Origin of the sequence: Yersinia alsatica (assembly GCF_902170305.1) — a bacterium.
GTDB lineage: Bacteria > Pseudomonadota > Gammaproteobacteria > Enterobacterales > Enterobacteriaceae > Yersinia > Yersinia alsatica.
Window position 1 is genome coordinate 115343 of the sequence record NZ_CABHWW010000033.1, and the last position, 230686, is coordinate 346028.

A 230686-nucleotide genomic window follows, 5' to 3' on the forward strand; every position below is an offset into this window, starting at 1 on the left:
ATTATTGGCATTGCAGTTCGGTAGCAGCCAATACGAAGGGGATAAATGTGAAAGTGACTTATCACTTTCCACACAACAAAGGAGTGCTGCTGTGATAAGAAAATGGCTAATTGGCGGAGGTATATTAATAGTTGCAGGTTATCTGGGTGTAGCTGGCTATATCTACATGACGGATAACGCGCGCAGTAAGGCATTAATCAGCGAGGAAAAACTAATAACCAACGATGCAATCCCCTCTGTGAACAACACCACACTAACCAACCAACAAGTCAGTAATTTGTTTTATCAAAAGGGCTGTGATTATTGCCATACAAGCAGTGCATCCCTGCCGTTTTATGCTGTTATTCCGGGCGTGAAGCAATTAATGGATTACGATATTCAACAAGGCAGTCAATATTTTTCATTGGAACCGACCTTATTGGCTATTAAAGAAAATAGAGCCTTACCAGAGGCTGATTTAGCTAAAATCGAATCGGCCATTGCCCGCGAACAAATGCCACCACAACGTTTTGAAGTTTTGCACTGGTCTTCTGGCATCAATGCCGAGGAACGTAATCAAATTCTGGATTGGGTAAAATCACACCGGGCAGAGCATTTCCCTTCAAACAGCAGCAGTGACATGAAGCACCTGACATTGCAGCCTCTGCCGGATGCCCTGCCAGTAGACAGTAAAAAAGTCGCACTAGGTTCGCGTCTCTTCCACGACCCAAGACTCTCCAGTGATAACACCGTCTCCTGCGCTAGTTGTCATTTGCTAACAAAAGGTGGGGTTGATAATCTGGCAACCTCGACTGGGGTTGGCGGTCAGAAAGGCGGAATTAATGCCCCAACAGTCTTCAATGCCGTATTTAATGTTAATCAATTCTGGGATGGCCGCGCCGTTGATTTACAACAGCAGGCTGGCGGGCCACCACTTAACCCGGTAGAAATGGCCTCAGCTTCATGGGATGAAATCATTAATAAGCTGCAACAAGATACTCAGTTGACTCAAGAATTTGTTCAGGTTTATCCGCAAGGTTATTCCGAACAAACAATTACTGATGCCATCGCTGAATTTGAGAAAACCTTAACCACACCAAATAGTCCTTTTGACCGCTATTTGCGAGGGGATACGAATGCCTTAACTGCCAGTCAGAAAAATGGCTTGGCGTTATTCCAGAAAAATAAATGCGATACCTGCCACGTCGGTAAAAATCTTGGCGGGCAGTCTTATGATCTGATGGGATTAGCGGGTAATTACTTCGCTGATCGACCAAGAGAGCTGACTGCTGATGACCATGGGCGTTTTAATGTCACCAAAGATCCCCGTGATATGCACCGCTTTAAAACACCGGGTCTGCGTAATATTGCACTGACAGCCCCTTATTTCCACGATGCTCAAGCCGAAGATCTAACTCAAGCGGTCGAGATGATGTTGAAATATCAGGTCGGTACTAATCTGCCACCACAGGATGTTCTAGATATCGTCGCGTTCCTCGAAAGTCTGACCGGGGAATATACGCCTTATAAAGAATAAGTATTAATATCAAAAGTATCCGCAGAGTGGTTTATCTGCGGATATCCTTCCAGTGACTCCATACCTTCCTCACACATATTCAGCATTAACTGCCAAAGTTAGTCTCAATCAATTTAGAATAGATAGGAATTTTCTTGTAAGTGACTGGTAAAAAATGAGTTTACGATAAAAGACGTTGCCTAAAAATAAGACCTCAGGCTATTCTCATCCTTACTTATAACAAAATGTAACAGAGATTACCCAAGGGAAATTAAGTATGGATCGCCGTACACTTTTAAAATCATCAGGTTTATTACTGGGTGGATTAACGTTAGGTAGCTTTATTCCTAGTGCTCAGGCAAAAAACACTAAAATAGCTTCACAAGTACTGATACCCAGCGAGCAGCAACCACTATTACTTAATTTTAATGAAAACTCGTTGGGAATGTCGCCTAAAGCACATCAGGCGATTATTGATGCTCTGCCCACCGCATTCCGCTATCCCGATGCAGCCCGCGAAAAATTGATTACCAACATCGCGACAGAATACCAACTTAAAGACGAAAACATCTCTCTGGGAAATGGCTCTTCAGAGACTATTCAGGCGGTAATTCAGGCAGTTATTCGTCAGGCTGAGCAAGATAATATACCGATTCAACTCGTGGTACCGGACCCAACGTTTAACTATGCCGAGCTCTACGCCAAACCTTTTGGTATCCCGATAGAGAAAGTGGTTTTAACCCAAGAAATGGCATTCGATCTACCGGCAATGCAAAAGAAAGTCGCTGATTTTAATGGCCGTTCGATTGTCTATCTGTGTAATCCTAATAATCCGACAGCCACTATCACCCCATCAAATCTTATTGACGACTGGGTTAAAAATGCCACACCGGAAACACTGTTTATTATTGATGAAGCTTATGCCGAATTTGTAAGTGATCCAGCGTTTCGCAGCGCCATTGCATTAGTTCAAGCAGGCCACAAGAATCTCTTGGTGACTCGAACATTCTCGAAAATATTCGCGCTGGCGGGCCTAAGGATTGGATATGGTATTGCACATCCGCAGCTGATCGCAGCAATAGAAAACTTTGTCTCACTGGATAACACCAATACCGCAGGGGCCGTTGCAGCGTTAGCCTCGTTGCAGGATAAACCTTTTGTGATACAAAGCCGCCAGTCAGCTGATCTAGCTCGCCGCATAGTGACTCAGGCACTTGACCAATTAAAATTGGCTTATTTACCCTCTCAGGCTAACTTTATCTTCCACCAAGTGCCCGGAGATGTAAAAACCTACCAAAAACGAATGAAACAATATCATGTCTTTGTTGGGCGTGAATTTCCCCCTGCAGTTGGTTGGAATCGCCTTACATTAGGGACACCAGAAGAAATGACGGCCTTTGTCTCCGTACTGAGAATGTTCCGGGCTAACGATTGGGTATAACCGCCATTATTTCGTGTTATTAATGGATAAAGGGGAGGCTATTTCCTCCTCAATCACCCTACAAATGCTTTTATAAAAATAACAGGAATAAAAATGAAGAAATTATCTCTGGGCATCATGATCGTGGCATTACTCAGCAGCCAACAAGTCTTGGCAAAAAGCTGGCAAGAAATAAAACAGAGCGGGGAATTGCGTATTGGTGTTCCCGGTGACTATGCCCCTCTGGCATTTCACGATAAGCAAGGGCAACTCGTTGGTTACGATATTGATATGGCAAACTCTTTGGGTGAGAGTCTAAAACTTAAAGTTAATTTTGTGCCAAGTAGCTGGCCAACACTGTCGGAGGATTTAGCGGCCGACAAATTTGATATTGCCATGGGCGGGGTGACAGAAACGCCTGGCCGTGCCGCGCAATTTGCATTATCCAGTCCGGTGGTCAAAAACGGCAAAATTGCCTTAGCCAACTGCCAACAAGCTAAAAAATTCCCCACACTCGATGCTATCGATAATGAAGCAGTGAAAGTCATTGTGAATCCCGGTGGCACTAACCAATCTTTTGTCGATGCTAATATCAAGAAAGCACAAATCATCCGCACCAAAGATAACGTCGCCAATTTGCAGGGTGTCCGAGATCAGAGCGCCGATATTATGTTCACTGATTTAATTGAAGGGGATTATTACCAGAGCAAAGAGCCGGGGATATTTTGTGTCGCCACACCGGAAATATTGCCCGGCACCGGCAGCTATAAAGTGTATATGATGGCAAAAGATAATCAGCCACTTCTTAGCGCAGTTAACCAGTGGTTGAGTGGCGAGACAAAATCCACCTTAGCCCACCAGTGGAATATTTCCGAATAGGCGGCCATTAATTACCCGCTATTTTTATCTTAAAATCATTGAAGCTACAGGTAGGCAGTCAGTAAATTCAACCCTGTAGCTTCAAGTAATTTGGGTTTAAGCCGTTAATCCGCCATCTAGCACTACTGCCTGCCCCGTCATATAACGGCTATCATTGCCTATCATAAAGGCACTGACTCGAGCGACTTCTTGTGCGTCACCTAAACGCCGCAATGGGATCTGCTTACGTAATCCTTTTAAGGCATCGGCAGGCATATTGCGCGTCATATCACTGTCGATTATCCCCGGCAGCAAGCAGTTTACCCGAATACCAAAGCGGCCCATCTCAAGTGCCAGTGAGCGGCCAAGGCCAATCATTGCCGCCTTACTGGCCCCATAAGCACTCTGTCCGATATTGCCTTTGATGGCGGTGACCGAAGACATCAGCAACACGGCACCCTCTCCCTGCATCATCATGGGCGGCAAGAGGTGCTTATTCCAGTAGAAAATGGCATTCAAATTGGTATCCATGACATTACGCCAGTTATCACCATTCTGCTGAATATGTAAGCTATCGCCAGTAATGCCAGCATTATGGATAACAGCACCGGGCGGGCCATATTTTTCTAACAATTGTGGGGCCAACGCATCAACATCGGCTTCATTGCTGCCGTCACAACGATAGCCAGTCACCCGACCGGGTAATCCTTCACAACTTTCGATGACATCGTGACTCTGCTGTTCACCCTGACGCCAGGTAAAAACAACATCCCACTCTTTGGCTAGCTCTTCAACCAATGCCCGGCCAATGCCACGGCTGCCGCCAGTAATTAACACCCATTGCCTGCTCATAATATTACTTCTTCTGCTCAGCCAGCTTCTGACAAAGCTCGCCTAAAGTCATGTCCGGGCTTTCCATAAACATTTCGGCATTCAGCGTGGCACCGAATTCGCGTTTTGCCAGCACCATCAATTCAACATAATCCAGACTGTCGAGTTTTAACTGATGCAGTGGCATTTCAGGTGACAGTGCCGACATTTCCAAGTCTTTGGCGTCACACAACATTTCACATACGGTGTCATAAACGTGTTGATACTTTTCCATGGTCTTATCCTTTTTTAATGCGCGGCTAATGGCCACGTTTTTAATGTTACAGCGGTGGTAATTAATGGCCCGATGTCGGTCCAGGCCTGAATAGCCGAGCGCAATATCCAGCCATCTTCAGTATTGCCGACCACCAGTGTCGGCTCGATGGCATAGTGCAGTGCGCTGCGGACAAATAAATTCGGCTGGTTGATGCGCAGTAGATCAGCACTGAAATGCACATCATGATGTGTCTGAATAACTGGCACATGCTTAAAAACATCAATCAAGGTTTCGGCCTGAATTCCAGGTAACACCTGTTTGGCCGTTGCCAGTGTTTGCGGAGCAGCAACCAACAATTTAAACAGCAGTGCATCGAAAAATGCCCAGCACTCAGCCGGTTGTGAGGTGTCACCGGGGAATTGCTGGCTGAGTTGATGAACCTCGTTCGCAGACAAAGAACTCCATTGCTCGCAGTCAGTCTGTACCAACGCAGGTGCACTGCGTAGCTTGCCGTTAAAGCAACTTTCGCCATTATCACTGTCGAACAAATTGCCACTCACTTGCCCCTGCGCCTGACTCAATTGCAACTGATACGGCGTATGACATAGCACCGGTTGGCGCAAGCGCGCGTTAAAACGCAGAAAATCCGTGTCGGGCAATGCGGTTAATAACGCAGCACTGAGCTGATATTTAATATCCAGCATGGCGCGCATTCCGTGGACGGTGAGTTGCTTCTGGCCTAACTGCTGCGCATGTTGCAGATCAAAGTGGATCGGGTTGTAGTCACCAGAAAACTCGGCCCAACGTTCGGCATCACTGAGGTTGTAGTTGTAATTAAACGACGAGTTAAAAGTCATGGTCATTCCAGCCCAATAACCAAGGCGGCATTCGCTCCGCCAAAACCAAAGCTCAGGTTCAGAGTGTTACGTAATACCGCGGAACGATGCCCTTCGCTGATGTAATCAAGGTCACATTGCGGGTCGGCATTTTTCAGGTTGCAGGTAGCAGGCATCATCTGATGTTGCAAAGCTTGCAAGCAGATAATGGATTCAAAGCTGCCTGCTGCTGCAATCAAATGACCCGAATAGGATTTGGTGCTGGATAACGGCGTGGTATAAGCCGCATCACCAAATGCTTGTTTGATGGCTTGAGTTTCATTCAGATCGTTAAGCTGAGTAGAGGTGCCATGCAGGTTAACGTAATCAATGTCATCGGCGCTCAACCCTGCCTGCTGCAAGGCATGCTGGATAGTTTTGACGCGAGCGACTTTATCTTCTGCCGGTGCGGTGAAATCAAAGGCATCGGAGTAGTTACCGTAACCTTTTATCTCGCCAAGGATATGAGCGCCACGGGCAATCGCCCCTTCCCGCTCTTCCAGACACAGCACCGCCGCCCCTTCAGACAGTACAAAACCATTACGATCTAAACTAAACGGGCAACTGGCTTTGCTGGCATCTTCCTGCTCGCGTGCCAGTGCGCCCAAGATATCGATATTCCAGACGGCGGCATCACTGCGCAGTGATTCCCCCGCCCCGGCTAGCATCATAGAAGCTCGTCCACTGCGGATGATTTCAAAAGCATCACCAATGGCAATAGTGCCGGTGGCGCAAGCGGCGATCGGTGAGTTTTGATAACCACGCAATCCCCAATACAAGCTACAAGCTGCTGTCCCGGCATTCGGCATCGACAGGAAACAGCCGAAAGGTGTGCCCAGCCCGGTTTCTAAATAACCTTCATAGTTATCATGGGTTTCATCCTGACCCGCCCAGCCACTGCCGATGATGGTGCCGCAATCGAGTAAATCGTAATACTCCGCCGGAGATTTCTCGGCAAATGCCATCGCCATGGCTTCTCGTGCAGCAGCCAGCGCTAATCGGGCATAGCGCGGCAGGCGGCGGCGTATCGCGGCAGGTACCGCTTTCAAATTAGGTTCCGCATCAAGCAGGCCAAAAAATCGCGATTTAATGCCCTGCTCGGATTTATCGTAATAACGGTAACCTAATTGGTAATCCATAATGGCCGCCCAACTCTGCTGCGCGGTCATGCCCATTGGGGTCACACTGCCATAACCGGTTACTACAACCCGGCGCTGCTTAACGGTATTTGTCATGATTTAATTCCTTTACTGTCCCTGCTGTTATCCACACCGCCGCCTAAGGCTAGCCATAATTTCATGGTGGCATTCAGGTAGTTATATTGAAATTCGAGCAAACTGGTTTCACTGGTCAGCAGAGCGTCCTGCGCATCCAATAAGGTCTGAAATGAGACGGCACCTGCCTGATATTGGCTGTTAGCCAAGCTCAGCCGACGTTGGCTGAGTTGCAGGTTCTGCCACTGATTCTGTTTTTGTTGCTGATAACTCAGCCGTTGGGTCATTGCGTCATCAACATCTTTCAGTGCGCTGTAGACCTTGCTGCGAAAATCGACTGCCGCCAATTGCACCTCCAGCTTTGACTGGTCAATGGTGAGCTGCACGGTATTCCACTGTAAGAAAGGCAGTGCGCTGTTAACACTCAGTGTCCGGCTTGGGTTGCTGAACCATTGTGAAAATACCGAGCTACCGGCATCCAGCGTGGCGCCCAATGAAAGTGTCGGGTAGAAATTCAGTTTGGCGACATCCGAACCGGCTAATGCCGCACGTAAACGCCACTCGGCCGCCTGTACATCGGGGCGCTGGGCAATCACCTGTAATGGCAGACTTGTGGCGATCGGCACCTGTTGTTGTAAATCCAATGACTGGCGCTCGGTCTGACGATAATCGGGCGCGCGGTTAAACAGCAATGCCATGGCATTGCGTGCGGCCTCCCGCTGCTGCTCAAGACTGTGATACTGATTTTGACGATCCAGTAATGTCTGTTGCGCCTGTAATAGCTCGATTTCACCAGCATCACCCGCCGCCATACGCGAGCTCACGATTTTGAGGGTATCTTGCGCAATAGCCACCGCCGCCTGCTGGTAGCCCAACTGTTGATTGAATTTAGCAATCTGCCAGTAGAGATCCGCCGTGGTGCCAATCAATGAAAGTGCCGTTTCCTGCCGATCTTGCTCGGTTGCATTGACTAGCCAAGCCGATTGCTCACGGGCACGGGCTAATTTACCCCACAGATCCAGCTCGTAGCTCAAGCCGAATGAGGTGCTGTAGTTTTCTCGCGGCTGAGTATTTTCATGCAATGACCGAGTATTGCTGCCAGTACCCGTCAATGTGACCTCGGGATGCAAATTAGTATTCGTCAGCCCCGCCGTTAGGCGCGCCTGCTGCAATTTCAGCCCCGCAGTCGCGAGGTCATTATTGCTGATCAACATGCGGCTGATGTTTTCTGACAGTTGCGGGTCATCGAAATTTTCCCACCAGTGCACACTGTGGTGTAGGTAGCCGCCGCCGCTATCTTTGACTCGCCACTCATCAGGCACTGACAACATTGGCCGCTGATAATCACTTTTCAGTAAAGAGCCGCAACCGGTCAGCAGCAGAGTGAGAATCCCGGCATTAATTAATTTCATCATTCTCGTGCCAGCGCCTCGGTTGGATGCAAACGAGCAGCATTGCGCGCCGGGAAAAAGCCAAATCCCAACCCGATAAGCGCGGAGAAACTACAGGCCAACACTAACGGCGGCCAAGTGAAAATTAGGGTAAAGGTCTGGGTAACCCAAGAGAAAATCACCCCAGCCAGTGCGGAACCAACAATGCCAATCAAGCCGCCGAGGGTGCAGATGACCACCGCCTCAATCAGGAACTGAAGCATGATGTCGCTCGGACGTGCGCCCACAGAGAGACGAATCCCAATTTCATGGGTGCGCTCAGTCACCGACACCAGCATGATATTCATCACGCCCACCCCGCCCACCAGCAGAGAAATAGCGGCAATAGAGGTGATCAGCAGTGTCATGGAGTCAGATGTTTTCTGAATCGCTTTGCTCATCTGGTCATTACTCAGAATGAAAAAGTCCCGCTGACCGTGGGCTTGCTCCAGCAGCTTCTCGACATCTTGTTGCACGTCATTCAGCGAATAGCCTTCACGAACCCGCACCGAGATTGACTCCAGCGGGATATCGCCCGAAATCCGCTCGGTCAGCGAGGTATAAGGCATCCAGGCAGCTAATAAGCCACCGAATGATGAACTGCTCCTCTTGGCAACACCTATAACGCGCAGTGGGATGCCATCTAACTGCACAATGGCGCCAATCGGATTTTCTCCGGCAGCAAACAGAGTATCGCTGAGCTCAGGTTGCAGAATGACCACCGGCTCACGGGCATTCACATGACTCTGGGTAAAACCCTCCCCGGCCATAAAATTCAGCCCTTTGACCTGAAAGAAGCCGTCACTGACGCCAGAGAGCGCCACCATCACTTGTTTTTCACCCCGCACCGCAGCCACCATTTTGCTCACTACCGGCGACAAGCTATCGACATAGGGTTGATGGCGAAGCAGCTCAACATCTGCTTGTGAAAGTGCGCGTTCAAAATCAGGGCGCGGTTTATCCCAGCCCAGCCCTGGGCGAACATCCAGATTACTGGTACCCAGTTGGCTGATTTCATTTAGGATTTCCTGACGAGCGCCTTCTCCCACCGCCATGGAGGACACCACGGAAGAGATGCCGATAATAATGCCGAGCATGGATAAAAAAGCCCGAATGCGGTGCCCAAGCAGGGAGCGCCAGGCCATTTTTATCGCCTCTCTGACACTCAACCACCAGTGGGGGCGGCCGGTGGCAACCGTGGTCGGCAGCGCCGCATTAACTATTGCAGCACCGGTTGCCTCATTATTGCGATCAGAGATAATTTCACCGTCACTGATCTCGATAATACGCTGCGCCTGATTAGCAATATTGCGGTCATGGGTCACGATGATAATGGTGTGGCCGGACTGATGCAGGCCGTGCAAAATCCCCATCAGTTCCTGCCCACTGGCGCGATCGAGCGCACCGGTCGGCTCATCGGCCAAAATAATACCGGCACCATTCATCAGAGCACGGGCGATACTCACCCGCTGCTGTTGCCCACCGGAGAGTTGCGCCGGTTTGTGCAACAAATGCTGACCCAGACCTAAACGACGCAGCAAATAAGTGGCACGTTCCTGACGCTCGGCGGTGCTCATCGCGGTGTAAAGTGCCGGGATAACCACATTCTCGGTCGCCGTTAAGTACGGCATTAAGTGGTAGCGCTGAAAAATAAAACCGATGTACTGGCTGCGTAATTGTGCCAGTTGCTCGCTGCTGGCCTGCCGCGTCGGGATGTTATGAATCGACATTTCACCCTGCGTCGGCTTATCCAGACAGCCGATAATGTTCATCAGTGTTGATTTACCGGAGCCAGAAGCACCAATAATCGCCACCATTTCGCCGCGATGAATCGACAATGAGATATTCTTGAGTACCGCAACCGACGCGCTACCTGACGAGAAATGGCGATAGATTCCATCGAGTTGGATCAACGGGGCACGGTTAGCGTCATCACGATGAACAGTATTAATGTCCATTATTCACTCCCGACGGCACACCGATCAGTGCAACCTGCTCACCCTGCTCTAGCCCCTCTTTTACTTCAGCATATTGACCATCACGCAGGCCAATAGCGACCCAGCGCTCGGCAGTCTGTTGGCCTTTGATGACTTGAACTCGATAGCGTTTGTCGGCTTTGGGGTCTAAAGCCGATTGCTGTTCACCTAAAGCAGACAGTGGCACGCGCAGCACATTTTTAGCCTGTGCAGTAATGATGAAGACCTGCGCCGTCATTGAGGTGCGCAATAGCCGCTCATGGTTGGCAATGCTAAAGAGGCCGTTGTAATAAACTGCGGAAGGCTGCTGGTTGTTCCCTTGCCCAGCACTCTCTTCACGCAAACTGTCTGCGGAAGCTTCCTGAATAGCATCCATCCGACTCTCGTAGCGGCGCTCAGGGTCGGCGACCACATAGAACCACAGCGGCTGCCCGACACTGACTTTGAGGATGTCGGTTTCTGAAATCCGCGTCTGCACGGTCATGGTATCGACATTCGCTAAAACCATAATGGTTGGCGCAGTCTGTGAGGAAACAATGGTTTGCCCCTCTTTGGTGACAATCCCCAGCACTTCGCCGTCGATAGGCGCCATGATGCGGGTAAAACCGAGATTGGCTTTTGCGGTCTCTAACGCCATTTGGCTCTGTACAATTTGTGCTTCATTAACATGCAATTGCGCTAACTGGCTGTCATATTGCGCCTGTGCTTGCTCCAGTGCACTTTGCACCCCAGAACCCTCTTTTGCCAACTTCTGCTGGCGGCGGAATTCGAGCAAATATTGACGCAACAAAGCTTGAGTCGCCTGCTTTTGTGCTTGCGCGCTTTGTAATTCAGCTTCTGATTTACGTAATTCGTTTTGCTGCAACGTCGGGTCAATTTCAGCCAATAACTGACCACGAGTGACGCGGTCGCCCTGTTTGACATAAAGTTTGGTTAGCTGCCCGTTGACCTGTGCCCCGACATTGACCTGCAATGAAGGTTTTAAACTGCCGGTGGCCATCACATTGCGTTCAATATCACCGCGATCGACAGTGACAGTTAGCTGTGGCGTATCTTGCTTGCTACCAGATAACAGCAGCGCCGTAGCACCGCCGATCAGCAGTAAAACAATCATCAGCAAGGCCAGTGCTAGTCGCTGTTTTTTGTTCAACCTATTGATACGCATCAGTTAACCGCCGCAGGAGTAAGATGAGCAGATGCCGCTGGTTGAATGCAGCGCACCAGTTGGCCGTCATTTAAGCGAAAAACTTTGTCAAACATCGGCAGCACACTTTCACTGTGAGTCACGGTGATCAGCGTTTTCTGATATTCGCGGCAATGGCTCAGTAAAGTCTGCATCACCTGCTGAGCGGTATCTTCGTCCAGATTGGCCGTTGGTTCGTCCAGCACCAACACCGGGCAATTGCTGTACATTGCACGCGCCAGTAATAGCCGTTGGCGCTGCCCTAAAGAGAGTGCTGCATGACTTTCGCGCACCAGCGCACTGAGGCCTCCGGGCAATTTATCGATAACATGAGTTAATTGCAGACCTTGCAGTGAGCGCTCAATACGCTGGCGTTTTTCGCCATCAAGATGCCCATCAAACAAGGTGATATTTTGTAATACCGAGGCATTAAACAGGATATCTTCCTGACTTTGCAGGAAGAACAGTGCATGGGCCTGTTGAAAATCAACCGGTTCACCATCCACGATAACTTGCCCTTGCTGTGGCGGCATTAACCCGGCCATCACTTTCAGCAAAGTACTTTTTCCGGCCCCGGATTCCCCGACAATCGCCACGCTTTGCCCGCGTGTCAGTGACAGCGATAAGTCACGCAATACCGGCTGGCTGGCATCGTAAGCAAAGCGGATATTCTGATAAACCAACTGATGGTTAAACACCGGCGGAGCTTTTGGCACTGCCGGGCTGTTTTCTGCGGATACCGGCTGCCCAGCCGGGAACAAGTCGCGCGCGCGGATATCAATGACGTGCAATTGGTTTTTCTGCAAAATGGCATAGAAGATTTTGGTGATATAGGAAGTGAAAATTTCGCGCACAAAACTGTAGGCGAAAAACTCCCCCAGACTCAATGTCCCTTGCTTTAACAATGGCAACGCCAGCAGCATAAAGAACACCATTTCCAAGCTACCAATCAGTTGATAAAGGCTATTTTTGACCTGATCGTAGATTTTCTTCTTCTGTAATGCGGTGAACAGTGACAGCACCAAACCGGCAAACACCCCTTGGCGTTGGCTGGATAAACCGGCAGATTTAATGGTAGAAAAGCCCTGAATGCTCTCCAGAATGAAGTCGCTTTGCTCGGCCCCTTTCACCTGTAACTGCTGGGTGTAATAGCGGTCACGATAGATAGCCCAAATGCTGATAAGCCCCATCAGCATCACACCGATAGCCGACACCATTGCCAACAGTGGGCTCATGTAGCACATCACCGCCAACGCAATAGCGCCGATTATCCAGTCGGTGCGCAGGCCATTATCCAGTTCAATTTTTTGCGTGGCTGCCATTTGCCAGTTCGAGAAGCGGCTGAAGATGTCACCCGGCGCTCGCTTATCAAAGAAGTTAAGCGAGTGACTGAGCAAGCGCGAGAAACCGGCCACACTGTTAAGCACCACAAAGTGTTTGATATAGCGCTCAGTGATATATCGCACAGCAAAAGCCAATGACGTCGCAACCACAAAGGCCAATAGAAAATAGAAATAAGGGAAATCTTTATCACCGGCAGAGGAAAATACGTCATTAATGGCGCTGCTGACCATGGTCGGCATAATAAACAGCGTCAGAGAAATCAAGAATGCCAGCGTCATTAGCCAGTAGATGCCACGAATACTCGCCGTCTCTTTTAAGCTCATGCAGTCGAGCGCACTGAGTCGTTTGCTGTGTTGAATTTTCTTCACGGCTTCTGGATCAGCCGGGGTTTCGGGATCCAGCACCAGCGCATAACCACTGATTTCTGCTTTTAAGGCATCCATGGGTAGCAACTGCTGCCCAATAGCCGGGTTCATTACACAGACGTAGTTACCTTGACGATAGGCGAGCAGCACATAATGGTTGGCACCATAATGCAGAATGGCCGGCAGCGGTAACGCTGACAGCTCTTGATGCTCAAATACCACCGGATAAGCCGGAATGGCCAGCTCAGACAAAATAGTACAAAGCGTGGCCAGTGATGTGCCATGCCCAGAGGCAGGATAACGCTCACGCAAGCTTTCCAGTGGTGCATCGATGCCTTGCGTCTGTGCCAGCATCGCAATACAGGCCAAACCGCATTCATTGGTTTCGCTTTGAAAAACTAGCGTTGGGATTATCTTTTCCATTTTCTACTATTCTTTGTGGGTAACATTATTCATTAATAAAAAACAACGAATGTGAGTGCCATAACAGCCAATCTTGTGGATGCTGCGTCATTGATGTTTCAATCAATTCAGGTAATTTATTTTTGACTTCCCGTGCATTAAGCGCAGGATAAACATGGATTTTTATGCCTTTGTCGTAATACAGGTAATAAAAAACCACTTGCGCTGACAGTGCTCTGGCAAGGCGGATAATTCCACTGTGCAAATTGGCCGGACGGTCGAACAGTTGGCAGGGAATCTTTGCGGTTTCCGTCGTCTGGTTATTAATGGTGTAATCCGGCGTAATATCAGGAAAAATCATAATATTTCGCTTATGCTCTGCCGCTTCCATAATGGCGTCCATCAGGTTGCCCGCAATGGCACGGCTATCAGCATGGATAGAGCAATAAGAGATATTCACTCCCCCCATTTGCCGGGCCTGCTCTTCATAAGCTTCTGCACTGGCTGACACCACGACCGTCGCCAGTCCTGGATAAGTACCCGCACCCACCATACCGGCAAGCACATCTGAGACCATATGCAGAGGGGCCAAAATCACCGGAGAACCCGCGTCGTGCAGCGCTTTGACTTGGCTATCCAACTGCTGAGTGCAAGCTGCCAACTGAGCTAAAACCTGCCGATTCTGCCCAAAGGTTGCCGCCAGCTCTAACACCTGACGGCGTTGCGCGGTACGGATAAAATTGCGTGCAGACGGGCTTTTCTGCCCCGTCAACAGACACTGACTGTTAGCGGCTGCCACCCGGGCCAGATTCTTCTGCCGCCGTGACGACAACCCGAAAGCCCGGCGCAAAGCACCGAGCAGCAGTAACCAGCGATAGTCACCATACCGTAATAACCCGACAGCCAGTTTGGCTTGCAAGTGGGTCAATGTTCGCCCGCTGAAAGCCAGCTTATCCAGCTGGTTTCTCCAGGCGAAATAACCCCATACGGCTAACAGTCTCATTATTTCTCCAGCGCCTTATCGTGCTCGAGTAATGACAACAGATGATCCGAGAACGCTGGGAATTCACGATCCTGTAGCGCTATCCATTTCTTGCCAACAATAAAGGTCGGAGTGGCATCAACTTTGTAATGCGCTGTCACTGCCGTCATATAGGCAACCAGCTCTTTAACTTCAGAGGATTGGCGGACTTGCTGGTATTTAGCGACATCAATGCCATTGGCTTTCAACCAAGCTTCGAGCTTGCTGTTATCACTAAAATCAATATTGTCTTCGAGTACCGCTTTGTAGGCACTCGCTCGATGCTGCGACTCAATACCCATTACGGATAATGTGGCAAACATCGGTGCGAAACGCCCTAACCCAGAGGTTTTATCGCTGCTGATGTGCAGGCGAATAAAACGGGTGCCTTCTGGCATACGACTTTCTAATTGGGCGACATTCTCTTCGTTGATGGCGCAGTAATGGCAGCCATAAGAGAAGATTTCGATAATACTTTTGTCATCTTTAATCGGGCTATTCTCAACATCGCTGCTGCTAACAGAGAACAGCGTTTCCTGCGTATCCTGATTGAGCACGAAATAATGGAAATAGGCGGTTGTTATCAATGAAGAAATAAGGATAACCAACAGTGTATAGCCTATAAAGAATCCCTTACTCCTAAACATATTTTTTTTGGTAGACATGGTCAGTTTTATTCACAATCAGGGTTCAGGTAAGACATAAATGGCGTAAAATGACCTTTATGTCCGCGAAAATAATATTTATAACATTCACTTAATGCGAAAATTCTTGAATTTCAGCATCAGTAGAGTATTAAAAAAATAAATCAGGCAAGCATGGTAATTACCCCATACTTACCTGGGGCATCGTCAAATATTAATAAAAATTAACGAATACTTAATTCACTATCTTAACGGCAATTAGCTACGCTAGTTGGTGCTGAAGAAGAGCTAACAACTTTACCGTGTTTGTCAGTACAAGTAGTAATAGCCATGCAAGTCAAAGTTGTGCTACCGGTCTTCCACTGGTAAGTATCTTTACAAGTAGTACCAGTACCGCCAACGATAGTATTTGCATCAGCCATGTTCATTTTTTTCATGATAAAGTCCTTAAAGAAAAAATAAAAAATTATAGCCTATTATTTAATAGCCCATTGAAGTATGCGTTTTAAATATTAGGTTCACCCCAACACTTAATTAATCCAACGCAGGAGATTTATACTATAACAACAATACCAATTACAACAAAAAATAACATTTATTTAATTTAAATTAATATATAAATAAATGCCGCAAGGGTTCGCTGCCATATTAAAATAACAGTAAACCATCTTGCCTCATGAATATAAAAACAACGAAATTAAAACGCTATTTTATATTCATAATAATAATGCACTCATAGACTGAATGCATATAACTCTTCTATTTAAAGATATGACATAATCACAACTCCACTACCGGAAAAGGTACCTGCATCAGGCAATGCCGTTGCATGAAGTGTCGACTCAATCAGGAAAGAGTTGTTGCCCACTCCGGGGGTTACTGTTACACCAGCAGACAAGTCTTGCCCCGCCACTTTCAATGTCGATGTTAGATTGCCATTCTGCCCAAGGTTGATACTTTTACCACCCACCAAGGTCAACTTCACTGATGTTCTGGCGGTACAGTTGATAATTAGCGGCTCGCTTTTTATTGCTCCATCAACACTTTGCTGATTAAGTGAGCCATAATTGATATACACATCACCGGTGATATCACAGGTTTCCGGGGTCGGAGGAACTGCACCACAATAGGAGCCGGGGATAGACTGACCAGTGAAGTTGATATCATCATCTCCCTGCCAATACATCACCCCAAAGCAAGTACCTGCTGCGCGTAATGGATTTAAGGTTGTTGTTGCCCAGCCACCAGAGACGCCGTTTTGTGCAATAAAGGCAGTGCGCATATCTTGAGCCGTTGCACCACGGGCAACCGTTACGCGAGTTGAAGCATAAGAGGGATTGGCGCACAATTCATCGATATCACTCGAGAAGTGGCATATTGCTACAGAACAATAAGTCTTGGCACAAAGTACGGCACCACTACTTTCCTCGCTCGGCCAAGAAAAAGTACCTTGATATTGAGAACCAACACGCGTTTGTGTCGAAACCCAGGCGCTGGCCTGACTATAAAGTGGCAATAAGAACAGCACGCAAGCTATTAACCAGCAATAACGATTACTTAGCTGTATATCAGGCTGTCTCACTCGTTTAAATTCCATGAATTCCATCCGCATATTAATAATATTGCAGGTTAAAAGTGGCTACTGCACTGAACTCACCGCGCTTAATTGTGCGTTGGGTTATTGCGTCTGGTTCACCGCGGACATAGGCTTTCAACGTAATAATATTATTACCCGTATCAAGCGGGATATCGTCACTGGATTGATTCAGTGGTAATGCTTTCCCTGCCATAGTTTCTAGACCAATAGCAATTCCTACATCATTGCCATCAACCGCTAATAACCCCGGTAAATTAACACTGTCATTACCAGTGAACATAATATTGGCAGTAGTACCTAAGCTGATATCACAATCAACTAGGTGGATTTGAAACTGTTTGCCTAAAGTGCGCTGATTCGAATAAAGATATTTATCGACAACGGTGCCAAAGTTCAAACTAATAGCCTCGTCACCAGGGCGGATAGTGCACGGCTCTGCTACTAATGCGCCATGAAAACGCATATTGTCAGCCGCAGATACCGACATAATGCCAAGAGTATTCAAAACCAGAACACTCAAAATAATTCGCCCGTGGCGCACCAGCAGATTTAAATTAGTCATCATTTGATCCTATTGGTAATCCACTAATAATGTAGCGGTAGCCTCAAAGGCCCCTTCACTTAATATCGCACCGGTTGCTTGAACAGGAACGGCCTGAAGTGTCGGCGGATTATTTTTGTCATAAGCAATACGCGTATTCAGTGTTAAAGGGACGCCATTTCTCAGTATACGAATGCCCAGATCAGGAATATTGGTTTGTATTGCAGAGAGATCAAACGTAGTAACAGACGCGCTTACTATTGTCAGGCCTAATTCCAAGCTGCTACTCACTGTTTCACACGCCACACTGTAAGGCACGGTCTGGATATAATTAATACCATCAATTTTCTTCACCCCCAGGTTTTCCCCAAAAGGCACATCAATGGTATTCCCACCGCTGATGACACAGGGTGCAGGATTAATTAACGAGCCGGTGAACAACATGTCATCCGCATACGTCAATGTGCTACTCAATGCCAAAACGACAGCAACAGAACAGCGTGATATCAGTGAGACTTTTTTCATTACTGATACTCCACAACCATGGTCGCTGTGCCGTAAAAGTACCCGGTGCTCAACGTCGCCCCTGCTTGTTTGACAGGAACTGCCTGTAATACCGGTATCGTCGGGTAGGAGAACGTAAATGTAGAGTTAAGTGTTAATGGCTGACTGTTGCGTACAAGTTTGATCCCCAGACTCGAATTACTCGTTTTCAAGACCGTCGTATCAAAACCCGCGCCATCACCCTTAATCGTCATTTTCAGTGCATTGGATACCGCCCCAGTACAGTTCAATGTATAGGTCACCGGCTTTATATATTGAGCACCATCAACTCGTGAAGTCAGGATGTCATCACCAAAATCGACAGTAATGGTGCCGCTGTTATTAATCACGCAAGGCGGCGGATTAATTAATGTGCCTGAAAACAGCATGTTGTCTGCATACGCTAACGAACTGCTGAGGGCCAAAACCACAGCAACGGAACAATACGATGTGAGTGAATTTATTTTCATTACTGGTACTCCACAACCAAGGTTGCTGTGCCGGAAAAATATCCCGTACTTAACGTCGCATTTGTTTGCTTAACCGGCACTGCCTGTAATACAGGGACCGTCGGATAGGTAAAATTAAATTCGCTATTAAGCGGCAGTACCAACCCACTTCGCATCAATTTGATCCCCAGACTCGTATTACTGGTTTTCAATAGGGTGGTATCAAAATTCGCACCATTACCTTTGATGCTCATTTTCAGCGCATTTTTAGCTGCCGCAGTACAGTTCAGGGTATAGGTCACCGGTTTCATGTAATTAACACCGTCAATATTCGACGTCAGCAGGTCATCACCAAAATTAACGTTGATGGTATTGTTGCTGTTGATCACGCAGGGCGGCGCTGCAAAAATACTGACCGAAACATTCACTGTTGCCGTCTTATTTAGTGCCCAAACAGGGCTGCTAAATAATGTCGTTGTTCCTACGATGGCCGTCATCCCAATCATGGCCTTCATGACCATCGGGGCCAGCCGGGTAACTAATCCCTTACAAACAACAGCCATCCCATATTCCTTATTGCTAAAATTATGGCCCCACGAAAACCACTGTTACTTGATGCTTTCAACCACGGAACAGGTACTGCCCGTACAGCCAAAGATCAGTTTTGGACGACCACCGAAATCATTGACATAGGTCAGCACTGGTTTGCTGCCTAATGCCGCAGCACTAACATCCAACATGCCCTGCGCTTTTGGGGCAATCATCAACGGCTTAAAACCCGCTGCAGTTTTGCCGGTTTTGCTCTCACTGGCATCCACCAGAGTGATGTAATACGGGGTCGGGTTATTAACCTGATAACGATCGCCCTGACGGGTCAGCTGTAACTTTTCCTGCCAAGGTGTCGACATGTCGGCCTTTTGGGGCACGATGCTGGTCGGGCGATAAAAAAGTTTGATGCGCGTTTGCAGAGCAATCTGCAAAGTATTAGGTTTGTCTGAACGCGGCGGAATTTCACGCAGGTTAAAATAGAACAGCGTTTCCCGGTCTTGCGCCAACTGGCTCACCGCCGGCAATGTCTGTACTTTTAACTGGCTGAGAGCACCTGGCTCAACACGCTGAACCGGTGGAACCACCGTCAGTGGGGTATTGATCTTGTTGCCCTGCTCATCTTCAATCCAGCCCTGCGCCAGATAAGGCAATTGCTTATTCTGGTTGCTGATATTCAAGCTGATCGATTTATCGCCGCCATTGATAATCGCCCGAGTTCTGTCCAGTGCGATTGCTGCTGTTGCTTGCTGAGCCATAAGTGCCGTCACCAAAATCGTGGTGATACGCAGTTTATTATTCAATTTCATTACCTTATTTCCTTCAATTATTCATGTCAGAACCTGATGGCGCCGGTCGTCTTCTATTATGTGAACGAGCGGCTATCTGCAGGTTCATTACTCAATCTGTTCTACTGTGCTACCGGGGGCTTATCCCCTGTCGCTATCGGCTGACAAGGCAACAGTAAATTTGCCAGCACTGCCGGAGAAAGCATCTTCGGTAGAGTGACGCTGCATTGCGCCTGCCCATTCCAGTGTACTGACATCGTTTCACCGGCCTTGATCCCACTGAGGTACGTAGAACCGTCGTCATTAACAATGCCGGTTTCTTGCTGATTTTCATTGACTACAGTGGCCCCGAATGGCGGCGATGTACCGTCTGCCAGGCGAATCATGGCCATCGCTTTTTCACCGGAAATCACATTAAAGCGACGATAACCGATGGCACCTTCAGTCAAGGTAACCTGTGCGACTGTTCCTCTCGCCTCGACATCATCTGCCAGGTTATCAATATCGATACTGGCGCGGTTGCGGTAATAACTGTTCACATCACCCACCACCGCTTTACCAAATTGGTTGGTGCGAATGGTTGAGCCGTACCCTTGCACCGGCACACCGGCGACCCCTTGGGTATCGAGCAGTAATCGGGTACCGCCGAGCGTATTAACCCGATGTAGCGCCCCGCCTTCAGCAGTGATAGTTGCGCCCCCCTGAATGCCGACACCAACAGAAGAGTATTGCCCTTCCTGATAACTGGCATTGGCGTTGATATCTGCACTGTTCCCCATGTGGGTATAGTTACCACTCACTAACGCGCCACTACGTGCCACACCAGTATTGATTTGGTAGTTGTTGTGAGCATCAATACGGTCGGCATACCCCACCCGCTGGCTGTTTTCACTGCCATTGACTGTCGCGCTGTAACTGATTGTTGCGCTGTTGCCAAATGGCATGGACATCGATAAATACATCCCGTCATCGTTATTTTCGTTATAACGGTTGCGATACGCGGATATTGTGACACTGACGTTCTTAAGCTTGCCCATATCAAAATAGCGCGCTAACGACAGGTTATAGCGGTCATTAGCCGAGCGATCCCAATACGTCTGATGGCTATAGTTCAGATACGCGCTCAACCCCAGATCACGGAACTGCTGGTTGAAACTGATGGTATACATCTCTTTATTGCCACCCACGTTATCGCCACGATAACGTGCATCAAGATATTGGCTCATGCTCATAAAGTTACGTTCAGAGAAGCGATAGCCCGCAAACGTCACCTGACTGCCAGTTTCCTGAAAGTTTTTTGAATAGTTGACTCGGTAAGAGCCACCACTCAAGGTGCCTTGATCCGGTAAGGTCGCCCAAGATTGGGTCATGTCCACCGACACCGCACCAAACTCCATTAAGTCACGACCAATCCCCATGGACGCCGCTTGATATTCGTTTTCACCACTGATCCCACCGCCGAACAGTGACCAGCCGTTATTGATCCCCCAAGAGAATTCCCCGGTACCAAATACCGGCCCTTCAGACCGATGACCAATATCAGAAGGCTTACCAGCAGCGATTCTGTAACGCACCATGCCAGGGCGGGTCAGGTAAGGAATACTTGCGGTATTCACTTGAAATTGTTGAACTTGTCCATCAAGTTCTTCGACCCGAACATCCAATGTCCCGGAGACAAAACTGTTAAGGTTCTGAATACGGAAAGGACCGGCGGCCACCAGTGTTTCACTCAATACACGCCCTTGCTGACTCACAACGACTCGCGCATTGGTCCGAGCCACACCGGTAATTTCCGGTGCATAACCGCGTAAATTCGGCGGCAACATATTGTCATCCGTCACCAAACTGGCACCGCTAAAGCGGAAACTGTCGAAAATAGCCGAGTTTAAAAAGTCCTCGCCTAACGTCAGCTTGGCACCCAAATTGGGTATCGCACGGTAGGCGTAATAACGACTCCAATCCCATTGACGTTCAGTTGGCGAACCAGAAACCTCATCAATACGGGTCTGCCAATCAGCGCGAAAGCGCCAGGCACCCAAGTTGGCTCCAGCCGTACCATTACCGCTCAAACTATTGTTGCTGGTATTGTTCGTCTGTTGGCGGTTCAGTTGCCCTAACAAGTTGTAATCGAAAAGTACCCCAGAAATCCCCTCCTCCCAACGTGAAGGTGGATCCCAGTCAGGTTCGCTGTATTCCAGCCAAGCTTGCGGCACACTCAAGTAAAGTGATGAAGTCGCCAAATCACCTTGCACGGTCAAACCGGGCAAGCTGCTGATATCCAAACACTCTCCGTCACGCCACCACGTCAGTTTTTTAAAGCTGTCTTCTTTCAATGCCAGTAATTCAACCAACTTGGGGGATAAACATGCCTCACTTTTTTTAGGATCTTTTTCAGCGGCATAGAATATTATCGGTTGCTCACCAATATCTTGTTTGTTCATATGAACCAACAAGTTATAACTCCCTGGCATGATAAAACCACGTTGGGAGAATTGGCTCAGATCGAAATTGGCCCGATCCTTGGTATCTAACACATCGGTATTAAACTGAATATCATCACTGGCTAACGCGCCATAAGCATTGCCACTTAACGCAACTGCAATCAAAATGCGTAATAAATCACGACGGGCAATACCGGTGGTGATGGAACGAGCGGATAGCATGGGATATGTCACCTTACTCATTGAAATCAGTAATAATCCAATGTGAAACGAACGCTAGAATGATAAGTTCCAGCACGCAGCATCTTGCCATTGCCCACTAAACGCAGGGCATAATTGAGTTTCATATCTGCAGGGATAATATTTATCTCCGGTGACGCTATCCCAGGAATAGAAGCAATGCCTTTATCATCAACGATTTGCATGGCAACCCCCTCGGCTTCACCGTAAACTGCGTAATTACTACCGTCCGCTGTACCGTCAAAAGTCACGGTAAAGTGCTGTTGGTTAGATTTGCTCGAATCAGCATGGGCAATGGTGCAATCATGCAAACGAATCTCGAATGGATGATCATTTCCCACACCGTTTTGAACTAACTGACCTATTGGCAAAATCGCCATATCAATGGTCTGTTCCAAACTTCCTGGATCTATCGCACAAGCAGTATCAGTAATACTTCCTTCCATACTCACGCGACCCCAATCTGTTTTCATGGGGGAGGCCATTACCGCGACACTCAGTAATGACGCCATCAGTAAGGAAGGAGGCACTATCAAAAAAAATGACTTGGACATAAATCACCTAGCTCATCCAACACGTATCTTTCTCAGGGGAAAAAGACATGCGGAAAAATCCGCATGCCGAATTAGAAAAGGGATACTTATTGGTAAGCCAGCGTGAAGTCTGCAACGCTAGAGAAGGTACCTGGTTTGATTGCGTCAGAAGCAGTGCTGCCCTGCAGGTAAGCAGAGAATGCCAGAGTGTTGTTGCCATTAACCAGAGTCTGTTCGCCAGTTGCAGTACCCAGAGTAATAACAGAACCTGAACCATCAACGATTGCGATACCAGCGCCTTCAGCAACACCAGTGATACCCAGCAGGCCAGGTACTGCAGCTGATTCCATACCGCCGAAAGTGGTGGTTACAGTTTTCAGGGTAGTGATGTCGCAGTTTTCCAACTTGATGTTGAAATCATGAGCAGATGATTTGCCGCCGTTCTGCAGAGCAACGTTAGAGATCTGGCCCATTTCAACAGTTTGTGAATCAGAACCCGCAGCGATTGAGCATGGCGCATCAATGATAGAACCATTGAAAGTTACAGTACCCTGACCTTGATCAGCAGCGTTAGCCATAGAAGCAAAACCTAATACCAGACCAGCAGCCAAGATAGTTTTATTCAGTTTCATTACGTGATTCCTTTATACACAATTAAAATTTTGCCCGCCGATTTACCTCAATAAAATCAAGGCAAATACCGCTTCGAAGTAGTTTGAAAATAAGTATTCATATGGTTTCTTATCGTTTAAATACGAGAAGTTTAACCAAGAACTAGATAGAGCCATAAAGTTGACGTGAAAGCATTGATGAATACCCACATCATTCAGAAAAAATTTAAATAACGTTAAAGCTCTTTTTGTTCGCCGCAGATAATACAAATATAGGAGGATAGTTGATAGCTATTTAATTCAAATAACCAAAATTCAGAGTCTTTAACTTAATTAACTAATTTAACACAATAATATCGATAACTTTGATCGATAAACATTGCACCTTCGACACATACCACTGCAAAAAAGAGCAAATCGACACATTAGATCGCTAAAAGTCGTTTTTCCAAAATTAATGATTGCTTATTCCATAAGTCAAATTATAATCGATATTAAATACTTGCGATTGTAACGCCAGAAGCAGAAAAAGCTTAACAATAATACAATTAAACCTTGCTAATTCTTTGATTCCCCATGAGATAAGCAAGGTTTTTTTATATCAAAATAAACGTAACTCACTGAAATTAAACACAAAATAATTTTAATTTTAGCTTATTTTTTAAACTATAAAAAAATATCTTTCATTTACTAATTGAATCAAAAATAGTATTTATTAATCATAAAACCCATGTCTAATTGTTAAATTTAACAAGCCGATGCTCATGGAGGGAATAAAGATCTAAGAAAAGAATAAAAATAAATAAGAAGTCATTTCATTTGTTGTATGAATTATCTTTTTATTTGTAGGAAACATCCTACCATAATGTGTGAAATACAAACCCAGCATTGAGAATATAAGAAATAAAACATTTTCAAAATATACATCGCATGAGGAATTAAATAATGAAACCTAAGGATAAACGGAAGGAAGAAGTTTTAGGTATTTTGGCAGAGCATTGTAATGTCCTAAAGGAGCAGTTTACTGAAACTCTGCCGCCTGTTACCAGTTGGCCAAAAACCAGAGAACTTGCTGATAAAGCACAGTTGGATATTTATACGGCAAGGCTGGTATTAATGAAACTGGTCGATGAGGACCGGGCCAAAATGTCCGAAACTAAAGTTATGAATTCATTGCGTTGGTTTATTGCTCATCCAACGGAAAAATAAACATAGCCACTATTACTAGTGGTTATAAATCAAATGCCAAATAGTTAGTTAACTAACTAGCATGCAATGCTTTGTTCGAATAAATAGTAACCATCTGAAAATTATGAAATTTCCATTTATAAAATATATTTTGCCCGGGCAAAGAATTAACCTTATTACCATGATGGTTATGGCCATAACATTTATCGCCATGATGCATTATGAAATCAATCGAGGTGGTTCAGGGCTTCATCTTCCCACCAATATCGTCATCTGGGCCATGATGGCACTGCTGACGATAGCCCTCTACTTGCCGCACAGTGAACAGAGTTATTCCGTAAATCCTTCGGGTAATCGGTGGTTACTGCTTGGGGCCATATTAGTGACACTTCCGGGGTTGTGGCCTGCCTCATTACAACACGTAGGTGCCTGGCTGCCTCGGATTCTCGGCTTGTGGGGGGGAATCATACTGCTGTTGGGGCTATTTCGCCTGAAGCTTAGTAGTGGTGCGCGGCAGGGCTGGTTGCTGCTGATACTGCTGTCGGCTTGGGGGCAAACAATACTGACCTTGTTGCAATGGTTTGTTGTTACCCCGGATAACTGGATGGAGTTCGATACTGCACAGCGCCCTTATGGGATCTTCCAGCAAACCAACGTGCTGGCCAGCTATCTGGCGACCGGCTACGCCATCGCAGCCTACCTATTTATGATCTCGGGCCGTCGGGCCATTCGTGGCATCAGTACCCTTACACTGCTGGTTTTCCCGGGCGTCTTACTGCTATTGCAATCGCGGATTGGCTGGCTCGGCGGAGTGACCACCTTAGTTTTGCTTTCTGTCTATTACTGGCGTCAGCAGCAAATCATCGGGTTATGGCTATGCAGCTTACTGAGCTTGTTGGCAGCTTCCTACCTGCTAGAGATAAAGGGCAATTTTCTGGTATCAAAGGAGAGCAGCAATGCCGACCGCTGGCTAATACTGGAATATACCTGGCACATGATACAGCAGCGCCCTTGGCTAGGCTGGGGGATGGGCAGTTTCGAATCCGCCTTTGCCCAGACCTTGGCGCAGGCTGGGCTGGTGCCCACTAACTATACTTACCCTTCTCACCCTCATAATGAAATTCTTTATGGTTGGGCAGAAGGCGGAGTCGTCGCACTGGTCGGCATGTTGCTATTGGCTATCGGGTATATAAGACCACTGCTGATTCAACCAAAGAATGTTTTCCCTCTCTGGGTGCTCAGTTTGCCAATGGCCTTGCACTTGATGACTGAGTGGCCTCTTTATCAATCAGCGGGTCACTGGTTGGTGTTGATTTTACTCGGTCGGCTGATGGTACCAGAAAGCATGTTGGTCGCAGTGCCATCTGCGCCAGGCTTATGGCGACGCTGGTTGCATGGCGCGATTGTGTTATCGGCATTATGCACCTTGCTATTTATGGTGACAGGTTTCAAAACTGGCCGGGTACTGACACTCAGCGAAAGAAGCGGTTTAGTCGATATGCAGCCATTAGATAGCCTGATAAATCCTTATATCCAATGGGAAAGATATCAATACATACGCCATATCAATCTGTTACTGCAATTTAATAAAAACCCAGATCCGGCATTTCTCACGCAGTTCAGAGCATGGGCAGAGCAATACATCCAGCTACACAACGATCCGAATGTTTATCAAAGCCTTATCATGATTACCCAGTATCAGAATGATGTCGCGCAAGCCAACCAGTTACGCCAGACGGCTCAAGCCCTCTTCCCCGGTAACCCAATCTTTAAATAACACTCGCTAGATCCAGCGTAAACATTGCCAGCCCCTTAATCGAGGGGCTTTTTTCGTGACCAATAGACCGCTTAGAATTTTTACCTATGTCAGTTTTCGGGCTGCTAAGCTAGTATATCGGCTGGAAAAAGGACTTGATGAGCGGTAGCAAGATTCTGGTGTTAACCGTAAAATCATGTGATGCCAACGATAATAATAAAAATCACAACTAACTTTAAATTCAATGGATTATAGATAACAGCCGCATGAATAATACCGATAAACTCGACTCCCACACGCCAATGATGCAGCAGTATCTACGGCTCAAAGCCCAGCATCCTGACATTCTCCTGTTTTACCGGATGGGGGATTTTTATGAACTGTTCTACAGTGATGCCAAGCGAGCTTCACAGCTGCTGGATATCTCACTGACCAAGCGGGGGGCGTCAGCCGGTGAACCCATTCCTATGGCGGGTGTTCCCTATCATTCGATAGAAAACTATCTGGCGAAACTGGTTCAATTGGGTGAATCCGCAGCTATCTGCGAACAAATCGGCGATCCAGCCACCAGCAAAGGTCCGGTTGAGCGCAAAGTTGTGCGCATCGTTACCCCCGGCACCGTGAGTGATGAAGCTTTGCTGCAAGAGCGGCAGGATAATTTACTGGCTGCTATCTGGCAGGATGCCCGTGGATTTGGTTACGCAACCTTGGATATCAGCTCTGGGCGCTTTAGAGTAGCAGAGCCCACCGACCTTGAAACCATGGCGGCCGAGCTACAACGAACCAACCCCGCAGAGTTACTTTACCCAGAAAACTTCGAACAAATGTCGTTGATCGAGCAGCGACATGGTCTACGCCGCCGCCCATTATGGGAGTTTGAGCTGGAAACAGCCAAACAGCAGCTTAATTTGCAATTTGGCACCCGTGATTTAATCGGTTTTGGGGTTGAACAAGCGCAGCAAGCATTACGTGCTGCGGGCTGTCTGCTGCAATATGTTAAAGATACTCAGCGCACGTCCTTGCCCCATATTCGTGGTTTGACGATGGAGCGCCAGCAAGATGGCATTATTATGGATGCCGCGACCCGCCGTAATCTCGAACTGACGCTGAATCTGTCCGGGGGAACTGAGAATACACTGGCCGCAATCCTTGATTGCAGTGTGACCGCGATGGGCAGCCGCATGCTCAAGCGCTGGCTGCATATGCCAATCCGTGACATCAACATCCTCACCAACCGCCAGCAAGCGATTGGTGGTCTGCAAGATATTACTGTCGAACTGCAAGCGCCATTGCGTCAAGTGGGTGATTTAGAACGTATTCTAGCGCGCTTGGCACTGCGTACAGCCCGTCCGCGAGATTTGGCTCGCATGCGTCATGCTTTCCAACAGCTGCCGGAGATTCATCGTCTATTACAACCGGTGAATGTTCCCCACGTGCAAAACTTACTCTCGCAAGTTGGTCAGTTTGATGAATTACAAGACCTACTGGAACGCGCTATCGTTGAAGCGCCGCCAGTATTGGTGCGTGATGGCGGCGTCATTGCCCCAGGATATAATGCTGAGTTAGACGAGTGGCGAGCACTGGCCGATGGCGCAACTGACTATCTGGATCGACTGGAAATTCGTGAACGCGAAAAACTGGGGCTGGATACACTAAAAGTGGGTTTTAACGGTGTTCATGGCTATTACATTCAGGTCAGCCGTGGTCAGAGCCATCTGGTTCCTATCCATTATGTTCGCCGACAGACCTTGAAAAACGCGGAACGCTACATCATTCCTGAGCTAAAAGAGTATGAAGACAAAGTTCTGACCTCCAAAGGCAAAGCGCTGGCCATTGAAAAAGGGCTATACGAAGAGATTTTTGATCTGCTATTGCCACATTTATCCGAATTGCAAACCAGCGCCAATGCTCTGGCTGAATTGGATGTGCTAGCGAATCTGGCTGAAAGAGCTGAAACACTTAACTACAACTGCCCTGTTCTGAGTGATAAACCGGGGATCAAAATTACCGGTGGCCGCCATCCAGTGGTCGAGCAAGTGCTCAGTGAACCCTTTATTTCCAATCCACTGACCTTATCACCTCAGCGGCGAATGCTGATTATTACTGGCCCGAATATGGGCGGTAAAAGTACCTATATGCGCCAAACTGCATTAATTGTTTTGCTGGCACATATGGGGAGCTATGTTCCTGCGGACCAAGCAACCATTGGCCCGGTCGATCGCATCTTCACCCGCGTCGGCGCGGCGGACGATCTAGCCTCTGGCCGCTCTACCTTTATGGTGGAAATGACAGAAACCGCCAATATTCTGCACAATGCCACCGAACAGAGTCTGGTGTTAATGGATGAGATTGGCCGCGGGACATCGACTTATGATGGTTTGTCACTGGCCTGGGCCTGCGCCGAAAATCTGGCTAGCCGGATCAAAGCCATGACCCTGTTTGCCACCCATTACTTTGAGCTGACCACCTTACCGGAAAAAATGGAAGGGGTGGTCAATGTGCATCTTGATGCCATGGAACATGGTGAAACCATCGCCTTTATGCACAGTGTGCAAGATGGCGCTGCCAGTAAAAGTTATGGATTGGCGGTGGCAGCACTGGCTGGTGTGCCACGAGATGTGATTAAGCGGGCGCGGCAAAAATTGAAAGAGCTGGAGTCACTGTCAAACAATGCCGCCGCAAGTAAAATTGATGGCTCGCAACTGACCTTGCTCAATGAAGAAGTACCGCCTGCGGTCGAAGCCTTAGAAGCTCTAGACCCAGATTCACTGTCGCCGCGTCAAGCGCTAGAGTGGATTTATCGCCTGAAGAATATGGTGTAGTACAGTCTAAAATAGCCAGTCGCCGGTCAAAAGGTCAGTAACTGGCATAAAAAAACGGTGAACATCAGTTCACCGTTTTTGTGTTTTATCAACGACTTTTATTCGCGGAACAACGCTTCGATGCTCAGGCCCTGTCCTTGCAGAATTTCCCGCAAGCGACGTAAACCTTCAACCTGAATCTGGCGGACACGTTCACGTGTCAAACCAATCTCACGGCCAACATCTTCCAGTGTTGCTGCTTCATACCCTAACAGACCAAAACGACGAGCCAGAACTTCGCGCTGTTTGGCATTCAATTCAAACAGCCATTTCACGATACTTTGTTTCATATCGTCATCTTGCGTGGTGTCTTCTGGACCATTTTCGTTTTCGTCAGACAGAATATCTAACAAGGCTTTCTCTGAGTCGCCGCCTAAAGGTGTATCAACAGAAGTGATACGCTCGTTGAGGCGTAACATACGGCTCACATCATCAACCGGTTTGTCGAGTTGCTCGGCAATCTCTTCAGCGCTCGGTTCATGATCCAATTTATGAGAAAGTTCTCGTGCGGTACGCAAATAAACGTTTAATTCTTTAACGATATGGATAGGCAAACGGATAGTACGGGTTTGGTTCATTATTGCCCGTTCAATTGTCTGACGTATCCACCAGGTAGCATAAGTGGAGAAACGGAAACCGCGTTCAGGGTCAAACTTTTCCACCGCCCGGATCAGGCCGAGGTTACCCTCTTCAATAAGATCCAGCAGCGCTAAGCCGCGATTACTATAACGGCGGGCAATCTTCACCACCAGCCGCAAGTTACTTTCAATCATACGTCGACGCGAGGGCACGTCTCCGCGTAATGCACGCCGGGCAAAATAAACCTCTTCTTCTGCGGTCAGCAGTGGCGAATAACCAATCTCACCAAGATAGAGCTGTGTCGCATCCAGCACTCGCTGAGTAACACCTTGCGCCAACAGCTCATCTTCTGCTAACTCACTTTCGGTAGGTTCATCTTCAACTAATGCTTTTTCGTCGAAAATTTCAGTTTCCGTACTGTTTTCGTCAAAATCAGCATCTTCCTGCAACTCGTTAACTTTCAGCGTATTTTGGCTCATATGCTGCTCCTACCCGTGAATCCGGCGAGCAGAATACAGCGTATTCTGCCCAATCTATCGCTGCGGAAGGTAACGCAGCGGGTTTACGGATTTCCCCTTGTAACGAATTTCAAAGTGCAATCTTACTGAACTGGTTCCGGTGCTACCCATGGTGGCTATTTTTTGACCCGCCTTCACTTCTTCTTGTTCCCGGACCAGCATTGTATCGTTGTGAGCGTAGGCGCTCAGGTAATCATCATTGTGTTTGATGATAATAAGATTACCGTAACCACGCAGTGCATTCCCGGCATACACAACTCGCCCATTTGCTGTAGCGAAAATTGGTTGACCACGAGAACCGGCGATATCAATCCCTTTATTGCCCCCTTCGGAAGCAGAGAAGCTATCGATCGTTTTGCCTTCAGTTGGCCATTTCCAGCTACTCACTGGACCACCATTGCTGGTAGGGTCACTGATGACACTGCTAGGTGCAGTAACAGGGGCGGTCGTTGCGGCAACTGCTCCTGCTGCTGGTAACATTTTACCAACATTCTGTTTACCCGAGTTTTCAGAATACGCGCTAGTTGATGGAGAATCAACCATTGTAGTTGTGTTCTGAATATTTGCTGGCGGTTTTGTCATTCCGCCTGATGTGGCATCAGTTGCAGCCAACATCCCACCGCTAGAACCATTACCAAGTTGAATGGATTGCCCCACATTCAGACTGTATGGCTCAGCAATATTGTTCTTTGCCGCGAGATCTCGGAAGTCATTTCCAGTTATCCAGGCAATATAAAACAGCGTGTCACCGCGTTTAACGGTATAGGTATTGCCGCTGTAACTTCCTTTGGGAATATTGTCGTAGCTACGGTTATAAACTATGCGCTCACCTGAACTATTGGTGTTAGAGCCGCCTAGCATGGTACCTGAACGATCACCACCGACACTGCTGATTGGTGCAGAGGTCGTATTATCATTGCTACAACCCACCAACCATAAACTCATAACCGTACATGCCGCTACTCGGCGTAATGTAATCATTGGGCTTCCCGTGCTCATGCTTCCCCCATGACAGCAATAATAAGCGATATAACCAAAATACCTTTTACACTGTAGTTATCAGTGGTCGATAGTTAAAGTGCTCAGCTGACGATAATCAACAACGTCAGTCTGATGGTCACTACGCCACTCATTTTTCGAGTCTTAAAAGGTTCCACAGTGTGAGCCACATCTATGCAAGCCCAAACTGAAGAGACAAAATGCACAAGCGCGCATGCTATCAATACCGCGCCTGCCACACCATAAAATTTATGTTACTGATTTTCGTCCGATATTTAGCACAAAAATTGTGCTAGGGACGTAGTAAAAGACTAAAGCTGAAATAAGAATATTTTATTTAAGCCAACTCCCCTTTTACCAAAGGAACAAAACGCACCGCTTCCACCGTCTCAATCTGGAATTCATTGTTACGACGCTGCACGCATTTTAATGTTTGAGCTTGCTCCCCCACCGGCAGGACTAATATCCCTCCCTCATCCAATTGCTCAAGTAATGCATTGGGTATTTCTGGCGGAGCGGCTGTCACAATGATCGCATCAAATGGCCCGCGTGATGCCCAACCTAGCCAGCCATCACCGTGGCGAGTTGAGACATTATGCAGATCAAGCTGTTTCAGGCGACGTTTTGCCTGCCACTGTAACCCTTTGATTCGTTCAACTGAACATACATGTTCGACTAAATGCGCCAAAATAGCGGTCTGATAACCCGAACCGGTACCGATCTCTAATACTCGCGAAGTGGGTGTCAATTGCAACAACTCCGTCATACGCGCCACCATATAAGGCTGAGAAATAGTTTGCCCTGAACCTATAGGAAGGGCTGTATTCTCATAGGCCTTATGGGATAACGCCTCATCAACAAAACGCTCGCGCGGCACGGCTTCGATCGCCTGTAACAAGCGCTCGTCTGCAATGCCCTGCTGACGTAACTGCATCAACAATGTTTGCATGCGTTTATTTACCATTCCCCGTCAACCTCGGTATTTACTAGCGTCATGTCGGTTAACCAATCTTCAACTACCGGTTGCGCCGCATAAGCGGTTAAATCAACCTGCAATGGCGTGATAGCAACATAACCTTGCTCAACTGCTGCAAAATCAGTGTCCTCCGCCACATCAAACTTTTCCCCCGGAGGTCCAATCCAATAGAGATCTTGCCCACGTGGGTCTTGTTGACAAAATACCTGCTCTGCCGGATGGCGGCTACCACAACGTGTTACCCGAATCCCTTTAATTTCAGATAAGGGTAAGTCAGGTACATTAATATTCAGTATTTTACCGGTACGCAACGGTTTATGTTGTAACGCGCGCAATATCCGGCAAGTGACAGCGGCCGCTGTCGCATAGTGCTGATGGCCATTGAGCGAGACCGCCAGTGCCGGGAACCCCAGATGCCGCCCTTCCATCGCCGCCGCCACCGTACCCGAGTAGATAACATCATCCCCCAGATTCGGGCCCGCATTGATGCCAGAAACCACAATATCAGGGCGGGGACGCATGAGCGCATTGACCCCAAGATAGACACAGTCAGTCGGCGTACCTTGCTGCACCGCAATGTCACCATTGGATAACGTCGTGATGCGCAAAGCGCTATCTAACGTCAAAGCATTAGAGGAACCGCTGCGATTACGGTCCGGAGCCACAATCTGTACGTGGGCAAATTCTCGCAATGCTGATGCCAGTGTTTGGATGCCTGGCGCAGTGATACCGTCGTCGTTACTCAGCAATATCCGCAGCATCGGCATTGTCCTGATTCATAATTTCGCGCACCACACTGGTGGCAAAACTGCCAGCGGGCAGCCAGAAGCTGAGTTCCAAAGTGACCTCATCCCACCAATTCCACGCCATATTCTGTGGTTTCAGCAAGATAGCCCGGCGAGCTCCTTCCACACGCTCGCGCTTAATTAATGCTAATAGTTCGGTTTGCTCCGCCAGGCATGCCTGCTCGAAAGCCAATGCTTCGCCCTGGGTACCCAGTTCGCCATCACCCGGCAATGGCGCAGTAACATTCAATTCACCCGCATCAACTCGTTGCTGTAAGGTGGTCAGTTCTTCAGCTTCAGCCACAAACCAACTGCCGCGCCCCGAGAGCTGCAATGCATCACCTGCCAGCACTGTTGTCGCCTGCTGCTGTGCCAAACGGCAACTGCTAATCAGGTTGAACATGGCACTGCGACTAGCAGACAAATAAAAGCTGCGTTTACTGCGCTCTTTTACGCGAATTTCATTATTGGCCCATAACCGAGCCTGCACCAGATTATTGCCGCCACGACCAAATCGCTGGCTACCAAAGTAGTTAGGCACACCCTGCGCGGCTATCTGCTGCAATCGCTGTTCTACATCCTGATTATCGGTAATATGGCGCAGTACCAAGGTGAAGGCATTCCCCTTCAATGAACCGATGCGCAGTTTTCTTTTCTGGCGCACTGATTCTAATACTTCACAACCTTCCAGCTCAAAAGTGGACAAATCTGGCGCTTCTTTGCCCGGTAAGTGCAAGCAGAACCATTGTTCAGTGACGGCATGGCGATCTTTCAAGCCCGCATAGCTCACCAAACGTGGGTGAATCTTGGCAAAACGCGCCAGATAATCAGCAACAAACTGGGTATTGCAGCCATTTTTGCGGATGCGCACCAATAAATGCTCGCCTTCACCGTCAGGTTCAAATCCCAGGTCTTCGACCACCACAAAGTCTTCCGGATTGGCTTTTAAAATGCCACTTGCTTTGGGTTTGCCGTGCAACCAGGTTAGATTTTCCATGTCCATCATTTATGCCTTAACCAATAACTATTTTTTAAGCGACTACTGGGCTTTAACCAACAGGGCTACCGCTTCACAGGCAATACCTTCACCACGCCCAGTAAAGCCAAGCTGTTCAGTGGTCGTGGCTTTGACGTTGATATCGTCCATATGACATTGTAGGTCTTCCGCCAAATGAACGCGCATTTGCGGGATATGAGGGGCCATTTTAGGGGCTTGGGCAATAATCGTAATATCCAGATTCCCCAGTTGGTAACCTTTCGCCAAGATACGGCGATAAGCTTCACGCAATAGCGCGCGGCTGTCTGCGCCTTTAAACGCCGGGTCAGTGTCGGGGAATAACTTTCCGATATCGCCCAAAGCAGCAGCACCCAGCAATGCATCGGTCGCGGCATGTAATGCGACATCACCATCAGAGTGTGCCAGCAGGCCCTTTTCATAAGGGATGCGCACGCCGCCTATAATTAGCGGGCCTTCGCCGCCAAACTTATGAACATCGAAACCATGGCCAATTCGCATTAATTGCACTCCAATTATTGGGGATTTTGTCGTTGAGTTAAATAAAACTCTGCCAGCGCCAGATCTTCCGGGCGCGTCACCTTGATATTATCCGAACGGCCCGAAACCAGTATCGGATGATAGCCGCAATGTTCTAATGCTGAAGCCTCATCGGTGACCACCGCCCCATCTTGCAGGGCGCGGGATAAGCACATTTTTAATAACTCAAGTGGAAAAAGTTGCGGTGTCAGGGCATGCCACAGTGCTTGGCGGTCCACAGTATGCGCGATAGCTTGAACCCCAGCTTCACTCCGCTTCATGGTGTCGCGAACCGGTGCCGCCAGAATTCCGCCGACTTTGCTGTGCTCGATAATCGACAACAATCTTTCAAGATCATCAGCATGCAAACAGGGACGCGCCGCATCATGCACCAATGCCCACTCGGCACGCCCGGCATATTGCAAACCCGCCATGACAGAATCGGCTCGCTGCTCACCACCGTGAACCACACTGATGCGCGGATCACGAGCAATAGATAATGTAGAGAATTGCTGATCCTGTGGATGAATCACCACGATAACCCGCTGGATCCTTGGGTGATTCAGTAAAGAGAAAATGGCATGTTCAATGATTGTCTTGCCGCCAGCAATTAAATACTGTTTTGGGCAATCAGCCTGCATGCGGCTACCAATACCCGCCGCCGGTAATATGGCGACGACTTCAGGAAGGGAAACTGCGAAATTACTCATTATTTATTGTTGTGCGTTATTTTGCGTCGAAGGGATACTCGCATTGCGTCCGGATTGGTCAGGAACCAGACGATAGAAACTTTCGCCGGGTTTAATCATACCCAGTTCGTTACGTGCGCGTTCTTCGATCGCCTCTTGACCACCGTTTAAATCATCAATTTCAGCGAATAGCTGGTCATTTCGGGCTTTAAGTTTGCCGTTATTGACCTCTTGAAGGGCAACGTCATCCTTAACCCGAACAAAATCATGAACACCATTCTTGCCCAGCCACAATGAATACTGTAGCCAGCCAAGTAAAATCAGCAATAGTAGTGTAAGTTTTCCCATGCCCGCCCCCTGAAAAACTGCCTAATCATCCCACAACTTTTCGTCGGACTCCACTCTGTGACGGAAATAGGCCACAAGGCTCAGATTAAGGACGATTTCCGGCAAAAATACCACGCAAATCTACAAAATGTCATTAAATGCTAATTTTCAGCACGGTTTCACCCCGCCATTCTCGGTGAATTAATCATGCAGCGATAAACACTGGTAAAGTTGGTTTTGCCGTTAGCTTATGCCTACCAACAAAAGAAATGTGAATATTTAATGTCGCCATAAATAAATAATCCCCATCACGGTTGAGTTTACATTTATAAAAGTTTATTTTTATGCACTCAAACTGCATAAATAAAAAATCGTACTTTCACTCGTCTTTGCCTTTTAACCGGGAGATTCACATGTTTAAACGTTTAATGCTGGTCGGGACATGCCTGGCAGCCCTGTTGTCTGCAAGCAGCGCGATGGCTGCTGAACCGACTTATGTGGTTGGTTCCGGTGGTACCTACCGCCCATTCGAGTATGAAAATAGCCAAAAACAGCTGGAAGGCTTTGATATCGATATCATTAAAGCTATCGGTAAAGCAGAAGGTTTCCAGGTCAAACTGGTGAATACACCGTGGGAAGGTATTTTTGCCACCTTGGGTTCAGGTGATCGTGACATCATTATTTCTGGCATCACTATTACCGACAAACGTAAGCAAATGGTTGATTTTTCTGACCCTTATTTCCCAGCAGAACAAACCATCGTGGTGCCTAAAGATTCTAAAGTGGACTCCATTGCCGCCTTGAAAAACCTGAATGTTGGCGTAGTGAACTCCAGCACCGGCGATATCGTGGTATCTGATGTTCTGGGCAAAAACAGCACCGCAATCAAACGCTTTGATAATACGCCGCTGATGCTGCAAGAGTTATATGAAGATGGCATCGCAGCAGCAGTCGGTGATGTGGGTGTGGCCAAGTTCTACCTGAAAACTCATCCCGAAAAAGCCTTCCAACTGGTTTCTGATGACAAGTTTGAGCGCCAATATTTTGGTATTGCGGTCGCGAAAGGTAATGAAGAATTACGTAATAAAATCAACAACGGTTTACAGAAAATCGTGGCTGACGGCACCTATGCCAAAATCTACGAAAAATGGTTTGATGCACAGGTACCTACTTTGCCTGCGGCAACTCAGCCAGCAAAATAATTTTTTATTACCCCTTTTTTAGAGCCAAAGTCGTTGGCGTTACCGTCCGCTGGTGAATAACCGCTGTAACGCCAATGATGAAGGTTTTTGGATTGTCTTATGTCAGGATTTCGTTGGGAAATCATCGAGGAATACGCGCCACTGTTTATGGACGGCGCCTGGATGACGATAAAGTGCACCATTATCTGCGTGATTCTGGGAACCACCTGGGGCTTAACTCTGGGGCTGGGGCGGTTGGCACAGGCACCTCATGGTATCTGGAAGCCAGTATTGTATTACTTTGTTCAATGGCCAGTGCGTATCTATATCAGTGCCATTCGGGGAACTCCGCTCTTTGTGCAGATTATGGTGGTGCATTTCGCGTTAGTGCCACTGTTTATCAATCCACGAGATGGCATTCTGGTCACCAATGGCATTATGTCCTCTGATTTTGCCCGAATGCTGCGCTCCGATTACGGCGCATTTTTATCTTGTATCGTGGCTATCACATTGAATGCCGGGGCATATGTCTCCGAGATTTTCCGTGCCGGTATCCAGTCCATTGATCGTGGTCAGATGGAAGCATCGCGCTCACTGGGCATGAGCTACGGCAAAACTATGCGTAAGGTTATCCTGCCGCAAGCTTTCCGCCGCATGTTGCCGCCATTGGGTAACAATGCCATTGCCATCGTGAAAGATTCATCACTGGCATCTGCCATTGGGCTGGCCGATTTAGCCTATGCCGCTCGCACCGTATCCGGTGCCTATGCGACTTATTGGGAACCCTACCTAGCCATTTCACTGGTTTATTGGGTTATTACGTTCTTGCTTTCGCTGTTAGTGCGGCATATGGAAAAGAGGTTCGGTAAAAGTGATTCACGTACATAACCTGCAAAAACAATTTGGCGAAACCCATGTGTTGCGCGGCATTTCCTGCGAAATTCAGCCGAAAGAAGTGGTTTGCATCATTGGTCCGTCAGGCTCGGGCAAAAGCACTTTTTTGCGCTGCATTAATGCACTGGAGACTTTGTCCGGGGGTGAGATAACGGTGAATGGTTTTGAGATTCATAATCCCAAAACAGATCTTAACCGTATGCGCGAAAGTGTCGGCATGGTATTCCAACGGTTTAATCTGTTCCCGCATATGACGGTGCTGGAAAACCTGATTATGGCACCGATGGACGTCAAAAAACTGCCGCGTGCGCAGGCCATAGAACGGGCTGAGTTATTGCTGCGTAAAGTCGGATTACTGGATAAGATTGATGCTTATCCTAGTAGCCTGTCCGGTGGACAACAGCAACGAGTCGCCATTGCCAGAGCCTTGGCGATGGAGCCGAAAATCATGCTGTTTGATGAGCCAACCTCGGCCCTTGACCCAGAGCTGGTGGGCGAAGTGCTAGCGGTAATGAAAGCATTGGCATTGGAAGGGATGACCATGGTGGTCGTCACCCATGAAATGGGCTTTGCCCGCGATGTTGCCGACCGGGTACTGTTTATTGATCAAGGGGTGATTCAGGAAGAGGGTCAACCGGAAGAGATTTTTACCGCGCCAAGCAACCCGCGCACTCAAGCCTTCCTCAGCAAAGTGCTTTCAGCACAAAGTTAACCCTCATCTTTCACGTTACAGGGTTGTTGGCTGCCATTATTACTCGGCCCATCCACGGGCCTCGCTTCTGCGAGGCCGCTGCAAGCAGCATTCAAATCTGTTGCTGCCTACCTGTATCTTGAGATCGATGAAGGTTGTTACAAATTGACCTTATTCAAAACTGAAACGGGCGGTTATCGGGCTAATCCCAGACCGCCCGCTAAACTCGCGCTCACCAGCCGGTGAGAAATGAAAACAGCATCCAGAATAAACACACCACCGCAATCCCAGTGCCACCGACGGTAACCAGCAGATTACCGCGCGATAGCATGCTCAGCGTGATACCTATTAGCACCGAGACCGGCATTAAAGCCAAAAAGAACGGCCAAGTATAGAGTAAGAAGAAAACGGTATTGGGGCCGTAGACAAAAAATGGGATCGCAAACGCCAGCCAATAGAAAACGAAACCCGTGACGCCACCGAGAAAGGAGTATGACGGCTCCTCCCTTTCCCGCTGTTCGTCGATAATAATCTGGGTAATATTCTGCATAGAAATCCCGTGGGCACAGTTTACCGGCACGCTCTGAGGTCGTTTTGCCGGGCAGGACATGTAGCCAAAAAGTACATTTAGAGTTTGATAATAGCTCTACCACGGAGTACGTCTAACAATTGTTCAATCAAATTTGTTACTAATTGTTCACCCTGCAAATGCGTATCGGGATGCTCAGGAAATTCATAAACAGAGTCGATACCGGTAAAGTTTTTCAGCTCACCGGCGCGGGCTTTCTTATAGAGTCCTTTCGGGTCGCGGGCTTCGCAAATCGCCAGCGGCGTATCCACGAATACCTCGATAAACTGGCCCGATGCCAGCATATCTCGCACCATTTGGCGCTCAGCCCGATGAGGAGAAATGAAGGCGGTCAGCACCACCAGACCGGCATCAACCATCAATTTAGCCACTTCGCCGACCCGACGGATATTCTCGCGCCGGTCAGCATCAGAAAAACCCAAGTCGCGACATAAACCATGGCGAACATTGTCACCATCGAGTAAGTAAGTACTGACACCGCGGGCAAACAGCGCCTGTTCCAGTGCGCCGGCCAAGGTCGATTTACCGGAGCCCGATAAACCGGTAAACCACAGCACGACGCCCTGATGCCCATGCTGTTGTTCACGGTCTTCTCGGGTCACGGCATGGGGATGCCAGACAATATTCTCATCCGCAGGCACGCTATTTCCCCCCTAACAAATCACGCGCACCCCAGTGTGGGAAGTGGCGGCGAACCAATGCATTCAGTTCGAGTTCAAATGAGCTGAATTCAGTTGTTTCTTGGTAAACCGACTCTAGCGTTTCACGGATCAAACCTGCACCGACGGTGACATTACTCAAGCGATCAATAAAGATCATGCCGCCGGTGTCCCGATTACGTTGATAGCTGTCCAGCAGCAGCGGCTCATCAAACGCCAGCTCAACCAAACCAATGCCGTTCAAGGGCAGGCTTTCAACCACCCGCTGAGTCAATGAGTTGATCTCAACTTGATATTGGATATTTTCAACTCGAGCGCGGGTCTTTTTCCCCGCGACTTTAATGTCATAACTTTGCCCCACCACCAATGGTTGTTCGGCCATCCATACCACATCCACCAGCGCATTTTGGGCGGCTTTGAGCGTCTCACTGGCATCAACCAGTAGGTCGCCACGGCTGATATCGACCTCATCGGTCAGCACCAGCGTAATCGCCTCGCCGGGAACGGCTTGGGTTAAATCGCCATCGAAAGTCACAATTCGCGCCACGGTTGATTCCACACCAGAGGGCAATACTTTGACTTTTTGTCCCACCCGGACAATACCGGCAGACAAGGTGCCAGCATAACCACGGAAATCCAGATTTGGCCGGTTAACATACTGCACCGGGAAACGCAGTGGCTGCTGACGACTGGCATTCACCACATCAACACTTTCCAATACTTCAAGCAGTGTCGGCCCGGGGTACCAATTCATTTTCTCACTTGGCGAGGCCACATTGTCGCCATCCAGCGCAGACAGCGGTACAAATTTAATATTGAGATCTGTCGGTAACTGCTCGGCAAAACTCAGGTAATCTTCTTTGAACTGCTCGAAGACATTTTCCTGATAATCCACCAAGTCCATCTTGTTCACTGCCACCACTAAGTGGCGAATACCCAGTAACGTGGCGATAAAACTGTGGCGACGAGTTTGGTCCAATACCCCTTTGCGGGCATCGATCAACAAAATAGCCAAGTCACAAGTAGAAGCACCGGTGGCCATATTGCGGGTGTATTGCTCATGCCCCGGAGTATCGGCGATGATAAATTTACGTTTTTCAGTCGAGAAATAACGATAGGCTACATCAATGGTAATGCCCTGTTCGCGTTCGGCCTGCAAGCCATCCACCAGCAATGCCAAGTCCAGTTTCTCACCCTGAGTCCCCATCCGCTTGCTGTCAGTGTGTAGCGTAGTCAACTGATCTTCGTAGATTTGCCGGGTATCGTGCAACAAACGGCCAATCAAGGTACTTTTACCATCATCCACACTGCCGCAGGTCAGAAAACGCAACATCGTTTTATGCTGCTGTGCGTGCAGGTAAGCTTCCACCCCGCCTTCATTAGCAATCTGCTGGGCAATAGACGTATTTTGTAAAATCATCGACCTGCTCTCTGAAGCTGACTGACGTTCTAAAGCAGATTGGTCTGGAAATTTTGTGCTCATCGGGCGCTCCTCAGAAATATCCCTGACGCTTTTTAAGCTCCATCGAGCCGGATTGATCGCGGTCGATCATTCGACCCTGACGTTCGCTGGTGGTCGAGATAAGCATCTCTTCGATAATGGCGGGCAAGGTTTCAGCCTCGGACTCAACCGCGCCGGTCAGCGGCCAGCAGCCGAGAGTACGGAAACGCACCATTTTCTGCGTAATCACTTCACCCGGCTGTAGATCGATTCGATCGTCATCGACCATCAGCAACATACCATCACGCTCGACCACCGGGCGCGGCTTCGCCAAATACAGCGGCACTATGTCGATTTTTTCCAGGAAGATATATTGCCAGATATCCAGCTCTGTCCAGTTGGACAGCGGGAAGACACGAATACTTTCGCCTTTGTTAATCTGGCCGTTGTAGTTATGCCACAGTTCCGGGCGCTGATTTTTTGGGTCCCAACGATGGAAGCGGTCGCGGAACGAATAAATACGTTCTTTGGCGCGGGATTTCTCCTCATCACGCCGCGCGCCACCAAAAGCCGCATCAAAACCATACTTATTCAGTGCTTGCTTGAGGCCTTCGGTTTTCATGATATCGGTATGTTTGGCACTGCCGTGAACAAAGGGATTAATCCCCATGGCAACGCCTTCCGGGTTACGGTGCACCAGCAATTCACAACCAAAAGCTTTTGCCGTGCGGTCACGGAATTCGTACATTTCACGGAATTTCCAGCCAGTATCCACATGCAATAATGGGAAAGGTAAATTACCGGGGAAAAATGCTTTGCGCGCCAAATGCAGCATCACAGAAGAGTCTTTGCCGATGGAATAGAGCATCACCGGGTTGCCGAATTCGGCGGCCACTTCACGGATGATATGGATACTCTCCGCCTCCAATTGCCGCAAATGAGTGAGTCGTTTTTCGTCCATAACAGATCCTTTATGCCAAATTCACGACTGATGGGCTAAGCGCCTGTTCAGTCTGCGGTTGTTGCCCAAACCAGGCAATTTGGTGATGTAAATCCACCACTTCACCGATCACCAGCAGTGCTGGAGTAGGTGCCTGATGTGCGAGTGACTCAAGCTGAGCCAGTGTGCCAGTCAGCACTTGCTGGTCAGCACGCGTGCCCCGGCCAATCACGGCGACTGGCGTGGTGCTGGCTCGGCCATGGGTTATCAATTGTCGGCTGATTTCAGCCGCTTTCACCGTGCCCATGTAGATAGCCAATGTCTGACGGCCACGGGCCAGTGCCTGCCAATCCAAATCATCGCCATCAGAGCGGCAATGCCCGGTAATAAATGTCACACTTTGCGCATGATCACGGTGAGTCAAAGGAATACCGGCATAGGCGGTCGCCCCCGCAGCCGCCGTCACCCCCGGCACCACCTGAAAAGGAATGCCCGCGCGCGCCACAACTTGTAACTCTTCACCGCCACGACCAAAGATAAAAGGATCGCCGCCTTTTAGCCGCACCACTCGTTTGCCACGCTGTGCTAATGTGACCAGCAATTGGTTAGTTTCTTCCTGAGCGACCGAGTGCGCACCAGCCCGTTTACCGACACAAATACGTTCGGCGTCGCGCCGCACCAGATCCAAAACTTCCGGGCTGACTAAATGGTCATACAGCACTACATCAGCTTGTTGAATAACTTGCAGGCCGCGTAAGGTCAGCAAACCCGGATCTCCCGGCCCCGCCCCCACTAACGCAACTTCGCCTTGAGTGCTGCCCTGCCCCTCCAGCGCTAATTGCAGTTCCTCTTCAGCCAGTGCTACCTGACCACGACTGATTAAGTTGGCAAACCGGCCACTGAAGGCATTTTCCCAAAAACGTCGGCGCGCCCCCATTGATGAAATCTGCTGTTTGACTCGCCTACGCCAGCGCCCGGCCACTGCCGCCATATCGCTCAGACTGCTGGGCAACAAAGCTTCCAGCTTCTCGCGCAGTAAACGTGCCAAAACCGGAGCCTGACCCGCAGAGGAAATCGCCACCACCAGTGGCGAACGATCAACAATCGACGGGAAGATAAACGAACAGCGCGGTTGGTCATCAACCACATTAGCTAAAATATGTCGTTCATCAGCCGCAGCGAAAACCGTAGCATTGAGTTCGGTGTCGTTAGTCGCAGCAATCACCAGAAATACCTTATCCAACTGTTCAGGCAAGAAATCCAATGCCAGCCAGTGAATGCGGCCATCTTGGTACTGCTGCTCAAGTTCAGATGAAAGAGTCTGTGCCACTACCCGCACCAGTGCGCCAGCGCGGTGGAGTAAGTCAATTTTTCGCGCAGCAACTTCACCGCCGCCAACGACCAATACTGGGCGTCGTTTCAAGTCGGCAAATAGAGGTAGATAGTCCACAACACCCTTCGATTACATAATAAAGCGTAGGGTGACTATAGGGGGGGGTTATGGCCTTATGAAATGACGAAAAGTAATTACAAGTTCCATAATGATATATAAGAGTGATAGTCAGGCTTGCGGCGATGTTAGCCAGCTATCACTGTGAGTTATTTTCTTATTTGCTCACATAAATATCTGCAGTTTAGGAGCCATACAGATTGTCTATTGGGCCTGACGCTTCCATACTAACTGCGTTATCCATACCAGCGACTTTAACAAGGATATTTCGGTATGTTTTCCCGCCGTTGCCTAAAGTGGGCACTATTTACTCTGAGTTTCAGTACCGTCCTGCCACTCCAGGCGGCGACCACACCCGCTACCGGTCAAATTGCTGAACAGCAAATTCGCCATATTAGCACTTACTTCCCCGGCCGTATGGCAGGTAGTCCAGCCGAACTGCTTGCTGCTGAATATATTAATCATCGTTTTCAGCAGATGGGCTACCAGAGTGATTTACGCGGTTTTAATACCCGTTATCTCTATACCAGTAAAAATGGTAAACAGAGCTGGCGAAATGTCAGTGCCACATCAGTGATTGCGGCTCGCAACGCCTCAATTGAGAAGCCTGATACCCAGCAGCAGATAATCATTATGGCGCATTTTGATACTTACACGCCGCAAAGTGATAAAGATTTAGATAAAAACCTTGGTGGACTGACACTGCAAGGCGTTGATGACAATGCCGCGGGTGTCGGTGTGATGCTAGAACTGGCGGAGCGCCTTAAAGCGGCACCACTGCGCTATGATTTGCGTTTTGTGGCACTCAGCGCCGAAGAAATTGGTGCGCAAGGTACCGAGAACTACCTGCAACGCATGAGCCAGGCTGAGAAAGCTAACACCTTGTTGGTGATTAATTTAGATAGCCTGATTACCGGCGATCGCCTCTATTTTAATGCCAGTAACCAGCCCGCAGCTATTGCAGCAAGGGACCAGGCTCTAGCATTGGCGCGGCGTTATGGCATCACTGCCAGCACGGTAAAAAATCAAGTAACCTCACTCTGTCAGGCAGAAAAAAATGTATTTGATACTGCGGGGATACCGCTGTTATCTGTCGAGGCCAGCAACACTAAATTGAGTAATAAAGAGAGCCTGGGTAATAACGATGGTTGCCAGCAACGGGCTATCAGTAAGCATTTTCCCCAGGGGATTACCCGCCACCAAAGCCAACTGGATAACTTAAATTATCTGGATAAGTTTTTGCCCGGCCGTATCACTAAACGTAGCCATGACAGTGTCAAAGTCTTGCTGCCGCTGATACAAGAATTGGCGGTCGCTAAAAAATAATGTTCACCTTGCGAGGCATTGCGCAAAGCGAATAAAAATTCAATAAATTCAATGAACTCGCCCGAGAGCGAATGGCTCGCTAATGGCTACAAAAAAGGGCGCTCTCTGCGCCCTGACGGTTTCTTTTGCTGTCACTCAGCCTTCATGCAAACCGCATTCACGTTTCAGGCCAAAGAAGCGCGTCTCTTCTTCGCTCATGCCCGGTTCCCATTTACGGGTGGTATGGGTATCCCCGACAGAGAGATAGCCCTGCTCCCACAACGGGTGATAACTCAGGTCATTTTGTTTCAAATACTGGTAAACCTGCCGGTTATCCCAATCAATGATGGGAAGAACCTTAAAAACACCGCGCGCAATAGCCAGAACAGGCAGTTGTGAACGGCTGCCCGATTGCTCACGGCGCAAGCCCGCGAACCATGTTTGGGCGCCTAACGTCTCCAGCGCTCGGTTCATCGGCTCAACTTTATTCAGGTCATTATAACGTTCAATGCCCTCAACACCCTGTTCCCATAACTTACCGTAACGGGCCTCCTGCCAGGCAGGGCTTTGCTGCGCGCGAAACACCTGCAAATTGAGCTTAAGCTTCTCGGTTAAATCATCAATAAACTGATAAGTTTCAGGGAACAGATAGCCGGTATCCGTCAAAATTACCGGAATATCAGGTTGTTGGCGGGTAACCAGATGCAAACAAACTGCTGCCTGAATACCAAAACTGGAAGAGAGCACGAACTCGCCGGGCAAGTTTTCCAGCGCCCAACTGACACGTTCTTGGGCGGTTAAATGCTCCAGTTGCCCGTTAACCACCGCCAATGCCGCTGCTTGTTCCGCCTTCGGCAAGGCTTTAAGTTCGCTCAAATTAAATTGGCTCACACCGCCTCCTGAACATCATAAAAGTCGCGGGCAGAATCAATCACTGGGGCAATAACACCAACACGAATCACAAAGTCGCCGAAACCTTCATCTGATAAGCGCTCTTTAGCCCAACGCCCGACCAATTGATCAGTGATCGCCAAAATTTCATCTTCGGTGATATTTTCACGATACATCCGCGGTATTCGTGTTCCTTCGCGGTTGCCCCCCAGATGCAGGTTATAGCGCCCGACAGCTTTACCCACCAGCCCGACTTCCGCCAGCAAAGCGCGGCCACAGCCATTCGGACAACCGGTCACCCGCAGGACGATATGCTCATCAGCAATACCGTGCTGCTGCAAAATCCCCTCGACGCGAGTCACAAACTCCGGCAGAAAACGTTCGGCTTCAGCCATTGCCAGTGGGCAGGTGGGGAATGAAACACATGCCATCGAATTTTCACGTTGTGGGCTGACACTGTCATCCATCAAACCATGCTCACGGGCCAGAGCCTCAATACGGGCTTTTTCTTTTTCCGGCACTCCCGCCACAATCAGGTTCTGATTAGCCGTCAAACGGAAATCGCCCTGATGAATTTTAGCAATGGCCGCCACGCCGCTTTTCAGGCTACGCCCCGGATAATCCAGCAGACGGCCATTTTCGATAAATAGGGTTAGATGCCATTTTTTATCAATCCCCTTCACCCAACCGATACGATCGCCACGGCCAGTAAATTGATAGGGTTTTATTGCAGCAAAACTTACGCCAGCGCGCCTTTCAACTTCAGCTTTAAAGGTATCAACGCCGACACGCTCCAGCGTATATTTGGTTTTGGCATTCTTACGGTCGGTACGATTGCCCCAATCACGTTGAGTCGTCACCACCGCCTCTGCGATAGCCAATGTATGTTGCAGTGGAATGTAACCGAATTCACTGGCTTTGCGTGGGTAAGTATTCTTATCACCATGGGCAATGGATAACCCGCCGCCTACCAGCACGTTAAACCCGACCAACTTGCCTTTCTCCGCAACAGCAACAAAGTTGAGGTCATTGGCATGAAGATCCACATCATTTTGCGGCGGAATGACCACCGTGGTTTTAAATTTGCGCGGTAAATAGGTGGCACCGAGAATGGGTTCTTCGTCGGTGGTTGCTACTTTCTCTGCATCCAGCCAGATTTCAGCATATGCACGGGTTCGTGGCAGCAAATGCTCAGAAATTTTCTTCGCCCACTCATAAGCTTCTTGATGCAGCACCGATTCCACCGGATTCGAGGTACATAGCACGTTACGGTTAACATCGTTTGCCGTTGCCAGTGCATCCAAACCTAATTGATTAAGCAGTTGGTGAGCCGGTTTCACATTCCCTTTCAGAATGCCGTGGAACTGGAATGTCTGGCGGTTGGTGATACGGATGCTGCCATACAAAGTATTATCCGCAGCAAACTTATCAATACCCAACCACTGCTGTGGGGTGATTATCCCGCCGGGCAAGCGGCAGCGCAGCATCATGGCATGGCGCGGTTCCAGCTTCTGCTCAGTACGTTCAGCGCGGATATCACGATCATCTTGCTGATACATGCCATGGAAACGAATCAACAGGAAATTATCGCCGTTGAAACCACCGGTCAGCCCATCATTTAAATCTTCAGCAATCGTCCCACGCAGGAAATTGCTTTGTGACTTCATGCGCTCGCCATCGGACAGTTTTCCTGTCACGACCAGTGGCCCTGGGTGTTTTTCATTCATCAGTACACATCCCGCTGATAACGGCGCGCCAGGCGCAGCTCACTTAAATATTCATCAGCCTGCTCGGCATCCATTGCACCGTGCAGAGCCACCACGTCCAGTAAAACCTGCTCGACATCTTTAGCCATGCGATTAGCATCGCCACAGACGTAAATATGGGCGCCTTGTTGGATCCAGCTCCACAGTTCTGCGCCTTGTTCACGCAGTTTGTCTTGTACGTATATTTTATCGGCTTGATCCCGTGACCAAGCCAGATCAATGCGGGTCAGCAAGCCATCTTTAACATAGCGTTGCCATTCAACCTGATAGAGAAAATCTTCGGTGAAATGCGGGTTACCAAAGAGTAGCCAATTTTTGCCGGTGGCTCCCTCGGCTTCACGCTGCTGCATAAAAGCGCGGAATGGCGCGATGCCCGTACCGGGGCCAATCATTATCACTGGCGTCTCTGGGTTAGCCGGTAAACGGAAGTTATCGTTATGTTCGATAAAGATGCGGATATCGCCATCCACTTCCAGCCGGTCAGCCAAATACCCGGAAGCACCACCAGTGCGTGGGCGGCCCTCAATGTCGTAACGCACCACACCGACGGTGATATGTACTTCATTTTCCGTCTCGGCTTGTGATGAGGCGATGGAGTAAAGCCGCGGGGTCAATGGCCGCAATAGCGCCACCAGTTGATCAGCATTCAGGTCAGAAGGAGCCTGACGGACCATATCGACAATCGGCGTATTTTTCGCATAGTGCTGTAGTGCCGCTCTATCTGCCAGCAATGCTATCAGTTTCTCATCACGGGAGAGCGCGGCATATTTATCGACAATCACCGTGGTATTTTGTGTTAGCTCAAGGTGGCTGTGCAGTGCTTGTGACAAGGGCATATTCTGCCCATCGATACTGACCAACTCGTCGCCTTTGAGCCACAATAACGCCAGCAGCTCATCCACCAGTGCCGGAGAGTTATCAAACCAGACTCCCAGCGCATCACCCGGTTGGTAGCGCAGCCCAGAGTCACCTAAATCAATTTCAATATGGCGCACATCTTTCTCTGAGTTACGGCCGGTGATTTTTTGCTGTACCGACAGCAGCGCAGTCAGCGGCGCGGCCTTGCTGTACGGGCTGGAGGTAATTTCATCAACCACACCATTTTGGGTGATGGCTGCTGCCGCTGTTGATTGGACTGGCGCTCTGGCTTGCAGCGCCGCAACTACCTGTTGCCGCCATTGCTGTGCTGACTCTTGATATTCCACATCCGCATCGACGCGATCCAATAGCCGCTCGGCCCCCAATTCAGCTAGCTTGTTGTCGAAATCTTTACCTGCCTGACAGAAATGCTCATATGAGGTATCCCCCAAACCAAATACCGCAAAGGCGGTCTCTGGCAATTTCGGGGCTTTTTTAGACAAAAGAAACTTATGCAGTGCCACGGCCTCTTCCGCAGGCTCGCCCTCCCCTTGGGTGGACGCGACGATGATTAATAAGCGCTCTTGTGCTATTTGTTTAAACTTATAATCACCGGCATTGACCAAATTGACATTAAGTTTGGCCGCCAGAAGGTCATCGCGTAGCTGTTCAGCCAAACGCCGCGCATTGCCGGTTTGGGAGGCGGAAATTAGGGTAATGGTGAGTGCCGCAGGAGCTGCCACCGCAGGAGCAACCACTGCGCCGGGCTGTTGGTTAACCATGCCCCAGAAGTAACCAGATAACCAGGCCATTTGAGTTGGGGAGAACTCGCCAACCGCAGCCTGTAAGCGGGCTAACTGCTCCGGCGATAGCGGGAGTATAGAAGTAGGAGGAGCCTGAGTCGTCATTGCGGTACGAATTCCCTATGCTTTCAGTGCGATAAATTGAAGGCGCGAATGATTAATGCCCAAAATCTATACCCAAAGTAATTGGAGTTGCAGGTAGGCAGCAAGAGAACGAATCCCGATGAGCTTACATAAGTAAGTGATTCGGGTGAGCGAACGTAGCTAACAACCCTGCAGCTTCAAGTACGAAGGGGATGATAGTTTGTAAGGTTAACCATCTCGATAATAACAATTAAAGAAGCGATAGAAATAATAAATAACCAAAACGACTAAGCGGTTTTTCAGGTAATAGATATGAGTTAAAGTGTTCAACTTATTAGAGAAATTCACTCTCGCTGATTTTACACTCTTAAGTTAGCTGTCTGTATAGATATCAGTAAGCTACGTGAAAGAGACTGGGGCGTGGTAGAGCGAGTAATCCACTCTATTGCGCGCATTCATAGCCAGCATCGCTGCTTTCCGGTACTATGCGGCGGTTTTTTGAGTCAATAAGGTCAGGACTATGAGCACCACCCTATTTAAAGATTTTCAGTTTGAAGCCGCTCACCGGCTGCCCCATGTTCCAGAAGGTCACAAATGCGGCCGCTTGCACGGCCATTCATTTATGATCCGTATTGAGGTCACTGGTGAAGTTGATGCTCACTCCGGTTGGGTGATGGATTTTGCTGATCTCAAAGCTGCATTTAAACCTATTTGGGAACGTTTAGATCACCATTATCTGAATGACATTCCCGGTTTGGAAAATCCAACCAGTGAAGTGCTGGCCAGTTGGATTTGGCAACAGCTTAAGCCACAATTACCAGAGCTGAGTGCGGTGATGGTGAAAGAAACCTGTTCAGCAGGCTGTGTCTATCGCGGGTAAGAACTCAGATGACCCCTGCGCCATTGGCGTTGCAGCAAGGCGGCAAGCGGACTTATCCCGATGAGCTTACATCAGTAAGTGATTCGGGTAAGGGAGTGCAGCCAACACCGCTGCGGCGTCAAGAACTCAGATGCCCCCTGCGCCATTGGCGTTGCAGCAAGGCGGCAAGTGGACTTATCCCGATGAGCTTACACAGGTAAGTGATTCGGGTAAGGGAGTGCAGCCAACACCGCTGCGGCGTCAAGGGCGCGGGGTCATCAGGCTATATTTAAATATTTATGCGTCTGCATCGACAACCGCCAATTCTTGGCAATACAAGTTTCAATACAGAGTTTAGTCGCGTCTTCTTTCTGACTAATAGGCTGTAAGGCAATAATTCGCTTTTTATCATCTTCTAGTGTTGCCAGTAGCGCCTCAAGAGCTTCGATATCCCGTAAACGCCCCACTGGATGCTTAATTTCATCCGCTCGCTGCAATGCTTGCGGCAAGACCTTCAAACCGCCACGCATATTCACTTTGGGCGAAACTGTTACCCAAGTGGTGGCTGAACACTGCACTTCATGAGTGCCACTGGTTTCAATTTGGCAACTGTAACCGGCTTGCTCCAGATGCGAAGTTAAAGGGAATAAATCGTAAATAGCAGGCTCACCGCCGGTTATTACTACATGACGAGCGGTATACCCCTGTTGAATAAAGATATCCAAGAGCTGCTGTTCCGTGGCGGTTCCCCAGGCATCGCTTTCTGCGGTTTTTACCATGATGCGCTGCATGTCAACTTCCCGATCAGCGTCTTTCTCCCAGGTATGTTTGGTATCGCACCAACTGCAACCCACTGGGCAGCCCTGCAAGCGCACAAATATCGCCGGAACACCGGTGAAGTAACCCTCGCCTTGCAAGGTCTGGAACATTTCATTAATCGGGTACTGCATCAGTATCTCTATCGTCATTCAAGCCAATGGGCGATTATCGCAGATTCCTGTGCAGCGACCAAACTGGCAACCCAATGACTGCCAGTTTGTTTGTATCAGACCGTTACTCAATGACGCCGCAGGCCATTCGCGCCCCACCACCACCCAATGTCATCGGATGGTCAGAATAGTTATCACCACCCGCATGAATCATTAGCGCATGCTGTTTCAACTCTGATAATGATTTCAGACGTGGGGCTAACACCTGATAAGTCGCGGTACCATCGGCATTGACCACCAACCCCGGCAAGTCACCCAAATGCCCTTTATCACTATAAGGCCCAAGGTGTTCCCCGGTTTTTTGCGGATCAAAATGCCCACCAGCCGCCAGTGCAGGAACAGCTTTGCCATCTTTCTGCCCCGGCGCACAGCTTGGATTTTCATGCAGATGGAAGCCGTGAATCCCCGCCACCAGCCCAGTCAGATTGGGGGTAAACAGCAAACCATAAGGAGTTTCTGTTACAGTAACAGTTCCCAACGCCTTGCCATTGCCAGTCGGTAACGCTTCATTCATGGTTACGACGACATCTGCCGCCAGTAGGCTGCCAGAGAAAAGCATTACTGGTAACAGTAAGTATTTCAGTTTCATCGGTTCTCTTCCTTTATCTATTATTATTGAATCATTCAGGTACTCATTAAGAATAACCGCAGATAAATTATCTGCACGCGAGCAGCGTTATAGATGAGAGCCAGAGATGTGTACCCCACGAGATTCAGATTAATCTCGCGGGGGAAAGGCAGGGGTAACAATAAATTACTCTGGAGAGGGTCAAACTAGACTATCTGATGAGAAAGTGTAACCAAAGGGGCCACCATTTGATCGGGCAGCATGGCATATTGGGCACTTACCAGCACCTTATCATGCGTCCCGGACATATACTCTGCTAACCTCAAAACATTAGAATCCAGCTCAATAACATCTTGGTTACGTATTGAGAGATATTGATATTCTGATGACTGGCTTATCAATTCAATATAATTGTTTTTAGTATTATTAGTTGTTATGCGATTTAAATACTGGGCTAACTCATTGAGTTTAGATGAATCCATATCGTTTATAGACTCGGGGTGAATCTTAATATATTCATTGATTAGGAACTCATCTTTTTTACTCAAGCCGTAGTTATCACTTATTATTTCCCGTTGTATTTCCATGATAAATAATCCTTAAGTTATTTTTTAAAAAACATTGATTGGCCACTGAACATTTATCAAACTAAGTCAGTGTATTTCCTGCAAGGACAATCATATAACGGCCACGCCTAATAACCACCTGAAAAGTCTTTTTAAATCATTTTTATTTATAATAAATAATTAGACTGAATGATAATATCATTAAAATAAAATTGTAATTTTTATTATTAAATCACATTGACACTAATTAATAATAGCAGCAGATAAATTACCGGCACTATGGTTGAGTGATAGACACAAGCCTTTCAATTGATATTTTAATTCCATTTTCATCAATATTATTATTGAAGAAAACAGACATACTCATAGTACTCTTCACTCTTGGTGGTCAGATACAGTTAAATATTCATTCAACAAGGATTGCTCTTCATGTAATTGATTATCTGTATGGCTCATAGAGTCGCTTATAGCTTAGTAAACTAATAAGATATTCAGCAAATTATTTTCGCTAAGTTATTTTACCTATAAACAATTACATGCCATCTCAAATTATCTTTATAACCATTATTACTTTTTATCTCGGATAATAGCCCCATAAAAAAACCCGCCGAAGCGGGTTTTTATCAATCAACTGTTACAGAAGATAGAGCACAGTAATTACTGGCCTTTAACTTCTTTCAGACCGTTGAATGGTGCGCGGTCGCCCAGCGCTTCTTCGATACGGATCAGTTGGTTGTATTTAGCAACACGGTCAGAACGGCTCATAGAACCCGTTTTGATTTGGCCTGCTGCAGTACCTACTGCCAGATCGGCAATGGTAGCATCTTCGGTTTCGCCTGAACGGTGAGAGATAACCGCAGTGTAACCAGCATCTTTCGCCATCTTGATAGCAGCCAGAGTTTCGGTCAAAGAACCGATCTGGTTGAATTTAATCAGGATAGAGTTAGCAACACCTTTCTCGATACCTTCTTTCAGGATCTTGGTGTTGGTTACGAACAGGTCATCACCAACCAGCTGGATTTTGTCACCCAGAACTTCGGTCTGGTATTTGAAGCCAGCCCAGTCAGATTCGTCCAAGCCGTCTTCGATAGATACGATTGGGTACTGTTTAGTCAGATCTTCCAGGAAGTGAGTGAACTCTTCGGAAGTGAAGGCTTTGTTGCCTTCGCCAGCCAGAACATATTTACCGTCTTTGTAGAATTCAGACGCTGCACAGTCCATAGCCAGAGTAACGTCTTTACCCAGCTCATAACCTGCTGCTTTTACCGCTTCAGCGATAACAGCCAGTGCTTCGGCGTTAGAACCCAGGTTTGGCGCGTAGCCACCTTCGTCACCAACAGCAGTGTTCAAGCCTTTAGCTTTCAGAACTTTAGCCAGGTGATGGAACACTTCAGAACCGATGCGAACAGCTTCTTTCAGAGTTTTAGCGCCAACTGGCTGAATCATAAACTCTTGAATATCAACGTTGTTATCTGCGTGCTCACCACCATTGATGATGTTCATCATAGGCAATGGCATAGAGAATTTGCCTGGGGTGCCATTCAGTTCAGCAATGTGCTCGTACAAAGGCATGCCTTTAGACGCTGCTGCTGCTTTAGCTGCTGCCAGAGAAACAGCCAGGATGGCGTTAGCACCAAACTGGGATTTGTTCTCAGTACCGTCCAGATCGATCATGATTTTATCGATGTTAGCCTGGTCTTTGGCATCTTTACCCAAAACTGCCTGAGCAATTGGACCATTTACTGCTGCAACGGCTTTCAGAACGCCTTTGCCCAGGAAACGGGATTTGTCACCGTCACGCAGTTCCAGTGCTTCACGGGAACCAGTAGAAGCACCTGATGGTGCCGCAGCCAAACCAACAAAACCGCCTTCCAGATGAACTTCGGCTTCTACAGTTGGATTACCACGGGAGTCGATGATTTCGCGACCGATGACTTTAACGATTTTGGACATTAGATTTTCCTCAGTACAAGTTAAACTAAAACTCCAGACAGAGGGGGCGACATCTCTGCCGCCCCTTCTACCAAATATTTTATTTCACCTGGCGCTTCTGATACTCACCAGCCGCTTTCACAAAGCCGGCAAACAACGGGTGACCATCACGTGGCGTCGAAGTAAATTCTGGATGGAACTGACAAGCCACAAACCATGGGTGGTTTGGCAACTCGATAATTTCCACCAGTTTGTTATCCGCAGAAAGCCCTGCTACACGTAACCCGGCGGCTTCAATCTGCTTCAACAACATGTTGTTTACTTCATAGCGATGACGATGGCGCTCAACGATGGTCGGCTCGCCATACATCTGACGAACCAGGCTACCTTCGACCAGGTGACATTGCTGCCCACCCACACGCATGGTACCGCCCAAATCGCTTTCTTCCGTACGGACTTCAACGTTGCCGTTTTCATCACGCCATTCGGTGATTAATGCAACCACCGGATACTTACAGTCTGGCACAAATTCTGTGGAGTTCGCGTTTTCCATCCCCGCAACATTGCGGGCGAACTCCATCAGTGCAACTTGCATACCCAGGCAAATGCCCAGATAAGGAATATTGTGTTCACGGGCATAACGTGCCGCCAGAACTTTACCTTCCACACCACGGTAGCCGAAACCACCCGGGATAAGGATAGCATCTAATCCTTTCAGCATCTCTTCGCCGCGTGTCTCAACATCCTGCGAATCGATAAGCTTGATGTTCACTGTCAGACGATTTTTCAGCCCACCGTGTTTCAGCGCTTCAATCACAGATTTGTAGGCATCCGGCAATTCTACGTATTTGCCAATCATCCCGATGGTCACTTCACCACCTGGATTCGACTCTTCGTATATTACCTGTTCCCACTCGGCAAGATTTGCTTCAGGACAAGTTAAGCTGAATCGTTTACAAATATAATCGTCAAGGCCCTGTGATTTCAAGAGGCCCGGGATTTTATAAATGGAATCAACATCTTTTAGTGAGATAACCGCTTTTTCTGGCACATTACAGAACAAAGCGATTTTGGCACGTTCATTAGCAGGAACTGCGCGATCAGAACGGCAAATCAGCACATCAGGCTGAATACCGATTGAAAGCAGTTCTTTTACCGAATGTTGCGTTGGCTTAGTTTTTACTTCACCGGCCGCAGCCAGGTAAGGAACCAACGTCAAGTGCATGTATAGAGTGTGCTCGCGGCCAACATCTACGGCCATCTGGCGAATAGCTTCCAGGAATGGCAAGGATTCGATGTCGCCGACGGTGCCGCCAATTTCAACCAATACGACATCGTGGCCTTCGCCACCTTCGATGATGCGCTCTTTGATTGCATTGGTGATGTGAGGAATAACCTGAATGGTCGCACCCAGATAGTCGCCACGGCGTTCTTTACGCAGAACTTCAGAATAGATACGGCCAGTGGTGAAGTTGTTACGACGGGTCATTTTGGTGCGAATGAAGCGCTCGTAATGCCCTAAATCCAGATCGGTTTCAGCACCATCTTCGGTGACGAAAACTTCCCCGTGCTGTGTCGGGCTCATGGTGCCCGGATCCACGTTGATATACGGGTCCAGTTTCATGATGGTAACGTTGAGGCCACGGGCTTCAAGTATAGCCGCCAGAGAGGCTGCGGCAATGCCTTTACCCAGAGAGGATACGACCCCGCCGGTCACAAAAATATAATTAGTTGTCATGCTGAACCTGAGAGTTTAGGTTTAAAGACGATGGAAGAACCAAGACGGGAAAGTAGTATACCCGAACCTTGGTTTCGCTACAAATGATCTCCGCGTCAGTGGCCGTTTTCACCGTTTTTATCGCGCAGAACATCGTCTTGCTATCCGTTATAATTCAATATATTAACGTAATTAAAATTCAACAACCATCCGTCGAATGAATTAAAACACCTTACATTTCAGTTTCTTGCTTTTTAACTTGCTGCCAGGCGAGTTCCATCTCATCAAGAGTTGCACTTTCCATACTCTTACCGGATGCCTTAACTATTTGTTCTACCTGACGAAAACGACGTTCAAACTTACGATTTGCGGCCTGTAAGGCATTTTCAGCTTTATGGCCTAAATGACGGGATAAGTTCACCGTGGCAAACAGTAAATCGCCAATTTCCTCGCCCAATTTCTCTTCATCCACCACCGCTTGCCGCGCTTCGAACATAACCTCATCGATCTCTTCGTAGACTTTGTCTAACACTGGCCCCAATGTGTCCCAGTCAAAACCGACAGATGCACAGCGCTTTTGGATTTTATGAGCTTTCATCAACGCCGGCAGTGCATCAGGAATATCATCCAAAGCCGAATATAGCGCTTTCTCCGCCCTCTCCTCGGCTTTACGCGACTCCCAGCCAGCAAGTGCTGCCTCACTACCAATCATCGCTTCTGCCGCGTTTTGCGGCGTATCTGGGAACACATGTGGGTGGCGGCGAACCAGTTTGTCGCTAATGGCATGGCAAACATCATCAAACGCAAACAACCCTTGCTCCTGCCCCATTTGGGCATAAAACACCACTTGGAACAGTAAATCGCCCAATTCATCACGAAGATCGTCGAAATCCTTGCGCTGAATCGCGTCAAGCACTTCGTAGGTTTCTTCCAATGTATAGGGCGCGATAGTGTCAAAAGTTTGCTTACGATCCCACGGACAGCCCAACTCCGGGTCACGCAACTGGCGCATAATATCCAGCAGCCGCTGCAAGGCTAACGCCGTCGAGTCAGAGTTATTTACTGTTTGAGTCATGGTTATTTATTCACTTTTTATTTTTTCGAGGCTCGAGGCATAGCGAGCGCAGGCAGATCGATTGCGGCCAGCGCGCAGCCCCCGGAATGTACACGTAGTACATGAGGAGGGCGAGCACTGCCCAATATCAATATGCCAAAGCGCAGTAGCCCAGTAGCCGCCCAGATCACAAATTAATTGCCGTGAAGCCTACGGGCATCGATCACATCCGGCAACTGATTCAGCTTCGCCAACACCCGCCCCAACACCTGCAAATTGTAGATTTCAATATCCATATCAATGGTGGCAACCATCTTCTTGGTATCGCTACGGCTAGCAACCCCCAGCACATTGACTTTTTCGTTCGCCAAAATGGTGGTGATATCACGTAATAACCCACTGCGGTCATTGGCCGTCACTCGCACTACCAGAGAATAACCGCTGGAGTAGCTTTCGCCCCAGACGGCATCGACAATCCGTTCAGGTGCATGAGACTGCAATTCAGCCAGTTGTTCGCAATCCGCGCGGTGAATGGATATCCCCCGCCCTTGGGTGATAAAACCAATAATCTCATCACCCGGAATTGGCTGGCAGCATCGAGCAATATGGTGCATCAGGTTGCCAACACCTTCGACAACAATGCGCCCGCTGTCTTTATTGGCATTACGCGGAGGTTGTTGGGTTTTATTGTTCAGATGGCGTAATGCTTCTAAATCTGCCTCTTCCGCCGTTGGCTTATTAAGCTTCCCTTGCAGGAAGTTCACCATCTGATTCAGCCGGATATCACCACCGCCAATCGCTGCCAACACTTCATCCATGGAGTTCATGTTGTAGCGTGGCACCAGCAGTTTCTCGGCCTCTTTCAGGCTGATATCCAAGTGCTCGAGTTCATCGTCCAGCATCTGCCGACCCGCAAGAATATTCTTGTCTCGGTCCTGTTTTCTGAACCAGTTGTGAATCTTAGAGCGCCCACGGCTGGTGGTGACATAACCGAGGTTTGGATTTAGCCAGTCGCGGCTTGGATTTGGCTGCTTCTGAGTGATAATCTCAATCTGATCACCCATCTGTAACTGATAGGTAAATGGCACTATCCGACCGCTGATTTTAGCACCGATGCAGCGGTGGCCCACATCACTGTGGATATGGTAAGCAAAGTCCAGTGGGGTAGAACCAGCTGGCAAATCAATAACATCGCCTTTCGGGGTAAACACATATACCCGGTCGTCAAATACCTGACTGCGCACTTCATCCAGCATTTCACCGGAATCGGCCATCTCTTCCTGCCAGGCAATCAGTTTACGTAACCAGGCAATCCGGCCTTCATAGCCAGAGCGGCCTGCGGCCACTGCACCTTCTTTGTATTTCCAGTGTGCCGCGACCCCCAGCTCAGCATCTTCATGCATCTGACGGGTACGAATTTGAATTTCCAGAGTTTTGCCACGCGGCCCCAGCACTACCGTATGGATCGACTGATAACCATTTGGTTTAGGGTTGGCAACGTAATCATCAAATTCATCAGGCAAATGGCGAAAATGGGTATGAACGATCCCCAGCGCGGCATAACAATCTTGCAGACGCTCCACCACCACCCGTACCGCGCGCACATCAAACAGTTCATCAAAGGCCAGCGACTTCTTCTGCATTTTGCGCCAGATACTGTAGATATGCTTGGGACGACCATAGATATCGGCTTTGATGCCTTCATCGGCCATAGCTTTACGCAGCGACGCAACAAAATCATCAATGAATTGCTCACGATCGATACGACGCTCGTGCAGCAACTTGGCGATTTGTTTGTATTCATCGGGGTGAAGATAGCGGAAACAGAAGTCTTCCAGCTCCCACTTAATCTGGCCGATACCTAGACGGTTAGCCAGCGGAGCATAAATATTGGAACACTCTTTGGCCGCCAGCACTCGCTCATCTTCTGGCGCGTCTTTGACTTCACGCAGATGAGCAATACGCTCTGCCAGCTTGATGACCACGCAGCGGAAATCCTCCACCATCGCCAATAGCATACGGCGCACGTTGTCCACTTGCTCGGAGCTCATGGAGTCGTTGGTAGTGGCTTTCAACTGGCGGATAGCATCCATATCGCGCACACCGTGCACCAGATAAGTAATGCTTTTGCCGAATTGCTCGGTCAATGTGGCTTCATCAATCACATTGGCATCCACCAGCGGGAACAGCAGCGCCGCGCGCATACTGTCGTTATCCATACTTAGGGTGGAAAGGATCTCAACCATTTCAAGACCGCGCCACAGCAATAACGAGGCATCGGAATGGTTTTGCGTCTGTTGCTCACAGTAACGCCAGGTTTCGGCTAATCGCTCACATGACTGCGGATTGGGAAGCCCCAAGCTGGCGATCCAATCGTCGAGAGCAAACTCGCCCGCCGGATTCAAATGTGCACTTCGTACCGCAACCATAACTTCTCCCTACTTTGCGACCCCTGGCCCCTGTATGAACAGCGCCATAGATTCAAGATGCCCGGTGTGGGGAAACATATCCAACATTCGCACCTGGGCAAGACGGTAACCGGCGGCTAATAACACCTGACTATCTCGTGCCAGCGTGGTGGGATTGCAAGAAACATACACCACCCGCTTTGGCGCCAGCTTGACTATATGTGACATGACCCCGGCCGCACCTGCGCGTGCGGGATCTAATAATACTTTATCGAACCCTTGTGTCGCCCACGGCTGACAGCTGATATCGGATTCAAGATTTTCATGAAAAAATGACGCATTGGGTAGCGTGTTATTGAGTGCATTATACTGCCCATTCGCTACCAGCGCCGCAACTCCTTCCACACCGACCACTTCTCGCGCCAGTTTTGCCAATGGCAAGGTGAAGTTGCCCATGCCGCAGAACAGATCCAGCACCCGCTCATCAGGCTGGATATCAAGCCAGGCAATAGCCTGAGCCACCATTTGCTGGTTAACGGCATCATTGACTTGAATAAAATCTCGCGGATGAAACGCTAAGCGTAGACCCTCTATCTGGTAATAGGGATCCTCACCGAAGAGTTTTTCCAACTGGTCACTGTCGGCGGCCAAATAGACCGCGACTTGCTCTTTTTTTGCAAACTCAATTAACGCCGCGCGATCTACCTCTTTAAGGGTATCAAGGTGACGTAAAACCAGCAACGGCCCATTGTCAGCCAACACCAGCTCCGCATGCCCTAAGCGGCGCACAGCTTGCAAGGCGGATAAGCATTGATAAAGTGGTTGTAGCAAGCGCTCAAGCTCAGGTCGCAGCACCGGACAACACTTCACACAGACTAAATCGTGGGATTCGGTTTGACGAAATCCCATCTGTAATTGTTGCCGCTTTGGGTGATACAACAACCCTAATCTCGCTCGCCGCCGATAACCATATTCTGGCCCACAAATGACCGGGGCTAACTCTGGGCAACCCCCCGTCTCGCGGATTATCAGACGTTGAAGAGAATCAGCTTTGCTTTGTTGCTGTAGCTGGCTGTTGGCATGTTGCTGCTGACAGCCTCCACAAATCCCAAAGTGAGGGCAAGGAGGAGTCACTCTTTCGCTACATTGGTTCAATAATCGTTTAAGTTTACCGCGGCCATACTGGCGCTTTTGCTCGATCAGCTCAATTTCAGCTTGCTCTCCCGGCAGGGCTCCGAGAATAAAGATAGCTTTACCTTGGTGGCGCGCAACTCCCTGCCCAAAAGGGTCAAGAGAGTTTACTGTCACAGTTATCGTTTGTTTGGTCGTCACACGCCGGTTTGCAGAGTAGAATTGCGCCATATTGATTGATCAAGCATCAGTTTCGTAAGCTGCTAATTCTCCCACATTGGAATACCATGACCAAATACAGTCTTCGCGCGCGCATGATGATTTTAATCTTGGCCCCCACGCTGCTTCTTGGGCTGTTACTCAGTACTTCCTTTATGGTCAACCGCTATAATGAACTGCAAAAACAATTGGTTAATGCAGGCACCAATATTATCGAACCGCTGGCTGTTGCCAGTGAGTATGGAATGACCTTTCGCAATCGCGATACCGTACGTCAGTTGATTAATCTACTTCACCGCAGACACTCGAATATTGTTCGGTCGATATCGGTTTTTGACGCCGATAATAATCTTTTTGTCACATCCAACTATAATTACAATTCCTCACAATTAAGGTTACCCAAAGACGACCCCATCCCCAGTTCGCTGATGCTTTCCTATCGTGGCGACTCCTTAATTATGCGAATGCCTATAGTTTCGGAATCCAATCTCTCCAGTGACCGAACGTCGGATTCAGATATCACCAACCGGCCATTAGGCTATATCGCCATGGATTTGGATTTACAATCGGTGCGCTTGCAGCAATATAAAGAGATCTTTATTTCAACGCTGTTGCTGCTGTTCTGCATGTGTGTGGCCATTTTGTTTGCTTATCGCCTGATGCGCGATGTCACCGGCCCTATCCGTAATATGGTCAATGCCGTTGACCGCATTCGCCGTGGGCAGTTAGACAGCCGAGTTGAAGGGCATATGCTCGGTGAGTTGAATATTCTGAAAAATGGCATCAATTCGATGGCTATGTCATTGGCGGCCTACCACGAAGAGATGCAGCAAAATATCGATCAGGCCACCTCAGATTTGCGTGAAACGCTAGAGCAGATGGAGATCCAAAACGTCGAATTGGGGCTGGCGAAAAAGCGGGCGCAGGAAGCGGCGCGAATTAAATCCGAATTCCTCGCCAATATGTCCCATGAGTTACGAACTCCGCTCAATGGGGTAATTGGCTTTACCCGCCAAACATTGAAAACCTCACTTACGCCGACTCAAACAGACTATTTACAAACTATTCAGCGCTCAGCCAATAATCTGTTATGCATCATTAATGATGTTTTGGACTTCTCCAAACTGGAGGCCGAAAAACTGGTTCTTGAACATATTCCGTTCCCATTACGAGGCGCGCTGGATGAAGTCATTATTTTGCTGGCACATACGGCCCATGAAAAAGGTCTGGAACTGACGCTGCATGTTAATAAGGATGTCCCGGAGCAAGTCATCGGAGATGCCATGCGTTTGCAGCAAATCATCACCAACTTGCTGGGTAATGCCATTAAATTCACCGAACAGGGCAATATTGACATTCTGGTGGCGGTACAGGCAAAAACAGTGCAGCAAGTGACCATTGTGGTAGAAATTCACGATACCGGTATTGGTATCTCGGAATCCCAGCAGAGTCAGTTGTTCCAGGCTTTTCGTCAAGCCGACGCCAGTATCTCGCGCCGTCACGGTGGTACTGGGCTGGGGCTGGTCATTACCGAAAGATTGGTCAAAGAGATGGGCGGCGACATCAGCTTCCACAGCCAGGTTGATCGCGGCTCTACTTTCAGATTCCACCTCACGTTGGATCTCAATGAAGCGGTTCACTATCGCCACCCGGATATGTCACATCTGGAAGGCAAGACTCTGGCTTATATTGAGCGCAATGCCGCAGCGGCAAGGGCGGCACTGGATATCCTCAGTATGACTCCTTTGCAGATAACCCACAGTCAGACGTTAGCCCAGCTACCGAAACAGCATTATGATTTCCTGCTGGTTGGGGTTCCCATTCCGTTCCGTAATAATATGGCTGTTCATCAGGATAAACTGATCGCCGCCATGAAGATTTCCGAGCAAGTCATTCTGGCTCTGCCTAGCCAATCACAGGTTGAGGCGGAACAACTTAAACAAATTGGTGCCAAGGCGTGCCTGATTAAACCTATATCATCCAATCGTCTCATTCCTTTATTATCTTATGAATCAGCAGATTGCGTCTTGCCAGTAATAGAGTTACCACGCAAATTACCAAAGCTTCCTTTCAAAGTGATGGCAGTTGACGACAACCCGGCTAACTTGAAATTAATTGGCACTCTGTTGGAGGAGTTAGTCGAAGAAACCGTGTTGTGTGACAGCGGAGCTAAAGCTATTGCCTATGCCCGTGAAAATACACTGGATATTATCTTAATGGATATCCAAATGCCGGAAATCGACGGGATCCGCGCCAGTGAAGTTATCCATCAGATGTCACATCATCAAGACACGCCCATTATCGCCGTCACTGCTCACGCCGTCAGAGGGCAGCAAGAACAGTTGCTAAAATTAGGAATGGCCGATTATCTGGCAAAACCTATTGATGAAGCCCGGCTGATACAGGCACTTTCACGCTATCAACCCGACAATCCTTCCCAACTCAAAGAGGAGACGGACATCCAACCTATTGCGCAATCAGAGTATGAAGGGTCAATAGACTGGATACTGGCCGTCAGACAAGCCGCAAATAAAGAGACGCTCGCTAAAGACCTCTTAACCATGCTGCTAGATTTTATGCCGCAGGTAACCAGTCGTGTACAGGCGATTCTGGCGGGTGCCCATGACGAAGATATTCTAAGTCTGATTCATAAATTCCATGGTAGTTGTGCCTGTAGCGGTGTGCCACGCTTGAAACAGCTGTGTATGATAATTGAGCAGCAGTTACGTAAACAGACAGATTTACAAGATCTGCAACCAGAGTGGCTTGAGTTGCTAGATGAAATGGACAATGTCCGCTATGCCGCCAGAAATTATTTGGGCGCAGCCTAACATCAGCGCGGCAACAGAAATGAAAAGGGCACAGCGATAATCGACTGTGCCCTTTTTATGGTCTTCATGCTGTTAGGGTATTCATACTGTTAATGTACAAATACCCGAGACTACATTAATAGCGATTACTGCATCAGTAAGTACAGTGTGGTATCACCACGCTGAATATTCAGCGCCAATACTGATGGTTTGGAATCAAGGATTTTACGCAGCTCACCCAGATTCTGAACCGGTTGCTGGTTAATACCCATGATGATATCGCCTTTTTTCAAGCCGATGCGTGCAGCAGCTGTGCCCGCTTTCACGCTATCTACTTTCACACCTTTCTTACCATTAACATCAGAATTGCTCAGTTCAGCACCTTCGATGCCGGTGTAGAGATTACCGGAATCAACCTGAGTCTGGCTGCTCTGCTCCAATGTCACTTCTACATTGACAGGTTTACCGTCACGCAGCAGGCCCAAGGTCATTTTAGTCCCTACAGGCAGAGTACCAATCTCAGCACGGAAGCCAGCGAAGCTGTTGATAGCTTTGCCATTCATGCTGACAATCACGTCACCCGCTTTGACACCTGCTTTAGCAGCAGCAGATTTTGGCAGGACCTGACTGATAAAGGCACCTTTCTGTGCATCTACGTTCATGGCTTTCGCCAGCTCAGAGTTCAGCTCTGTGCCCATGATCCCCAGCTCACCGCGTTTCACTTGACCAAACTCAACCATCTGAGAGGTCAGGTTTTTCACCATGTTACTTGGGATAGCAAAACCGATGCCGATGTTACCGCCGTCTGGTGCCAGGATCGCGGTGTTAATGCCGATCAATTCACCATTCAGATTGATCAATGCCCCACCTGAGTTACCACGGTTAATGGCCGCGTCAGTCTGGATAAAGTTTTCGTAGTTTTCTACATTCAAGCCACTACGGCCCAAAGCAGAGACAATACCGGACGTAACGGTTTCACCCAGACCATATGGGTTACCGATAGCCACGGTATAATCACCCACACGCAATTGATCAGAATCAGCAATCTTAATTGCTGTCAGGTTTTTAAAGTCTTTCAACTGCAACAGCGCAATATCAGTGCGCGGGTCTTTACCAATGACTTTCGCTTCATAGCTGCGGCCATCACTCAGTTTGACGTTGATTTTGGTCGCATTATCAACCACGTGGTTATTGGTAACGACATAACCCTTGGCGGCATCAATAATTACACCCGAGCCCAGCGCACGGAAATCCTGCTTACTTGGCGCGCCACCTTTGCTACCTGGCCCACCTTGACACATTGGTGAAGCCTGGAACGGTGAACCGTCTTGGCAGAACGGCGAATCATCGCCAAAGAACTGCTGGAATTGTGGTGGGATACCGTTAGCACCCGCATTGCTTACCTGGGTGCTCCCCTCCACATTGATACTCACAACCGAAGGCATTACCTTCTCTAGCATCGGCGCCAGGCTAGGGAGCTGCTGGCTGCTAGAAGAGGCTGTCTCTGCCGAAATGGCAGAAGAAACCGGCCCCATGGCTAAACCGATGCTCAATGCCAATGCACTTAACACTAAAGTTGTTTTTTTCATGTATTCAGGCTCTCGCTATACAAATAATAATGAATCAATAAATGGTATATAACAGACTTATCCCAAATGAATTGGCATTGCCGCTGGTATTGCATACAAATCCCGATTATCTAACTCATCTTAGTGATTCGGGTGAATGCAAACAGCAAGTTTCACAGCAACTTCAAGCAAGAAGGATATAGTCGTCTTGCATAGTAAGATTAAATATGGGGGATGAAGTTCAGATAACCAATAATTGGAAAAGTAAAAAATATTGTCCGTCTTTACAAATCTATATACCCACGTCAGTGATTCGCGAGAACGATTACTACCAGCGCCCCTGCAATTTTTAAGATGATAGCTATAGTTAATTAAACCGACAGCTCAATTTTCTTGCATACTATTCCGCAGCCATCAAACGCCGATATTCATCGTAAGCATAAAGGTCTGTCATGCCACTGATATAATCCTGAATTAAGCGAGCGCGATAATAATATTCATATATCTCATGTTGTTCTGGCGGTAATTTTCCTAGCCGCTCCGCTGATTCAGCATAAGCCAAGCGATGTTTAGTCGACAATTTATGGAACAACCGAGTCTCTATCGGATACTGACGATGACTATCTTCCGCCACCAATTGCGTAAATGCGGCTTGTGGCATAGCCAGTAGAGGGCTATAGATATCCAGTAGCCCACTAATTACCCTATATCCTTGTAATTCAAGCTGTTCCACTTCTGGGTAATTAAATACGTGTTTTACAGCTACCTTTTTAAAAATTTGCAGTAATTTACACGCCGGACTGGAATCTTCTAATAATGCCTGATTAAACGAACCTGAAAATACCTCAGGTAGGTTCTCAATAAACCGCTGCGCTGCATGAGGAACCAATTTCCCCACCGTATTGACGCGTAAATACATAAAGAACTGATCTTCTGAACTACGCCGACCTTGCCCTCGCCCTAATTGACGAAATGCACCGCCAACAACTTTATCAAACAAATCACCATGGGCAACATCGCCCCACTCTTGCATCATATGGTCATAAAGTTGTTCGACACTGAAAATATTTTTTTCAACCGCATCTTCCAAGTCTGCAATGCAATAAGAAATATCATCCGCAGCTTCCATAATATATGTCAGAGGAAAGCGATTAAACTCCCCCATATTGAGCTCGCGGCGTAAATCTTTAACATACTCTTCTTCTGCAAGATAAAAGCCCGGCTTCTTCATCAGATAGTGATGAGAGGCCGGAATATCACCTGACCAATAAGCTGGCTTAGTATATTTAAGAATACAACCGACCTGTGCATAGGTCAGATTCAATTTTAATAAACTATAAACTAGGCGAATGGCTTGGGCATTTCCTTCAAACTGGCTCAGGTCATGGCGGATTTTGCTGCGCAGGATATTGAGCCCGGTTTCCCCTTCTCGCAATTTTAACGTATTGACCTGACAAAGATCCTTGCCGCGTGGCTCAGCACCACCACCATTGGGATCCATCTGCTTGCTAAACCAATTATTAATGGCTGACTCACCAAAATGGCCGAAAGGTGGGTTACCGATGTCATGCATCAGGCACGCCATTTCTACAATACTTTCAAAAGGATCAAGCAGTTTATCTAACCCATAGGCGGTGATTTTTTTATCCTGCTTAAATCTATTTAATATTTCTTTGGCGATATAGCGGCCAACTTGCTGTACTTCCAATGAATGGGTTAACCGGCTGCGCACCGCAGCATTCCGCTCTAATGGGAATACTTGGGTTTTTTGCTGTAAACGCCGAATAGCGGCAGAATTTACAATCCGCCCACGGTCACTCTCAAATACCCGGGTAATATCATATTCATCTTCAGCCGAACTGGATTTACCAAATGGCCGCTGAAAACTGATTTTTTGCTTAAAGTCGATCCCAGACATCTTTCCCCCTGAGTATTTAAGTACATCCCCAAATCATTGGTGTTACGGCTAGTACGGAAGGGATAAATAGTGATACCCACTATCAGCGGAAGATGCAATTGATTACGTGCGAACTGCGGCGGATTACGCATTATCTTTGGCAAACTACCCGACAGTCTCACTTACCTGATAAACTGTTGAGTGCTAATGACAGATTAATCCACTCCTTAACTAGGCGGGTACCCACATGAAAGTAGGCATTATTGGTGCAATGGAAGAAGAAGTCACGTTACTGCGTGGCAAAATTGAAAATCGCCAAACCATCGCTCGGGCAGGTTGTGAGATTTACACCGGGCAACTCAATGGTGTGGACGTCGCTTTGCTGAAATCCGGTATTGGTAAAGTCTCTGCGGCCATGGGCACCACTCTGCTGCTTGAACACTGCCAACCAGATGTTGTTATCAATACCGGCTCTGCAGGTGGTTTAGCCTCTAACTTGAAAGTTGGCGATATCGTGATTTCTACTGAAGTTCGTTATCACGATGCCGATGTCACTGCTTTTGGCTATGAACCAGGTCAAATGGCTGGTTGCCCACCCGCTTTCGTTGCTGATGCTGACCTGATTGCCTTGGCAGAGACTTGCATCGGCCAGTTGAATTTAAATGCCGTACGCGGCCTGATTTGTAGCGGTGATGCCTTCATTAATGGTGCAGCTCCTTTGGCTCGCATCCGTGAAACTTTCCCGACAGTTGCCGCTGTTGAAATGGAAGCAGCAGCGATTGGCCATGTTTGCCATCTATTCAAAACTCCTTTCGTTGTCGTGCGCGCCATTTCAGATGTGGCTGACCAAGAGTCTCATCTCAGCTTTGAGGAGTTCTTGGTTGTCGCGGCTAAGCAGTCGACGCTGATGATCGAAGCAATGTTAACCCAGTTGGCGCAGCGCGGTTAATGGTGTGGCTTAGTTTTTTCTCCCAGCCACGAACAGCAATCATTAGGCCTCAAGCTGCAATAATATTGTCGCTTGGCCTATTGATGCTGAGTGCGTTTATGTCACGCGCTATGGCTGTGGAGCGGATTATCAGTTTATCACCCAGTACCACAGAATTAGCCTATGCCGCTGGGCTGGGCGATAAACTGATTGCAGTAAGCGCTTACTCAGACTACCCAGAAGCCGCTAAAAAGCTTGAACATGTGGCTTCCTGGCAAGGGGTAAATGTAGAACGAATTCTGGCATTAAAGCCTGATTTGATCCTCGCCTGGCGAGGTGGCAATCCGCAGCGCCCGCTGGAGCAACTGGCTTCTTTTGGAATTCCGATCTTCTATTCCGATCCGGTTAATATTGATCAGATTGCAGATGATCTGGATAAACTGGCCCAATACAGCTCTCACCCTGAGCAAGCACATCAGGCCGCAGAGCAATTGCGCCAACAGGTTGCAGAGTTACGTTCCCGTCATGCTCGCAGTCAGCCATTACGGATTTTCCTGCAATTTGGTACGCAACCACTGTTTACCAGTTCAGGTCATACGTTGCAGAGTGAGGTCATCTCGCTGTGCGGCGGTGAAAATATTTTTGCCAATAGCCGGGTTCCTTGGCCGCAGGTCAGCCGTGAACAAGTGATCATCCGCAAACCACAGGTTATTGTTGTCAGTGGCGATGAGTCTCAGACCGAGAACATTAACGCTTTCTGGCGGCCCCAACTTGCAGTCCCTGTGATAGCACTTAATGAGGACTGGTTTAATCGCGCCGGCCCACGTATTCTGCTCGCCGCGAAGCAGCTGTGCCAGCAAATGGCCAGCCTCCCATCTCCTGTGGCGGAGTCACATTAATGCTGGTCTATTGGCTGGATATTTTAGGTACTGCGGTATTTGCTATCTCCGGGGTGTTATTGGCGGGGAAGTTGCGTATGGACCCTTTTGGCGTGCTGGTTTTGGGTGTGGTGACAGCCGTCGGCGGGGGCACGATACGCGACATGGCCTTAGCCAATGGCCCCGTGTTTTGGGTGAAAGATCCCACTGATCTGGTTGTTGCGATGGTAACCTGTCTGGCAACGATTTTGCTGGTACGCCAACCACGACGAACACCTAAATGGATCCTGCCAGTGCTGGATGCCATTGGTCTGGCGGTATTCGTGGGGATCGGGGTCAATAAAGCCTTTGCCGCCGGAGCCAGCCCGCTGGTGGCTATCTGTATGGGGGTGATAACCGGTGTCGGCGGTGGGATTATCCGCGATGTTTTAGCTCGTGAGATCCCAATGATCCTGCGTACTGAAATTTACGCCACCGCCTGTATCATTGGTGGCATAGTCCATGCAACGGCATTTTATACTTTTGGGATGCCATTACAGCAAGCAATGATGCTGGGTATGGTAATAACCTTAGGTATTAGGCTGGCTGCGATTCGCTGGCGCTTAAAACTGCCGACGTTTGAGATAGAGCATTAAAGTACCGCAAGAAATTGAGCATTCTCTGAGTGGATTAATTTGCGTACAATTCATAAACCGTCGTGATACCCCGTGCCTACCGTTTCTATAACGAGAGGCACAGTAGTTAACTATTCACTACAATTAACGCAATAAATCTTCAATTTTTTAAAAATTTAGCCGATAAGTACAGCTAAGCAGCAAATGAATGACTCCCGATGAGCTTACTCAAGTTAGAGATTCAGGCAAGTGAGTGCAACTAACAACGATGTGGCGTCAAGTAAGCAGGATATTATCCAAATTAATTGACGTTACAGCTATGCAGCAAATAAATGAGTCCCGATGAGCTTACTCAAGTAAGTGATTCGGGCGAGTGAATGCAGCTAACAACGCTGTGGCGTCAAGTAAGCAGGATATCCCCATTTAGCTGACTAAGTGGGACACCGCTGTTATACATTTTATTGATAATTATGAAATATTTAATGTTTTATTTTTGGCTGGCATTGTTTGCCTGTCCGTCGCTGGCTCAGGGGCTAAGCGGCACAATAGATTTAAACCTGACTATCGTGCCAGCTTGTCAGGTGCAATCTCCGAATCAAAATGAATACCTGGATAATGACTCGAAAAGAGATTATCCACAAATACAATGTAATAGAGGGAATGGATTGATTACAGAACCTAGAGTCAGCCATTCCTTTATTGCCTCTGATGGTTCGTTACTTGGCAAAACCAGTGCCAATCCAAGGGTGCAATTGATTACTGTAGAATGGTAAAAATTAGATGTAAAAAAACCGCAGCTTTGAGAGTTGCGGTTTTTTTTATCGAATACTTGGCAGAAAATTCGCTCCGAACTCATTGATATAAGAGCACGGCTAAACCTGTTAGTGACTCGGGTCAGTAGGCGCAGCTAACACCGTTATTGCGCCAAGGACGAAGGGTAAATTAGATACTGAAAGAAGAACCGCACCCACAGGTACTCTTCGCATTCGGATTCGTCACGATAAAACGCGAACCTTCTAATCCTTCAGTGTAATCTACGGCGCCGCCGACCAGATATTGTAGGCTCATTGGGTCAACGACCAGTTCAACACCTTGTTTTTCAATGGTCATATCACCATCGTTGATTTGATCATCAAAGGTAAAGCCGTATTGGAACCCGCTGCATCCGCCACCGGTAATGTAAACCCGCAGCTTCAGATTTGGATTTTCCTCATCAGAAATCAGCAGTTTAACTTTTTTTGCCGCCGCCTCGGTAAACTGCAGGGGCAGTACTGTTTCGTCGCTCATACTCATTACTCCCAACCGGTGTTCGAGTTGCAGGTTACTACAATGGCAGCCTGATCTGTACCCAATAAACTTGAAAAAGATAACGGGCCTGTATATCAATTATCTAATACCTGAGTATTTCATTCAAGTATTGCTGGCCAATGTTATATATTATCTACCTGTTTGAGGGGGACTTTCAACCACGGCTTGTTGTGCCGCTGTCTCTGCTGCTGCCTGCTCTTGTCTTTGTAATGTGCGGGCTAAAATAGCTGAATACAAGGGCTGGCCGCCCATAAACTGCGCTAACAGTGTTGCTCCCAGACAGGTCACAATCATCGGTAAAATAAGCTGATAATTATCAGTCATCTCCAGCACCAGCACGATTCCTGTTAGAGGGGCACGTACCGAAGCGGCAAATAATGCCCCCATTCCGGCAATGGCGAAAGTGCCAGCATCAATATGGTATTCTGGGAAAAAATGCGCGCAGGATAAACCAAACGCGGTACCCAGAATGGTACCTAGAGCCAGCATCGGGGCAAATATCCCCCCCGGCGCACCAGAGCCAAAGCACAGTAAAGTCGTTATCACCCTGGCAATAAAAATGAACAGCAGCATGCCAATACCAAAATTACCCGCCACCGCAATTGGGATTAATGCAAAACCACCGCCTACAGCATCACCATGAATCAGTGCCAATAAACCACACATTCCCCCCAACAGGCCGCCGATCAATACCAGCTTGCGCCAATCACCACCGTGAAAACGCATAAACATATCTTGTGTGCGAAAGATCAGCGCATTGAATATCACGCCAACAGCACCGAAAATAATACCCAGCAACAAATAGAGCCATAGGGTATTCAGCGGGACATCACTGAGCTTACCCACATCAATAACCGCACGTTCACCATTAAAATAACGATAAACAATGGTCGAGGTAATAACCCCGACAAATACCGCTTTGATAGATACCAGGCTGTAGCGGAACTGCGATCGCATCTCTTCAATGACGAACAATATTCCGGCTAGCGGAGCATTAAAAGCGGCGGACAGACCGGCAGCGGCACCCGTTGCCAACAATGAGTGACGCGCTTCGGGGCTGCGTAAACGGAAAATATCGACAATCATTCGCCCGCTGTTACCCCCCATTTGCACCATCGGTCCTTCGCGGCCTAACACCATGCCAGCCCCTAACGTACCCAGCCCGCCAATAAACTTAACCGGAATCACCCGCCACCAGCGAACCGGGCGCATCTCTTCCATTGCCCCCTCAATTTCCGGTATCCCCGAGCCACCGGCTTCTGGAGCAAAACGGCGTACCAAAAAATATCCGACCATTGCCAGCAGCGCCGACATAATAAAAGCCAGTGGCCAAACAAAAATGGCAACATCCGCCACCTTAGCCAGTGTTGCCAGCCTTTGTTGCGTAATCCAATCCACTCCGCGATCAAATCCAACGCCTAGCAAGCCCGTCACTACGCCGACGAGAGCCGCCATGATAAGAATCACTAAGGGTGTTTTGTCACGGTTTACCAATGCATTAATAAAGCGGCCACGTTTAAGTTCAGGAATGTTTTGAGAGGATATATTTTGCTTTGAATCAGTCATAGTTTATATGCTTACCAGTTAAACAATAAGTAATACAAATGAGCGATGGACTGATTCTAGCTTACACGTCCACATTGTGCCCGCTTAAACGTCGACAAAACGATCTGTCGCTGCAAACGACCATAACTCCGATTTGCGGCACGCCGCGCAAGCTTGCAGTTAAATACACCCAATCATTTGATAACCGCCGCCAGTTCTTTAGAATAAGCCGCATTGTTTATTACTCAGTAAAAATGTTATGGCTGAGTAAAGTGTTTATTGCCAAGGCTGATGTTACCAACACGAATGTCGCCAAGCCCAATTCAGGAGCCCGTTTATGAGTAAATCCGAAAGTCTGTATGCCCAGGCAAAACAGTTGATCCCAGGTGGGGTTAACTCTCCGGTGCGTGCATTCACCGGTGTTGGTGGCGTCCCATTATTTATTGAACGTGCTGATGGCGCTTATCTGTTTGATGTGGATGGTAAAGCCTATATTGATTATGTTGGCTCTTGGGGGCCAATGGTCTTAGGCCACAATCACCCGGCAATTCGTCAGGCGGTAATTGAAGCTGTCGAGCGCGGCCTAAGCTTTGGCGCACCAACCGAAATGGAAGTCAAAATGGCTGAGTTGGTCACGAATTTAGTGCCAACCATGGATATGGTGCGGATGGTTAACTCCGGTACCGAGGCGACCATGAGCGCTATTCGTCTGGCTCGCGGTTTCACTGGTCGCGATAAAATTATCAAGTTTGAAGGCTGCTATCATGGCCATGCAGATTGTCTGCTGGTTAAAGCCGGTTCCGGTGCCCTAACCCTCGGTCAACCAAACTCACCAGGGGTGCCAGCCGATTTTGCCAAACACACATTGACCTGCACCTATAACGACCTTGCCTCGGTACGCGAAGCCTTTGAGCAATATCCACAAGAAGTCGCCTGTATTATTGTCGAACCTGTCGCTGGCAACATGAATTGCGTCCCCCCATTGCCGGAGTTCCTGCCAGGCCTGCGTGCACTGTGTGATGAATTTGGTGCACTGCTGATCATTGATGAGGTCATGACCGGTTTCCGGGTAGCATTAGCCGGGGCGCAAGATTATTACGATGTTGTCCCTGACCTAACCTGTCTGGGTAAAATCATCGGTGGCGGTATGCCAGTCGGCGCGTTCGGTGGCCGTCGTGATGTGATGGATGCATTAGCACCAACAGGCCCGGTTTATCAGGCGGGAACATTGTCTGGTAACCCAATCGCAATGGCTGCGGGTTTTGCCTGTCTGACTGAGGTGGCTCAGGTCGGCATCCATGAGACCCTAACAGAGTTGACCGACTCACTGGCTACTGGTCTGCTACATGCCGCAAAAGCCGAGAACATTCCGCTGGTGGTTAATCATGTTGGTGGGATGTTTGGCATATTCTTTACTGATGCCGAGACGGTGACCTGCTATCAGGATGTAATGAATTGCGATGTTGAACGTTTCAAGCGCTTCTTCCACCTGATGCTGAAAGAAGGTGTTTATCTAGCTCCTTCTGCTTTTGAAGCCGGTTTTATGTCAGTTGCACACAGCAAAGAAGATATTCAGAAGACGGTAGATGCCGCTCGTCGGTGCTTCGCTCAACTGTAATATCAATCAATATGTTAACCATCTCCTCAATCAGGGAGATGGTTAAAAATAAAATCATGTTTTCTAAAATAGTACCGATTAGATTTACTATCGATTAATCTTATTAAGTAATTCAGGTATATCAATATATTGTGACGAATTACTATCACTACCATTCCAACCTGGCCCTAGCGGAATAGTTGGAATTTCCACTTCAATTGGGCAATAATTTATTATGCTATTAATTACCGGTTGAATAACATTTGAAAACATAGCTAAAGAGTCAGTTAATATATCAGCCTTAAGTAATATACTAAGGATTAAAAGTAATAAGCTATAGATTAATACAGCTTTAACAATACCTTTTCTATCAACATGATGAATTCTATGATTATGTCCTTCATAATTTATTTCAGTCATATTATATCCCTCTAATATAATAATCATTAACTAATTGGCAGGTTATTTTAAAATAAGGTATATAAAACAGATGGATAAGCCACAACACTAAGTAGATAACAGCCAGATTAAGTTAGATTATAATTAACGTCAGAAACAATCAACAGAGACTCTGCTGGTTGTTTTTACATTATCATATAGGAGTGGGCATACAATACACTTTATTAAAGTGGCACTAAGTTTAATAAATAAAAACCTATAATTAGACATTTAATATTTTAAATATCATAATTTTATATGTGTCTATTTAAATAGTTATAATAAAAAACCAAACACCTGCCCCACAGGAACAGGTGTTTGTCAGTAATACGCGGTTATCGCCCCTGTTTACGCAATAAATAAACAAAATAGGGTGCGCCAATGAAGGTGGCTAACAACCCGGCAGGGATCTGATTCGGGAATAGCAGCATCCGGCCACACCAATCGGCGAAGACCATGAGCAAACCACCTAAAATAGCGGCGATAAACAGTTGCGGGATGGCGCGGCGGAAACCCAGCATACGAGCCATATGTGGAGCCATCAATCCGACAAAGCTTAACGGCCCCACCGTCAACGTAGCTGCTGCGGTCATTGTGGCGGCCAACAGCAAGATAGCCAACCGGCTGGGGGCCAGTGCCACACCTAATGCCCTCGCTGTCACACTGCCCAACGGTAAAATCATTAGCCAGCGGCGGCACAGTGGCGCCAGTGCCATCAGCACCAAGGCGATGACTCCGGTACTCAATGCCTGTGGGCCATCAACGCCATAGGTAGAACCTGAAATCCATGCCAGCAGGCCGCGCATCCGAGGATCGCCACTGGCCAGCAACATGGTAATGACAGTGGTAAAGGCGGTGCTCAGCGCGATCCCCGCCAATAACATTCTGCCAGGAGAGAACCCGCCCCGTCCGGCAACCACCAAAATTAGGAGTAAGGTCGCCGCGGCCCCTAGGCTCCCGGCGGGCAACAACCATACCAGCGCATTGCCGGGCACGATAAACATCATGATCACGACACCGAAAGAAGCCCCGGAGCTGATACCCAGCACTTCAGGGCTAGCCATTGGGTTGCCCGTCAGTTTTTGGATTAATGTCCCTGCCACCGCCAGCATCATACCGGCTGCTAATGCTGCCAATACCCGCGGCCAGCGCCAATGTAATAGTGCCTGAACATCATCACCAGAAATCCAGCTCCAGCCTTGGCTGTCGCGACCAAACATCAGCGCCAGCGTTAACCCGGCCAGCAGTAACAGCAGACCGCCACTCACCCACCATGCCAAATGATGCCGCTCAGCCGGGACATTGTCGCCAAAATCCATGCTCGGTGCGGTCGCGCTATGTAAGCGCGGCAATAGCCATAGCAATAGCGGTGCACCAATCAGTGCTGTTGCCGCGCCAGTCGGGATCTCTTGCCAAACTTGTGCCAGCCAGAGGATGCTTTGATCCGTAACCCATAGCAGCAACGCGCCCAAGAGTGGGGCCAAAATCAAGCGCTGCGATAGCCGTCTGGCACCTAAAATTTTCGCCAATAGCGGAGCGAACAGACCAATAAAGCCAATCACACCCACAGCATTAACCAACATGGCGCTGAAGATAATAGCCAGCCCCAAAGCACTCAATCGTGCCAATGACAGCCCTAATCCCAGATTGCGGGCAACACCATCATCCAGCCCCAACAAAGTGAGTGGGCGAATCAATAATGCCGCCAAAACGCCAGTTATCAGTAACCGAGGCAACAAAAACTGCACCGTACTCCAATCCTGCTGATTCAGTGCACCACTGCTCCACAGGAACAGCCCTTGCAGTTGGTCATAATTAAATAGCGCTAGCAGATTACTGACCGCACTACAGTAAAGCCCGAGCACCAGCCCCGCCAAAATCAGCGTGACTGGCGACATGCGTTTGCCCCAAGCCACACCAAATACCAGCACGCCAATAGTAATGCCGCCAGCCATAGCGGCCAGTTGGCGGGTTAGTTCACCGCCGGGCAACATCCACAACGTGGCAACAGTCAGGCCAAGCTGAGCCCCAGCAGCCACACCCAGAGTCGCCGGTTCGGCCAGTGGGTTACGTAATACTTGCTGGAACAAAACGCCCACCAGCCCTAATCCCGCACCGGTAAGCAGTGCTACTACCAAGCGGGGAAGTTGGCTGTAATGAAATAGCATTTGGTGCACATCGTCGCTGTCGGGTTGCCATAAAGCTATGCCCCAAAGCGCGGCTGGCAATACCTGATTCAAATTATGCAGTGTCAGCGCCACGGCAATAATCAACAGTAAGACAAGTAAGCTGGCAGGCATACACCAGCTTTTACGTAAGTTCATGGCCATCATGAAGTTTTACCCCAAACCGACTCCAAGAGGCGTACAAATCGCATGGCCGATAATGTCGCGCCATAGAACCAGGCCGCGGGCAGTATCTGTAATTGGTTTTGGCGAACAAACGACATAGATTGCCACAATGGCGTATTGCTAACCTGCTGTAACATTTCACTATTACCATGAACAAAGCAAATTGCTCTAGTCGGTTTTATAGTCGCTAAACGTTCAATACCCACCACGGTGCTGCCCCAAAGATTGGTTTCACCTTGCCAGGCATTTTTGATATTCAATTCGTTTAATACATCTTGGAACAAGCTACCTTGACCAATAATCAAGGCATGGCGAGTATCCAATAGAGAAAACATCAACAATGATGTTTTTCCATCATCAAACAGGCGCTGCCGAGCGGCTTGCATAAAGTGGTTAAAATCGCTGATATGCTGTTCTGCCGTGGCTTCTAACCCCAGTCGCTGCCCCAATGCACGCAATGATTCTTTGCCTGTCGCCAGCGGTGAACTGCCCGCTTTATTGAAGGAAAAACTCATTGAAGGTGCGATAGGCGCGAGTTTTTCTGGCGAGGGGCCGAAACCTTCGGACATCAGGATCAAGGACGGTGCCATTTGCTGGAGCAATTCTAAATTGGGTTCGGTGCGCAACCCAACATCAATGACACTAGCCGGCAGTTCTGGCTCTTCCACCCATAAACGGTAAGTATGTATATCCGACACACCATAGGGAGTGACTCCCAGAGCCAGCAGAAGCTCAGCGGGCATCCACTCCAGTGCTACCACTCGGTGGCTATCAACTTTAGGAGGGGTCAACGCCCACCCCGGCAATGAATAGAGTAATGGTGATAATGCCAATGCGGCGAGCAGTCTGCGCCGGGTGTGGTCCGGTGCTGTCAAATGGGGCTGTTCCATAGGTAAATAGGCTTTCATTAATAAACGAAACTTACCGGCGCACCACCGGCCGGGTGCGGTAATATTCCCATCGGAATGCCGTAAATTTGTTCCAACACGGAGGATTGCATCAGACTGTCCGCTGGGCCTTGCGCTATCATCTCGCCGCCACGCAATGCCACCAAATAGTCACAGTAGCGGGCTGCCATGTTGATATCGTGTAATACCGCAATGACGGTCAGACCGCGCTCATGACTGAGGCGCTGAATCAGCCCCAACACTTCAACCTGATGAGCAATATCCAGTGCCGAAGTTGGTTCATCGAGCAGCAGACAGCGGCTATTTTGCGCAACCATCATTGCTAGCCAGGCGCGTTGGCGCTCGCCACCAGATAAACTATCTACCAACCGATTTGCCAGTGGTTTTAGATCCACCAGCGCAATCGCCTCTTCCACTTGTTCACGATCTTTCTGACGAAAACGACCTAATGCGCCATGCCACGGATAGCGGCCTATTGCCACCAATTCGCGCACCGTCATCCCCTCTGCCGCCGGTAATTGCTGAGGTAAATAAGCCACTTCACGGGCAAAAACCTTGCTGTCCCACAGGGCCAATGGCACATCATTGAGCAACGCCTCTCCACTGGAGGGTGGCTGATGGCGGCCCAGCATTTTTAATAGTGTCGATTTACCAGAACCATTGTGACCGATAAGCCCACAGACTTTCCCCTGTGGGAAGGTGAGTGACAGTGGCTGTAATAAGGTTCGGCCAGGAACCGAGAAACTCAGCTCACGGAGTGTAAATATGCTGGATTGGCTTGCCTGTTGGTCCAAGATGGTGCCCTGCGATTTAAATTTAATGGGTGCCATTTCACTAAGGCAGTTGTTAACTAACATAGTTGTTAACGGATGCCTTAGTTATTGCAACCCAAACGTTATCGATAAATAACGAGAAAGTGAATCGAAACGATAATAATTATCAAAGCAAGTAGTTTATGCGTAACCTACGGCGAACTGCAAGCGCTAAGCCTGATGACTTCAAGGGGGAAAGGCCGTGGAAGGGTAAAGCAGACGAACATATTTGAATGAGGATGAGGATGGGCACGATAACGGTGCCCATCCCCAGAACATGATTACTGACCGAACATATCTTTGATCCAACCCGCAACACCGTCGCCGTCAGGTTTGGCTTGCTGCGCTGGCTGAGCGGCCTGACACAACCCTTGCGGGTTCTCAGTCCAAACCGGAATCGAACGCATGCCGCTCCCGTCGCCACAGACAAAGTTCCCTGCCGAATCAATACTCATCTGGCTGATCCCCTCTGGGGGCTGCAATACCAGCGGCAATGGTGTTTGATTCTCAAGATAACGGCGATACAAAGTCAGTGCCCCGTTAGCCCCGGTCAATTTGGCCGGGCCATTGTTGTCACGGCCAACCCAAGCAATCGCGACCTCCTTGCCGTCAATACCGGCAAACCAGCTATCACGCAGGTCGTTGGTGGTACCGGTTTTCGCCGCCAGATTGTATTTAGAGAATTTCACTGACAATGAACGCGATGTCCCACGCGCCACCCCTTGTTGCATGGCATACAGAGTCAGATAAGCCGCTTGTGCCGGGACCATTCTCTCCGCCTGTGGGAAGCTTTGATACAGCACCGTGCCATCTTCAGCAATCACCGAGCGCACAGCGGATAATGGCGCACGATTTCCGCCACTGGCGATAGTCTGATATTCCTGCGCCACTTCAATCGGCGTCAGGTCAATTGCCCCCAGTAACATGGCCGGAACCGGATTAATCACCGCTTTCGGGATACCCAGACGTTGTAACATAGCGCTGATTTGATCCAACCCAACGGACATGCCCAGATTGACGGTTGGCACGTTCAAAGAGTTCGCCAAAGCATCGACTAACATCACCTGTCCACGGAACTGACGATCATAGTTTTTCGGCTGCCATGTTGAGCCGTTGGGCAATTTAATCGACAGCGGTTGGTCCGACAGCCAAGTATTGAGGCGATATTTATCTGGCTCGCTCAAGGCGGTCAAATAAGTTGGCGGCTTGGCCAGTGACCCCACCAAGCGGCGTGCTTGCATGGCACGGTTAAACCCGGCAAATTGTGGCTGAGCACCGCCAACCATGGCACGAACTTCGCCACTAAAGCGGTCAACAATCACCATCGCCGCTTCCAAATCATCCAGATGACGAGCAGCCTTCAGTGCCGGAATCCCATCTTCGATGGCTTTTTCTGCCGCATCTTGTGAAACCGGGTCTAGCGTGGTGAAAATTTTCACCCCGGACAAGTCATTAATCTTGTCACCCAACTTCTGCTGTAGTTCCTGACGTACCATCTGCATAAACGCAGGCTGAGGCGTGATAACCCCGCCTTTCGGCTGCACCCCTAGTGGGCGGGCGCTCAGCATGGTATAGAGTTCGCCGTCAATGACCCCCTGATTCTGCAACAAACGCAGCACCAGATTACGCCGTTCAAGCGCCAGTGTCGGGTTACGCCACGGGTTATACAGCGACGCCCCTTTCACCATCCCCACCAGCATGGCTTGCTGGTCAAGGCTCAGTTCATTCACCGGACGACCAAAGTAATACAAGCTTGCCAACGGGAAACCACGAATTTGATCACTGCCACTCTGCCCGAGATACACTTCGTTCAGGTACAGTTCCAAAATGCGATCTTTGCTGTAGCGGTAATCCACCAACAGCGCCATGTAGGCTTCGTTAAGTTTACGCCACAGTGAGCGCTCGTTAGTCAGGAACAGGTTTTTGACTAACTGTTGAGTCAGTGTACTGCCCCCCTGCACTGCTTTACCGGCAGTCAGGTTGGCAACGACGGCGCGGCCAATAGAATAGGGGCTGATACCGTCATGCTCGTAAAAATGGCGGTCTTCCGTCGCTAGCAAGGTATCGACCAGCAAATCAGGGAAACCAGCGCGCGGCACAAACAGGCGCTGCTCACCATTCGGTGATTGCAACATGGTAATCAGCTTAGGATCGAGGCGCAGGAAGCCAAAATCACGTTGATTATCCAGATTTTGGATCCGTGCCAGACGATCATCTTTAAAGATCAAACGCGCACGGATCTGACCCTCTTTAGCATCAGGGAAATCAAATGGGCGGCGCAAGATATCAATGCTATCGCCCTGCACAGTGAACTCACCAGGGCGAGTCATCCGTGTAACCTGACGGTATTGCATCCCTTCCAGCAAATCGATCATCTCTTTTTTGCTGTAGGACATCCCCGGTTCAAGGCTAACCATACGGCCATATACGGCAGCAGGCAGTTGCCAGACCTTGCCATCAATACGGCTGCGGATTTGCGAGTCGAGGTAAACGCCATAAATAGCCAATACCACCGCGCCAACCAGGAACAGTTTGATAAATAAGCCAAGCCAACGGCGTTTTTTGCGGGGCGGACGTGATGCTACCTTTCTTGGCATCGGTTCTTCCTCGTCGTCATAGTCATCATCGTCGTGGTCTTCGTCATCCAAATAATCTTCTTCTTCGTATTCATCTTCATCACGCCGCCGGCGCAATGGCCGTTTTGGTGCAGCTTTGGGTTGGGCTTTCTTGCCCTTGCGCCCTATTGGCTCGCGGTCATCCCCAGACATGTATTTCTCTCCACGCGCATTGGCGATTATTGCGGCTTAATGTGTCCCCCAATTAACCAAATAGAAAGGGGAAACATCTGAAATTATGGGCTCTTAGCCCTGTGTATCACTTATCCTGATACTTCTTGGTTCTGCGAGTGGGCCGAGTATTGGCAGGGTCATCTGGCCAAACATGTTTGGGATAGCGCCCTTTCATCTCTTTTTGCACCTCGCGATAGGCTCCCTGCCAGAAAGCGGCTAAATCGCCGGTAATCTGTAGTGGTCGATGGGCCGGAGAAAGCAGTTCAAGCACCACCGCGACCCGCCCACTCGCCAGCATCGGGCTATGCTGTTCGCCAAAAACTTCCTGCAAACGCACCGCCAACACCGGGGGCCGGTCGACATAGTAACGGATTGGCAGACGGCTACCGGTCGGCACAGTGTAATGAGTTGGCAGCTCAGTATCCAGCCGTTGACGTAACTGCCAACTCAATAAGCGAGTCAGCGCTTCCGAGAGATTCACTTGCCGTAATCGGCGCAAATCCCGCACACCAGACAGTGACGGCAGCAGCCATTGCTCAAGCTGGCTCAGTAAACTGTCGTCATCGACGGCCGGCCATTGCTCTTCAGATAGCCAAAGACTGGCGCAGTGCAGCCGGGTACGGAGCTGTTCAGCACTCTCATCCCAGTTAAGCACCTGTAACCCTTGCTCACGCACCCAGTTTAGCAGGGCGGATTGCAATGCTTCATCACTCGGTTTGGCCAACGGCTGGGCTCGTAAGGTCAAACGCCCAATTTGCCAGCGCCGCCAGGCACGCAATGTGCCTTTTGCTTCATCCCACTCCACCACCGTCCGTTCTTCAACCAGACGGGGCAATTGCTTCGCCAGTTGTTCAACATCAATGGGCAGTGCCAGTAAAATGCGCGCATCCGGCCCGCTGTTGCTTTGCAATAAGCTTGCAGCCACTAACCAGGGAGTGCGTGATAGCGCCTCGTCTTGCGCCATTGCAGCCCCCATGCCGTTAGCCAGTAGATAGCGGCCATCCTGTCCTCGCGCACTCGCAATGCGGTCAGGATATGCCAGCGCCAATAATTGGCCGGCGATATCGCTATCTACAGTTCCAACACGGGCATTAATTCTTTGCGTCAATTGCCTTGCTCGCCGCTGCCAATGGGACTGTGGGCAGCTAAGCCAGTGATGTAAATCAATTTGACCAGAGCGAGGAGGTTCTTCCAGAATGGCGGCCAGCAGCGCCGCGGTTGCCAGTGCATCCGGGCTTTGTCCAGCGGCAAAACAGAGCATCGCGGCCAAACGCGGCTCACACCCCAGATTTGCCATCGTGCGCCCAGTAGCAGTGAGCTGACCATTCGAGTCGGTAGCCCCCAAGCGCCGCAATAAATCACTGGCGACAGAAAGTGCGGCCTGCGGCGGTTGATCAAGCCAACTGAGCTGGCTCGCCTCCTGACATCCCCAGTTCAGCAGATCCAGCCACAAGCTGCATAAATCACTATTAAGAATTTCTGGCTCACTGTATTCCGCCGCGCGTTCAGCCTGCTCTTTGGCAAACAGATGCCAGCAGATACCCGGCTCTAGCCGCCCGGCACGTCCAGCGCGCTGCACCATCGAAGCCTGACTTATCCGCTGAGTCACCAAACGGGTCAGCCCGTTTTTGACATCAAAGCGCGCCACCCGTTCCAAACCACTATCAACAACCAAGCGGATCCCTTCGATAGTCAGGCTGGTTTCGGCAATATTGGTCGCCAGTACCACTTTGCGTCGCCCTGCCGGGGCTGGCTGAATCGCTTTTTGCTGTTCACTGAGGGGTAAAGCGCCGTACAGCGGGCAAAGGTCAGTATCACTGGCGACCTCGCCCTGCAACCGCTCAATGACACGATGAATTTCCCCGACGCCGGGTAAAAATAGCAGCAAAGAGCCAGTTTGCTCGTTCAATAAGCGCTTAACCCGGTTAGCCACTCCATCTTCTAACCGCTCATGGCTAGACAGCGGCTGATAGCTACGTTCCACAGGAAAACTGCGCCCAGCGGAAACAATGGCCGGTGCAGAGGGTAATAGCGCAGACAGGCGCTGATTATCCAACGTCGCGGACATGATCAACAGCTTGAGGTCGTCACGCAGCCCTTGTTGCACATCCAGCAACAGCGCCAGCGCTAAATCGGCCTGCAAACTGCGCTCATGGAACTCATCGAGAATAACCAAAGACACTCCCGTAAGCTCCGCATCCTGTTGCAGCATGCGTGTCAAGATACCTTCGGTAACCACTTCCAGGCGGGTATTCGGCCCGCTTTTACTTTCGGCTCGCATGCGATAGCCCACGGTGTGGCCGGGTTGTTCACCCAATTGTTGCGCCAAGCGGTATGCCACATTTTTTGCCGCCAGCCGCCGTGGTTCCAGCATGATAATGCGACCATCAATAAACTCACTGCATTGCAGGATTTGCAGCGGTAACCACGTCGATTTCCCTGCCCCGGTGGGGGCATGGAGCAAAACTTGCGGTGAGGTGCGCAACGCAGACAATATCTCGCTAAGCACTTCACCTACCGGCAAAGCGGCCATCTGCGCATCACTTTCTCTCTGACTCACCCCCACATTCTTCTCCATGCTCTCTACTTTTATCATCGGTCATTGTAACATCATGACCGTATAGCGTATTTAGCCGAGTGATTATGCCAACCTGATGATTAATGCTGTCGATAAAACAATCGTGAACAAAACCATGCTGAAGACCGCGAGTCCTCGCCGCCTGTTCTTTGCTCTGACACTGCCGAAGACCATGCAGCGGCGCATTGTACAATGGCGAGCAGATAACTTCTCGCCAGAGGCTGGCCATCCTATTGCTGCGGCCAATCTTCACCTGACGCTGGCGTTCCTCGGCGAGGTCAGTGCCACCAAAGCTCAGGTATTGCAGCAACAAGCGGGGCGCATCAGTCAGCCGGGTTTTGACGTGACACTGGATGATATCGGCCACTGGCCCGGTTCCGGTGTGGTCTGGCTCGGGTGTAAGAATCCGCCACGCGGTCTGCTGCAGTTGGCTCAGCTACTGCGCTCTCAGGCGGCACGCAGCGGTTGTTACCAATCACCACTGCCCTTTCATCCCCATGTCAGCTTGCTACGTGGCGCTACCCGCCCGGTCGCGATACCGGCTAAAACCGCAAACGAAAGCTTCCGTGCAAGCCATTTTTCATTATATGAATCGGCATTGGTGCGCGGGCGTACCCGTTATAACATTGTGCAAAGCTGGCCACTGGTGAGCAGCGAAAGGACATCCGATGGCGTCTAGCCCACAGTCATTTTCTCATCCCCAATTACTGTCGTTTAATCCCCGGTTACAACCGGCCACACTTATCCTGCGGTATAAACGCTTTTTAGCTGATATTGTGACGCCCGCCGGAGAAACATTAACTATTCATTGCGCTAATACTGGAGCCATGACCGGTTGTGCAACTCCAGGAGATACGGTCTGGTATTCGACCTCGGATAATCCGAAACGTAAGTATCCTCATAGTTGGGAGTTAACACAGACCCAAACTGGTGATTGGATATGCGTAAATACCTTACGTGCCAATGAGTTAGTCAGCTCTGCAATAGATAATAACCACATAGTTGAATTATCTGGTTACACTTCTGTCAAAAGAGAGATTAAATATGGGGACGAGAACAGCCGTATAGACTTGTTATTGCAGGCAGAAAATAGGTCTAACTGCTATATTGAAGTCAAGTCGGTTACCTTATTACAGCAACAGTGTGGGTATTTCCCGGATGCCGTCACCCTGCGGGGTCAGAAGCATCTCAGGGAGTTACAAAGCATGGTTGCCAGCGGTCACCGGGCGGTACTTTTTTTTGCCGTATTGCATACGGGCATCAAGCAAGTCGCTGCGGCCCGACACATTGACAATCGCTATGCAGAATTGCTGGCCCAGGCTCAGCAAGCAGGAGTGGAGGTGATTTGCTACGGTTTTCAACTATCGCCTGACGGTATCGCGCTGGATGCTCGTTTACCGTTATTACTGGACGAAACGCTCAATCCATAATGCTTAATAAAGAAGCAACTATTGGGTAAAGCCGCTCGCCAAATACGCCTTCCTTCACAGCATTGTCAAGCAGGCGACAGGAATAATTGCCAACCTACCTTCCTTCTGTTATTTATAGCGGCCTGATTTTTCCCCGTATTGGGGATTTCGATAGTGCGTATGAATGTAGGAGAAGCATCATGCAAGAAGGGCAAAAACGTAAAACCTCGTCCTTGAGCATTCTCGCCATCGCTGGGGTAGAACCGTACCAAGAGAAGCCAGGCGAAGAGTATATGAATGCCGCCCAGCTGTCGCATTTCAAGCTGATTCTTGAAGCATGGCGCAACCAGCTCAGGGATGAAGTGGATCGTACTGTATCGCACATGCAAGACGAAGCTGCTAATTTCCCCGATCCGGTAGACCGTGCCGCGCAGGAAGAAGAGTTTAGTCTTGAACTTCGTAACCGCGACCGCGAGCGTAAGCTGATTAAAAAGATCGAGAAAACACTGAAAAAAGTCGAAGATGACGATTTCGGTTACTGCGATTCTTGTGGCGTCGAGATTGGCATTCGCCGTCTGGAAGCGCGACCAACAGCAGATTTGTGTATTGACTGTAAAACCTTAGCCGAAATCCGCGAAAAGCAGATGGCAGGCTAATACAGCAATAATACGGTGCCAGAGTGATTTCTGGTGCCGTATTCATTACGCTGAACCTCCCTTTCCCTATATGCCTGAAGATATCAATACTCAGCGACTCATTACTGAACAAGCAGCTCTGAAGCCAACCCAGTATGTCGGGCGTTTTGCGCCATCACCCTCTGGTGATTTACATTTTGGTTCGCTGATTGCCGCACTCGGAAGTTACCTGCAAGCCCGCGCTCAAGGTGGGAGCTGGTTAGTTCGCATTGAAGATATTGACCCTCCTCGTGAAATTCCTGGCGCCGCCGCCCGCATTTTAACTGCATTAGAGCACTATGGCCTGCATTGGGACGGCCCGGTTATTTACCAGTCTCAGCGCCATGAAGCATATCGCGCTACCTTAGAGTGGTTGAAGCAACAAGGGCTGAGCTATTACTGCACCTGTACCCGCAGCCGTATTCAACAGATTGGTGGGCTATACGACGGCTTTTGCCGCGAACGTCATTTACCCGCAGATGGCGCGGCTATCCGTTTACGCCAGACTCAACCGGTTTATTCCTTTTATGATAAATTACTGGGTGAGTTGCACGCCGTACCAGCACTGGCAGAAGAAGATTTTATTATTCGTAGGCGAGATGGGTTGTTTGCCTATAATCTGGCGGTGGTGGTTGATGATGCTTTTCAAGGCGTAACCGAGATTGTGCGTGGGGCGGATTTGATTGAGCCAACAGTGCGTCAGATAGCCCTCTATAAGCAATTACAGCAACCGGTACCCAGCTATTTGCATTTACCACTGGCGCTGAACCCTGATGGCAATAAGTTATCTAAGCAAAACCATGCGCCGCCGCTGCCAAATGGCGATCCGCGGCCGATTTTGGTCGAGGCATTAAAGTTTTTACGTCAACCACTGCCAGAATGCTGGCAAGATCTTGATTTGCCGTTATTATTACGTTTTGCAGTCGAAAATTGGACATTGGCAGCAATTCCGCTTCAGGGGGCGATAGCCGCCACTGAAAACACAACGGCATTCTCAAAGGAAGCACGGTGAGCTATGATTAGCCGCTGTTTTTCTGTTGTTCTGTTAAATATTGCCACTATCGAGGTGTACCATTTTTACCCGAGTAGCCAATTTCTGCCGTAAGGTACTGATTCGCGATGATAAATCCGCTCGCGATGGTAAAGCTGTCCGCGATGAGACGGCCCGTGATAGTAGTGCCCGTAAAGATAAAGTGCCCGGTGAAGATAACGTGGCCCGCAAAGAGAGAAGGCCTGCCAGAACAAATACTGGCCGTAAGAATCAGGCAGGGCCAGCTTCGGAACAGAGTCCGATGACGATTATTCCACGAGATCAGCACAATATTTCCCGTCGAGATATCAGCGATAACGCGCTGAAGGTTCTCTATCGCCTGAATAAATCAGGTTATGAAGCCTATCTGGTTGGTGGCGGTGTCCGTGACCTGCTACTGGGTAAAAAGCCGAAAGATTTTGATATCACCACCAGCGCCACGCCAGAACAAGTGCGAAAGTTATTCCGTAACTGCCGTCTGGTAGGCCGTCGTTTTCGTCTGGCTCATGTGATGTTTGGCCCGGAAATCATTGAAGTTGCTACTTTCCGTGGTCACCACGAACAACAACCAGCAGAAGATAGCGACAAAAATTCTTCCCAGCAGGCACAAAATGGCATGCTGCTGCGCGACAATATTTTCGGCACCATTGAAGATGATGCCCAACGCCGCGATTTCACCATTAACAGCCTCTACTACGGTATTTCTGATTTTGCACTGCGTGACTACACCGGCGGCTTGCGTGATCTGAAAGAAGGTATCATTCGCCTGATTGGTGATCCTGAAACCCGCTACCGTGAAGATCCGGTGCGGATGCTGCGCGCGGTGCGTTTTGCCGCTAAATTGGACATGACCATCAGCCCGGAAACCGCAGAGCCAATCCCGCGTCTGGCATCACTGCTGCACGAGATCCCACCGGCTCGTCTGTTTGAAGAGTCGCTCAAACTCTTGCAGTCAGGTTATGGCTATAAAACTTACTTAAAACTGTGCGAATATCAGCTTTTCCAGCCATTGTTCCCGCTGATTGCCCGTAATTTTACCGAGCATCACGATTCGCCAATGGAACGCATTCTGGTTCAGGTTTTGAAAAATACTGACCATCGTTTGCATAATGATAAGCGCGTCAATCCGGCGTTCTTATTTGCCGCTATGCTTTGGTATCCGCTCATTGAACATGCGCAGAAACTGACGCAAGAAAGTGGCCTGGCTTATTACGATGCTTTTGCACTGGCAATGAATGATGTGCTTGATGAAGAGTGCCGTTCACTGGCCATTCCAAAGCGAATTACTTCGCTGGTGCGGGATATCTGGCTGCTGCAATTGCGTTTGTCACGTCGTCAGGGCAAACGTGCGCATAAACTGATGGAACATCCAAAATTCCGCGCGGCCTATGACTTGTTAGCACTGCGGGCTGAAGTGGAAAATAACCATGAATTGCAGCGCTTAGCGCAGTGGTGGGGAGAGTTCCAAGAAGCGACGCCACTCCAGCAAAAGAATATGTTGAATACGTTAGGAGCTGATCCGGCGCCGCGTCGCTCTCGGCCTCGCCGCCCACGTAAACCAACAACGCCACGTAAAGAAGGGGCATAATTTATATCATGATCCGGGTCTATATCGCGTTGGGCAGTAATCAGTCCATGCCACTGCAACAGGTTAAAGCAGCACTGGAAGCGCTGGAGCATCTGCCGCGCACCCGGTTAGTGGCGTGTTCACCTTTTTACCGCACCAAACCCTTAGGCCCGCAAGATCAGCCAGATTTCCTCAATGCTGTGGTGGCGTTGGATACATCACTTCCGCCAGAGCAGCTGTTAGATTGCACCCAAGCCATTGAACGCAACCAAGGCCGGGTGAGAAAAGAGCAGCGTTGGGGGCCACGGACACTGGATCTGGATATTATGCTGTATGGCGATCAGGTGATAAACACCGATCGCCTGACGGTGCCGCACTATGGTCTAAAAGAGCGTGAGTTTATGCTCTATCCATTGGCTGATATTGCACCTGACCTGATTTTCCCTGATGGCGAATCACTATCAGAGCGCCTCAAGCTGGTAGATAAAAACGGTCTGGTGCCCTGGTAACTGATGTTTACCAGCACTAACCTGCTTCCCCACCTGATATCTCCTTTCTCTTTAATTCTTTATTCTATGCTGAATTCCTAACTATCCACCGAGGATTAATCCTCTATCTATATGATTAAATGCATAAAATAGCACCACTCGCCGTTGTACTAAGGTTACAGTAGAATGGCTTTATTAAACTGACGACTTCAGGAGAAAGAGTGATGAAAGCCACCACCATGAGCCACTTACGTCAATGGAAACAAGAGAAACGTAAGTTCGCCACACTCACTGCCTATGATGCCAGCTTTGCTCAGTTATTTGCCGAGCAGGGTATTGGGGTTCTGCTGGTGGGTGATTCGCTCGGAATGACATTACAAGGCTTTGATTCGACCTTACCAGTGACCACGGCGGATGTGGCTTACCATACCCGTGCAGTGCGTCGTGGTGCGCCTCATTGCCTGTTATTGGCTGATATGCCCTTCATGAGTTATGCCACACCAGAGCAAACCTTCACTAACGCAGCAGAATTAATGCGGGCTGGGGCCAATATGGTCAAGCTGGAAGGCGGCAGTTGGTTGTGCGACACCGTCCGCATGCTGGCAGAGCGCGCTGTTCCCGTCTGTGGGCATTTGGGATTAACACCGCAATCGGTCAATATTTTCGGCGGCTATAAAGTGCAGGGCCGGGAAGAAGTCGCGGCGAACCAACTGTTGAAAGATGCTCTGGCGCTGGAAAATGCTGGGGCGCAACTGTTAGTTCTGGAATGCGTACCGGTAGAATTGGCCCAGCGTGTCACCGAAGCACTGACTATTCCGGTGATTGGTATTGGCGCAGGCAATGTTACTGATGGGCAAATTCTGGTGATGCACGATGCGCTAGGGATTACCGGCGGCCATACGCCTAAATTCAGCAAAAACTTCCTGGCACAAAGTGCTGGCGATATTCGTGCCGCCATTCAGCTTTATATTCAAGAAGTTGAGAGCGGCGTCTATCCGGCTGAAGAACATACATTCCAGTAAAATTTTACTGCTTAAATATTGCTATTACACCCTATAGATTTCGAGATGTAGGAAGGCGGCAAGCAAGAAAACCCCAATGAGCTTACAACGGTAAGTGATTCGGGTGTACGAGTGCCGCCGCCACACCTACAACTTGAAAGATGACGGGTATACCGGAGGAAAGGATGCTAATTATCGAAACCTTGCCATTGTTGCGCCAGCAAATCCGTCGTTGGCGTCAAGAGGGCAAGCGAGTCGCACTGGTGCCAACTATGGGCAACCTGCACCAAGGGCATATGACACTGGTCGAAGATGCCAAAACGCGTGCCGATGTTGTGGTCGTGAGTATTTTTGTCAACCCACTGCAATTTGAACGCCCGGATGATTTAGCCCGCTACCCGCGTACTTTGCAGGAAGACTGCGAGAAACTGACCCGCCATGGTGTTGACTTAGTGTTCGCTCCAGCAGCTGTCGATGTTTACCCGGCAGGATTGGAAGCCCAGACCTATGTTGATGTCCCTGCCCTGTCTACCATTTTGGAAGGCGCCAGCCGCCCCGGACATTTCCGTGGTGTCTCGACTATCGTCAGCAAGCTATTCAATCTGGTTCAACCGGATGTCGCCTGTTTTGGTGAAAAAGATTATCAGCAACTGGCATTAATCCGCAAAATGGTGGCGGATATGGGTTATGACATCAATGTTGTTGGCGTCCCCATTGTGCGGGCAAAAGATGGCCTGGCGCTAAGTTCCCGTAATGGTTATCTGACGGCTGAAGAACGTAAAATTGCACCGCAGCTCTATAAAATAATGCAGGCGTTAGCTGACAAGCTAACTGCGGGTGAACGGCAGATTGATGATTTACTGGCTGACAGCGCTGAGCAATTACGTCAGGCTGGCTTTACACCGGACGAGCTGTTTATTCGCGATGCGCAAACGTTGTTGCCATTGACGGTCGAAAGTCAGCAAGCGGTTATTCTCATGGCCGCCTGGTTGGGTAAAGCACGCCTAATTGATAACCAACAGGTTGATTTGCGTAGCTGATTATCTGGCCCGACGCAGGCAGCTGATTAGGGCGAATAACCAACAGTAGAGTCAGTCATAGACAAGTGATATAAAATCAGCAAAACTGGGTGCTTCTCCCTAAATCAGTCGGTGAAGGGATGGGTTGCCAGACTTATTCTGGGCAATAACTGGGGTCAAAGGTAAGAGTTATGATACGCACTATGTTGCAAGGCAAACTGCATCGGGTCAAAGTCACTCAAGCTGATTTGCACTATGAAGGTTCCTGCGCTATTGACCAGGATTTTCTGGAAGCCGCTGGCATTCTGGAATACGAAGCTATTGATATTTATAACGTTGATAATGGTCAGCGTTTTTCAACTTACGCGATTGCCGCCGAGCGCGGTTCACGGATTATCTCTGTGAATGGTGCCGCAGCGCGTTGTGCCTGCGTCGGCGATAAACTGATCATCTGCTCTTATGTCCAGATGTCTGATGCTGATGCCCGCCTGCACCACCCCAAAGTGGCATATTTTGAAGGTGAAAATCAGTTGCAGCGCAAAGCAAAAGCGGTGCCGGTTCAGGTTGCCTAATGACCAGTAATCGTTAAATTTTCACCATAAAAAAGGCGCTTAATTAAAGCGCCTTTTTCATATCCTAAAATCATGCTGAGCTAATCAGATTCCATTACCGCGGGTGCTGCAGGAGCGGGCACCTGACCTGGCTCATTAGCAATGCGCTCGGCCATGGTCGGGATTGAATCAGTGCGCAAAATATAAAGCCGCTTAAGGGTAAATGGATTATCACCCGGCTTAACCTTGCCCCGTACCGTCGTCACCGCTAAATGGAAACCTGCATTTTTCGCTGCATCGATAGCGATTTGATTAAAGCCGCCAAAGGGATAGGACAGAAAAATCACATGCGGATTAAACTGAGATAAAGCCCGGCGCGAATGTTCAAAATCAAAAACAATGTTGTGATAAGAGCGGCTCAATAAAATTGGGTTACGGTTATTATCTGTGCGGTGTAAAAAATGGGTATGAGACTGAATATCAAATACATCCTGAATCTCTTTTAGCTCAGAGATACTCATAAACTGTAATGAGTCAGGATTCCATTTCTGCGGATGGCGTTTAATGCGCGATGAAATAATAAATGCCGTTGCCCGGAAGCCCTTTTCCTTCAGGATGGGATACGCATAACGATTGACCGATTTAAGACCATCATCGAATGTCAGCACCACCACTTTTGCAGGTAGGTTAATCTTATTATTGAGATAACCTTCAAGCTGATAGAGAGAAATTGTGTCGTAGCCCGTCTCTTTGAGATAGGTCATTTGGTTGCTAAACGCCACATCTGAAGTGGTCGTTGACGTGTTCAGAAAACGTTTATTTTCCTCATTTCTCAACATATGGTGATAAGTGAGGATAGGAATGCCATTATCTATTTCGGCGTCAGCACTGCTGATATAGCCTAAACGATCGCCAATATTGACTTGATACCAAGTATTACTTAACCGATCTTTCAATTTGCCAACAATTGGGTAGCGCAAATTATCAACCAATGTAGCGAATTGCTCGCTGTCTACATCTGCGGCCAAATAAACCGGCGTTTCGCGCTTGATAATGATATTTTGGTTCGGTCGAGGTTTATTTAAATCACCCAGTATATCGTTGTTTTTTCTTTCTTTTTTGATATCCCGCAGATCGTCTTTATCAATAAAACCAGTGCCATTACCAAATTTAAATTCATAGTATTCCGCCGCTGCAGGCAGAACCTGAAGAAGTTGATCTTCTTTAATCTCACCGACTGGAATGACCTTATCGCCAACTAATGAATATATTTCGCTATCGCGGTCTACAACCATATATCGAGGGGTAAGTGCCGCTTCATCTGGCAGAAGGTCTGCATGCGCCGCCGGTATCATTACCGACATGACAACACCGAGTAGCATCCCAATAGCTATTCTGTTTTTATGCCACATTATCGTTCTACTTATGCGCGTTCGGCGCTGAATTGAAAAGGAGAAAATCTGGTGTGTCAGCATAGCACGAGACTCTGCGACTTGAGAAAGATGATATTAGACAAGGACATTATTTATTACGATTAAATTCCAGTATTAACAACAATTAACTAACTAATAATTTACTATCCGGATCAATAACGCGGGTTATTGACGTTGCAGCAAAGCCCCTCTGCAACGCCAATTATGAAGAAAACTAGGTACGTAAACCGCGCCCACGATCAATCAAATACCATGCCCAAGCATAAAATACCGCGATAAATACCACTAATACGCCAATGGTGAATATCAGCGGCACATCAGTAATGCCAAGGAAACCGTAGCGGAAGCCACTGATCATGTACACGATAGGGTTGAGCTTGGATACTGCCTGCCAAAACGGTGGCAATAAGGCTAGCGAGTAAAACACCCCGCCCAGATAGGTCAATGGCGTCAGCACAAAAGTAGGCACCAGACTGATATCATCAAAGGTTTTGGCAAAAACAGCATTCAGTAACCCACCGAGGGAGAACAGAATCGCCGTCAGCAGTAATGTCAGTGCCACCATTGACCAAGAGTGCACATGCAGTGGCACAAAGAACAGTGAAATGATGGTGACCAGAATACCGACACAGAGCCCACGCGCCACACCGCCACCGACATAACCAATAATGACGATGTGGGTAGGCACTGGAGCCACCAGCAGTTCTTCAATGCTGCGCTGGAACTTTGCCCCAAAGAAAGACGCCGCAACGTTGGCATATGAGTTCGTGATCACCGCCATCATAATCAGACCGGGAACAATAAACTGCATATAATTAAAACCGCCCATATCACCAATTCGCGACCCAATCAGGTTGCCGAAAATGACAAAATAGAGCGACATGGTAATCACTGGCGGTACCAGAGTTTGAATCCAGATACGGGCAAAACGCGTAATTTCTTTGATCCAGATACTCTGTAATGCTACCCAATACAGGCGGGTCATGCTTTTTCTCCCCCGTTACCATTAACCAAGGTGACAAATAGCTCTTCCAGACGGTTAGCCTTGTTGCGCATACTTTGTACCTGAATTCCTTGAGCATTTAATTGACTGAATAAACCATTCAGTCCCTGCTCGCGCTTTACATCAACTTCCAGTGTTGAGGTATCCGTCAGGCGATAGCTATATCCTTCCAGCTTCGGCAACGGGCTTTTAATACCCAGATCAAAAATAAAGGTTTCTGACTCAAGCTTGCCAAGCAGCTGTTTCATAGTGGTATTTTCTACCAACTCACCATTCTGGATAATGCCAATGTTACGGCACAGCATTTCCGCCTCTTCCAGATAGTGGGTGGTCAGAATAATCGTCGTTCCCTGCGCATTCAGCTCCTTCAGGAAGCCCCACATCGAGCGGCGTAGTTCAATATCGACCCCAGCCGTTGGCTCATCTAGAATCAGCAATTTAGGTTCATGCATCAGGGCGCGAGCTATCATTAAGCGGCGCTTCATCCCGCCGGATAGGCGAATGGCGCGCTCATTACGTTTGCTCCACAAATCTAACTGGCTGAGATATTTCTCTGCTCGTTGTATCGCTTCGCGCCGCGTAACACCGTAATACCCCGCTTGGGTAATCACAATCTGCAACACCGTCTCAAACGGGTTGAAGTTAAATTCTTGTGGCACTAATCCGAGCTGGCGCTTGGCGTTGACGATATCTTGGTCGATGTCGTAGCCAAAGACCTTAACCTTGCCAGAGGTTTTATTCACCAATGAGCTAATAATGCCAATGGTGGTGGATTTCCCCGCCCCATTAGGCCCGAGCAAAGCATAAAAATCGCCTGCCTCTACGTGCAGATCAATGCCACGCAGTGCCTGAACGCCACCGGCATAGGTTTTGGTCAGCTGCGTTATTTCCAGTGCATATGTCATAAGTAAAAAACAACCTTATTCTATGAGTTTCCCAGTGGTTACAGCATATCCATATCTCACTTACCCCACCCTTTTCAGAGCAAGTTATGAGGACAGAAGGGAGTCTGGGTAGATACCGAGAAGATGTTACGCAGACAACATTGCGCTACCAAAGGAACAACTGTTCCGATTTCAAAATCGTCATCCTTGCCGTATATTATCCTATCGCAATCCGTTCATTACAGGCTATTTACATTTATGAAAGAAATAGAAAAGCTCATCGCGAACAACCGGACTTGGTCAAATGCTATCAGTAAAGATGATCCCGGTTTTTTTGAGCACCTGGCGCTAGCCCAGAAACCACGCTTCCTGTGGATTGGCTGTTCAGATAGCCGTGTCCCGGCAGAAGAGTTGACTGGCCTGAAAGCCGGTGAATTATTTGTTCACCGTAACGTTGCCAATCTGGTTATCCATACTGATCTAAACTGCCTGTCAGTGGTTCAATACGCCATCGATGTTTTACAGGTCGAGCATATCATTATCTGTGGTCACCTTGGCTGCGGTGGCGTTGAAGCGGCAACCAAGAAAGACCTCGAGTTAGGGCTGATTGATAACTGGCTCCTGCATATCCGTGATCTTTGGTTTAAACACAGTTCACTGCTAGGTCGGCTACCAGTTGAAGAACGCAGCGATATGTTATGTAAACTCAACGTCGTGGAACAAGTGTATAACTTGGGTCATTCAACTATTGTCCGCTCCGCCTGGAAGCGCGGACAGAAAGCCATGATTCACGGCTGGGTCTATGGTATTGAAGACGGTCTGCTGACGGATTTAGAAGTCTCTGCTACCAGCATGGAAGCACTTGAACAAGTGTACCGAAAAGCAATGGCTGAGTTATTGCCTAAAGACCCTAAAGAAGACTAAGTTAGCGGTTATGGGAGGGTACGTTCAGACGCGCCCTCTCCCATCTAACATCACCGCTAAATCAAAACATTAAAGTGCCAACGCACAATAATACTTTATATTCAAGGCATAGCGAGCAGCAGCAATTTGTGTGCGGCCTGCGCGCAGTAGCCGATAGCCCGATTACTCATCCAACATCACAACTTTACCAACATAAGGTAAATGTCTATAACGCTGCGCATAATCGATGCCATAGCCCACAACAAACTCGTCAGGGATGGCGAAACCGACCCACTCTACCGGCACCTGAACTTCGCGGCGCTGTGGTTTATCCAACAGGGTGCAGATAGCCAATGACTTCGGCCCGCGCAGTTGCAGGATTTCACGAACTTTACTTAATGTATTACCCGAATCGATTATATCTTCGACGATCAGCACATCTTTGCCACGGATATCTTCATCCAGATCTTTTAGGATTTTGACATCACGGGTGGTACTCATGCCATTGCCGTAACTGGAGGCCGTCATAAAATCGACTTCATGGGAAACATCAATGGCGCGACATAAGTCAGCCATAAACATAAATGAACCACGGAGCAACCCGACCAACACCATTTCACTGCCACTGTCGCGGTAATGTTCGGAGATTTGGCGGCCTAATTCGGCAATTCGGGTTTTGACTTCCTGCTCGGAAATCATGACTTCTACAGTGTGTTTCATAGGTATTAACGTCGCTTTTTTACGTTGGTTGCCGGAAGAAAGCCGCTGAGTTTACCATAGCCCAAGCCATGTTGCGACGGACTCACGCGCCACTCAACTATTACCTAAATTCAACTATTGCCCAAAGTCGTTGGAGCCGCAGCTAACCGCTCTGCGACTTCAAATACCCAGGACAATATCAGGCACTGACGGTAAAGCCCAACATCATGCCCGTATCTTCATGCTCCAGCAGGTGACAGTGGGCCATGTAAGGCATACTGGTAGGAGCCAAATGATTAAAGCGCACCAATATTTCGCTGCGCGCACCTTCTACCCGCACGGTATCTTTCCAGCCACGGCGATGCTCTGCCGGCGGCTTGCCGTTTTCGGTCAAAATCCGGAACTGCGTACCATGGACATGGAATGGATGCAGCATCATGTCGCCTTCACCCGAAATGGTCCACTTCTCGTACTTGCCAAGTTTTGCATCAAATGCCGGTTCAGTCATGGAGAAAGCTTTACCATTGATAGTATTGGCGTGGCTAAAATCAAATGCCGGTGCGGCTTTCATCGCGCCACTCGCCATGCCTTTCATATGGCCATCCGCCATTCCAGCCATATGACCACTGTCCATGCCCGGCATCGCAGCGTGATCCATACTCATGCCCGCCATAGCTTGCATACCATAGCGGCTCATCAGCGCTTGCATTCCCAGCATGTCTAATTTCGGGTCCATCATCAGTTGGAACCAGCGCTCTTGCAGGCCTGTGGCATCTGCCAACGCCGGTACCACCACCAAAGAGTCTGGCAAAATTTTGCTGCCTGCCGCCAGTGATGGCTGGATGCGCAATACCGGTAGCGGCTTATCAAATGGCGCTAATGTCATCCCCATTTGTTTCACGGGTAAAGTGACCAAATCGAGCGCTTTGCCGTCGGAGGTATCCACCAGCACCTCAAAACGTTCCCCCATCAATATAGGTAATTCGCGCACCGCCACCGGCTCCGCCAATAGCCCTCCGTCGCTACCAATAACATACATTGGGCGACCATCACTGAGTGCCAAATTCAACGAACGCGCATTGCAGCCATTAAGTAGCCGCAGACGTACCCAGCCGCGCGGGGTAATTTGCTGTGGGTAACGCGCGCCATTGGTGAACATCCGATCGCCAAACCAGCCGACCGCAGCGGTCATCACATCCAGTTGATAATCAATTTGGCCATCTTTACCCAACAGTTTATCTTGCAGAATGACCGGAATATCATCGACTCCCCACTGCTTCGGCAGCGGTAATTTCTCGCTATCACTATCATCAATCAATACCAGCCCCCCCAACCCCATAGCGACCTGATGACCGGTTTTACCGTGAGTATGTGGGTGGAACCAGCAGGTCGCGGCGGGCTGCTCGACCGTAAACTCAACCTGACGTTTGGCACCGGGTTGAATCAAACCTTGCGGCCCACCGTCGACTTCACCGGGGATCTCCAACCCATGCCAATGCACGGTAGTCGCCTCTGGCAAAGAGTTAGTCACATTGATAGTTACCGGCTTACCACGTTGTAAACGAATTGCTGGCCCCAGCAAGTTGCCGTTATAACCCCAGGTTTGCGTCGCGGCGGTAGGCAGCCAAGCCATGGTGCCGGTTTGGATATTCAGATTAATGTTGCCGCTAGCATCCGGCTGAAGTAATGGCGGGATAGGTAAAGGTGAAAAGTCTGCAGCGAAGGCCGCACGGCTCCATAAAGGCAGTGAAGTGGCGGCTCCAAGAGCTGCCGTTAACTTGATAAAATCACGGCGATGCATGGTCGTCTCCATTCTTGATGGTCAGTAAATGCCGACATGGCACAAAAACAGCATTGTGCGCCAGCATAAACCCTCCCCTAACGGGAAGGTCAAGGTGCAATCAATCACGCTGTGAATCAATCCATATCCCGAGGGGATAATAAAATTTACTTTGTCGCATCACAGTGTGATAACGTCTGTTTACAATGAACAAGCCTGTTTCCGCTATGAAAAGAACAACGTTAGTTATGCTGCTGCTTACTCTGTGCGGATTCTCGTCTGCCAGTTCTGCATTAAGTGAATCTGAAGCAGAAGATCTTGCCGATCTGACTGCGGTATTTGTCTATCTGAAAAATGACTGTGGTTATAACGAATTACCCAATAATGAAATTAAGCGGGCAATTGTCTATTTTGCTCAGCAAAATCGCTGGGATCTGCGTAACTACAATAGCTTTAATATGAAAGCCTTGGGTGAAGAGAGCTATCGCGATCTGCGTGGTATTGCGATCCCCGTTCCTACCAAATGTAAGTCTCTAGCCCGTGACTCTTTAAGTTTATTGGCTTACGCTAACTAGCGATCCCACACTTACCCTTTCAGCCTGAAATTCTGCCGTGCAACCTCTGGCAGAGTTGGCTATTATGTTGCCCCCATTTTTCATGGCTGTTAGTGCGAAGGAGAAGCCCCGAACATGTCACAGAAAGAACTATGGTATGAAACATTGCATGCCAACTTCGGCCAGTATTTTTCAGTAGAAAATATACTGTACCGCGAAAAAACCGAGCATCAGGATCTGGTGATTTTTGAGAACCCAGTGCTGGGTCGAGTAATGGCTCTGGACGGCGTGGTGCAAACAACTGAACGTGATGAATTTATCTATCACGAAATGATGACGCACGTCCCTTTGCTGGCTCATGGTCAGGCGAAGAAAGTACTTATTATTGGCGGCGGTGATGGCGCGATGCTCCGCGAGGTTAGCCGCCATAAAAATATTGAGCAGATAACTATGGTAGAAATTGATGCCGGTGTGGTCGAGTTCTGCCGCCAATATTTACCCAATCATAGCGCCGGAGCCTATGACGATCCCCGCTTCAAGTTAGTGATCGCCGATGGCGTCGACTTCGTTAACCAAACTACTGAAAAATTTGATGTCATCATCTCTGACTGTACCGACCCTATTGGCCCGGGAGAAAGCTTGTTCACCTCTGCTTTCTACGAGGGATGTGCCCGCAGCCTAAACGAAGGCGGCATTTTTGTGGCACAAAACGGAGTATGTTTCTTGCAGCAAGATGAAGCAGTCGATAGCCATAACAAGCTTAGTCACTATTTCAAGGATGTCAGTTTTTATCAGGCAGCAATTCCGACATATTACGGTGGTATCATGACTTTCGCCTGGGCGACACAAAACCCACAGTTGCGTCAATTGGATATCACTACGCTGCAACAACGTTTTGCTGAAGCAGGCCTGACCTGCCGCTACTATAACCCAGCCATTCATGTCGGCAGCTTCGCTTTGCCGCAGTATCTACTGGATGCCTTAACGCCAACCCGCTGAGTAAGGAGGTGAACTAAATTGTCCAAGCTTAAACTACACGGCTTCAACAACTTGACCAAAAGCCTGAGTTTTTGTATTTACGATATTTGTTATGCCAAGACTGCAGACGACCGCGATGGCTATATCGCCTACATTGACGAACAGTATAATGCCAACCGCCTGACCGAGATCTTGAGCGAAACCTGCTCGATCATTGGCGCTAATATTTTGAATATCGCCCGTCAGGATTACGACCCTCAGGGTGCCAGTGTCACCATTCTGGTCAGTGAAGAGCCGGTTGATCCGCGCGATGTTGATACCTCCGAGCACCCAGGCCCATTGCCCAATGCGGTGGTTGCTCATCTGGACAAGAGCCATATCTGCGTCCATACCTACCCGGAAAGCCACCCAGAGGAAGGGTTATGTACTTTCCGTGCTGATATTGAAGTTTCTACCTGTGGTGTTATTTCACCACTGAAAGCACTGAATTATCTTATCCATCAGTTGGAATCCGATATCGTCACCATGGATTACCGCGTGCGCGGTTTCACCCGTGATATCAATGGTGTTAAACATTTTATCGATCACAAGATCAACTCGATTCAGAACTTTATGTCTGACGATATGAAGTCGCTTTATCACATGATGGATGTGAATGTTTATCAAGAAAATATCTTCCACACCAAGATGATGCTGAAAGATTTTGATTTGAAGCACTATCTGTTTAATGCCAAGCCAGAAGAGCTAAGCCCGGAAGAAAGAGAGCGAATTACCCGCCTGTTATATAAAGAAATGCAGGAAATCTACTATGGCCGTAATATGCCAGAAGTGTGATGTGGTAGGGGCGATATCCAACTTGAAATCCCGGTTTTTAGCCGGGATTTTAGGTTAAAGCAGTTGGGCAAGTAGAGTGCTAACTTTAGCGCTATCCTCAGGATGAAGTTGCAGATATTTTTCACAGGCTAATCTGACATAACTTAAACAAATTTTTTCACTAACAATGATAGTATCGTCTTCTTCCGGTGGATATCCACAAGCGAATTCAACCCCTTCAAAATGCTCTTCTTCATAGTAACTATTCATATCAGGGAAATTACAATAGGTACCATCAGTACCAAAACCAGCTTTATGGACAATATGATAGATTGCATCTAAAAAGTATTCATCACTATACATAATGTTAAAATAAGTTTTAATTACACTATCAACATTAGAGTTAGTATCAGATAGTTCAAACAAGATCTTACTCATTAGTAATCCTAATAAGGTTTACAGCCTGACTATCTGATTTAAAATCCCAGAGTTGTGAACCGGGATTTTTTGATTAGAAAAATATTGAAAACCACTTAACCTTTCCCAGGTAATAAACACTGTTATTTAGTGTGTTAACTGCCATTCATCAATTTTATTTTTTCTTCAAAGAATTTCCTCAAGTCATCAGGCTCTCTTTCAATAATACCAGTATAATGAGATATTGATGTAACTAACTCAAGATAACCAATCAATACTTGAATATTAAAATTTTCATGCAAGAGTTTATAACTCTCATCTAAATGAGTAATACAAATAGACCAGCTAGAATGTAATGAATTATCTAAAATTTCAAAAAAATCACCTGGAACCCATACTGGATTGTTGCTCTCAGGAGAAATTAAGTAATCTACACGACATGGAAAAAACATTAGCCCATAGACTAAGTATTCATTATCAACTTTAAGGAAAGTAAAATCAGTATAATCAGTTTCACCCATACAACGAAGTGATAAGGGTAAAACATGCGCTGAGTTAGAAATACATTTAATGAGCATAAAATTCCTCACTTAAACTTAAAATCATCAATAGCCCCAGTTTTTATATTCCTCACATAATGGATTTCAATTCCATTGATATTTTGGGACATTTTGACCCATCCTCCAGAGGTTGGCCAGCGTTTATCCATCAGAGGAATTGATAATTGTCTCCCCACTGTTGGATTAGATATCGCTTGCTTAAGTGCTAATTGCTCTATTAGATTCGTAGGTACATTTCTGCCTGTCGAGCCTAATCCCAATGGCTGATTGATAACAGAAATTCGCGGTACTGTCGCTCTAAACTTCACTACCTGCCTGCTGGCAATGCGCGTGCTGCCCACAGCAATACCGCCAACGGCGGTGGCGTAGCCACCATATTCAACCAGTAGCTTACCCGCTTCTTTTCCTGAATCATAGGCACCACTCATACTGCCTTGCTGGTAATGGGTTTCCATGCGGTCAATCCGTGCCAGCCAGTCTTGTTTGACACTTTGCGCCACAGTTCCCAGAACATCATCGCTACGAACCAACTCTCGCAGTGCCATAAAGGTTTGTTTAGGCTCTTTCAGCATCCCCACTAACTCTGCGGTGCTGCTATATAGCCCTTCCGGTACACCGGCTATCATTCCTGCCGCAAAGGCACCGTCTTGTTTAGCGCTGATTATCCCCCAATGAATAAAAACTTGGCCTTTTTCTGCCAATGTGTTGGCAGCTTTGATTTCTGCTCTCATCAACCTTTGCTGATGGTGGCTGAGATAGTTATAACGAAACGTCACTTCGGCTGCATTGGCACCGCTGTAAGCCCCTTGTGCTTTACCGGTGAAGATCGCCCCAGCGACCCCACCGAAGAACCGGGCAAGTTGGGCCTGACGCTCAGATTTTGCTTGCCAGTGCTGGGGGCCAATAAAGTTCTCGCCCATCACGGTACCGGCCAGTTCTGCCGCCAATGCACCGGCAGCGGCACCTTTTGCGTTACCCCCGCCAATTTCAGCCGCCACGCCAGCCACCAAGGCATGGCTCAGTGCTTTGCCCGGTGCGCCCAAGACCGTGCCATGGTTGCCAATTAAATGCGCTCCTTCGGCATGTAACTGAGCGCCCATATTAGAGAATAACGCCGTGGTCAGATTATCTTTAAAGCTACCACCATTAATGCCGGTATTCAGGCTGGAACTGATAATAGATTGACCGGCGACCCGCTGTGCCGTTTTGCTCCAGTCGCCATTACTTAGGCGGGGTAATTTCGTCGCGTGGGCACTGTTGGCTGTGCTATCAAAACCGATGGCTGCATCAAATCCAGATAATGCTCCACCAACCGCCATTGAGGTCGCCAGTGATTTCACCGATGATTTGCTGCCTAAATCTTTAAGAGTTTTAGATATATTTCCCTGATTATTTGCCAGTGATACTGCCGCCTGCGATGCTAAAGAAGACATCCCGGCTGTCACCGCACCTCCGCTAATCCCTCCGCCTACTGCCGCATTTGCCGCAACGACTAGCCCCGACCCCGCCGTTGCCGCCGCGACTGCAATGGCAATGACCACCGCCACCACCGGGTTCAGTTGCTGACTGCGGTGATCCCAACTGTGGTAGGCATCCATTACTTTGTGCCACTGCACATCATCGCGCAGATTCAAATCTTTCAGCCATTGGTTGCCGGGGGCATTACTAAGTGCAGTCACAGCATTGCGCAATGACTGGCCATTTTGGATTTTTATATCGGCACTGATACCTTGAGCTGCATCAACGGTTAATTCACCACCGGCATGAATGCTGGGCAAAACCCATGTTTCTTCCTGATATCCCTTATCACTCTGCTTAATATAAAAACCTTTCGATAAAGTTGTCTTTTGCTCAAATGTCGTATTTTTGACCGCTTCAAAAATCACTTTACCGTGAGTACTGGTCAGTTTGGCATGCTGGCCTGCTGCGATTTTGCTGGCCTGATAAGTGCTGTCATCACGACTTAGCAGGCTGATATCGCCGCCAGCGGTAAATTCTGTCACCTTATTGGTGGCCGAATGCTGAACATTATGGTGTGATTTTTTCCGCCCCCACCATTTGCGGCTACTCCAACGCTGTTCGGCATGGCTGGTTTCTTCCATCGCCTGGGCGAACAAATAGCCACCTTCCGCCGCCACATCCATGACCGTTTTAGCGGCTAATTGAGTTGCTTGAAATAAAATACTGCCATTGGAAATTAGCGTCAGAATACCGCCGCTATTAAGTTGAGTCGGTTGTTGCAGCTTATTAAAACTGAAATTATCACCACCGCCCTGATGCTGTTCATTCAATAGCGACTCAAAGCGCATATTATTTCCGGAGGCCAGTGTCATATCGCCACCAGAAGAAATTTCAGCCCCCCAGCTCAGTAATTGATGACCTGCAACCATATTAAGTGTGTTATCCGTCTGGACTCGAGTCACCACATGGCGATCCTGACGCTGGCCTCCAGCCGGGTGATCAAGACCCGAATAGGCCAATGCAGCTAGTTGGATATTTCGACCAGCCAATAAGTGACTATTATTATCAGCGCTAATATTGCTGGCTTGGCTCAAAATATCGCGGCCAGCATTGATTAAGAGATTACCTTTGGCATTTATCTGAGTGCTTAATTCTGGGGTACGTGAAGCGGGGAAGAACGGGTCCAGCTCCGGTACTAATACTCGATTTATCAATTCAATATCATGTGCCGCATGTAAATTAATATCTTGCCCTGCTGTTAGCCCAACCCCTTGTAGGAAAAGATTTTCACCTGCTGTCAGGGTAATACTTTCGTGGGCATTCAAGCGTCCAGACAATGGCAATGCTTGATCAAACAGCGCCTGTTTTTGTGGTAAAGAGAGAATAGAACTGATTCTTTGATGTAGTAACGGTGTAGCCGTATTTGCCAATGTAATATTATTACTGGCCGTCATGGTGATATTTTTACTGGGGTGTAGCAAAGTATCGAGAAGATGAATATTCAGACCCGCAATAATGGTTAGATCCCCAGTGGCCTTTAATTGGTTAGTAGTTCTCAACCCATTTTGTTGAAAATAACGTAATGCTGGCGAGTTGAATTTCACATTACCTTGACGGCTAATTAAAGTAATGTCTTGTCCGGAGATTTCACTGTAGGCCACATCTATATCATTAAGTGCTGTTACCGCGATATTATTTGCTGTAATATCAGCACGAGATAAAATCATCGAATTATCAGCAATCGCGACCAAGTCCTCTTGGGCATGTACTGCACTATTACTAATAATATTTTTAGCATGAAGTACAATATTATTCGCTTGTAATACTGACTGCTTTTCACGTCCAATAATAACCTCATCAAAAGAGAGACTCTCAGTAGGCGATTGATGGTGTAAATTTATATTATTTTTAAAATCAACAACCAGATTGCCAGCAGACTTTATTATACCTTGGTTTTGTGAAACACTCTCCCACTGAGATTGGTCAGCAATTTTTGTTGTATTTGCCCAATAATTCTCACCCCCCCCATCAATTTCAACATTTAAACGACTAAATATGTTTTTAGTACCAAATATAATACTAGTGTTAAGAAAATTATCTCCAGTTAAAAAAGTATCTTTTTTAGCTTCAATATTGCTAAGGTTATTATTGAGTAAAGTTGCATTGAGATAAATATTTTTTCCGGAGTCAATATCGGCAGGAGTAGATATAGCTGATACTTTATAATGGCTTCTGGCTGAATTAGCCGTAAAAATATAGCTCATATTCTCTGTCGAGAGACTTTCAATGTTCATGGTACCAAACCACTTATTAAACATTTCATTAGAATGGCTATCTACGGGGAGTTGCATTATTGTACGGTCAGTTTTGCCCGGTTCCAAAAAACTCGCTTCACGGGAGTCTGGTGTTAACTCCTGCCATCCCGCACTAAATACCTGACGGGAATTATCCAGTTTATCGGTGCGAATAATTAAATCGTCTAAATTGGTTTTAATATGACCAGATTTATTCTCAACTAACTTATTTTTATTACCCTCAGCATCTTTTTGGATCCACATCCGCTGGTGAGCGTGTAATTCAGCCGATGAGCCAACATTACGTACCTTATCGCTAAAAATACGCACGTCGCCTACCGCCTTAACCTTACCGTAATTATTTAATTCGGTATTGACCAATGTAATGTCGCGTCCGCTAATTAATTCCCCACCCGTGGTAATAGTGGTATTTTTACCAACAATATTGAGATCTTTTTTTGCCAGAATTGAGCCTGCTGTTATATTTCCTGCAACATCAAGCGTAACATCGCCTTTGGAGCCAAAAATATTATTAAGATTGCCACTCTTGCCTTTTTCTGTTGATACCAAGCGGATGCGATCAGCATACATCCCACCTAATGCACGGGTGTCTATTGCTAATTCATGAGAAGTTTCCACCCCAAATAAAGATTTAATATGGCCACTTTGATAATCAATCTGATTAGCACCCAACAGAATATCCAGTTGGTTTGCATAAATTTCACCTTGAAGATCCAGGGTACGGCTGATGATGGCAGCATCTTTCTGGTAAAGGGTATTTAGCCCTTTCTCACCCACCGTAATCGCCCCACCCACCACATCTAACCGATCCAAACCGCCTAACCGATTCAATACCGGTATTCCCGTGGTTAAGGTAATAGCGTTCATATCGATAAACCGGCAGCCATTACAATATAGGCCATTGGGATTGGCGATAATCACATTGGCATTTTGACCAAATAGTTCCAACATACCTTCCAGTGATGAAGGCTGACGGCTGGTGACCTCATTAATAATCAACTGAGCGCTATTACCAGCTAAATGTGGATTAGCATCTAAATAACCTACCCATGCTGAATATCCAGCCGTTTTAGAATTATTTAACACCGCCCCTGCTGGGGGGACATTAAAGTCACTGTAGCGATTATGAGAGACGCCGGAGGCATTTGGCCTAGCAATATTAACCACTGGAATCTGATTGTGAATTTGGACTTTAGTTTGGGACTGTGCTGATTCAATACCAGCAGCAATAGCCGGGTGTAAAGGTTGTAAGCCTATGATATATATCATAGGCCAACTGACGATACGCCTGAGTCGATAAGCAAATCCAGCCATAAAATCACCATCCTGGTGTTGTGTTGGTTAGCAGCAAATTCGCAATCTGTTGAATAACAAAACGGCGAATCTGTCAGATAGAACAACTCACTGACTAAGCTACACAATTCAACGTGGAATTCTTAGAGTAGTTTGGCTGATTTACTTATTTAATCCGTTGTTTATTAAAACAATAATCATCAATCATGGACTAAAAAATGATAACCATAATGTTTATATCGTCTTGTTAAGAGGAAGCCGCAATTAATAAAATTGTGTCAAATCTCTGATCTGGTTTATCAATAATTGTACGTTGCTATTCCCATCATCCAGATAGACGATGTATAAGAAGATCCTATTTTTCAATCTAATGCTGCACAAGGAAGATGCCCCACTCATGAACCGCCTTCCCACCCTATATGGCATTATTGCAATCCTGCTTTGGAGCATGAGTGTCGCGTTGACGCGCGGATTATCTGAAACTCTGGGACCATTTGGTGCGGGAGCGGCAATTTATACGGTCAGTGGGATATTGGTCTGGTTGGTCGCCGGTAAACCGACGCTACGTGGGCAGCATCCCGCTTATCTGTATGGCTGTGGTTTATTGTTTGTGGTGTATATGGTGGCCTTTGCTTTAGCTATCGGCATGGCAAATGACCGCCAACAAACACTGGAGATTGGCTTGATTAACTATCTGTGGCCCAGTCTGACTCTGCTATTGGCGGTACCATTGCTCAAACTGAGGGCACGTTGGTGGCTGTGGCCGGGAGCAGCTCTGGCGCTGTTTGGCGTTATCTGGGTGGTGAGTGGTGGCGATGGGCTGGACGTGAATGTGCTGCGCGCTAATGTCAGCAGCAACCCGCTGGCCTACAGTCTGGCACTGATTGCCGCCTTTACCTGGGCCGGTTATTCCAATTTAGTGCGGATCTACAGCCGAGGGCCGGGCGCATTGCCGCTCTTTTTACTCGCCTGCGCCCTGTGCTTATGGGTGATGTTCTTTATGCTGACACCCGGTAAGTTGCATTTCACCTCGCGCGCAACTTTTGAGCTGCTGCTGATGGGGGCGAACACCGCACTGGCCTACCTGTGTTGGGATATCGCCATGAAAAAAGGCAACGCCACACTGGTCGCTGCCCTCTCTTACTTCACACCTTTGCTGTCCATACTGATTGCCAGTGTATGGCTCAATACCCTGCCCTCTGCCGCATTCTGGCCGGGAGTGGCTATGGTGGTGGTCGGCTCACTATTATGTTGGTCTGCCAGCCGCAATCCCCTTCGAACTTGAAGCCGCAGGGGCGTTAGCTACGCTCACTCACCCGAATCACTTACTCAAGTAAGCTCATCGGGATGAATTCCCTTGCTGCCTTCCTGCAACACCAAGTTCTTTGGGGATAAATTGTCTTATTTGGATGTAATAAAAGTGCGATAGCCTTTCAGCACTAACAGAAAATCCTCCAAACCACACAGACAAAGACTCTCTTCATCATAGTAATTCATGCCTTCTTCCATCTCATCGCCTTCAATATCCAGTTGATTGGCGCGCACCATCACTTCTTCACCGTCCAGCCACAACGTGTATTCATGGCCTGTTAGCTGCCATTGGCGCTCACTGCCTTTAACTTCATTAGCGGCGGCTTCAATTTGGTCCAGTTTTGCCAAATCACCTTTAATTTCTTCATTGAGCCAGTGGCCAATCACTTCATGCCCCATGGAGAATCTGACGAGCACTTGCCCTGTTAAGTCACGCAAGAATTCATAGTCCATAGCACGCCCTCCTGATGCTCTTTCAATAAGTGTAATCGTTATTAGCAGCCTGACTTGGCGCAAACTCGCAAAGCCGGTAAATACCTGCAAAATTTCAATCAGACATGTGGTTAAACACAGTTTTTTTGACATAAAAAAAGGAGGCCAATGGCCTCCTTTTTAGCAGGTGCGAAATATAGCGATTTACACGGCGGTTTGGAAGATCACGCCATCCGCTTTATCGGTATATTGGCTCAACTGATCAAAATTCAGATAGCGGTAAGTATCTGCCGCAGTCTTATCAACCTGAGCCATATAAGTCTGATATTCATCAGGAGTCGGCAGACGACCAAGCAGCGATGCAATTGCCGCCAGTTCAGCCGAAGCCAGATAAACATTCGCCCCTGTCCCTAAGCGGTTCGGGAAGTTACGGGTTGAAGTAGAAACAACCGTCGCACCATCCGCAACTCGTGCCTGGTTCCCCATGCACAGTGAACAGCCTGGGATCTCGATACGCGCGCCACTCTTGCCAAAGACGCTGTAATAGCCCTCTTCGGTAAGCTGCGCGGCATCCATTTTAGTTGGTGGCGCAACCCACAGACGGGTTGGCAACTGACCTTTATGTTGATCCAGTAATTTACCGGCAGCACGGAAGTGACCAATGTTGGTCATGCATGAGCCAATAAAGACTTCATCAATTTTGCTGTTGGCAACATCAGACAACAGACGAGCATCATCCGGATCGTTCGGTGCGCACAGAATCGGCTGGGTTATCTCTGCCAGATCGATTTCGATCACTGCGGCATATTCCGCATCTGCATCACCTTCCAGCAGATTTGGATTCGCCAGCCAGCTTTCCATGCCATTCACACGGCGCTCTAGAGTACGACGATCGCCGTAACCTTCCGCAATCATCCACTTCAACAGGACAATGTTGGATTGTAGATATTCAATAATCGGCGCTTTATCCAATTTAATGGTACAACCGGCCGCAGAGCGCTCGGCAGAAGCATCCGCCAGTTCGAACGCTTGCTCGACTTTCAGCTCCGGCAGACCTTCAATTTCCAGAATCCGGCCAGAGAAAATGTTCTTCTTGCCTTGCTTCTCAACGGTCAGCAGGCCTTCCTGAATTGCGTAGTAAGGGATAGCATGCACCAGATCACGCAGAGTGATACCCGGTTGCATTTCACCTTTAAAGCGCACCAGCACAGACTCAGGCATGTCCAGAGGCATTACCCCTGTTGCCGCCGCAAACGCCACTAGACCAGAACCCGCCGGGAAGGAAATCCCGATAGGGAAACGGGTATGAGAGTCACCACCGGTACCAACAGTATCTGGCAACAGCATACGGTTCAGCCATGAGTGAATGATACCGTCGCCTGGGCGCAGAGAGACACCGCCACGATTCATAATGAAGTCTGGCAATGTGTGATGGGTAGTTACATCAACGGGCTTCGGATAAGCCGCGGTATGGCAGAATGACTGCATCACCAGGTCAGCGGAGAAACCCAGACACGCCAAGTCTTTCAGCTCGTCACGGGTCATCGGCCCAGTGGTATCTTGTGAACCGACCGAGGTCATTTTAGGTTCACAGTATTCACCCGGACGCACGCCAGTAACACCACAGGCGCGGCCCACCATTTTCTGAGCCAGTGAGAAACCTTTATTGCTTTTCGCTACCGGCTTCGCTACACGGAATACTTCACTGGTAGGCAGGCCCAAAGATTCGCGCGCTTTGGTGGTCAAGCCACGGCCCACGATCAATGGAATGCGGCCACCGGCGCGGACTTCATCCAGCAAGACATCTGTTTTAAGCTCGAAGGTTGCCAAGATTTCACCGGTATCGTGGCGACGAACTTCACCCAGATACGGGAAGATATCAATGACATCGCCCATGTTCATATTAGCAACATCGACTTCAATTGGCAGAGCACCGGCATCTTCCATCGTGTTAAAGAAGATTGGCGCAATTTTGCTGCCCAGCACCACACCACCGCCGCGCTTGTTCGGCACGTAAGGGATGTCGTCACCCATAAACCACAGCACCGAGTTAGTGGCGGATTTACGGGAAGAACCGGTACCGACGACATCACCGACATAAGCCAGTGGGAAGCCTTTTTTATTCAGTTCTTCAATCTGTTTGATTGGGCCAACACTGCCGGGTTGATCCGGATGAATGCCTTCGCGCTCATTTTTGAGCATTGCCAAAGCATGCAATGGGATATCCGGGCGAGACCAGGCATCGGGAGCCGGGGACAGGTCATCGGTGTTGGTTTCACCGGTCACTTTAAACACGGTTACCGTGATTTTTTCAGCTAACGCCGGGCGGGAAAGATACCATTCGGCATCAGCCCAGGATTGCATGACTTTCTTGGCATGCGGATTACCTGCTTTGGCTTTTTCTTCTACATCATAGAAGTTATCAAACATCAGCAAGGTATGAGATAACGCTTTGCCCGCAATCGGGGCCAACTTTTCATTATCTAACGCATCAATTAGCGGATGAATGTTATAGCCGCCCTGCATGGTGCCAAGCAGTTCGATAGCTTTCTCTGCGGTAATCAGGGGGGAGTGGGCTTCGCCCTTAACGATTGCAGCCAGAAAACCGGCTTTAACGTAGGCTGCTTCATCAACACCGGGTGGAACACGGTTAATCAGCAGGTCTAATAAGAATTCTTCTTCGCCCGCGGGCGGATTTTTTAATGACTCAACCAGCGCTGCCATTTGTGACGCATCTAATGGCTTGGGGACGATACCCTCAGCAGCACGCTCGGCTACGTGCTTACGGTATTCTTCTAGCACGACTCTCTCCTCGCTTTAATTATCATTTATTTTGCCAGGCTTATTGTTACCACCAGCCATCATCACTGATGCAGTAGGTGTAAGGTAAGATGCCCAGTTTCGCTCAGCCAGCATACCAGTATTTAAACTCAGTGTTAATTCGTTCACATAAAAGCAACATTAAATTTTTGCTGAATCGTTGAGCGCAGTGTAATCATCTTACATATTGATAACTGATCTCAGTTAGCGCCTCTACGAGGTGATGACACCTACCTCTACCTAGATCTTCAAGGTTAGATTTACGCCCTTTCCAGCTAACAATACCCACTATAATGCAAAGGGTAAAAACGATCTCTGCCTATTAAGAATTTCTGCTCAGCTTTATTAATAAGTTATCGGTAGGGGGGAATAATATCAGTGTGCGAGGGTGATAATGCAGGGGCGCCCTGATGACGCCCCGATTTATATCTTCAATTGGATGGTGACCAGCTTTTAGCTCGACTCAAATGGCGTTATTGGCGCAGGCAGATTGAGTGCGGACAGCGCACAGCCAACGGAGCGTACACCTAGTACGTGACGGCGGCGAGCACTGCCCAATCTCAAGCTGACCAGTAAAATAGCCATTTACCTGAATTAGAATTGAGTATTTAAACTCACAAAGAATGTCCGACCCGGCTCATTGTAGGTTGCAGCCCCAGCACCGGCGATATTGGCGACGTTCTGAGCATTACCCGCGCGGAACTGGCGTTTATCAAACAGGTTTTCGATACCGGTGGTAACACTGACATTTTTTGTCACTGTGTAGCTGGTACTCAGGCCAAAGACCGCATATGGACTGACTTCATTGAGTGCGGTACCGGTAACTGGCAGCCCCTGATAGTCATATTTCTTCGGTTCCTGACGCCCATACCATGTTACCGTCGACAGGAAGGACAAATCATCCGTCGCCTGCCAACTGAGTGAGCTGTTCAACGTGAACTTAGGCGTGATGGATAAGTAATCCCCGGTAGTTTTGTTCTTTGATTCCAGCATGTAAGTCAGGTTACTGCTCCATTGCACTGTATCGGTGAATGGAACCGTCAGGTTACCCTCCAGACCTTCAACCAATGCTTTCGGCACATTCTCCCACTGGAAGATATCGGAGTTAGCATAAGCTCCGGTCCCGCCACTGGCATTACCCAGCGAGACTAACCCCGGCTCAATCTTATTGCGATAATCATTACGGAAGTAAGTGATACCCGCAATTATGCCGTCATTATGGAATTCAAACCCAATCTCTTTGTTGACACTGGTTTCAGCCGACAGAGAGTCATTCCCCATCAGATAACAGCTGCCGCCACCGCCATAGCAACCCTGACCACGGCTATATAACAGATAGTTAGGGTTGGTTTGGTAGAGGTTTGGCGCTTTATAAGAACGTGCGATACCCATTTTCATGGTGAAGTAATCGCCCAATTCCTGTGACAGGTTCAAGCCCGGGCTCCAGTTACTGCCCGCGGTGCTGTGATGGTCAAAACGCAGCGCTGGAGTAAGCATGGTGGTATCTGTCAGCTCGATATTGTTTTCAACAAACACCGAGGCTATCTGCGCTGACGCGCGAGTATCACGCCCGGTGCCCGTTAATCCACTGACACTGCCGCCTTCCGACGTCGTCTGAGTATTGGAGGTCGGGTCATTCATTTTCTGGTCATTCCATTCGGCACCCAAGGTCAGCACCTGATTAACACCCCAATCAAATGGCAGGTTAACCTCGGAGTGGGCCAAATAGTTGTCCAGCTTGATAGTGCTGAAATTACTATTTGAGAAGATACCTTCGGTACCGCCCGCCAGTCCCTCATTAATGCGCGAGTTGCGTGTCTCTTCATACCGAACATAGGAGGTAGTGCTGACGCCGCTATCCCAAAAACCACGGTGTGTCAGTGAGAAATTATTGCGGTACATCACATTGGTTTCTGCACCATATAAACTGCGCACAATGGCATTGCTGTTGGTGTTTTGCGTATCACCCGCGTAAATATTCCCCTGGCGGCTATAACCTGCCTCAAACTCCAGGGATTGGCCTACTGCGAAATCCCAACGCAGTAACCCATTGATATCTTTATTACGTACCCCTTCACGCCCCGCCGGTAATGTCCCTACCTGATTACCTGTTCGGGCCGACTCATGGCCGGAGTTGATATCCCAATCATCAGCATCAGTTTTATTGTATCCACCGTATAAACGGAAACTGAGGGTGTCACTTAATGGCCCCATCAGACTGAAGTCGGTACGGCGAGTGGCCCCTTCTTCACTGTGCTGCGGCAGGTTCATGTAAGCATTCCAGCTACCGTGCAGCTCTTTATCTGGCTGTTTGGTGATGATGTTTACCACCCCACCGGCAGCACCATTACCATAGCGAGCCGCCGCTGGGCCGCGTAACACTTCGATTTTTTCTACCATATTGGCGGGAACCCAGTTGGTGTCACCCCGGGTATCGCGCTCACCACGCCAACCATAACGCACCGCATTGCGGCTCGAAACCGGAATGCCGTCGATCATAATCAGTGTATTTTCTGGCCCCATGCCGCGAATATCAATCTGACGGTTATTCCCGCGCTGACCACTGGCAGAGTTACCGGAAAGGTTAACCCCCGGCATGGTACGGATAATTTCGGACAGATCATTCGCTGGAGGGCGTTTGCGGATATCTTCCGCAGTAATTGTTGATGCACCCAGTGCCTGACGAACTTGCTGTTGCGCCGTCACAACCAAGGTATCGCCAGTTGCCGCCTTGCCCTCTGCTTCTGAGGATGCTTGTTGCTGTACAGTTTGTGTTTTTTCTGTCGCGACTGTATCAGACCCTGCCGGAGTGGTATCTTGTGTCTGCGCCCAAAGCGGAGTCGAAATACAGAGACCAATCAAGCTCGCCAAGGTCGTCAGAGAGCGCCGCTGCCATTTTACTTTCATTACACTTTCCCCGATGCAAAAGCCCACAGCAAATGTCAGTAGAGGAAAATCTCTACCAATCTATTAATGGGGCAACAAAAACGAACAAGATTGATAATTATTTTCATTATCAATTCATCTTGCTAATTGTTACATTTGCAATCAGAAAAAAGGTTTGTGTAAACAGCAAAGCTCTTTGTTAGAACGTCAATGTCAGTGGAGAGTTCGTCATGTCAGCGGTGAATAAAAACCTGCCTACCGGGAAAAGAAACCCTTTGCGCAGTCACGATAAGGTACGCAATGCTTCCCCCTTCTCCAAACCCATTTACCGCGACCAAATTGTGCAGCAATCGAATCTGGTTGCCAGTGACTACCAGATGAGTGGCGCTAAATCCTTATCGACTGATCCGGTGTTATTCGGTGATTTTCAGGTATTGCGCCTGAATCCACATCTTATTTTGCATACCGCCAATGTGACTAATCTCTACGATATGAAGACCCAGAATCAGCTCAATCCGGCGCTGAAACTGGCGATTGTCGTCAGCGGCAGCGCGCATATCTCATTTGGTGGTCAGCAACTGCATTTGCAAGAAAAAGGCAATGCCTCTCTGGTATCGCTGACTGAAAGTACCTTATTCACTCGCCACGGCAAAAATAATAGCCATGAACGCACCCTGACACTCACCTTTGACCGTGAATGGTTGTATGGCGATTTGCTGCCGCAAGCCGCTTCGTGGGATACGCTGTACAACTTTACTCAGCAACATTTGGCTATTCATTTATGGCAGCCATCAATCCATGCCCAAGCCATCGCCCAAAAAATAGCAAGCGCCCCTCCTTTCTCAACCCCGCTCGAGCGACTGCATTGCGAGACACAATGTATCGGCTTGATTATTGAAGCATTCAGCTCACTGGAACAGCAAACCCAGCAACAGAATAAAATGTCACTGCGCGGGTTAAATCGCATTCAACAGGTACGTGATTGGCTGGAAAGTGGCGAGGCTGACCATCTATCTATGAGTGAACTGGCTCGCAGGGTCAATATGAGCCAAAGTACCTTGCAGCGGCGTTTTCGTGAAAGCTACAACATCACGGTATTTGAATACCTGCGCCATTGTCGTTTAAAACGCGCCATGCTGGCACTCCAGAAAGAAGGTATTAGTATTGACCAAGCCGCCACTATTGCGGGTTATACCAGCTCGGCTAATTTTGCGACGGCACTGCGCCGGACATTTAATCTCACCCCCAGCCAGATCCGTGAAGGTATCTATCCTTAATTAACAGCATCTTTAATTAACAACATCCTTAAATTACAGTATCAATAGTATTTATTATTCATAAATAACAGCAGCCATTATATAAAATAGAATACGTTTACTGCCTTGATTTAAATTAACATTAGACATCGGCTACAAATAGTCAGTCGCTTATATAACTAATGGATTATTTAAACACACAAGGAGTGAATATGAGCTCAATAATAAAGTTACTAACCATGCTGCTCACATTATTATTTTTCAATACGGCTAATTCACGTGAAGCCCAACCTATATGGCAATCTAATAAAGAGAGTTGGTCAACTTATCAGTCTCGGCACTGTAAATGGGAACAGGGTGTTCCTTGTAGGAATGTCCCCAAGGATCAAGGAAAAACACCGCCAAAATCTGCTGAAGAGATCGCTCTTGAAGTCGGCACCGGCATATTGACGATGGGGCCAACCCCACAACCCAGAGGGTTCAAAGTCGGGATCGGCGCCAAATCTGGTATCAGCGGCGCTAAACCGAGAGTGGCGGTATCAAAACCTTCGCCACGTGTAAGCACAAGTTCTGAACGAGCACCACTGTTGCCACCAAGCCCCAAACCTAAACCCAAAGTCTCGGGGCGATTACAAAGGATAAATGGCAAAGTAGGTATTTTGTTAGGGGATAGTAATCCACCGACTTTGGGGGGTGAACCTAGTGCCAAAAGAGTCAAACTGGACCTATTAGATAACCATAGTTCTTTTTCTACAGAGGCATATGATGTTGAAGGAGATATCGCGATAGAAAAAAACAAAATCGACCGCATAAAAACCATAAAACAGGATGAAGTCGCCAGTATAAAAGAAGAAATTGAGAGTATATACAGCAAGCGAACATTAGATAACAGTGAGTTAGATATTGATGATGAGATTCAGCGCTATAACTCCACTTCGGCGCATGAAAAAATAAATTTCAGAGAATATTTTGCGATCAGAAACTATCAGGAAGGAAGATTTGTCGAGATCAATAATGCCATGAGAAATGGGAGTGCCAATGATGATTTAGAAGTTGAAACCTCAGAATTCTATACAGCGCTAGATAACCATTCTGATATTAATATTTCACTCAGAGAGGACGGTCATATTATCTCTGAAGAAGAGAGCAGCATAGCCGAAGTATATCGAGGAGAAGTCAGAGAGCGTGCTGAATTTCTATCCGCAGTCGTGCCAGAAGAAAGTATTCAAATAGATTCTTTTTTTAGCACCACTGCCGATGAAGATCTCATTGCTCAATTCAATAGTGACGATTTAGCCGATGAGCAGATCAATGTGAGATATACCATCAAATATTATATTGGCCGCACCAACAGTACTGATCTTGGTGAAATACTTGATGATGCCATAGACGAGCGTATCTTTTTGCCTAAAAGCCGTTTCCTGGTGATTGATGTAGAGGAATCAGCAGAAGACTCAACCTTTATGGTTAACATGCTGGCCCTTGCTGATGAACCTCCACCATCGTCACCATTCCAACCCAACTAATAACGATACAAACTTCGTTACAGCATTGTCGAGAGTAATTATATTCGGACTCAATCAGAGTTATTGGCATGAAACTGACAGTATTTAAATTCCAATTCATTACAGCGAATTTAAATAGAAATCAATTTTGTATAAATAAGGATATTATATGAATAGATTTGTAATGGCATTTTTTTCTTTAACCATTTTAATTATTAATGACATTGATGCCAGGCCAATAGAACCTAAACGTAGAGTGGGCCAGGATTGGAAAGAGTTTCAACACCAACACTGTAAATGGCGGGTAGGTCATGAATGTAAAAAGGTGCCTGAAAATGAGGGAAAACTGCCGCCAAGGACCAGTGAAGAAATTGCTCTTGAGGTCGGAACCGGTATATTAACGATGGGGCCAACCCCGCAACCTAAAGGATTTAAAGTCGGGATTGGAGCAAAACCTGCCGTCAAACCCCAAATTGGCGCACCGAAACCTTCACTACGTTTCAGTACTACCTCAGAACGATCGCCGTTACTCCCTCCAAGCCCAAAACCTAAGCCGAAGGTTTCAGGTAAATTACAACGAGTGAATGGTAAAGTGGGTTATTTACTGGGGGATACTGATCCCCCTACGTTAGGCCAAGAACCCCAAGCAAAAAGAATTAAACTAGAGGACTTCAATACCGGTAGAAGCTCAACAGAATCAGAATTAAACACTAGCACTGATATTAGAGTGATCAATAGAACTGAATCTATAAATAATAGCGATATTGAAGATGCAATAGATGAAATAAAAAACACATATGAAGATAAGACATTTGAAAATAGTGAATTAGATATTAGAGAGGAGATAGAAAACTATAATTCCTCCTCTGCCTGTGAAAAAGTGAGTTTTAGAGAATACTATGCCCTTCGCAACTATAAAGAGAGTGGTTATTTAGAGATAAATAAAGCCCTGCGTACCGGGGAAATCAGCAGTGATCTAAAAATAGAGATCGATGAAGTCTACAATGCCTTAAATAAAAACTCCGACATTAATATTGCTCTTAGAGAGAATGGTGAAATTATCTCTGAGGAAGAGAGTACCGTAAGTCAATTATACCGGGGAGAGGTTAGAAACCGGGATGAATTTTTTGCCCAGATAGTCGCTAATTCAGTAATTGAAATAGACTCTTTCTTTAGTACCACCTCCGACGAAGAGGTGATTGTCGAGTTCAATACTGACAGTCTGAGTGATGAGCAAATCAATGTGACATATACCATAAAATATCAACAGGGACGGACTAACAGTACCGATCTCACTAAAATACTGGATGATACTGAAAATGAAAGAGTTTTCTTACCCAAAAGTCGTTTCTTAATTGTGCGAGTGGAGAAATCCGCCGACGGCAAAAGTGTTGAAGTCAAAATGTTCGCTATCTCGCCAGAAAACACCTCGTCCACCTCGTCCACATTGTATACGCCAGCAGCGTCATAAATTAGTACCTATTTCAGGCCAAAAAAAACGGCCCCTTTATCAGGAGCCGTTTCAGCAACCACATCAGCAATAAGAAATTATTTCTTTTTCGCTTTTGGGTTTGGTAAGTCAGTGATGCTACCTTCATAAATCTCGGCAGCCAAACCAACAGATTCGTGCAGCGTTGGGTGAGCATGGATAGTCAATGCGATATCTTCAGCATCACAACCCATCTCGATTGCCAGACCGATTTCACCTAACAGTTCACCACCGTTAGTACCGACAATAGCGCCACCGATGATGCGGTGAGTCTCTTTGTCGAAAATCAGTTTGGTCATACCATCGGCACAATCAGAAGCGATAGCACGGCCCGATGCCGCCCACGGGAAGGTGGAGGTTTCGTAGCTGATGCCTTTTTCTTTTGCTTCTTTCTCGGTCAAACCGACCCATGCGACTTCTGGTTCAGTGTACGCAATAGATGGAATAACTTTTGGATCGAAGTAATGCTTCATGCCGGAGATAACTTCAGCGGCAACGTGGCCTTCGTGAACACCTTTGTGTGCCAGCATTGGCTGACCGACGATATCGCCGATGGCAAAGATGTGCGGCACGTTGGTGCGCAGTTGTTTATCAACGTGGATAAAGCCACGTTCGTCAACTTCAACGCCAGCCTGACCTGCATCCAGCAATTTACCGTTAGGTACGCGGCCGATAGCAACTAATACTGCATCATAGCGCTGTGGCTCTGCCGGCGCTTTTTTGCCTTCCATCGTGACATAGATGCCGTCTTCTTTGGCTTCTACCGCGGTCACTTTGGTTTCCAGCATCAGGTTGAATTGCTTGCTAATGCGTTTGGTAAAGACTTTCACTACGTCTTTGTCAGCCGCCGGAATAACCTGGTCAGCCATTTCCACTACATCGATTTTTGAACCCAGAGCATGGTAAACCGTCCCCATTTCCAGACCGATGATACCGCCGCCCATCACCAACAGGCGTTCTGGGACAGTTTTCAGTGCCAGTGCGTCTGTTGAGTCCCAAACACGTGGGTCTTCATGCGGAATGAATGGCAGTTGGATAGGACGAGAACCGGCTGCGATAATCGCATTATCGAAAGTGATGGTCGTTGGGCCATTTTCACCTTCAACAACCAAGGTATTCGCGCCAGTAAATTTACCCAAACCGTTAACCACTTTGACTTTACGGCCTTTAGCCATACCTGCCAAACCACCGGTTAACTGATTGATAACTTTTTCTTTCCAGACACGTACTTTATCAATGTCAGTCTTAGGCTCGCCAAAAACGATACCGTGTTCAGCCAATGCTTTGGCTTCTTCGATAACTTTAGCGACGTGCAACAATGCCTTGGAAGGAATACAACCCACATTCAGGCAAACACCACCCAGAGTGGCATAACGCTCAACCAGAATGGTTTCTAAACCTAAATCCGCGCAACGAAAAGCAGCAGAGTACCCTGCTGGGCCTGCCCCAAGTACCACGACCTGAGTTTTAATTTCAGTACTCATCATGACCTCTTAATTGTTTGTCCGGCAGGTCTGACATCATTTATACCCTCATCTTTCAAATTGCCGGTGTGTTGGCTGCATTTTGAAATCTATTGGGTATGTTAGGGTAGTTAGTTTTATAACGCCCTTCATCCACCGGGACGCTTGCATCGCGATGCAGTTTACATAATTGTTAACAAACTGAAAAGCTGCATCACGTGACGAGAGTCGCAACAACAACAAGGCCGGCACAAGGCCGGCCCTGATGATTACATTACCAGACGGCGAATATCGGCCATAATGGTCGCGATATAAGCTGCGAAACGAGCACCTGCTGCGCCATCGATCACTCGATGGTCGAAGGACAGAGACAGAGGCAGCATCAGACGCGGCGCAAACTCTTTACCATTCCAAACTGGCTTCATGGATGATTTTGACACACCCAAAATTGCCACTTCTGGCGCATTAACGATTGGCGTAAACGCCGTACCGCCGATACCGCCCAGGCTGGAGATAGTGAAACAGCCGCCTTGCATGTCAGATGCCGTCAGTTTGCCATCACGTGCTTTCTTGGAAATCACAGACAGCTCGCGAGACAACTCGACAATACCTTTTTTGTTCACGTCACGGAATACCGGAACAACCAGACCGTTAGGCGTATCAACCGCAACACCGATATTGATGTATTTCTTCAGTGTCAGTTTCTGACCATCTTCAGAAATCGAGCTGTTGAAGCGAGGGAATTCTTCCAACGCCTTCGCAGCTGCCTTCATCAAGAACACCAGCGGCGTGATTTTCAGATCTTGTTTTTTCTTCTCAGCTTCGATGTTTTGTTGCTTACGGAATGCTTCAACTTCAGTGATATCCGCTTCATCGAATTGAGTCACATGTGGGATCATGACCCAGTTACGGCTCAGGTTAGCACCAGAGATTTTCTGGATACGACCCAATTCCACTTCTTCGATTTCGCCGAACTTGCTGAAATCAACTTTCGGCCAAGGCAACATGCCTGGCAGACCGCCGCCAGTAGCCGCAGTTGGTGCCGCTTCAGCGCGTTTGACCGCATCTTTCACGTAAGCCTGAACGTCTTCGCGCAGGATACGGCCCTTACGGCCAGTACCTTTCACTTTCGCCAGATTCACGCCGAATTCACGGGCCAGACGACGGATAACCGGCGTAGCATGCACGTAGGCATCATTCTCAGCAAATTCGCCTTTGCTTGCTGCTGGTGCTGCGGCCGCTTTGGCCGGTGCAGCAGCAGGAGCCGCTTGCTGGGCTGGTGCCGCGGTAGAGGTAGCAGCAGGAGCCGCGCCTTCTACTTCAAACACCATGATCAGAGAACCGGTTTTCACTTTATCGCCGGTGCTGATTTTGATCTCTTTCACTGTACCGGCGAACGGTGCCGGCACTTCCATTGATGCTTTATCGCCTTCAACGGTAATCAGTGATTGTTCAGCGGCAACTTTATCGCCCACTTTAACCATCACTTCGGTCACTTCAACTTCGTCACCGCCGATATCTGGCACTTCAACGTTTTTAGCTGCTGATGCAGCCGGTGCAGCTGTTGGAGTAGGAGCGGCCGCAGCAGGTGCCGCAGCACCGGCAACTTCAAAGACCATGATCAAAGAACCGGTGCTCACTTTGTCGCCAGTGCTGATTTTGATCTCTTTAACAGTGCCAGCAAATGGTGCTGGTACTTCCATAGAGGCTTTGTCGCCCTCTACGGTGATCAGAGATTGTTCAGCGGCCACAGTGTCGCCCACTTTGACCAACACTTCAGTGACCTCAACTTCATCACTGCCAATGTCTGGTACTTCAACATTTTTAACAGCAGATGCCGCAGGAGCCGCTGCCTGAGCAGGAGCCGCTGGTTTCTCTTCTGCTTGAGCCGGAGCTGCTTCGCTACCCGCAGCTTCGAAGATCATAATCAATTTGCCGGTCGCGACTTTATCGCCCACTGCAATTTTGATTTCTTTAACTACACCCGCCTGCGGTGAAGGGACTTCCATGGAAGCTTTATCACCTTCAACGGTGATCAGCGATTGTTCCGCTTCAACGGTATCGCCTACTTTCACCATAATTTCGGTGACTTCCACTTCATCTGCACCGATGTCTGGTACGTTAATTTCAATAGCCATTGTTCTTTACCTCTTATGCCAGACGCGGGTTAACTTTATCGGCGTCGATACCAAACTTAGTAATTGCTTCTGCAACTACGCTGGTGTCGATGTCACCGCGTTTAGCCAATTCACCCAAAGCTGCAACCACAACGTAAGAAGAATCAACTTCGAAGTGGTGACGCAGGTTCTCACGGCTGTCAGAGCGGCCGAAACCATCTGTACCCAGAACGCGGAACTCGCTGGCAGGAATAAAGTTACGAATCTGTTCAGCGAACAACTTCATGTAGTCAGTTGAAGCAACCGCTGGCGCGTCGTTCATCACCTGAGCCACATAAGGAACACGTGGAGTTTCTGTTGGGTGCAGCATGTTCCAACGTTCACAGTCTTGACCATCACGGGCCAGTTCAGTGAATGAAGTTACGCTATACACATCAGAACCTACGCCGTAGTCGTTAGCCAGAATCTGAGCTGCTTCACGAACGTGGCGCAAGATTGCCCCTGAACCCATCAGCTGTACTTTGCCTTTGCTACCTGCAACAGTTTCCAGTTTGTAGATACCTTTACGGATACCTTCTTCTGCGCCCTGCGGCATTGCTGGCATGTGATAGTTTTCGTTCAGCGTGGTCAGGTAGTAATACACGTTTTCCTGCGCTTCGCCGTACATACGTTCCAGACCATCATGCATGATGACAGCAACTTCGTAAGCATAGGCCGGATCGTAAGAGATACAGTTCGGGATAGTCAGTGACTGAATGTGGCTGTGACCATCTTCATGTTGCAGACCTTCGCCATTCAGTGTTGTACGACCTGAAGTACCGCCGATCAGGAAGCCACGAGCCTGTTGGTCACCCGCAGCCCAGCACAGGTCACCGATACGCTGGAAACCGAACATGGAGTAGTAGATGTAGAACGGGATCATTGGCAGATCGTTGGTGCTGTATGAAGTCGCAGCAGCCAGCCATGAAGAAGCCGCACCCAGTTCGTTGATCCCTTCTTGCAGGATCTGACCTTTTTCGTCTTCTTTGTAGTATGCAACCTGCTCACGGTCTTGCGGGGTGTACTGCTGACCATTCGGGCTGTAAATACCAATCTGACGGAACAGACCTTCCATACCGAAAGTACGGGCTTCATCGGCGATGATAGGAACAATGCGATCTTTAATCGATTTGTTCTTCAGCATCACGTTCAGCACACGGACGAAAGCGATAGTGGTAGAAATCTCTTTATTCTGCTCTTCCAGCAATGAGCTGAAATCTGACAATGCTGGAATTTCCAGTTTCTCAGTGAACTTAGGCATACGAGTTGGCACATAGCCTTCCAGCGCCTGACGACGTTCATGCAGATATTTGTACTCTTCGGAATCTTTCTCGAAGGTAATGTATGGCAGTTTTTCGATATCAGCATCAGCAACCGGCACATTGAAACGATCGCGGAAGTGGTGAACTCCTTCCATGTTCATTTTCTTCACCTGGTGGGCGATGTTTTTACCTTCAGCTGTTTCGCCCATGCCGTAACCTTTAATGGTGTGGGCCAGGATTACAGTTGGTTTACCAGTGGTTTCTTGCGCTTTTTTCAGTGCAGCAAAGACTTTCTTCGGATCATGACCACCGCGGTTCAGAGACCAAATCTCGTCGTCGCTCATGTCTTTCACTAATGCAGCAGTTTCTGGGAAACGGCCGAAGAAGTGTTCGCGCACATAAGCGCCATCTTTGGATTTGAAGGTCTGGTAGTCGCCATCCAGAGTTTCGTTCATCAATTGGATCAGTTTACCGCTGGTATCTTTACGCAGCAGCTCATCCCAACGACTACCCCAGATGACTTTCAGAACCTGCCAGCCAGCACCACTGAAGATACCTTCCAGCTCATTAATGATTTTGCCGTTACCTGTAACCGGGCCATCAAGGCGCTGCAAGTTACAGTTGATAACGAAGACCAAGTTATCCAGTTTTTCACGGGTCGCGATGGTGATCGCACCTTTAGATTCTGGCTCGTCCATCTCGCCGTCGCCCAAGAAGGCGTATACAGTCTGTGCTGAAGTGTCTTTCAGACCACGGTGAGAAAGGTATTTCAGGAACTTGGCCTGATAGATTGCACTGATTGGGCCCAGGCCCATAGAGACTGTCGGGAACTGCCAGAACTCAGGCATCAGTTTTGGATGCGGGTAAGAAGACAGACCCTTACCGTGAACTTCCTGACGGAAGTTATCCATTTGCTCTTGAGTCAGGCGGCCTTCAAGGAAGGCACGTGCGTAAACACCTGGAGAGATGTGGCCCTGGAAGTAAACCAGATCGCCGCCGTCTTTTTGGTTACGAGCACGGAAGAAGTGGTTGAAGCAGACCTCGTAGAAGGTAGCGGAAGACTGGAAGGATGCCATGTGGCCGCCCAAATCCAGATCTTTCTTCGATGCACGCAACACGGTCATCACAGCATTCCAACGGATGGCAGAACGAATGCGACGTTCCAGATCCAGGTTGCCAGGGTATGCGGGTTCGTCTTCTACTGCGATAGTGTTGATGTAATCACGGCTGGCTGAACCAGCTGCAACACTCACACCACCTTTACGGGCTTCGCCCAAAACCTGATCAATCAGATACTGAGCACGCTCAACACCCTCTTCACGGATGACCGATTCGATCGCCTGTAGCCAGTCGCGGGTTTCGATCGGATCCACGTCATTATTTAAACGTTCTGACATGGTGGTATTCCTTATCTGTTTCTAATGGTTTATTTGGAGCCTATCTTCCTGTGCTTTAACCCGGGGCTAAAGCACGTGCCCTGGTGAAAACACCGGAAGATAGGCCCATCAGTTTAGTTGCCGCTAATGATTCTCAAATGAGAACCTATACCCACAGGAATTGGAGTTGCAGATAGACAGCAAGAGAACGAATCCCGATAAGCTTACTCAAGCAAGTCATTCGGGGGGGGTTCACGCAGCTAACAACCCTGCAGCTTCAAGTACAAAGGGTACAAAACGAGTTATTGAGGTCTTGCAGAGGCGCAACCTGAATGATTCGTTTCTAGTCCTTGCGCTGTTGGAGCCGACGCAAAGATCGCTCACGGCGACTGTGCTCCCGACTGAGGTCCAACAGGATCTCCTCAATAAACGCCAAGTGACGGTGTGAAGCTTCGCGGGCTTTTTCTGGCTCGCGTGCCACAATCGCCTCAAAAATCCCGGCGCGGTGACTGCTCACCGTTGCCAGCATTTCGCGGCGCGAGTAAAGCAATTCAAAGTTTTGTTTAACGTTTTGCTCCAGCATCGGCCCCATGCAGCGCAGTAAATGCAGTAAAACCACATTATGCGCAGCCTCTGTGACAGCAACTTGATACTGCATGACAGCATCAGCCTCGGCATCCAAATCGCCGCTGTCTTGTGCTTGCTGAATAACAGTATGGCATTCACGAATGCGCTGTAGATCTTCATCAGTACCACGCAGGGCTGCATAATAAGCAGCAACACCTTCGAGGGCATGACGAGTTTCTAACAGGTCGAATTGTGATTCTGGGTGGTCGGCCAGCAGTTCAGCCAGCGGATCGCTAAAGCTTTGCCACAGATTGGTTTGCACGAAAGTGCCACCACCCTGACGGCGCAGCAGCAACCCTTTAGCTTCTAAACGCTGGATTGCTTCTCGCAGAGAAGGTCGGGAAACATCAAATTGTTTCGCCAACTCGCGCTCAGGCAATAATTTCTCACCTGGGCGTAGCGTCCCTTCCAAGATCAGATATTCGAGCTGCTGCTCAATAACATCTGATAATTTGGGTTGGCGGATTTTGTTGTAGGCCATAATTTATTGTCAGTCGCGCTGTATGCCGTATTGAGTGAATCGTCTCTGCGAGAGGCGCGGAGTCAATTGGTAATACCAATTTCAAAAACGTGACGATAAAGTAACAAAGTATTCACTACCTGTCCATACGGACCTTGACCGAAATCATGAAACCCAGCACATTTTAACAACTTTACTAAAAAAGCAGTGCAAAGTGATAACGTAGCGATGGTAATACCATTACCTGACATAAGTGAGTTTTAACTTTTGTGAAACGGATAATTAGGCAAGCTGAAGCGTTATAGTCATTTTATTTGCGAATTTAAAGTCAATTTATGTGAATTTAAATTCATTAAAAAACAAGAAAATTCCGCATTTCCCTCTACTCCTCGCGAAGCACTGGTATGACCATTATGAAAATGGCTAACTGGCGACTTTTTGTGCAGAAAAGGTTCATTAATCCTTTTCTGGAAAATAACGGCTTGATCACGCATCAACATTTTTCTTCGCACTTTGACTAAAATTTCGCCAGTTAAAATAAAAACCAGATGCAATAATTCTCGCCTACCACTATTCTCTTTTAAACGGTAGCCAAGGTGTTAAATTCCATATAAAGCAACCGTAAACAAAACAATACAAATAATGTAATCAAAACCTTACGCATAGCAAAAGGCATCATTTTAGCCAGCTAAAAGTGACAACGACAGAGGATGCAACGATGAGTGTTCAACAGGAAGGCGCGGAGCTAAAGCGGGGGCTTAAAAACCGCCACATTCAGCTTATTGCCTTAGGTGGTGCTATTGGTACCGGACTATTTCTTGGTATCGCACAAACCATCAAAATGGCGGGCCCTTCAGTCTTACTGGGGTATGCAATTGGTGGTTTTATCGCGTTTCTGATCATGCGCCAGTTGGGAGAAATGGTGGTCGAGGAGCCTGTAGCGGGTTCTTTCAGCCACTTTGCTTATAAATACTGGGGTAACTTTGCCGGTTTCGCTTCCGGCTGGAATTACTGGGTACTCTACGTGTTGGTTGCCATGGCTGAACTGACGGCAGTCGGTATCTATGTGCAATATTGGTGGCCTGAGATCCCAACATGGGTATCTGCTGCGGTCTTCTTCCTTGCCATCAATGCCATCAATCTGGCAAACGTAAAAGTCTATGGTGAGATGGAATTCTGGTTTGCCATCATCAAAGTGGTCGCCATCATTGCGATGATCCTGTTCGGCGGTTACCTGCTTCTGAGTGGGCAAGGTGGCCCAGAAGCGACGGTGACCAACTTATGGGCGCAGGGCGGATTTTTCCCAAATGGCATTATGGGTCTGGTCATGGCCATGGCCGTCATTATGTTCTCCTTCGGTGGGCTTGAATTAGTCGGTATCACCGCAGCAGAGGCAGAAAATCCAGCCAAAAGTATTCCCAAAGCTACCAATCAGGTTATCTACCGTATCCTGCTGTTCTATATCGGTTCTCTGGCTATCTTGTTGTCACTCTACCCATGGGGAAAGGTAGTTGAAGGCGGCAGCCCGTTTGTCCTGATCTTCCACGCACTGAACAGTAACGTGGTCGCAACGGTATTGAACGTCGTGGTATTGACGGCAGCATTGTCGGTTTACAACAGCTGTGTTTACTGTAACAGCCGCATGTTATTCGGTTTAGCCAAGCAAGGTAACGGCCCGAAAATACTGCTGAAAGTTGATGGTCGCGGTGTGCCAGTGATTGCTATCGCTGTCTCTGCATTCGCAACGGCTTTCTGTGTCCTGATTAACTACCTGTTACCGGGCCGCGCTTTTGAATTATTGATGGCATTAGTGGTTTCAGCGCTAGTGATAAACTGGGCGATGATTAGTCTGGCGCACCTTAAATTCCGTGCAGCTAAAAACCGTCAGGGCGTGATCCCGCAATTCAAAGCATTCTGGTATCCGTTCAGTAACTATTTATGCTTACTGTTCCTGACCGGTATTTTGGTCATCATGTACCTGACCCCGGGCATCCAGATTTCAGTCTTATTGATCCCGGCTTGGGTATTGCTTCTGGCTATTGGTTATATCCTGAAAAATCGCCAGCAACGGGCAAAATCTTAGTAGCAGAAATTCGCCTGTTATCCATGGATAATCTGGTGATGTCGTCACCAATAGGCCAGCCTTCAGTGCTGGCCTATTTATTTTATTGTTTAGCAAAAATAAACCTATTTATCTGCGACTGACATTATCCCCTTATAACTTACTGATCCTTCAGCATCACAAACACCAATTGCCGTCTTCAAGCAGATGCCAGTTCGATATCACTTATCTGTTCAATTTACTGCACCTGTTTTTTGCAATCTGGCTCACACTTCAATGGCGATGACACATTTGTCCATCTCTATAACCATTAACTTCTGATGCTTCAGCCAATTGTGCAGCAATAATCCATTCCCAATAACTGTTTCGGATCCATTACGGAGAGAATATCCATGAACACCGCACTCACAGTGAAGGAAAAAATCGGGTATGGGATGGGGGATGCTGGCTGCAATATGATTGGCGGCGCAATCATGCTTTTCCTGAACTATTTCTATACCGATATTTTCGGTCTTGCACCTGCATTAGTGGGTGTTCTGCTGCTTTCAGTCCGGGTTCTGGATGCCGTGACTGATCCCATTATGGGCGCTATCGCCGACCGCACACAAAGCCGCTATGGGCGCTTTCGTCCCTATTTACTTTGGATGTCCCTTCCCTATGTCCTATTCAGCGTCCTAATGTTTACCACGCCTGAATGGACCTATAACAGCAAGGTTATCTATGCTTTCGCCACTTACTTCTTGATGTCACTCGCGTATACCGCGATTAATATTCCTTACTGTTCATTAGGCGGCGTGATTACATCAGATCCTAAAGAGCGCGTATCTTGCCAGTCATATCGCTTTATTATGGTTGGGATCGCTACCTTGATATTATCAATGACACTATTACCGATGGCTGAATGGTTTGGTGGTGCGGATAAAGCACGCGGATATCAAATGGCAATGGCTGTATTGGCAACAGTGGCCTTTTTCATGTTCCTGTTCTGCTTTGCCACTGTGAAAGAGCGAATTAAACCCGCAATTCCAACCAATGATGCGCTAAAAGCTGACCTGCGTGATGTGTGGAAAAATGACCAATGGGTTCGTATCTTATTGCTGACATTCTGCAACGTATGCCCCGGTTTTATCCGCATGGCAGCCACGATGTATTACGTCACCTATGTCATGCAACAATCATTTTCCTTTGCCAGTTTGTTTATCAGCCTTGGCGTTATTGGCATGATGATTGGCAGCGCACTGGCAAAACCTCTGACAGATAAGTTCTGTAAATTAAAAGTCTTTTTCTGGACCAATATCATACTGGCCATTTTCTCATGCAGTTTCTATTTCCTGAACCCGCACCTGACTTCACTGATTGTGGTGGCCTACTTCCTGCTGAATATACTGCATCAAATCCCTTCCCCATTGCACTGGTCACTCATGGCTGATGTTGATGACTACGGTGAATGGAAAACCGGTAAGCGCATCACCGGTATCAGTTTCTCCGGTAATTTATTCTTCCTAAAAGTAGGGTTGGCAGTCGCGGGAGCTATGGTCGGTTTTCTGTTATCAGCAACGGGTTATCAAGCGGATGCTATTAACCAGGCACCAAGCGCATTAAACAGCATTGTATTGCTGTTCACCGTGATCCCTGGGATTGGCTATTTGATTACCGCAGGTGTGGTTCGGTTATTGAAAGTTGACCGCAATTTGATGAAACAAATTCAAATCGATCTGGAAAAACGCCGCCATAACTATCAAGAACTCAGTGACTATCGCACTGGTAAGCAACTGGAAGCTAAGGAGTCAGTATGACCGAGCATAACTACCCTAACCCATTGATTGAGCAGCGGGCAGATCCATTTATCTATCGGCACACTGATGGCTATTATTATTTCACCGCTTCTGTACCTGAATATGACCGCCTGGAATTACGCCGTGCAGAATCACTAACAGGGCTTGCTCAGGCTGAAGCGATAACCGTCTGGCGCAAGCCACAGCAAGGCCCAATGAGTGCATTAATCTGGGCACCTGAACTGCATTTTATTGAGGGCAAATGGTATCTCTATTTTGCCGCAGCACATTCAGCGGAAATCGCCGGGGGGTTATTCCAGCATCGAATGTTTGTACTAGAGTGTGATGCCGCCAATCCGCTCACGGGTAAGTGGGTTGAAAAAGGGCGTATCGCGACGCCATTAGACAGTTTTTCGCTGGATGCAACACACTTTGAGCATAACGGAAAACACTACTATTTATGGGCTCAAAAAGATCCGGAGATTCGAGGGAATTCAAACTTGTATCTGGCCGAAATGGAGAACCTATGGACACTAAAAGGCGAGCCAGTCATGCTGAGTAAACCTGAATTACCTTGGGAAACCATCGGTTTTTGGGTCAATGAAGGTCCGGCGGTTATTAAACACGGAAAACGTATTTTTATCAGTTATTCAGCCAGTGCTACCGATGAAAATTACTGTATTGGGCTGCTCTGGGCTGATATCAACAGTGATATCTTGGATGCGGCACAATGGCATAAATTACCAGAACCTGTATTTCGGACTCAATACCAGAATCGCCAATTTGGCCCTGGCCACAATAGCTTTACCCGCAATGAGCACGGTGAAGATGTGTTGGTCTATCACGCCCGCAACTACACTGAAATTGAGGGCGACCCGCTTTATGACCCTAATCGTCATACCCGAATCAAGAGTATAAGTTGGGATGAACAAGGTATGCCGATATTCGGTGAGCCACCAGCAGATACAACTGCCATATTTTAAGATGTAGAGTTGCTGGCTGTCATCACTTGACCGCGTGATTGATAGAGCACTGGCCGGAAGCAAACACTCCGGCCAGTACAGTGAGTCAACCGGCTATACCAAGGCACCATAAATTGTCAGTAACGCGACAACGACAATCACCGTCAACGTGACTTTTCGCGCCAGAGAAACCGCCGCTCTAGGTGTTTGCACGGGATCTAAATGAGGTTCTCGCGCTAACGAATACTGGGCGAGGCGCGTCAGTACTTGATACTGCTGAGAGCGGAAATCCCCCAATGAAGCAAACCAGGCAGGTAGCGCTCTTTCACCGTGCCCCAATAGTGCATAGGCGACGCCCACTAACCGCACTGGGATCCAGTCCAGACAATGCAAGATGCTATCAATACCAGATTGAGAACGCTGTAAAGGTGTGTGATGGCGTGCCAGCCAAGTTTGGTATCCACGTAACATTGCGTAGCCCGCTAAAGCCACCGGGCCGTAATTAGCACAGACAACAAACCAGAAAATAGGCGCTAAGTAATAGCGGAAGTTTATCCATAGCAAGGCATTTTGTAGAGACTGTAATCTGACTTTCTCGCCACTATCCACCGGCAAGCCGTGGATCAGCGCAAGCTCCTCTGCCATTTTGTCAGTGGCATGAGCATCACCCTGACGAGCTGCTTTCAAATAAGCACGATAATGTTTACGAATTCCACCGGCCCCAATGCACAGCAGGCAAATTAGGATCCAAAGCAGCAGCAGAGGGAAACCAAACAAGATGTTTTGCACTAACCGTAAAATTAGCCATACCAACGCCATCCACACCGCAGTCAGTAAAATTGTTTGTACCAACGAAAAGTGACGTAAACGCGTAAATACGACTTCAAGGCGATGATCTAGCTGCCAATGTTCGCCCAGTTTAAATAAGCGCTCCCATGCAAGCACCAGCAACAGCGTAAACAGTGTCATTAGCTCTTATTCTCCCTTTCTTAACCAACCCTAAAACAGGGCGTATGCCTCCCGGCATGCATAAACGACAATATCAGTCGAGGCTAAATGCGAATAAGCACTCGACAATAAACCTCTGGTTAATACTGGACTACCTAGGCATTACGATGGCTGAGATAACGCCGCCAAACGCTGTTGATACAATACCCAGTCAAAAGCTGGACCGGGATCAGTTTTACGACCTGGTGCAATATCACTGTGACCCGTCACCCGCTCTGCGGTTATTGGATAGTGGGCAAAAAGTAGCGCACTTATCTCGGTTAGGCTGCGATATTGTGCGGGCGTAAACGGTAACACATCTGTTCCTTCCAACTCGACTCCAATGGAGAAATCGTTACACCGCTCACGCCCGGCAAAAGTTGATACTCCAGCATGCCAGGCACGCTTATCAAAAGGAACATATTGAATAATTTCACCGTCTCGGCGAATGAGGCAATGAGCCGAAACACGTAAGTGAACAATATCGGCAAAATAAGGGTGTGCATTAGCATCGAGTGTACCGGTAAATAGTTGGTCGATATACGGGCCACCGAACTCACCCGGAGGCAAACTGATATTATGAATCACCAACAGATAAGGGTCTTCACCTTCGGGCCGCTGATCGAAATGGGGAGAAACCACCCGTTTAACCCCTGAAATCCAGCCATTATCTAACTGCATTGTTTATCTAAGCCCTCTAATAATAGACTTCAACCGGCTCTTTTAACCCCAAAAGACTTGGTTTTGCAGATAAGTCGCTAACTCGCTCATCTCGATAAATTTACCCAGCTAAGTAAACGCCAGCGACGGCAAGTACAAAGGGTATATGGCACTTCTGTCTGCAACAGAGTAGCATGTTTGGATAACTATCCATCCGCCATTTCGGAGTTTTCTATGCCGACCCGCAGCTATAATGCCGACAGCCGCCGCGCCGAGCTATTGGAACGAATTCAATATGATATCCCTTCTACTGTAGCTCAAGCTTTGAGTGAAGATCTTGGTGGTGAGGTCAATCCAGACCGTGATCTCACCGCACAATTACTCCCAGCAGATAAACAAGCCAAAGCCACTATTATTACCCGCGAAGACGGTGTTTTTTGCGGCCAACGCTGGTTGAATGAAGTGTTCATCCAACTTGGCGCTCAGGTATCAGTCGAGTGGCTCGTTGACGATGGCGACAAATTGACAGCAAATCAGGTGCTTTGTCATCTGACGGGCCCAGCCCGTATCCTGCTAACCGGTGAGCGCACTGCTCTTAACTTCCTGCAAACGCTATCAGGTGTTGCCACCGAAGTAAGCCGCTATGTAGCAGTGCTCTCCGGGTTAAATACACAATTACTCGATACTCGAAAAACACTCCCAGGGCTGCGCACTGCGCTGAAATATGCCGTCCTTTGTGGTGGTGGCAGCAATCATCGGCTCGGTTTATCCGACGCTTTTCTTATCAAAGAAAATCATATTATTGCTGCCGGGTCTATCAAAGAAGCGGTTGCCAAAGCATTTTGGATACATGCCGATGTCCCTGTCGAAGTTGAAGTTGAATCCCTTGATGAACTACAGCAAGCCCTGGAGGCAGGTGCTGATATCATCATGTTGGATAACTTCACCATTCCTATGATGCGTGATGCGGTAAAAATGCGTGATGAAGTTGCCAAGACTCAGAGCAGCGCACAACTGGAAGTTTCAGGTAATGTCACCCTAGAAACGCTGCGAAGCTATGCTGAAACCGGTATTGACTTCATTTCAGTCGGCGCACTCACCAAACATATTACTGCCTTAGACCTTTCCATGCGTTTCCAATAATCCTAGCAAAATATCTTCGGCGGAATACAACCATTAACAGACTCTGATTCTGTTTTGCGAACCCCGCCGAAGTTATCTGTCCCGCTATTGCAACGACCTAAATATTCGACAGTACGCTTCGCAAATCAATGTAATGCCCCTATTGCCATAAATTAAAAAGCGGCACTCTTACCTCGTTTTCACACACACAAGGAAAGTGCTATATGGCTAATCAACAAGGTTTTACATTAATTGAATTGATGGTCGCAATTGCCATCATTGCTGTTCTCAGCGGCATTGGCATCCCGTCCTATCAGCGTTATATCCAGAAAGCAGCACTCACCGATATGTTACAAACCATTGTTCCCTACAAAATGGCGGTAGAGCTTTGCGCTATGGAACATGCCAGCCTTGATAGCTGTAATGCAGGTAAGCATGGGATTCCAGCAGGGGAAAAGTCACGTTACGTTAGCACCACTGCCATTAATAAGGGGGTGATTACATTGACGGGCCTGCACACTCTTACCGATTTGACGTTGGCGATGTCGCCGACATTCAATCAGAGTGGAAATGTCACCTGGACAAGAACATGTATAGCTAAAGATAGCAGCCTTACTGATAGCTGTAACAGCGTGTTCCGTTTCAATGATAAGGCCTCAATAGAATGAGTGAATTTATGGCATCCTCACCCCAAATAATTAGTGATGAATTACACACACTTTGTCGCCGTCATCGAACAATAGCTCTAACTCTTGATGGTCAGAATTTGTCTATCGCCTCATCAAGCCCCGTCGATGATGAACTATTAACGGCACTGCGCTTTACTTGTGGCCGCAAGATAAGAGTGGAATATTGGCCAGAAGCCAAAATTGAACAATCATTAAATCTGGAGTTATTCGAAGACACTAAATCCAAAGAATCCCATCAGGATAGCGCTGTAAAAGGCAGGGAACCGCTTGGGGCTACATCATCAAACCTGTCACTACAAAATTCTGATGAAATGCAGTTGGATAACGAAAGTGATATTCCTGTTATCCAATTTATAACCCAAACACTGAGGCTAGCCATTGCAAAGCGGGCATCAGATATCCATTTTGAACCTTATCAGCATCACTATCGCATCCGATTAAGAATTGATGGTGTACTGCATGAAGCTCCACCGCCCATAGCCGAATTAGCCAGTCGAATCAGTAGCTGCCTGAAGGTCATGGCTAAACTGAATATCGCTGAAAAGCGGCTATCACAGGATGGTCAACTCGCTCTGTTGTTAGACGGTATCCGCTACTCCATGAGAATAGCAACTCTTCCGGTGCAGTATGGCGAGAAAGTCGTACTAAGAATTCTGAACACCCAGCAGAAACCTACGCTCGAAAAACTGGGGTTAACTACAATCGCCCATCAACAGTTATCACGAGCATTATCCGCACCGCAGGGTTTAGTTCTGGTCACCGGGCCGACCGGCAGTGGTAAGACAGTGACCCTGTATTGCAGTTTGGACCAACTTAATCAGCCACAAATCAATATCTGTAGTGCTGAAGATCCTATCGAAATCCAGGTTGATGGTATCAATCAGACTCAGACCAACAATAAGATTGGGCTCGATTTCTCGAGTGTATTACGTGCAATGCTGCGACAGGATCCAGATGTCATTATGCTCGGTGAAATTCGGGATAATGAAACAGCTGAAATAGCCGTTAAAGCGGCACTTACCGGGCATTTGGTTCTTTCTACATTACATACCAATTCAACTGCCGAGACGCTAATACGTCTGACACAAATGGGAATAGAGCGCCACTTAATTGCGTCCAGCTTGATATTAGTTATCGCCCAACGTTTGGTGCGCAAATTGTGCCTGCACTGCCGACAGGTATCACCCACACTTTTTCAGGCCCCTTCTGGTGTGCGAACAACGCCATTGCAGCATTATCTTGCTGTCGGCTGCGAGCATTGTTGTGCTGGCTATTATGGCCGAACAGGAATTTACGAAATGTTAAATATAACCCCGTCAATTCAACAAGCTCTACTCAATAATGTCAGCCCGTCAGAGCTCACGCGAATGGCGCAAGATCAAGAACAAATAACATTACTCTGCGCAGGCTTAGCATTGGTCGAAAGCGGCATGACGAGTCTCGCTGAAATTAATCGTGTAGTAGGGTTGTTAGCAGAACACGAGGTAATGCATTGAGTTATCAGCGATTATTTTACTGGAGGGCCATTAACACTGAAGGCCAGCTACAAACAGGTGCGCTATTGGCAACAGAGAGAAATATTGTCTATGAACATATGCTTCGTCATGGATTGCAACCCTTAGGCGTTAAGGGTGGCAAACGGTTATCAATTGGCTACTGGCGAGGAGATCGGCTAGTCGCGGTTACTCGTCAATTAGCCACTTTGCTGCAAGCTGGGCTGCCTTTGGTCAATAGTTTGCAACTATTAGCCAAAGAAATGGATGCCCTCCCTTGGCAATGCTTATTGCAGGAGATAAGCCAGCGGGTGTCACAGGGGCAATCATTATCAGAAGTGATAGCTCGCTACCCTAATACGTTCCCTCAATTATATCCCCCAGTCATTGCCATGGGGGAACTCACTGGGAATCTTGAACAATGCTGTATTCAGTTAGTACATCATCAGGAGCGCCAGCAAAAACTGCAAAAGAAAGTGGTTAAGGCACTCAAGTATCCGGTATTTGTCTGTGTTATTGCACTGGCTGTTAGCATCCTCATGCTGGTCTTGGTGCTACCTGAGTTTGCACAAATATATCAATCATTCGATACGCCATTACCGGCACTGACCGCCGCACTGCTATTGATGTCGGCATTCATTACTGCTTATGGGCCATTTATAGCATTGTTAATGGTGTTACTTTGTAGTGGATATCTGTATATACGAAAACATCAAGCTCGCTGGCGACAAGCGGAACAAAGGCTTTTATTACGTCTTCCTGTTGTTTCAGCACTCATTCGCGGTAGCTGCCTTAGCCAAGTGTTCCAAACACTGGCGATGACCCAACATGCGGGATTACCACTGACGGCGGGATTGGATGCGGCACTCGTATCCATCAATAACAGTAGCTATCAGCAAGCACTGAGGCATATTCAAACACAAATTAACCAAGGCGTTCCTCTGCATATAGCCCTTGCCCAACAACGACTATTTCCTCCCTTATGCCAACAAATGGTTCGTGTTGGTGAGGAATCTGGTGCACTGGATGTACTACTAGAAAAACTGGCAAATTGGCATCAGCAGCAAACCCAAGATTTGGCTGATAATCTGACCCAAATGTTGGAGCCACTTTTAATGCTAATTATTGGCGGCATTGTTGGGATTTTAGTAATTGCGATGTATTTACCCATATTCCAATTAGGGGATGTTATCGGGTAGGCCAATAAAGGTATCAAAATAAGGGAGCTTGCGGCTAAGACTGCGTAAGGAGAGCCATAGAAAAAGGGCGCTGAGTGAATACGCCCTTTTCATATCAATGCTTAAACATCATCGGAAATCAGATATTAATTACTGCCAAATACCCGATTTTCTTGCTCTGCAACACGGATAAATGTTGTGCGTTTAGTCAGCTCTTTTAAATGCGAAGCCCCTACATAGGTACAAGCTGAACGCAAGCCGCCCATAATGTCGCGAACAGTGTTATCAACAGGACCACGTAATGGCAATTTAACCGTTTTGCCTTCTGCGGCGCGGTATTCAGCAACACCACCCACATGACGTTTCATCGCAGACTCAGAGCTCATACCGTAGAACAGCATAAACTTCTCGCCATTCTCTTCAACCACACGCCCTTCACACTCGTCGTGCCCAGCTAGCATACCGCCCAGCATGACAAAGTCAGCACCGCCACCAAAAGCTTTTGCCACATCACCCGGCACTGAACAGCCGCCATCACTGACAATCTGACCACCCAAGCCATGAGCGGCATCAGCACATTCGATTACTGCTGATAATTGTGGATAACCAACACCGGTTTTAACACGAGTGGTACAGACCGAACCCGGGCCAATACCCACTTTAACAATGTCAGCGCCCGAAAGAATAAGTTCTTCTACCATCTCGCCAGTCACCACATTACCGGCACAAATGACTTTATCTGGGCAAGCTTCGCGTGCTTTTTGCAGGAAGGAGACAAAATGCTCAGAGTAGCCATTAGCGACATCGATGCAGATAAATTTCAATGCCGGCGATAATGCCAAAATTTGCTTCATTTTGTCGAAATCGGCAGAGGAAGTCCCGGTTGAGACCATGACATGGCGCAATACAGACTCAGGAACTCGTTTAACAAACTCGCCCCATTGCTCAACACTGTAGTGTTTGTGAACTGCGGTAAGAACATCAAATGATGCCAGGACTTCTGCCATGCGGAAGGTGCCAACAGTATCCATATTAGCGGCGATGATAGGTACACCAGACCAATTCCAACCTGAATGTTTGAAGGTAAACTGACGTTCCAGTTCCACTTCAGAGCGACTTTTCAGTGTTGAACGCTTTGGACGGATTAACACATCTTTAAAGCCTAATTTCAAACCTTCTTCAATACGCATGGCTGATTATTTCCTGGTTAGTGGCGATAGATCGCAAAATGTGATCGGGCGTAAATCACGCCATCCCAGTGAAGCTATCATACGCATGAATAATTCTACGGCAAGACTGCGAATGCACCTTTATTTACGCTACAATCCCACAAATTACCTGAAGAGTACCGACAGCTCATTTATCACCGTGTCCACTTCATATATTTTTCCACGTAGTTCAAACAGAATGCATACCTTGCTATGCCTTCGCACCTGCTTTCAGATACAATTCGGCCACTCATTAACAGTATGCAAGGCTAGGCAATGACCTATATTGTGGCCCTCACCGGTGGCATTGGCAGCGGTAAAAGTACAGTAGCGGATGCATTCGCCAACCTCGGAGTGCCCCTTGTTGATGCTGATATTATTGCTCGTCAGGTTGTTGAACCGGGGATGCCAGCACTAGCGGCTATCACCTCTCACTTTGGTGAAACTATCCTGCAAGCGGATGGCACATTGAACCGAGCAGCATTGCGCGAAAAAATTTTCAGTGAGCCACAGGAAAAAGCATGGTTAAATTCATTGTTGCATCCATTGATTCAGCAGGAAACTCAGCGCCAACTCGCGGCTATTGATAAACCATACATACTTTGGGTTGTTCCTCTGCTGGTTGAAAATGGTTTACACCACCGTGCTAATCGTGTGTTAGTGGTAGATGTTGCACCTGATATACAACTCGCTCGTACCATAGCGAGAGATGGTATTACCCGCCAACAGGCAGAACATATTTTAGCCTCACAGGTTTCGCGGCAGCAGCGGCTGGCCTGTGCTGATGACATTATTGACAATAGCGGCGATCCCTTAGTTATCGCCCCGCAAGTTGCGGCATTACACCAACAGTATTTAAAATTGGCAGCTGCGGCCCAACAGGATCTATATCGATGAGTGACCTCACCTCAACAATACTTTTTGAACATCCGCTTAATGAAAAAATGCGTACCTGGCTGAGAATGGAGTTTTTACTACAACAATTAGAAAGCCAACGTTCGTTAGATAATATTGCCAGTGCATTGACGTTTTTCCGAACTGCATCTGATTTAATCGATGTTCTTGAGCGCGGTGAAGTTCGGACTGATTTGCTTAAGGAACTTGAACGTCAGCAGCAAAAGTTGCAGCAGTGGGCTGATATGCCCGGTGTCGATATTTCACGGGTGGATTCACTGCGCAGTCAGCTAAAAAACCGAGCCTCAGTATTAATGTCTGCGCCGCGTATCGGCCAGTCATTAAAAGAAGACCGTTTAATCAGTGTTGTTCGTCAGCGTCTAAGTATCCCCGGTGGCTGCTGTAGTTTTGACTTGCCCACTTTACATACCTGGTTGCACCAACCGCAAGACCAGCGCAATCAGCATATTGCTAAATTACTGGCAAGCCTGACGCCACTCAATCAATCACTGACCATCATTTTAGATTTAATTCGCCAATCAGGTCCGTTACGAGCACAAATCAGCTTAAATGGCTTCTTCCAAGACAATGCGGAAGGGGCCGATTTGCTCAGATTGCGTCTGCCGCTGGAGCCGCAACTGTATCCGCAGATTTCTGGTCATAAAACACGATATGCCATTCGCTTCTTACCACTTGATAGTGAAAATGGCACCGTGCCAGCTCGTTTATCGTTTGAATTGGCCTGCTGCTAAGTTGATAGATTTTAGGAGAAAAAACATGGAAACCGAAGAAATAGAGGTTAACTGCCCAACATGTGGAAAAGTAGTGATCTGGGGTGAACAAAGCCCTTATCGCCCTTTCTGTTGCAAGCGTTGCCAGCTTATTGACTTAGGTGAATGGGCAGATGAAGAGAAACGTATACCTAGCCATGGTGAACAATCCGATAGTGATGAATGGACGGAAGAAGACCCTCTCAAGCACTGATCGTTTTAACCACTGGTTACTGTTTCGCAAGAATGGAGCAAGTCATCCGCTCCATTCGCCTCAGATCAAATACCAATCATATTAGTGGCCTGCATTATGCAGTGAGTAATTCTATGATGGCGGTATTAGCAGGCGGGAATTCTTGCGCCAACAACTCAGATTGTTTCACCCAGCGCATCGGTTGCCCTTCACGGCCAAAAGGTTCGCCATCCCAAGCGTCAACTATATAAAAATGTAGTGTCACGATACGGTCAGCATAAGCATGTTCAAGCACTTTAAATAAAGCGGCGTTTCGCACCACAATGCCCGTTTCCTCCAACAACTCGCGCTGCAAAGCTAGCTCTGGTGTCTCTCCCTGCTCAACCTTACCGCCGGGGAATTCCCAAAAGCCGGCCATATGAGAATCAACCGCGCGCTGAGTAATAAAAATCTCCCGCTGTGCGTTACGAATAATCCCCACTGCAATATGTAAGTGTTTCAATTCTCTCGCTCCTGAAAGGGACATAAACGCTAGCCTAAGCCTTACCCTGATTGTTTTTCCTAAAATCGAACGGCAAAAAAGAGCCAAAATAAAGGGCGGTTTTTACGCCGCCCTCATTAACAGTATCGATCCTAGCCTAAAATATTACTGTAAACGGCCGTGGCACTGTTTGTATTTTTTGCCTGAACCACATGGGCATGGATCATTACGCCCCACTTTGCGCTCAAGGCTGGCAGCAACACTGACTTCTTCCTGCGACATCAATGCACTGTTATCAGACTGATGGCTCAGTTGTTGCTGTTTAGCCAAACGCTCAGATTCTTCACGGCGCTGTACTTCCAGCGCTTCAACTTCTTCTGGCATCCGCACCTGTACTTTGCTCAGCACACTGATCACTTCATATTTCAGTGATTCCAGCATGGCAGCAAACATGGCGAAAGATTCACGCTTATATTCTTGCTTAGGATCTTTCTGTGCGTAGCCACGCAGATGGATACCCTGACGCAGGTAATCCATGGCAGCCAAATGCTCTTTCCACAAGGAATCAAGTGTTTGTAACATCACGCCTTTCTCGAAGTTGCGCATCATGTCAATGCCAACCACTTCTTCTTTGCGGTGATACACTTCGATAGCCTGTTGCAGGATTCGCTCACGCAATGTTTCTTCATGCAACTGTGGCTCATCTTCAAGCCATTGAGCGATCGGCATGTCCAGGTCGAAATCATTTTTCAGACGCTGTTCCAGACCTTCAACATCCCACATTTCCTCCAGAGACTGGGTTGGGATATAGCTGTCGATAACCGTTTTGAAAACGTCTTCACGGATGCTGTTGATGGTTTCGCTAACATCAGACACATCCAACAGCTCATTACGCTGGCTGTATATCGCCCGGCGCTGGTCGTTTGCCACATCATCATATTCAAGCAATTGCTTACGGATATCGAAGTTACGGCTTTCAACTTTACGCTGCGCGTTGGCAATAGCTTTGGTGACCCATGGGTGCTCAATCGCTTCGCCCGGCTTCATACCCAATTTACGCATCATGCCAGACACACGGTCAGAGGCAAAAATACGCATCAAAGCATCTTCCATTGACAGGTAGAAACGTGAAGAACCGGCATCCCCCTGACGACCCGCACGACCACGTAACTGGTTATCGATACGACGCGATTCATGGCGCTCAGTACCAATGATATGCAAACCACCCGATGCCAGTACCGCATCATGACGAATCTGCCATGCCGCTTTAATCGCCGCAATTTGGTCTTCAGTTGGGTCTTCCAGCAGGGCAATCTCACTCTGCCAACTGCCGCCTAACACGATGTCAGTACCACGACCCGCCATGTTGGTCGCGATAGTTACCGCTCCCGGCTGACCGGCTTGAGAAACGATTTCCGCTTCCATGGCGTGGAACTTGGCGTTCAGAACTTTATGTTCGATACCGGCTTTGGTTAACTCAGCAGACACCACTTCAGACTTCTCAATCGAGATAGTACCCACCAATACTGGTTGGCCGTTCGCTGTACGCTCACGGATATCTTCGATGATTGCGCCAATTTTTTCCTGTTCAGTCATATAGACTAAATCAGCTAAATCCTTACGGATCATTGGGCGGTTGGTGGGTACAACGATGGTGTCCAGCTTATAAATAGAGCTGAATTCGAACGCTTCGGTATCCGCAGTACCGGTCATACCGGCCAGTTTTTCATAGAGACGGAAGTAGTTCTGGAAAGTGATAGAAGCCAGCGTCTGGTTTTCGTTCTGAATTTCTACGCCTTCTTTCGCTTCAACTGCCTGATGCAAGCCATCGGACCAACGACGACCTTGCATGGTACGGCCAGTGTGCTCATCAACGATGATAACTTCACCATCTTTCACGATGTAATCAACATCACGGGTAAACAGAACGTGAGCACGCAGAGCCGCAGTAACATGGTGCATTAACATGATGTTACTTGGAGAATACAGCGACTCCCCTTCGTCCATGATGCCCGCTTCCACTAACATTTGTTCAATCAGAATCAGACCGCGTTCAGTCAGGTGAACCTGACGTGATTTTTCATCCACGGAGAAGTGCCCTTCCCCCTGGAAGCTGTCGGAGTCTTCTTTTTCCTGACGAATCAGTTTTGGAATCAGCTTGTTAACCCGAATATACATCTCGGAGCTATCTTCAGCTGGGCCAGAGATAATCAGCGGAGTACGAGCTTCGTCGATCAAGATGGAGTCAACTTCATCCACCAATGCATAGTGCAGCGGACGCTGTACGCGCTCTTCCGGACTGAACGCCATGTTGTCACGCAGATAGTCAAAACCGTATTCGTTGTTAGTGCCGTAGGTGATATCTGCAGCATAAGCAGCGCGCTTAGCTGGCGCCGTCATATTCGGCAAGTTGATACCAACACTCAGGCCCAAGAACTCAAATAGTGGACGGTTATTTTCGGCGTCACGTTGAGCCAAGTAGTCGTTGACGGTAACTACGTGAACACCACGGCCACTCAACGCATTCAGGTAAGCTGGCAGTGTTGCGGTCAGTGTTTTACCTTCACCAGTACGCATTTCTGCAATGCATCGCTCATTCAGTACCATACCGCCCAGCAGCTGCACGTCGAAGTGACGCATACCGAACACACGTTTACTGGCTTCGCGCACCACAGCAAAAGCCTCAGGAATCAGAGTTTCCAGCACTGCACCTTTTGCCAGGCGCTCGCGGAATTCATCAGTTTTGGCACGTAATTCAGCATCGGTCAGTTTTTCAATTTCAGGTTCCATGCGGTTGATAAGATCAACCACTTTCTGCATACGGCGCAGGGTACGATCGTTACGGCTGCCAAAAACTTTGGTTAATAATTTGATTAGCATGATTCTTAATATCTCTTACAAGACCACCAAACCGGCGGCCAAAGGTTGTATAAAATTGGGGTAAACCAAGAGAATAGTTAGCTTAAAATGGCAGGCCCGGCTCGGATGCCTTGCACTTGTGCAAGCCAAAGTCCAGGTTTATGTAACGATAGGACTGGCCGTTCAACCTGCTCGGTATAGCGAATGATGGCGGGTGGCTTGAACTCATGAGTCAGGAGTGCATTCAGCGTATCCAGCAATGCAAGTTGCTGAATTTGTGATGGCTGCACCTGTTCGACTTCTGCAACTTCCTGCACTCTGGCATAAGCCGCTTGGGGAGCCAGTGCAAATGAAAGGTGACGAATAACCGTGCGCAGTGCATGCTGTTGCCAGTAGTCTACGCTGAATGAAGGGCGACGATGCATATCATGCAGCAATGCCAAACTATTAAAGTTTGTCGCGCCGTAATTCTGACGGCTTTGGCTTGATGATGTATTGGGGATTGCAGCTTGATCAGGAACGCCAGACAGATTTGATGGCACGCCAAGACTCGCCGCTACCATCCCCAATAGGAGATGCGGCCAGAAATAACGTCTGCCAAATTGTCGCCAACGATTTAGAATACCGATCACGAGTTTAAAATCCGCCGGAGCCTTGTCAATGCGTGAAAGCCGCCCACAATTATTAGATGTTCTGTTCGATGATGCCATTGCAGCAGAAAACGGACCGCTGCATAACGTACAACAACGCGCTACAGCACTGTTAAAACTTAACCGTGCAGTAAAAGGATTGCTCCCTTCACAGTTGCAGCCGTGGTGCCGTGTCGCTAACTATCGACAGAGTGTTTTAGTGCTAGAGACCGCGAACGCCAGCTGGTTAATGCGCTTACGTTATGAACAACCCGCGCTACTCTCTGCACTACGAGCGCAAATTCTACCATCATTGTCTTCAATCGACATCAGGATTAATCCGTCGTTAATGGCCAAGGGCCATAACATTACGCAAGATATCGCAAAATCTACGCAAAATTCTGAGAAATCGCCGCCATTACGTCATTTAAGCTTAGAAAGTGCTAAGGAATTAAGAGGATTAGCGAGCCGTAGCCCTGAAAAACTGAGGACGATATTGGAACGATTGGCTGCGTTGGCCGGAGAGAGTGCCAACGCAACCAAAAGTGATAAATAAACTTAGTAAGCTAATACTGTAGACGGAGCTTTGAATGCCAATGGCATTTCGGCTTCGTCTTGGAACGTCACATATTCCCAAGCTTCTTGCTTAGCTAAAACAGCCTGCAATAGCTTGTTGTTTAGTGCATGACCAGATTTGTACGCAGTAAATGCGCCAATAATATTGTGGCCGCACATAAACAGGTCGCCAATAGCGTCCAGCATTTTGTGACGAACAAATTCATCTTCGAAGCGCAGGCCATCTTCGTTCAGCACGCGGTAATCATCTACCACGATGGCACAATCGAAACTACCGCCCAGGCACAAACCACGGGACTGCAGATATTCGATATCACGCATGAAACCAAAAGTACGCGCACGGCTGATTTGGCGGACGAATGAATCGGCCGAGAAATCTAAACGGTAGCGCTGAGTACTTGAGTCAATCGCCGGGTGATTAAAATCAATGGTAAAATCTAAACGGAATCCATTGAATGGAGACAATTCAGCCCATTTATCACCGTCTTCAACCCGCACAGTCTCTTTCAGACGCAGGAATTTCTTCGCAGAGTTTAACTCTTCGATACCGGCATCCAGCAGCAAGTACACAAATGGACTGGCACTACCGTCCATAATCGGTACTTCGGGAGCGTTAACTTCAATAATAATGTTATCAATCCCTAACCCTGCCAGAGCAGCGTTGAGATGCTCAACAGTAGAAATACGCACGTCATGCTCATTGACCAGGCAAGTACAGAGCATGGTATCACGCACGGATTTTGCATCTGCCGGAAAATCAACCGGTGGATTCAAGTCAGTGCGACGATAGATGACCCCGGTATTAGCCGGCGCGGGTCGCATTGTCAGTGTGACTTTTTTACCGGTGTGCAAACCGACGCCAGTCGCCTGAACAATACGTTTTAAAGTCCTTTGTTTGATCATCGTTTTATCTCGCAATGTTATCCATCCTACCGATCAAGCTTATAACAAGATCGGCGGGACAGTTTAGCACAAAGAGCGGAGATTCCAATTTTTTCGGAAATTAGTCGGCTTGCTTACGCAAAAATGCCGGAATATCCAAATAATCGGGCTCTTTATTGGTTTGAGCAGTTGGATCATTGACCACTTTAGCCGCAGGTTTAACTTCCTGAGGTAAAGGAGACATACCATGCTGCTGGTAACGGTGGTCCATAACAGGCTGTGTTTGCTTGTTGGTAACCAGCGTAATTTCAGGGCGTTTGTCCATGCCGATGCCGGTCGCAACAACAGTTACGCGCAGTTCATCGTTCATTTCCGGGTCTAATGATGTACCGATAACTACGGTCGCATTGTCAGACGCAAATGCACGGATAGTATTACCCACAGTTTCGAATTCGTCCAAACGCAAGTCGAAACCAGCCGTGATGTTAACCAGAACGCCACGAGCACCAGACAGGTCGATATCTTCCAGCAATGGACTGGAGATAGCCATTTCTGCTGCTTCTTCAGCACGATCTTCGCCGCAAGCAACACCAGAGCCCATCATGGCATAACCCATTTCGGACATCACAGTGCGCACGTCAGCGAAGTCGACGTTCATCAGGCCTGGGCGGGTAATCAGTTCGGCGATACCCTGAACAGCGCCTTTCAATACGTCGTTAGCTGCACCGAATGCATCCAGTAAGGAGATGCCACGACCCAGAACTTTTAGCAACTTATCGTTCGGAATAGTGATCAGTGAGTCCACATGCTTGGACAGTTCAGCAATACCCTGCTCAGCAAATGCCATGCGTTTCTTGCCTTCGAAATTGAAAGGCTTGGTAACCACAGCAACTGTCAGAATACCCAGTTCTTTTGCCACTTCAGCAACCACAGGAGCGGCACCAGTACCAGTACCACCGCCCATACCTGCGGCGATGAACACCATGTCTGCGCCTTCAAGGGCTGCACGCAGAGCTTCACGGTCTTCTTCAGCTGAAGTACGACCCACTTCTGGGTTTGCGCCAGCACCCAAACCTTTGGTAATACCGCTACCAATTTGGATAGTTTGGCCAACAGCCGTCTTACGTAGCGCCTGAGCGTCTGTATTAACGGCGAAGAATTCAACACCTTCGATGCGCTCGCGCACCATGTGTTCGACGGCATTACCACCGCCACCACCGACGCCGATGACTTTAATCACCGCGTCATTGGTTAGTTCCATAGGTTCAAACATAGTTTCTCTCCGTTTTGTGCCTGTCGCTTCGAGATCAAAAAATATGTTCAGCATGATCTCTTTGTTGAAACATTAAAACTCTTTTCTCAGCCAGCTATTGATACGTTTAAACCAATTGCCCACTGAGGCACGTTTTTCTACTTCTGACTCACCACTGAGATGAGATTCTTTACCATAGTGCAACAACCCAACAGCAGTGGAGTAATAAGGTTCCTGTGCATAATCCGTCAGCCCGGTGATATTGAGCGGTTGACCGATACGTACCTGGGCATGAAATACCCGTTGAGCGCATTCAGCCAAACCATCAATTTGTGCCGCTCCGCCTGTCAGCACGATACCGGCTGCCAGATGATGCTTCACGCCTTGCTGACGTAATTGCTCCTGCAATTGTAAAATCTCGTCATTAACCAAATTCAGCAACTCGGTGTAGCGTGGTTCTATAACCTCTGCGAGTGTCTGTCTTTGCAGACTACGTGGAGGGCGTCCGCCAACACTTGGCACTTCTACACTTTCGTCCTTGCTGACTATCGACCCGAGCGCACAGCCGTGTCGAACTTTAATCGCTTCCGCATCTGTTGGCGGTGTCCCGAAGGCATAAGCTATGTCGCTGGTGACCACGTTCCCGGCGTAAGGGATAACTTTGGTATGGCGCAATGCCCCACCGGTATAAACCGCCATATCCATGGTGCCACCGCCGATGTCGACAACACAGACACCCAGCTCACGTTCATCTTCGGTCAATACTGCATAACTTGCGGCCAAACCGGCGAAAATCAGTTGGTCCACTTTCAGACCACAACGTTCCACCGCTTTAACAATATTCTTCGCCATATCGTTATGGCAGGTAATCAGATGTACCTTGGCCTGCATCCGCACGCCAGAAAGACCAACAGGATTTTTAATGCCTTCCTGATAATCAATGGCATATTCCTGCGGAATAACATGCAAGATACGATGCTCATCACGCACACGCACCGACTTCGCGGTATGCACTACGTTTTCTACATCTTCCTGAGTTACTTCCTCTTCCGAAATAGGAACCATCCCTATTTCATTCTGACAACTGATATGTTTACCCGACAATGCCAGATAGACAGATGAAATTTGGCAATCTGCCATTAACTCAGCCTGATCGATAGCGCGCTGTACGCATTTCACTACCGATTCAAGGTCGTTAACCCCACCCTTATCCATGCCACGGGATGGGCAACTGCCTACCCCAATAATATTGACCATGCCATCGGGCAGAACTTCCCCTACCAATGCGGAGACCTTTGCCGTTCCGATCTCAAGACCTACTACCAGTTTTCTGTCCGTCGACTTGATCATTGTTGTTTTGCCTGTGCCTGATTCTGTTGCTGATTACTGTTCTGCTGGCCATTTATTGGTGGCTCACCACCCTGACTGCCGATAAATACCGGTGCCCAACCTATTGCAGCCCCTGTCTCATATCGCAAATCAACATAACTGACCCGTTTATCTGGCTGCTGTTGCAACATCGGATATAACTTAATGAAACGTTGCAAACGCCCCATCCGGTCATCCCGTCCCAGCTCCAGCCGAACATCATTATCTAAGGCCAACTGCCAAGAATGTCTGGCACTCATCGCCACCATTTTTAGCTGATACTTATTGGCCGCTAACACCTTGTTCATTGCCCGGTAGCCTTCCAGAACATCCTGTTCGCTGCCTTCCGGGCCATACAGTAATGGCAATCTCTGCTTGCCGATTCGCTCAGACGGAACACTGAATGAACGCCCCTGCTCATCAACCATATGCAAATCATTCCAGCGGGCAAAGGGCACATACTCCACCAGATGGATTTTCAGCTCATCCGGCCACTGTTTACGCACACTGGCCTGCTGAATCCAAGGGAGCCTTTCAATCTGCTGCTGGATGATGTTGACATCCTGCGTCATAAAAGTACCCGGTGCGCCCAATGCCAGAATCGCCTGGCGAATATCATCATTGGTGGTGTAATGCCGCTCACCCGTCACCACCAGTTTCGACAGTGGCAGTCGGCTGGCATCTTTCATCCACCCCACCACCACCCATCCACCCCAGAGGATGGTTCCCAGCACCATCAGCAGGAAAATCAGCCCCGCTAATTGGCCTCCGTTACTGCGCCGGGCTGCGCTATTTTCCGCCGCACGTTCACGCGCATTCAGGGCAGCTTGCGACATATCAGTCAGCCAACATCAGAATTCGGGCCACCAGTTGGGAGAAACTCAACCCTGACTCGCGTGCAGCCATCGGCACTAGACTGTGGCTGGTCATACCCGGAGAAGTATTCACTTCAAGCAGATAGAAACGGCCATCGCTGTCTTGCATCACATCAACCCGCCCCCAGCCACTGCAACCCAGCGCCTGATAGGCCTGTAATGCCAGTTCTGCCAACTGTTGTTCTAACTCGGCACTCAAACCACTTGGGCAGAAGTATTGAGTTTCGTCGGACAGATATTTCGCTTCATAATCATAAAACACGCCGGGAGCCTGAATCCGAATAGACGGCAAAACCTCGTCACCCAGAATTGCGACCGTGAATTCCGGCCCGCTCAACCATTTCTCAATCAGCACATCACTGTCATGGCGAAAAGCTTCCACCAAGGCATCTTGTAGCTCACTGGCTTGATCAACCTTGCTCATCCCGACACTAGAGCCTTCGTGGCTTGGCTTAACGATTAATGGCAGGCCAAGCTTAGCGACACATGCCGACAATTCCTCTGACGAAAGTGTTTCAAACTGTTGATGATTTAGTGCGACATAAGGTGAAATTGGCAAACCTGAAGCTTGCCACACCAATTTTGTGCGCAATTTGTCCATCGTCAGCGCTGAAGCCATCACGCCGCTGCCGGTATAAGGCAGTTGCAGAAACTCCAACACACCTTGCAGCGTACCATCTTCACCACCGCGACCATGCAGAGCGATAAAGACTTTATCAAAACCCTGTTCTTTAAGCTGAGTGACTGGAAAGTCTTTGGTATCAACGCCATGTGCATCGATACCCGCTTCTATTAAGCCCGCTAAAACAGCCTGGCCTGAAAGCAATGACACTTCACGTTCAGCAGAGGTACCACCCAGCAGTACCGCGACTTTCTCAGCCATGATGTTCCTCGTCTTTTTTCTGTGGCTGCAATTTAAGCTCAGCCAATTTACGGGCAACTTTACCAATGTTGCCAGCGCCCTGAACCAGAATCAGGTCATCGCCATTCAGCACTTGCGCCAACACTTCAGGTACGGTCTCACTGTCTGAAACCAAAATCGGGTCCAACTTGCCACGATTACGGATGGTACGGCACAACGAGCGGCTATCTGCCCCTGGGATCGGCGGTTCACCGGCGGCATACACATCCAACATCAGCAAAACATCAACCTGCGATAATACATTGGCAAAATCGTCATACAGATCACGAGTACGGGTATAACGATGCGGCTGGAAAACCATCACGATACGTTTATCCGGCCAGCCGGCACGCGCTGCTTTAACTGTGGCATCCACTTCTGTCGGATGATGACCATAGTCATCGACCAACATCACGCTGCCCTCCTTGCCATTGACCGGTGCCAGCGGGAAGTTGCCAAGGAAATCAAAACGGCGGCCTGTCCCCTGGAATCCTGCCAACGCACGCAGGATGTCATCGTCTTCAATGCCTTCTTCGGTCGCCACTGCCACCGCTGCTGCTGCATTCAGTGCGTTATGACGGCCCGGCGCATTCAAGGTCACGGTCATCAACGGCTTATCCAAGCGCTTCAGTGTGAAGTGCCCCTGCGGGCCTTCCTGACGATAGCTGGCAATCTGCACATCAGCATCATCACTGAAGCCGTAAGTGGTGATATGGCGGCCCACACGCGGTAATAACTCACGCACTACAGGGTCATCGATACACATCACGGCACGGCCATAAAACGGCAAGTTGTGCAGAAAATTAATAAATGTCTGTTTTAAATTCTCAAAGTCGCCCTGATAGGTATCCATATGGTCGGCTTCGATATTGGTGACAATCGCCACCATCGGCTGCAAATGTAAGAATGACGCATCACTCTCATCGGCTTCCGCAATCAGGTAGCGGCTGGAACCCAAACGAGCATGAGTACCAGCGGCTTTCACCAATCCACCATTAACAAATGTTGGGTCCAGACCCGCTTCGGCATAAATACTGGAAACCATCGCCGTGGTGGTGGTTTTACCGTGGGTGCCAGCAACTGCAATCCCATGGCGATAACGCATTAATTCAGCCAGCATCTCGGCGCGGCGGATCACCGGAATACGCGCCTCGCGAGCGGCAACAATTTCCGGGTTATCCGCAGAAATTGCTGTTGAAACCACTACCACACTGGCGTCCAGTACGTTTTCTGGACGGTGGTGGAAATAAATCTGTGCGCCCAATGAAGTCAAATGCTGGGTTACCGGGTTGGGTGCCAAATCTGAACCACTAATCTGATAACCTTCGTTTGCCAACACTTCAGCGATACCACCCATGCCAGCACCACCGATGCCAACAAAGTGAATGTGCCGGACGCGACGCATCTCGGGCACGATAGTACGTAGTTTCGCCAATTGTTGTGTATTCACGTTTTTCTTCACTTTTTTATCTGTTGCATATTCACAGCCCGCATTAACTGCCAGCCATTCATTATCTATTTTACTTACAGGCAGCGACCACTTCGGCGGCCACACGCTCAGTTGCGTCAGGAATGGCTACCTGCCTTGCCTGCTCAGCCATCGTCAATAAAGTGGGGCGATCCCACTGCGCGAGCAAGTGACTCACTGCTTGCGCGGTAAATTGTGGCTGCTCAATAATTTTGGCTGCTCCCGCCTTTTCTAGCGGCAATGCATTCCAATATTGCTGCCGGTCTTTATGCTGGAAAGGCACAAAAATTGCCGGTAACCCGGCGGCAGCCACTTCACTGACCGTCAACGCACCGGAGCGGCAGACCACTACATCGGCCCAGGCATAAGCAGCAGCCATGTCATCGATAAATTCGACAACCTGATGTTTACCACCCTGCCCCACTTGCTGATAGGCTTCTAATACCTCAGGTAAAGCGCCTTTTCCCACCTGATGCCAGACGGTAATCTGCTCACCCAATGTTGCCGCAACTTGCGGCAGAGTTTGGTTCAATACCCGCGCCCCTTGGCTACCACCGATAACAAGCACCCGGATCGGCCCTTCGCGACCACTGAGGCGCTCAGCCGGTAATGGCAGTGCTAATACGTCGGTACGAACTGGGTTCCCGACCACCTCGGCATGAGGAAATGCGCCAGGAAATGCCTGTAAAACTTTCTTCGCGATTTTGGCGAGCCAGCGGTTAGTCAACCCTGCAATACCGTTTTGCTCATGCAGAACCACCGGAATACCGCACAGCCATGCCGCCAAACCACCGGGGCCGGAAACATAACCGCCCATCCCCAACACCACATCCGGCTGGTAATCACGCATGATTTTCTTCGCCTGACGCACGGCACGATAAATTCGCACCGGGGCACTCAACTGGGCCATCAGCCCCTTACCACGCAAACCAGAAATCTGAATGAAATCAATTTCAATGCCGTTTTTGGGTACCAATGACGCTTCCATTCTGTCTGCGGTGCCTAACCAACGCACCTGCCAGCCTTGCGCCATCAGATGATGTGCAACGGCCAATCCGGGGAAGACATGCCCCCCAGTGCCACCCGCCATCACCATTAAACGCTTGGTCTTGCCACTCATCGGGCACTCCTTACAAACGCCTGGGCTTTTGCCAGACGTGTTTCAAAATCAATACGTAACAACAGCACTATTGCGGTTGACATAATAATCAGGCTCGAACCACCGTAACTTATCAGTGGCAATGTCAAACCTTTGGTTGGCAACATCCCGGCAGCAGCCCCAACGTTAACCAGCGCCTGAAAACTAAACCAGACGCCAATCGAACAGGCCAAAAAGCCAGAAAATCGCTGATCTATCTCTAATGCACGACGCCCAATGGACATCGCACGAAAAGCGACGAAGAATACCATTAACAATGCGAGAACCACACCGAAATACCCGAGCTCCTCGCCTAAAATCGAGAAAATAAAGTCGGTATGTGCTTCCGGCAAATACTCTAATTTCTGCACCGAATTCCCTAGCCCCTGTCCCCAGAATTCACCGCGGCCAAATGCCATCAGTGATTGGGTGAGCTGGTAACCGCTGCCGAACGGATCAGCCCATGGATTCCAGAACGATGTCACTCGGCGCATACGATAAGGTTCAGCGACAATCAGCAAGCAGACGGCAAAGACACCGGAGCCGATGATAGCCAGAAACTGCCACATTTTTGCCCCTGCCAGGAACAACATCGCCAACGTAGTGATAAACAGCACCACCACGGTACCTAAGTCAGGTTGCGCCAGCAGTAATACTGCCAGAATAACCATCACGCCCATCGGTTTGCAGAAGCCCCAGAAGTTACTACGAACCTCTTCAACTTTGCGCACCAGATAGCTGGCCAGATAACAAAACAGTGACAGCTTAGATAACTCCGCGGGCTGAATACGTAGCGGCCCCAGTGCAATCCAGCGAGATGCCCCGTTTACTGAGCTACCCACCACTAATACAACCAACAGCATCACTATTGAAATCAATAGCATAATATTACTGTAGCGCTGCCAGACTGCCATCGGGATGCGCAGCGTGACCAGTGACAAACCGAATGCCAACACCAGATACAGTGCATCACGCTTGGCAAACAGGAACGGGTCACTGGCCAGACGCTGACCAATCGGCATTGACGCCGAGGTCACCATCACGAAACCAATAATCGCCAAACCGAACGTCAGCCACAGCAAGGTTCTGTCGTAAAGCACCATGCTGGTGGTGTCGCTCTCCCGCGATCCCATCACAAAATGCTTTAGGGTATTAAACAGCCCCAGCCCCGGCATGCGCATCAGCCCAACTCCTCAGCCAAACGAGCAAACTCATCACCGCGTTGCTCAAAACTGCGGAACTGGTCCAAACTGGCGCAAGCTGGTGAGAGTAAAACCATGTCTCCCGGTGCCAAATCTTTGGCCAGCAGCTGCATGGCTTGTTCCATTGTTTCGGTCAGTTGCGAGACTTCAGGACGTAACTCAGCCAGTTGCTCACCATCACGACCAAAGCAGTAAATCTTGATATGGTCGCCTTGCAAGAAACGGGTCAATCCGGAGAAGTCAGCGGATTTGCCGTCGCCACCCAGCAACAGATGCAGGGTGCCATCAACCTGTAACCCATCCAGTGCCGCTTCGGTGCTGCCCACGTTGGTGGCTTTGGAATCATTAATCCAACGCACGCCATTGTGCTCAAACACCAATTGAAAGCGGTGTGGCAGGCCAGTAAAGGTGGTCAATGCTTTCAAGCTTGATGAGCGCGGAATACCAACGGCATCAGCCAGCGCAAGGGCTGCCAACGCATTGGTGTAGTTATGACGCCCGGTCAATTTCATCTCCCGGGTATTCAGCACTTTCTCACCGCGCACTCGCAACCAGATTTCACCCTGCTGTTTATTCAGATGATAATCACCGACATCCACACCAAAACTGATACAGCGGCTATCAGCACCACGCACCGGCATGGTCAGCGCGTCATCGGCATTCACGACACAAACTTTAGCGTTTTCATAAACTCGCAGTTTGGCTGCACGATATTGCTGCAAACCGAACGGATAACGGTCAGTGTGATCTTCCGTGACATTCAATATGGTGGCAGCGTTAGCACGTAAACTTGAGGTGGTTTCTAACTGGAAGCTGGACAGCTCCAGCACCACCAGTTGGTTTTCTTGTTTCAACAGCGTGAGAGCCGGGACCCCAATGTTGCCGCCAACCCCCACCTGCCAGCCAGCGGCTTTTGCCATCTCGCCGACCAAGGTGGTCACGGTACTTTTACCGTTAGAACCGGTAATGGCGACTACCGGTGCTTGATTCTCACGACAAAACAGCTCGATATCACCGACAATCTCGACGCCAGCATCCGCCGCATCACTCAACGCCGGATGCGCCAGTGCAATACCGGGGCTGGCAACAATCAAATCAGCATCTAACAGCCATTGCTGGTTCAGGTCGCCCACATGGCGCTCAACACTTTCGGGGAGCTTATCCAGGCCCGGAGGATTGATACGGGTATCCATAACTCGCGGCGTCACACCGCGCGCCATAAAGAAATCAACGCAGGAAAGGCCGGTTAGCCCCAGCCCGATAATGACGACTTTTTTACCCTGATAATCAACCATAATTACCGCACCTTCAGCGTCGCCAGGCCAATCAGCACCAGCATCAGCGAAATAATCCAGAAGCGCACAATCACCCGTGGTTCTGGCCAGCCTTTAAGTTCGTAATGATGGTGAATTGGAGCCATGCGGAAAATTCGCTGCCCACGTAACTTAAAGGAACCGACTTGCAAGATTACCGACAGCGTTTCAACGACGAATACCCCACCCATAATCACTAATAAGAACTCTTGGCGCAGTAATACCGCGATGGTCCCCAGCGCACCGCCCAATGCCAGCGAGCCGACATCGCCCATAAATACTTGAGCTGGGTAGGTGTTAAACCACAAGAAACCTAAACCGGCCCCGACAATCGCGGTGCAGACAATCACCAACTCACCGGCGTGACGTAGGTAAGGAATATGCAGATATGCAGCGAAATTCACGTTACCGGTCGCCCAAGCCACCAATGCAAAGCCACCAGCTACGAAAACCGTCGGCATGATTGCCAGCCCATCCAGCCCGTCAGTCAAGTTGACCGCGTTACTGGTTCCCACAATCACGAAGTAAGCCAGCAGGATATAGAGCAGACCCAGTTGCGGCATGATGTCTTTAAAGAATGGCACCACCAGCTCAGTTGCCGGGGTGTCTTTACCGATGCTGTACATGGCGAAGGCTGCTGCCAGTGCAATCACTGACTGCCAGAAATACTTCCAGCGAGCAATCAGACCTTTGGTGTCTTTACGCACCACTTTGCGGTAGTCATCGATAAAACCGACAATCCCATAACCGACAAGAATGAACAGTACACACCAGACATAAGGATTAGAGGGATAAGCCCACATCAGAACCGAAATAGTGATGGAGAACAGAATCATCAGGCCGCCCATGGTTGGCGTGCCGCGTTTGCTGAAGTGTGATTCTGGCCCATCATTACGTACAACCTGGCCAATCTGTAATTTCTGTAAGTAAGAAATCAGGTACGGCCCCATCCACAATGAAATCACTAATGCCGTCAACAGACTAACAATGGCGCGGAACGTCAAATAAGAAAAGACGTTAAAGCCTGAGTAAAATTTTACTAAGTATTCAGCCAACCAAACTAACATGATGCCTTCTCCTGTAACGCACGCACGACATTTTCCATGGCGGCGCTACGTGAACCTTTAATTAAAACCGTGATAACCGGATGTTCGAGCAGCAATTCACTCACACGGGCGGCTATTGCGCTCTTATCCTGAAAATGTTCGCCACATCCGCTCGCGTCACTCAGAGCCTGGCTCAACGTGCCAACACTCAGCACTTTATCGACACCAGCCTGTTTCGCCGCTTCGCCCACCTGACGATGGCAATCGATGGCGGTATCGCCCAGTTCAGCCATATCGCCGACCACCATCACCCGGTAGCCCGGCATTTCAGCCAGCACTTGGGCGGCGGCAGTCATCGAACCCACATTGGCGTTGTAGCTGTCATCCAGCAGCAACTGGCCTGCGGCGAGTTGAATGGGGAATAAGCGGCCCGGTACGGCCTGTAGCTGAGTCAGCCCTTGACGGACGGCGGCTAAATCAGCCCCAACCGACATGGCTAATGCCGCTGCGGCTAACGCATTGGCAATGTTATGTCGCCCCGGCAGAGGCAATTCAATATCCACAGTGCCGAAAGGGGAATGCAGAGTGAAATACGTCGTTTGTGGCGTAATACGCACGTCACTGGCATAGAAATCGATATCTTCTGCAGCATGAGGTGAAAAACGCCAGACCCGCTTGTTATGCAGTGTTTCCTGCCAATGCGGCCAATCGTGGCTATCAGCATTGATAATTGCGGTGCCGTTAGCTGGCAATCCGGCAAAAATCTCGCCTTTGGCTTGCGCGACACCGGCCAAGGAGCCAAACCCTTCCAGATGTGCGGCAGACAAATTGTTTACCAAGGCACTTTCTGGGCGGCTTAAATCTGTGGTGTAGGCAATTTCACCCACATGATTGGCACCCAACTCAATGACTGCAAAGTCATGCTCTGGCGTCAGGCGCAGCAGAGTTAGCGGCACGCCGATGTCATTATTGAAGTTACCAGCGGTATACAGCACCTTGCCACATTGGCGCAAAATCGCTGCAACCATTTCTTTTACTGAGGTTTTACCTGATGAGCCGGTTAGTGCGACCACGCGAGCGGGCACTTGCTGGCGTACCCAGGCAGCAAACTGCCCCAGCGCCAGACGAGTGTCTTTAACCACTAATTGTGGTGCCCCCACCAGTAAGCGTTTACTTACCAGCAAAGCTCCGGCCCCGGCGGCAACAGCATCTTCTGCAAAGTCATGACCATCAAAACGCTCGCCTTTCAGCGCGACAAACAAACACCCCGCAGTGACCTGACGGGTATCAATGGTCACTTCGGTGATATCGACATTATCGCGCGCTTTATCGCCCATAATGTATTCAGCGTTTAACAGCGTGGACAAGAAATGCAGGGAGACCTTAATCATGCCATCACCCCCAACAAGCGGGCGACGGTGACACGGTCGGAGTAATCCAGACGGCGGTTACCCACTAATTGATAATCTTCATGTCCTTTACCCGCGATCACCACAACATCGTCTTCTTTGGCTTGCATAATGGCGCTGGTTACGGCTTCGGCACGGCCATGAATGGCCTGCGCATGCCCGGCATCCAACAAGCCGCTGAGAATATCAGCCACAATCGCCTGTGGTTCTTCGCTGCGCGGGTTATCGTCGGTGACAACGACATGGTCAGCCAGTTGTTCCGCGATACCGCCCATAAGTGGGCGCTTACCTTTGTCTCGATCGCCACCGCAACCGAATACGCACCACAGCTGGCCTTTACAATGTAACCGAGCCGCCGCCAAGGCTTTTTCCAACGCATCTGGGGTGTGGGCATAATCCACCACCACCGTCGGTTTGCCCGGCGCGTTAAACACTTCCATCCGACCACACACCGGCAGCAATTGAGGTGCAGCAGCTAACAGCTGTGCCAGCGGGTAACCGAGTGAAAGCAATGTTGACAGTGCCACCAACAGATTACTGACGTTGAATGCCCCCATCAGGCGGCTTTCTAACTGACCTTGGCCCCAGCTTGAATCAAAGGAGATGCTGGCACCGTTGTCGTGATAGTCAACATGGGTGGCAGATAACCACGGGCCGTTCCAGCCAGCGGGAATGTTGTTTTCCATACTGACGGCAACGGCTTGCGGCAACTGGCTCAACCAGCGGCGGCCCACTTCGTCATCAGCATTAATAATTTTGTGTTCGGATTGATGGGTAGAGAACAGTAGCCATTTCGCAGCTTCGTAACTCGCCATATTACCGTGGTAATCCAGATGGTCGCGGCTCAAGTTAGTGAACACTGCGGCAGCAAACGGCAATGCAGCAACACGGTTTTGAATCAAACCGTGGGAAGAAACTTCCATCGCCGCGAAAGTGGCACCTTGGCCCACCAGATTTCGCAATAAATGCTGGATATCCACGGCTGAGCCAGTGGTATTTTCTGTCGGAATAACTTGCCCTAACAAACCATTACCCACAGTACCCATCACCGCACTGGTTTCGCCCAGCACCTGAGCCCACTGCGCCAACAGTTGGGTAGTGGTGGTTTTGCCGTTAGTTCCGGTCACGCCAACTAAACGTAATGCGGCACCCGGCTGATGGTAAAACTGCCCCGCCAGCTTAGATAAGTGCTGATTCAAATTACGCAGATAAATAACAGGAACACCATGCATCTCGACCATGCTGGCATCAGGTGCTACACCGTCAGCTTCAGCAACCACCGCCGCTACACCTTGTGCGATGGCTTGCGGAATATAACGACGCCCATCCGTCTGGTGGCCAACAACAGCGACAAACAAATCCCCGGCAGCGGCAACACGGCTGTCTAATGTCATTTCCCGTAGCGCACGCTCCGGGACGTCTAGCCCCCAAGGAGCGAGTAAGTCGCGCAAGTTACGATCTGCCACCTGAACCCTCTTTTGTATTAATCACTAATTCGCTTTTATCACCAGTGGGTAATGCATCTGGCTCAATGTTCATGGTGCGCAATACGCCGCCCATGATGGCACCGAACACCGGTGCAGAAACCGCACCACCGTAATATTTCCCTGCCTGCGGGTCATTGATGACCACAACCAGAGCAAATCTAGGGTTACTCGCGGGCGCTACGCCGGCGGTGTAAGCGAGGTATCGGTCCATGTATTTACCATCTGGCCCGACTTTTTTGGCGGTACCGGTTTTGATGGCAATCCGGTAGCCTTTAATGGCAGCTTTGGTGCCCCCGCCGCCAGGTAATGCCACGCTTTCCATCATGTGAACCACGGTGCGTACCAGCGGTTCAGGGAAGACGCGTTCACCGGCCACTGGCGGGTCAACTTTGGTTATCGACAGCGGGCGATAAATCCCCATGCTGCCGATGGTTGCATAGACTCGCGCTAGTTGTAACGGCGTTACCATTAGCCCGTAGCCGAAAGAGAAGGTGGCCCTCTCTATGTCAGACCACCGTTGTTTTTTAGGATATAAGCCACTGCTTTCTCCGACCAACCCCAAATTGGTCGCTTTCCCAAACCCAAACCTTGAGTAAGTATCTACCAAGGCTGAGGATGGCATCGCTAACGCCAGCTTAGAAACACCGACGTTACTCGACTTCTGCAAGATCCCGGTCACGGATAGCTCTGCGTAACGGGCCACGTCTTTAATTTGGTGACCGTTAACAAAGTACGGCAAGGTATTCAGCACGCTGTTTTCTTTCACTACGCCATGCTGCAATGCCGTCATCACTACCATTGGCTTAACTGTCGAGCCGGGTTCAAAAATATCGGTTATCGCCCGGTTACGCATTGCATCTTTCGGCGTACCGGTTAAGTTATTCGGGTTGTAAGACGGGCTGTTCGCCATCGCCAGCACTTCGCCGGTATTAACATCGACCAGCACCGCAGTACCCGACTCAGCCTTGTTGAAGGCCACGGCATTGTTCAGCTCGCGATATACCAGCGCCTGTAAGCGCTCATCGACGCTCAACACCAGATTGTGCGCCGCCTGACTGTCTACCGAGGAGATATCCTCAATGACGCGGCCATAGCGGTCTTTACGTACCGTACGCTCGCCAGGTTGGCCGGTGAGCCAGCGATCAAAGCTTTTCTCAACGCCTTCAATACCTTGGCTATCAATGTTGGTCACACCGATGATGTGCGCCATCACCTGACCTGCCGGATAGTAACGGCGGGATTCCTGACGCAAATAGATACCGGGTAATTTCAGCTTGTGGATGTAGTCGCCAATCGCGGGGTTAACCTGACGAGCCAGATAAACAAAGCGCCCTTTTGGATTGGCATTAATGCGAGTGGCTAATTGATCAAGTGGGATTTCCAGAGCATCAGACAGGGCTTTCCAGCGAGTATCGAGCGTAATTCCACCGCGTTCGGTTAACTCTTTCGGGTCGGCCCAGACCGCGTTAACCGGAACACTGACAGCCAAAGGTCGGCCGGAGCGGTCACTTATCATGCCACGAGCCGTTGGCACTTCCTGTACCCGCAGTGAGCGCATATCGCCCTCACGCACCAGTCTATCGGGGTTAATTACTTGCAGATAGGCGGTACGCAGCATCAACCCGACCAATGCCAGCAAAATACAGCCGCACAGCAACGCAAAACGCCAGCTGATAAAGCTGGCTTGTTCTTCCTGGCGCTTTAACTTCCCGGGGCGCGCTGCTTTCATGCGTTACCTTGGCTACTACGAGTCATGGTGGCGACAAATTCCTTTATTTATTAGAAAAACCTATTGTTGAACCACAATATTTTCTTGTGACGGATCAACATGTTGCATTTTCAGCTTGTCGGTTGCGATACTTTCGACACGGCTGTGGTCACCCAAGGCGTTTTCTTCCAGAATCAAGTTGCGCCATTCAATATCCAGCGCATCTCGCTCCAGCACTAACTGCTCACGCTCTGCGGTCAGCAAACGCGTCCGGTGGGCGGTGGTCACAACAAAAATGGCAGACACCAACACCGCAGTCAGTAAAATCAATGGGATCTTCGCGTTACGGAGCAAATCCCCGCCGATGACCCCAACCAGACCGTGGCGTTCGTTGCCTATCACGCTTTAATCCTCTCGGCAAAACGTAATACTGAGCTACGCGCTCGTGGGTTTTCAGCAACTTCGGCATCCGGCGGCATCATCTTGCCGACAGATTTCAAGCTGCGCCCGCCCATGTTACGTAACTGTGCTTCCGTCAATGGCAGCCCTGCTGGAACCTGTGGCCCCCGGCTGTGATGACGAATAAAGTTTTTCACAATGCGGTCTTCAAGAGAGTGGAAGCTGATGACAGACAAACGGCCTTCAGGTGCCAGAACCTCAAGTGCACCATCAAGTGCGCGCTCTATCTCTTCTAATTCACTGTTGATATAGATGCGGATAGCCTGGAAGCTTCGCGTTGCCGGATGCTTATGCTTTTCACGGAATGGGCTGGCATTGGCGATCAAATCAGCCAATTCTTTGGTGCGCGTCATCGGCTGCGTGAGGTTACGCTCAACAATGGCCTTAGCTAGACGCTTGGCAAAACGCTCTTCACCAAAGGTTTTCAGCACCCACGCGATATCATCGGCGCTGGCTTTCATTAGCCAGTCGGCAGCAGATAATCCACGAGTAGGGTCCATCCGCATATCCAATGGCCCGTCGCGCATGAAAGAAAAACCGCGCTCGGGATCATCCAATTGAGGAGATGAAACACCCAGATCCAGCAGCACACCATCGATGCGACCAACTAAATCCAACTCCCGCACATAATGCGCCAAATCAGAAAAGGGGCCGTGTACGATAGAGAAACGTGGATCTGTAATAGATTTTGCAGCTTCAATAGCTTGTGGATCACGATCAATTGCTATCAGGCGCCCTTCTGGCCCAAGTTGGGACAAAATCAGACGCGAGTGGCCACCACGGCCAAAAGTTCCGTCAATATAGATGCCGTTATCACGGATGTTCAGGCCGTTAACCGCCTCATCCAGTAATACGCTTGTGTGTTTGTAGTTGTTCTCAACCACGTTTTTGTTATCTACCATGCTTATAGCGATAAGTCCTGTAGCCGCTCAGATAAAGGTTCCTGAGTGGACTGTTCTGCGTCAATGTCATCCTTGACTTGTTGATACCAGGTCTGTTCATCCCACAGTTCAAACTTATTGAACTGCCCAACCAGCATCACTTCTTTATTCAGCCCGGCGTGTTGACGCAATGTCCCTGCAATCAGTAAGCGCCCGGCACCATCCATCTGACATTCACTGGCATGCCCTAACAGCAAACGCTGAACTCGACGTTCAGCTGGGTTCATGCTCGACAGCTTGGATAGTTTTTGTTCAATGATTTCCCATTCAGGGAGTGGATAAAGCAACAGGCATGGTTGGTGAAGGTCTATGGTACAGACCATCTGGCCTTGCGATTCCTCGTTCAGCAAATCCCGATAACGGGTAGGTACGGCAAGCCGCCCTTTGCTGTCGAGGTTAACCATCGTTGCCCCACGAAACATGACTGAGTTACCCCTTCATGACCCAATTCGCCACTTTACCCCACAAATCCCCACATTAAAGAGTTTACGGATGGTATGAAAACCTTGTCAAGCCAGAGCGGATGCGCTTTGACAATATTTATGGGCCGTTTTTGAGATATATCTCGTATAAGGGGCTATTTTCGTGGTTGAAATAGAAATTAACGTCATGATAAACGGGCTATTTTTCCGCCAGTAATTCCAGCTACTTAAATAAATAATAAATTGTCAATTAATTGACCCATTATTTCCTTCTGCAAGGAATGTCTCATTTTTAGTATGAAAATCGTACGGTTCAAAATTAGACGCCTTGGGCACAAAACCCGTGGCAACTGGCGTTTCCTAGGGAAAAGCAGAGGATAACGACCACAAAAACCACGGCAACACAATAATACCCTTGGGAACAATGAGTGTTACTGGTGGGGCATTTTACTTCAATTATCCAGTTGGGATTAATCTATTTTGAAATAAATTATTGATGCATATTTCCGAGCATCACTGAAATATGAATATCTTCAGACAGATAAATCTTAAATTAGGAAAATACTTCAAATTAGTATTTTTCTTACCTGTTATTTTAAATTTGGCTTAAGTGGAGAGGCGCTTCTGAGTGAGAATACAAGAAAACATAACTCTATGTTTTTAAATAAAAAACACTTGAATGACCATTTAAAAAACCACGAAAAGCTCAATTCCTCGCAGTACAAAGTATAAAAATCAGGCAAATGTTAAAAATAAAAATTTTAAGCTGGTTATATTACAAACAATAGCACTGTAGACTACACAAAAAGCAAAATCACAACACAATCACCTGCAAGTTAAATGATGAGCAATACATAAACCCTACCATTAATTTCACTGGTAGGCGGTTTAACAGATTTTTCCCCCAAGTAGGGAGTTAATGACAATGTTTTCAACTGGGTCCCGTCTGCGTAGTGCCGCAGCCGATACTTTTGCGCTCGTGGTGTATTGTTTTGTCATCGGCATGCTAATTGAAATAGTGATCTCTGGAATGACATTCCAACAGTCGCTCTCTTCTCGGCTGGTCTCAATTCCAGTCAACATCCTGATTGCCTGGCCTTACGGTGTGTATCGGGATGCATTCATCCGTGTTGCCCAGCGCCATGCGGGTGAGCATTTTTGGGCGAAGAATCTGGCCGACTTACTGGCTTATGTCACTTTTCAGTCGCCAGTCTATGCCATGATTTTATGGTCTGTCGGGGCTGACATAGAACAAATAACCACCGCAGTCGCCAGCAATGCCTTGGTTTCAATGGCAATGGGCGTGGCTTATGGTTACTTTTTGGAATATTGCCGCAGACTGTTCCGTGTTGCAGGCTATGTCTGATAAACCCGCCATCTTTGTATGAGGGAACGAAAATTTAGCCAGACCAAAACAATCAGGGCGCACTAAGCGCCCTGATTCATTATGAACCACGTTTTACTGTCTATTTACGGCTTAAGCTACCGCGGCGGAACAGATTACGCCGAATTCGAGTTAGCCCCGGTTTCGGCTTATGCGGCTCATCCAGGCTAGCTAATACCAGCTCCAGCACACGTTCGGCGACATCCCGGTGACGTTGCGCTACAGCCAGCACTGGGCACTCAAGGAAATCCAACAGTTCGTTATCACCAAAAGTGGCAATCGCCAGATTACTCGGCAGACGCCCATTCTGTTTTAAAGTGACATCCATAACGCCCTGTAAGAGCTGGAATGAAGTGGTAAACAATGCCTGCGGCATTGGATGAGTCTTCAACCATTCGGCGAACAGTGCACCGGCAGCTTCGCGCTCATAGCTATTGGCATACAGATAATCCACTTTACGTGGATCATCTTTCCACGCTTCACGGAACCCCATCTCTCGCAAGAAGCTAACTGACAGTTCGGGCAATGCCCCCAGATACAATACGGACTCCGCAGGGAAAGAACGTAGCTCTTGTGCCAACATCAGGGCATCTTCTTGATCCGCCCCGACGACGCTAATGAAATGCTCCCGATCAAGCGCACGATCCAAGGCAATGATTGGTAACGGATCATTGGCCCAGCGCTGGTAGAAAGGGTGCTCTGGCGGCAAGGCCGTAGAAACAATAATGGCGTCGACCTGGCGCTGCAACAAGTGCTCAATACAGCGCATTTCATTATCTGGCTGATCTTCGGAACAGGCGATCAGCAGCTGGTAGCCACGCTGGCGAGCCTGACGCTCCAGATAATTAGCAATGCGGGTGTAGCTGGTATTTTCCAGATCGGGGATCACCAAACCGATCGAGCGAGTTCTACCCGCGCGCAGTCCTGCCGCAACAGCATTTGGGTGATAGTTATGTTCCCTGACAACCGCCATAACTTTGTCGACTGTTTTATCGCTGACCCGGTACTGTTTCGCTTTGCCATTAATGACATAACTGGCCGTGGTGCGCGAAACGCCCGCAAGACGCGCGATTTCATCCAGTTTCACATTATCCCCTTATAAACCTGAAAAAATGATGTTGTAGGCTAGAGCAACTGACATACCGAATAAACTTCATGGCACAAACTGGCGGCAAACGAGAAACCCCCGATGAACTTACTTAAGTAAGTCATTCAGGTGACCGCGAGCAACCAACCCATCAGCAACTTGAAAAATGTCGGTATAGACATAGTTTAACCATGGATATGATCTAACAGCAGAACTCACTATTGAGCAACCGCTTTAACCGCCATATAACGCTATACAGGTTAAAAAATAAGAAAAAAAAAGCTCAGCATGCCTGCTGAGCCTAATAATTGGAGATTAGTCAGTATTAATCACCGCGATTAACGCATGATTTTGTCACCACGAGAGACACCGACAATACCGGAGCGCGCAACCTCGACAATTTCGGCGACTTCCCGCACGGCATTTAAGAATGCATCCAGTTTGTCACTGGTACCGGCAAGTTGGACGGTATAAAGCGTGGCGGTAACATCGACAATCTGCCCACGGAAGATCTCGGCGCAGCGCTTCACTTCTTCACGCCCGTAACCACTGGCTTGCAATTTCACCAGCATGATTTCGCGCTCAACATGTGAGCCGGAAACCAACTCGCTGACACGTAAGACATCCACCAGCTTATGCAGCTGTTTTTCAATCTGTTCCAGAACTTTGGCGTCACCCACGGTTTGAATAGTCATGCGAGACAGCGTTGGATCGTCGGTCGGGGCAACCGTCAAACTTTCAATGTTATAACCGCGCTGAGAAAACAGGCCCACCACTCTTGATAAGGCACCTGATTCGTTTTCCAGCAGAACTGATAAAATCCGGCGGCGCATAATTATGTCCTCTCCGTTTTACTAAGCCACATTTCGTCCATGCCACCACCGCGAATCTGCATCGGGTAAACATGCTCGGTTTCATCGACAGTCACATCTACAAATACCAGACGATTAGTCTCGGATAATTGCGTCAGTGCCTCGGCGAGTTTGCTTTCCAGCTCATCCGGCGTGCGAATCGAAACACCAATATGACCATAGGCTTCTGCCAATTTGACGAAATCAGGTAGAGAATCCATGTAAGACTGTGAATGTCGGCCAGAATAGATCATATCCTGCCACTGCTTCACCATACCGAGATAACGGTTATTCAGGTTCAGAACCAATACCGGCAGGTTATATTGCAGAGCGGTAGATAATTCCTGGATATTCATCTGGATGCTGCCATCCCCAGTGACACAAACCACAGTTTCATCTGGGAGAGCCAATTTCACGCCCAAAGCAGCCGGTAAACCAAAGCCCATAGTGCCAAGGCCGCCTGAATTGATCCAACGGCGCGGTTTATCAAATGGATAATAGAGTGCCGCGAACATTTGGTGTTGGCCAACATCCGAGGTGACGTAGGCATCACCTTTGGTCAGGCGGTGCAGTGTTTCAATCACCGCTTGTGGTTTGATTTTGCCACTGTCTTTGCCATAGCTCAGGCAATCACGGGCGCGCCACAGTTCAATGGATTGCCACCAGTCGCGCAAGCTATCAAAATCTTGTACGCAATCAATTTGCGACAGCAGATCCAGCATCTGCGTCAATACTTGTTTGGCATCGCCAACAATCGGGATATCCGCAGTGACGGTTTTGGAGATTGACGTTGGGTCGATATCAATGTGCAACACGGTCGCATCTGGGCAATATTTCGCCAGATTATTGGTGGTGCGATCATCGAAACGCACTCCAACAGCGAAAATAAGATCCGTATTATGCATGGCCATATTGGCTTCAAACGTCCCATGCATGCCCAACATGCCCACACTTTGGCGATGTGTTCCGGGGAAAGCACCCAATCCCATCAGAGAACTGGTAACGGGTAAATTCAGCTTCTCAGCCAGTATCAGTAACTCTTCATGACAGGCCGAGTTAATCGCCCCACCACCGACATACATAATGGGCCTTTTGGCGGCCAGAATGGTTTGCAATGCGCGTTTGATCTGCCCGCGATGGCCTTGCACCGTCGGATTATAAGAGCGCAAGCTAACCTGCTCAGGATAGGCATAAGGCATTTTTACTGCAGGGCCAACAATATCTTTTGGCAGGTCGATAACCACCGGGCCCGGACGCCCCGTAGAGGCCAGATAGAAAGCTTTTTTCAATACGGTTGGAATATCTTCGGTACGTTTGACCAGAAAACTGTGTTTGACGACCGGGCGGGAGATCCCCACCATGTCACACTCCTGGAAAGCATCGTAACCAATCAGTGAGCTCGGCACCTGGCCAGAAAGCACCACCATCGGCACTGAATCCATATAGGCCGTGGCAATACCGGTAATCGCATTGGTTGCACCGGGGCCAGATGTCACCAGCACCACGCCAACTTCACCAGTAGCTCGCGCATAACCATCGGCCATGTGAACCGCACCTTGTTCGTGGCGCACCAGCACGTGATCGATGCCTCCGACCGTGTGCAGGGCATCGTAGATATCAAGTACGGCCCCGCCGGGATAACCGAATACATGCTTAACGCCCTGATCGATTAACGATCGGACAACCATCTCGGCTCCTGACAACATCTCCATGGGTTTTGCCTCCAGACTTAGTTTGCTCATTGGATCTCGGGAAGTCATTTCCACGCGATCCTGTAGGAGAGGCACAACGCCCCATATTCCTATGCTGTGTTTGTTATAGTTCGAATGTTTATTAACGTAACTAACTTAGTAACATAACGTCAGACTTTCTGGCAGGCAAACAGCAATTCTCTGCACTAAAGGCAATCTTGCACCACACCCACTGAATTTACCCGCATCACAAAAACAAAACACTGCCTAGAATGGCATAACCTTGTTCTTCACTCCGCGACAGTCACTAATTATAGAACTAAATCAGGCTGAGAATTTTTACACATTGGTTACAGCAAAACGGCAAGAACTACACAGAAAGAGGTAAAAACAAGGAGGGATTGCTCAGAAAGGCAGCGACGGTGTATATCATCAGATCGATACACGCCGTCGCCGTTAAAATGTGAATAGATTAGTCGCGGTACATAGAGTCAATTTCATTCTGATAACGCTGGAGAATGATTTTACGGCGTAATTTCATGGTTGGCGTTAGTTCACCCGTTTCCATGGTGAATGCCTGCGGCAAGAGGGTAAAACGCTTTACTTGCTCGAATTTCGCCAACTCTTTTTGCATATCTTTTAGCCGCTGCTCGAACAAACCGACAATATGGCTATGGCGCAATAGCTCTAATCTGTCGTGATATTTTAGATTTATCGAGCGGGCGTACTCTTCCAGTGATTCAAAACACGGCACAATCAGCGCCGAAACGAACTTGCGAGTATCTGCAATAATAGCGACCTGCTCAATAAAACGATCCTGACCCAGAGTGCCTTCAATCATTTGCGGCGCAATGTATTTCCCACCGGAGGTTTTCATCAGATCTTTCAGTCGTTCGGTGATGAACAAATTCCCCTGGACATCCAATGCGCCCGCGTCACCGGTTTTGAGCCAACCATCTTCGGTAAAGGATTCCGCTGTCTCTTGCGGCTTATTAAAATAACCGCGCATGACAATCGGACCACGTACCTGAATTTCGTTTTCAGCTCCCAAACGCACCTCAATCCCGGGTAATGGTTTACCAATAGAACCAAAGCGGAAGTCTTTTTCTTCCCAGCAAGAGACGGTGGCACAGGTTTCGGTCATGCCATAGCCGTACTTAATATTGATACCAATAGCCTGGAAAAACAGAATGATATTGTCATCTAATCGTGCGCCAGCAGCCGGTAAAAAGCGCACCTTGCCACCCAAGACTCCGCGTAACTTGCTCAATACCAGACGGTCGGCCAACTTATACATCTGCGCGGAAAGCAGCGACAGAGTTTGCCCATTTTGTAGGCTTTGGAACTTGCGCTCGCCACAGTCAACGGCCCAGCGGAATAACAAGCGACGATGCCATTTTGCCAACGCCACTTTGTCATTGATGGCACTGAAAACTTTTTCGTAGAAGCGGGGAACCGCACACATGACTGTCGGTTTTACTGCCTGCATCGCTGCGCGCACCCAATCGGTGTTGCTGATATACACATTTTGCGCGCCGGTATGCATCACATAGAAACTCCAGGCCCGTTCAAACACATGAGATAGCGGCAGGAAGCTCAGAGAAACATCTTCTGCTGTCAGGGTTAAGCGCTGGTCATGTAAATAGAGCTGGGCCGCCATATTACGGTAATCCAGCATCACGCCTTTCGGTTCACCCGTGGTTCCAGAGGTATAAATCAGCGTGAATAAATCATTTAAATCGCAGCTTTCAATGCGGGCGGTTAAGAGATGCTGCTGTACGGCATCAGGCTGTTGCTCGAAATCAGCCAAATGCTGAGCATATTCACAGCCACGAAGATCTACTGTGGGATCTAAGACAATAATCTGCGTCAGTTGCGGGCACAGCGGCTTTAGTGTGATGGCAACATCGAATTGAGTTTGCCCACCGACAAATAAAATACGGACATCGGCATCATTAACCACGTAAGCGGCCTGAGCTGCGGTATTGGTGGCATACAACGGCACGCTCACGCCACGCAATTGTAAAATGGCTAAGTCAGCCAATGACCAAGCCATACTGTTATTAGCAAAAATCCCAATACGTTCTTGGATTGCCACGCCCAAAGACAGCAACGCTGCTGAAATCCGCGTGATATGTGTGTCAATTTGCCGCCAACTCAGCTGCTTCTCGCCTTCTGGTGACCATTCACGGAAAGCAATATTGTCGGTTCTCTGCTCTATTTGTTGGCGCAAACGGCGCACAAGGTGGTGTTGTTCTAAAGTGTGGATCATAAAATCGCCGCTCGCTATATACCGTTCATCTTCCAAGCCCCAGGTGATTGGCAGTGTACTCAGTGACTCAGCCCTTCCCTGCATCTTGAAATCTATCGGGTATAGATGATTTATTGAGTGAACAGCTACTTTTGCCTATTAGCATTCAGCTTACATGTGTTCACTTTTTTTCGCGCAGTCTACCCACTCTATAGGTTATGGCAAATAAAATTCAGCGTAGAAGTGTGAGCTGAAATCGATTTTGATTAAAAACACAGCAGTTAGGGCAATGAGGCGGGTGTTAAAGCAGATAATTGTTTCTGCTGAATGGGATGAAAGCCCATTAGTAAATACAATATTAAATTCGGAGTCAGTTCTTGCCTGCTACTGATCAAAATACGATTTCAGCAGCAGGACTTTACAAAAAAATTAAGACAAAGTACTAAGTTGGCTAAGTTGCTCTTTCATCCACTGATGTCCCTTATCTCTGTCAGTAGATTCGTGCCAAGTGAGATAGCATGGGCGACATGTCTCCTCCCAAGGTAATGGGATAATTTTTATATTAAGGGTCTCACTGTATGTTTGAGCGAGCCAGCGAGGAGCAATTGCGACAAAGCAAGTCTGAGAGACAATATTTAGTATGCTATTCATATCCGTACTTTCGTAAGCAATAGTTTGAGCATTTATGGCTGATGCATAATAAAACTCACTAAAAGAACCTACTTTATCTAATGATACTACCGCATGTAATTCAGCAAGAAGTTGCTCTTGAGTAATTGCATTATCAATACGCGGGTGATCTTTAGCAACAACCAGAACTGACTCATCATTCGACAGCGATATATCATGAAAGTCTGGGCGTTCGAACTTGGTATAACCTATAACAAATTCGGTTTCTTGATAACGTAATTGATGCTCAATATTCTCATTAAGATAAGATCGGATAATGAGCTGAACATGAGGTGCTAATTGTTTAACACGCTGTATAATTTGTGCGGTCAACCTGATGTCTAATGGACTGCAAATAGATAAATTAAATATTCGCGCACTGTTTTTAGCTTCAAAACCCGCGCCTGGTAACTCATTTTGTACTAATTGCAGAGCTTGTCGAACTGGGCCAAAAAGCTGACGCGCTCTGGCTGTAGGCTGAATACCTCGGCCATAGCGGACAAACAGTTCATCATTAAACATCACTTTTAGGCGGGCAACCGCGTTACTGACGGCAGGTTGAGACATGCCAAGTGACTGTGCTGCGCGTGTCACATTATGCATTTGCATCACAGCATCGAAAACAGTTAATAAATTGAGGTCGACACTGCGTAAATGAACATCATTGCCTTCCTTTTTTGTGACTTGATTGTCGGTTACTAAGTTGTGTTCAAACATGCTTAACTCCACTAAGCTTTATGCAGATGGCGTGATTAATAAAAAACCTCACAGATACTTATCGTGACTTCAAAATATCTTTGAATACTTATTATTAATGATGCCAATATTCTCTTTAGTACCTCGGCGAGGTAAAATCGAGTCTCATCCTTGTATAAGTGTGAAATATAAACCACACTTAATGCATTTGGTGATTCAGTAGATATCCATAGATAAAAATATAAACAAGAAACATATGCAAAATACTTTTGCATGATGAATATAACCAATCTACATTATCAATGCCAAGACGATACATCATAAGCATCAATAATAGAACTCACGATATGATCACATCACAAGATGAGAAGATTAACAACTATGACATTAATGAATAATAAATTCTTCATTTAAAACTTATCAACCCTTAATTACATTTAAAAGAACATAAATAAAATCAAATATCTCAGTTTATTTAATTATAATTCACAGCTAAAACTGTAAAGTATAAAAATAAATAATGAGATTGGCTGCTAAGGAAAAATAATTAATATATAAATATATTGTATGTATAAATTAAAATAAATATCCTGTTATTCATCTGTCTAACTATTAATCTATAAAAGCTATTATTGCTCGCTCTTCTATAAGGCAGAGGTTGGCCTTCTAACAGAGTCATCGACAGGAAGTAAACAGTTGACTGGTTCATAAAATCGGGGAAAAGCACAATAATCCATATTCCGAGCATTATACCAAACAAAGCAAAATCCACCGCTTGATTTTTTAGACTAAAAAACCTAAAAAATTAATTTTTAAGTTTTTTGTGCCGTTATAAGGAATCAAGTATCTGCGTAACCAGTTGAACACGCCATTTTAAACAAATGTTGACATACCCATAGAATTCACGTATCAATTTAGGCAACGCAATAATTTAACTGATGAGAAACTGAAAAATTATGTTCTATTCAACCCGTCTACTAAGCCTACTACTTAACGCATCTCTCTTGCGCGGTATGTTGGTGGACGGAAATCAGAACTGATTCAGCCATCAAGATTAACAAGCCCGCGCAAATGCGCGGGTTTTTTTTTACCCGCAAAGCGCAAATGTAAACACGACAAGGAATATCCAATGAGCCAGCAAGTCATTATTTTCGACACAACATTGCGTGACGGTGAACAAGCATTGCAAGCCAGCCTGAGTGTAAAAGAGAAGCTGCAAATCGCGCTGGCACTGGAAAGAATGGGTGTCGATATAATGGAAGTCGGTTTCCCGGTTTCCTCTCCTGGCGATTTTGAGTCAGTGCGCACTATTGCTCAGCAAGTTAAAAATAGCCGTGTTTGTGCTTTGGCACGCTGCGTCGACAAAGATATTGATGTGGCTGCTGAAGCTTTGCGCATCGCCGAAGCATTCCGTATTCATGTGTTCTTGGCGACCTCCACTTTACATATCGAATCCAAATTAAAGCGCTCGTTTGAGGATGTGTTGGCAATGGCCGTGCATTCCGTGAAACGCGCGCGTAACTATACCAATGACGTAGAATTTTCTTGTGAAGATGCCGGTCGCACGCCGATTGATAACTTGTGCCGCATCGTAGAAGCGGCGATCAATGCCGGTGCCACAACCATCAACATCCCTGATACCGTCGGTTACACCACGCCATATCAGTTCGGTGGAATCATCACTGACTTGTATGAGCGAGTACCAAACATTGATAAAGCCATTATCTCAGTCCATTGCCATGACGATTTGGGCATGTCGGTCGCCAACTCCATTACCGCCGTACAAGCCGGGGCTCGTCAGGTTGAAGGGACGATTAATGGCTTAGGTGAGCGCGCCGGTAACTGCTCACTGGAAGAAGTGATCATGGCAATCAAAGTGCGCGAAAACATGTTGGGCGTACATACCAACATTAATCATCAGGAGATTTACCGCACCAGCCAATTGGTCAGTAAATTATGCAATATGCCAATACCGGCTAATAAAGCCATTGTTGGTAGCAATGCTTTCGCCCACTCATCCGGTATTCATCAGGATGGCGTACTGAAAAATCGCGAAAACTACGAAATCATGACCCCTGAATCTATCGGCCTGAAAGGGGTGCAGTTGAACCTGACTTCACGCTCTGGCCGTGCGGCAGTCAAACACCGCATGGAAGAAATGGGTTATCAAGATAAAGATTACAATCTGGATTCCCTGTACGACGCATTCTTGAAGCTGGCGGATAAAAAAGGCCAAGTCTTCGACTATGACTTGGAAGCATTGGCTTTCATTAATAAGCAGCAGGAAGAGCCGGAGCATTACCGTTTGGACTACTTCAGTGTCCAATCTGGTTCCAGTGTCATGGCAACCGCATCAGTCAAATTGGTGTGTGGTGAAGAAATTAAATCAGAAGCGGCCACAGGTAATGGCCCGGTTGATGCGGTGTATCAAGCAATCAACCGCATTACCGACTACCCAATTGAACTGGTGAAATATCAACTGTCTGCCAATGGTCAGGGTAAAGACGCATTGGGTCAGGTTGATATCGTGGTTGACCATAAAGGCCGCCGTTTTCATGGTGTCGGTCTGGCAACTGATATTGTCGAGTCATCAGCCAAAGCATTGGTTAACGTATTAAATAACATCTGGCGCGCTCATCAGGTAGAAATCGAGAAGCAGCGTCTGCAACAAAATAATCAGGAAATGGTGTGAACATGACTAAGACTTATCATATTGCCGTTTTACCCGGAGACGGTATTGGTCCTGAAGTAATGACTCAGGCCAATAAAGTATTGGATGCTGTTCGTCAGCGCTTCGGTATCAAGATTTCAACCAGTGCTTATGATGTGGGTGGCGCGGCTATCGACCGTCACGGCAGCCCATTACCGCCAGCAACCGTCAGCGGGTGTGAGCAAGCTGACGCCATTTTGTTCGGCTCGGTGGGCGGCCCCAAATGGGAGCATTTGCCACCGGCGGAACAACCTGAACGTGGTGCCTTGCTGCCATTACGCAAACACTTCAAATTATTCAGTAACTTGCGCCCTGCTCGTTTGTATCAAGGGTTAGAAGATTTTTGCCCATTGCGCAGTGATATCGCCGCCAAAGGTTTCGATATTCTGTGTGTGCGTGAATTAACTGGCGGTATCTATTTCGGTCAACCCAAAGGCCGTGAAGGCCAGGGCATGCACGAACGTGCATTTGATACCGAAGTTTATCATCGCTTTGAAATTGAACGCATCGCCCGCATTGCCTTTGAATCTGCTCGCAAGCGCCGTGGTAAGGTTACATCAATTGATAAAGCCAATGTGTTGCAGAGCTCTATTCTGTGGCGTGAAGTGGTTACCGCCATTGCAGCGGATTATCCTGATGTCGCGTTGTCCCATATGTATATCGACAACGCCACCATGCAGTTAATTAAAGACCCTTCCCAGTTCGACGTTTTGCTGTGTTCTAACTTGTTTGGCGACATTTTGTCTGATGAGTGCGCCATGATCACCGGCTCCATGGGGATGTTGCCGTCAGCCAGTCTGAATGAGCAAGGTTTCGGTTTATATGAACCCGCGGGTGGCTCAGCCCCTGATATCGCGGGTAAAAACATTGCCAACCCCATTGCCCAAATTCTCTCTTTGGCCCTGCTGTTGCGTTTCAGTTTAGGTAAAGACGATGCTGCCGATGCGATTGAAAATGCGATTAATCAGGCATTGGAACAAGGCTATCGCACAGCGGATTTAGCGGGTGATGGCAAAGCCATCGGCACCAACGAAATGGGCGATATCATCGCTAAATTTGTGGCTGAGGGGGTTTAAGATGGGCAAGACCTTATATCAAAACAAGACTTTATATCAAAAACTGTATGATGCGCATATTGTTCACGAAGCGCCGAATGAAACCCCATTGTTGTATATCGACCGCCACTTGGTGCATGAAGTGACGTCACCACAGGCCTTTGATGGCTTGCGGGCCATGGGCCGTCCGGTACGTCAGCCGGGCAAAACTTTTGCCACCATGGACCACAACGTTTCAACACAAACTAAAGACATCAATGCCAGCGGCGAAATGGCCCGCATTCAGATGCAAGAGTTGATCAAAAACTGTGCTGAGTTCGGCGTATCCTTATATGACCTGAACCATCCATTCCAGGGCATCGTACACGTCATTGGCCCAGAGCAGGGTATGACCTTGCCGGGCATGACTATCGTGTGTGGCGACTCCCATACTGCGACTCACGGCGCATTTGGCTCATTGGCATTTGGTATCGGCACCTCAGAAGTTGAGCACGTGCTGGCCACCCAGACCCTGAAACAGGGTCGGGCCAAGACCATGAAAATTGAAGTGAATGGTGATGTCGGCCCAGGCATTACTGCCAAAGATATCGTGTTAGCCATTATCGGTAAAACCGGCAGCGCTGGCGGTACCGGCCATGTAGTGGAATTCTGTGGTAGCGCCATTGAAGCGCTGAGCATGGAAGGCCGCATGACATTATGTAATATGGCTATCGAAATGGGTGCTAAAGCAGGTTTAGTGGCACCGGACGACACCACATTTAACTATCTGAAAGGCCGTCAATTTGCCCCGACTGGCGAGCAATGGGAACAAGGCGTTGCCTACTGGCGTAGTTTGAAAACTGATGCTGATGCCAAATTTGATACCGTGGTGACCTTAAATGCTGCGGATATCGCGCCACAAGTCACTTGGGGTACCAATCCTGGGCAAGTGATCGCGGTTAATCAAATTATTCCAGCCCCTGAATCCTTCAGTGATCCGGTCGAGCGCGCATCAGCAGAAAAAGCCTTGGCTTATATGGACTTACGACCTGGTATCAAGTTGACCGAAGTGGCAATTGATAAAGTGTTTATCGGCTCTTGCACCAACTCGCGCATTGAGGATTTACGTGCGGCGGCGGCGGTGGCACAAGGGCGTAAAGTTGCCAGCGGCGTGCAGGCGATTGTGGTTCCCGGCTCTGGCCCGGTGAAAGCGCAAGCCGAAGCGGAAGGTTTGGATAAAATCTTTATCGAAGCCGGTTTTGAGTGGCGCTTGCCGGGTTGCTCTATGTGCCTGGCGATGAATAACGACCGCCTGGAACCCGGCGAGCGTTGTGCTTCCACCAGCAACCGTAACTTTGAAGGGCGTCAGGGCCGTGGGGGTCGTACCCATTTAGTTAGCCCGGCAATGGCTGCCGCTGCTGCTGTCAGTGGTCATTTTGCTGATGTTCGCGATTTATCTGCCGCCACCCACTAACTGGAGACACCACCATGGCAAAATTTATTCAACACGTTGGTTTGGTCGCTCCGTTGGATGCGGCGAATGTCGATACTGACGCGATTATCCCAAAACAGTTTTTGCAGAAAGTCACCCGCACTGGCTTTGGTCAGCACCTGTTTAATGACTGGCGCTTTCTCGACGATGCCGGCAAAGTGCCAAACCCTGAATTTGTGCTGAATCAACCTCGCTATCAGGGCGCGACCATTTTGTTAGCACGCGAGAACTTCGGCTGTGGTTCATCCCGCGAGCATGCGCCTTGGGCTTTGACCGATTTTGGTTTTAAAGTGGTTATTGCGCCAAGCTTTGCCGATATTTTTTATGGCAACTCGTTTAATAACCAGTTATTACCGGTAACATTAAACGAAGCGGATATTGATACTTTATTCCAGTTGGTTAAAGAGAATGAAGGCATCGAGTTTATTGTCGATTTGGAAAAACAAACCGTTAATGCCGGTGGCAAAAGTTATTCTTTCGAAATCGATAGCTTCCGTCGCCATTGCATGATTAACGGTTTAGACAGTATTGGCTTGACGTTACAACACGAAAGTAATATTTCAGCCTACGAAAAACAACAACCCGAGTTTCTACGTTAATTATTTTTAAGGTTGGCGATATTACGCTAACCCATTATGTGAGTATATTGTTGGTGTCAGAGCTCATCCTGACCCAACAATTAAAACCCACCTAGAATATTAATCAAATATATATCCCATTATCTTTATTCCATCACTTAAAAAACAAAATCCCAGCACAATCAATCTGTTATATAACAGAGCGGTAAGCCATTAGTTTACATACATATTAATCATTCTAATATAGTTAATATTGATTGTAATTTGTGCTGACGGTCACTTTTTATTTCTTAAACAACGCTATGCTGTCAACTCACCATCCACACCTAGAGGGCGCCTTATGACACGCATTGCCTTGCGTTATGAAGCACGCATCTCCGGCGATAGCCGAGCCTGGTTTAATATAGATTACCGCCTCGCCAACGATTTCCCACGCTAGTTTCCTGCTGCTTATTCAGCTTCGGCTGAAACACTCATCTGTTTTATTTTTATTGCCATCATGGGCAATACGAACTGTTATTTCTTATTTTAACGGTTCTTATTATCCACGGCATAACTATACCCAAAAAATAATATTTGGAGTAATAAGCCATGAAACGCATTCCTGAACCCTTCCGTATTAAAATGGTAGAAAATATTCGGATGACCAGCCGGGAGGATCGCGAGAAAGCATTAATTGAGGCAGGTTATAACCCATTCTTACTGCCTAGCGAAGATGTCTATATTGATTTACTGACTGACTCAGGTACCGGTGCCATGAGTGACCGTCAGTGGGCCGGATTAATGATGGGCGATGAGGCTTACGCCGGTTCGCGTAACTATTATCACCTGTGCGACCAAGTCAAAAAACTGATTGGCTACCCATTTACTATCCCGACCCACCAAGGCCGTGGTGCTGAGCAGATCCTGTTCCCTTGCCTGATTGCGAAAAAACAAAAAGCAGGTGGTGGTAAGAAGCCGGTATTTATTTCCAACTTCCACTTTGATACCACTGCCGCCCACGTCGAGATGAATGGCGCAAAAGCCATTAACGTAGTCACGCCAAAAGCCTTTGATACCGTCTCTTATTATGACTGGAAAGGGGATTTCGACTTAGATCAGCTGAAGGCCACCATTGCTGAGCATGGTGCCGAAAACGTGGTGTCTATTATTACCACCGTCACCTGTAATAGCTCCGGCGGTCAGCCGATTTCAATGAGTAATATGCGCGAAGTGTATCGTATCGCTCAGCAGCATAATATTCCGGTGGTCATTGACTCAGCCCGCTTCTGCGAAAACGCCTGGTTTATTAAGCAACGTGAAGCGGGTTATGGCGATAAGTCGATCAAAGAGATCATTCTGGAGATGTACCAGTATGGCGACATGCTGACCATGTCAGCCAAAAAAGACCCGATGGTTAACATTGGCGGTTTGTGTTGTTTCCGTACCGATGAAGACCTGTTTAACGACGTTCGCATCCGTTGTGTCCCCATGGAAGGTTTTGTAACTTATGGTGGTCTGGCTGGTCGCGATATGGAAGCGCTGGCAATCGGGCTGGAAGAAGGGATGAATGAAGACTTCCTGACTTATCGTATCGGCCAAGTAGAGTATCTGGGTGAACGTCTGCGTGCAGGGGGCATTCCTATTCAATACCCTACCGGCGGCCACGCGGTGTTTGTTGATGCCAAACTTTTGCTGCCGCATATTCCAGCGGAGCAGTTCCCGGCACAAGCGCTTAACAATGCGCTATATCTGGAAGCAGGTATCCGCAGTGTTGAAATCGGTTCATTGCTATTAGGTCGAGATCCAGAAACCGGCAAACAAAAACCATCACCATTGGAACTGCTGCGCCTGACCATCCCGCGCCGGGTCTACACCAATGACCACATGGACTATATCGCCGATGCCCTGATTTCACTTAAATCACGGGCCGAGGAAATCAAAGGCCTCACCTTCACCTACGAACCTCCGGTTCTGCGCCACTTTGTTGCCCGATTAAAACCAATCGAATAAACGGCAACCGCGACTCTAAGAGCACGCCCCCTGCCGCACCGGCAGGGGGAATACCGCTACCAAATCGCTACCTCTATAAGTGGTAAAACCACACGAGGACACCCTACTATGGCCCAAACTACACTAGAAGATCAGGTCACAGCCGCAAAAATTAAAAATCCTTCTCTGCTCGGTGGTGCAATGATTATTGCCGGCACTATCGTCGGCGCAGGGATGTTTTCATTACCCGTTGTCATGTCAGGGATCTGGTTTTATTGGTCTATTGCTGTTCTGGTTTTTACCTGGTTTTGTATGCTTCATTCAGGATTAATGATCCTCGAAGCCAACCTCAACTATCACACCGGGGCCAGTTTCGACACCATCACCAAAGATTTACTGGGTAACGGCTGGAATATCGTCAATGGCCTGACTGTCGCCTTTGTGCTCTATATTCTGACTTACGCCTATATCTCTGCCAGCGGCTCGGTGATTCAACATACCCTGCGCGGAATGGGGATAGACTTCCCGGCTCGGCTCGGCGGTCTGTTCTTTGCATTATTCGTCGCTTTTATTGTTTGGCTCAGTACCACCGCAGTAAGCCGAATGACCACCATCGTGCTGGGCGCCAAAATCCTCACCTTCTTTATGACCTTTGGTGGGCTGTTGGGGCACGTCGAGCCGGTGAAGTTGTTCAATCTGAGCGAAGCCAATCCCAGCTACCTGCCGTACCTGCTGATGACTCTGCCATTTTGTCTGGCCTCATTTGGTTATCACGGTAACGTCCCTAGCCTGATGAAGTATTACGGCAAGAATCCCCGCCGTATCCGCAACTGTCTACTGATTGGTACTCTGCTCGCCCTGACGCTCTATATCATCTGGTTGGTCGGCACGATGGGGAATATTCCGCGACCACAATTTCGCGAAATAGCCAGTCAGGGCGGGAATATTGATGTGCTGGTGAGTGCCTTGGGCGGGATCTTACAAAGCTCGTCGATGGATCTGCTGCTGACGGTATTCTCAAACTTCGCCGTCGCCAGTTCATTCTTGGGCGTGACATTGGGATTATTTGATTATCTTGCTGATTTATTTAAATTTGACGACAGCCGCTTAGGCCGTGGGAAAACAGCCGTCATTACATTCTTGCCGCCGATATTGGGTGGGCTGATATATCCAGATGGTTTTATTTACGCCATCGGCTATGCCGGGCTGGCTGCCACGGTGTGGGCCGCCATTGTACCAGCACTGTTGGCCCGAGCTTCCCGTAAGCGCTTTGGTAGCCCACTGTATCGCGTATGGGGCGGCACTCCATTGATTGTATTGATTTTACTGTTTGGGGCGATTAATGCCATCGCCCATATTCTGTCCAGCTTAAACCTGCTGCCGACCTATTAAAGTCCGATAACCAGCGCCCCGCGGGGCGCTAAGCTTCTCTTACCCGCGCACAAATGATGAGAGAGAGAATTGCCAGAATCATTGCCATCACATAGACCGAATTGTGCCCCCAAGTCTCCGTCAATACCCCTTGTAGCACCCCAGCCAAAATCACCCCGGTAGAGATGCTATTGGTAAACAGAGTAGTAGCGGCACCCGCTCGGCCTGGCATTAAATCCTGAAAATAGAGCATACCAATACCGGCGACGATGCCGATAAAGATGGCATTAAAAATCTGTAATAGCATTAATGCAGATTTGAATTTAAACAGCACTAATCCGGTATAAAACAGCACGCCAGCCAGTACCGCGAATAGCATAATTTTGCGCTTACCAAAACGCCGAACCGAATAGCCCGCCAGTAGCATAATAGGGATTTCCAACCCTGCGGCGGTTCCCATCAATAATCCCGCCAACCGCTCAGGCAGCCCCAAACTTGCCGTAATATAGAGCGGCATATCAATGATATACATGGTATTGCATGTCCACATCAACATTGAGGCAATGAAGAGTAGCAAGACGTCTTTATCAGCAAATAAGCTGCCCTGAGCGACAGCTGGCGCATCCATCACCGGTTCCGCGCGCTGCACTGAGGGCAAAATAAACCACACCACCAAGGCACTGAGCACAAAAATACCGGCGGCGATGCAGAACATCAGGGTAAAGCCATAATTCAGCGCCAACATAAATGACAGCGGTGGGCCAATAACCCAAGCCAATGATAGCTGAGCACGCATAATCGAGCTGAACATCACCACTTCGCGGGCCGAGTTATCGGCATATTCACGCGCCAAGGCAAAAATCTGCGGCATTGCGGTGTTAGCCACTGAGGCGAGCAGCACACCCGCGGTGATTAATGTCAGGTAATCACGATTAAAAGCAAATAGCAGGCAGTTCCCCACCGCCATCAGATAGCAGACCAAAATCAGTTTGCGGCGATCACCCCGCAAATCTGAACGTTTTGCCAACACAAAACTGACGGTAATCCCGGCGATAGCATTGACAGTGTAAAACAGCCCTACCCACAGCGGGCGGACTTTCACTTCAGTGCTGAGAAATAGACTTAGCGTTGGCGCTTGTAAAGCCCCAGCAATACCGGAAAGAAAGGCCACCACAAAAAACGCGAGAAAAACCGGGTTAATACGACGGGAAAAGGTTAATGCAGATTTCATTCCAGGCTCCAACGCCAGAAACAGCTATGACTGGCCATGCTACAGAAGTACGTATACCCGTCATTTTTCGAGTCGCAGGGTTGTTGGCTGCCATCGTTCACCCAAGTCATTGAGTTATCTCAACTCCTTGAGTTCATTCAGTTGCCGCCTACCTGCAACTCGAAATATATTGGGTACATAAATTTATAAAAAGCCGAAAAGATTTCATATTAAAATAATTTCAGCCACTAACCGCCCTGTGGCGTTAAGTTCACAGAGTTTTACTCAAAGTCATTGGCGTCATAGCTAGGCAGCAAGCGAATAAATCCCGATGAGCTTACTCAAGTAAGTGATTCGGGTGAGTGAGTGCCGCTAACAACGCTGTGGCGTTAAGGACGCAGAGTAAATAGAAAAAAAGCCAGCGGAATATACTATCCCACTGGCTGGTGAAACACACCATTACTCAGAAATTTTAATACAGGTTTTCTCTCTACTACCGCAAGACTCACAACACTTAACTACATCAACTCAAACAGAAAATTACAGGGTATGTTCGGTTCGGGCGATAATATCGTCCTGCGCATCTGGCGATAGCGCGGTGAAGAAAGCCGAATAACCGGCGACCCTAACGACTAAGTCACGGTAACGATCTGGATGCTGCTTAGCATCAAGTAGGGTCTCGCGCGATACAATGTTGTACTGCACGTGCCAGCCCAGATACTCTTCAAAGAAGGTGCGCAACATCATCATCAGTTTTTCACGATCCCGCGGGTTATCCAGTGTCGATGGATTCAGCTTCTGATTGAGCAGCACGCCCCCCAGAATAGAGGCCGTCGGTAACTTCGACAGTGAGTTAAACACCGCCGTTGGCCCTAAATGGTCAGTGCCAGAAGCGGGACTTGCGCCCTCCGCCAATGGGCTGTGCGCTTTGCGGCCATCCGGTGTTGCCATGGTTGCCGCCCCAAAGGGAACGTTGGCAGAGATTGATGATGTCCCTGCGTAATAGGTGCCGCCGATAGGTCCACGACCAAATCGGGTATTGTGATATTGCTTCAATTCATCAATATAAGTCTGGTAAGCACGCACTAACAGTTGGTCAACATCATCAACATCATTGCCATATTTAGGTGCTGAATTAATTAGATGTTGGCGCAGTTGCTCGCCATTCAGACCGGCAAAATCATTGGCTAATGCGGTAGCCAGCTGCTGCTGACCAATCAGTTGTTGCTCAAAGACCAACTTGCGCACCGCCGCCAAACTGTTCCCCAAGTTAGCAATCCCAACTTGCAAACCAGAAACCCAGTCATAGCGCGCGCCCCCCTGTTTGATACTTTTGCCGCGCTCAATGCAGTCATCCACCAGCGCGGAACAGACGATATCGTGGGCGTTTTCTTCCAATACGGTATCTACTACACACTCGATTTCGATGGATTTGCGGGTGTAATAACGAATCTGTTCATCCCATTGCGCCATCACTTGAGAGAAATCAGCGAAGTTCCCCTTCGACAGTCCCTGCTCCTGTGGCAAGAATACCTGCCCGGAGGTGGCATCACGGCCTTGCTCCAAGGCCGCCAACATCACTCTGGCAAAGTTAATGAAACTCATGCCCGTACAGCGATAACCCCATTTGCCGCCGACAGCGGTTTCAATGCAACCAATTGCCGCATAATCGTAAGCATCTTGTGGCTCGACACCCAACTTGATGAATTCAGGAATAACAATTTCGTCATTGTTAAAGGCTGGCATACCAAAGCCACAGCGAATCACTTGTACACAAGCATCAAGGAAGTCATCGCTGATACCCGCATGGTAGCGAACACTGAGGTTAGGCTGAGTTGATCTTAAGCGCCCGCAGGATTCCAGCACGGCATAAGAGAGCGGGTTGACAGCGTCGATGGCCTTGCCCTGCACCAGTTTTTGCCCACCAATAGTGACGTTTTGATAAAGCGGGCTACCCGCCGAAGCTTTGGAGTGCGAGCCAGAGCGGATTTTGTTCACTTCTAGCAGTTTCAGCCAGCAGCTATGCAGCATCTCAATCGCTTTCTCGCGACTCAGGGTGTTTTCCAGCTCAACATCGCGGCGATACCACGGATACAAATACTGATCCAGACGGCCAAATGAAACTGAATGGCCATTGGATTCAATTTGCAAAATTAGCTGAATGAAATAGCACAGTTGCAAAGCTTGCCAGAAAGTCTGTGGTGGCTGATGCGCAATTAAATCGCAGTTCGCGGCGATAGTTTGCAACTCAATCCGCCGCCATTCGCGGGTTTCTTCTGCGGCCATTTGCCGGGCAACTGCTGCATAGCGCTCAATATGTTCGCTCAGTGCCGCCAACGAAATATCAATCGCTTTCAGGAATTGTTCTTTATGCAGATCACTCCAGTCTGTCAGTTGCAGACGGGAGCGGCGACGGGTCACTTTAGCGCGTAAGCCATCCAACCCTTTTTCCAGCAATAACGGGAAGTTAACCGCTAAATGCGCATCACCGGAGGTCATATTGCCTTCCGCTTTGATGATACCGGTTGCCAGCAGCGCTTTTTGTTCATCGGTGAACATGCCATAGCAGCGATCTTGCACGGTTTGACCGCGCCACCACGGGCACAGCTGGTGCAATACTGCTTTATCTTGCTCGCTGACCGAGAACCCTGCGCCGGGGCGATCGGCTAATTCGTCAATCTCATTTTCTATCCAACTGACGGTATACTCAGGGAAAATCGGCGCGGCGCGTAATTGACTAGCCTGATTACCAATAATCAGCTCATCATTCTTAATCCATACCGTGCGTTGCTGTAAGTGATGAGCTAGCGCCAGCGCGCGCCGGACGGGTAAGGGTTTATCCAGATGCTGTTGATAAGCTTCGGTATAATGCTGCGCTCGCTCAGTACAAACTGGCGGTTTCACAATATGAATGAGTGCGTTTTTATGCTGTTTTGTCCGTTCGCTTAAGGTTACCAAATCGAGAGTGGTCATTGCGTCATCCTCTTAAAATTGCGGTAAGGCCCTTGTCACGGGCATAACTTTCCGCGAAGGCCAGCAGATCAGGAGAGTCTAAAGGGGTACTGGCTGCCAGATAGGCTTCACCCAGCAGTGAATATTTATTGATGCCCAGAGTGTGATAAGGCAAAAAATGAATCTCTTTCACACCAATTTCATCGGCGGCAAAATCAACAATCCCTTGCACCGAGTGGTTATCAGCATTGAAATCTGGGATTAGCGGCACCCGTACCGTGATATTGGTGCCTGCGGCAGCTAACTTGCGAAAGTTATCCATGACGCGTTTGGCTGAACCGCCGGTCCACTGCTGAAAACGGCGCTCATCGGTATGTTTTAAGTCCGCCAGCATCAAATCAAGCCAAGGTAATGAGGGGGCGATATAGCGCCACGGCGTATGCAGGCAAGACTCAACCGCAGTATGGATGCCAAGCTGATGGCAACGCTGCAATAATTCAGCGGCTACTGCGGGTTGCATAAAAGGTTCGCCGCCGGACAACGTCACGCCGCCGCCACTACGCCGATAAAATGGCAAGTCGCGCAGTAATGTATCCATGGTGGCATCAATATCAATCGGGCTGCCGCACTGCATCAAAGCTCCGCTAGGGCAGCTAACCGCCAGCGCCTGAATATCATCTTCGGCTAATAATTGGCGATGAATAACAATTTGATCATCAACACGCTGAATAGCTTGCGGGCAAGCTTGATGGCATAAATCACAACCGGATAAGCAAAGGCGGGGATCAAATAGCACCTCAGGTTGGCGTGAGCGGCTCTCTGGGTTTTGGCACCAGCGACAGCTTAACGAACAGCCTTTTAGGAAAACCACACTACGAATACCGGGGCCGTCATGAGTGGAATAACGCTGTAAATTAAAAATCATCTTACCCCTCCCATTAGCTGTGACTGCGCTGGCATCGCGGTGACTATTCGCTTTCATTGGCAACCAGTATCTGCGTAATATAGGGAAAGAAAAATTGATGAAATTTGCTGCGGAGTTCCTCTTTTATGTCTGCCTCGCGCTTGCAACAACAGTTTATTCGCCTCTGGCAACGTTTTAATGGCCAACACACAGAAACTACCTTGCAAGAACTGGCCGAAGTGCTTTGTTGCTCGCGCCGCCATGTCCGCTCCCTGCTAGGCAGCATGCAACAAGAGGGCTGGTTGAGCTGGCAAGCGGAAGCTGGCCGAGGTAAGCGCTCACAACTAACTTTCCTCTATTCCGGGTTGGCACTGCAACAGCAGCGGGCCGAAGAGTTACTGGAACAAGACCATATTGACCAATTAGTACAGCTGGTTGGGGATAAAAAAGCGGTGCGCCAAATGCTGCTATCCCAGCTAGGGCGCAGCTTTCGGCAAGGTAAACATATTCTGCGGGTGCTCTATTATCGTCCGTTACAAAACCTATTACCCGGTACCGCACTGCGCCGCTCAGAAACCCATATGGTGCGGCAGATTTTTAATGGCCTCACCCGGATAAATGAGGAAAATGGGGAACTGGAGCCGGACTTATCTCATCACTGGCAGGCCATTAGCCCTTTGCATTGGCGCTTTTATTTGCGCCCCGCGATTCATTTTCACCATGGCCGTGAACTGGACATGAATGATGTGATAACCAGTCTGACGCGATTAATTCCGCAGCCCCTGTTTTCGCATATTACGGCGGTGCGCTCACCAACGCCCTATGTGCTTGATGTGCATCTCAGTACTCCAGATTATTGGTTGCCGTGGTTGCTAGGCAGTGCGCACGCCATGATCTTGCCGCAAGAGTGGGAAAATCAGCCGGATTTTCGTCGGCATCCGATTGGGACTGGCCCTTATTCCGTGATTCGGAATCACCATAGCCAATTGAAAATTCAGGCTTTCGATAACTATTTTGGCTTTCGGGCACTAATTGACGAGGTCAATATCTGGGTGCTGCCCGATCTGTCTGACGAGCTGATTTACACCGGTGTCCAGTTGCAGGCTGATGACACCAGTAAAAATGAGCTGGAAAGCCGGTTGGAAGAAGGCTGCTATTTTTTGTTATTTGACCAGCGATCGCCCCAGACCTGTCATCCAGAGATCCGTCGCTGGCTATGTGAATTGATCACCCCAGTGGCCCTACTCAGCTTTGCCGATCCCTTTTATCAACGTTACTGGTCACCCGCTTATGGCATGTTACCGCGCTGGCATCACAACCGGCTCACGGCACTGGAGCCGAAACCCGCCGGGCTAACTGAACTGACACTGACTTTTTACAGTGATCATTCTGAATTTGATGCCATCAGCCAGACATTAACCCAGTTGCTGGCGGCCCATGGTGTCACCTTAAAAATACAGGTACTGGATTACACTCAGTGGTATCAGGGTGATGCACAGAGTGATATCTGGCTTGGCAGCGCAAACTTCTATCTGCCGCTGGAGTTTTCCCTGTTTGCTACCCTGTATGAACTGCCGCTGCTACAATATTGTTTGGATGAAGAGCTGCATCAAGATGTTGAATTATGGCGAAATAATACATTGCCAATGGCCGATTGGAGTCAAAAATTGGTCAGCCAAAATCAATTCCACCCGCTGTTCCATCACTGGCTAGAATTATATGGGCAGCACAGTATGCGCGGGGTGCGCATGAATACTCTCGGCTGGTTTGATTTCAAATCGGCTTGGTTTACGCCTCCCGAGGGATAAAGCCACTTTCACCCGTCCAGATTAATCTCTACAATAGCGCCGTCTCAACGGGGTGCAAGAATATCGCTAGCCAGGTTTAACCTAGTGTCGCAAGTGTTAAAAACATAGCGAGCCGGGTTCAAACAGTGGCGGACAGCACACAGAAACCGGAGCGTACACATGACCTTGTAAATCATGACTACGTGAAGATTTCGAGTACTGCCCAACACTGTATCAACCGCGGCGCAGCACGTTTTTGCTGAGAGCAAACCCGTCGAACCTGATCCGGTTAACACCGGCGGAGGGATTTGAGAAAGATAACACCGCGCCCCCACGGATACGGCTGTTAGCTACCGCCTCAGATACCTTTGCCACCTTTATTCTTAAGGAGTGCAAAGTGTTTAAACGCATTATTCCCTGCTTGTTCTTGCTGTCCGCGGCCGCTGTTGCTGCTGATAAACCAACCCTGACGGTCTACACCTATGACTCCTTCGCTGCCGACTGGGGGCCAGGGCCGGCAATTAAAAAAGCCTTTGAAGCCGAGTGCGATTGCCAACTTAAATTTGTGGCGTTAGAAGATGGCGTATCACTGCTAAACCGCCTGCGAATGGAAGGGAAAAACAGTCAGGCCGATGTGATTTTAGGCTTAGATAACAATCTGGTACAGGCCGCAGAGCAAACCGGTCTATTCGCTCCAAGTCAGGTGGACACCAGCCACCTCACCTTGCCGGAAAAGTGGCAGAATAAAACTTTCGTCCCTTATGATTATGGCTATTTTGCCTTTGTGTATAACAAAGACAAATTGAAGAACCCGCCAAAAAGCTTACAAGAATTGGTCGACAGCAAAGAGCCGTGGAAAATAATTTATCAAGACCCGCGCACCAGTACTCCCGGCCTTGGCTTAATGCTGTGGATGCAAAAAGTGTATGGCGATAAAGCCCCACAAGCATGGCAACAATTGGCCAAGAAAACCGTCACCGTCACCAAAGGCTGGAGTGAGGCTTACGGTCTGTTCCTGAAAGGTGAAGGGGACTTGGTGCTGAGCTACACCACCTCTCCGGCTTACCATCTGATCGAAGAGAAGAAAAGCAACTATGCCGCCGCTGATTTTAGTGAAGGTCACTATCTGCAAGTTGAAGTCGCCGGTCAGGTTGCCTCCAGCAAACAGCCAGAACTGGCGCAGCGCTTTATGCAATTTATTGTCACGCCTGCCTTCCAAGACCATATTCCAACCGGCAACTGGATGTATCCGGTGATCAAAATGACGCTACCGGCCGGATTTGACACACTCACAGTGCCACAAAAAGCATTGCAATTTGATGCTAAAGAAGTGGCTGATCATCGCGCAAAATGGATTCAGGCATGGCAATCCGCCGTCAGCCGCTAATCCCCACATGGTTGTGGCCGGGGCTATTGGCTGCCGGACTGATAGTCGGTGTCGCGCTGCTGGCGTTCACCGCTATCTGGCGCCATGCCCCGGCAGCAGACTGGCACAGTATCTGGCAGGATAGCTATCTGTGGCATGTGATCCGCTTTACCTTCTGGCAGGCGTTTCTCTCTGCATTGCTGTCGGTAACGCCGGCGATTTTTCTCGCCCGCGCCTTATATCGCCGCCGTTTTCTCGGCCGCCAATTGATGCTGCGATTATGCGCGATGACCTTGGTGCTCCCGGTGTTAGTCGCCATCTTTGGCATCCTGACGGTTTATGGCCGCCAAGGCTGGCTAGCGGGGTTATTTGGCTGGCTGGGAGTGGATTATCGCTTCTCACCTTATGGCTTACAGGGGATTTTGCTGGCACATATTTTCTTTAATATGCCACTGGCGACGCGCCTGTTATTGCAGTCATTGGAAAGCATTGCGGTGGAACAGCGCCAATTGGCCGCACAGTTGGGTATGAACGGCTGGCAGCATTTTCGCTTGGTCGAGTGGCCCTATCTTCGTCGCCAAATTCTGCCCACTGGCGCGCTGATTTTCATGCTCTGTTTTGCCAGTTTTGCCACCGTGCTATCTCTGGGGGGCGGGCCGCAAGCCACCACCATCGAGTTAGCTATTTATCAGGCGCTTAGCTATGACTATGATCTCGGTCGTGCCGCATTACTGGCACTGATCCAACTGGGCTGTTGCCTTGGATTGGTGGTGCTAAGCCAACGGCTCAGCTCAGTGCTGGCGGTGGGAAATACTCACGGGCAAATTTGGCGCAACCCGCAAGATAGCGCGTGGTCGCGCATCAGCGACACCCTGTTAATTGGGGCCGCATTATTATTGATGGTGCCGCCATTGCTGGCGGTTGTGATTGATGGCAGCAATAAAACTATACTGACGGTGTTGCAGCAACCCGCACTGTGGCAAGCTTTCTTCACCTCTCTGGTCATCGCCATTGGGGCCGGATTATTGTGTGTCATCTTGACCATGATGCTGCTGTGGAGTAGCCGGGAGCTAAAGCTGCGCCAACGTGCTGCTTACGGGCAAGCATTGGAAGTCAGTGGCATGGTGATTCTGGCGATGCCGGGTATTGTGTTGGCAACGGGCTTTTTCTTATTACTCAACGATACTTTTGGCTTGCCGCAATCCCCCTATGCGCTGGTGATTTTGACCAATGCACTGATGGCGGTACCCTATGCCTTGAAAGTGTTGGATAACCCAATGCGTGACTTGGCCGAGCGCTACACACCGCTGTGCTTGTCACTGGACATTCGTGGCTGGCACCGTTTACGCCATATTGAGTTAACTGCGCTGAAACGCCCGCTGGCTCAGGCGCTGGCTTTTGCCAGTGTTCTCTCCATCGGGGATTTTGGCGTCGTGGCGCTGTTTGGTAATGAACACTTCCGCACCTTGCCATTCTATCTTTATCAGCAGATAGGTTCTTATCGCAGTAACGATGGCGCAGTCACTGCCTTGCTGTTGCTGTTGCTCTGTTTCCTGCTGTTTACTCTTATTGAACGACTGCCGAGCCGCCATGCTAAAGCTTGAGAAAATTACCTACCTGTACGACCACTTGCCAATGCGTTTTGATTTGCGCGTTCAACCCGGCGAGCGAGTGGCGATCCTCGGCCCCAGTGGCGCAGGCAAAAGTACCCTGCTGAGTTTGATTGCCGGTTTTTTGCTGCCGGTCAGTGGCCGAATGCTGCTGAACAATCAAGACCACACTCACACTGCGCCCGCCCAAAGGCCGGTATCTATGCTGTTTCAGGAAAATAATCTGTTCTCGCATTTAACTGTCGAACAAAATATTGGGCTGGGTTTACATCCGGGGCTGAAACTCAATCATGAGCAAAAGTTATTGTTACGCCAAATTGCTCAACAAGTGGGATTGGAAGAGTGCCTCGAGCGACTACCGGCTCAGCTCTCCGGTGGTCAACGCCAACGAGCAGCACTGGCGCGTTGCCTGGTGCGCAGCCAGCCTATTTTGCTGCTGGATGAGCCGTTTTCCGCGCTGGATCCGGCTCTGCGCAATGAAATGCTGCAATTAGTTGACCAAGTTTGCACTCAGCGCCAGCTGACGTTATTGATGGTGTCGCATAATCTGGATGATGCCGCCCGTATCGCCGAGCGCACCTTATTGGTGGTCGACGGCCGCATTTACTACGACGGCGCAACACAGGCGCTGGTGAGCGGCAGTGCCCCAGAAGCCAGCGTGCTGGGGATTGCCACACATCATTAGTTGTTGAATAGTGAGCGCAGCTAACACCCCTGCGGCGTCAAAGACGAAGGATATTTATCCGGCCAGAACCTTCCACAACAGATGCCGATACACCGGCATAATTGGCTGCATATGTAGCCACACAAAGCTGGCGATAGCGGCGGCGATAGCCAAGAGAGTCACCCAACGCAAACGGGGCAGAGGCAGCCATTTGCTCAGGCGGTCCGGGCTACGTTTACCAAACCGCCACCAGCGCCATGACAGCCACAATGCCAGCCAAATCAGCACCACAACCACGAATAATAGCCACTTAAACATATAGCTGTTGGCACTGGGCGGGATATCAATTGCCACCCCAGCCAGTATGCCGGGGAAGAAATAGATTGGCGGCCATGTCAGGCAACCAATGATATTCGGTAGCGCGAATTTTACTGGCGGCAGGTTGAGCATCCCCGCCACCATCGGGACAATAGGCCGCGCCGGGCCAATAAAGCGCCCCAAAAGTACCGTTGCCATGCTGTGGTTGTGCAGCGCATGCTCGGTTTTATTCAGCATAGATTTATGTTTTTTCAGGAAAGACCAGCGGTGCAGCGGCTCTTTGAAGCGACGACCAATGAAATAAGAGATCCAATCCCCCATCAAACAGCCGACAGTCGCGGCGGCCCAAGCCGAGTAAAAGCCCACTTCCCCACTGCCAATCAGCGCGCCCACGCTGGTCATCATCACCGTGCCGGGCAATAACATGCCCACCAGCGCTAAAGATTCAAGAAAAGTGACTAACATGACGACAAATAGCGTGAAAGCCAGAGATTGTGTCAGTAAATGTAATAAATAGGCTTCCATAAATTTGTCCGTTAGTTAACAACTTGGTGGATTGTCTAGCCCACCGACAAATGAGTCAATCATCAATTAACCCCCGCCATCTGTGAAGTACAAGGATGTTAGCTGCGACCCCAATGACTTTAGCTAAAAAGCAGTTAATGGGAAAAACCATTAAAATAGACAATTACTGTATAAATAACCATAATAAAGATCTGAAATCTTCAGGCGTTATTGTTGCAGTCAGTTTGGATGCGGACAGCGCGCAGAAACCGTAGCGTACATAAGTACGTGAGGATTTCGAGCACTGCCCAAGTTCAAAATGACAAATAAAATAGCCTGTACCTAGTCTAATCGTTTTTTATTAAGGTCGTTTTGTGGGTCAAACCCGTCAGGGCTTCCTGCTAACTCGCCACTGGCGCGACACGCAGGCTGGCACCGAAGTTGAATTCTGGTTAGCAACCGATGAGGGGCCACAGCAAGTGAGGTTACCCCCTCAGCCCTCAGTGGCTTTTATCCCGGCCGAACAACGCCAACGGGCCGAAACCGTGCTGCGTAATGAACGCCGCTGGCAATTGCGCCCTCTTGAGCTAACCGACTTCCACCAACGCCCGGTTCTGGGGCTATATTGTAGCCAACATCGCCAATTAATCCGCCTGGAAAAGCTGCTCAGAGAAAGCGGCGTGAATGTCTATGAAGGTGATATTCGCCCGCCAGAACGTTTCCTGATGGAACGCTTTATTACCGCACCGGTATGGTTTAGTGGCGAAGAAAATGGTCATGGCCCGCTGCTTAATACCCAAATGAAACCTGCCGAGGAGTATCGCCCAGCCCTCAAACTGCTGTCGCTGGATATCGAAACCAGCGAGCATGGCGAACTTTATTGCATTGGTTTAGAAGGCTGTGGTCAGCGTCAGGTTTACATGCTCGGCCCGCCAAATGGCAGTTCGGCGGATGAAGCCGCACTGGACTTCAAACTGGAATATGTCGCCAGCCGCCCGCAACTATTAGAGAAATTGAATCAGTGGCTGGCAGAGCATGATCCTGATGCCATTATCGGCTGGAATCTGGTGCAGTTTGATTTACGCGTATTACAAAAACATGCTGATCGCTATCAGATCCCACTGCGCTTTGGTCGCGGCGGTAATCTGCTGGAGTGGCGTGAACATGGTTTTAAACAGGGGCACTTTTTTGCCTCCGCTGCGGGTCGGCTGATTATTGATGGCATTGAAGCACTCAAATCTGCCACCTGGAATTTCCCCTCATTTAGTCTGGAATCTGTCTCGCAGACCTTGCTGGGTGAAGGCAAAGCCAGCGATAGCCCCTACCAGCGGATGGACGAAATCAACCAGCGCTTCGCCCATGATAAACCGGCGCTGGCCCGCTATAACCTGAAAGATTGTGAACTGGTAACGCGGATTTTTGCCAAAACCGAGCTACTCAGCTTCTTGCTCGAGCGCTCAACAGTCACCGGGCTGGCGGCTGATCGCAGTGGCGGTTCCGTTGCCGCATTTACCCATCTTTATCTGCCACGGATGCACCGTATCGGCTATGTGGCACCTAATTTAGGCGAATTACCGGAAGAGCACAGCCCCGGCGGCTTTGTGATGGACTCCCAACCCGGTTTATATGACTCGGTGCTGGTGCTGGATTACAAAAGCCTCTATCCATCAATTATTCGCACCTTTTTGATTGATCCGGTCGGTTTAGTGGGGGGCATGTCCCAGCCGGATGAAAAGCATTCGGTACCCGGTTTTCGCGGCGCTTGGTTCTCACGCGACAAACATTGCTTACCTGCCATCGTCAACCAAATCTGGCAGGGGCGAGAAGCGGCTAAACGCCAGCAAAATAAGCCATTATCACAAGCATTAAAAATCATCATGAATGCCTTCTATGGCGTCTTGGGCTCCAGTGGCTGCCGATTTTTTGATCCCCGGCTGGCCTCATCAATTACCTTGCGCGGCCACGATATTATGCGCCAAACCCGTGAATTGATTGAAGCGCAGGGCTATCAGGTGATTTATGGCGATACCGACTCAACCTTTGTCTGGCTGAAAAGTGCCCATAGCGAGGAGCAAGCATCCCGCATTGGCAAAGCGCTGGTACAGCATGTCAATCAATGGTGGCAGGCGCATATTCGGCAAACCTATGATTTACCCTGTGCGCTGGAACTGGAGTTTGAAACCCATTATCGACGCTTTCTGATGCCCACCATTCGCGGGGCGGAGCAAGGCAGTAAAAAACGCTATGCCGGGCTGATTTCAACCCCAACTGGCGACCAGATGATATACAAAGGGCTGGAGACCGTTCGCACCGACTGGACGCCGCTGGCCCAGCAATTCCAGCGCGAGCTGTATTTGCGTATTTTCCAGCAGCAGCCTTATCAAGATTATGTGCGAGATTACGTGGCTCGCACCTTGAATGGTGAGTTAGATGAGCAGCTTATTTACCGCAAACGCCTGCGCCGACGGCTGGATGACTATCAGCGTAATGTCCCGCCACATGCCAGAGCCGCGCGTCTGGCAGATGAATACAACCGCAAGCTCGGCCGCCCGCTGCAATACCAGAATGGCGGCTGGATAAGCTATGTCATGACCACGGCTGGCCCCGAACCATTAGAAATCCGACAATCCCCTATTGATTACGATCACTACCTAACTCGCCAGTTACAACCGGTGGCAGACGCTATACTTCCCTTTATGCACGATGACTTTACAACACTGATAACCGGTCAGATGGGGTTATTTTAATCGTAATTGGGCTGTTTTAGGGGTGACGAAGCGCTCGCCTTCCATTACCATAGCGCCCTTGCCAAAATTCGCATCAATCACATTTACATAACCGACCCGAATTCTGTCTGCGAGTGCTTTTTCAGACAGACTCGTTAGCCACGCAGCTTGCGTGGACGGTAAACTATTGCCAGTAACTTGATTATTAATCTCTATAAGTGATTATTTACCAAAACATTATCTACAAAAGATTTTCTACCAATAACTGTCCAACAAAAAAATCGAGCCGATAATTTATGCCTTTTACACTTGGTCAACGCTGGATCAGCGACACAGAAAGCGAACTTGGATTGGGTACTGTCGTTGCCATTGACGTACGCATGGTCACCTTACTGTTTCCCGCAACCGGTGAAAACCGCCTTTACGCCAGAAATGACTCGCCAATCACCCGAGTAATGTTCAATCCGGGCGATACCATCACCAACCACGAAGGCTGGCAGCTGAAAGTGGAAGAAGTGACTCAAGAAAATGGGTTGATTACCTATATTGGGACCCGTTTAGATACTGAGGAAACCGGCGTTTCAATGCGTGAAGTTTTGCTCGATAGCAAACTGACTTTTAGCAAACCACAGGATCGGTTATTTGCCGGCCAGATCGATCGTATGGATCGTTTTGCCCTGCGTTTTCGTGCCCGTAAGTATCAGAGCGAGCAATTCCGCCTGCCATGGAGCGGGCTGCGCGGTATCCGTGCCAGCTTAATCCCACACCAATTGCATATCGCTTATGAAGTGGGCCAGCGCCATGCGCCACGTGTATTGCTGGCCGATGAAGTGGGCTTGGGTAAAACCATCGAAGCCGGGATGATAATCCACCAGCAACTGCTGGCTGGCCGCGCCGAGCGCGTACTGATTGTGGTACCGGAAAGCCTGCAACATCAGTGGCTGGTCGAGATGCTGCGCCGCTTTAACCTGCGTTTCTCGCTGTTTGATGACAGCCGTTATTCCGAAGCGCTGCTGGATAGCACCAATCCGTTTGAAACCGAACAAATGGTGATTTGCTCACTGGATTTCGTGCGCCGTAATAAGCAGCGCTTAGAACAGTTGGCTGATGCAGCTTGGGATCTGTTGGTGGTGGATGAAGCGCACCATCTGGCCTGGAGCGAAGAGGCACCAAGCCGCGAATACCAAGTTATTGAACAGTTGGCTGAACATATTCCCGGTGTCTTACTGTTGACGGCAACCCCAGAGCAATTAGGGCAACAGAGCCACTTTGCCCGCTTGCGTTTGCTGGACCCAGATCGCTTCCACGATTACGAAGAGTTCGTCAATGAACAGCAGAAATATCGCCCAATTGCTGATGCCGTAACACTGCTGCTGGGTGGTGAACGTTTAGCGGATGATAAGCTGAACCTGCTGGGTGAACTTATTAATGAGCAGGATATTGAGCCGCTGCTGAAAGCCGCGAATAGCCAAAGTGACGATAGCGAAGCGGCGCGCCAAGAGCTAGTGACCATGCTAATGGACAGACACGGTACCAGCCGTATCTTGTTCCGCAACACCCGTAATGGCGTGAAGGGTTTCCCGCATCGCGTCTTGCACCAGATAAAGTTGCCATTGCCGACGCAGTATCAAACAGCGATTAAAGTGTCCGGGATTATGGGCGCGAAGAAGACGCTGGAAGCGCGTGCCAAAGATATGCTTTATCCTGAGCAAATCTACCAAGAATTTGAGGGTGAAAACGCTACTTGGTGGAACTTCGACCCTCGCGTTGAGTGGCTGCTTAACTATCTGGTTGCTAATCGCGGTGAGAAAGTACTGGTTATCTGTGCGCAAGCCGCCACTGCTTTACAGCTTGAGCAAGTGCTACGTGAGCGCGAAGCTATCCGTGCGGCAGTGTTCCATGAAGGTTTGTCGCTGATTGAACGTGACCGCGCTGCTGCCTATTTTGCCTCTGAAGAAGATGGCGCACAGGTGTTGCTGTGTTCAGAAATCGGCTCTGAAGGGCGCAATTTCCAGTTTGCTTGCCAATTGGTGATGTTCGATTTGCCATTTAACCCGGACTTGCTGGAACAGCGTATTGGCCGTCTGGACCGAATCGGTCAGAACCGCGAAATTCAGATCATGGTGCCATATCTGGAAAATACCGCGCAGGCCATATTGGTGCGTTGGTACCACGAAGGTTTGGATGCTTTCGAGCACACCTGCCCGACGGGCCGCACCATTTATGATAGTGGCTATCAAGAGCTAATTGGTTATCTGGCGACCCCGAATGAACAGGAAGGCTTGGATGAATTTATCCACACCTGCCGTCAGCAGCATGAAGGGCTGAAACTTCAATTGGAACAGGGTCGTGACCGCCTGCTGGAAATGCATTCCAATGGTGGCGAACATGGGCAAGAGTTGGCACAAATCATTGCTGACCAAGACAATGACGTTAACTTGGTCAGTTTTGCGCTCAATCTGTTCGATATTGTGGGTATCAATCAAGAAGATCGCAGCGACAATTTGATTGTGCTGACGCCTTCTGACCATATGCTGGTACCGGACTTCCCGGGCTTACCACAGGATGGCTGCACAGTGACATTCGATCGCGAACAAGCTTTATCGCGAGAAGATGCTCAGTTTGTCAGTTGGGAGCACCCCATCATCCGCAATGGTTTGGATCTGATCTTGTCCGGTGATACTGGCAGCTGCGCTGTTTCTCTGTTGAAAAACAAAGCATTGCCTGTTGGTACTCTACTGGCTGAATTGGTCTATGTGGTAGAAGCTCAAGCGCCGAAACATCTGCAATTGACCCGCTTCTTGCCACCAACACCCGTGCGGATGCTGATGGATCGTAATGGCACTAATCTGGCGGCACAGGTTGAATTTGAAACTTTCAATCGTCAACTTAATGCAGTCAATCGCCATACTTCCAGCAAATTGGTCAATGCGGTTCAGCAAGAAGTTCACACCATGCTGCAGCAAGCAGAGGCGCTGGTTGAAGAACAAGCGCGCGTCTTGATTGAGGCGGCCAAGCATGAAGCTGACGATAAGCTGAGTACCGAACTGGCGCGTCTGGAAGCCCTAAAAGCGGTTAACCCCAATATTCGCGATGACGAAATAGAAACATTGGAGCACAATCGCAAAATGGTGCTGGAAAACTTGAATCAGGCGGGCTGGCGTTTAGATGCTATTCGTCTGGTGGTGGTTACACACCAGTAATTCTCTAGTGTCAGAAAGAGCCGAAATTATTCGGCTCTTTTATCCATTTTGATAAACGCAGTAAAACCAATTTGCTTAGCCCAGGCTGGCAGCCAACACCGCTGCGGCGTGAAAGATGAAGAAAACAGTAAAACCCAATAGATTTCGCGTTGCAGCAAGGCGGCAACTGAGCGAGTCCCCTAGAGCTTAGTTCACTAAGTGACTGGGGTGAGTGAAGGCAGCCAACACCGCTGCGGCGTGAAAGATGAAGGGGATGGAGCTATGATGGAACCTTACAACCCCCCACGCGACCCCTGGCTACACATCCTCTATCAGGATGAGCACATCATGGTGGTTAATAAACCTAGCGGATTACTTTCCGTACCGGGTCGCGCACCAGAAAATAAAGACAGCGTAATGACCCGCGTCCAAGCTGATTTTCCCCATGCTGAATCTGTACATCGGTTGGATATGGCGACCAGTGGCGTGATTGTGGTGGCGTTGACTAAAGCGGCCGAACGCGAACTGAAACGCCAATTTCGTGAACGCGAACCTAAAAAGTCTTATGTTGCACGAGTCTGGGGCCATCTGACGCAAGATGAAGGTTTGATCGACCTGCCGTTAATCTGCGATTGGCCTAATCGGCCAAAACAGAAAGTCTGTTATGAGACCGGAAAATCTTCACAAACTGAATATTTGGTCCTTTCACGCGATACTGACGGCAGCACGCGCGTGAAATTATCCCCTATTACCGGGCGTTCACATCAATTGCGGGTTCATATGCTGGCAATCGGCCACCCCATTCTGGGCGATAGATTCTATGCGCACCCAGAGGCTAAAGCGATGGCATCCCGCTTACAGCTACATGCGCAGGAATTATGTATCACTCATCCAGAATTTGGTACGGCAATGCATTTTAAATGTGACGCGCCTTTTTAATATTTATTAATCATAATGAGTCACCGCATCCTAAATAAGGAGGCGACCTCATTATTTACAAATTAATGACAATAGAATAAATATGATAATTTAAGATTAAAAATAAAAAACAAGTTAAAAAATAATATCTCACTCATTATATACTAATGAAGGAATGTTATTATTCCGGTGGTAGAAACTTACTCAGAATATGCGGTTAATGCAGAAAAAATTAAAGGCGAAAAAATAAGAAGCCGCATCCACCGGTTTAATCAAGATGGTATCAATACATTGGCAGGGTATTCAGTTAGCATAAATACTCACGTTCTTTCCACCCAAAGAAAAGGGTAACTATCGTAGTGGAATCTCAGCCCCGGCGCGATAAAAAGAGATTCAGAGTCATCTTATTCATTTGATTTTAAAGCCATATAACTACCTAATGATTTGATTATATATCAAATAAGGGAGCTAGAGGGGAGCATGCGTAATTTGGGAGGAGACTGCCCTTCTGTTGCCTTACGTATAAAACATGATAGGACGTTAATATGCACATTCAACAGCGTTAATCAAAATACTTTACCCACTGAGTCTACTGGCAATACTGTCCAGTACGAGAATATATCGTTAAAGAAATTTGAGCTGGACAAATATTATAATATAAAAGATAAACATGATATGGCGCCACCCAGGCCACCCAGTATTAGCAGTTAGTCACGCCAGATACAGGCGTAATGGCACCTGCATTAATACTTTAAAACTGCTTCTAGCATTTAAATAAAGAGCGAAAGAGGCCAAATGACAGACATCTTTCGCTCAATGTTACTTAAATCCTTTCTCGCGCTTGATCAAGTCATACGCAGCTTGAATCTCTTGGGCCTTTTGCTTCGCCATTTCCATCATTTCAGGCGGCAAACCTTTTGCCACCAGTTTATCAGGATGGTGCTCTCCCATTAGCTTACGATAAGCACGCTTGATGATTACACTATCATCAGAGCTACTGACCCCAAGCACTTTGCAGGCATCCTCCAGTGTCGGGCCATTTGACGCTTGCTGGTAACCACCCTGAGAATATCCTCCCTGATGGCCCTGCCAACCGCCCTGTCCACCAAACTGGCGTCCACCTTCAATCATGCTCAGGAACTGATCAAACTGACCGCGTGAGATCCCCAGCTCTTCAGCAATCACATACAGCACCTGCCGCTCATTAGGATGTAAAGAGCCATCAGCAAATGCGGCCTGTAACTGAATTTCCAGAAACATCCGAATCAGATCAAAACGGCCAAAGCAGACACCGCGTAATTCTTGCAACCTTTCACGTAATGGGAATCCACTCTCTTTCCCTTCACGAAATGCTTGCTGTGCTGCTGTTCGGGCCTCGCCATGCAATTGCATTCTATCCATCAATTGGTTGGCAAGCTGAATATCAACCTCCGTCACCCGCCCTTTCGCCTTGGTCAAATGCCCCATGACCTGAAAAGTCGCTCGGAAAAAAATTAATTGTCGTGTTTGTTGATCGGCAAAAAAGCCGCGACGCTTTGTGCTGCGCGCCCTGTCAACCATATGGCCGACAAGCAACCCTAGTATTGCACCCCAGACTCCACCGGACAGAAAGCCCAGTACCAGACCGAGCAGTTTTCCCCAATACTGCATATACTCCTCAATTCATCATGCCGTCAGTCAAAATTTGCATTATCATACTCGGCATTCAGCTCAGCGCCTAACAGCGAGACGTGTAAGCGGCCGGATTTAACACTAGCGCAACTGTGATGAGTAATATAGTCTCAGACCGTTTGCCGGCATGATGCCCCCCGATGACGGAACACCAAAACCGCGTATGAAAAAAAGATTCCCAACACTGCTGGCCACATTGATATGGACGGCACTATATAGCCAGCACACGCTGGCCGACCTTGCTGAGCAATGCATGCTTGGCGTACCGACCTATGACCAACCACTGGTCACCGGCGATCCAAATCAGCTACCGGTTCGCATTAATGCGGATAAAACCGAGGCCAATTACCCGGATAACGCCCTATTTACTGGCAACGTCGTTGTCCAGCAAGGCAATAGCACCCTCACTGCCGATCAGGTCAAACTGACCCAAGTACAGAAATCGGGTGAAGCTATCCCGGTTCGTACCGTAACAGCTACCGGTGATGTTAATTACGACGATCCGCAAATCAAGCTGAAGGGGCCAACCGCCTGGTCGAACCTGAATACCAAAGACACTGATATGGATAAAGGCAAATATCAGATGGTCGGGCGTCAGGGGCGTGGCGATGCAGATTTAATGAAATTACGCGGTCAAAACCGCTATACTATTCTAGAAAATGGGACGTTTACCTCTTGCTTGCCGGGTGATAATAGCTGGAGTGTGGTGGGTACTGAAGTTATCCACGACCGTGAAGAGCAAGTGGCAGAAATCTGGAATGCCCGATTTAAAATTGGCAAAGTTCCAGTATTCTACAGCCCATACATGCAATTGCCGATCGGTGACAAACGCCGCTCTGGTTTCTTGATCCCTAATGCTAAATACACCAGTAATAACGGCTTTGAATTTATGTTGCCGTATTACTGGAACATTGCGCCTAACTTCGATGCCACCATTACCCCTCATTATATGGATCGTCGTGGTATGCAATGGCAAAATGAGTTCCGCTATTTGCTGGCGCCAGGCTCAGGCACCATGGCATTGGACTGGCTACCAAGTGACCGTCTCTACAAAGGGGTCGATGGTACAGAGCAAGATCCGACCCGCTGGCTGTTCTACTGGGGCCATTCAGGTGTGATGGATAAAGTTTGGCGCTTCAACGTCAACTATACCCGCGTCAGTGATCCGAACTATTTTACTGATTTAACATCACAGTACGGTTCAACCACTGATGGCTATGCCACACAAATCTTCAGTGTCGGTTATGCTGACCAGAACTGGGATGCCACTTTAGCATCCAAACAGTTCCAAGTATTTACAGATGCCGGTAACAGTAATGCTTACCGTGCCCAGCCACAGCTGGACATGAACTACTATAAAAATGATGTTGGCCCGTTTGATATGCATGTCTATGGCCAGGCTGCCAAATTCACCAGTGTTAATCCGGATAATCCGGAAGCCAGCCGTTTCCATGTTGAGCCATCGATCAGCCTGCCGTTAGCCAACGAATGGGGTAGCCTGAATACCGAAGCTAAGTTACTGGCAACACACTATCAACAGGATATTCCGCAAGGTTTTGCCAGCTACTATTCCAGTGCGAATAATGGCGAAGCTGCACCTAACTTGAAAGACTCGGTTAATCGAGTGATGCCGCAGTTTAAAGTGGATGGCAAAGTCGTATTTGATCGGCCAATGGATTGGGCAACAGGTTTCACCCAGACATTGGAGCCGCGCGCCCAGTATCTCTATGTTCCTTACCGGAATCAGGATGATATCTATATCTACGACACCACGCTGATGCAGTCGGACTACTCCGGCCTGTTCCGTGACCGTACCTATAGTGGCCTGGACCGCATCGCTTCCGCCAATCAAGTGTCTACTGGTTTAACTTCTCGCATATATGATGATGCGCTGGTTGAACGTTTTAACGTTTCAGTAGGTCAAATCTATTACTTTAGCCGTTCGCGTACCGGTAATAGTGAAACAATTGATAACAGTGATGATACTGGTAGCTTGGTTTGGGCAGGTGATACATTCTGGCGTATTAGTGATCAACTGGGCCTGAAAGGTGGCGCACAGTATGATACTCGTCTGGGGAGTTTAACCCTCGGCAATGCGGTAATGGAGTATAGAAAAGACTCAGAGCGTATGATTCAATTGAATTATCGCTACGCCAGCCCAGAATATATTCAGGCAGCAGTGCCAAACGTGAAAAGTCCTGGTTATCAACAGGGTATTTCTCAGGTGGGGACTACCGCCAGCTGGCCGATTGCTGACCGCTGGGCATTGGTCGGTGCTTATTACTACGATACCAAAGCGAATCAACCCGCCAGCCAGTTAGTTGGCGTACAATACAATACTTGTTGCTGGGCGATTAACTTGGGTTATGAACGGAAAATCACTGGTTGGAATTCGCAGAATGAAACCAGCAAATATGACAACAGAATTAGCTTTAACATCGAATTACGTGGTCTGAGTAGCGACCATAGCTTGGGTACCGCGCAAATGCTTGGTTCTGGTATCCTGCCTTATCAAAGTGCATTCTGATACTGTGTAACACACTGAATACAGTGAATTTTAACCCGCAAAAGCGGATTACATAAATGGAAAAGGTATGAAGAACTGGAGAACGCTTATTCTCGGATTGGTTGTCTGTGCCAATACCGCGTTCGCAGCACCACAAGAAGTTGATAAAGTTGCCGCTGTGGTTGATAACGGCGTAGTTCTGCAAAGTGATGTCGACGGCTTGTTACAGTCAGTGAAACTGAATGCACAGCAATCTGGGCAACAAGTTCCAGATGATGGGACACTGCGTCATCAAGTTCTTGAGCGCCTGATTATGGATAATATCCTATTGCAGATGGCCAAGAAGATGGGGATTACCGTCAGCGATGAAGCATTGGATAAAGCCATTGCAGATATCGCCGCGCAAAACCGCATGACGCCGGATCAGATGCGCAGCCGTCTGGCAGCTGATGGTCTGAATTACGACACTTACCGCGAGCAGATCCGCAAAGAGATGCTAACGTCAGAAGTGCGTAATAACGAAGTGCGCCGCCGGATAACTATCCTGCCGCAAGAAGTTGAGTCATTGGCTAAACAAATTGGTAGCCAAACTAGTGGTGATGCAGAGCTGAACCTCAGCCATATTCTGATCCCATTGCCTGAGAATCCATCCCAGCAGCAAGTTGATCAGGCTGAAGATCTGGCCAAAAAATTAGTGTCTGACATCAAAGGCGGCGCTGATTTTGGTAAGCTAGCGATCGCCAACTCCGCAGACTCTCAGGCGCTGAAAGGCGGCCAAATGGGTTGGGGGAAATTGCAGGAATTACCTTCTTTGTTTGCTGAAAAACTGCAATCGGCAAACAAAGGTGATGTGGTCGGCCCGATTCGTTCTGGTGTTGGCTTCCACATCCTGAAAGTCAATGATATCCGTGGTGCTGATAAAACAGTTTCAGTTACTGAGGTTCATGCACGCCACATTCTGTTGAAACCCTCGCCGGTGATGACTGACGAGCAAGCTCGCGCCAAGTTATTAGCGGCGGCGGCCGACATTAAAAGTGGGAAATCCAGCTTCGCGACTATTGCCAAAGAGATCTCTCAGGACCCAGGTTCTGCAATGCAAGGCGGTGACCTTGGTTGGGCATCGCCGGACATTTATGACCCAGCGTTCCGTGATGCAGTCATGAAACTGCAAAAAGGTGAAATCAGCGCACCGGTTCACTCTTCTTTCGGTTGGCACTTGATTCAGGTGATTGATACCCGTCAGGTAGATAAAACTGATGCAGCACAGAAAGATCGGGCGTACCGTATGCTCTTTAGCCGCAAGTTTGCTGAAGAAGCTCAAACTTGGATGCAAGAGCAGCGCGCTGCTGCTTATGTAAAAATTCTTGATGGTAGTAATGCACAGCCACAATAAGCGTATTGTCATTACCCCCGGCGAGCCTGCCGGGGTTGGGCCGGATCTCGTCGTCGCCTTGGCTCAACAGGATTGGCCTGTTGAGCTAGTGGTGTGTGCGGATCCGGCCTTACTACTTGCGCGTGCCAATCAACTTAATCTGCCCTTGCAATTGCGTGAGTATCAGCCAGATCAGCCACCATTAGCGCAACAGGCTGGCACGCTCACCATTTTACCCGTAAAAACAGCCACTGAGGTGACGCCAGGTAAGCTCGACGTTAATAACAGCCACTATGTTGTTGAGACTCTAGCCAAAGCCTGTGACGGTGCCATCAGCGGCGAATTTGCTGCATTGGTTACTGGCCCGGTACAAAAGAGCATTATCAATGATGCGGGTATCCCTTTCATTGGGCATACCGAATTCTTTGCTGACCGCAGCCTCTGCCCACGGGTAGTCATGATGTTAGCGACAGAAGAGCTGCGTGTTGCTCTGGCGACCACCCACTTGCCTTTACTGGCGGTGCCGGGGGCTATTACACAAGCCAGTCTGCATGAAGTGATCACCATTCTTGATAGTGACCTGAAAACCAAATTTGGTATTCGCCAACCACAGATTTATGTGTGTGGGCTTAATCCTCATGCGGGCGAAGGGGGTCATATGGGCCATGAAGAGATCGAGACTATTATTCCTGCGCTCGATGCACTGCGTCAGCAAGGGATAAACCTTATCGGACCTCTTCCAGCTGACACGCTGTTTCAGCCCAAATATCTGCAGCATGCAGATGCTGTTCTCGCGATGTATCATGATCAAGGGCTACCGGTGCTGAAGTACCAAGGGTTTGGTCGGGCAGTGAATATCACACTCGGTTTGCCTTTTATCCGCACATCTGTAGACCACGGTACCGCTTTAGAACTCGCCGCAACCGGTACTGCCGACGTTGGCAGTTTCATTACGGCATTAAACTTAGCCATTAAAATGATAAATAACAGCAATGAATAATAGAGTCCACCAAGGGCATTTTGCCCGCAAACGCTTTGGACAAAACTTTTTAAATGATCAGTTTGTCATCGACAGCATTGTCTCCGCGATCCACCCTGTCCCTGGTGAAGCGGTCGTTGAAATTGGCCCCGGTTTAGGTGCATTGACCGAGCCGGTCGCTGCTCGCATGGATCACATGACTGTCATTGAGTTGGACCGTGATTTGGCTGCTCGCTTAGCTAGCCATCCCCAACTAAAAGACAAGCTAACCATCCATCAAGAAGATGCGATGAAAGTCAATTTTTCTGAGTTGGCCGAGGTCGCAGGGCAACCATTACGGGTGTTTGGCAACTTGCCATACAATATCTCGACCCCGCTAATGTTCCATCTTTTCAGCTATACTGATGCGATACGTGATATGCATTTCATGTTGCAAAAAGAGGTGGTTAACCGCTTGGTAGCGGGGCCGAACAGTAAAGCTTATGGTCGCCTAACGGTCATGGCGCAATACTATTGCAACGTCATCCCGGTGCTGGAAGTGCCGCCAACCGCGTTTACCCCAGCCCCAAAAGTTGATTCAGCTGTAGTACGCCTGATTCCTCACGTACAAATGCCAAACCCGGTGGGTGATGTCCGTATGCTTAGCCGTATTACTACGCAAGCATTTAATCAACGCAGAAAAACAGTGCGCAACAGCTTGGGTGATTTATTCACTCCAGAGCAGTTAATCGAATTAGGTATTGACCCAATTCTGCGGGCAGAGAATATTTCGGTAGCGCAATACTGTAAGCTGGCTAACTGGCTTTCAGCTCAATCGACACCGCAAAAATAAGCAGGAGCACATTATGATTGAACAGCCCCGCGTTTGTGTACAGGTGCAAAGTATCTATATAGAAACCCAGTCGATACCCGACGAAGAGCGTTTCGTCTTTGCCTATACCGTGACGATTCGTAATTTAGGCCGTTCAAATGTGCAACTTATTGGTCGCTATTGGTTAATCACTAATAGCAATGGTCGACAGACTGAAGTTCAGGGCGAAGGGGTCATCGGTGAGCAGCCGTTGATCCTGCCAGGTAATGAGTTCCAATACACCAGTGGAGCTGTTTTAGAAACTCCACTGGGTACCATGGAAGGACATTATGAGATGGTTGATCACCTCGGTCAGGCCTTCCGTACTGCGATTCCGGTCTTCCGCTTAGCGATCCCAGCACTGATCCACTAACCCTGACCTCAATTATGTCTACTTATCTTATTGGCGATGTTCATGGCTGCCTTGATGAATTGCTGGCGCTATTGGCGCAGGTAAATTTCGATCCGCAGCAGGATACTTTGTGGCTGACCGGTGATTTAGTTGCCCGTGGCCCAGCTTCACTGGATGTTTTACGCTACGTTCGCTCACTGGGGCCAGCGGTGCGCATGGTTTTGGGTAACCATGACCTGCATTTACTGGCAGTTTATGCCGGTATCAGCCGCAATAAACCCAAAGACCGCATTACTCCGCTGCTGGAAGCACCTGATGCCGATGAGTTGATTAATTGGTTACGTCGCCAACCCGTCTTGCAGGTTGATGATGAGCTAAAATTGATCATGGCCCACGCTGGCATCACTCCGCAGTGGGATATCGAAACCGCCCAGATGTGCGCCCGTGAAGTCGAAGCCGTCTTAAGCAGTGACAGCTATCCGCTCTTTCTTGATGCAATGTACGGTGATATGCCGAACAACTGGTCGCCAGAACTGACTGGGCTGGCACGTTTGCGCTTTAGTACCAACGCATTGACGCGTATGCGTTTTTGCTTCCCTAACGGGCAGTTGGATATGATCTGTAAAGACACGCCAGAGAATGCCCCAGCGCCACTTAAACCCTGGTTTGACTTGCCACGGCTGGTGAGCCCTGAGTATTCAATTATTTTTGGCCACTGGGCATCACTGGAAGGTAAAGGAGTCCCTGAGGGGATTTATGGGCTGGATACTGGCTGCTGCTGGGGAGGGGATTTAACCCTACTCCGCTGGGAAGATAAACGCTATTTTACCCAACATGCATTCAGCGTTGAAGCCACCCTAAGTCAGGTTGATGGCCCTACTGATACATCAGAAGAACCGCCGAATTACTTGTAATAATATTAAAATAAAGGCGCCCACTCATCAGCGCCTTTATTTTATCTCTATAAATCTAAGATATTATTATTTGCTTAACTGATGGCCACCAAACACTATTTTGCTGAGGCTACTTTAGGTAAAATAACCGGAATATCTGATGTTATTGCCGCAATGGCGAGGTCTGACATCCGATTAAATGAGCAATTTTGTGCTTTATCTGCTCGGCAAGTATAGCTAATATAAGGTGCAGTTTCTTCATTCTTAATCCAGGCTGGTTTATCCACTATAGAGATATATAGCCCATTATTGACCAGCGATTTATTATCTCTTAGTTTCATTTGTAGGATACCAGCGTCAAGCTGATAACTGCATTGTACTAATGCCCCCAGAGCGCGGTCATTTGTCCCATACGGATAGTAAAACGCCTCAAGAAAACGGACCGTATCCCCTTTATTTTCAGCGCCTTGTGAAGAACCATGCCAACGTTCATTGTCTGATATATAAGTGCTCATTACCCGACTAATTTCATTCGACTCAGGGCATGCGGTTATTTCAATTGCCGAAGCCAAGGGTGATATTAAAAATAAAACAAAGGTGGCGATATATTTTACATTTCCCATTCTACACTCCATAGATAATATAATTTAAAGTTGAATAAATATATTTTCAAGTGTGACGATCAGAGCGTAACATTAGGATGGAAAGCCAAAAACCTTAAACAATAATGGTTTAATACCATTAATTAATACGTTAATTTCATCTAATTTGGCATAAAAAAAGCCCATAAAAATGGGCCTTTAAAGCGAAAATAAAATATATATCAATTCACTTTAGCGACGTTCTAAAATTTCAAAACAATAGCTATGAGAATTAGCTTCATCAGCATCATGGAATTCACTGAAAGTACTTTCCCATTCATCAGGCTCATAATCAGGGAAGTGTGTATCTCCCCCAACTTCAGCATCGATATGAGTGAGATACATACGATTCGCGCGGTCTAAGAATTGCTTATAGACTCGACCGCCACCCATGACCATCACTTCTTCCACATCACCGGCTAAAGCCAGTGCTTCATCAATAGAGCTAGCCCAAGTCACCCGGTCATCAGTACCTGGTTGGCTACTGATAACAATATTCAGACGCCCCGGAAGAGGACGACCGATAGATTCGAATGTCTTACGACCCATAATTACCGGTTTATTTAACGTGTTACGTTTGAACCACGCTAAATCAGCCGGTAAGTGCCATGGCATGGCGTTTTCCATACCAATAACGCGATCCGCTGCCAGAGCAGCGATCAGGCTGATAATCATTATTAAACCCTGTAGGCTGCAAGAGCCAGTACCGAAAAATTGCTCACACTATACGTAAAGCCTAATCAAGCGTCGATAGAGATAAGCAGGCTAATCGCATATATAAGACAGCTCTTAGCCCGGTAAAAAAACAGGGAAGGAAAAAAACCTTATACACCAGGACGTTTGCGATAAAGCCACAGCCCAGGTAAAGATAAACCAATCGACAACGCACCAACAATAAATGAGGCTTTCAAGAAATTGGTTACCATGACCGACATTAATTCTTCGCTATAACCCAGATGAGAAATCTCCACCACCGAGATCATCGCGGTATATGCCGAGATCCCTGGGAACATGGGAATGACTGCGGCGACAGTGAAGACCTTAGGATGTGCCAGTAACCACCGCGACCAATTAATCCCAATCACACCAATCATTATTGATGCCAATAGTGAAGCCAGCTCGATATTCATACCGAAATGAATCATCAGCATCCGCGAACCATGGCCAATCGCCCCCAGCAAGGCGCAATAGCGCAATGCTCGAACCGGCACATTAAATACCATCGCAAAACCGAGAGCCGGAATAGCAGCCAGCACCATATCTTGTAATAACGCCCAAAGTAAACTCACGACCACCCCCGCAATCCCCACAATGCCATGGCAAATACCACCCCAATACAGGTTGATAAGGTTAATAAACTTGCCATTGCCCAGCGGGCCAGACCGGTATTAACGTGTCCTTTGAACATATCTGCGACGGCATTAATCAGTGGGAAGCCGGGCACCAGCAGCAATACGCTGGCTGCCATCGCCACACTGGACGCTCCCTGGAAAAACGGCAACCGCATTAATAAACCAGATGCGGAGGTGGCAACAAAAGCAGTGATACAAAAGTTAATCAGCGGATTCATATGGCGCGCAGTCAGGCTTTGACGCACATACATTGCCAATCCACTGGCAAAAAAGCTGATGGAGAAAGCATCCCAACCGCCACCGTTTAATTTGCTGAAACAGCCACATGACAACGCAACCATCACCACGACCAACCAGCGCGGATAACGCAGCGGTTTAATATTTTCAAAACGCTTGTCGACATCCCTGGCATCCAACAAGTGGTGTTCAACCAAGATGACAATATGCTGCACCTCAGTCACCACCTGCATATTGATGCCGCGATCGGTGTTTTTGCGCGTCGATGTCAGGCAACTTCCCTGGCTAATGGTGGTTAAAACCACGGCGTTAGCCGAGATGGAGCTCTCGACGCTATCCATCCCCAGAGCAATACCAAGCCGGGCGGATAACTGCTCCACCAGCATACTTTCGGCCCCATGTTGCAGCAGTAACAGGGCACATTTAATGCACAATCGGGTAATTTCCCGCTGTTGTTGATGCGGTTCCTCACTGTTTATTACATTCGCCTGGCTCATATTCGTGCATCACTATCCATCAAAAGAGTAAAAGATAAATGCTCAATTCCATCACTGCCGACAACAAATCCACCACCGCTAGTCAATAACAATAATGCACAGGAAACCAAGTGGCGCTATTATCGCCATAACGCACTATTTCTCACTCGGTAATTCCTATGCTTGAAACCTCTATATTCGTCGCAACTATTGCAACATTGGGGATGCTATCCCCCGGCCCCGATTTTTTTCTGGTCATTAAAAACGCCGCTCGCTATCGCCGCCCCGCAGCCATGATGACAGCTCTCGGCGTAATTTTAGGTGTCGCGACACATATGTCTTACTGCGTGGCGGGTCTGGCAGTGGTTATCACCACCACCCCGTGGCTATTCAATTTTCTGAAATATGCCGGAGCCTGTTATCTGATTTGGATTGGTTTCCAGGCACTGCTATCACGCGGAGAAAGTAAACTTAGCCTTGATAGCGCAGCACAGTATCCCATCACACTAAAAGCCGCATTTTTGCAGGGATACCTTTGCAATCTATTGAATCCCAAAGCGACTCTTTTCTTCCTCGCCGTTTTCACTCAAATATTACAGATTAACTCCGGCGTGGGTGAAAAACTGTGGTACGCCTCAATCATCTGGGTACTGGCCGTTATCTGGTGGCCTTTGCTGGTGATTCTGATTCAAAGTGCACCGGTGCGCCGTGGTTTGGCGAAAGCACAAAAAGTGGTCGATAAATTGCTCGGCGGCCTGTTGATCGGCCTGGGTATCAAAGTTGCCTTAAGCTAGCGATATCGGCTGTTGATCCACAATCCTTCAGATACTATCCACAATCCGATGAGCGGTAACATTGGTAAAGATCAATGTTGTTTATGAACAATATTATTGTTTATGAAAAATACTGTTTTTATGGTTAAAAGCCGTAATTCTATAAATAGTGAGCATAAAAAAGGGCGATGTCTCCATCGCCCTGTTATTTACTGGGTTATCACCCGCATTAGCCTTTCATATTCTTAATCTTGGCATGCATTTCTTGCACTGAAATCACTTGTTCAGTTGGATCGGCATTCAGTGCCATGGCAGTTGCGAAACCGCCATTCAGTGTGGTGTCGTAATGCACCTTATATTGCAAAGCACTGCGACGGATCAGTTTGGAGTCTTCAATCGCCTGACGCCCTGCCGTTGTATTCACGATATAAGTGTATTCACCATTCTTGATACGGTCCTGAATGTGTGGACGCCCTTCATGCACCTTGTTGACCAAGCGTGGATTGATACCCGCCTCACCCAGCACTACTGCAGTGCCGTGAGTCGCATCCAATTCAAAGCCCTGTTTAAGCAGTTTTGCCGCCAAATCAACCACACGATGCTTATCACCTTCGCGCACGGATAACAGCGCACGGCCACTCTTTTTCATACCAGACTGGCTGCCCAGCATCGCTTTAGAGAATGCTTCGGCGAAAGTACGGCCAACCCCCATAACTTCACCGGTAGAGCGCATTTCTGGCCCTAAAATCGGGTCAACACCTGGGAATTTATTGAATGGCAGCACCACTTCTTTGACTGAGTAGTAAGGAGGAATAATTTCTTCCAGAATACCTTGCTCAGCCAGGCTCTGCCCTACCATCACGCGCGCGGCAATTTTTGCCAGTGGCATACCGGTCGCTTTAGAGACGAAAGGTACCGTACGGGCCGCTCGTGGGTTCACCTCAATCAGATAAACTTCGTTATTCTTCACGGCAAACTGCACGTTCATCAAGCCGCGAACACAGAGTTCAAAGGCCAGTTTTTCAACTTGCTGGCGCATAACATCCTGAATTTCCTTGCTCAGAGTGTAGGCGGGCAATGAACAGGCTGAGTCACCGGAGTGAACCCCTGCTTGCTCGATATGCTCCATAATGCCGCCGATTAACACGCGCTCGCCGTCACAAATGGCATCCACATCGACTTCAACTGCATCGTCAAGGAAGCGGTCCAGCAATACCGGTGCATCATTCGACACACTGACCGCATTTTGGAAGTAACGACGCAGGTCAATTTCGTCATACACGATTTCCATCGCGCGGCCACCCAGTACATAGGATGGGCGAACCACCAGCGGATAGCCTAGACCAGCCGCTTTCTCCACCGCCTGTTCGATGGTAGCAACAGTGGCGTTAGCCGGTTGTTTCAAGCCCAGACGATTTACCGCCTGTTGGAAACGTTCGCGGTCTTCGGCACGGTCAATAGCATCCGGGCTGGTACCAATAATCGGCACACCGGCAGCTTCCAGCTCACGGGCCAGTTTCAATGGCGTCTGCCCGCCGTACTGCACAATTACGCCAGTCGGTTTCTCGATACGGACGATTTCCAGTACATCTTCCAGCGTGACAGACTCAAAGTAGAGACGGTCGGAGGTGTCATAGTCAGTGGAGACCGTTTCCGGGTTACAGTTCACCATAATGGTTTCATAACCGTCTTCACGCAGTGCCAGTGACGCATGTACGCAGCAATAGTCGAACTCAATCCCTTGACCGATACGGTTCGGGCCGCCACCTAGCACCATCACTTTCGGGCGGTCGCTAGTTGGGTTGGACTCGCACTCTTCCTCATAGGTTGAGTACATATAGGCGGTATCGGTAGAGAATTCTGCTGCACAGGTATCTACGCGCTTATAAACTGGGTGCAAACCATATTTGTAACGCAATTTGCGCACTTCACTTTCAGCCGCACCAACCAATTTCGCCAGACGGGCATCAGCAAAGCCTTTACGTTTCAGTTGGCGCATAAACTCAGCAGTCAGGCCATTGATACCGCATTCTGCGACGCTCTCTTCCAAGCGAACCAGTTCTTCAATTTGCACCAAGAACCAGCGGTCAATATTGGTTAGGTTGAAGACACCGTCAACAGACATTCCTGCACGGAATGCATCGGCGATATACCAGATACGCTCTGCGCCCGCTTCTTTCAATTCGCGGCGAATTTTGGTCAGCGCTTCAGGATCATCAAGGCTAACTTTAGGGTCAAAACCCGTGGCACCGACTTCCAGACCACGCAATGCTTTTTGCAGTGACTCCTGCTGAGTGCGGCCAATCGCCATCACTTCACCAACAGATTTCATCTGGGTGGTCAGACGGTCATTGGCACCAGCAAACTTTTCGAAGTTAAAACGTGGAATTTTGGTCACAACATAGTCAATGGATGGCTCGAAGGACGCTGGAGTACGGCCCCCCGTGATGTCATTCATTAACTCATCCAGCGTATAACCCACAGCTAGCTTGGCGGCAATCTTGGCGATGGGGAAGCCGGTTGCTTTAGAGGCCAGAGCAGAAGAGCGGGATACGCGTGGGTTCATTTCAATGACGATCAAACGGCCATTCTTCGGGTTGACCGAGAACTGTACGTTAGAGCCACCGGTTTCTACGCCGATTTCACGCAGTACTGCCATCGAGGCATTACGCATGATTTGATATTCTTTGTCGGTCAGCGTCTGAGCTGGGGCTACCGTGATGGAGTCACCGGTATGGATGCCCATGGCATCGAAGTTTTCGATGGAGCAGACAATGATGCAGTTGTCATTTTTATCGCGGACAACTTCCATCTCATACTCTTTCCAACCAATCAGTGACTCATCAATCAGCAACTCTTTGGTTGGCGATAAATCCAGACCGCGCTCGCAAATCTCTTCAAACTCTTCGCGGTTATACGCGATACCGCCACCGGTGCCGCCCATAGTAAAGGATGGGCGGATAATGCATGGGAAGCCGACATCAGCCGCGACGGCCAGAGCTTCTTCCATATTATGCGCGATACCTGAACGAGCAGTATCCAGACCAATTTTCTTCATCGCGATATCAAAGCGACGGCGGTCTTCGGCTTTATCAATAGCATCGGCGGTCGCACCAATCATGGTGACACCAAATTCAGCCAGAACACCCTGACGTTCCAGTTCCAACGCGCAGTTCAGTGCAGTTTGGCCGCCCATGGTTGGCAGTACCGCATCTGGACGCTCTTTTTCGATAATTTTGCGTACCACTTCCCAGTGAATTGGCTCGATATAGGTCGCATCGGCCATCTCTGGGTCAGTCATAATGGTGGCGGGGTTAGAGTTCACCAGAATGACGCGGTAACCCTCTTCACGCAGTGCCTTACAAGCTTGAGCACCGGAGTAGTCAAACTCACAAGCCTGGCCGATGACAATTGGGCCAGCGCCGAGAATCAGGATGCTTTTTATATCTGTACGTTTTGGCATGGTCTTAGCTCCTGATTACTTGCTATTAGTGCTTGCTGATGATGCGCGATAGGCTTCAATCAGTTCGATAAAGTGATTAAACAGCGGAGCGGCATCGTGCGGCCCAGGGCTGGCTTCAGGGTGTCCCTGGAAGCTGAAAGCTGCTTTATCAGTGCGGTGAATCCCTTGCAGGGAACCATCGAATAGAGAAACGTGCGTAGTGCGCAGGTTGGAGGGCAATGTGGTTTCATCAACCGCGAAACCGTGGTTCTGTGCAGTGATCATCACACAGTTTGCATCCAAATCCTTCACTGGGTGGTTGCCACCGTGGTGACCGAATTTCATTTTTACTGTTTTCGCGCCACTCGCCAGAGCCAGCAACTGATGGCCTAAGCAAATACCAAACACCGGGATATCCGTTTCCAAGAAACGTTTAATCGCCGTGATAGCATAATCGCATGGCTCCGGGTCCCCTGGACCGTTTGACAAGAAAATACCATCTGGATTTAGCTTCAGAACGTCTTCAGCAGGTGTCTGTGCTGGAACCACTGTCAAACGGCAGCCGCGATCCACCAGCATGCGCAGAATATTGCGTTTTACACCGTAGTCGTATGCCACGACATGGAAGGGTAATTCTTCCGGCTGCTGCGCCGCAGGTAAGTCACCTTCCAGAGTCCAACTGCCTTGCAGCCAGCTATAAACTTCTTTAGTGGTCACTTCTTTCGCCAGATCCATCCCCTTCAAGCCGGGGAATGCTTTGGCTTTTTCCAGTGCCAAAGCGGCATCAGATAAGTCACCCACAATAATGCAGCCGTTTTGAGCGCCTTTCTCGCGCAGCAACCTGGTCAGCTTACGGGTATCAATATCCGCAATCGCAACAATGTTGTGGCGTTTGAGATATTCAGATAAGCCTTCTTCATTACGGTAGTTGCTGGCAATCAATGGCAGGTCGCGAATGACAAGACCTTGGGCGTGTACTGCGGAGGATTCTTCATCGGAAGCATTGGTGCCGACATTGCCGATATGAGGATAAGTAAGAGTGACGATCTGGCGGGAGTAGGAAGGATCAGTGAGGATTTCTTGATAACCGGTCATCGACGTATTGAAGACCACTTCCCCCACTGCCGTACCCTCTGCCCCGATGGCCCGACCGTGAAATTGGGTTCCGTCTTCGAGAACCAATAGCGCTGACTTAATCAAAACATCCTCCAAGGAATAAACAGTCACATTATTTGCATATTAATTCATATCTAGCGATCTAAATCAATGCAAAAACCGCCCTCAAAGCTAATTTTTGGCAAATTGGGCGCATTTTAATGATGAGTGACGCTCTTGTCTAGCCAAAGCACCATTTTTTCTCTGTTTTTTGCGGTTTTCGTTAAAATGAGCCAATTATAGCGGCAAAAACACAAGCTAACTTAACATAGTAAACGGTTGCGAGGGTGAGTGACTGGAAAATATCATTATAGAGAGGGATAAATGGGAAAAATTGCTTAGCCAAGAGAGTAAATGAGATAAAACCGAGGTTAAATACACATAAATACAGCCATAAACACAAAATAGATACAAAACTTCAATTTTTACATAAAAATAAAAAAGGACAATAAAATATTGTCCTGTTATCAAACCATTATGATAAAAACAACCACATCACTGGCTGTGCTTTACACCTTTAAAGTTCGTTCAAATTCAGTACATCTCGCATATCAAACAGACCATTATCACGCTTAGAGACCCAAATGGCCGACTTAACTGCACCATTAGCAAAAGTCATGCGACTGGTGGCTTTATGGGTGATTTCAACCCGCTCACCGATATCAGCAAACATCGCCGTATGCTCCCCGACGATATCGCCAGCTCGCACCGTCGCAAAACCGATAGTGCCGGGCTTACGTTCCCCGGTATGGCCTTCCCGGCTATAAACCGCACAATCTTTCAGTGACCGCCCTAACGAATCAGCAATAGCCTCTCCCATTGCCAGTGCGGTACCTGATGGTGCATCAACTTTATGACGATGGTGGGCTTCAATAATCTCAATATCAGTGTAGTCGCCCATCACTTTGGCCGCTTTCTCCAGCAGCTTGAGCACCACATTCACACCAACACTAAAGTTCGCTGCGAAAACAATACTAATGTCAGATGCCGCAGCACTGATGGCCGCTTTGCCCGCATCATCAAAACCAGTGGTGCCAATCACCATGGCCTTACCCTGTTTGCGGCAAATAGCTAAATGTTCCAGCGTGCCCTCAGGGCGAGTAAAGTCGATCAACACATCGAAATGATCAGTTACTTTCGATAAATCATCGTTTACCTGGATATTCAGTAAACCGGTACCCGCCAGCTCACCCGCATCGCTGCCTACTAATGTGGAGCCTACACGTTCAACGGCAGCCCCCAGCACAACACCTTCAGTTTGCGTAATGGCCTGGATAAGCTGTCGCCCCATACGACCACCTGCGCCAACCACGGCGATACGAATTGTTGAATCAGTCATTAGTTCTCCCAATATTGTGTCATCTGCCCTGACAAGGGTTCAGATTAGCTGCCCGCTATAGACTCTGCCAGCCTATTTAATCTGTATTAGAAAAAAATGATATACGCCCGCTTTTATCAGTGAAACCACTTAATTCCTTACATTACATTCAGTAACTCGCGTTCCAGTGGATTTGATCGACAACTAAATGCCTTATTCACCTTAAATGTAGTGCCATAGCCGTCTATATGGCAGATTGTGCTTATTCCGCATATTCATGCAGTTATAATGTTCTATCATTCGTCATACTCCACTAAAGGGCTAGACAAGTTATAACAAGAAAACAGTATCTTTAAGCATAAAAAAGCAGCCACTGCGGGCTGCTTGATAAGTATTGAATTCATGCCAGAGAGAATAAATACCAGATCAGTCGATCTGCTTAACCTCAACACGTAATTCTTTGGGGACTTCGAAGACGATATTTTCTTCACGACCACGTAGTTCAACAGACCCACCAGCCCCAAGGGATTGCAAGCGCGCAATCACCTGTTGTACCAAGATATCAGGAGCTGATGCACCAGCAGTAACGCCAATACATGCTGCATTCTGTAGCCATGACTCTTGGATATCATCCGCAGAATCAATCAGATAAGCCGACTTACCCATTCGCTGTGCTAATTCGGCCAACCTATTAGAATTAGACGAGTTTTTCGAGCCAACCACTAAGACCACATCTGCATCATTCGCCAAATTCCGTACCGCTTCCTGCCGGTTGGTTGTGGCGTAGCAGATATCGTCTTTACGCGGACCGATAATCTTCGGAAAACGCTGGTGCAAGGCATCAATAACAGCGGCGGTATCATCAACGGATAATGTCGTCTGGGTCATAAAGCAGAGATTATTCTCGTCTTTAACATTCAGTTTCCAAACATCATCTGGAGATTCGACCAGATACATTCCCCCTTTCGGGTTGCTGTATTGCCCCATGGTGCCTTCTACTTCTGGATGGCCGGCATGACCAATCAGAATAGCTTCTTTCCCTTTGCGGCTAGCGCGCGCAACTTCCATATGAACTTTGGTCACCAATGGACAGGTGGCATCAAATAACATGGTGAGTTCACGCGCACGGGCTTCTGCTCGAACCGCCTGCGACACGCCATGGGCCGAGAAAATCAGAATGGAGCCATCTGGCACCTCAGAGATATCCTCGATAAAGATAGCGCCACGCTCACGCAGGCTATCAACCACATAGCGGTTGTGCACCACTTCATGACGTACATAAATTGGCGCGCCATACATTTCGATCGCGCGCTCAACAATACTGATAGCCCGATCAACTCCGGCACAAAAGCCGCGTGGATTAGCCAGCAATATCTGCATGGACAGCCTCCTGTTGGGGGTCAATCTCCAGCACTTCAATTTCAAAGCTGACGACATGCCCGGCCAACGGGTGATTAAAATCAACAGTAATAGACTCTTCAGCCACTTCGCGCACCACTCCTGGCATTTCACTGCCATCACGAGAAGTAAACAGCATGATGGTCCCTGCATCCGGCACACCGGTTTGTGCAAAATCGCGCTGAGTGAAGTACTGAATCAAATCAGGACTTTCCAAACCAAAGGCATCTTCAGGTTGCAAGGTAAAAGCGTGCTTATCGCCAGCTTTCAAACCAATCAACTGCTGTTCCAGCTCATCAGAAAGGCTGTTATCACCCAAACGGAACAGTGCAGGTTTCCCGTGAATATGGGTTGATTCTGCCGTTGAGCCATCTTCCAGCTTCAGTGTGAAATGCACCAATACAGCGCTGTTCTCTTGTACTTGATTGCCTTGTACATGCTCGGACATCTCACTCACCTTTATTCATTGCCGTCTTTTCAGCTGGGCTTAAGAAGCCTTCAAATATCACCAACGCAGCACCGATACAGATTGCTGTATCGGCGATGTTAAAGGTGGGGAAATGCCAGTTGTTGACGTGGAAATCGATAAAATCAATTACCGCGCCATGCACCATACGATCAAACAAGTTACCCAATGCCCCACCGATAATCAGAGCATAAGCGCAATTAAGCAGACGTTGTTTGGCGGTAGAGCGATACATCAGCACCATCAATATGACTGAAATACCGATAGCTATCCCCGCAAAGAACCAACGCTGCCAACCACTTTTATCCGCAAGGAAGCTAAATGCTGCACCAAAATTCTGGGCATAGGTCAGGTTGAAAAAAGGAATCAGTGGCACAGATTCATACAGAGCAAAGTGGGTCATGACCCACTGTTTGCTACCGAGATCCAAAATCACCACCAGTACTGCCAGCCATAACCAGCGCAATCCGGTCGAACAAATAGGTTTACTCATTAGGCGTACTTACGCTCTTCACCGTCTCCGGCGACGTTAGTGACACAGCGGCCGCACAGCTCAGCATGTTCCGCTACCAAACCGATATCTTGAGTGTAATGCCAGCAACGTGGGCACTTCTCACCATCAGCTTTATTAAAGGTAATCTTCAACCCAGCAATCAGTTCGCTCTGCTGCGCATCATCACCTGCGTCGGCATAATCGGCAACTTTCGCACCGGAGGTCAACAGCACGAAACGCAACTCATCTTGCAAGCTGTTCAAGCGCTCAGCCAGTTCTGGCGTGGCATACAAGGTTACGGCTGCTTCCAGAGAACCCCCGATACGCTTGTCGCTACGAGCCTGTTCCAGCACTTTGTTGACTTCGCCACGGACTTTCAACAGCTCAGCCCAGAAAGTATCGTTCATACTTTCGTCACCTGCCAACCCGAACAGCCCTTCATACCACTCTTCAGTGAAGACATACTGCGGACGTTGACCCGGTAATTGGTTCCAGATTTCATCTGCTGTGAAGGACATAATAGGTGCCATCCAGCGAACCAATGCTTCTGCGATATGGAACAGCGCAGTCTGACAACTACGGCGGGCAACACTGTCGCCTTTTGCCGTGTACTGACGGTCTTTAATGATATCGAGATAGAAAGAACCCATTTCAACCGAGCAGAACTGCATCAACCGCTGTACCACCAAGTGGAAATCGTAACTTTCATACGCGGCCATAATTTCGGCTTGAGCGGCCTGTGCACGGCCAACAGCCCAACGGTCAACCACCACCATATCTTCCGGTTTCACCTGATGCTGTGCGGGATCGAAACCATTAAGGTTCGCCAGCAAGAAGCGCGCGGTGTTACGGATACGACGATATGAATCAGCGGAACGTTTCAGAATTTCATCAGAAACAGCGATTTCACCGGTGTAATCCGTTGATGCCACCCATAAACGCAGGATGTCGCCACCCAGTTTGTTCATGACGTCTTGCGGGCTGATGGTGTTGCCGATGGATTTGGACATTTTGCGCCCTTGACCATCAACAGTGAAACCATGAGTCAGCACCTGGCGATATGGCGCTTTGCCTTTCATCGCGGTCGCAATCATCAATGACGACATAAACCAGCCGCGGTGTTGGTCAGAGCCTTCCAGATACATATCTGGGCTATGGCCATTAAACTCTGGGCGCACATCAACCACTGAAGAGTGGGTTGAGCCGGAGTCAAACCAGACATCCAGAGTATCGGGAACTTTGACGTAATCTGCAGCATCAGCACCCAAGATTTCAGCAGGATCCAGATCCCACCACGCCTGAATACCATCTTGCTCTACGCGCTTGGCGACTTCTTCCATCAGCTCAGTGCTGCGTGGGTGAAGCACTTCGGTCTCTTTATGGACAAACAGAGACATAGGCACACCCCAAGTGCGCTGACGCGAGATACACCAATCTGGGCGGTTTGCCACCATGGTTTCGATACGCGCCTGGCCCCAATCAGGGATCCACTGCACGCCTTTGATCTCTTCCAAAGACTGCTTACGCAGACCTTTTTGATCCATGCTGATGAACCATTGCGGGGTAGCACGGAAGATGATTGGCGTTTTGTGACGCCAGCAGCACGGGTAACTGTGGACCAGTTTTTCTACTTTCAGCAATGCGCCTTTTTCACGCAACAGCTCCACAATCACATCGTTGGCTTTAAACACAAACAGGCCGTCTAGCGTTGGATAAGTCCCCGCCAGATAGCAGCCGTTCGGCCCCACCGGATTGGCAACTTCTAAACCGTATTTCTGGCCGATAACAAAGTCATCCGGGCCGTGACCTGGTGCGGTATGAACCGCGCCGGTACCGGCATCCAGAGTCACGTGGTCACCTAAAATCGCCGGGACATCAAAGCCCATAAACGGATGAGCAAAGCGCAGCAGTTCAAGATCTGCACCTTTACATTCGCCCAATACCGCCCACTGGGTGATACCCACGCGCTTCATGACACTTTCAACCAAATCAGCGGCTAAAATTAGGCATTCACCTTCAATCTGTACCAACTGATAAACATATTCAGCATTCAGTGAAATCGCGCGGTTAGCAGGTAAAGTCCACGGGGTGGTAGTCCAGATAACCAGCGAGATCGGGCTATTGACCTGAGTTACGCCAAATTTTGCGCTCACCGCGGCGGCATCGACGGCGTTGAAACGCACATCAATGGATGGCGATGTTTTATCGTAATATTCGACTTCAGCTTCAGCCAGTGACGAACCGCAGTCGGTGCACCAATGCACTGGCTTCGCGCCTTTGTGCAAGTGCCCGTTATCAATGATTTTGCTTAATGCACGAATGATATTGGCTTCGGTCTTGAAATCCATCGTCAGGTAAGGATGGTCCCAATCGCCCAGCACGCCCAGACGGATAAAGTCGGCTTTCTGGCCTTCAACTTGTTCAGCCGCGTATTTACGGCAGGCAGCACGGAACTCCGCGGCACTGACCTTCTCGCCCGGCTTACCAATTAACTGTTCAACTTTTAACTCGATCGGCAGACCGTGGCAGTCCCAACCTGGAATATAAGGTGAGTCGTAGCCAGCCATTCCTTTCGATTTGATAATAATATCTTTGAGAATTTTGTTAACAGAGTGACCAATGTGAATGTTGCCGTTCGCATATGGAGGGCCATCGTGCAAAATAAAGGTCTTTTTACCCTTCTTGGCCGTACGAATAATCCCGTACAGATCCTGCTCATACCAACGTTTCAGCATGTCAGGTTCACGCTTAGCCAGATCGCCGCGCATCGGGAACCCTGTTTCAGGCAAATTCAGGGTATTCTTGTAGTCACTCATTAGATTCTCGGTTCCGTTTCGGCTAGAAATATTAAACCGGTGTCTTTAGCCCGAAAAATGTTCGGGCCGTCACCACATCATTGGCGATTTGCTGCTTCAACGCATCGAGCGAAGCAAAACGCTGTTCGTTGCGCAGTTTCGCGCGGAGCACCACATCAATATGGCGCCCATAAAGATCCATAGTTACATCAAGCAGATGAACCTCTAGCTGCTGGCGAATGCCAGCAACGGTAGGCCGAGTGCCAATATTGGCAACACCGGGCAATGGCTTTGGACCCAAGCCATAAACATCAACCGCATACACTCCTTTTACCGGAGCAACTAAACGTTTTAACGGCAAATTCGCCGTTGGGAAGCCTATTGTGCGCCCCAGTTCGTCACCGTGAACCACACGACCAGAAATACTGTATGGGTGACCTAGCAGTGTCTCGGCCAACACCAAGTCGTCGTCATTAAGTGCCTGACGAATCGCGGTGCTGCTGATACGCAGCCCAGCATCACAAAAGCTGTCGGTGCTGATCACATCAAAACCAAACTCAGCCCCAGCTTGCTGTAATAGCTGAAAATCCCCCTGACGCCCTGCGCCAAAGCGGAAATCATCACCAACGGTTAAAAACTTAACACCCAACTTCTCTACCAGCAACTGAGCAACGAAAGCTTGCGCAGTATTAGCAGCAAAACGCGGATCAAACTTAACGCACAATAAATAGTCAACACCGGCCTCGGCCAGATATTTAGCTTTATCGCGCAAGCGCGTCAGCCGTGCTGGTGCTTTATCTGCTGCAAACAATTCCAATGGTTGCGGTTCAAATATCATTACCATTACGGGCAGCCCCAAGCGCCGACCTTCGTGCTTTAGCTGCTCCAATAAGGCCTGATGTCCGCGATGGACACCATCAAAGTTACCGATAGTTAGCACGCAACCATGGTGGCGTGCCCGGATATTATGTATACCGCGAATTAGCTCCATAGCTGGCTCAAAACAGTGGAAATCGCCGGATTATACCTTGTACAGCGGTTAAGGTTAACCCGCGATTGGCACCTTTAACCGAAAGTCATGCCATTTTGCCAATAATCTGCAGGTAAAATCCCTTTTACTGACTTTATCCTGTAGAATACGTTCGCCGTTGAATACAGAAGCTGGTTGAGGTTTTTGCAAGAATCACTGTCTGCAAGAATCACTGTCGAATCCTTTCGAGGCAGTGAACTGTGGAATTTTCTTTCGAAAGACTGTATTCCACAGCGCGAAGCTGGTAAAATCCCGCTCCATCACAACGTAGCAAGTGCCGCCCGTACAAACGGCGCTTATTTGCACAAATCCATTGACAATCGAAGGCGAAAAGGGCATATTCCTCGGCCTTTGAATCGTCCTCAATAGAATATATTTGGGAGTTGGACCTTGGCTAATATCAAATCAGCTAAGAAACGCGCCGTACAGTCTGAGAAACGCCGCAAGCATAACGCTAGCCGTCGCTCAATGGTGCGTACCTTCATTAAGAAGGTTTATGCGGCAATTGCAGCTGGCGATAAAGACGCAGCGCAAAAAGCATTTAATGAAATGCAACCAATCGTGGATCGTCAGTCCTGTAAAGGTCTGATCCACAAAAACAAAGCAGCGCGCCATAAGTCAAACTTAGTAGCGCAAATCAACGCAATGCAGTAATTGCATTACGTCGACTGCTTAGTAAAAAGACCGGCCTAGGCCGGTCTTTTTATGCATTCTTCAAACCCACAGACTCTTTTTAATCTGCAAATTTTAGCCACTAATTTTAGCCACTAAAGAGTGCAGAAAAATCTTTGTTACATACCCGCTGTACCGCCGGATGCTGGATCATACGCTCAGCAAAAATAACGTAATACTCTTCCTGTACATTATCTAAGCGGCCAATTTCTACAATTTTGTCATCTTTAGCATAGGTATCAGCTGCATATATTGTCGGCGCAACAAAAATAGCATTGTTATAGAGAGCAAAGGCATTCATCAATGCCGCGTCATCAAACTCCCCCAGAATCTCTACTTTGAGCCCTTTGCTGTTAATCCAGTTCAGTAATTTACGCCCCAGCATGGAACGGCGACCAGGGATCAACAAACGCTTTTGCTGTAAACAAGCCGGGAACGGCAACTCCGGAATGGGCTGACGACAGTAAAAACTGACACTGCACTCCCCGAGTTTCACCGAGAATAACCCTTCTTGTTGGCTGGAATCGACGGGGCAGTCAGACAAAATCATATCCAGTTTATGCTGGCTCAATTGCTCCAATAACATTTCATGGGTCGATTCAAAACAGCGCAGATGAATTTTTTCATGATCTGCCACGGCAGTCTCTAATACTTGGCTAACCAGCCGCTTGGATAATGCATCAGCAACACCGACATCAAAGAGCAAATTAGCTTCTTTACGATAATTAACGATATCCAGCATTTCATGGCTGAGCATAAACATTTTATCGGCATAGCGAAAAACCAGCTGACCCAGCTCTGATGGCACCAGCCCTCGCCCTTGGCGTTTGAATAATTTGCCGCCCATACGTTCTTCCAAGGCTTTAATTTGCCCGGTAATGGTCTGTGGCGTTAGAAATAAAGCTTCAGCAGCGCCAACGACTGAGCCTTCCTTACAGACCTGCCAGAAATAATACAGATGATTAAAATTGATATGTGACATTCGCATGTTGTTATCTCCTTAACATATCGCCGAGCCGAATAGAGGGCTCCATGCACGACTAAACATTCCCTGTTCCGAGACTTCACAAAATGAAAGCCAGGAAATCCATCAAGTAAAACGCCAGTGCCGCAACCTGCAGCACTGGCCATTTAGTTCTGAATTAGTGAGCCGCTTTTCTGTTTGCAGGCAAGGCTAACCGTAATAAACAATAGCCCACAACTGCTGCGGAGGTCGAACCTAGCAATATACCCAGTTTAGAATAGGTCGTCAGGGCAATATCGCCGCCTTCAAAGGCCAGTGACGCGATAAATATCGACATGGTGAAGCCGATACCGCATAGCACTGATACGGCAAAAATCTGCTTAAAGTTTATCGCATCTGGCAGTTTAGCAATCCCTAACTTAACCGCTAGCCAACTAAATAAGAAAATCCCCAGCGGCTTACCAATAAACAGACCGCTTGCAATCCCAAGAGGCAGTAGCGATGTCAATCCTGAGAGAGAGACACCTTGCAATGAAACGCCTGCATTGGCAAAAGCGAATAACGGTAAAATCAAATAAGCCACCCACGGGTGCAAGCCATGCTCCAGCGATTCTGAAGGTGAGCGCTTATCTTTAGTGTGCAGCGGGATCATAAAGCCCACAATCACCCCGGCTAACGTCGCGTGCACGCCAGATTTAAGAATACAGACCCACAGAACTAATCCCACCAGTAAATAGGCTGATGTTTTTCCGACACCCCGCCAGTTCATATAGCCCAATAGCGCAATAGCCGCGGCGGCAACCCCCAAGGCTGGCACTGAAACTTCATGGGTATAGAACAATGCAATGATAATGATGACACCCAAGTCATCAATAATGGCTAATGCCAGTAAAAAGACCTTCAAGCTGGTTGGAACTCGGTTCCCCAGCAATGCCATGACACCCAATGCAAAAGCAATATCAGTAGCGGCTGGAATTGCCCAACCTTGGCGGGTGACGTCATCCGCCCCATTAAACAGTAAGTAAATCAGGGCGGGAGCCAACATACCCCCCAATGCTGCAATGGCCGGGAACACTGCTTTATCGCGCCCTGCCAATGACCCTTCCATCAGTTCGCGCTTCACTTCCAGCCCGACAACCAGGAAGAACACTGCCATTAAGCCATCGTTAACCCATAACAGCAGCGGCTTACTAATATCCAGCGACGCTATCTTTACTGATACCGGCACATCAAGAAATGATAGATACAGCCCTTGGAGTGGGCTGTTAGCCATAAATAAGGCCACAAGCGCGGCAAAAATTAAAATTAAACCGCCTGCAGCCTCTTGGCGTAAAAATTGACGAATTATGTTTGTCACAATGAATGACTCCTTACATCGGACAGTGAGCTGGTGCTCGGCAAATCAATTCATAAATCTTAGGATAATCCTCAATTCGAAAAAAGTCGTTTTTATAGCATTGAATGCTCGATAAAACCGATCCATTACTGATGTACGTCACAGATATTTCGCGATGACGATGAAAAAAATCCCCGATGGTTATCGAGGATTTTAATTTTCATCTGCTTTATTAGCTTGTTAGCAGCTAAATCGCAACTAGCGGGTCAGGTCATCAAAGAATTTCTTAACGCCATCTAAAAAGCTTTTAGAACGTGGGCTGTTTTTCTCGCCCGCGGCACCAACAAAGCTTTCTTCCAGTTCACGCAACAGTTGTTTCTGTTTTTCGTTCAGATGGACCGGAGTCTCAACCACAACACGGCACAGCAAGTCGCCTTGACTACCACCGCGAACAGATTTAACCCCTTTGCCACGCATACGGAACAGTTTGCCCGTTTGCGTTTCTGCAGGTACTTTCAGCTTAACTCGGCCATCCAACGTCGGAACTTCAATCTCGCCGCCCAAGGCTGCCATTGCAAAGTTAATTGGGACTTCGCAATAGAGGTTATTGCCTTCGCGCTCGAAGATTGGGTGCGCTTTGACCTGAACCTGAACGTACAAATCACCCGCTGGTGCGCCGTGTTCACCGGCTTCACCTTCACCGCTTAAACGAATGCGGTCACCGGTATCCACGCCCGCCGGGATCTTAACCGACAGCGTTTTTGATTTCTCAACACGACCATGTCCATGACATTTATTGCACGGGTCTTTAATAATTTGACCGCTGCCATGACAAGTCGGACACGCCTGCTGTACGGTGAAGAACCCTTGGCGCATATGCACCTGACCTGCCCCACGGCAAGTCGAACAAGTCACCGGAGAACTGCCTGGCTTAGCACCGCTACCGTGGCAAACATCACACTCATTTAGCGTCGGAATACGGATTTCTTTGGTCACACCCCGGACAGCTTCTTCCAGTGTCAGATCCATGTTGTAGCGCAGATCTGAACCACGGGATGCACGTTGACGACGGCCACCACCAAAGATATCACCGAAAACATCACCAAAAATGTCGCTAAAGTCTGCACCACCGCCACCAAAACCGCCACCGCCCATGCCACCTTGTTCAAAGGCTGCATGACCATATTGATCATAGGCTGCGCGCTTTTGTGGGTCGGTCAGAATTTCGTAAGCTTCCTTAACTTCTTTGAAATTTTCGCCGGTATCGTTCTCGTCCTGATTACGATCCGGATGATACTTTACCGCCAGGCGTTTATAGGCCTTTTTGATTTCACGTTCATCGGCGTCCTTTTTGACGCCTAAAACCTCGTAATAATCTCTCTTCGCCATTCTCTTTTTTTCCTACCCTTAACATGCGTGCACGGGCGTAGAGTTTCCTCGACGCCCGTGCTGGTTTCCAGCAACAGTAAGGCCTACTACTGCTGTGCCCGCTTAAGGGCGATTATTTTTTATCTTTCACTTCTTCGAATTCGGCGTCTACGACGTCGTCTTCTTTCTTGGCACTGGTATCACCAGCATCACCGCCTGCGGCAGCTTGCTGCTGTTGTGCCATTTCCAGCAACTTGCCAGAAACCTGCACCAGAGCCTGAGTTTTCGCTTCGATTTCAGCTTTGTCTTCGCCTTTCAGAGCGGCTTCCAGAGCTTTCACCGCGTCTTCGATGGCAGTTTTGTCTTCAGCTGGCAGTTTGTCACCGGCTTCTTCCAACTGTTTACGAGTACCGTGAATCAGATGGTCAGCTTGGTTACGGGTCTGTACCAGCTCTTCAAACTTACGGTCTGCTTCAGCGTTAGCTTCAGCATCACGTACCATTTTCTGGATCTCTTCCTCATTCAAACCAGAAGATGCTTTGATGGTGATCTTCTGCTCACGACCGGTATTTTTGTCTTTAGCAGACACATGCAAAATACCATCGGCGTCGATATCGAAAGTCACTTCGATTTGCGCCATGCCGCGAGGTGCCGCCTGGATACCGTCCAGATTGAACTGACCCAGAGACTTGTTATCCTGAGCACGTTTACGTTCACCCTGCAGCACATGGATGGTTACTGCAGACTGGTTGTCTTCCGCAGTAGAGAACACCTGGCTGTGCTTAGTTGGGATAGTGGTGTTTTTAGTGATAAGCGGAGTCATCACACCACCCATGGTTTCAATACCCAGTGACAGTGGGGTAACGTCCAGCAACAGAACGTCTTTCACTTCACCAGACAGAACACCACCCTGCACTGCCGCACCAATAGCTACAGCTTCATCTGGGTTAACGTCTTTACGTGGCTCTTTACCGAAGAAATCAGCAACTTTCTTCTGAACCATTGGCATACGAGTCTGACCACCCACCAGGATAACGTCCTGGATGTCGGAAACAGACAGGCCAGCATCCTGCAGAGCCACTTTCAGTGGTTCAATAGAACGGTTGACCAAATCTTCAACCAGTGACTCCAATTTAGCGCGAGTCACTTTGATGTTCATGTGTTTTGGACCATTGCCATCAGCCGTGATGTACGGCAGGTTGACGTCGGTCTGCTGAGCTGAAGACAGCTCAATTTTCGCTTTTTCAGCGGCTTCTTTCAGACGCTGCATTGCCAGTGGATCGGTACGCAGATCCATGCCCTGATCTTTCTTGAATTCATCAACCAAGTAGTTAATCAGACGGCTATCGAAGTCTTCACCACCCAGGTGGGTATCACCGTTGGTTGCCAGAACTTCAAAGGTTTTTTCGCCATCAACTTCGTCGATTTCGATAATTGAGATATCGAAAGTACCACCACCAAGGTCATAAACCGCGATAGTACGGTTGCCGACTTCTTTATCCAGACCGTAGGCCAATGCTGCTGCGGTTGGCTCGTTGATGATACGTTTTACTTCCAGACCTGCGATACGGCCAGCATCTTTGGTTGCCTGACGCTGAGCATCGTTAAAGTATGCAGGCACAGTGATAACCGCTTCAGTCACTGGCTCACCCAGATAATCTTCAGCCGTTTTCTTCATTTTCTTCAGTACTTCAGCAGAAATCTGCGGTGGTGCAATTTTTTGGCCTCTTACTTCCAGCCAAGCGTCACCATTATCAGCAGCAACGATTTTGTACGGCATGATGCTCTTATCACGCTGTGCTTCTTCGTCCTGGAAACGACGGCCAATCAAACGCTTGATAGCAAACAGTGTGTTTTCTGCGTTAGTGACAGCCTGACGTTTAGCTGGTTGACCAACCAGAATCTCACCATCTTGGGTATACGCGATAATAGAAGGCGTTGTGCGATCGCCTTCGGCGTTTTCCAGCACGCGCGCAGTTGTGCCATCCATAATTGCTACACAAGAGTTGGTAGTACCCAAGTCGATACCAATAATTTTACCCATCTAGAACGCCTCCACTAAAAAGTCATATTCGGTCAAGTTACTAATCTATATGTGGGCGGATTGTTTTTTTTCAACTGCCCAAATTCTTACAATCAATGTTTTCACACCCAGCATTCTACTGGCGTATGTTTCCGCTGATCCACGATTAGTCCCTGCGGTTGGGAATAAGATGGGGCCACGAAACGCAGCATCAAGGGGGGAGATGAAAAAAAATTACTTTTTATCACCCTCAAGATCATTGTTTCCAATCGCGCGGATCATTATGATGCCGCGCGCACTGAGGGAATTGACGACTTTTTGGTCATTCAGGCGCTTTATACTTATTCGGATAATTATCCTTTTTTATTAGCATTCTGTTACTTGCAGAGGACTTATGAACACCACCAAGTTGGCGAATCCTGGCCCATTAGGCCTGATGGGCTTTGGGATGACCACCGTCTTGCTCAACCTGCACAACGCAGGCTTCTTTCCCCTGACCTCTGTTATTTTGAGCATGGGGATTTTTTACGGCGGTCTGGCACAAATTCTGGCGGGTATGCTGGAATATAAGAAAGGCAACACTTTTGCCGCTACGGCGTTTACCTCTTATGGTGCATTTTGGTTGAGCCTGGTCGGTTTGCTGATGTTGCCTAAAATGGGTATGGCGGAAGCAACTGATGCGCAATTCCTTGGCGTTTATTTGGGCCTATGGGGTATCTTCACGCTGTTTATGTTCTTCGGCACTCTGCCAGCCAACCGTGCTTTGCAGTTTGTTTTCGGTAGCCTGACGCTGCTGTTTGCTCTGCTGGCAGTCGGTAACTTCACCGGTAACCATTCACTGCTGGTTTTCGCTGGTTTCGAAGGCATTATTTGTGGTGCCAGCGCAATTTACCTGGCAATGGCAGAAGTACTCAATGAGCAATATGGCCGCACTGTGCTGCCAATTGGCGAACCGAGCCAAAAGTTACAAGTACAAGCTGTAGTTTAATTACAGTCTGTTTAGAAAGCTTATATTTGACTGCCCCCTGAGTATTTATATTCAGGGGGCTTTTTTATACTTACTTATCGTAACACCGCTATTGGCAGCCCTTATATATCACCAATCATTATATATAAAAACACATCTATTTATTAACACTATAAAATAGTTAAATAGAATAATTTAAATAGATAAAGAAAACAAATAGCTCGTCATATAACATATCAATACCGTTGATAATATTGATGAGTAAAATAAACCCAAGGGCCGCCGATGAAAATAGTCACAAAGCTATTAGCTAGCGTTATATTAATAATATCGCAATCAGCTTGGTCAGAGCAGGCAAAAATCTGTTTTTATGAATTAGCTGATTTTAAAGGAGAATCGTTCTGTGCCGCAGAAAGTGAGGAAAGAGCCACCTATATTTATGATGAACACTTTGATCATGGAATAGCCTCTATTTCAGTTCCGCCAGGAATGATTATCACTATTTATGATGGTATTAATTTCTCTGGCACTAATAAAAAATTAAAAAATGATATTAACCAGCAAGAGTTAATATCATTAGGATTACATAAAGAAATAAAATCCTATCAAATAGCACCGGCAATCTGCTTTTATACTGAAGACAATTATCAAGGTGACAGCACCTGCCTAGCTTCAAATCAACAAATAGATTTATATCATGATAGCCAAGGAATAATTAATTCTAACCGAAATTCAGTGCTTATTCATAATGATAGTATAAAATCAATCACAATCCCTAATGGGATGATGGCGACAATTTATAAGAATGACAATTTCAATGCACCTTTTTTTGAATTAACCGAGGATATTGCTGTAAATGGTTTGAAATCATTAGGAATGGATAATGAAATAACCAGTATCAAAGCATCAGAAAAAAAAGAATTTAGCTGTGACCAACAATGCATCATTATAGGACATCGCAGAATAAAGTTAGCTGATGCATTCGGTAGTTACTGGGATAACTCTCTATTAAAAAACAAACAATTACTTCTTGTTTTCAACAGCGATGGAATATACAGAAACGCCACTTATGATATTAAATTATTTAACGGACCAACCATTAGCTTGAATAAAGGC

The 230686-nt window shown here is 48.4% G+C and carries 188 protein-coding genes and 1 riboswitch (1 of these 189 only partly in view); of the genes, 71 read left to right on the forward strand and 117 right to left on the reverse strand.

Going from position 1 to position 230686, the window contains the following annotated elements; all coding sequences use genetic code 11:
- Positions 1-91 precede the first annotated feature (91 nt).
- From FTA96_RS19695 to FTA96_RS19705, 3 genes are all read left to right on the forward strand, one after another.
- Positions 92-1516: a cytochrome c peroxidase gene (locus FTA96_RS19695; protein WP_050319076.1), complete on the forward strand. Its 1425-nt coding sequence runs from the start codon at positions 92-94 to the stop codon at positions 1514-1516.
- A 256-nt stretch (positions 1517-1772) separates the two neighbouring features.
- Complete coding sequence (locus tag FTA96_RS19700; RefSeq protein ID WP_145574678.1) at positions 1773-2936, forward strand: pyridoxal phosphate-dependent aminotransferase; 1164 nt, start codon at positions 1773-1775, stop codon at positions 2934-2936.
- Between the two features lie 93 nt (positions 2937-3029).
- Positions 3030-3794, forward strand: a complete 765-nt coding sequence (locus tag FTA96_RS19705) for a transporter substrate-binding domain-containing protein (RefSeq protein ID WP_186372907.1) — start codon at positions 3030-3032, stop codon at positions 3792-3794.
- Positions 3795-3890: 96 nt separating this feature from the next.
- On the opposite strand, the gene FTA96_RS19710 is transcribed toward FTA96_RS19705, so the two are convergent.
- From FTA96_RS19710 to FTA96_RS19805, 20 genes are all read right to left on the reverse strand, one after another.
- Complete coding sequence (locus FTA96_RS19710) at positions 3891-4625, reverse strand: SDR family NAD(P)-dependent oxidoreductase (RefSeq protein ID WP_050121473.1); 735 nt, start codon at positions 4623-4625, stop codon at positions 3891-3893.
- A 4-nt stretch (positions 4626-4629) separates the two neighbouring features.
- Complete coding sequence (locus FTA96_RS19715; RefSeq protein WP_004389134.1) at positions 4630-4878, reverse strand: acyl carrier protein; 249 nt, start codon at positions 4876-4878, stop codon at positions 4630-4632.
- A gap of 14 nt (positions 4879-4892) precedes the next feature.
- A complete protein-coding gene (locus FTA96_RS19720) occupies positions 4893-5717 on the reverse strand; it encodes a MaoC/PaaZ C-terminal domain-containing protein (RefSeq protein WP_145574681.1) in 825 nt (274 codons plus the stop codon).
- Between the two features lie 2 nt (positions 5718-5719).
- The gene (locus FTA96_RS19725) at positions 5720-6970 is read right to left on the reverse strand and encodes a beta-ketoacyl-[acyl-carrier-protein] synthase family protein (protein WP_050121475.1); all 1251 of its coding nucleotides are present in this window, start codon (positions 6968-6970) and stop codon (positions 5720-5722) included.
- A complete protein-coding gene (locus tag FTA96_RS19730) occupies positions 6967-8361 on the reverse strand; it encodes an efflux transporter outer membrane subunit (protein WP_314732605.1) in 1395 nt (464 codons plus the stop codon). Before FTA96_RS19730 ends, FTA96_RS19725 begins: the two co-directional genes overlap by 4 nt.
- Complete coding sequence (locus tag FTA96_RS19735) at positions 8361-10337, reverse strand: ABC transporter permease (protein ID WP_145535006.1); 1977 nt, start codon at positions 10335-10337, stop codon at positions 8361-8363. Before FTA96_RS19735 ends, FTA96_RS19730 begins: the two co-directional genes overlap by 1 nt.
- Positions 10327-11520, reverse strand: coding sequence for an efflux RND transporter periplasmic adaptor subunit (locus FTA96_RS19740; RefSeq protein ID WP_050150245.1), 1194 nt, complete (start codon positions 11518-11520; stop codon positions 10327-10329). The genes FTA96_RS19735 and FTA96_RS19740 overlap by 11 nt, the downstream gene beginning before the upstream one ends.
- Entirely contained in the window at positions 11520-13670 is a 2151-nt protein-coding gene (locus FTA96_RS19745; RefSeq protein ID WP_145574687.1) for a peptidase domain-containing ABC transporter, read from the reverse strand. Before FTA96_RS19745 ends, FTA96_RS19740 begins: the two co-directional genes overlap by 1 nt.
- Before the next feature lie 25 nt (positions 13671-13695).
- Positions 13696-14652, reverse strand: coding sequence for a lysophospholipid acyltransferase family protein (locus FTA96_RS19750; RefSeq protein WP_145574690.1), 957 nt, complete (start codon positions 14650-14652; stop codon positions 13696-13698).
- Positions 14652-15278 carry a DsbA family protein gene (locus FTA96_RS19755; RefSeq protein WP_072077794.1) on the reverse strand — a complete coding sequence of 209 codons (627 nt, stop codon included), beginning with the start codon at positions 15276-15278 and terminating at the stop codon, positions 14652-14654. The genes FTA96_RS19750 and FTA96_RS19755 overlap by 1 nt, the downstream gene beginning before the upstream one ends.
- A 284-nt stretch (positions 15279-15562) precedes the next feature.
- Positions 15563-15751 (reverse strand): DUF4762 family protein, encoded by a 189-nt coding sequence (locus FTA96_RS19760; RefSeq protein ID WP_050106463.1) that lies wholly within the window; start codon positions 15749-15751, stop codon positions 15563-15565.
- Positions 15752-16077: 326 nt separating this feature from the next.
- Complete coding sequence (locus tag FTA96_RS19765) at positions 16078-16911, reverse strand: MrpH family fimbial adhesin (RefSeq protein WP_050150254.1); 834 nt, start codon at positions 16909-16911, stop codon at positions 16078-16080.
- A 16-nt stretch (positions 16912-16927) separates the two neighbouring features.
- The gene (locus tag FTA96_RS19770; protein WP_050150257.1) at positions 16928-17473 is read right to left on the reverse strand and encodes a fimbrial protein; all 546 of its coding nucleotides are present in this window, start codon (positions 17471-17473) and stop codon (positions 16928-16930) included.
- 9 nt (positions 17474-17482) lie between these two features.
- On the reverse strand, positions 17483-17977 hold the full coding sequence (locus FTA96_RS19775; RefSeq protein ID WP_050150260.1) for a fimbrial protein: 495 nt from the start codon (positions 17975-17977) through the stop codon (positions 17483-17485).
- Positions 17977-18465, reverse strand: coding sequence for a fimbrial protein (locus tag FTA96_RS19780; protein WP_050150263.1), 489 nt, complete (start codon positions 18463-18465; stop codon positions 17977-17979). Before FTA96_RS19780 ends, FTA96_RS19775 begins: the two co-directional genes overlap by 1 nt.
- The gene (locus FTA96_RS19785; RefSeq protein WP_050106468.1) at positions 18465-19007 is read right to left on the reverse strand and encodes a fimbrial protein; all 543 of its coding nucleotides are present in this window, start codon (positions 19005-19007) and stop codon (positions 18465-18467) included. The genes FTA96_RS19780 and FTA96_RS19785 overlap by 1 nt, the downstream gene beginning before the upstream one ends.
- Positions 19008-19052: 45 nt before the next feature.
- Positions 19053-19799, reverse strand: coding sequence for a fimbria/pilus periplasmic chaperone (locus FTA96_RS19790; RefSeq protein WP_050106469.1), 747 nt, complete (start codon positions 19797-19799; stop codon positions 19053-19055).
- A gap of 101 nt (positions 19800-19900) precedes the next feature.
- Positions 19901-22441 (reverse strand): outer membrane usher protein, encoded by a 2541-nt coding sequence (locus tag FTA96_RS19795; protein WP_186371254.1) that lies wholly within the window; start codon positions 22439-22441, stop codon positions 19901-19903.
- A 26-nt stretch (positions 22442-22467) separates the two neighbouring features.
- Positions 22468-22971 (reverse strand): fimbrial protein, encoded by a 504-nt coding sequence (locus tag FTA96_RS19800; RefSeq protein ID WP_050106624.1) that lies wholly within the window; start codon positions 22969-22971, stop codon positions 22468-22470.
- A 128-nt stretch (positions 22972-23099) separates the two neighbouring features.
- Positions 23100-23624 (reverse strand): fimbrial protein, encoded by a 525-nt coding sequence (locus FTA96_RS19805; RefSeq protein WP_050106471.1) that lies wholly within the window; start codon positions 23622-23624, stop codon positions 23100-23102.
- Between the two features lie 924 nt (positions 23625-24548).
- On the opposite strand from FTA96_RS19805, the gene FTA96_RS19810 reads away from it, so the two are divergent.
- The 3 genes from FTA96_RS19810 to mutS all read left to right on the forward strand — a co-directional run bounded on the left by FTA96_RS19810 (position 24549) and on the right by mutS (position 29369).
- Complete coding sequence (locus tag FTA96_RS19810) at positions 24549-24812, forward strand: faeA-like family protein (RefSeq protein WP_050106472.1); 264 nt, start codon at positions 24549-24551, stop codon at positions 24810-24812.
- A 169-nt stretch (positions 24813-24981) separates the two neighbouring features.
- Positions 24982-26568, forward strand: coding sequence for a PglL family O-oligosaccharyltransferase (locus FTA96_RS19815; RefSeq protein WP_314732604.1), 1587 nt, complete (start codon positions 24982-24984; stop codon positions 26566-26568).
- Positions 26569-26813: 245 nt separating this feature from the next.
- Entirely contained in the window at positions 26814-29369 is a 2556-nt protein-coding gene (gene mutS / locus FTA96_RS19820; protein ID WP_145574694.1) for a DNA mismatch repair protein MutS, read from the forward strand.
- Between the two features lie 98 nt (positions 29370-29467).
- Here mutS and rpoS read toward each other — a convergent pair whose 3' ends face one another.
- The 8 genes from rpoS to ftsB form a co-directional block, all read right to left on the reverse strand.
- Positions 29468-30466, reverse strand: coding sequence for an RNA polymerase sigma factor RpoS (gene rpoS, locus FTA96_RS19825; RefSeq protein WP_050106475.1), 999 nt, complete (start codon positions 30464-30466; stop codon positions 29468-29470).
- A gap of 54 nt (positions 30467-30520) precedes the next feature.
- On the reverse strand, positions 30521-31486 hold the full coding sequence (nlpD, locus tag FTA96_RS19830; RefSeq protein ID WP_050106476.1) for a murein hydrolase activator NlpD: 966 nt from the start codon (positions 31484-31486) through the stop codon (positions 30521-30523).
- A gap of 355 nt (positions 31487-31841) precedes the next feature.
- Positions 31842-32468, reverse strand: coding sequence for a protein-L-isoaspartate(D-aspartate) O-methyltransferase (locus FTA96_RS19835; RefSeq protein WP_050106477.1), 627 nt, complete (start codon positions 32466-32468; stop codon positions 31842-31844).
- Complete coding sequence (surE, locus tag FTA96_RS19840) at positions 32462-33241, reverse strand: 5'/3'-nucleotidase SurE (RefSeq protein WP_050133171.1); 780 nt, start codon at positions 33239-33241, stop codon at positions 32462-32464. Before surE ends, FTA96_RS19835 begins: the two co-directional genes overlap by 7 nt.
- Positions 33219-34268: a tRNA pseudouridine(13) synthase TruD gene (gene truD, locus FTA96_RS19845; RefSeq protein ID WP_050106479.1), complete on the reverse strand. Its 1050-nt coding sequence runs from the start codon at positions 34266-34268 to the stop codon at positions 33219-33221. The genes surE and truD overlap by 23 nt, the downstream gene beginning before the upstream one ends.
- Before the next feature lie 36 nt (positions 34269-34304).
- Complete coding sequence (gene ispF / locus FTA96_RS19850) at positions 34305-34781, reverse strand: 2-C-methyl-D-erythritol 2,4-cyclodiphosphate synthase (RefSeq protein ID WP_050106480.1); 477 nt, start codon at positions 34779-34781, stop codon at positions 34305-34307.
- A 14-nt stretch (positions 34782-34795) separates the two neighbouring features.
- Positions 34796-35509 carry a 2-C-methyl-D-erythritol 4-phosphate cytidylyltransferase gene (gene ispD, locus FTA96_RS19855; RefSeq protein ID WP_050106481.1) on the reverse strand — a complete coding sequence of 238 codons (714 nt, stop codon included), beginning with the start codon at positions 35507-35509 and terminating at the stop codon, positions 34796-34798.
- A gap of 3 nt (positions 35510-35512) precedes the next feature.
- Complete coding sequence (gene ftsB / locus FTA96_RS19860) at positions 35513-35836, reverse strand: cell division protein FtsB (protein WP_050106482.1); 324 nt, start codon at positions 35834-35836, stop codon at positions 35513-35515.
- Positions 35837-36228: 392 nt separating this feature from the next.
- Here ftsB and FTA96_RS19865 point away from each other — a divergent pair, with 392 nt between their 5' ends.
- The 3 genes from FTA96_RS19865 to FTA96_RS19875 all read left to right on the forward strand — a co-directional run bounded on the left by FTA96_RS19865 (position 36229) and on the right by FTA96_RS19875 (position 38602).
- The gene (locus FTA96_RS19865; RefSeq protein WP_050106483.1) at positions 36229-37017 is read left to right on the forward strand and encodes a basic amino acid ABC transporter substrate-binding protein; all 789 of its coding nucleotides are present in this window, start codon (positions 36229-36231) and stop codon (positions 37015-37017) included.
- Between the two features lie 99 nt (positions 37018-37116).
- Entirely contained in the window at positions 37117-37884 is a 768-nt protein-coding gene (locus FTA96_RS19870; protein WP_050106484.1) for an amino acid ABC transporter permease, read from the forward strand.
- Positions 37868-38602 carry an amino acid ABC transporter ATP-binding protein gene (locus FTA96_RS19875; RefSeq protein WP_050106485.1) on the forward strand — a complete coding sequence of 245 codons (735 nt, stop codon included), beginning with the start codon at positions 37868-37870 and terminating at the stop codon, positions 38600-38602. The genes FTA96_RS19870 and FTA96_RS19875 overlap by 17 nt, the downstream gene beginning before the upstream one ends.
- 211 nt (positions 38603-38813) lie before the next feature.
- Here the strand turns inward: FTA96_RS19875 and FTA96_RS19880 are convergent, their stop codons facing one another.
- From FTA96_RS19880 to cysG, 5 genes are all read right to left on the reverse strand, one after another.
- Positions 38814-39131, reverse strand: a complete 318-nt coding sequence (locus FTA96_RS19880) for a DUF3561 family protein (RefSeq protein WP_050106486.1) — start codon at positions 39129-39131, stop codon at positions 38814-38816.
- A gap of 77 nt (positions 39132-39208) precedes the next feature.
- Positions 39209-39811, reverse strand: coding sequence for an adenylyl-sulfate kinase (gene cysC, locus FTA96_RS19885; RefSeq protein WP_050106487.1), 603 nt, complete (start codon positions 39809-39811; stop codon positions 39209-39211).
- A gap of 1 nt (position 39812) precedes the next feature.
- The gene (gene cysN, locus FTA96_RS19890) at positions 39813-41312 is read right to left on the reverse strand and encodes a sulfate adenylyltransferase subunit CysN (protein WP_186371557.1); all 1500 of its coding nucleotides are present in this window, start codon (positions 41310-41312) and stop codon (positions 39813-39815) included.
- 10 nt (positions 41313-41322) lie between these two features.
- Complete coding sequence (cysD, locus tag FTA96_RS19895; protein ID WP_004706274.1) at positions 41323-42231, reverse strand: sulfate adenylyltransferase subunit CysD; 909 nt, start codon at positions 42229-42231, stop codon at positions 41323-41325.
- A gap of 10 nt (positions 42232-42241) precedes the next feature.
- Positions 42242-43660 (reverse strand): siroheme synthase CysG, encoded by a 1419-nt coding sequence (cysG, locus tag FTA96_RS19900; RefSeq protein ID WP_145574697.1) that lies wholly within the window; start codon positions 43658-43660, stop codon positions 42242-42244.
- Between the two features lie 273 nt (positions 43661-43933).
- Between cysG and FTA96_RS19905 the strand changes: the two genes are divergently transcribed.
- Complete coding sequence (locus FTA96_RS19905; RefSeq protein ID WP_050121501.1) at positions 43934-44986, forward strand: aminopeptidase; 1053 nt, start codon at positions 43934-43936, stop codon at positions 44984-44986.
- A 135-nt stretch (positions 44987-45121) separates the two neighbouring features.
- Here the strand turns inward: FTA96_RS19905 and FTA96_RS19910 are convergent, their stop codons facing one another.
- From FTA96_RS19910 to cysJ, 3 genes are read right to left on the reverse strand one after another with little or no spacing between them, the layout of a single operon-like run.
- Positions 45122-45856: a phosphoadenylyl-sulfate reductase gene (locus FTA96_RS19910; protein ID WP_050121502.1), complete on the reverse strand. Its 735-nt coding sequence runs from the start codon at positions 45854-45856 to the stop codon at positions 45122-45124.
- The gene (gene cysI, locus FTA96_RS19915; RefSeq protein ID WP_050319521.1) at positions 45853-47583 is read right to left on the reverse strand and encodes an assimilatory sulfite reductase (NADPH) hemoprotein subunit; all 1731 of its coding nucleotides are present in this window, start codon (positions 47581-47583) and stop codon (positions 45853-45855) included. The genes FTA96_RS19910 and cysI overlap by 4 nt, the downstream gene beginning before the upstream one ends.
- On the reverse strand, positions 47583-49388 hold the full coding sequence (gene cysJ / locus FTA96_RS19920) for an NADPH-dependent assimilatory sulfite reductase flavoprotein subunit (protein WP_145574700.1): 1806 nt from the start codon (positions 49386-49388) through the stop codon (positions 47583-47585). Before cysJ ends, cysI begins: the two co-directional genes overlap by 1 nt.
- A gap of 499 nt (positions 49389-49887) precedes the next feature.
- Here cysJ and queD point away from each other — a divergent pair, with 499 nt between their 5' ends.
- Positions 49888-50247: a 6-carboxytetrahydropterin synthase QueD gene (gene queD / locus FTA96_RS19925; protein WP_004706268.1), complete on the forward strand. Its 360-nt coding sequence runs from the start codon at positions 49888-49890 to the stop codon at positions 50245-50247.
- Between the two features lie 257 nt (positions 50248-50504).
- On the opposite strand, the gene queE is transcribed toward queD, so the two are convergent.
- The 8 genes from queE to rlmD form a co-directional block, all read right to left on the reverse strand.
- Entirely contained in the window at positions 50505-51176 is a 672-nt protein-coding gene (queE, locus tag FTA96_RS19930; RefSeq protein WP_050106494.1) for a 7-carboxy-7-deazaguanine synthase QueE, read from the reverse strand.
- Positions 51177-51279: 103 nt separating this feature from the next.
- Positions 51280-51804: a superoxide dismutase family protein gene (gene sodC, locus FTA96_RS19935; RefSeq protein WP_050106495.1), complete on the reverse strand. Its 525-nt coding sequence runs from the start codon at positions 51802-51804 to the stop codon at positions 51280-51282.
- Between the two features lie 185 nt (positions 51805-51989).
- Complete coding sequence (locus FTA96_RS19940; RefSeq protein ID WP_050106496.1) at positions 51990-52370, reverse strand: hypothetical protein; 381 nt, start codon at positions 52368-52370, stop codon at positions 51990-51992.
- A 636-nt stretch (positions 52371-53006) separates the two neighbouring features.
- Positions 53007-54302: a phosphopyruvate hydratase gene (gene eno / locus FTA96_RS19945; protein WP_004706265.1), complete on the reverse strand. Its 1296-nt coding sequence runs from the start codon at positions 54300-54302 to the stop codon at positions 53007-53009.
- 79 nt (positions 54303-54381) lie between these two features.
- A complete protein-coding gene (gene pyrG / locus FTA96_RS19950) occupies positions 54382-56019 on the reverse strand; it encodes a glutamine hydrolyzing CTP synthase (RefSeq protein WP_050106497.1) in 1638 nt (545 codons plus the stop codon).
- Positions 56020-56230: 211 nt separating this feature from the next.
- Entirely contained in the window at positions 56231-57073 is an 843-nt protein-coding gene (mazG, locus tag FTA96_RS19955; protein ID WP_050133189.1) for a nucleoside triphosphate pyrophosphohydrolase, read from the reverse strand.
- A 173-nt stretch (positions 57074-57246) separates the two neighbouring features.
- On the reverse strand, positions 57247-59481 hold the full coding sequence (relA, locus tag FTA96_RS19960; RefSeq protein ID WP_050106499.1) for a GTP diphosphokinase: 2235 nt from the start codon (positions 59479-59481) through the stop codon (positions 57247-57249).
- A gap of 9 nt (positions 59482-59490) precedes the next feature.
- Entirely contained in the window at positions 59491-60822 is a 1332-nt protein-coding gene (rlmD, locus tag FTA96_RS19965) for a 23S rRNA (uracil(1939)-C(5))-methyltransferase RlmD (RefSeq protein ID WP_134957576.1), read from the reverse strand.
- 56 nt (positions 60823-60878) lie between these two features.
- Here rlmD and barA point away from each other — a divergent pair, with 56 nt between their 5' ends.
- Positions 60879-63641, forward strand: a complete 2763-nt coding sequence (gene barA, locus FTA96_RS19970) for a two-component sensor histidine kinase BarA (protein ID WP_050106501.1) — start codon at positions 60879-60881, stop codon at positions 63639-63641.
- A 125-nt stretch (positions 63642-63766) separates the two neighbouring features.
- Here barA and degP read toward each other — a convergent pair whose 3' ends face one another.
- Both degP and dgt read right to left on the reverse strand, forming a co-directional pair.
- The gene (degP, locus tag FTA96_RS19975) at positions 63767-65209 is read right to left on the reverse strand and encodes a serine endoprotease DegP (protein ID WP_050121510.1); all 1443 of its coding nucleotides are present in this window, start codon (positions 65207-65209) and stop codon (positions 63767-63769) included.
- Between the two features lie 379 nt (positions 65210-65588).
- Entirely contained in the window at positions 65589-67106 is a 1518-nt protein-coding gene (dgt, locus tag FTA96_RS19980) for a dGTPase (RefSeq protein WP_050106503.1), read from the reverse strand.
- Positions 67107-67332: 226 nt separating this feature from the next.
- On the opposite strand from dgt, the gene mtnN reads away from it, so the two are divergent.
- The 4 genes from mtnN (at position 67333) to FTA96_RS20000 (ending at position 70278) form a co-directional block, all read left to right on the forward strand.
- The gene (mtnN, locus tag FTA96_RS19985; protein WP_050106504.1) at positions 67333-68034 is read left to right on the forward strand and encodes a 5'-methylthioadenosine/S-adenosylhomocysteine nucleosidase; all 702 of its coding nucleotides are present in this window, start codon (positions 67333-67335) and stop codon (positions 68032-68034) included.
- Between the two features lie 83 nt (positions 68035-68117).
- Entirely contained in the window at positions 68118-68912 is a 795-nt protein-coding gene (btuF, locus tag FTA96_RS19990; protein ID WP_145574703.1) for a vitamin B12 ABC transporter substrate-binding protein BtuF, read from the forward strand.
- On the forward strand, positions 68912-69526 hold the full coding sequence (locus FTA96_RS19995) for a TRIC cation channel family protein (RefSeq protein WP_019211026.1): 615 nt from the start codon (positions 68912-68914) through the stop codon (positions 69524-69526). Before btuF ends, FTA96_RS19995 begins: the two co-directional genes overlap by 1 nt.
- 461 nt (positions 69527-69987) lie before the next feature.
- Positions 69988-70278 (forward strand): hypothetical protein, encoded by a 291-nt coding sequence (locus tag FTA96_RS20000; RefSeq protein WP_145574706.1) that lies wholly within the window; start codon positions 69988-69990, stop codon positions 70276-70278.
- A gap of 169 nt (positions 70279-70447) precedes the next feature.
- On the opposite strand, the gene erpA is transcribed toward FTA96_RS20000, so the two are convergent.
- Together erpA and clcA are read right to left on the reverse strand one after the other, a co-directional pair.
- Positions 70448-70792: an iron-sulfur cluster insertion protein ErpA gene (erpA, locus tag FTA96_RS20005; RefSeq protein ID WP_004706254.1), complete on the reverse strand. Its 345-nt coding sequence runs from the start codon at positions 70790-70792 to the stop codon at positions 70448-70450.
- Positions 70793-70942: 150 nt separating this feature from the next.
- Positions 70943-72379 (reverse strand): H(+)/Cl(-) exchange transporter ClcA, encoded by a 1437-nt coding sequence (gene clcA / locus FTA96_RS20010; protein WP_050133196.1) that lies wholly within the window; start codon positions 72377-72379, stop codon positions 70943-70945.
- 38 nt (positions 72380-72417) lie between these two features.
- Between clcA and FTA96_RS23345 the strand changes: the two genes are divergently transcribed.
- Together FTA96_RS23345 and hemL are read left to right on the forward strand one after the other, a co-directional pair.
- A complete protein-coding gene (locus FTA96_RS23345; protein WP_050133198.1) occupies positions 72418-72699 on the forward strand; it encodes a hypothetical protein in 282 nt (93 codons plus the stop codon).
- Positions 72696-73976, forward strand: a complete 1281-nt coding sequence (gene hemL, locus FTA96_RS20015) for a glutamate-1-semialdehyde 2,1-aminomutase (protein WP_050133200.1) — start codon at positions 72696-72698, stop codon at positions 73974-73976. The genes FTA96_RS23345 and hemL overlap by 4 nt, the downstream gene beginning before the upstream one ends.
- A gap of 87 nt (positions 73977-74063) precedes the next feature.
- Here the strand turns inward: hemL and FTA96_RS20020 are convergent, their stop codons facing one another.
- The 6 genes from FTA96_RS20020 to hrpB all read right to left on the reverse strand — a co-directional run bounded on the left by FTA96_RS20020 (position 74064) and on the right by hrpB (position 83831).
- Positions 74064-74375: an E492 group microcin gene (locus tag FTA96_RS20020; RefSeq protein ID WP_186371262.1), complete on the reverse strand. Its 312-nt coding sequence runs from the start codon at positions 74373-74375 to the stop codon at positions 74064-74066.
- Between the two features lie 353 nt (positions 74376-74728).
- Entirely contained in the window at positions 74729-76726 is a 1998-nt protein-coding gene (gene fhuB, locus FTA96_RS20025) for a Fe(3+)-hydroxamate ABC transporter permease FhuB (protein ID WP_145542240.1), read from the reverse strand.
- Entirely contained in the window at positions 76723-77652 is a 930-nt protein-coding gene (fhuD, locus tag FTA96_RS20030; RefSeq protein WP_145574709.1) for a Fe(3+)-hydroxamate ABC transporter substrate-binding protein FhuD, read from the reverse strand. Before fhuD ends, fhuB begins: the two co-directional genes overlap by 4 nt.
- Positions 77652-78446, reverse strand: coding sequence for a Fe3+-hydroxamate ABC transporter ATP-binding protein FhuC (gene fhuC, locus FTA96_RS20035; protein ID WP_145574712.1), 795 nt, complete (start codon positions 78444-78446; stop codon positions 77652-77654). Before fhuC ends, fhuD begins: the two co-directional genes overlap by 1 nt.
- Before the next feature lie 299 nt (positions 78447-78745).
- Entirely contained in the window at positions 78746-81232 is a 2487-nt protein-coding gene (gene mrcB / locus FTA96_RS20040) for a bifunctional glycosyl transferase/transpeptidase (protein ID WP_145574715.1), read from the reverse strand.
- A 106-nt stretch (positions 81233-81338) separates the two neighbouring features.
- Positions 81339-83831, reverse strand: coding sequence for an ATP-dependent helicase HrpB (hrpB, locus tag FTA96_RS20045; RefSeq protein ID WP_145574719.1), 2493 nt, complete (start codon positions 83829-83831; stop codon positions 81339-81341).
- Positions 83832-83907: 76 nt separating this feature from the next.
- Between hrpB and thpR the strand changes: the two genes are divergently transcribed.
- From thpR to panD, 9 genes are all read left to right on the forward strand, one after another.
- Positions 83908-84510: an RNA 2',3'-cyclic phosphodiesterase gene (thpR, locus tag FTA96_RS20050; RefSeq protein ID WP_145535054.1), complete on the forward strand. Its 603-nt coding sequence runs from the start codon at positions 83908-83910 to the stop codon at positions 84508-84510.
- Positions 84500-85261, forward strand: a complete 762-nt coding sequence (gene sfsA, locus FTA96_RS20055; protein WP_050106513.1) for a DNA/RNA nuclease SfsA — start codon at positions 84500-84502, stop codon at positions 85259-85261. The genes thpR and sfsA overlap by 11 nt, the downstream gene beginning before the upstream one ends.
- A 179-nt stretch (positions 85262-85440) precedes the next feature.
- The gene (gene dksA, locus FTA96_RS20060; RefSeq protein WP_050106514.1) at positions 85441-85896 is read left to right on the forward strand and encodes an RNA polymerase-binding protein DksA; all 456 of its coding nucleotides are present in this window, start codon (positions 85441-85443) and stop codon (positions 85894-85896) included.
- 70 nt (positions 85897-85966) lie between these two features.
- A complete protein-coding gene (gene gluQRS, locus FTA96_RS20065; protein ID WP_145507440.1) occupies positions 85967-86926 on the forward strand; it encodes a tRNA glutamyl-Q(34) synthetase GluQRS in 960 nt (319 codons plus the stop codon).
- A gap of 61 nt (positions 86927-86987) precedes the next feature.
- Positions 86988-88532 carry a polynucleotide adenylyltransferase PcnB gene (gene pcnB, locus FTA96_RS20070; RefSeq protein ID WP_072077413.1) on the forward strand — a complete coding sequence of 515 codons (1545 nt, stop codon included), beginning with the start codon at positions 86988-86990 and terminating at the stop codon, positions 88530-88532.
- Positions 88533-88540: 8 nt separating this feature from the next.
- A complete protein-coding gene (folK, locus tag FTA96_RS20075) occupies positions 88541-89020 on the forward strand; it encodes a 2-amino-4-hydroxy-6-hydroxymethyldihydropteridine diphosphokinase (RefSeq protein ID WP_050106516.1) in 480 nt (159 codons plus the stop codon).
- 203 nt (positions 89021-89223) lie between these two features.
- Positions 89224-90021 carry a 3-methyl-2-oxobutanoate hydroxymethyltransferase gene (panB, locus tag FTA96_RS20080; RefSeq protein WP_186372912.1) on the forward strand — a complete coding sequence of 266 codons (798 nt, stop codon included), beginning with the start codon at positions 89224-89226 and terminating at the stop codon, positions 90019-90021.
- Positions 90022-90185: 164 nt separating this feature from the next.
- Positions 90186-91040 (forward strand): pantoate--beta-alanine ligase, encoded by an 855-nt coding sequence (gene panC / locus FTA96_RS20085; protein WP_050150307.1) that lies wholly within the window; start codon positions 90186-90188, stop codon positions 91038-91040.
- Positions 91041-91210: 170 nt separating this feature from the next.
- A complete protein-coding gene (gene panD / locus FTA96_RS20090; protein WP_005156780.1) occupies positions 91211-91591 on the forward strand; it encodes an aspartate 1-decarboxylase in 381 nt (126 codons plus the stop codon).
- Positions 91592-91671: 80 nt separating this feature from the next.
- Here panD and FTA96_RS20095 read toward each other — a convergent pair whose 3' ends face one another.
- From FTA96_RS20095 to FTA96_RS20105, 3 genes are all read right to left on the reverse strand, one after another.
- Complete coding sequence (locus FTA96_RS20095) at positions 91672-92982, reverse strand: polysaccharide deacetylase family protein (RefSeq protein ID WP_050121529.1); 1311 nt, start codon at positions 92980-92982, stop codon at positions 91672-91674.
- Positions 92983-93217: 235 nt separating this feature from the next.
- Complete coding sequence (locus tag FTA96_RS20100; protein WP_050106520.1) at positions 93218-93988, reverse strand: ABC transporter permease; 771 nt, start codon at positions 93986-93988, stop codon at positions 93218-93220.
- Positions 93985-94911: an ABC transporter ATP-binding protein gene (locus FTA96_RS20105; RefSeq protein WP_050299528.1), complete on the reverse strand. Its 927-nt coding sequence runs from the start codon at positions 94909-94911 to the stop codon at positions 93985-93987. Before FTA96_RS20105 ends, FTA96_RS20100 begins: the two co-directional genes overlap by 4 nt.
- 237 nt (positions 94912-95148) lie before the next feature.
- Between FTA96_RS20105 and can the strand changes: the two genes are divergently transcribed.
- Positions 95149-95814 carry a carbonate dehydratase gene (gene can, locus FTA96_RS20110; RefSeq protein WP_050106522.1) on the forward strand — a complete coding sequence of 222 codons (666 nt, stop codon included), beginning with the start codon at positions 95149-95151 and terminating at the stop codon, positions 95812-95814.
- A gap of 162 nt (positions 95815-95976) precedes the next feature.
- On the opposite strand, the gene hpt is transcribed toward can, so the two are convergent.
- Together hpt and cueO are read right to left on the reverse strand one after the other, a co-directional pair.
- A complete protein-coding gene (gene hpt / locus FTA96_RS20115) occupies positions 95977-96513 on the reverse strand; it encodes a hypoxanthine phosphoribosyltransferase (RefSeq protein WP_032898325.1) in 537 nt (178 codons plus the stop codon).
- A 178-nt stretch (positions 96514-96691) separates the two neighbouring features.
- Positions 96692-98293, reverse strand: coding sequence for a multicopper oxidase CueO (gene cueO / locus FTA96_RS20120; RefSeq protein ID WP_145574725.1), 1602 nt, complete (start codon positions 98291-98293; stop codon positions 96692-96694).
- Positions 98294-98499: 206 nt separating this feature from the next.
- On the opposite strand from cueO, the gene FTA96_RS20125 reads away from it, so the two are divergent.
- The 3 genes from FTA96_RS20125 to speD all read left to right on the forward strand — a co-directional run bounded on the left by FTA96_RS20125 (position 98500) and on the right by speD (position 100638).
- Entirely contained in the window at positions 98500-98847 is a 348-nt protein-coding gene (locus FTA96_RS20125) for a YacC family pilotin-like protein (protein WP_016266377.1), read from the forward strand.
- Positions 98848-98961: 114 nt separating this feature from the next.
- Positions 98962-99825 (forward strand): polyamine aminopropyltransferase, encoded by an 864-nt coding sequence (speE, locus tag FTA96_RS20130; protein ID WP_050121534.1) that lies wholly within the window; start codon positions 98962-98964, stop codon positions 99823-99825.
- An 18-nt stretch (positions 99826-99843) separates the two neighbouring features.
- Positions 99844-100638 carry an adenosylmethionine decarboxylase gene (speD, locus tag FTA96_RS20135; protein ID WP_050100434.1) on the forward strand — a complete coding sequence of 265 codons (795 nt, stop codon included), beginning with the start codon at positions 99844-99846 and terminating at the stop codon, positions 100636-100638.
- Positions 100639-100692: 54 nt separating this feature from the next.
- On the opposite strand, the gene cdiI is transcribed toward speD, so the two are convergent.
- The 3 genes from cdiI to FTA96_RS20150 all read right to left on the reverse strand — a co-directional run bounded on the left by cdiI (position 100693) and on the right by FTA96_RS20150 (position 106684).
- Positions 100693-101055 (reverse strand): ribonuclease toxin immunity protein CdiI, encoded by a 363-nt coding sequence (gene cdiI, locus FTA96_RS20140; protein WP_145574728.1) that lies wholly within the window; start codon positions 101053-101055, stop codon positions 100693-100695.
- A 134-nt stretch (positions 101056-101189) separates the two neighbouring features.
- Positions 101190-101612, reverse strand: coding sequence for a hypothetical protein (locus FTA96_RS20145; RefSeq protein ID WP_145574731.1), 423 nt, complete (start codon positions 101610-101612; stop codon positions 101190-101192).
- A gap of 8 nt (positions 101613-101620) precedes the next feature.
- Positions 101621-106684 (reverse strand): DUF637 domain-containing protein, encoded by a 5064-nt coding sequence (locus FTA96_RS20150; protein WP_422646230.1) that lies wholly within the window; start codon positions 106682-106684, stop codon positions 101621-101623.
- Positions 106685-107060: 376 nt separating this feature from the next.
- Between FTA96_RS20150 and yddG the strand changes: the two genes are divergently transcribed.
- A complete protein-coding gene (yddG, locus tag FTA96_RS20155; protein WP_145574734.1) occupies positions 107061-107948 on the forward strand; it encodes an aromatic amino acid DMT transporter YddG in 888 nt (295 codons plus the stop codon).
- 116 nt (positions 107949-108064) lie between these two features.
- Here the strand turns inward: yddG and yacL are convergent, their stop codons facing one another.
- From yacL to FTA96_RS20170, 3 genes are all read right to left on the reverse strand, one after another.
- Positions 108065-108427: a protein YacL gene (gene yacL / locus FTA96_RS20160; protein WP_145574737.1), complete on the reverse strand. Its 363-nt coding sequence runs from the start codon at positions 108425-108427 to the stop codon at positions 108065-108067.
- Between the two features lie 183 nt (positions 108428-108610).
- On the reverse strand, positions 108611-111208 hold the full coding sequence (gene acnB / locus FTA96_RS20165) for a bifunctional aconitate hydratase 2/2-methylisocitrate dehydratase (RefSeq protein WP_050106526.1): 2598 nt from the start codon (positions 111206-111208) through the stop codon (positions 108611-108613).
- 612 nt (positions 111209-111820) lie between these two features.
- Complete coding sequence (locus FTA96_RS20170) at positions 111821-114133, reverse strand: TonB-dependent siderophore receptor (RefSeq protein WP_145574740.1); 2313 nt, start codon at positions 114131-114133, stop codon at positions 111821-111823.
- A 209-nt stretch (positions 114134-114342) separates the two neighbouring features.
- Between FTA96_RS20170 and FTA96_RS20175 the strand changes: the two genes are divergently transcribed.
- The 3 genes from FTA96_RS20175 (at position 114343) to FTA96_RS20185 (ending at position 118344) form a co-directional block, all read left to right on the forward strand.
- Positions 114343-115389: an AraC family transcriptional regulator gene (locus FTA96_RS20175; RefSeq protein WP_145574743.1), complete on the forward strand. Its 1047-nt coding sequence runs from the start codon at positions 114343-114345 to the stop codon at positions 115387-115389.
- A gap of 191 nt (positions 115390-115580) precedes the next feature.
- Positions 115581-116894 (forward strand): hypothetical protein, encoded by a 1314-nt coding sequence (locus FTA96_RS20180; protein ID WP_145530099.1) that lies wholly within the window; start codon positions 115581-115583, stop codon positions 116892-116894.
- 148 nt (positions 116895-117042) lie between these two features.
- Complete coding sequence (locus FTA96_RS20185) at positions 117043-118344, forward strand: hypothetical protein (protein ID WP_145574746.1); 1302 nt, start codon at positions 117043-117045, stop codon at positions 118342-118344.
- 77 nt (positions 118345-118421) lie between these two features.
- Here FTA96_RS20185 and lpdA read toward each other — a convergent pair whose 3' ends face one another.
- From lpdA to pdhR, 4 genes are all read right to left on the reverse strand, one after another.
- A complete protein-coding gene (gene lpdA, locus FTA96_RS20190) occupies positions 118422-119846 on the reverse strand; it encodes a dihydrolipoyl dehydrogenase (RefSeq protein WP_005156808.1) in 1425 nt (474 codons plus the stop codon).
- Positions 119847-120094: 248 nt separating this feature from the next.
- Positions 120095-121963 (reverse strand): pyruvate dehydrogenase complex dihydrolipoyllysine-residue acetyltransferase, encoded by a 1869-nt coding sequence (gene aceF, locus FTA96_RS20195; protein WP_050121555.1) that lies wholly within the window; start codon positions 121961-121963, stop codon positions 120095-120097.
- Positions 121964-121976: 13 nt separating this feature from the next.
- Entirely contained in the window at positions 121977-124640 is a 2664-nt protein-coding gene (gene aceE / locus FTA96_RS20200; RefSeq protein WP_050106532.1) for a pyruvate dehydrogenase (acetyl-transferring), homodimeric type, read from the reverse strand.
- Positions 124641-124962: 322 nt separating this feature from the next.
- The gene (pdhR, locus tag FTA96_RS20205) at positions 124963-125727 is read right to left on the reverse strand and encodes a pyruvate dehydrogenase complex transcriptional repressor PdhR (RefSeq protein WP_004389026.1); all 765 of its coding nucleotides are present in this window, start codon (positions 125725-125727) and stop codon (positions 124963-124965) included.
- A 697-nt stretch (positions 125728-126424) separates the two neighbouring features.
- Here pdhR and FTA96_RS20210 point away from each other — a divergent pair.
- From FTA96_RS20210 to FTA96_RS20220, 3 genes are all read left to right on the forward strand, one after another.
- Positions 126425-127789, forward strand: a complete 1365-nt coding sequence (locus tag FTA96_RS20210; RefSeq protein ID WP_050121557.1) for an amino acid permease — start codon at positions 126425-126427, stop codon at positions 127787-127789.
- A 371-nt stretch (positions 127790-128160) separates the two neighbouring features.
- Entirely contained in the window at positions 128161-129564 is a 1404-nt protein-coding gene (locus FTA96_RS20215) for a glycoside-pentoside-hexuronide (GPH):cation symporter (RefSeq protein WP_050106534.1), read from the forward strand.
- Positions 129561-130526, forward strand: coding sequence for a glycoside hydrolase family 43 protein (locus FTA96_RS20220; protein ID WP_050145598.1), 966 nt, complete (start codon positions 129561-129563; stop codon positions 130524-130526). The genes FTA96_RS20215 and FTA96_RS20220 overlap by 4 nt, the downstream gene beginning before the upstream one ends.
- 93 nt (positions 130527-130619) lie before the next feature.
- On the opposite strand, the gene ampE is transcribed toward FTA96_RS20220, so the two are convergent.
- Positions 130620-131474 carry a beta-lactamase regulator AmpE gene (ampE, locus tag FTA96_RS20225; protein ID WP_050106536.1) on the reverse strand — a complete coding sequence of 285 codons (855 nt, stop codon included), beginning with the start codon at positions 131472-131474 and terminating at the stop codon, positions 130620-130622.
- Positions 131475-131615: 141 nt separating this feature from the next.
- Entirely contained in the window at positions 131616-132173 is a 558-nt protein-coding gene (gene ampD, locus FTA96_RS20230) for a 1,6-anhydro-N-acetylmuramyl-L-alanine amidase AmpD (protein WP_050106537.1), read from the reverse strand.
- A gap of 213 nt (positions 132174-132386) precedes the next feature.
- Between ampD and nadC the strand changes: the two genes are divergently transcribed.
- The 4 genes from nadC to hofC all read left to right on the forward strand — a co-directional run bounded on the left by nadC (position 132387) and on the right by hofC (position 136655).
- Entirely contained in the window at positions 132387-133295 is a 909-nt protein-coding gene (gene nadC, locus FTA96_RS20235; RefSeq protein ID WP_050133228.1) for a carboxylating nicotinate-nucleotide diphosphorylase, read from the forward strand.
- 203 nt (positions 133296-133498) lie between these two features.
- Entirely contained in the window at positions 133499-133942 is a 444-nt protein-coding gene (ppdD, locus tag FTA96_RS20240) for a prepilin peptidase-dependent pilin (protein WP_145529947.1), read from the forward strand.
- An 8-nt stretch (positions 133943-133950) separates the two neighbouring features.
- Positions 133951-135459, forward strand: coding sequence for a type II secretion system protein GspE (gspE, locus tag FTA96_RS20245; RefSeq protein WP_145574749.1), 1509 nt, complete (start codon positions 133951-133953; stop codon positions 135457-135459).
- Positions 135456-136655, forward strand: a complete 1200-nt coding sequence (gene hofC, locus FTA96_RS20250; RefSeq protein WP_050145594.1) for a protein transport protein HofC — start codon at positions 135456-135458, stop codon at positions 136653-136655. Before gspE ends, hofC begins: the two co-directional genes overlap by 4 nt.
- A 125-nt stretch (positions 136656-136780) precedes the next feature.
- On the opposite strand, the gene FTA96_RS20255 is transcribed toward hofC, so the two are convergent.
- On the reverse strand, positions 136781-137824 hold the full coding sequence (locus FTA96_RS20255) for a GMP reductase (RefSeq protein WP_050106542.1): 1044 nt from the start codon (positions 137822-137824) through the stop codon (positions 136781-136783).
- Between the two features lie 294 nt (positions 137825-138118).
- Between FTA96_RS20255 and coaE the strand changes: the two genes are divergently transcribed.
- Genes coaE through yacG form a run of 3 tightly spaced genes read left to right on the forward strand, consistent with a single transcriptional unit; the run spans position 138119 to position 139720 of the window.
- A complete protein-coding gene (coaE, locus tag FTA96_RS20265; protein WP_145574751.1) occupies positions 138119-138739 on the forward strand; it encodes a dephospho-CoA kinase in 621 nt (206 codons plus the stop codon).
- Entirely contained in the window at positions 138736-139488 is a 753-nt protein-coding gene (gene zapD / locus FTA96_RS20270) for a cell division protein ZapD (RefSeq protein ID WP_050106544.1), read from the forward strand. The genes coaE and zapD overlap by 4 nt, the downstream gene beginning before the upstream one ends.
- 25 nt (positions 139489-139513) lie before the next feature.
- Positions 139514-139720, forward strand: a complete 207-nt coding sequence (gene yacG / locus FTA96_RS20275; protein ID WP_050106545.1) for a DNA gyrase inhibitor YacG — start codon at positions 139514-139516, stop codon at positions 139718-139720.
- Positions 139721-139814: 94 nt separating this feature from the next.
- Here the strand turns inward: yacG and mutT are convergent, their stop codons facing one another.
- The 3 genes from mutT to secM form a co-directional block, all read right to left on the reverse strand.
- Positions 139815-140201 carry an 8-oxo-dGTP diphosphatase MutT gene (gene mutT / locus FTA96_RS20280; RefSeq protein ID WP_050106546.1) on the reverse strand — a complete coding sequence of 129 codons (387 nt, stop codon included), beginning with the start codon at positions 140199-140201 and terminating at the stop codon, positions 139815-139817.
- A 144-nt stretch (positions 140202-140345) separates the two neighbouring features.
- Complete coding sequence (secA, locus tag FTA96_RS20285) at positions 140346-143060, reverse strand: preprotein translocase subunit SecA (protein ID WP_050106547.1); 2715 nt, start codon at positions 143058-143060, stop codon at positions 140346-140348.
- A 77-nt stretch (positions 143061-143137) separates the two neighbouring features.
- On the reverse strand, positions 143138-143671 hold the full coding sequence (gene secM / locus FTA96_RS20290; RefSeq protein WP_050106548.1) for a secA translation cis-regulator SecM: 534 nt from the start codon (positions 143669-143671) through the stop codon (positions 143138-143140).
- A 28-nt stretch (positions 143672-143699) separates the two neighbouring features.
- Here secM and FTA96_RS20295 point away from each other — a divergent pair, with 28 nt between their 5' ends.
- Positions 143700-144224 carry a DUF721 domain-containing protein gene (locus FTA96_RS20295; RefSeq protein ID WP_050121563.1) on the forward strand — a complete coding sequence of 175 codons (525 nt, stop codon included), beginning with the start codon at positions 143700-143702 and terminating at the stop codon, positions 144222-144224.
- A 2-nt stretch (positions 144225-144226) separates the two neighbouring features.
- Here the strand turns inward: FTA96_RS20295 and lpxC are convergent, their stop codons facing one another.
- From lpxC to mraZ, 16 genes are all read right to left on the reverse strand, one after another.
- Positions 144227-145147 carry a UDP-3-O-acyl-N-acetylglucosamine deacetylase gene (gene lpxC / locus FTA96_RS20300; RefSeq protein ID WP_050100472.1) on the reverse strand — a complete coding sequence of 307 codons (921 nt, stop codon included), beginning with the start codon at positions 145145-145147 and terminating at the stop codon, positions 144227-144229.
- A 100-nt stretch (positions 145148-145247) separates the two neighbouring features.
- Complete coding sequence (gene ftsZ, locus FTA96_RS20305; RefSeq protein ID WP_004706197.1) at positions 145248-146399, reverse strand: cell division protein FtsZ; 1152 nt, start codon at positions 146397-146399, stop codon at positions 145248-145250.
- A gap of 72 nt (positions 146400-146471) precedes the next feature.
- A complete protein-coding gene (ftsA, locus tag FTA96_RS20310) occupies positions 146472-147728 on the reverse strand; it encodes a cell division protein FtsA (RefSeq protein WP_002210431.1) in 1257 nt (418 codons plus the stop codon).
- The gene (ftsQ, locus tag FTA96_RS20315) at positions 147725-148582 is read right to left on the reverse strand and encodes a cell division protein FtsQ (RefSeq protein ID WP_050106550.1); all 858 of its coding nucleotides are present in this window, start codon (positions 148580-148582) and stop codon (positions 147725-147727) included. The genes ftsA and ftsQ overlap by 4 nt, the downstream gene beginning before the upstream one ends.
- Before the next feature lies 1 nt (position 148583).
- Positions 148584-149504 carry a D-alanine--D-alanine ligase gene (locus FTA96_RS20320; RefSeq protein WP_050150333.1) on the reverse strand — a complete coding sequence of 307 codons (921 nt, stop codon included), beginning with the start codon at positions 149502-149504 and terminating at the stop codon, positions 148584-148586.
- Positions 149497-150972: a UDP-N-acetylmuramate--L-alanine ligase gene (gene murC / locus FTA96_RS20325; protein WP_145574754.1), complete on the reverse strand. Its 1476-nt coding sequence runs from the start codon at positions 150970-150972 to the stop codon at positions 149497-149499. The genes FTA96_RS20320 and murC overlap by 8 nt, the downstream gene beginning before the upstream one ends.
- Before the next feature lie 70 nt (positions 150973-151042).
- The gene (murG, locus tag FTA96_RS20330) at positions 151043-152110 is read right to left on the reverse strand and encodes an undecaprenyldiphospho-muramoylpentapeptide beta-N-acetylglucosaminyltransferase (protein ID WP_050106552.1); all 1068 of its coding nucleotides are present in this window, start codon (positions 152108-152110) and stop codon (positions 151043-151045) included.
- Positions 152107-153309 carry a cell division protein FtsW gene (ftsW, locus tag FTA96_RS20335; protein ID WP_050145591.1) on the reverse strand — a complete coding sequence of 401 codons (1203 nt, stop codon included), beginning with the start codon at positions 153307-153309 and terminating at the stop codon, positions 152107-152109. The genes murG and ftsW overlap by 4 nt, the downstream gene beginning before the upstream one ends.
- Positions 153309-154625 carry a UDP-N-acetylmuramoyl-L-alanine--D-glutamate ligase gene (murD, locus tag FTA96_RS20340; RefSeq protein WP_050106554.1) on the reverse strand — a complete coding sequence of 439 codons (1317 nt, stop codon included), beginning with the start codon at positions 154623-154625 and terminating at the stop codon, positions 153309-153311. The genes ftsW and murD overlap by 1 nt, the downstream gene beginning before the upstream one ends.
- A gap of 2 nt (positions 154626-154627) precedes the next feature.
- Positions 154628-155710, reverse strand: coding sequence for a phospho-N-acetylmuramoyl-pentapeptide-transferase (gene mraY / locus FTA96_RS20345; RefSeq protein WP_050133235.1), 1083 nt, complete (start codon positions 155708-155710; stop codon positions 154628-154630).
- The gene (gene murF, locus FTA96_RS20350; protein WP_145574757.1) at positions 155704-157080 is read right to left on the reverse strand and encodes a UDP-N-acetylmuramoyl-tripeptide--D-alanyl-D-alanine ligase; all 1377 of its coding nucleotides are present in this window, start codon (positions 157078-157080) and stop codon (positions 155704-155706) included. The genes mraY and murF overlap by 7 nt, the downstream gene beginning before the upstream one ends.
- Complete coding sequence (gene murE, locus FTA96_RS20355; protein WP_186372910.1) at positions 157077-158564, reverse strand: UDP-N-acetylmuramoyl-L-alanyl-D-glutamate--2,6-diaminopimelate ligase; 1488 nt, start codon at positions 158562-158564, stop codon at positions 157077-157079. Before murE ends, murF begins: the two co-directional genes overlap by 4 nt.
- Entirely contained in the window at positions 158551-160314 is a 1764-nt protein-coding gene (locus FTA96_RS20360; RefSeq protein WP_050106558.1) for a peptidoglycan glycosyltransferase FtsI, read from the reverse strand. Before FTA96_RS20360 ends, murE begins: the two co-directional genes overlap by 14 nt.
- Before the next feature lie 60 nt (positions 160315-160374).
- Positions 160375-160695, reverse strand: coding sequence for a cell division protein FtsL (ftsL, locus tag FTA96_RS20365; RefSeq protein WP_032909949.1), 321 nt, complete (start codon positions 160693-160695; stop codon positions 160375-160377).
- Positions 160692-161654 (reverse strand): 16S rRNA (cytosine(1402)-N(4))-methyltransferase RsmH, encoded by a 963-nt coding sequence (rsmH, locus tag FTA96_RS20370; protein WP_145536404.1) that lies wholly within the window; start codon positions 161652-161654, stop codon positions 160692-160694. Before rsmH ends, ftsL begins: the two co-directional genes overlap by 4 nt.
- Positions 161655-161656: 2 nt before the next feature.
- Complete coding sequence (gene mraZ / locus FTA96_RS20375) at positions 161657-162115, reverse strand: division/cell wall cluster transcriptional repressor MraZ (RefSeq protein ID WP_004706174.1); 459 nt, start codon at positions 162113-162115, stop codon at positions 161657-161659.
- Positions 162116-163040: 925 nt separating this feature from the next.
- On the opposite strand from mraZ, the gene FTA96_RS20380 reads away from it, so the two are divergent.
- Positions 163041-163481: an L-alanine exporter AlaE gene (locus FTA96_RS20380; RefSeq protein WP_050106560.1), complete on the forward strand. Its 441-nt coding sequence runs from the start codon at positions 163041-163043 to the stop codon at positions 163479-163481.
- A gap of 100 nt (positions 163482-163581) precedes the next feature.
- Here the strand turns inward: FTA96_RS20380 and cra are convergent, their stop codons facing one another.
- The 5 genes from cra to leuO all read right to left on the reverse strand — a co-directional run bounded on the left by cra (position 163582) and on the right by leuO (position 170765).
- Positions 163582-164586 carry a catabolite repressor/activator gene (cra, locus tag FTA96_RS20385; protein ID WP_050106561.1) on the reverse strand — a complete coding sequence of 335 codons (1005 nt, stop codon included), beginning with the start codon at positions 164584-164586 and terminating at the stop codon, positions 163582-163584.
- 338 nt (positions 164587-164924) lie between these two features.
- The gene (gene ilvN / locus FTA96_RS20390) at positions 164925-165419 is read right to left on the reverse strand and encodes an acetolactate synthase small subunit (RefSeq protein WP_004388986.1); all 495 of its coding nucleotides are present in this window, start codon (positions 165417-165419) and stop codon (positions 164925-164927) included.
- A gap of 2 nt (positions 165420-165421) precedes the next feature.
- Positions 165422-167149, reverse strand: coding sequence for an acetolactate synthase 3 large subunit (ilvI, locus tag FTA96_RS20395; RefSeq protein WP_050106562.1), 1728 nt, complete (start codon positions 167147-167149; stop codon positions 165422-165424).
- A 451-nt stretch (positions 167150-167600) separates the two neighbouring features.
- On the reverse strand, positions 167601-169400 hold the full coding sequence (locus FTA96_RS20400) for an AMP-dependent synthetase/ligase (protein ID WP_050121822.1): 1800 nt from the start codon (positions 169398-169400) through the stop codon (positions 167601-167603).
- A 408-nt stretch (positions 169401-169808) separates the two neighbouring features.
- On the reverse strand, positions 169809-170765 hold the full coding sequence (leuO, locus tag FTA96_RS20405; RefSeq protein ID WP_050106564.1) for a transcriptional regulator LeuO: 957 nt from the start codon (positions 170763-170765) through the stop codon (positions 169809-169811).
- 1108 nt (positions 170766-171873) lie between these two features.
- Between leuO and leuA the strand changes: the two genes are divergently transcribed.
- The 7 genes from leuA (at position 171874) to mtr (ending at position 179921) form a co-directional block, all read left to right on the forward strand.
- Positions 171874-173436, forward strand: coding sequence for a 2-isopropylmalate synthase (gene leuA / locus FTA96_RS20415; protein ID WP_145574759.1), 1563 nt, complete (start codon positions 171874-171876; stop codon positions 173434-173436).
- A 2-nt stretch (positions 173437-173438) separates the two neighbouring features.
- A complete protein-coding gene (leuB, locus tag FTA96_RS20420) occupies positions 173439-174530 on the forward strand; it encodes a 3-isopropylmalate dehydrogenase (protein ID WP_050106566.1) in 1092 nt (363 codons plus the stop codon).
- A gap of 1 nt (position 174531) precedes the next feature.
- Positions 174532-175962: a 3-isopropylmalate dehydratase large subunit gene (gene leuC, locus FTA96_RS20425; RefSeq protein WP_050121572.1), complete on the forward strand. Its 1431-nt coding sequence runs from the start codon at positions 174532-174534 to the stop codon at positions 175960-175962.
- Positions 175963-175976: 14 nt separating this feature from the next.
- Entirely contained in the window at positions 175977-176579 is a 603-nt protein-coding gene (gene leuD, locus FTA96_RS20430; protein WP_050133244.1) for a 3-isopropylmalate dehydratase small subunit, read from the forward strand.
- 319 nt (positions 176580-176898) lie between these two features.
- Positions 176899-176997, forward strand: a complete 99-nt coding sequence (gene tnaC / locus FTA96_RS20435) for a tryptophanase leader peptide (protein WP_071843463.1) — start codon at positions 176899-176901, stop codon at positions 176995-176997.
- A gap of 152 nt (positions 176998-177149) precedes the next feature.
- The gene (gene tnaA, locus FTA96_RS20440) at positions 177150-178550 is read left to right on the forward strand and encodes a tryptophanase (RefSeq protein WP_050106569.1); all 1401 of its coding nucleotides are present in this window, start codon (positions 177150-177152) and stop codon (positions 178548-178550) included.
- A gap of 108 nt (positions 178551-178658) precedes the next feature.
- Positions 178659-179921 carry a tryptophan permease gene (gene mtr, locus FTA96_RS20445; RefSeq protein ID WP_050121576.1) on the forward strand — a complete coding sequence of 421 codons (1263 nt, stop codon included), beginning with the start codon at positions 178659-178661 and terminating at the stop codon, positions 179919-179921.
- 28 nt (positions 179922-179949) lie between these two features.
- On the opposite strand, the gene FTA96_RS20450 is transcribed toward mtr, so the two are convergent.
- From FTA96_RS20450 to FTA96_RS20460, 3 genes are all read right to left on the reverse strand, one after another.
- Positions 179950-181131, reverse strand: a complete 1182-nt coding sequence (locus FTA96_RS20450) for a sugar efflux transporter (RefSeq protein WP_050106571.1) — start codon at positions 181129-181131, stop codon at positions 179950-179952.
- 519 nt (positions 181132-181650) lie between these two features.
- Entirely contained in the window at positions 181651-184083 is a 2433-nt protein-coding gene (locus FTA96_RS20455; RefSeq protein ID WP_050121578.1) for a formate C-acetyltransferase/glycerol dehydratase family glycyl radical enzyme, read from the reverse strand.
- 4 nt (positions 184084-184087) lie between these two features.
- Entirely contained in the window at positions 184088-184987 is a 900-nt protein-coding gene (locus FTA96_RS20460) for a glycyl-radical enzyme activating protein (RefSeq protein WP_145574762.1), read from the reverse strand.
- A gap of 125 nt (positions 184988-185112) precedes the next feature.
- Here FTA96_RS20460 and sgrR point away from each other — a divergent pair, with 125 nt between their 5' ends.
- The 4 genes from sgrR (at position 185113) to thiQ (ending at position 190414) form a co-directional block, all read left to right on the forward strand.
- On the forward strand, positions 185113-186774 hold the full coding sequence (sgrR, locus tag FTA96_RS20465) for an HTH-type transcriptional regulator SgrR (protein WP_050106574.1): 1662 nt from the start codon (positions 185113-185115) through the stop codon (positions 186772-186774).
- A gap of 208 nt (positions 186775-186982) precedes the next feature.
- A riboswitch (TPP riboswitch) is annotated at positions 186983-187077 on the forward strand.
- 73 nt (positions 187078-187150) lie between these two features.
- Entirely contained in the window at positions 187151-188140 is a 990-nt protein-coding gene (gene thiB, locus FTA96_RS20470) for a thiamine ABC transporter substrate binding subunit (RefSeq protein ID WP_050121580.1), read from the forward strand.
- Complete coding sequence (gene thiP, locus FTA96_RS20475) at positions 188116-189723, forward strand: thiamine/thiamine pyrophosphate ABC transporter permease ThiP (protein ID WP_050145575.1); 1608 nt, start codon at positions 188116-188118, stop codon at positions 189721-189723. The genes thiB and thiP overlap by 25 nt, the downstream gene beginning before the upstream one ends.
- Positions 189710-190414, forward strand: a complete 705-nt coding sequence (gene thiQ / locus FTA96_RS20480; RefSeq protein WP_134957416.1) for a thiamine ABC transporter ATP-binding protein ThiQ — start codon at positions 189710-189712, stop codon at positions 190412-190414. The genes thiP and thiQ overlap by 14 nt, the downstream gene beginning before the upstream one ends.
- 54 nt (positions 190415-190468) lie before the next feature.
- Here thiQ and FTA96_RS20485 read toward each other — a convergent pair whose 3' ends face one another.
- Positions 190469-191236 carry a DedA family protein gene (locus tag FTA96_RS20485; protein ID WP_145535118.1) on the reverse strand — a complete coding sequence of 256 codons (768 nt, stop codon included), beginning with the start codon at positions 191234-191236 and terminating at the stop codon, positions 190469-190471.
- A gap of 353 nt (positions 191237-191589) precedes the next feature.
- Between FTA96_RS20485 and FTA96_RS20490 the strand changes: the two genes are divergently transcribed.
- The 3 genes from FTA96_RS20490 to rluA all read left to right on the forward strand — a co-directional run bounded on the left by FTA96_RS20490 (position 191590) and on the right by rluA (position 198062).
- Entirely contained in the window at positions 191590-193962 is a 2373-nt protein-coding gene (locus tag FTA96_RS20490; protein ID WP_145574765.1) for a DNA polymerase II, read from the forward strand.
- A 275-nt stretch (positions 193963-194237) separates the two neighbouring features.
- On the forward strand, positions 194238-197144 hold the full coding sequence (gene rapA, locus FTA96_RS20495) for an RNA polymerase-associated protein RapA (protein WP_050106580.1): 2907 nt from the start codon (positions 194238-194240) through the stop codon (positions 197142-197144).
- A gap of 264 nt (positions 197145-197408) precedes the next feature.
- A complete protein-coding gene (gene rluA / locus FTA96_RS20500) occupies positions 197409-198062 on the forward strand; it encodes a bifunctional tRNA pseudouridine(32) synthase/23S rRNA pseudouridine(746) synthase RluA (protein ID WP_072077418.1) in 654 nt (217 codons plus the stop codon).
- Positions 198063-198860: 798 nt separating this feature from the next.
- On the opposite strand, the gene djlA is transcribed toward rluA, so the two are convergent.
- Positions 198861-199691: a co-chaperone DjlA gene (gene djlA, locus FTA96_RS20505; protein ID WP_050106581.1), complete on the reverse strand. Its 831-nt coding sequence runs from the start codon at positions 199689-199691 to the stop codon at positions 198861-198863.
- Positions 199692-199875: 184 nt separating this feature from the next.
- Between djlA and lptD the strand changes: the two genes are divergently transcribed.
- The 6 genes from lptD to apaH all read left to right on the forward strand — a co-directional run bounded on the left by lptD (position 199876) and on the right by apaH (position 206685).
- Entirely contained in the window at positions 199876-202239 is a 2364-nt protein-coding gene (gene lptD, locus FTA96_RS20510) for an LPS assembly protein LptD (RefSeq protein WP_050121591.1), read from the forward strand.
- 67 nt (positions 202240-202306) lie between these two features.
- On the forward strand, positions 202307-203611 hold the full coding sequence (surA, locus tag FTA96_RS20515; protein ID WP_050121593.1) for a peptidylprolyl isomerase SurA: 1305 nt from the start codon (positions 202307-202309) through the stop codon (positions 203609-203611).
- The gene (pdxA, locus tag FTA96_RS20520; RefSeq protein ID WP_050121594.1) at positions 203595-204590 is read left to right on the forward strand and encodes a 4-hydroxythreonine-4-phosphate dehydrogenase PdxA; all 996 of its coding nucleotides are present in this window, start codon (positions 203595-203597) and stop codon (positions 204588-204590) included. The genes surA and pdxA overlap by 17 nt, the downstream gene beginning before the upstream one ends.
- Positions 204583-205401 carry a 16S rRNA (adenine(1518)-N(6)/adenine(1519)-N(6))-dimethyltransferase RsmA gene (rsmA, locus tag FTA96_RS20525; protein WP_145574769.1) on the forward strand — a complete coding sequence of 273 codons (819 nt, stop codon included), beginning with the start codon at positions 204583-204585 and terminating at the stop codon, positions 205399-205401. The genes pdxA and rsmA overlap by 8 nt, the downstream gene beginning before the upstream one ends.
- 13 nt (positions 205402-205414) lie before the next feature.
- Positions 205415-205792, forward strand: a complete 378-nt coding sequence (apaG, locus tag FTA96_RS20530; protein ID WP_050121595.1) for a Co2+/Mg2+ efflux protein ApaG — start codon at positions 205415-205417, stop codon at positions 205790-205792.
- A 14-nt stretch (positions 205793-205806) separates the two neighbouring features.
- Positions 205807-206685 (forward strand): bis(5'-nucleosyl)-tetraphosphatase (symmetrical) ApaH, encoded by an 879-nt coding sequence (gene apaH, locus FTA96_RS20535; protein ID WP_050121596.1) that lies wholly within the window; start codon positions 205807-205809, stop codon positions 206683-206685.
- A 95-nt stretch (positions 206686-206780) separates the two neighbouring features.
- Here the strand turns inward: apaH and FTA96_RS20540 are convergent, their stop codons facing one another.
- The 4 genes from FTA96_RS20540 to FTA96_RS20555 all read right to left on the reverse strand — a co-directional run bounded on the left by FTA96_RS20540 (position 206781) and on the right by FTA96_RS20555 (position 209391).
- Positions 206781-207287, reverse strand: a complete 507-nt coding sequence (locus tag FTA96_RS20540) for a DUF3757 domain-containing protein (RefSeq protein WP_186372911.1) — start codon at positions 207285-207287, stop codon at positions 206781-206783.
- A gap of 210 nt (positions 207288-207497) precedes the next feature.
- On the reverse strand, positions 207498-207977 hold the full coding sequence (folA, locus tag FTA96_RS20545) for a type 3 dihydrofolate reductase (protein ID WP_172665610.1): 480 nt from the start codon (positions 207975-207977) through the stop codon (positions 207498-207500).
- 152 nt (positions 207978-208129) lie between these two features.
- Positions 208130-208594, reverse strand: a complete 465-nt coding sequence (locus FTA96_RS20550) for a threonine/serine exporter (protein WP_172665608.1) — start codon at positions 208592-208594, stop codon at positions 208130-208132.
- Positions 208591-209391 (reverse strand): threonine/serine exporter family protein, encoded by an 801-nt coding sequence (locus FTA96_RS20555; RefSeq protein WP_050106590.1) that lies wholly within the window; start codon positions 209389-209391, stop codon positions 208591-208593. Before FTA96_RS20555 ends, FTA96_RS20550 begins: the two co-directional genes overlap by 4 nt.
- 158 nt (positions 209392-209549) lie before the next feature.
- Between FTA96_RS20555 and FTA96_RS20560 the strand changes: the two genes are divergently transcribed.
- Positions 209550-210164 (forward strand): LysE family transporter, encoded by a 615-nt coding sequence (locus FTA96_RS20560; RefSeq protein ID WP_050106591.1) that lies wholly within the window; start codon positions 209550-209552, stop codon positions 210162-210164.
- A 208-nt stretch (positions 210165-210372) separates the two neighbouring features.
- On the opposite strand, the gene carB is transcribed toward FTA96_RS20560, so the two are convergent.
- From carB to ribF, 8 genes are all read right to left on the reverse strand, one after another.
- Positions 210373-213606 carry a carbamoyl-phosphate synthase large subunit gene (gene carB / locus FTA96_RS20565; RefSeq protein ID WP_050106592.1) on the reverse strand — a complete coding sequence of 1078 codons (3234 nt, stop codon included), beginning with the start codon at positions 213604-213606 and terminating at the stop codon, positions 210373-210375.
- 15 nt (positions 213607-213621) lie between these two features.
- Positions 213622-214785, reverse strand: a complete 1164-nt coding sequence (carA, locus tag FTA96_RS20570; protein ID WP_050106593.1) for a glutamine-hydrolyzing carbamoyl-phosphate synthase small subunit — start codon at positions 214783-214785, stop codon at positions 213622-213624.
- Between the two features lie 472 nt (positions 214786-215257).
- Positions 215258-216079 (reverse strand): 4-hydroxy-tetrahydrodipicolinate reductase, encoded by an 822-nt coding sequence (dapB, locus tag FTA96_RS20575; RefSeq protein WP_050106594.1) that lies wholly within the window; start codon positions 216077-216079, stop codon positions 215258-215260.
- Positions 216080-216484: 405 nt separating this feature from the next.
- A complete protein-coding gene (ispH, locus tag FTA96_RS20580; RefSeq protein ID WP_050106595.1) occupies positions 216485-217438 on the reverse strand; it encodes a 4-hydroxy-3-methylbut-2-enyl diphosphate reductase in 954 nt (317 codons plus the stop codon).
- Positions 217419-217904, reverse strand: coding sequence for an FKBP-type peptidyl-prolyl cis-trans isomerase (gene fkpB / locus FTA96_RS20585; protein WP_050106596.1), 486 nt, complete (start codon positions 217902-217904; stop codon positions 217419-217421). The genes ispH and fkpB overlap by 20 nt, the downstream gene beginning before the upstream one ends.
- A 1-nt stretch (position 217905) precedes the next feature.
- A complete protein-coding gene (gene lspA, locus FTA96_RS20590) occupies positions 217906-218415 on the reverse strand; it encodes a signal peptidase II (RefSeq protein ID WP_050101737.1) in 510 nt (169 codons plus the stop codon).
- On the reverse strand, positions 218415-221231 hold the full coding sequence (gene ileS, locus FTA96_RS20595) for an isoleucine--tRNA ligase (protein WP_145574775.1): 2817 nt from the start codon (positions 221229-221231) through the stop codon (positions 218415-218417). The genes lspA and ileS overlap by 1 nt, the downstream gene beginning before the upstream one ends.
- 31 nt (positions 221232-221262) lie before the next feature.
- The gene (gene ribF, locus FTA96_RS20600; RefSeq protein ID WP_050145564.1) at positions 221263-222201 is read right to left on the reverse strand and encodes a bifunctional riboflavin kinase/FAD synthetase; all 939 of its coding nucleotides are present in this window, start codon (positions 222199-222201) and stop codon (positions 221263-221265) included.
- A 429-nt stretch (positions 222202-222630) separates the two neighbouring features.
- Between ribF and rpsT the strand changes: the two genes are divergently transcribed.
- Complete coding sequence (gene rpsT / locus FTA96_RS20615; protein WP_002220715.1) at positions 222631-222894, forward strand: 30S ribosomal protein S20; 264 nt, start codon at positions 222631-222633, stop codon at positions 222892-222894.
- 106 nt (positions 222895-223000) lie between these two features.
- On the opposite strand, the gene nhaR is transcribed toward rpsT, so the two are convergent.
- From nhaR to dnaK, 4 genes are all read right to left on the reverse strand, one after another.
- Positions 223001-223900, reverse strand: a complete 900-nt coding sequence (gene nhaR, locus FTA96_RS20620) for a transcriptional activator NhaR (protein ID WP_050106599.1) — start codon at positions 223898-223900, stop codon at positions 223001-223003.
- A gap of 154 nt (positions 223901-224054) precedes the next feature.
- On the reverse strand, positions 224055-225233 hold the full coding sequence (gene nhaA, locus FTA96_RS20625) for a Na+/H+ antiporter NhaA (RefSeq protein WP_050106600.1): 1179 nt from the start codon (positions 225231-225233) through the stop codon (positions 224055-224057).
- 237 nt (positions 225234-225470) lie between these two features.
- Entirely contained in the window at positions 225471-226601 is a 1131-nt protein-coding gene (dnaJ, locus tag FTA96_RS20630; protein WP_004706078.1) for a molecular chaperone DnaJ, read from the reverse strand.
- Positions 226602-226713: 112 nt separating this feature from the next.
- Positions 226714-228624 (reverse strand): molecular chaperone DnaK, encoded by a 1911-nt coding sequence (gene dnaK, locus FTA96_RS20635; RefSeq protein ID WP_004706076.1) that lies wholly within the window; start codon positions 228622-228624, stop codon positions 226714-226716.
- Between the two features lie 373 nt (positions 228625-228997).
- Between dnaK and satP the strand changes: the two genes are divergently transcribed.
- Both satP and FTA96_RS20645 read left to right on the forward strand, forming a co-directional pair.
- Positions 228998-229591: an acetate uptake transporter gene (gene satP / locus FTA96_RS20640; protein WP_050106601.1), complete on the forward strand. Its 594-nt coding sequence runs from the start codon at positions 228998-229000 to the stop codon at positions 229589-229591.
- A 264-nt stretch (positions 229592-229855) separates the two neighbouring features.
- Positions 229856-230686 carry the 5' end (the start) of a GNAT family N-acetyltransferase gene (locus FTA96_RS20645; RefSeq protein WP_145574777.1) on the forward strand. It continues 1623 nt past the right edge of the window, so 831 of the gene's 2454 nt are visible here — the first part of the coding sequence; its start codon is at positions 229856-229858; its stop codon lies beyond the right edge, outside the window.

Coding starts and splice junctions, on each gene's coding strand:
- FTA96_RS19700 (WP_145574678.1), top strand. CDS start 1,773: ATGGATCGCCGTACACTTTTAAAATCATCAGGTTTATTACTGGGTGGA.
- FTA96_RS19705 (WP_186372907.1), top strand. CDS start 3,030: ATGAAGAAATTATCTCTGGGCATCATGATCGTGGCATTACTCAGCAGC.
- FTA96_RS19710 (WP_050121473.1), bottom strand. CDS start 4,625: ATGAGCAGGCAATGGGTGTTAATTACTGGCGGCAGCCGTGGCATTGGC.
- FTA96_RS19715 (WP_004389134.1), bottom strand. CDS start 4,878: ATGGAAAAGTATCAACACGTTTATGACACCGTATGTGAAATGTTGTGT.
- FTA96_RS19720 (WP_145574681.1), bottom strand. CDS start 5,717: ATGACTTTTAACTCGTCGTTTAATTACAACTACAACCTCAGTGATGCC.
- FTA96_RS19725 (WP_050121475.1), bottom strand. CDS start 6,970: ATGACAAATACCGTTAAGCAGCGCCGGGTTGTAGTAACCGGTTATGGC.
- FTA96_RS19730 (WP_314732605.1), bottom strand. CDS start 8,361: ATGAAATTAATTAATGCCGGGATTCTCACTCTGCTGCTGACCGGTTGC.
- FTA96_RS19735 (WP_145535006.1), bottom strand. CDS start 10,337: ATGGACATTAATACTGTTCATCGTGATGACGCTAACCGTGCCCCGTTG.
- FTA96_RS19740 (WP_050150245.1), bottom strand. CDS start 11,520: ATGCGTATCAATAGGTTGAACAAAAAACAGCGACTAGCACTGGCCTTG.
- FTA96_RS19745 (WP_145574687.1), bottom strand. CDS start 13,670: ATGGAAAAGATAATCCCAACGCTAGTTTTTCAAAGCGAAACCAATGAA.
- FTA96_RS19750 (WP_145574690.1), bottom strand. CDS start 14,652: ATGAGACTGTTAGCCGTATGGGGTTATTTCGCCTGGAGAAACCAGCTG.
- FTA96_RS19760 (WP_050106463.1), bottom strand. CDS start 15,751: ATGAAAAAAATGAACATGGCTGATGCAAATACTATCGTTGGCGGTACT.
- FTA96_RS19765 (WP_050150254.1), bottom strand. CDS start 16,911: ATGGAATTTAAACGAGTGAGACAGCCTGATATACAGCTAAGTAATCGT.
- FTA96_RS19770 (WP_050150257.1), bottom strand. CDS start 17,473: ATGACTAATTTAAATCTGCTGGTGCGCCACGGGCGAATTATTTTGAGT.
- FTA96_RS19775 (WP_050150260.1), bottom strand. CDS start 17,977: ATGAAAAAAGTCTCACTGATATCACGCTGTTCTGTTGCTGTCGTTTTG.
- FTA96_RS19780 (WP_050150263.1), bottom strand. CDS start 18,465: ATGAAAATAAATTCACTCACATCGTATTGTTCCGTTGCTGTGGTTTTG.
- FTA96_RS19785 (WP_050106468.1), bottom strand. CDS start 19,007: ATGGCTGTTGTTTGTAAGGGATTAGTTACCCGGCTGGCCCCGATGGTC.
- FTA96_RS19790 (WP_050106469.1), bottom strand. CDS start 19,799: ATGAAATTGAATAATAAACTGCGTATCACCACGATTTTGGTGACGGCA.
- FTA96_RS19795 (WP_186371254.1), bottom strand. CDS start 22,441: ATGCTATCCGCTCGTTCCATCACCACCGGTATTGCCCGTCGTGATTTA.
- FTA96_RS19800 (WP_050106624.1), bottom strand. CDS start 22,971: ATGGCGTCATTACTGAGTGTCGCGGTAATGGCCTCCCCCATGAAAACA.
- FTA96_RS19805 (WP_050106471.1), bottom strand. CDS start 23,624: ATGAAACTGAATAAAACTATCTTGGCTGCTGGTCTGGTATTAGGTTTT.
- FTA96_RS19810 (WP_050106472.1), top strand. CDS start 24,549: ATGAAACCTAAGGATAAACGGAAGGAAGAAGTTTTAGGTATTTTGGCA.
- FTA96_RS19815 (WP_314732604.1), top strand. CDS start 24,982: ATGGCCATAACATTTATCGCCATGATGCATTATGAAATCAATCGAGGT.
- mutS (WP_145574694.1), top strand. CDS start 26,814: ATGAATAATACCGATAAACTCGACTCCCACACGCCAATGATGCAGCAG.
- rpoS (WP_050106475.1), bottom strand. CDS start 30,466: ATGAGCCAAAATACGCTGAAAGTTAACGAGTTGCAGGAAGATGCTGAT.
- nlpD (WP_050106476.1), bottom strand. CDS start 31,486: ATGATTACATTACGCCGAGTAGCGGCATGTACGGTTATGAGTTTATGG.
- FTA96_RS19835 (WP_050106477.1), bottom strand. CDS start 32,468: ATGGTAAATAAACGCATGCAAACATTGTTGATGCAGTTACGTCAGCAG.
- surE (WP_050133171.1), bottom strand. CDS start 33,241: ATGCTGCGGATATTGCTGAGTAACGACGACGGTATCACTGCGCCAGGC.
- truD (WP_050106479.1), bottom strand. CDS start 34,268: ATGGACATGGAAAATCTAACCTGGTTGCACGGCAAACCCAAAGCAAGT.
- ispF (WP_050106480.1), bottom strand. CDS start 34,781: ATGCGAATTGGCCATGGTTTCGATGTTCATAAGTTTGGCGGCGAAGGC.
- ispD (WP_050106481.1), bottom strand. CDS start 35,509: ATGAGTAATTTCGCAGTTTCCCTTCCTGAAGTCGTCGCCATATTACCG.
- ftsB (WP_050106482.1), bottom strand. CDS start 35,836: ATGGGAAAACTTACACTACTATTGCTGATTTTACTTGGCTGGCTACAG.
- FTA96_RS19865 (WP_050106483.1), top strand. CDS start 36,229: ATGTTTAAACGTTTAATGCTGGTCGGGACATGCCTGGCAGCCCTGTTG.
- FTA96_RS19870 (WP_050106484.1), top strand. CDS start 37,117: ATGTCAGGATTTCGTTGGGAAATCATCGAGGAATACGCGCCACTGTTT.
- FTA96_RS19880 (WP_050106486.1), bottom strand. CDS start 39,131: ATGCAGAATATTACCCAGATTATTATCGACGAACAGCGGGAAAGGGAG.
- cysN (WP_186371557.1), bottom strand. CDS start 41,312: ATGAGCACAAAATTTCCAGACCAATCTGCTTTAGAACGTCAGTCAGCT.
- cysD (WP_004706274.1), bottom strand. CDS start 42,231: ATGGACGAAAAACGACTCACTCATTTGCGGCAATTGGAGGCGGAGAGT.
- FTA96_RS19905 (WP_050121501.1), top strand. CDS start 43,934: ATGTTTTCCCGCCGTTGCCTAAAGTGGGCACTATTTACTCTGAGTTTC.
- cysI (WP_050319521.1), bottom strand. CDS start 47,583: ATGAATGAAAAACACCCAGGGCCACTGGTCGTGACAGGAAAACTGTCC.
- cysJ (WP_145574700.1), bottom strand. CDS start 49,388: ATGACGACTCAGGCTCCTCCTACTTCTATACTCCCGCTATCGCCGGAG.
- queD (WP_004706268.1), top strand. CDS start 49,888: ATGAGCACCACCCTATTTAAAGATTTTCAGTTTGAAGCCGCTCACCGG.
- queE (WP_050106494.1), bottom strand. CDS start 51,176: ATGCAGTACCCGATTAATGAAATGTTCCAGACCTTGCAAGGCGAGGGT.
- sodC (WP_050106495.1), bottom strand. CDS start 51,804: ATGAAACTGAAATACTTACTGTTACCAGTAATGCTTTTCTCTGGCAGC.
- FTA96_RS19940 (WP_050106496.1), bottom strand. CDS start 52,370: ATGGAAATACAACGGGAAATAATAAGTGATAACTACGGCTTGAGTAAA.
- eno (WP_004706265.1), bottom strand. CDS start 54,302: ATGTCCAAAATCGTTAAAGTCATCGGTCGCGAAATCATCGACTCCCGT.
- pyrG (WP_050106497.1), bottom strand. CDS start 56,019: ATGACAACTAATTATATTTTTGTGACCGGCGGGGTCGTATCCTCTCTG.
- mazG (WP_050133189.1), bottom strand. CDS start 57,073: ATGACTCAAACAGTAAATAACTCTGACTCGACGGCGTTAGCCTTGCAG.
- relA (WP_050106499.1), bottom strand. CDS start 59,481: ATGGTTGCGGTACGAAGTGCACATTTGAATCCGGCGGGCGAGTTTGCT.
- rlmD (WP_134957576.1), bottom strand. CDS start 60,822: ATGGCGCAATTCTACTCTGCAAACCGGCGTGTGACGACCAAACAAACG.
- barA (WP_050106501.1), top strand. CDS start 60,879: ATGACCAAATACAGTCTTCGCGCGCGCATGATGATTTTAATCTTGGCC.
- degP (WP_050121510.1), bottom strand. CDS start 65,209: ATGAAAAAAACAACTTTAGTGTTAAGTGCATTGGCATTGAGCATCGGT.
- dgt (WP_050106503.1), bottom strand. CDS start 67,106: ATGTCTGGGATCGACTTTAAGCAAAAAATCAGTTTTCAGCGGCCATTT.
- mtnN (WP_050106504.1), top strand. CDS start 67,333: ATGAAAGTAGGCATTATTGGTGCAATGGAAGAAGAAGTCACGTTACTG.
- btuF (WP_145574703.1), top strand. CDS start 68,118: ATGCTGAGTGCGTTTATGTCACGCGCTATGGCTGTGGAGCGGATTATC.
- FTA96_RS19995 (WP_019211026.1), top strand. CDS start 68,912: ATGCTGGTCTATTGGCTGGATATTTTAGGTACTGCGGTATTTGCTATC.
- FTA96_RS20000 (WP_145574706.1), top strand. CDS start 69,988: ATGTTTTATTTTTGGCTGGCATTGTTTGCCTGTCCGTCGCTGGCTCAG.
- erpA (WP_004706254.1), bottom strand. CDS start 70,792: ATGAGCGACGAAACAGTACTGCCCCTGCAGTTTACCGAGGCGGCGGCA.
- clcA (WP_050133196.1), bottom strand. CDS start 72,379: ATGACTGATTCAAAGCAAAATATATCCTCTCAAAACATTCCTGAACTT.
- FTA96_RS23345 (WP_050133198.1), top strand. CDS start 72,418: ATGAGCGATGGACTGATTCTAGCTTACACGTCCACATTGTGCCCGCTT.
- hemL (WP_050133200.1), top strand. CDS start 72,696: ATGAGTAAATCCGAAAGTCTGTATGCCCAGGCAAAACAGTTGATCCCA.
- FTA96_RS20020 (WP_186371262.1), bottom strand. CDS start 74,375: ATGACTGAAATAAATTATGAAGGACATAATCATAGAATTCATCATGTT.
- fhuB (WP_145542240.1), bottom strand. CDS start 76,726: ATGATGGCCATGAACTTACGTAAAAGCTGGTGTATGCCTGCCAGCTTA.
- fhuD (WP_145574709.1), bottom strand. CDS start 77,652: ATGAAAGCCTATTTACCTATGGAACAGCCCCATTTGACAGCACCGGAC.
- mrcB (WP_145574715.1), bottom strand. CDS start 81,232: ATGTCTGGGGATGACCGCGAGCCAATAGGGCGCAAGGGCAAGAAAGCC.
- hrpB (WP_145574719.1), bottom strand. CDS start 83,831: ATGGAGAAGAATGTGGGGGTGAGTCAGAGAGAAAGTGATGCGCAGATG.
- thpR (WP_145535054.1), top strand. CDS start 83,908: ATGATTAATGCTGTCGATAAAACAATCGTGAACAAAACCATGCTGAAG.
- sfsA (WP_050106513.1), top strand. CDS start 84,500: ATGGCGTCTAGCCCACAGTCATTTTCTCATCCCCAATTACTGTCGTTT.
- dksA (WP_050106514.1), top strand. CDS start 85,441: ATGCAAGAAGGGCAAAAACGTAAAACCTCGTCCTTGAGCATTCTCGCC.
- gluQRS (WP_145507440.1), top strand. CDS start 85,967: ATGCCTGAAGATATCAATACTCAGCGACTCATTACTGAACAAGCAGCT.
- folK (WP_050106516.1), top strand. CDS start 88,541: ATGATCCGGGTCTATATCGCGTTGGGCAGTAATCAGTCCATGCCACTG.
- panB (WP_186372912.1), top strand. CDS start 89,224: ATGAAAGCCACCACCATGAGCCACTTACGTCAATGGAAACAAGAGAAA.
- panC (WP_050150307.1), top strand. CDS start 90,186: ATGCTAATTATCGAAACCTTGCCATTGTTGCGCCAGCAAATCCGTCGT.
- panD (WP_005156780.1), top strand. CDS start 91,211: ATGATACGCACTATGTTGCAAGGCAAACTGCATCGGGTCAAAGTCACT.
- FTA96_RS20095 (WP_050121529.1), bottom strand. CDS start 92,982: ATGTGGCATAAAAACAGAATAGCTATTGGGATGCTACTCGGTGTTGTC.
- FTA96_RS20100 (WP_050106520.1), bottom strand. CDS start 93,988: ATGACCCGCCTGTATTGGGTAGCATTACAGAGTATCTGGATCAAAGAA.
- FTA96_RS20105 (WP_050299528.1), bottom strand. CDS start 94,911: ATGACATATGCACTGGAAATAACGCAGCTGACCAAAACCTATGCCGGT.
- can (WP_050106522.1), top strand. CDS start 95,149: ATGAAAGAAATAGAAAAGCTCATCGCGAACAACCGGACTTGGTCAAAT.
- hpt (WP_032898325.1), bottom strand. CDS start 96,513: ATGAAACACACTGTAGAAGTCATGATTTCCGAGCAGGAAGTCAAAACC.
- cueO (WP_145574725.1), bottom strand. CDS start 98,293: ATGCATCGCCGTGATTTTATCAAGTTAACGGCAGCTCTTGGAGCCGCC.
- FTA96_RS20125 (WP_016266377.1), top strand. CDS start 98,500: ATGAAAAGAACAACGTTAGTTATGCTGCTGCTTACTCTGTGCGGATTC.
- speE (WP_050121534.1), top strand. CDS start 98,962: ATGTCACAGAAAGAACTATGGTATGAAACATTGCATGCCAACTTCGGC.
- cdiI (WP_145574728.1), bottom strand. CDS start 101,055: ATGAGTAAGATCTTGTTTGAACTATCTGATACTAACTCTAATGTTGAT.
- FTA96_RS20145 (WP_145574731.1), bottom strand. CDS start 101,612: ATGCTCATTAAATGTATTTCTAACTCAGCGCATGTTTTACCCTTATCA.
- FTA96_RS20150 (WP_422646230.1), bottom strand. CDS start 106,684: ATGGCTGGATTTGCTTATCGACTCAGGCGTATCGTCAGTTGGCCTATG.
- yddG (WP_145574734.1), top strand. CDS start 107,061: ATGAACCGCCTTCCCACCCTATATGGCATTATTGCAATCCTGCTTTGG.
- yacL (WP_145574737.1), bottom strand. CDS start 108,427: ATGGACTATGAATTCTTGCGTGACTTAACAGGGCAAGTGCTCGTCAGA.
- FTA96_RS20170 (WP_145574740.1), bottom strand. CDS start 114,133: ATGAAAGTAAAATGGCAGCGGCGCTCTCTGACGACCTTGGCGAGCTTG.
- FTA96_RS20175 (WP_145574743.1), top strand. CDS start 114,343: ATGTCAGCGGTGAATAAAAACCTGCCTACCGGGAAAAGAAACCCTTTG.
- FTA96_RS20180 (WP_145530099.1), top strand. CDS start 115,581: ATGAGCTCAATAATAAAGTTACTAACCATGCTGCTCACATTATTATTT.
- FTA96_RS20185 (WP_145574746.1), top strand. CDS start 117,043: ATGAATAGATTTGTAATGGCATTTTTTTCTTTAACCATTTTAATTATT.
- lpdA (WP_005156808.1), bottom strand. CDS start 119,846: ATGAGTACTGAAATTAAAACTCAGGTCGTGGTACTTGGGGCAGGCCCA.
- aceF (WP_050121555.1), bottom strand. CDS start 121,963: ATGGCTATTGAAATTAACGTACCAGACATCGGTGCAGATGAAGTGGAA.
- aceE (WP_050106532.1), bottom strand. CDS start 124,640: ATGTCAGAACGTTTAAATAATGACGTGGATCCGATCGAAACCCGCGAC.
- pdhR (WP_004389026.1), bottom strand. CDS start 125,727: ATGGCCTACAACAAAATCCGCCAACCCAAATTATCAGATGTTATTGAG.
- FTA96_RS20210 (WP_050121557.1), top strand. CDS start 126,425: ATGAGTGTTCAACAGGAAGGCGCGGAGCTAAAGCGGGGGCTTAAAAAC.
- FTA96_RS20215 (WP_050106534.1), top strand. CDS start 128,161: ATGAACACCGCACTCACAGTGAAGGAAAAAATCGGGTATGGGATGGGG.
- FTA96_RS20220 (WP_050145598.1), top strand. CDS start 129,561: ATGACCGAGCATAACTACCCTAACCCATTGATTGAGCAGCGGGCAGAT.
- ampE (WP_050106536.1), bottom strand. CDS start 131,474: ATGACACTGTTTACGCTGTTGCTGGTGCTTGCATGGGAGCGCTTATTT.
- ampD (WP_050106537.1), bottom strand. CDS start 132,173: ATGCAGTTAGATAATGGCTGGATTTCAGGGGTTAAACGGGTGGTTTCT.
- nadC (WP_050133228.1), top strand. CDS start 132,387: ATGCCGACCCGCAGCTATAATGCCGACAGCCGCCGCGCCGAGCTATTG.
- ppdD (WP_145529947.1), top strand. CDS start 133,499: ATGGCTAATCAACAAGGTTTTACATTAATTGAATTGATGGTCGCAATT.
- gspE (WP_145574749.1), top strand. CDS start 133,951: ATGGCATCCTCACCCCAAATAATTAGTGATGAATTACACACACTTTGT.
- FTA96_RS20255 (WP_050106542.1), bottom strand. CDS start 137,824: ATGCGTATTGAAGAAGGTTTGAAATTAGGCTTTAAAGATGTGTTAATC.
- coaE (WP_145574751.1), top strand. CDS start 138,119: ATGACCTATATTGTGGCCCTCACCGGTGGCATTGGCAGCGGTAAAAGT.
- zapD (WP_050106544.1), top strand. CDS start 138,736: ATGAGTGACCTCACCTCAACAATACTTTTTGAACATCCGCTTAATGAA.
- yacG (WP_050106545.1), top strand. CDS start 139,514: ATGGAAACCGAAGAAATAGAGGTTAACTGCCCAACATGTGGAAAAGTA.
- secA (WP_050106547.1), bottom strand. CDS start 143,060: ATGCTAATCAAATTATTAACCAAAGTTTTTGGCAGCCGTAACGATCGT.
- FTA96_RS20295 (WP_050121563.1), top strand. CDS start 143,700: ATGCGTGAAAGCCGCCCACAATTATTAGATGTTCTGTTCGATGATGCC.
- lpxC (WP_050100472.1), bottom strand. CDS start 145,147: ATGATCAAACAAAGGACTTTAAAACGTATTGTTCAGGCGACTGGCGTC.
- ftsZ (WP_004706197.1), bottom strand. CDS start 146,399: ATGTTTGAACCTATGGAACTAACCAATGACGCGGTGATTAAAGTCATC.
- ftsA (WP_002210431.1), bottom strand. CDS start 147,728: ATGATCAAGTCGACGGACAGAAAACTGGTAGTAGGTCTTGAGATCGGA.
- ftsQ (WP_050106550.1), bottom strand. CDS start 148,582: ATGTCGCAAGCTGCCCTGAATGCGCGTGAACGTGCGGCGGAAAATAGC.
- FTA96_RS20320 (WP_050150333.1), bottom strand. CDS start 149,504: ATGGCTGAGAAAGTCGCGGTACTGCTGGGTGGTACCTCTGCTGAACGT.
- murG (WP_050106552.1), bottom strand. CDS start 152,110: ATGAGTGGCAAGACCAAGCGTTTAATGGTGATGGCGGGTGGCACTGGG.
- ftsW (WP_050145591.1), bottom strand. CDS start 153,309: ATGCGCATGCCGGGGCTGGGGCTGTTTAATACCCTAAAGCATTTTGTG.
- murD (WP_050106554.1), bottom strand. CDS start 154,625: ATGGTTGATTATCAGGGTAAAAAAGTCGTCATTATCGGGCTGGGGCTA.
- mraY (WP_050133235.1), bottom strand. CDS start 155,710: ATGTTAGTTTGGTTGGCTGAATACTTAGTAAAATTTTACTCAGGCTTT.
- murF (WP_145574757.1), bottom strand. CDS start 157,080: ATGATTAAGGTCTCCCTGCATTTCTTGTCCACGCTGTTAAACGCTGAA.
- FTA96_RS20360 (WP_050106558.1), bottom strand. CDS start 160,314: ATGAAAGCAGCGCGCCCCGGGAAGTTAAAGCGCCAGGAAGAACAAGCC.
- rsmH (WP_145536404.1), bottom strand. CDS start 161,654: ATGGTAGATAACAAAAACGTGGTTGAGAACAACTACAAACACACAAGC.
- mraZ (WP_004706174.1), bottom strand. CDS start 162,115: ATGTTTCGTGGGGCAACGATGGTTAACCTCGACAGCAAAGGGCGGCTT.
- FTA96_RS20380 (WP_050106560.1), top strand. CDS start 163,041: ATGTTTTCAACTGGGTCCCGTCTGCGTAGTGCCGCAGCCGATACTTTT.
- ilvN (WP_004388986.1), bottom strand. CDS start 165,419: ATGCGCCGCCGGATTTTATCAGTTCTGCTGGAAAACGAATCAGGTGCC.
- ilvI (WP_050106562.1), bottom strand. CDS start 167,149: ATGGAGATGTTGTCAGGAGCCGAGATGGTTGTCCGATCGTTAATCGAT.
- FTA96_RS20400 (WP_050121822.1), bottom strand. CDS start 169,400: ATGATCCACACTTTAGAACAACACCACCTTGTGCGCCGTTTGCGCCAA.
- leuO (WP_050106564.1), bottom strand. CDS start 170,765: ATGTTTGAACACAACTTAGTAACCGACAATCAAGTCACAAAAAAGGAA.
- leuA (WP_145574759.1), top strand. CDS start 171,874: ATGAGCCAGCAAGTCATTATTTTCGACACAACATTGCGTGACGGTGAA.
- leuB (WP_050106566.1), top strand. CDS start 173,439: ATGACTAAGACTTATCATATTGCCGTTTTACCCGGAGACGGTATTGGT.
- leuC (WP_050121572.1), top strand. CDS start 174,532: ATGGGCAAGACCTTATATCAAAACAAGACTTTATATCAAAAACTGTAT.
- leuD (WP_050133244.1), top strand. CDS start 175,977: ATGGCAAAATTTATTCAACACGTTGGTTTGGTCGCTCCGTTGGATGCG.
- tnaC (WP_071843463.1), top strand. CDS start 176,899: ATGACACGCATTGCCTTGCGTTATGAAGCACGCATCTCCGGCGATAGC.
- tnaA (WP_050106569.1), top strand. CDS start 177,150: ATGAAACGCATTCCTGAACCCTTCCGTATTAAAATGGTAGAAAATATT.
- mtr (WP_050121576.1), top strand. CDS start 178,659: ATGGCCCAAACTACACTAGAAGATCAGGTCACAGCCGCAAAAATTAAA.
- FTA96_RS20450 (WP_050106571.1), bottom strand. CDS start 181,131: ATGAAATCTGCATTAACCTTTTCCCGTCGTATTAACCCGGTTTTTCTC.
- FTA96_RS20455 (WP_050121578.1), bottom strand. CDS start 184,083: ATGACCACTCTCGATTTGGTAACCTTAAGCGAACGGACAAAACAGCAT.
- FTA96_RS20460 (WP_145574762.1), bottom strand. CDS start 184,987: ATGATTTTTAATTTACAGCGTTATTCCACTCATGACGGCCCCGGTATT.
- sgrR (WP_050106574.1), top strand. CDS start 185,113: ATGTCTGCCTCGCGCTTGCAACAACAGTTTATTCGCCTCTGGCAACGT.
- thiP (WP_050145575.1), top strand. CDS start 188,116: ATGGCAATCCGCCGTCAGCCGCTAATCCCCACATGGTTGTGGCCGGGG.
- thiQ (WP_134957416.1), top strand. CDS start 189,710: ATGCTAAAGCTTGAGAAAATTACCTACCTGTACGACCACTTGCCAATG.
- FTA96_RS20485 (WP_145535118.1), bottom strand. CDS start 191,236: ATGGAAGCCTATTTATTACATTTACTGACACAATCTCTGGCTTTCACG.
- rapA (WP_050106580.1), top strand. CDS start 194,238: ATGCCTTTTACACTTGGTCAACGCTGGATCAGCGACACAGAAAGCGAA.
- rluA (WP_072077418.1), top strand. CDS start 197,409: ATGGAACCTTACAACCCCCCACGCGACCCCTGGCTACACATCCTCTAT.
- djlA (WP_050106581.1), bottom strand. CDS start 199,691: ATGCAGTATTGGGGAAAACTGCTCGGTCTGGTACTGGGCTTTCTGTCC.
- lptD (WP_050121591.1), top strand. CDS start 199,876: ATGAAAAAAAGATTCCCAACACTGCTGGCCACATTGATATGGACGGCA.
- surA (WP_050121593.1), top strand. CDS start 202,307: ATGAAGAACTGGAGAACGCTTATTCTCGGATTGGTTGTCTGTGCCAAT.
- pdxA (WP_050121594.1), top strand. CDS start 203,595: ATGCACAGCCACAATAAGCGTATTGTCATTACCCCCGGCGAGCCTGCC.
- rsmA (WP_145574769.1), top strand. CDS start 204,583: ATGAATAATAGAGTCCACCAAGGGCATTTTGCCCGCAAACGCTTTGGA.
- apaG (WP_050121595.1), top strand. CDS start 205,415: ATGATTGAACAGCCCCGCGTTTGTGTACAGGTGCAAAGTATCTATATA.
- apaH (WP_050121596.1), top strand. CDS start 205,807: ATGTCTACTTATCTTATTGGCGATGTTCATGGCTGCCTTGATGAATTG.
- FTA96_RS20540 (WP_186372911.1), bottom strand. CDS start 207,287: ATGGGAAATGTAAAATATATCGCCACCTTTGTTTTATTTTTAATATCA.
- FTA96_RS20555 (WP_050106590.1), bottom strand. CDS start 209,391: ATGAGCCAGGCGAATGTAATAAACAGTGAGGAACCGCATCAACAACAG.
- FTA96_RS20560 (WP_050106591.1), top strand. CDS start 209,550: ATGCTTGAAACCTCTATATTCGTCGCAACTATTGCAACATTGGGGATG.
- carB (WP_050106592.1), bottom strand. CDS start 213,606: ATGCCAAAACGTACAGATATAAAAAGCATCCTGATTCTCGGCGCTGGC.
- dapB (WP_050106594.1), bottom strand. CDS start 216,079: ATGACTGATTCAACAATTCGTATCGCCGTGGTTGGCGCAGGTGGTCGT.
- ispH (WP_050106595.1), bottom strand. CDS start 217,438: ATGCAGATATTGCTGGCTAATCCACGCGGCTTTTGTGCCGGAGTTGAT.
- fkpB (WP_050106596.1), bottom strand. CDS start 217,904: ATGTCCGAGCATGTACAAGGCAATCAAGTACAAGAGAACAGCGCTGTA.
- lspA (WP_050101737.1), bottom strand. CDS start 218,415: ATGAGTAAACCTATTTGTTCGACCGGATTGCGCTGGTTATGGCTGGCA.
- ileS (WP_145574775.1), bottom strand. CDS start 221,231: ATGAGTGACTACAAGAATACCCTGAATTTGCCTGAAACAGGGTTCCCG.
- ribF (WP_050145564.1), bottom strand. CDS start 222,201: ATGGAGCTAATTCGCGGTATACATAATATCCGGGCACGCCACCATGGT.
- nhaR (WP_050106599.1), bottom strand. CDS start 223,900: ATGCGAATGTCACATATCAATTTTAATCATCTGTATTATTTCTGGCAG.
- dnaJ (WP_004706078.1), bottom strand. CDS start 226,601: ATGGCGAAGAGAGATTATTACGAGGTTTTAGGCGTCAAAAAGGACGCC.
- dnaK (WP_004706076.1), bottom strand. CDS start 228,624: ATGGGTAAAATTATTGGTATCGACTTGGGTACTACCAACTCTTGTGTA.
- satP (WP_050106601.1), top strand. CDS start 228,998: ATGAACACCACCAAGTTGGCGAATCCTGGCCCATTAGGCCTGATGGGC.